The organism is Pseudomonas sp. GL_091 (assembly GCF_057837725.1).
Genome location: NZ_CM174451.1, coordinates 6770631 through 6995071, shown reverse-complemented (window position 1 = coordinate 6995071; position 224441 = coordinate 6770631). Strand labels below are relative to the sequence as shown.

At 60.4% G+C, this 224441-nt stretch carries 208 protein-coding genes, 1 other RNA gene and 4 pseudogenes (2 of these 213 cut by a window edge); 114 read left to right on the top strand and 99 right to left on the bottom strand.

The features are described from left to right. A protein-coding gene (locus AC3ITY_RS31950; protein WP_150724895.1) for a cupin domain-containing protein crosses the window boundary here: on the bottom strand, positions 1-230 show its 5' portion. The gene continues 133 nt to the left of window position 1, outside the view; the window shows 230 of its 363 coding nt (coding positions 1-230); its start codon is at positions 228-230; the stop codon falls past the left edge of the window. Between the two features lie 234 nt (positions 231-464). Between AC3ITY_RS31950 and AC3ITY_RS31945 the strand changes: the two genes are divergently transcribed. Both AC3ITY_RS31945 and AC3ITY_RS31940 read left to right on the top strand, forming a co-directional pair. Next, entirely contained in the window at positions 465-1958 is a 1494-nt protein-coding gene (locus AC3ITY_RS31945; protein ID WP_489306849.1) for an aldehyde dehydrogenase, read from the top strand. Positions 1959-2149: 191 nt separating this feature from the next. Continuing rightward, positions 2150-3295, top strand: coding sequence for an MFS transporter (locus AC3ITY_RS31940; protein ID WP_489306847.1), 1146 nt, complete (start codon positions 2150-2152; stop codon positions 3293-3295). Positions 3296-3436: 141 nt separating this feature from the next. Here AC3ITY_RS31940 and AC3ITY_RS31935 read toward each other — a convergent pair whose 3' ends face one another. Both AC3ITY_RS31935 and AC3ITY_RS31930 read right to left on the bottom strand, forming a co-directional pair. Beyond that, complete coding sequence (locus tag AC3ITY_RS31935) at positions 3437-5011, bottom strand: phospholipase D family protein (RefSeq protein WP_489306846.1); 1575 nt, start codon at positions 5009-5011, stop codon at positions 3437-3439. 60 nt (positions 5012-5071) lie between these two features. Beyond that, a complete protein-coding gene (locus tag AC3ITY_RS31930) occupies positions 5072-6505 on the bottom strand; it encodes an aminotransferase-like domain-containing protein (protein WP_489306845.1) in 1434 nt (477 codons plus the stop codon). 179 nt (positions 6506-6684) lie between these two features. Here AC3ITY_RS31930 and AC3ITY_RS31925 point away from each other — a divergent pair, with 179 nt between their 5' ends. Beyond that, positions 6685-6930 (top strand): DUF1127 domain-containing protein, encoded by a 246-nt coding sequence (locus tag AC3ITY_RS31925; RefSeq protein ID WP_489306843.1) that lies wholly within the window; start codon positions 6685-6687, stop codon positions 6928-6930. Positions 6931-7072: 142 nt separating this feature from the next. Here the strand turns inward: AC3ITY_RS31925 and AC3ITY_RS31920 are convergent, their stop codons facing one another. Continuing rightward, on the bottom strand, positions 7073-8380 hold the full coding sequence (locus AC3ITY_RS31920) for an NAD(P)/FAD-dependent oxidoreductase (protein WP_489306841.1): 1308 nt from the start codon (positions 8378-8380) through the stop codon (positions 7073-7075). A gap of 147 nt (positions 8381-8527) precedes the next feature. Between AC3ITY_RS31920 and AC3ITY_RS31915 the strand changes: the two genes are divergently transcribed. Next, positions 8528-8881 (top strand): YkgJ family cysteine cluster protein, encoded by a 354-nt coding sequence (locus tag AC3ITY_RS31915; RefSeq protein WP_007975156.1) that lies wholly within the window; start codon positions 8528-8530, stop codon positions 8879-8881. A gap of 141 nt (positions 8882-9022) precedes the next feature. On the opposite strand, the gene AC3ITY_RS31910 is transcribed toward AC3ITY_RS31915, so the two are convergent. Continuing rightward, positions 9023-9511 carry an Lrp/AsnC ligand binding domain-containing protein gene (locus AC3ITY_RS31910; RefSeq protein ID WP_007975155.1) on the bottom strand — a complete coding sequence of 163 codons (489 nt, stop codon included), beginning with the start codon at positions 9509-9511 and terminating at the stop codon, positions 9023-9025. A 157-nt stretch (positions 9512-9668) separates the two neighbouring features. Between AC3ITY_RS31910 and dadA the strand changes: the two genes are divergently transcribed. From dadA to AC3ITY_RS31880, 6 genes are all read left to right on the top strand, one after another. After that, positions 9669-10973, top strand: coding sequence for a D-amino acid dehydrogenase (dadA, locus tag AC3ITY_RS31905; RefSeq protein ID WP_223532322.1), 1305 nt, complete (start codon positions 9669-9671; stop codon positions 10971-10973). Beyond that, the gene (locus tag AC3ITY_RS31900) at positions 10945-11298 is read left to right on the top strand and encodes a RidA family protein (protein ID WP_223455331.1); all 354 of its coding nucleotides are present in this window, start codon (positions 10945-10947) and stop codon (positions 11296-11298) included. The genes dadA and AC3ITY_RS31900 overlap by 29 nt, the downstream gene beginning before the upstream one ends. A gap of 99 nt (positions 11299-11397) precedes the next feature. Then, entirely contained in the window at positions 11398-12471 is a 1074-nt protein-coding gene (alr, locus tag AC3ITY_RS31895; protein WP_489306839.1) for an alanine racemase, read from the top strand. A 128-nt stretch (positions 12472-12599) separates the two neighbouring features. Then, positions 12600-13148 carry a cupin domain-containing protein gene (locus AC3ITY_RS31890; RefSeq protein WP_008023455.1) on the top strand — a complete coding sequence of 183 codons (549 nt, stop codon included), beginning with the start codon at positions 12600-12602 and terminating at the stop codon, positions 13146-13148. Positions 13149-13330: 182 nt separating this feature from the next. Beyond that, positions 13331-13753, top strand: coding sequence for a c-type cytochrome (locus AC3ITY_RS31885; protein ID WP_477776007.1), 423 nt, complete (start codon positions 13331-13333; stop codon positions 13751-13753). A gap of 137 nt (positions 13754-13890) precedes the next feature. Next, positions 13891-15813 (top strand): acetyl-CoA hydrolase/transferase C-terminal domain-containing protein, encoded by a 1923-nt coding sequence (locus tag AC3ITY_RS31880; RefSeq protein ID WP_489306838.1) that lies wholly within the window; start codon positions 13891-13893, stop codon positions 15811-15813. A 130-nt stretch (positions 15814-15943) separates the two neighbouring features. Here AC3ITY_RS31880 and AC3ITY_RS31875 read toward each other — a convergent pair whose 3' ends face one another. Further along, positions 15944-16516, bottom strand: a complete 573-nt coding sequence (locus AC3ITY_RS31875; RefSeq protein ID WP_489306837.1) for a xanthine phosphoribosyltransferase — start codon at positions 16514-16516, stop codon at positions 15944-15946. 56 nt (positions 16517-16572) lie between these two features. Continuing rightward, positions 16573-18582 carry a DNA helicase Rep gene (gene rep, locus AC3ITY_RS31870; protein ID WP_150724906.1) on the bottom strand — a complete coding sequence of 670 codons (2010 nt, stop codon included), beginning with the start codon at positions 18580-18582 and terminating at the stop codon, positions 16573-16575. Positions 18583-18846: 264 nt separating this feature from the next. On the opposite strand from rep, the gene AC3ITY_RS31865 reads away from it, so the two are divergent. Further along, on the top strand, positions 18847-20520 hold the full coding sequence (locus tag AC3ITY_RS31865) for a putative bifunctional diguanylate cyclase/phosphodiesterase (protein WP_489306835.1): 1674 nt from the start codon (positions 18847-18849) through the stop codon (positions 20518-20520). 182 nt (positions 20521-20702) lie between these two features. Here the strand turns inward: AC3ITY_RS31865 and AC3ITY_RS31860 are convergent, their stop codons facing one another. Further along, complete coding sequence (locus AC3ITY_RS31860; RefSeq protein WP_489306834.1) at positions 20703-22100, bottom strand: NorM family multidrug efflux MATE transporter; 1398 nt, start codon at positions 22098-22100, stop codon at positions 20703-20705. A 158-nt stretch (positions 22101-22258) separates the two neighbouring features. Between AC3ITY_RS31860 and AC3ITY_RS31855 the strand changes: the two genes are divergently transcribed. Continuing rightward, positions 22259-23179: a LysR substrate-binding domain-containing protein gene (locus AC3ITY_RS31855; protein ID WP_489306833.1), complete on the top strand. Its 921-nt coding sequence runs from the start codon at positions 22259-22261 to the stop codon at positions 23177-23179. Between the two features lie 191 nt (positions 23180-23370). On the opposite strand, the gene AC3ITY_RS31850 is transcribed toward AC3ITY_RS31855, so the two are convergent. From AC3ITY_RS31850 to AC3ITY_RS31800, 11 genes are read right to left on the bottom strand one after another with little or no spacing between them, the layout of a single operon-like run. After that, on the bottom strand, positions 23371-24837 hold the full coding sequence (locus tag AC3ITY_RS31850) for a vWA domain-containing protein (protein WP_489306832.1): 1467 nt from the start codon (positions 24835-24837) through the stop codon (positions 23371-23373). Between the two features lie 57 nt (positions 24838-24894). Then, entirely contained in the window at positions 24895-25401 is a 507-nt protein-coding gene (locus AC3ITY_RS31845) for a hypothetical protein (protein WP_489306831.1), read from the bottom strand. A 4-nt stretch (positions 25402-25405) separates the two neighbouring features. Continuing rightward, on the bottom strand, positions 25406-26137 hold the full coding sequence (locus AC3ITY_RS31840) for a hypothetical protein (protein WP_489306830.1): 732 nt from the start codon (positions 26135-26137) through the stop codon (positions 25406-25408). 34 nt (positions 26138-26171) lie between these two features. After that, complete coding sequence (locus AC3ITY_RS31835) at positions 26172-27716, bottom strand: SUMF1/EgtB/PvdO family nonheme iron enzyme (RefSeq protein ID WP_489306829.1); 1545 nt, start codon at positions 27714-27716, stop codon at positions 26172-26174. Continuing rightward, positions 27706-28929 (bottom strand): ABC transporter permease, encoded by a 1224-nt coding sequence (locus tag AC3ITY_RS31830; RefSeq protein WP_489306827.1) that lies wholly within the window; start codon positions 28927-28929, stop codon positions 27706-27708. The genes AC3ITY_RS31835 and AC3ITY_RS31830 overlap by 11 nt, the downstream gene beginning before the upstream one ends. After that, positions 28913-29614 (bottom strand): ABC transporter ATP-binding protein, encoded by a 702-nt coding sequence (locus tag AC3ITY_RS31825; RefSeq protein WP_489306825.1) that lies wholly within the window; start codon positions 29612-29614, stop codon positions 28913-28915. Before AC3ITY_RS31825 ends, AC3ITY_RS31830 begins: the two co-directional genes overlap by 17 nt. A 10-nt stretch (positions 29615-29624) precedes the next feature. Next, positions 29625-31604, bottom strand: coding sequence for a vWA domain-containing protein (locus AC3ITY_RS31820; RefSeq protein WP_489306824.1), 1980 nt, complete (start codon positions 31602-31604; stop codon positions 29625-29627). Between the two features lie 11 nt (positions 31605-31615). After that, positions 31616-32629: a hypothetical protein gene (locus AC3ITY_RS31815; protein ID WP_489306823.1), complete on the bottom strand. Its 1014-nt coding sequence runs from the start codon at positions 32627-32629 to the stop codon at positions 31616-31618. 3 nt (positions 32630-32632) lie between these two features. Continuing rightward, entirely contained in the window at positions 32633-35344 is a 2712-nt protein-coding gene (locus AC3ITY_RS31810) for a putative virulence factor (RefSeq protein WP_489306822.1), read from the bottom strand. Then, positions 35341-38406 carry a virulence factor SrfB gene (locus AC3ITY_RS31805; RefSeq protein ID WP_489306821.1) on the bottom strand — a complete coding sequence of 1022 codons (3066 nt, stop codon included), beginning with the start codon at positions 38404-38406 and terminating at the stop codon, positions 35341-35343. The genes AC3ITY_RS31810 and AC3ITY_RS31805 overlap by 4 nt, the downstream gene beginning before the upstream one ends. A 17-nt stretch (positions 38407-38423) precedes the next feature. Next, a complete protein-coding gene (locus tag AC3ITY_RS31800) occupies positions 38424-39785 on the bottom strand; it encodes an SrfA family protein (protein ID WP_489306820.1) in 1362 nt (453 codons plus the stop codon). Between the two features lie 266 nt (positions 39786-40051). On the opposite strand from AC3ITY_RS31800, the gene AC3ITY_RS31795 reads away from it, so the two are divergent. Next, a complete protein-coding gene (locus tag AC3ITY_RS31795; protein WP_489311050.1) occupies positions 40052-41263 on the top strand; it encodes an aldose 1-epimerase family protein in 1212 nt (403 codons plus the stop codon). 6 nt (positions 41264-41269) lie between these two features. Here AC3ITY_RS31795 and AC3ITY_RS31790 read toward each other — a convergent pair whose 3' ends face one another. From AC3ITY_RS31790 to AC3ITY_RS31775, 4 genes are all read right to left on the bottom strand, one after another. Next, positions 41270-42763 carry a YifB family Mg chelatase-like AAA ATPase gene (locus tag AC3ITY_RS31790; protein ID WP_489306819.1) on the bottom strand — a complete coding sequence of 498 codons (1494 nt, stop codon included), beginning with the start codon at positions 42761-42763 and terminating at the stop codon, positions 41270-41272. A gap of 273 nt (positions 42764-43036) precedes the next feature. Then, positions 43037-43837 (bottom strand): hypothetical protein, encoded by an 801-nt coding sequence (locus AC3ITY_RS31785; RefSeq protein WP_489306818.1) that lies wholly within the window; start codon positions 43835-43837, stop codon positions 43037-43039. 101 nt (positions 43838-43938) lie between these two features. Next, positions 43939-44385: a hypothetical protein gene (locus AC3ITY_RS31780; RefSeq protein WP_489306817.1), complete on the bottom strand. Its 447-nt coding sequence runs from the start codon at positions 44383-44385 to the stop codon at positions 43939-43941. A 433-nt stretch (positions 44386-44818) separates the two neighbouring features. After that, positions 44819-45079, bottom strand: a complete 261-nt coding sequence (locus AC3ITY_RS31775) for an accessory factor UbiK family protein (protein WP_046038993.1) — start codon at positions 45077-45079, stop codon at positions 44819-44821. A 419-nt stretch (positions 45080-45498) separates the two neighbouring features. Here AC3ITY_RS31775 and glnK point away from each other — a divergent pair, with 419 nt between their 5' ends. From glnK to sutA, 4 genes are all read left to right on the top strand, one after another. After that, a complete protein-coding gene (glnK, locus tag AC3ITY_RS31770; RefSeq protein WP_002555808.1) occupies positions 45499-45837 on the top strand; it encodes a P-II family nitrogen regulator in 339 nt (112 codons plus the stop codon). A 35-nt stretch (positions 45838-45872) separates the two neighbouring features. Continuing rightward, a complete protein-coding gene (locus AC3ITY_RS31765; protein WP_489306815.1) occupies positions 45873-47210 on the top strand; it encodes an ammonium transporter in 1338 nt (445 codons plus the stop codon). Positions 47211-47424: 214 nt separating this feature from the next. Further along, the gene (locus AC3ITY_RS31760; protein WP_489306814.1) at positions 47425-47850 is read left to right on the top strand and encodes a secondary thiamine-phosphate synthase enzyme YjbQ; all 426 of its coding nucleotides are present in this window, start codon (positions 47425-47427) and stop codon (positions 47848-47850) included. A 101-nt stretch (positions 47851-47951) separates the two neighbouring features. Then, positions 47952-48275 carry a transcriptional regulator SutA gene (sutA, locus tag AC3ITY_RS31755; RefSeq protein ID WP_008050867.1) on the top strand — a complete coding sequence of 108 codons (324 nt, stop codon included), beginning with the start codon at positions 47952-47954 and terminating at the stop codon, positions 48273-48275. A gap of 185 nt (positions 48276-48460) precedes the next feature. Here the strand turns inward: sutA and AC3ITY_RS31750 are convergent, their stop codons facing one another. Genes AC3ITY_RS31750 through lptM form a run of 6 tightly spaced genes read right to left on the bottom strand, consistent with a single transcriptional unit; the run spans position 48461 to position 53077 of the window. Continuing rightward, a complete protein-coding gene (locus AC3ITY_RS31750) occupies positions 48461-49168 on the bottom strand; it encodes an HAD family hydrolase (protein ID WP_489306813.1) in 708 nt (235 codons plus the stop codon). Next, complete coding sequence (gene xerC / locus AC3ITY_RS31745; protein WP_489306811.1) at positions 49165-50064, bottom strand: tyrosine recombinase XerC; 900 nt, start codon at positions 50062-50064, stop codon at positions 49165-49167. Before xerC ends, AC3ITY_RS31750 begins: the two co-directional genes overlap by 4 nt. 2 nt (positions 50065-50066) lie before the next feature. Next, positions 50067-50792: a DUF484 family protein gene (locus tag AC3ITY_RS31740; RefSeq protein ID WP_489306809.1), complete on the bottom strand. Its 726-nt coding sequence runs from the start codon at positions 50790-50792 to the stop codon at positions 50067-50069. A 13-nt stretch (positions 50793-50805) separates the two neighbouring features. Next, the gene (gene dapF / locus AC3ITY_RS31735; protein ID WP_489306808.1) at positions 50806-51636 is read right to left on the bottom strand and encodes a diaminopimelate epimerase; all 831 of its coding nucleotides are present in this window, start codon (positions 51634-51636) and stop codon (positions 50806-50808) included. A 4-nt stretch (positions 51637-51640) separates the two neighbouring features. Beyond that, entirely contained in the window at positions 51641-52888 is a 1248-nt protein-coding gene (gene lysA, locus AC3ITY_RS31730; protein WP_489306806.1) for a diaminopimelate decarboxylase, read from the bottom strand. Between the two features lie 12 nt (positions 52889-52900). After that, positions 52901-53077 carry an LPS translocon maturation chaperone LptM gene (lptM, locus tag AC3ITY_RS31725; RefSeq protein WP_007992225.1) on the bottom strand — a complete coding sequence of 59 codons (177 nt, stop codon included), beginning with the start codon at positions 53075-53077 and terminating at the stop codon, positions 52901-52903. Positions 53078-53276: 199 nt separating this feature from the next. Here lptM and cyaY point away from each other — a divergent pair, with 199 nt between their 5' ends. The 3 genes from cyaY to rnk all read left to right on the top strand — a co-directional run bounded on the left by cyaY (position 53277) and on the right by rnk (position 54446). Then, the gene (cyaY, locus tag AC3ITY_RS31720; RefSeq protein WP_150716245.1) at positions 53277-53609 is read left to right on the top strand and encodes an iron donor protein CyaY; all 333 of its coding nucleotides are present in this window, start codon (positions 53277-53279) and stop codon (positions 53607-53609) included. 4 nt (positions 53610-53613) lie between these two features. Continuing rightward, complete coding sequence (locus tag AC3ITY_RS31715) at positions 53614-53832, top strand: DUF1289 domain-containing protein (RefSeq protein WP_489306803.1); 219 nt, start codon at positions 53614-53616, stop codon at positions 53830-53832. Between the two features lie 203 nt (positions 53833-54035). Further along, positions 54036-54446 carry a nucleoside diphosphate kinase regulator gene (gene rnk / locus AC3ITY_RS31710; protein ID WP_008050852.1) on the top strand — a complete coding sequence of 137 codons (411 nt, stop codon included), beginning with the start codon at positions 54036-54038 and terminating at the stop codon, positions 54444-54446. A 7-nt stretch (positions 54447-54453) separates the two neighbouring features. Here the strand turns inward: rnk and AC3ITY_RS31705 are convergent, their stop codons facing one another. The 3 genes from AC3ITY_RS31705 to AC3ITY_RS31695 form a co-directional block, all read right to left on the bottom strand. Next, positions 54454-57297 (bottom strand): class I adenylate cyclase, encoded by a 2844-nt coding sequence (locus AC3ITY_RS31705; protein ID WP_489306801.1) that lies wholly within the window; start codon positions 57295-57297, stop codon positions 54454-54456. 192 nt (positions 57298-57489) lie between these two features. After that, positions 57490-57735, bottom strand: a complete 246-nt coding sequence (locus AC3ITY_RS31700; RefSeq protein ID WP_489306800.1) for a TIGR02647 family protein — start codon at positions 57733-57735, stop codon at positions 57490-57492. Between the two features lie 235 nt (positions 57736-57970). After that, positions 57971-58255 carry a hypothetical protein gene (locus tag AC3ITY_RS31695; protein ID WP_046039010.1) on the bottom strand — a complete coding sequence of 95 codons (285 nt, stop codon included), beginning with the start codon at positions 58253-58255 and terminating at the stop codon, positions 57971-57973. A gap of 124 nt (positions 58256-58379) precedes the next feature. Here AC3ITY_RS31695 and AC3ITY_RS31690 point away from each other — a divergent pair, with 124 nt between their 5' ends. Then, positions 58380-59039 carry a glutathione S-transferase gene (locus tag AC3ITY_RS31690; RefSeq protein WP_489306798.1) on the top strand — a complete coding sequence of 220 codons (660 nt, stop codon included), beginning with the start codon at positions 58380-58382 and terminating at the stop codon, positions 59037-59039. A 123-nt stretch (positions 59040-59162) separates the two neighbouring features. On the opposite strand, the gene argH is transcribed toward AC3ITY_RS31690, so the two are convergent. Then, positions 59163-60557, bottom strand: coding sequence for an argininosuccinate lyase (argH, locus tag AC3ITY_RS31685; RefSeq protein WP_008001478.1), 1395 nt, complete (start codon positions 60555-60557; stop codon positions 59163-59165). 343 nt (positions 60558-60900) lie between these two features. On the opposite strand from argH, the pseudogene AC3ITY_RS31680 reads away from it, so the two are divergent. The 8 genes and pseudogenes from AC3ITY_RS31680 to rsd form a co-directional block, all read left to right on the top strand. Beyond that, positions 60901-61023, top strand: a pseudogene (locus tag AC3ITY_RS31680) (sensor histidine kinase); the annotation flags it as partial. Beyond that, positions 61020-61766, top strand: a complete 747-nt coding sequence (locus AC3ITY_RS31675) for a LytR/AlgR family response regulator transcription factor (RefSeq protein ID WP_150724927.1) — start codon at positions 61020-61022, stop codon at positions 61764-61766. The pseudogene AC3ITY_RS31680 and the gene AC3ITY_RS31675, both read left to right, overlap by 4 nt. Positions 61767-61904: 138 nt before the next feature. Next, positions 61905-62846 carry a hydroxymethylbilane synthase gene (hemC, locus tag AC3ITY_RS31670; protein ID WP_489306796.1) on the top strand — a complete coding sequence of 314 codons (942 nt, stop codon included), beginning with the start codon at positions 61905-61907 and terminating at the stop codon, positions 62844-62846. Continuing rightward, positions 62843-63610: a uroporphyrinogen-III synthase gene (locus tag AC3ITY_RS31665; RefSeq protein WP_489306794.1), complete on the top strand. Its 768-nt coding sequence runs from the start codon at positions 62843-62845 to the stop codon at positions 63608-63610. Before hemC ends, AC3ITY_RS31665 begins: the two co-directional genes overlap by 4 nt. Positions 63611-63626: 16 nt before the next feature. After that, positions 63627-64790, top strand: a complete 1164-nt coding sequence (locus AC3ITY_RS31660; RefSeq protein ID WP_489306793.1) for a uroporphyrinogen-III C-methyltransferase — start codon at positions 63627-63629, stop codon at positions 64788-64790. Beyond that, positions 64787-66025 (top strand): heme biosynthesis protein HemY, encoded by a 1239-nt coding sequence (locus AC3ITY_RS31655; RefSeq protein WP_489306792.1) that lies wholly within the window; start codon positions 64787-64789, stop codon positions 66023-66025. The genes AC3ITY_RS31660 and AC3ITY_RS31655 overlap by 4 nt, the downstream gene beginning before the upstream one ends. Before the next feature lie 263 nt (positions 66026-66288). Then, on the top strand, positions 66289-66840 hold the full coding sequence (locus tag AC3ITY_RS31650; protein ID WP_489306790.1) for a disulfide bond formation protein B: 552 nt from the start codon (positions 66289-66291) through the stop codon (positions 66838-66840). A 177-nt stretch (positions 66841-67017) separates the two neighbouring features. After that, positions 67018-67476 carry a sigma D regulator gene (gene rsd, locus AC3ITY_RS31645; RefSeq protein WP_223455405.1) on the top strand — a complete coding sequence of 153 codons (459 nt, stop codon included), beginning with the start codon at positions 67018-67020 and terminating at the stop codon, positions 67474-67476. A gap of 60 nt (positions 67477-67536) precedes the next feature. On the opposite strand, the gene AC3ITY_RS31640 is transcribed toward rsd, so the two are convergent. Continuing rightward, positions 67537-68202, bottom strand: coding sequence for an FKBP-type peptidyl-prolyl cis-trans isomerase (locus AC3ITY_RS31640; RefSeq protein WP_489306789.1), 666 nt, complete (start codon positions 68200-68202; stop codon positions 67537-67539). A 192-nt stretch (positions 68203-68394) separates the two neighbouring features. Between AC3ITY_RS31640 and AC3ITY_RS31635 the strand changes: the two genes are divergently transcribed. After that, entirely contained in the window at positions 68395-69537 is a 1143-nt protein-coding gene (locus AC3ITY_RS31635) for an AlgP family protein (RefSeq protein ID WP_489306788.1), read from the top strand. Here AC3ITY_RS31635 and AC3ITY_RS31630 read toward each other — a convergent pair. Further along, on the bottom strand, positions 69534-69998 hold the full coding sequence (locus AC3ITY_RS31630; protein ID WP_489306787.1) for a TIGR02444 family protein: 465 nt from the start codon (positions 69996-69998) through the stop codon (positions 69534-69536). The genes AC3ITY_RS31635 and AC3ITY_RS31630 overlap by 4 nt on opposite strands. Positions 69999-70048: 50 nt before the next feature. On the opposite strand from AC3ITY_RS31630, the gene AC3ITY_RS31625 reads away from it, so the two are divergent. From AC3ITY_RS31625 to AC3ITY_RS31605, 5 genes are all read left to right on the top strand, one after another. Beyond that, positions 70049-71959 (top strand): ATP-binding cassette domain-containing protein, encoded by a 1911-nt coding sequence (locus AC3ITY_RS31625; RefSeq protein WP_489306786.1) that lies wholly within the window; start codon positions 70049-70051, stop codon positions 71957-71959. Further along, complete coding sequence (locus AC3ITY_RS31620) at positions 71959-72540, top strand: mechanosensitive ion channel domain-containing protein (protein WP_489306785.1); 582 nt, start codon at positions 71959-71961, stop codon at positions 72538-72540. The genes AC3ITY_RS31625 and AC3ITY_RS31620 overlap by 1 nt, the downstream gene beginning before the upstream one ends. A 236-nt stretch (positions 72541-72776) precedes the next feature. Next, the gene (gene rhtB, locus AC3ITY_RS31615) at positions 72777-73409 is read left to right on the top strand and encodes a homoserine/homoserine lactone efflux protein (protein ID WP_489306783.1); all 633 of its coding nucleotides are present in this window, start codon (positions 72777-72779) and stop codon (positions 73407-73409) included. A gap of 159 nt (positions 73410-73568) precedes the next feature. After that, positions 73569-75467 carry an FTR1 family protein gene (locus tag AC3ITY_RS31610; protein WP_489306782.1) on the top strand — a complete coding sequence of 633 codons (1899 nt, stop codon included), beginning with the start codon at positions 73569-73571 and terminating at the stop codon, positions 75465-75467. A 108-nt stretch (positions 75468-75575) separates the two neighbouring features. After that, positions 75576-76031: a YaiI/YqxD family protein gene (locus tag AC3ITY_RS31605; RefSeq protein WP_489306780.1), complete on the top strand. Its 456-nt coding sequence runs from the start codon at positions 75576-75578 to the stop codon at positions 76029-76031. A gap of 122 nt (positions 76032-76153) precedes the next feature. On the opposite strand, the gene elbB is transcribed toward AC3ITY_RS31605, so the two are convergent. Continuing rightward, the gene (elbB, locus tag AC3ITY_RS31600; protein WP_103395889.1) at positions 76154-76822 is read right to left on the bottom strand and encodes an isoprenoid biosynthesis glyoxalase ElbB; all 669 of its coding nucleotides are present in this window, start codon (positions 76820-76822) and stop codon (positions 76154-76156) included. Between the two features lie 115 nt (positions 76823-76937). On the opposite strand from elbB, the gene AC3ITY_RS31595 reads away from it, so the two are divergent. Then, positions 76938-78173 carry a sterol desaturase family protein gene (locus tag AC3ITY_RS31595; RefSeq protein ID WP_489306778.1) on the top strand — a complete coding sequence of 412 codons (1236 nt, stop codon included), beginning with the start codon at positions 76938-76940 and terminating at the stop codon, positions 78171-78173. On the opposite strand, the gene AC3ITY_RS31590 is transcribed toward AC3ITY_RS31595, so the two are convergent. Beyond that, complete coding sequence (locus AC3ITY_RS31590) at positions 78154-78786, bottom strand: DedA family protein (protein ID WP_489306776.1); 633 nt, start codon at positions 78784-78786, stop codon at positions 78154-78156. The genes AC3ITY_RS31595 and AC3ITY_RS31590 overlap by 20 nt on opposite strands. A 207-nt stretch (positions 78787-78993) precedes the next feature. On the opposite strand from AC3ITY_RS31590, the gene hemB reads away from it, so the two are divergent. Further along, a complete protein-coding gene (hemB, locus tag AC3ITY_RS31585; RefSeq protein ID WP_046039035.1) occupies positions 78994-80007 on the top strand; it encodes a porphobilinogen synthase in 1014 nt (337 codons plus the stop codon). An 18-nt stretch (positions 80008-80025) separates the two neighbouring features. Beyond that, positions 80026-82254, top strand: a complete 2229-nt coding sequence (gene ppk1 / locus AC3ITY_RS31580; protein ID WP_008048668.1) for a polyphosphate kinase 1 — start codon at positions 80026-80028, stop codon at positions 82252-82254. A gap of 181 nt (positions 82255-82435) precedes the next feature. Here the strand turns inward: ppk1 and ppx are convergent, their stop codons facing one another. From ppx to AC3ITY_RS31555, 5 genes are all read right to left on the bottom strand, one after another. Beyond that, complete coding sequence (gene ppx, locus AC3ITY_RS31575; protein ID WP_489306773.1) at positions 82436-83938, bottom strand: exopolyphosphatase; 1503 nt, start codon at positions 83936-83938, stop codon at positions 82436-82438. Positions 83939-84194: 256 nt separating this feature from the next. Then, positions 84195-84932, bottom strand: a complete 738-nt coding sequence (locus AC3ITY_RS31570; protein WP_489306772.1) for an amino acid ABC transporter ATP-binding protein — start codon at positions 84930-84932, stop codon at positions 84195-84197. Next, positions 84919-85569 (bottom strand): amino acid ABC transporter permease, encoded by a 651-nt coding sequence (locus AC3ITY_RS31565; RefSeq protein WP_007998944.1) that lies wholly within the window; start codon positions 85567-85569, stop codon positions 84919-84921. Before AC3ITY_RS31565 ends, AC3ITY_RS31570 begins: the two co-directional genes overlap by 14 nt. Continuing rightward, on the bottom strand, positions 85566-86234 hold the full coding sequence (locus AC3ITY_RS31560) for an amino acid ABC transporter permease (protein ID WP_223455432.1): 669 nt from the start codon (positions 86232-86234) through the stop codon (positions 85566-85568). The genes AC3ITY_RS31565 and AC3ITY_RS31560 overlap by 4 nt, the downstream gene beginning before the upstream one ends. 22 nt (positions 86235-86256) lie before the next feature. Continuing rightward, positions 86257-87042, bottom strand: a complete 786-nt coding sequence (locus AC3ITY_RS31555; RefSeq protein WP_046039044.1) for a transporter substrate-binding domain-containing protein — start codon at positions 87040-87042, stop codon at positions 86257-86259. Positions 87043-87298: 256 nt separating this feature from the next. On the opposite strand from AC3ITY_RS31555, the gene AC3ITY_RS31550 reads away from it, so the two are divergent. From AC3ITY_RS31550 to AC3ITY_RS31525, 6 genes are all read left to right on the top strand, one after another. After that, positions 87299-88006, top strand: a complete 708-nt coding sequence (locus AC3ITY_RS31550) for a FadR/GntR family transcriptional regulator (RefSeq protein ID WP_223455436.1) — start codon at positions 87299-87301, stop codon at positions 88004-88006. A gap of 120 nt (positions 88007-88126) precedes the next feature. Beyond that, the gene (gene trxA / locus AC3ITY_RS31545) at positions 88127-88456 is read left to right on the top strand and encodes a thioredoxin TrxA (RefSeq protein WP_003206727.1); all 330 of its coding nucleotides are present in this window, start codon (positions 88127-88129) and stop codon (positions 88454-88456) included. A 247-nt stretch (positions 88457-88703) separates the two neighbouring features. Continuing rightward, positions 88704-89963 (top strand): transcription termination factor Rho, encoded by a 1260-nt coding sequence (gene rho, locus AC3ITY_RS31540; RefSeq protein ID WP_046039047.1) that lies wholly within the window; start codon positions 88704-88706, stop codon positions 89961-89963. A gap of 140 nt (positions 89964-90103) precedes the next feature. After that, positions 90104-91570, top strand: coding sequence for a 4-hydroxy-3-polyprenylbenzoate decarboxylase (gene ubiD / locus AC3ITY_RS31535; RefSeq protein WP_223455437.1), 1467 nt, complete (start codon positions 90104-90106; stop codon positions 91568-91570). Continuing rightward, a complete protein-coding gene (locus tag AC3ITY_RS31530; protein WP_489306770.1) occupies positions 91570-92538 on the top strand; it encodes a CDP-6-deoxy-delta-3,4-glucoseen reductase in 969 nt (322 codons plus the stop codon). The genes ubiD and AC3ITY_RS31530 overlap by 1 nt, the downstream gene beginning before the upstream one ends. 320 nt (positions 92539-92858) lie before the next feature. Beyond that, positions 92859-93527 (top strand): gamma-glutamylcyclotransferase, encoded by a 669-nt coding sequence (locus AC3ITY_RS31525; RefSeq protein ID WP_489306768.1) that lies wholly within the window; start codon positions 92859-92861, stop codon positions 93525-93527. Here the strand turns inward: AC3ITY_RS31525 and glpT are convergent. Then, on the bottom strand, positions 93503-94852 hold the full coding sequence (gene glpT, locus AC3ITY_RS31520) for a glycerol-3-phosphate transporter (RefSeq protein WP_008048696.1): 1350 nt from the start codon (positions 94850-94852) through the stop codon (positions 93503-93505). The genes AC3ITY_RS31525 and glpT overlap by 25 nt on opposite strands. A 365-nt stretch (positions 94853-95217) precedes the next feature. Here glpT and AC3ITY_RS31515 point away from each other — a divergent pair, with 365 nt between their 5' ends. Then, positions 95218-95793 (top strand): energy transducer TonB, encoded by a 576-nt coding sequence (locus tag AC3ITY_RS31515; RefSeq protein ID WP_489306766.1) that lies wholly within the window; start codon positions 95218-95220, stop codon positions 95791-95793. Positions 95794-95846: 53 nt separating this feature from the next. Here the strand turns inward: AC3ITY_RS31515 and AC3ITY_RS31510 are convergent, their stop codons facing one another. Continuing rightward, positions 95847-96824 carry an NADPH:quinone oxidoreductase family protein gene (locus AC3ITY_RS31510; protein WP_489306765.1) on the bottom strand — a complete coding sequence of 326 codons (978 nt, stop codon included), beginning with the start codon at positions 96822-96824 and terminating at the stop codon, positions 95847-95849. A gap of 150 nt (positions 96825-96974) precedes the next feature. Here AC3ITY_RS31510 and AC3ITY_RS31505 point away from each other — a divergent pair, with 150 nt between their 5' ends. Beyond that, the gene (locus AC3ITY_RS31505; RefSeq protein WP_032829534.1) at positions 96975-97382 is read left to right on the top strand and encodes a flagellar basal body-associated protein FliL; all 408 of its coding nucleotides are present in this window, start codon (positions 96975-96977) and stop codon (positions 97380-97382) included. Between the two features lie 70 nt (positions 97383-97452). Here AC3ITY_RS31505 and AC3ITY_RS31500 read toward each other — a convergent pair whose 3' ends face one another. Beyond that, entirely contained in the window at positions 97453-97905 is a 453-nt protein-coding gene (locus AC3ITY_RS31500; RefSeq protein WP_223532364.1) for an EVE domain-containing protein, read from the bottom strand. Between the two features lie 195 nt (positions 97906-98100). Between AC3ITY_RS31500 and AC3ITY_RS31495 the strand changes: the two genes are divergently transcribed. Continuing rightward, entirely contained in the window at positions 98101-98256 is a 156-nt protein-coding gene (locus tag AC3ITY_RS31495) for a hypothetical protein (protein ID WP_489306763.1), read from the top strand. Positions 98257-98291: 35 nt separating this feature from the next. On the opposite strand, the gene AC3ITY_RS31490 is transcribed toward AC3ITY_RS31495, so the two are convergent. The 4 genes from AC3ITY_RS31490 to AC3ITY_RS31475 form a co-directional block, all read right to left on the bottom strand. Beyond that, positions 98292-98897 carry a 5-formyltetrahydrofolate cyclo-ligase gene (locus AC3ITY_RS31490; RefSeq protein ID WP_008048703.1) on the bottom strand — a complete coding sequence of 202 codons (606 nt, stop codon included), beginning with the start codon at positions 98895-98897 and terminating at the stop codon, positions 98292-98294. Positions 98898-98983: 86 nt separating this feature from the next. After that, a non-coding RNA gene (gene ssrS / locus AC3ITY_RS31485) (6S RNA) lies at positions 98984-99162 on the bottom strand. Between the two features lie 30 nt (positions 99163-99192). Next, the gene (locus AC3ITY_RS31480) at positions 99193-99510 is read right to left on the bottom strand and encodes a cell division protein ZapA (protein WP_489306761.1); all 318 of its coding nucleotides are present in this window, start codon (positions 99508-99510) and stop codon (positions 99193-99195) included. Continuing rightward, on the bottom strand, positions 99507-99716 hold the full coding sequence (locus tag AC3ITY_RS31475; protein ID WP_007940359.1) for a TIGR02449 family protein: 210 nt from the start codon (positions 99714-99716) through the stop codon (positions 99507-99509). Before AC3ITY_RS31475 ends, AC3ITY_RS31480 begins: the two co-directional genes overlap by 4 nt. Positions 99717-99924: 208 nt before the next feature. Between AC3ITY_RS31475 and AC3ITY_RS31470 the strand changes: the two genes are divergently transcribed. The 9 genes and pseudogenes from AC3ITY_RS31470 to gcvH all read left to right on the top strand — a co-directional run bounded on the left by AC3ITY_RS31470 (position 99925) and on the right by gcvH (position 109079). Further along, positions 99925-100482 (top strand): YecA/YgfB family protein, encoded by a 558-nt coding sequence (locus AC3ITY_RS31470; protein WP_489306760.1) that lies wholly within the window; start codon positions 99925-99927, stop codon positions 100480-100482. A 27-nt stretch (positions 100483-100509) separates the two neighbouring features. Next, on the top strand, positions 100510-101844 hold the full coding sequence (pepP, locus tag AC3ITY_RS31465; RefSeq protein ID WP_489306758.1) for a Xaa-Pro aminopeptidase: 1335 nt from the start codon (positions 100510-100512) through the stop codon (positions 101842-101844). Beyond that, the gene (gene ubiH, locus AC3ITY_RS31460; protein WP_489306756.1) at positions 101841-103028 is read left to right on the top strand and encodes a 2-octaprenyl-6-methoxyphenyl hydroxylase; all 1188 of its coding nucleotides are present in this window, start codon (positions 101841-101843) and stop codon (positions 103026-103028) included. The genes pepP and ubiH overlap by 4 nt, the downstream gene beginning before the upstream one ends. Positions 103029-103066: 38 nt before the next feature. Continuing rightward, positions 103067-103177, top strand: a pseudogene (locus AC3ITY_RS31455) (tetrameric acyl-CoA thioesterase); the annotation flags it as partial. A 9-nt stretch (positions 103178-103186) separates the two neighbouring features. Next, positions 103187-104404: a 2-octaprenyl-3-methyl-6-methoxy-1,4-benzoquinol hydroxylase gene (locus tag AC3ITY_RS31450; RefSeq protein ID WP_489311048.1), complete on the top strand. Its 1218-nt coding sequence runs from the start codon at positions 103187-103189 to the stop codon at positions 104402-104404. A 176-nt stretch (positions 104405-104580) separates the two neighbouring features. Further along, positions 104581-105585, top strand: a complete 1005-nt coding sequence (locus tag AC3ITY_RS31445) for an extracellular solute-binding protein (protein ID WP_489306755.1) — start codon at positions 104581-104583, stop codon at positions 105583-105585. A 206-nt stretch (positions 105586-105791) separates the two neighbouring features. Then, a complete protein-coding gene (locus AC3ITY_RS31440; protein ID WP_489306754.1) occupies positions 105792-107408 on the top strand; it encodes an ABC transporter permease in 1617 nt (538 codons plus the stop codon). A 156-nt stretch (positions 107409-107564) separates the two neighbouring features. After that, complete coding sequence (gene gcvT / locus AC3ITY_RS31435; RefSeq protein WP_489306752.1) at positions 107565-108647, top strand: glycine cleavage system aminomethyltransferase GcvT; 1083 nt, start codon at positions 107565-107567, stop codon at positions 108645-108647. A gap of 48 nt (positions 108648-108695) precedes the next feature. Then, positions 108696-109079 carry a glycine cleavage system protein GcvH gene (gene gcvH, locus AC3ITY_RS31430; RefSeq protein WP_489306751.1) on the top strand — a complete coding sequence of 128 codons (384 nt, stop codon included), beginning with the start codon at positions 108696-108698 and terminating at the stop codon, positions 109077-109079. A 54-nt stretch (positions 109080-109133) separates the two neighbouring features. Here gcvH and AC3ITY_RS31425 read toward each other — a convergent pair whose 3' ends face one another. Continuing rightward, a complete protein-coding gene (locus AC3ITY_RS31425) occupies positions 109134-110276 on the bottom strand; it encodes a DegT/DnrJ/EryC1/StrS family aminotransferase (protein WP_489306750.1) in 1143 nt (380 codons plus the stop codon). Between the two features lie 154 nt (positions 110277-110430). On the opposite strand from AC3ITY_RS31425, the gene gcvP reads away from it, so the two are divergent. After that, positions 110431-113304, top strand: a complete 2874-nt coding sequence (gene gcvP / locus AC3ITY_RS31420) for an aminomethyl-transferring glycine dehydrogenase (RefSeq protein ID WP_489306748.1) — start codon at positions 110431-110433, stop codon at positions 113302-113304. A gap of 98 nt (positions 113305-113402) precedes the next feature. On the opposite strand, the gene AC3ITY_RS31415 is transcribed toward gcvP, so the two are convergent. The 5 genes from AC3ITY_RS31415 to AC3ITY_RS31395 form a co-directional block, all read right to left on the bottom strand. Next, the gene (locus tag AC3ITY_RS31415; RefSeq protein WP_489306747.1) at positions 113403-113720 is read right to left on the bottom strand and encodes a DUF2388 domain-containing protein; all 318 of its coding nucleotides are present in this window, start codon (positions 113718-113720) and stop codon (positions 113403-113405) included. Between the two features lie 68 nt (positions 113721-113788). Next, a complete protein-coding gene (locus AC3ITY_RS31410; RefSeq protein WP_489306745.1) occupies positions 113789-114238 on the bottom strand; it encodes an NfeD family protein in 450 nt (149 codons plus the stop codon). An 8-nt stretch (positions 114239-114246) separates the two neighbouring features. Next, on the bottom strand, positions 114247-115167 hold the full coding sequence (locus AC3ITY_RS31405; RefSeq protein ID WP_223455471.1) for an SPFH domain-containing protein: 921 nt from the start codon (positions 115165-115167) through the stop codon (positions 114247-114249). Positions 115168-115251: 84 nt separating this feature from the next. Beyond that, entirely contained in the window at positions 115252-117036 is a 1785-nt protein-coding gene (gene tfpB / locus AC3ITY_RS31400; RefSeq protein ID WP_489306742.1) for a type IV pilus assembly ATPase TfpB, read from the bottom strand. A 90-nt stretch (positions 117037-117126) separates the two neighbouring features. Then, entirely contained in the window at positions 117127-117465 is a 339-nt protein-coding gene (locus tag AC3ITY_RS31395) for a hypothetical protein (RefSeq protein WP_489306741.1), read from the bottom strand. A gap of 126 nt (positions 117466-117591) precedes the next feature. On the opposite strand from AC3ITY_RS31395, the gene AC3ITY_RS31390 reads away from it, so the two are divergent. Then, the gene (locus tag AC3ITY_RS31390; RefSeq protein ID WP_007993158.1) at positions 117592-118062 is read left to right on the top strand and encodes an Lrp/AsnC family transcriptional regulator; all 471 of its coding nucleotides are present in this window, start codon (positions 117592-117594) and stop codon (positions 118060-118062) included. A 52-nt stretch (positions 118063-118114) separates the two neighbouring features. Here the strand turns inward: AC3ITY_RS31390 and AC3ITY_RS31385 are convergent, their stop codons facing one another. Then, positions 118115-119482: a CYTH domain-containing protein gene (locus tag AC3ITY_RS31385; RefSeq protein ID WP_489306739.1), complete on the bottom strand. Its 1368-nt coding sequence runs from the start codon at positions 119480-119482 to the stop codon at positions 118115-118117. A gap of 157 nt (positions 119483-119639) precedes the next feature. On the opposite strand from AC3ITY_RS31385, the gene argE reads away from it, so the two are divergent. Further along, positions 119640-120788 carry an acetylornithine deacetylase gene (gene argE, locus AC3ITY_RS31380; RefSeq protein ID WP_489306737.1) on the top strand — a complete coding sequence of 383 codons (1149 nt, stop codon included), beginning with the start codon at positions 119640-119642 and terminating at the stop codon, positions 120786-120788. A 245-nt stretch (positions 120789-121033) separates the two neighbouring features. Then, complete coding sequence (gene argA, locus AC3ITY_RS31375) at positions 121034-122332, top strand: amino-acid N-acetyltransferase (RefSeq protein ID WP_489306735.1); 1299 nt, start codon at positions 121034-121036, stop codon at positions 122330-122332. A gap of 57 nt (positions 122333-122389) precedes the next feature. Here the strand turns inward: argA and tauA are convergent, their stop codons facing one another. Continuing rightward, positions 122390-123379 (bottom strand): taurine ABC transporter substrate-binding protein, encoded by a 990-nt coding sequence (gene tauA / locus AC3ITY_RS31370; protein WP_489306734.1) that lies wholly within the window; start codon positions 123377-123379, stop codon positions 122390-122392. Between the two features lie 364 nt (positions 123380-123743). On the opposite strand from tauA, the gene AC3ITY_RS31365 reads away from it, so the two are divergent. The 9 genes from AC3ITY_RS31365 (at position 123744) to AC3ITY_RS31325 (ending at position 132740) form a co-directional block, all read left to right on the top strand. Continuing rightward, positions 123744-125084 (top strand): OprD family outer membrane porin, encoded by a 1341-nt coding sequence (locus tag AC3ITY_RS31365; RefSeq protein ID WP_223455485.1) that lies wholly within the window; start codon positions 123744-123746, stop codon positions 125082-125084. A gap of 412 nt (positions 125085-125496) precedes the next feature. Next, positions 125497-126840, top strand: a complete 1344-nt coding sequence (locus AC3ITY_RS31360; RefSeq protein WP_489306732.1) for an OprD family porin — start codon at positions 125497-125499, stop codon at positions 126838-126840. Positions 126841-127131: 291 nt separating this feature from the next. Continuing rightward, positions 127132-127770, top strand: coding sequence for a peroxiredoxin (locus tag AC3ITY_RS31355; RefSeq protein WP_110662330.1), 639 nt, complete (start codon positions 127132-127134; stop codon positions 127768-127770). 290 nt (positions 127771-128060) lie between these two features. Further along, on the top strand, positions 128061-128654 hold the full coding sequence (ssuE, locus tag AC3ITY_RS31350; RefSeq protein ID WP_150755033.1) for an NADPH-dependent FMN reductase: 594 nt from the start codon (positions 128061-128063) through the stop codon (positions 128652-128654). 90 nt (positions 128655-128744) lie between these two features. After that, a complete protein-coding gene (locus AC3ITY_RS31345; RefSeq protein ID WP_489306730.1) occupies positions 128745-129722 on the top strand; it encodes a sulfonate ABC transporter substrate-binding protein in 978 nt (325 codons plus the stop codon). 25 nt (positions 129723-129747) lie between these two features. Then, positions 129748-130896 carry an FMNH2-dependent alkanesulfonate monooxygenase gene (gene ssuD, locus AC3ITY_RS31340; RefSeq protein WP_090452041.1) on the top strand — a complete coding sequence of 383 codons (1149 nt, stop codon included), beginning with the start codon at positions 129748-129750 and terminating at the stop codon, positions 130894-130896. Positions 130897-130905: 9 nt separating this feature from the next. Then, positions 130906-131688 carry an aliphatic sulfonate ABC transporter permease SsuC gene (gene ssuC, locus AC3ITY_RS31335; protein WP_489306729.1) on the top strand — a complete coding sequence of 261 codons (783 nt, stop codon included), beginning with the start codon at positions 130906-130908 and terminating at the stop codon, positions 131686-131688. After that, entirely contained in the window at positions 131685-132491 is an 807-nt protein-coding gene (gene ssuB, locus AC3ITY_RS31330; protein WP_046039105.1) for an aliphatic sulfonates ABC transporter ATP-binding protein, read from the top strand. The genes ssuC and ssuB overlap by 4 nt, the downstream gene beginning before the upstream one ends. A gap of 33 nt (positions 132492-132524) precedes the next feature. After that, the gene (locus AC3ITY_RS31325; protein ID WP_007967989.1) at positions 132525-132740 is read left to right on the top strand and encodes a TOBE domain-containing protein; all 216 of its coding nucleotides are present in this window, start codon (positions 132525-132527) and stop codon (positions 132738-132740) included. A gap of 55 nt (positions 132741-132795) precedes the next feature. On the opposite strand, the gene AC3ITY_RS31320 is transcribed toward AC3ITY_RS31325, so the two are convergent. From AC3ITY_RS31320 to AC3ITY_RS31305, 4 genes are all read right to left on the bottom strand, one after another. Then, entirely contained in the window at positions 132796-133560 is a 765-nt protein-coding gene (locus AC3ITY_RS31320) for a hypothetical protein (RefSeq protein ID WP_489306727.1), read from the bottom strand. A gap of 20 nt (positions 133561-133580) precedes the next feature. Beyond that, a complete protein-coding gene (locus AC3ITY_RS31315; protein WP_489306726.1) occupies positions 133581-134213 on the bottom strand; it encodes a TetR/AcrR family transcriptional regulator in 633 nt (210 codons plus the stop codon). A 91-nt stretch (positions 134214-134304) separates the two neighbouring features. Then, entirely contained in the window at positions 134305-135057 is a 753-nt protein-coding gene (locus AC3ITY_RS31310) for a carbonic anhydrase (RefSeq protein ID WP_489306725.1), read from the bottom strand. 202 nt (positions 135058-135259) lie between these two features. Then, complete coding sequence (locus AC3ITY_RS31305; protein WP_053163627.1) at positions 135260-136636, bottom strand: glutamine synthetase family protein; 1377 nt, start codon at positions 136634-136636, stop codon at positions 135260-135262. A 667-nt stretch (positions 136637-137303) separates the two neighbouring features. On the opposite strand from AC3ITY_RS31305, the gene AC3ITY_RS31300 reads away from it, so the two are divergent. From AC3ITY_RS31300 to AC3ITY_RS31270, 7 genes are all read left to right on the top strand, one after another. Further along, on the top strand, positions 137304-138662 hold the full coding sequence (locus tag AC3ITY_RS31300; RefSeq protein ID WP_489306724.1) for a glutamine synthetase family protein: 1359 nt from the start codon (positions 137304-137306) through the stop codon (positions 138660-138662). Positions 138663-138721: 59 nt separating this feature from the next. Next, positions 138722-140086: an aspartate aminotransferase family protein gene (locus AC3ITY_RS31295; RefSeq protein ID WP_489306723.1), complete on the top strand. Its 1365-nt coding sequence runs from the start codon at positions 138722-138724 to the stop codon at positions 140084-140086. Positions 140087-140274: 188 nt separating this feature from the next. Then, positions 140275-141387, top strand: coding sequence for a polyamine ABC transporter substrate-binding protein (locus AC3ITY_RS31290; protein ID WP_489306722.1), 1113 nt, complete (start codon positions 140275-140277; stop codon positions 141385-141387). 243 nt (positions 141388-141630) lie between these two features. Then, a complete protein-coding gene (locus tag AC3ITY_RS31285; protein ID WP_489306721.1) occupies positions 141631-142728 on the top strand; it encodes a polyamine ABC transporter substrate-binding protein in 1098 nt (365 codons plus the stop codon). A gap of 73 nt (positions 142729-142801) precedes the next feature. Next, on the top strand, positions 142802-143944 hold the full coding sequence (locus AC3ITY_RS31280) for an ABC transporter ATP-binding protein (protein ID WP_347909647.1): 1143 nt from the start codon (positions 142802-142804) through the stop codon (positions 143942-143944). Beyond that, positions 143941-144861 carry an ABC transporter permease subunit gene (locus AC3ITY_RS31275; RefSeq protein WP_489306719.1) on the top strand — a complete coding sequence of 307 codons (921 nt, stop codon included), beginning with the start codon at positions 143941-143943 and terminating at the stop codon, positions 144859-144861. Before AC3ITY_RS31280 ends, AC3ITY_RS31275 begins: the two co-directional genes overlap by 4 nt. Beyond that, on the top strand, positions 144858-145748 hold the full coding sequence (locus tag AC3ITY_RS31270; RefSeq protein WP_489306718.1) for an ABC transporter permease subunit: 891 nt from the start codon (positions 144858-144860) through the stop codon (positions 145746-145748). Before AC3ITY_RS31275 ends, AC3ITY_RS31270 begins: the two co-directional genes overlap by 4 nt. 54 nt (positions 145749-145802) lie before the next feature. Here AC3ITY_RS31270 and AC3ITY_RS31265 read toward each other — a convergent pair whose 3' ends face one another. After that, positions 145803-146444, bottom strand: coding sequence for an HD domain-containing protein (locus AC3ITY_RS31265; protein ID WP_489306717.1), 642 nt, complete (start codon positions 146442-146444; stop codon positions 145803-145805). A gap of 291 nt (positions 146445-146735) precedes the next feature. On the opposite strand from AC3ITY_RS31265, the gene AC3ITY_RS31260 reads away from it, so the two are divergent. Beyond that, on the top strand, positions 146736-147701 hold the full coding sequence (locus AC3ITY_RS31260; protein WP_489306716.1) for a GlxA family transcriptional regulator: 966 nt from the start codon (positions 146736-146738) through the stop codon (positions 147699-147701). A gap of 74 nt (positions 147702-147775) precedes the next feature. Here AC3ITY_RS31260 and AC3ITY_RS31255 read toward each other — a convergent pair whose 3' ends face one another. Next, positions 147776-150175, bottom strand: coding sequence for a penicillin acylase family protein (locus AC3ITY_RS31255; RefSeq protein WP_489306715.1), 2400 nt, complete (start codon positions 150173-150175; stop codon positions 147776-147778). A gap of 103 nt (positions 150176-150278) precedes the next feature. Then, the gene (locus AC3ITY_RS31250; RefSeq protein WP_489306714.1) at positions 150279-150860 is read right to left on the bottom strand and encodes a DUF6436 domain-containing protein; all 582 of its coding nucleotides are present in this window, start codon (positions 150858-150860) and stop codon (positions 150279-150281) included. Between the two features lie 96 nt (positions 150861-150956). Here AC3ITY_RS31250 and bipL point away from each other — a divergent pair, with 96 nt between their 5' ends. Continuing rightward, positions 150957-151904, top strand: coding sequence for a phospholipase BipL (bipL, locus tag AC3ITY_RS31245; RefSeq protein ID WP_489306713.1), 948 nt, complete (start codon positions 150957-150959; stop codon positions 151902-151904). Between the two features lie 97 nt (positions 151905-152001). Here the strand turns inward: bipL and AC3ITY_RS31240 are convergent, their stop codons facing one another. Beyond that, positions 152002-152754 (bottom strand): DUF2059 domain-containing protein, encoded by a 753-nt coding sequence (locus tag AC3ITY_RS31240; RefSeq protein ID WP_489306712.1) that lies wholly within the window; start codon positions 152752-152754, stop codon positions 152002-152004. 108 nt (positions 152755-152862) lie between these two features. Between AC3ITY_RS31240 and AC3ITY_RS31235 the strand changes: the two genes are divergently transcribed. Together AC3ITY_RS31235 and AC3ITY_RS31230 are read left to right on the top strand one after the other, a co-directional pair. Beyond that, a complete protein-coding gene (locus tag AC3ITY_RS31235; protein WP_489306710.1) occupies positions 152863-153495 on the top strand; it encodes a 2OG-Fe(II) oxygenase in 633 nt (210 codons plus the stop codon). A gap of 2 nt (positions 153496-153497) precedes the next feature. Next, a complete protein-coding gene (locus AC3ITY_RS31230; RefSeq protein ID WP_489306708.1) occupies positions 153498-153983 on the top strand; it encodes a 2-thiouracil desulfurase family protein in 486 nt (161 codons plus the stop codon). Between the two features lie 122 nt (positions 153984-154105). On the opposite strand, the gene AC3ITY_RS31225 is transcribed toward AC3ITY_RS31230, so the two are convergent. Then, the gene (locus AC3ITY_RS31225) at positions 154106-154690 is read right to left on the bottom strand and encodes a transporter substrate-binding domain-containing protein (RefSeq protein ID WP_489306707.1); all 585 of its coding nucleotides are present in this window, start codon (positions 154688-154690) and stop codon (positions 154106-154108) included. Positions 154691-154826: 136 nt separating this feature from the next. On the opposite strand from AC3ITY_RS31225, the gene AC3ITY_RS31220 reads away from it, so the two are divergent. After that, positions 154827-155249 (top strand): DUF4399 domain-containing protein, encoded by a 423-nt coding sequence (locus AC3ITY_RS31220; RefSeq protein WP_489306705.1) that lies wholly within the window; start codon positions 154827-154829, stop codon positions 155247-155249. A gap of 110 nt (positions 155250-155359) precedes the next feature. Here AC3ITY_RS31220 and serA read toward each other — a convergent pair whose 3' ends face one another. Continuing rightward, positions 155360-156589 carry a phosphoglycerate dehydrogenase gene (serA, locus tag AC3ITY_RS31215; protein ID WP_223455887.1) on the bottom strand — a complete coding sequence of 410 codons (1230 nt, stop codon included), beginning with the start codon at positions 156587-156589 and terminating at the stop codon, positions 155360-155362. A 204-nt stretch (positions 156590-156793) separates the two neighbouring features. On the opposite strand from serA, the gene AC3ITY_RS31210 reads away from it, so the two are divergent. The 4 genes from AC3ITY_RS31210 (at position 156794) to AC3ITY_RS31195 (ending at position 161112) form a co-directional block, all read left to right on the top strand. Then, entirely contained in the window at positions 156794-158188 is a 1395-nt protein-coding gene (locus AC3ITY_RS31210; RefSeq protein WP_033052123.1) for an FAD-binding oxidoreductase, read from the top strand. A 38-nt stretch (positions 158189-158226) separates the two neighbouring features. Beyond that, complete coding sequence (locus AC3ITY_RS31205) at positions 158227-158892, top strand: fumarylacetoacetate hydrolase family protein (protein WP_489306704.1); 666 nt, start codon at positions 158227-158229, stop codon at positions 158890-158892. A 257-nt stretch (positions 158893-159149) separates the two neighbouring features. Next, positions 159150-160076, top strand: coding sequence for an SdiA-regulated domain-containing protein (locus tag AC3ITY_RS31200; RefSeq protein WP_489306703.1), 927 nt, complete (start codon positions 159150-159152; stop codon positions 160074-160076). A gap of 118 nt (positions 160077-160194) precedes the next feature. After that, the gene (locus AC3ITY_RS31195) at positions 160195-161112 is read left to right on the top strand and encodes an SdiA-regulated domain-containing protein (protein WP_489306702.1); all 918 of its coding nucleotides are present in this window, start codon (positions 160195-160197) and stop codon (positions 161110-161112) included. Between the two features lie 147 nt (positions 161113-161259). Here AC3ITY_RS31195 and rpiA read toward each other — a convergent pair whose 3' ends face one another. Beyond that, positions 161260-161934 (bottom strand): ribose-5-phosphate isomerase RpiA, encoded by a 675-nt coding sequence (rpiA, locus tag AC3ITY_RS31190; RefSeq protein WP_223456611.1) that lies wholly within the window; start codon positions 161932-161934, stop codon positions 161260-161262. A 306-nt stretch (positions 161935-162240) separates the two neighbouring features. On the opposite strand from rpiA, the gene ilvA reads away from it, so the two are divergent. Next, entirely contained in the window at positions 162241-163755 is a 1515-nt protein-coding gene (ilvA, locus tag AC3ITY_RS31185) for a threonine ammonia-lyase, biosynthetic (RefSeq protein ID WP_223445192.1), read from the top strand. Between the two features lie 40 nt (positions 163756-163795). Then, a complete protein-coding gene (locus tag AC3ITY_RS31180; protein WP_489306700.1) occupies positions 163796-164221 on the top strand; it encodes a DUF2269 domain-containing protein in 426 nt (141 codons plus the stop codon). A 117-nt stretch (positions 164222-164338) separates the two neighbouring features. Here AC3ITY_RS31180 and AC3ITY_RS31175 read toward each other — a convergent pair whose 3' ends face one another. Then, entirely contained in the window at positions 164339-164995 is a 657-nt protein-coding gene (locus tag AC3ITY_RS31175) for a histidinol-phosphatase (RefSeq protein WP_489306699.1), read from the bottom strand. A gap of 143 nt (positions 164996-165138) precedes the next feature. Here AC3ITY_RS31175 and AC3ITY_RS31170 point away from each other — a divergent pair, with 143 nt between their 5' ends. Together AC3ITY_RS31170 and ptsP are read left to right on the top strand one after the other, a co-directional pair. Continuing rightward, a complete protein-coding gene (locus AC3ITY_RS31170) occupies positions 165139-165618 on the top strand; it encodes an RNA pyrophosphohydrolase (protein ID WP_003229203.1) in 480 nt (159 codons plus the stop codon). A 22-nt stretch (positions 165619-165640) separates the two neighbouring features. Beyond that, a complete protein-coding gene (gene ptsP / locus AC3ITY_RS31165; protein ID WP_489306697.1) occupies positions 165641-167920 on the top strand; it encodes a phosphoenolpyruvate--protein phosphotransferase in 2280 nt (759 codons plus the stop codon). 40 nt (positions 167921-167960) lie between these two features. Here ptsP and AC3ITY_RS31160 read toward each other — a convergent pair whose 3' ends face one another. Then, the gene (locus AC3ITY_RS31160) at positions 167961-168707 is read right to left on the bottom strand and encodes an NRDE family protein (RefSeq protein ID WP_489306696.1); all 747 of its coding nucleotides are present in this window, start codon (positions 168705-168707) and stop codon (positions 167961-167963) included. 134 nt (positions 168708-168841) lie between these two features. On the opposite strand from AC3ITY_RS31160, the gene AC3ITY_RS31155 reads away from it, so the two are divergent. From AC3ITY_RS31155 to AC3ITY_RS31145, 3 genes are all read left to right on the top strand, one after another. Continuing rightward, positions 168842-169624 (top strand): sulfite exporter TauE/SafE family protein, encoded by a 783-nt coding sequence (locus AC3ITY_RS31155; RefSeq protein WP_489311046.1) that lies wholly within the window; start codon positions 168842-168844, stop codon positions 169622-169624. A gap of 83 nt (positions 169625-169707) precedes the next feature. Then, on the top strand, positions 169708-170520 hold the full coding sequence (gene lgt / locus AC3ITY_RS31150) for a prolipoprotein diacylglyceryl transferase (RefSeq protein WP_047534642.1): 813 nt from the start codon (positions 169708-169710) through the stop codon (positions 170518-170520). A gap of 49 nt (positions 170521-170569) precedes the next feature. Next, positions 170570-171541: a thymidylate synthase gene (locus AC3ITY_RS31145; RefSeq protein ID WP_223455896.1), complete on the top strand. Its 972-nt coding sequence runs from the start codon at positions 170570-170572 to the stop codon at positions 171539-171541. Positions 171542-171633: 92 nt separating this feature from the next. Here AC3ITY_RS31145 and cadR read toward each other — a convergent pair whose 3' ends face one another. Continuing rightward, complete coding sequence (cadR, locus tag AC3ITY_RS31140; protein ID WP_489306695.1) at positions 171634-172083, bottom strand: Cd(II)/Pb(II)-responsive transcriptional regulator; 450 nt, start codon at positions 172081-172083, stop codon at positions 171634-171636. A 93-nt stretch (positions 172084-172176) separates the two neighbouring features. Between cadR and AC3ITY_RS31135 the strand changes: the two genes are divergently transcribed. The 7 genes from AC3ITY_RS31135 (at position 172177) to AC3ITY_RS31105 (ending at position 181220) form a co-directional block, all read left to right on the top strand. After that, positions 172177-174438, top strand: a complete 2262-nt coding sequence (locus AC3ITY_RS31135) for a heavy metal translocating P-type ATPase (RefSeq protein WP_489306694.1) — start codon at positions 172177-172179, stop codon at positions 174436-174438. A gap of 16 nt (positions 174439-174454) precedes the next feature. Continuing rightward, positions 174455-175318, top strand: coding sequence for a LysR family transcriptional regulator (locus AC3ITY_RS31130; RefSeq protein ID WP_489306692.1), 864 nt, complete (start codon positions 174455-174457; stop codon positions 175316-175318). A 228-nt stretch (positions 175319-175546) separates the two neighbouring features. Continuing rightward, the gene (locus tag AC3ITY_RS31125; protein WP_489306691.1) at positions 175547-176623 is read left to right on the top strand and encodes a putative 2-aminoethylphosphonate ABC transporter ATP-binding protein; all 1077 of its coding nucleotides are present in this window, start codon (positions 175547-175549) and stop codon (positions 176621-176623) included. Next, positions 176623-178347 (top strand): putative 2-aminoethylphosphonate ABC transporter permease subunit, encoded by a 1725-nt coding sequence (locus AC3ITY_RS31120; RefSeq protein WP_489306690.1) that lies wholly within the window; start codon positions 176623-176625, stop codon positions 178345-178347. Before AC3ITY_RS31125 ends, AC3ITY_RS31120 begins: the two co-directional genes overlap by 1 nt. Before the next feature lie 39 nt (positions 178348-178386). Then, positions 178387-179412, top strand: a complete 1026-nt coding sequence (locus AC3ITY_RS31115; RefSeq protein ID WP_015097240.1) for a putative 2-aminoethylphosphonate ABC transporter substrate-binding protein — start codon at positions 178387-178389, stop codon at positions 179410-179412. A 117-nt stretch (positions 179413-179529) separates the two neighbouring features. After that, a complete protein-coding gene (locus tag AC3ITY_RS31110; RefSeq protein ID WP_489306688.1) occupies positions 179530-180663 on the top strand; it encodes a TIGR03364 family FAD-dependent oxidoreductase in 1134 nt (377 codons plus the stop codon). Then, positions 180663-181220 (top strand): phosphonate degradation HD-domain oxygenase, encoded by a 558-nt coding sequence (locus tag AC3ITY_RS31105; protein ID WP_489306687.1) that lies wholly within the window; start codon positions 180663-180665, stop codon positions 181218-181220. Before AC3ITY_RS31110 ends, AC3ITY_RS31105 begins: the two co-directional genes overlap by 1 nt. A gap of 132 nt (positions 181221-181352) precedes the next feature. On the opposite strand, the gene AC3ITY_RS31100 is transcribed toward AC3ITY_RS31105, so the two are convergent. Next, positions 181353-182729 carry a GTPase/DUF3482 domain-containing protein gene (locus AC3ITY_RS31100; protein ID WP_489306686.1) on the bottom strand — a complete coding sequence of 459 codons (1377 nt, stop codon included), beginning with the start codon at positions 182727-182729 and terminating at the stop codon, positions 181353-181355. Further along, complete coding sequence (locus tag AC3ITY_RS31095) at positions 182722-184092, bottom strand: DUF2868 domain-containing protein (RefSeq protein ID WP_489306685.1); 1371 nt, start codon at positions 184090-184092, stop codon at positions 182722-182724. Before AC3ITY_RS31095 ends, AC3ITY_RS31100 begins: the two co-directional genes overlap by 8 nt. Positions 184093-184188: 96 nt before the next feature. Between AC3ITY_RS31095 and AC3ITY_RS31090 the strand changes: the two genes are divergently transcribed. Next, positions 184189-184701 (top strand): dihydrofolate reductase, encoded by a 513-nt coding sequence (locus AC3ITY_RS31090; RefSeq protein ID WP_489306684.1) that lies wholly within the window; start codon positions 184189-184191, stop codon positions 184699-184701. A gap of 115 nt (positions 184702-184816) precedes the next feature. Here AC3ITY_RS31090 and AC3ITY_RS31085 read toward each other — a convergent pair whose 3' ends face one another. Beyond that, positions 184817-186208 carry an L-cystine transporter gene (locus tag AC3ITY_RS31085; protein WP_489306683.1) on the bottom strand — a complete coding sequence of 464 codons (1392 nt, stop codon included), beginning with the start codon at positions 186206-186208 and terminating at the stop codon, positions 184817-184819. Positions 186209-186449: 241 nt separating this feature from the next. Here AC3ITY_RS31085 and AC3ITY_RS31080 point away from each other — a divergent pair, with 241 nt between their 5' ends. Then, the gene (locus tag AC3ITY_RS31080) at positions 186450-187505 is read left to right on the top strand and encodes an HAD family hydrolase (RefSeq protein WP_489306682.1); all 1056 of its coding nucleotides are present in this window, start codon (positions 186450-186452) and stop codon (positions 187503-187505) included. A gap of 178 nt (positions 187506-187683) precedes the next feature. Here the strand turns inward: AC3ITY_RS31080 and ilvD are convergent, their stop codons facing one another. Next, positions 187684-189525, bottom strand: coding sequence for a dihydroxy-acid dehydratase (gene ilvD, locus AC3ITY_RS31075; RefSeq protein WP_056726462.1), 1842 nt, complete (start codon positions 189523-189525; stop codon positions 187684-187686). Positions 189526-190033: 508 nt separating this feature from the next. Here ilvD and AC3ITY_RS31070 point away from each other — a divergent pair. Beyond that, positions 190034-190432: an REP-associated tyrosine transposase gene (locus tag AC3ITY_RS31070; protein ID WP_489311044.1), complete on the top strand. Its 399-nt coding sequence runs from the start codon at positions 190034-190036 to the stop codon at positions 190430-190432. A 115-nt stretch (positions 190433-190547) separates the two neighbouring features. Here the strand turns inward: AC3ITY_RS31070 and AC3ITY_RS31065 are convergent, their stop codons facing one another. Then, positions 190548-191744 carry a class I SAM-dependent rRNA methyltransferase gene (locus AC3ITY_RS31065; protein ID WP_046039197.1) on the bottom strand — a complete coding sequence of 399 codons (1197 nt, stop codon included), beginning with the start codon at positions 191742-191744 and terminating at the stop codon, positions 190548-190550. Between the two features lie 153 nt (positions 191745-191897). On the opposite strand from AC3ITY_RS31065, the gene AC3ITY_RS31060 reads away from it, so the two are divergent. Together AC3ITY_RS31060 and mutM are read left to right on the top strand one after the other, a co-directional pair. Then, positions 191898-192767 (top strand): HDOD domain-containing protein, encoded by an 870-nt coding sequence (locus AC3ITY_RS31060; protein ID WP_056726464.1) that lies wholly within the window; start codon positions 191898-191900, stop codon positions 192765-192767. Between the two features lie 42 nt (positions 192768-192809). Further along, a complete protein-coding gene (mutM, locus tag AC3ITY_RS31055; RefSeq protein ID WP_007995486.1) occupies positions 192810-193622 on the top strand; it encodes a bifunctional DNA-formamidopyrimidine glycosylase/DNA-(apurinic or apyrimidinic site) lyase in 813 nt (270 codons plus the stop codon). A 149-nt stretch (positions 193623-193771) separates the two neighbouring features. Here the strand turns inward: mutM and AC3ITY_RS31050 are convergent, their stop codons facing one another. The 5 genes from AC3ITY_RS31050 to AC3ITY_RS31030 form a co-directional block, all read right to left on the bottom strand. After that, positions 193772-194023 (bottom strand): YfhL family 4Fe-4S dicluster ferredoxin, encoded by a 252-nt coding sequence (locus tag AC3ITY_RS31050; RefSeq protein ID WP_003195146.1) that lies wholly within the window; start codon positions 194021-194023, stop codon positions 193772-193774. A 206-nt stretch (positions 194024-194229) separates the two neighbouring features. Beyond that, on the bottom strand, positions 194230-194709 hold the full coding sequence (coaD, locus tag AC3ITY_RS31045) for a pantetheine-phosphate adenylyltransferase (RefSeq protein ID WP_223455913.1): 480 nt from the start codon (positions 194707-194709) through the stop codon (positions 194230-194232). A 115-nt stretch (positions 194710-194824) separates the two neighbouring features. Then, positions 194825-196420: a GMC family oxidoreductase gene (locus AC3ITY_RS31040; protein WP_489306680.1), complete on the bottom strand. Its 1596-nt coding sequence runs from the start codon at positions 196418-196420 to the stop codon at positions 194825-194827. Between the two features lie 132 nt (positions 196421-196552). Next, positions 196553-197098 carry a twin-arginine translocation pathway signal protein gene (locus AC3ITY_RS31035; protein WP_489306679.1) on the bottom strand — a complete coding sequence of 182 codons (546 nt, stop codon included), beginning with the start codon at positions 197096-197098 and terminating at the stop codon, positions 196553-196555. A 28-nt stretch (positions 197099-197126) separates the two neighbouring features. After that, positions 197127-198557: a coniferyl aldehyde dehydrogenase gene (locus tag AC3ITY_RS31030; protein ID WP_489306678.1), complete on the bottom strand. Its 1431-nt coding sequence runs from the start codon at positions 198555-198557 to the stop codon at positions 197127-197129. Between the two features lie 145 nt (positions 198558-198702). Here AC3ITY_RS31030 and AC3ITY_RS31025 point away from each other — a divergent pair, with 145 nt between their 5' ends. Together AC3ITY_RS31025 and AC3ITY_RS31020 are read left to right on the top strand one after the other, a co-directional pair. Beyond that, the gene (locus AC3ITY_RS31025) at positions 198703-199374 is read left to right on the top strand and encodes a TetR/AcrR family transcriptional regulator (RefSeq protein WP_489306677.1); all 672 of its coding nucleotides are present in this window, start codon (positions 198703-198705) and stop codon (positions 199372-199374) included. A gap of 34 nt (positions 199375-199408) precedes the next feature. Next, positions 199409-200263 carry a sulfurtransferase gene (locus tag AC3ITY_RS31020; RefSeq protein WP_489306676.1) on the top strand — a complete coding sequence of 285 codons (855 nt, stop codon included), beginning with the start codon at positions 199409-199411 and terminating at the stop codon, positions 200261-200263. A gap of 58 nt (positions 200264-200321) precedes the next feature. On the opposite strand, the gene AC3ITY_RS31015 is transcribed toward AC3ITY_RS31020, so the two are convergent. The 9 genes and pseudogenes from AC3ITY_RS31015 to AC3ITY_RS30975 all read right to left on the bottom strand — a co-directional run bounded on the left by AC3ITY_RS31015 (position 200322) and on the right by AC3ITY_RS30975 (position 211539). After that, a complete protein-coding gene (locus AC3ITY_RS31015; protein WP_489306675.1) occupies positions 200322-201161 on the bottom strand; it encodes an AraC family ligand binding domain-containing protein in 840 nt (279 codons plus the stop codon). Positions 201162-201164: 3 nt separating this feature from the next. Beyond that, on the bottom strand, positions 201165-202184 hold the full coding sequence (locus AC3ITY_RS31010; protein ID WP_489306674.1) for a hydrolase: 1020 nt from the start codon (positions 202182-202184) through the stop codon (positions 201165-201167). A 73-nt stretch (positions 202185-202257) separates the two neighbouring features. After that, positions 202258-203703: a M16 family metallopeptidase gene (locus AC3ITY_RS31005; RefSeq protein WP_489306673.1), complete on the bottom strand. Its 1446-nt coding sequence runs from the start codon at positions 203701-203703 to the stop codon at positions 202258-202260. Continuing rightward, positions 203696-205051 carry a M16 family metallopeptidase gene (locus AC3ITY_RS31000; RefSeq protein ID WP_489306671.1) on the bottom strand — a complete coding sequence of 452 codons (1356 nt, stop codon included), beginning with the start codon at positions 205049-205051 and terminating at the stop codon, positions 203696-203698. Before AC3ITY_RS31000 ends, AC3ITY_RS31005 begins: the two co-directional genes overlap by 8 nt. A gap of 239 nt (positions 205052-205290) precedes the next feature. Next, a pseudogene (locus AC3ITY_RS30995) lies at positions 205291-206616 on the bottom strand (M16 family metallopeptidase); the annotation flags it as partial. A 30-nt stretch (positions 206617-206646) separates the two neighbouring features. Next, a pseudogene (locus AC3ITY_RS30990) lies at positions 206647-207948 on the bottom strand (M16 family metallopeptidase); the annotation flags it as partial. 141 nt (positions 207949-208089) lie between these two features. Then, a complete protein-coding gene (rsmD, locus tag AC3ITY_RS30985; RefSeq protein ID WP_489306670.1) occupies positions 208090-208701 on the bottom strand; it encodes a 16S rRNA (guanine(966)-N(2))-methyltransferase RsmD in 612 nt (203 codons plus the stop codon). Further along, positions 208701-210191 (bottom strand): M16 family metallopeptidase, encoded by a 1491-nt coding sequence (locus AC3ITY_RS30980; protein WP_489306669.1) that lies wholly within the window; start codon positions 210189-210191, stop codon positions 208701-208703. Before AC3ITY_RS30980 ends, rsmD begins: the two co-directional genes overlap by 1 nt. Then, positions 210184-211539 (bottom strand): M16 family metallopeptidase, encoded by a 1356-nt coding sequence (locus AC3ITY_RS30975; RefSeq protein ID WP_489306668.1) that lies wholly within the window; start codon positions 211537-211539, stop codon positions 210184-210186. The genes AC3ITY_RS30980 and AC3ITY_RS30975 overlap by 8 nt, the downstream gene beginning before the upstream one ends. A gap of 343 nt (positions 211540-211882) precedes the next feature. Here AC3ITY_RS30975 and ftsY point away from each other — a divergent pair, with 343 nt between their 5' ends. The 4 genes from ftsY (at position 211883) to rpoH (ending at position 216068) form a co-directional block, all read left to right on the top strand. Continuing rightward, entirely contained in the window at positions 211883-213406 is a 1524-nt protein-coding gene (gene ftsY, locus AC3ITY_RS30970; protein ID WP_489306667.1) for a signal recognition particle-docking protein FtsY, read from the top strand. Continuing rightward, on the top strand, positions 213403-214074 hold the full coding sequence (ftsE, locus tag AC3ITY_RS30965) for a cell division ATP-binding protein FtsE (RefSeq protein ID WP_007975383.1): 672 nt from the start codon (positions 213403-213405) through the stop codon (positions 214072-214074). Before ftsY ends, ftsE begins: the two co-directional genes overlap by 4 nt. Next, positions 214071-215093 (top strand): permease-like cell division protein FtsX, encoded by a 1023-nt coding sequence (ftsX, locus tag AC3ITY_RS30960; RefSeq protein WP_489306666.1) that lies wholly within the window; start codon positions 214071-214073, stop codon positions 215091-215093. The genes ftsE and ftsX overlap by 4 nt, the downstream gene beginning before the upstream one ends. A 120-nt stretch (positions 215094-215213) precedes the next feature. After that, positions 215214-216068 carry an RNA polymerase sigma factor RpoH gene (rpoH, locus tag AC3ITY_RS30955; RefSeq protein ID WP_007975386.1) on the top strand — a complete coding sequence of 285 codons (855 nt, stop codon included), beginning with the start codon at positions 215214-215216 and terminating at the stop codon, positions 216066-216068. Between the two features lie 95 nt (positions 216069-216163). Here rpoH and mtgA read toward each other — a convergent pair whose 3' ends face one another. Then, on the bottom strand, positions 216164-216886 hold the full coding sequence (gene mtgA / locus AC3ITY_RS30950; RefSeq protein WP_489306665.1) for a monofunctional biosynthetic peptidoglycan transglycosylase: 723 nt from the start codon (positions 216884-216886) through the stop codon (positions 216164-216166). A gap of 74 nt (positions 216887-216960) precedes the next feature. On the opposite strand from mtgA, the gene AC3ITY_RS30945 reads away from it, so the two are divergent. The 4 genes from AC3ITY_RS30945 (at position 216961) to trmB (ending at position 219333) form a co-directional block, all read left to right on the top strand. Next, entirely contained in the window at positions 216961-217341 is a 381-nt protein-coding gene (locus tag AC3ITY_RS30945) for a DUF423 domain-containing protein (RefSeq protein WP_489306664.1), read from the top strand. Between the two features lie 71 nt (positions 217342-217412). After that, on the top strand, positions 217413-217613 hold the full coding sequence (gene thiS / locus AC3ITY_RS30940; protein WP_050562648.1) for a sulfur carrier protein ThiS: 201 nt from the start codon (positions 217413-217415) through the stop codon (positions 217611-217613). 190 nt (positions 217614-217803) lie between these two features. After that, positions 217804-218598: a thiazole synthase gene (locus tag AC3ITY_RS30935; protein ID WP_032884143.1), complete on the top strand. Its 795-nt coding sequence runs from the start codon at positions 217804-217806 to the stop codon at positions 218596-218598. A gap of 9 nt (positions 218599-218607) precedes the next feature. Continuing rightward, positions 218608-219333, top strand: coding sequence for a tRNA (guanosine(46)-N7)-methyltransferase TrmB (gene trmB, locus AC3ITY_RS30930; protein WP_007975392.1), 726 nt, complete (start codon positions 218608-218610; stop codon positions 219331-219333). Between the two features lie 131 nt (positions 219334-219464). Here trmB and AC3ITY_RS30925 read toward each other — a convergent pair whose 3' ends face one another. The 8 genes from AC3ITY_RS30925 to AC3ITY_RS30890 all read right to left on the bottom strand — a co-directional run. Continuing rightward, positions 219465-219788 carry a DUF3392 domain-containing protein gene (locus tag AC3ITY_RS30925; protein WP_007987827.1) on the bottom strand — a complete coding sequence of 108 codons (324 nt, stop codon included), beginning with the start codon at positions 219786-219788 and terminating at the stop codon, positions 219465-219467. 9 nt (positions 219789-219797) lie between these two features. Further along, positions 219798-221003, bottom strand: coding sequence for a radical SAM family heme chaperone HemW (gene hemW / locus AC3ITY_RS30920; protein WP_489306663.1), 1206 nt, complete (start codon positions 221001-221003; stop codon positions 219798-219800). Continuing rightward, the gene (rdgB, locus tag AC3ITY_RS30915) at positions 221000-221596 is read right to left on the bottom strand and encodes an RdgB/HAM1 family non-canonical purine NTP pyrophosphatase (RefSeq protein ID WP_489306661.1); all 597 of its coding nucleotides are present in this window, start codon (positions 221594-221596) and stop codon (positions 221000-221002) included. Before rdgB ends, hemW begins: the two co-directional genes overlap by 4 nt. Beyond that, positions 221593-222027, bottom strand: coding sequence for a DUF4426 domain-containing protein (locus tag AC3ITY_RS30910; protein WP_489306660.1), 435 nt, complete (start codon positions 222025-222027; stop codon positions 221593-221595). The genes rdgB and AC3ITY_RS30910 overlap by 4 nt, the downstream gene beginning before the upstream one ends. Before the next feature lie 26 nt (positions 222028-222053). After that, entirely contained in the window at positions 222054-222674 is a 621-nt protein-coding gene (gene metW, locus AC3ITY_RS30905; RefSeq protein ID WP_056726485.1) for a methionine biosynthesis protein MetW, read from the bottom strand. A gap of 7 nt (positions 222675-222681) precedes the next feature. Continuing rightward, entirely contained in the window at positions 222682-223821 is a 1140-nt protein-coding gene (metX, locus tag AC3ITY_RS30900) for a homoserine O-succinyltransferase MetX (RefSeq protein WP_008046479.1), read from the bottom strand. Between the two features lie 181 nt (positions 223822-224002). Further along, positions 224003-224299 carry a DUF167 domain-containing protein gene (locus AC3ITY_RS30895; RefSeq protein WP_008046477.1) on the bottom strand — a complete coding sequence of 99 codons (297 nt, stop codon included), beginning with the start codon at positions 224297-224299 and terminating at the stop codon, positions 224003-224005. A 4-nt stretch (positions 224300-224303) separates the two neighbouring features. After that, positions 224304-224441, bottom strand: partial view of a YggT family protein gene (locus AC3ITY_RS30890; RefSeq protein WP_489306658.1) — the 3' end only. Its footprint extends 453 nt past the window's final position; only the last 138 of its 591 coding nucleotides appear in the window; the start codon falls outside the window, past its right edge; the stop codon is at positions 224304-224306.

Genomic DNA, 224441 nt, shown 5'->3' with positions numbered 1-224441 from the left:
AGCACAGAAACGCCCTGAACGATTTCGCAGTATTCATGCTCGGTGAAGTTCACCAGCCACTGGCCGACGGCACCTTCCCACACGCCTGCGTTCAACTGGCCGCAGGGGCTGTTGTAGTGGTTGTACACTGCTTGTTCCGGGTCGCCCTTGAGGACTTTCGCCGGGTCTGGCCGATAGCGCTCGGGCTGGGTAGTGGCCTGGCTGAAGTCGACGATGTTCTGGATGCTCATTGTTCTAATCCCCCGTCATTGCGGTGCGAGTGGTTGTTAAAGCCAAAGTCTATGTTTATTAAAATGAACATCGCAAGGCCGTTTGCCGGCGTTATGTCAAATATATTGAAACTTCATGTGCGGCTGGTTTAGGGTGGTGGATGCCTTGGGCCGAAAAGCAGGCTGGCCGGGCAGAATTCCTGACAGCGCCCGCGAAGAACGCGGGTGTCGTATCAATAAGAGGAGGACACTCGCATGACCACCCTGACCCGTGCCGACTGGGAACAACGTGCCCGCGACCTGAAAATCGAAGGCCGTGCCTATATCAATGGCGAATACACCGCCGCCGTTTCCGGCGAGACCTTCGAGTGCATCAGCCCGGTCGATGGCCGTCTGCTGGGCAAGATTGCCAGCTGTGACGCCGCCGATGCCCAGCGCGCCGTGGAAAACGCTCGCGCCACCTTCAATTCCGGTGTCTGGTCGCGCCTGGCGCCGACCAAGCGCAAATCCACCATGATCCGTTTCGCCGGCCTGCTCAAGCAGCACGCCGAAGAGCTGGCCCTGCTTGAAACCCTGGACATGGGCAAGCCGATCAGCGACTCCCTGTACATCGATGTTCCCGGCGCGGCGCAAGCCCTGAGCTGGAGCGGCGAAGCCATCGACAAGATCTACGACGAAGTTGCGGCCACCCCGCACGACCAGCTGGGTCTGGTGACTCGCGAGCCAGTGGGCGTGGTTGGTGCCATCGTGCCGTGGAACTTCCCGCTGATGATGGCGTGCTGGAAACTCGGTCCTGCGCTGTCCACCGGTAACTCGGTGATCCTCAAGCCGTCCGAAAAATCCCCGCTGACCGCCATTCGCATTGCTGAACTGGCTGTCGAAGCCGGCATCCCGAAAGGCGTGCTGAACGTGCTGCCGGGTTATGGCCACACCGTCGGCAAGGCCCTGGCCCTGCACAACGACGTCGACACCCTGGTGTTCACCGGTTCGACCAAGATCGCCAAGCAACTGTTGATCTACTCCGGCGAGTCGAACATGAAGCGCGTCTGGCTCGAAGCCGGCGGCAAGAGCCCGAACATCGTGTTCGCCGATGCGCCGAACCTGCAAGACGCGGCCGAAGCGGCTGCCGGTGCCATCGCCTTCAACCAGGGTGAAGTCTGCACCGCCGGTTCGCGCCTGCTGGTGGAGCGTTCGATCAAGGACAAATTCCTGCCGTTGGTGATCGAAGCGCTGAAAACCTGGAAGCCGGGCAACCCGCTGGACCCGGCGACCAACGTTGGTGCGCTGGTCGATACCCAGCAAATGAACACCGTGCTGTCCTACATCGAGTCCGGTCATGCCGACGGCGCCAAGCTGGTGGCCGGTGGCAAGCGTACGCTCCAGGAAACTGGCGGCACTTACGTTGAGCCGACGATTTTCGACGGTGTGAGCAACGCGATGAAAATCGCCCAGGAAGAAATCTTCGGCCCGGTACTGTCGGTCATCGAATTCGACAGCGCCGAAGAAGCCATCGCGATCGCCAACGACACACCGTACGGGCTGGCCGCTGCGGTCTGGACTGCCGACATCTCCAAGGCCCACCTTACCGCCCGCGCACTGCGTGCCGGTAGCGTATGGGTCAACCAGTACGATGGAGGCGACATGACCGCACCGTTCGGTGGCTTCAAGCAGTCCGGTAACGGTCGTGACAAGTCCCTGCACGCGTTCGACAAATACACCGAGTTGAAGGCGACCTGGATCAAGTTGTAAGCCGTTAAGGGAGGCCTGTTTTAGAACAGGCCTCCCGAACGACGCAGATCCCTTGTGGGAGCGGGCTTGCTCGCGAATGCGGTGTATCAGCCAACGTTGATGTTGGATGTGATGACCTCTTCGCGGGCAAGCCCGCTCCCACATTGTTTTGTGTGTCCTGAAAAAAATATCAATCCACAGGAGCGTGGAACATGCGTTGGGCGACGTATTTCGCCGTTTTGGCATCTGTCCTGAGTGTCGGCCTGGCCCTGGGTGTCAGCATGCCGCTGGTGTCGTTTCGCCTGGAGAGCTGGGGCTACGGCTCGTTTGCCATTGGCGTGATGGCGGCGATGCCGGCCATCGGCGTCCTGTTGGGGGCGAAAATCTCCAGTCATTTGGCGGCGCGATTCGGCACGGCCAATTTGATGCGCCTGTGCCTGTGGGCCGGGGCGGTTTCGATCGGTTTGCTGGCACTATTGCCGAGCTATCCGATCTGGTTGGTGCTGCGGCTGATGATCGGGGTGATTCTGACCCTCGTATTCATCATCGGTGAAAGCTGGATCAATCAACTGGTGGTCGAGCAATGGCGCGGGCGGCTGGTGGCGCTGTATGGCAGCAGCTACGCATTGAGTCAGCTGGCAGGGCCGGTGTTGCTGGGTCTCCTCGGTACCGAGCATGACTATGGCTTTTGGGTGGGTGTCGGTTTGTTGATGGCAGCACCGTTCCTGCTGTTGGGGCGCAGTGGTGCGCCGAGCAGCGAGGCCAGCAGCGTGACCTTGAGTGATCTGCTCGCTTTCTGTCGTGGCCTGCCGGTGATTGCCTGGGCGGTGTCGCTGTTCGCCGCGTTCGAGGCAATGATTCTGACGCTGTTACCGGTCTATTGCCTGCGCCAGGGCTTCACCACGGAGATCGCCCTGGCGATGGTCAGTACGGTGGTGGTCGGCGATGCGGTGCTGCAATTGCCGATTGGTGCGATGGCCGATCGCTTGTCGCGACGCGCGTTGTTCACCGGTTGTGCGGTGGTCCTGCTGATGTCGAGCCTGGCAATCCCGATGCTGATCGACACACTGCTGATCTGGCCGTTGTGGGTGCTGTTTGGCGCCAGCGCTGGCGGATTGTTTACCTTGTCATTGATCCTGATCGGCGAGCGTTATCGCGACGATGCGCTGGTGCGGGCTAACGCACACATCGCCCAGCTATGGGGGATTGGTTGTCTGGTCGGGCCGCTGCTGGCGGGTGCCGGCAGCCAGTGGATCAGCGGCCATGCGTTGCCGTTGCTGATGGCGGTGGGGGCCTTGGGTGTGTTGATTGTGGTATCGCGGCAAGGGGCGTTTGGCGCGGCTGCAGAACCAGCCTGAAGAACAACAACAAACTGTGGCGAGGGAGCTTGTCGGATCGCCGCACCGTCCCGCTGGGCTGCGAAGCGGCCCCAAAGATTCTGTGGGCGCTGCGCACCCAAGCGGGAGCAAGCTCCCTCGCCACAATGGATCATCGGCTGGCTACAACATCTTCTCCAGCCCAACCGTATTGCTCATCCACGCATTGAAACGTCGCCACCAACTCCCAGGCTCCTTGCTCAGGGTGTGCATTTTTCCGTCGTCTTCGGTGGTCCAGACGATCTGACCATTTTCCAGCTCCACCTGATAACTCAGGGCCGGTGCCATACCCTGTAGTGCCAGTTCTCGGACCCGTGCAGCCAATTCCGGACTGTCCACCAGCACGCCGACTTCGGTGTTCCACAGCACCGAACGCGGATCGAAATTGAACGAGCCGATAAAGGACTTCTGCTGGTCGAAGATCATCGCCTTGCTGTGCAGGCTGGAGTCAGAGCTGTGATAGGCGCTGCTGGAAAAAAGATGCGGCCCGCTACCGCTGCCGCCGCCCTCGCCGGGTTGGCTACGCAATTCGTACAGTTTCACGCCGTGCTCCAGCAGCGCCCTGCGATAGGGCGCGTAACCACCGTGTACGGCGGGAACGTCCGTGGCTTCCAGTGAATTGGTCAGCAAACTCACGGAAACGCCGGCATCGGCGCGCCCGGTCAGGTACACCAGCCCCGGCTGGCCGGGCACAAAGTAGGCCGAGATCATGATCAGCTCTTTGCTGACGTTGCTGAGTTCAGGTGCGAGTTGCGTGGTCAGCAGCAACTGCGGATCGGGTTCGCCCTTGGCCAGTACCTTGCTCGGAGCATCCCACAATGCCTGGTTCCAGGCCCAGATCAGTTCGCGGCGCCAGATGTCCAGGCGTGGGTGGGTGGTAAAGGTCATCAAGTGTTTGTAGAGCGCGTGATTCTGTTTGCGCGTTTCCGCCAGGGACTCTTCCAGTCGGATGCGGGTGTTTTCCAGGTCCCGGGGTGTGGGTTTGCTCGACAGGAATTCGTCGATCGGCTTGCTCAGGGCGCTGTTCCAGTACTGGTCGAAACTGTGCCCGAGTTGCTCGGCGACCGGGCCGACACTGAGCATGTCGATGTCGGTGAAATTCATGTTGGGCTTGGCATCGTAATACTCGTCCCCCAGATTGCGTCCGCCGACGATGGCCATGCTGTTGTCCGCCAGCCACAACTTGTTGTGCATGCGTCGATGTTGTTGCGAGAGGTTGAACAGTCGGCCCACGGTGCGCGTCACCCCCGTACTGCGGCCCAGGTTCAGCGGGTTGAACACGCGGATCTGGATGTTCGGATGCGCGGCGAGGGTGGCAATGACCCGGTCCAGGCCGTCGCTGGCGGTGTCGTCGAGCAGTACCCGCACCCGCACGCCCCGGTCGGCGGCCTTGAGCAACTCCTCGATCAACATGCGCGTGCTGATGCCGTCATGCACGATGTAGTACTGCAAGTCGAGGCTGCTTTGGGCGTTACGGATCAGTTCGGCGCGGGCGGTGAAGGCCTCTGTACTGTCCGATAGCAGGCGAAAGCCCGATTGTCCCTTGTAGGGTGCGGCCTGTGCCTGGACTGAGCGGCCGAATGCGGAGTCTGAAGCCGGCAGTGCCTGGCTTGGCACACGCTGTACGTCGAGACCGGCGCAACCGCTGAGGAACGCGGCGAGTAGCAGAAGAGCAAGCAGGGGCTGTCTGACTCTCACGTAGGATCATTCCGTTTGGCGGCGCAGATAGGCATATGGACGCTGATCCCCGAATAAAAGTCAGTCGCTGAGCTGATCGGTTTCCGCCAGCAGTTTGATCGCTGTCGCACCGACCTTGCGCACCGCGTCTTCGATCTGCGGTGTTGGCTTGGCAGCGTAGTTCATGCGCAGGCAATTGCGGTACTTGCCGGAGGCGGAAAAAATGCTGCCCACGGCAATCTGTACGCCTTGGTCGTGCAATGCACGATTCAGTTTCAGGGTGTCGAAACCTTCCGGCAGTTCGACCCACAGCATGAAGCTGCCTTGTGGGCGACTGGCGCGGGTGTCGGCCGGGAAGTAGCGGGTCACCCAATCTATCATCACGTCGCGATTGCGCTGGTATTGCGTGCGCATCCGCCGCAAATGCGGTTCGAAATGGCCGCCTTTAAGGAATTCGGCAATGGCGATCTGCGGCTGTGGCGCGGTGGAACCCGTGCTGATGTATTTCATGTGCAGCACCCGTTCCAGATAGCGGCCGGGCGCGACCCAGCCGATGCGCAGGCCCGGTGCCAGGGTCTTGGAAAACGAGCTGCACAACAGGACGCGACCGTCCTCGTCGAAGGACTTGATCGTGCGCGGGCGTGGATAGGTGTAGGCCAGTTCGCCATACACATCGTCCTCGATGATCGCCACGTCAAACCGTTGCGCAAGCGTCAACAACGCGCGCTTGCGTGACTCCGGCATGATGTAGCCCAACGGGTTGTTGCAGTTGGGGGTCAGCTGTATGACCTTGATTGGCCATTGCTCCAGGGCCAGTTCCAGCGCTTCGAGACTGATCCCGGTCAGCGGATCGGTGGGGATTTCCAGTGCCTTCATGCCCAGGCCCTTGAGGGTCTGCATCGCACCGTGAAAGCTTGGCGAGTCCACCGCGACAATGTCGCCGGGCTCGCAGATCGCGCGAATGCTGGTGGACAGCGCTTCATGGCATCCAGTGGTGACCACCAGTTCGCTGGCGCTCAGCTGGCAGCCGGAATCGAGCATCAGGCGAGCGATCTGTTCGCGCAGTTCGAGGTTGCCGTGGATGTTGTCGTAATACAGGCCGGGCATGTCCTGCCGCCGGCTGATTCGCGCCAGGTCACGCAGCAGCGGTTTCATCGTCGGACTGGTGATGTCCGGCATGCCGCGGCCCAGTTGCACCACGTCTTTGCGCGGCACGGCACGGATCAACTCCAGCACTTGATCCCATTGGGATATGTCCACCGGCCGTTGGGCCGGGCGGCCGACTGCCGGCAAATCCGGCAGTTCGCGACTGGCCGGTACGAAGTAGCCGGACTTGGGCCGTGGCATGGCCAGCCCGCTGTCCTCCAGCACTCGGTAGGCCTGCTGCACCGTGCTCAGGCTGACGCCGTGCTCGACGCTCAGCGCCCGTACCGAGGGCAACCGGTCACCAGGACGATAGAAACCCTGTTCAATACGTGTGCCGAGCAACTCGGCGAGGTTGACGTAAAGGGTCATGGTGCAGCCTCGATAGGGGTGATTCGGTTAACCAGTACAGATCAGGCGAAAAATCAGGATTCAGTGGCGGAATCGGCAAAACTGTATGGAGTTAATACAGCTGTTTTGAATCTGTAATGCTTTTGTGCGCCCGCGCATCATGGAACCTCTGGCTACCCAAGTAAACAGGAGCATCCAAGATGAACGGTTTGAGCGATGTGCGGCTGACGTTACACAGTCAGGAGCTGGCGGCAGGGCAAACGGACAACGCACGCCATGCGTCTATGGGCAACGCGTCGTCCGGCCTGAGTCACTGGGATCTGTTCTGGCGTCGCCTGCACACGCGCAAGGCGTTGCTGGCGCTGACGACCGACCAGCTCAAGGATATCGGGCTGACGCGGGAGCAGGCGCGGGAGGAGGGGCTGAAGCCTTTCTGGCGGATCTGAGCTTTGCAGTGTTGTTTAGGCCTCTTCGCGGGCAAGCCCGCTCCCACAGGTTTCGGTGGTGAACACAAATCTTGTGAACACCAGTAATCCCTGTGGGAGCGGGCTTGCCCGCGAAGGCGTCAGAGCTGACACCGACAATCTTTCAGACCAACTCTTTAAGCCGATGCCACAACATCCCCAACGCCAGCAACGGCGAGCGCAAATGCTTGCCGCCGGGGAAAGTGATGTGCGGCACCTTGGCGAACAAATCAAAACCACCACTGTGCTGCCCGCTGATGGCTTCGGCCAGCAGCTTGCCGGCCAGGTGCGTGGCATTCACGCCATGACCGGAATAGGCCTGGGCGTAGTACACGTTCGGCTGGTCCTTGAGTCGCCCGATCTGCGGCAGGCGATTGGCGCCGATGCCGATCATGCCGCCCCATTGATAGTCGATCTTCACACCAGACAGTTGCGCAAAGACTTCCAGCATTTTCGGACGCATGTACGCGGCGATGTCTTTCGGGTCGCGGCCCGAGTAATGGCAGGCGCCGCCAAACAGCAGGCGCCGGTCCGCCGAGAGCCGGTAGTAATCCAGCGCCACTCGCTGGTCACAGACCGCCATGTTCTGCGGCAGCAGGGTGTGAGCCAGTTCTTCGCTCAACGGTTCGGTGGCGATGATGTAGCTGCCGGCGGGCAGGACTTTGCCGCTGAGTTCCGGGTTGAGGTTATTGAGGTAGGCATTGCAACCCAGCACCAGGGTCTTGGCGCGCACCGAGCCATCGGCGGTATGGACCTTGACCTCGGGGCCATAGTCGATGCGGGTCACGGCCGAGTGCTCGAACAGCTGGACCCCCAGTCGTTGTGCCGCTGCGGCTTCGCCCAAGGCCAGGTTCAGTGGATGCAGGTGCCCCGAGCCCATGTCGATCAGGCCGCCGACGTAACGCGTGGAGCCGACCACGGTGTGCATCTCATTGGCTTGCAGCAAACGGGTCTCGTAGCGATAACCGAGGCTGCGCAGTTCTTCGGCATCCTCGGCGAAGCCTTCAAGGTCACGGGGCTTGTTGGCGAGGTCGCAGTAGCCCCAGGTCAGGTCGCAGGGGATCTGGAAGCGCTCGACCCGTTGCCGGACGATTTCCACGGCTTCCAGGCCCATGAGTTTCATTTGCCGCACGCCTTCGGCACCGATGACGTTGGTGAACTGATCGAGGCCGTGGCCAACGCCACGAATCAGCTGCCCGCCATTGCGCCCACTGGCACCCCAGCCGATTTTATGGGCTTCAAGCAACACCACGCTGAGGCCGCGTTCGGCCAGCTCAAGCGCCGTGTTCAACCCCGAAAACCCGCCACCCACCACACAGACATCGGCCAGCACTTCGCCTTTGAGCGCCGGAAGTTCGGGCTGCGGCAGGCTGCTGGCGGCGTAGTAGGACGCAGTGTGGTTCAGGGCAGGCTGTTGAGCACGGGCATTCATGTGCGTGTTCCTGATGCTTGCGTTTGGAAAACCTCACGGAGCATAAGCCGGACCTTCCCGGACGGGCAACATTGGTCGGCTGGTGCTGTCTGGATCGGAGCTTTTGCGTCAGAATCGCGCTCTATTCCGCTATTGGTCACCGCTGCAATGAGCTGCAACAGCCAGACAATCCGCACATTGCGACAACAGATTCCCTCGTTCGAGTGCGTTCCCGGCTGCCATGACTGCTGCGGGCCGGTGACCACCTCGCCGGAAGAAATGTCGCGCCTGCCGCGCAAGACCCGCGCCGAGCAGGATGCCGCCATGGAAGAACTCAACTGTGTGCATCTGGGGCCGAATGGTTGCACGGTGTATGACGAGCGGCCGCTGATCTGCCGGTTGTTCGGCACCACCAAGACCTTGCCATGCCCGAATGGTCGCGGGCCGGTGGAGCTGATTCATCCGCGGGTGGAGAAGCAGGTGTTTGAGTACATGGCCAGCACTCGGCAGGTGTTGGTTTAAGCGGCGGCGTACTTCAGCAGAACCGAGTCGACTTCATCGCGGGCAAGTCGGATCGCCGCACCGCCGCTCCCACAGGTGTTGCGCTGACCTTGTGGGAGCGAGCTTGCTCGCGATGGGGCCGGAACAGGCACCGGAAAATCTTCAGTCCGGAATAGGCAAAGTCAGGCTTTCCTTCACCTCTTCCATCACGATATAGCTCTTGGACTCCCTCACATGAGGCAGCTTGAGCAGGATGTCGCCCAGCAACTTGCGGTACGAGGCCATCTCGGAAATCCGTGCCTTCACCAGGTAGTCGAAATCCCCTGACACCAGATGACACTCCAGCACATGGGGCAATTTCAGCACCGCACGTCGGAACTCTTCGAAAGTATCGCCGGATTTGTAGTCCAGGCTGATCTCGACGAACACCAGCAGACTACCCTTCAGGTGCTGCGGATTGAGCCTGGCGTTGTAGCCCATGATGATCCCTTCGCGCTCCAGACGCCGGACCCGCTCAGTACAGGGCGTGGTCGAGAGCCCGACCTTTTCCCCAAGCTCCGTAAAGGAAATCCGCCCGTCCGCTTGCAGGATCCGCAGGATGTTGCGGTCGATCTTGTCCAGCTCACGTTTGGTCTGAGTGTTGGTACGCATAGGGGATGCGCCTCCGTGAAAAGGGTTTTTGCCGAGAATTGTCGCCAAATATAGGCGCTTATATAGTGAAAAGCACTGGCAAATCTTTTTTACACTGCGCGCATCTAAAGCTCTGAATAACAAACGTCAGCGGTTAGCCGCGATGAGGGATATGAAAATGCGCGTCATGGTCTTGGGTAGCGGCGTCATCGGTACCACCAGTGCTTATTATCTGGCCCGTGCCGGGTTTGAAGTGGTGGTTGTGGACCGGCAGCCGGCCGCTGCCATGGAGACCAGTTTCGCCAACGCCGGGCAGGTCTCGCCGGGTTATGCCTCGCCGTGGGCCGCGCCGGGTGTGCCGCTCAAGGCCATCAAGTGGCTGTTGCAGCGCCACGCGCCCCTGGCGATCAAGGCCACGGCCGACATCGACCAGTACCTGTGGATGGCACAGATGCTGCGCAACTGCACCGCCAGCCGTTACGCGGTGAACAAGGAGCGCATGGTCCGTCTGTCCGAGTACAGTCGTGACTGCCTTGACGAACTGCGCGCCGAAACCGGCATTGCCTATGAAGGCCGCAGTCTTGGTACGACCCAACTGTTCCGCACCCAGGCTCAACTCGACGGCGCTGCGAAAGACATCGCCGTGCTGAAAGAGTCCGGCGTGCCGTTCGAACTGCTCGACCGCGACGGCATTGCCCGCGTTGAACCGGCCCTGGCAAGCGTCACTGACATCCTCGCCGGTGCCCTGCGCCTGCCGAACGACCAGACTGGCGACTGCCAGATGTTCACCACCAAGCTCGCCGAGATGGCCGCGAACCTCGGTGTGCAATTCCGTTTTGACCAGGACATTCAGCGCCTCGACTTCGCCGGTGACCGCATCAACGGCGTGTGGATCGACGGCAAGCTGGAAACCGCTGACCGCTACGTGCTGGCCCTCGGCAGCTACTCGCCGCAACTGCTCAAGCCGCTGGGGATTAAGGCGCCGGTGTACCCGCTCAAGGGCTATTCCCTGACCGTGCCGATCACCAACCCGGCAATGGCCCCGACTTCGACCATTCTCGATGAGACCTACAAGGTCGCGATCACCCGTTTCGACAACCGCATCCGCGTTGGCGGCATGGCTGAAATCGCCGGTTTTGACCTGTCGCTGAATCCGCGTCGCCGCGAAACCCTGGAGATGATCGTCAACGACCTTTATCCTCAGGGCGGCGATCTGGCCCAGGCCGATTTCTGGACCGGCCTGCGTCCGACCACTCCGGACGGCACGCCGATCGTTGGCGCCACTCCGTTCAAGAACCTGTTCCTGAACACCGGCCACGGCACGCTCGGCTGGACCATGGCCTGCGGCTCGGGTCGCTTGCTGGCGGACCTGATGGCGAAGAAAAAGCCGCAGATCAGCGCCGAAGGCCTCGATATTTCCCGTTATGGCAGCAAAACCCAGGAGCCTGCAAAGCATGTCAGTCCAGCGCCAGCTCACCAATGAGCGCATGAGTCAGATCGTCACCCATAACGGCACCGTTTACCTGGCCGGACAGGTCGGCGATGACATGAACGCCGGGATTGAACAGCAGACCCGTGAAACCCTAGCCAACATCGAGCGGTTGCTCGATCTGGCCGGCACCGACAAAAATAATCTGCTGTCGGTGACGATTTACCTGAAAGACATCGACGCGCATTTCGAAGGCATGAACGCGGTGTGGGACCAGTGGCTGCCAAAAGGCGTCGCCCCGGCCCGCGCGACAGTCGAATCGAAGCTGTGCGAACCGGAAATCCTGGTCGAGCTGTCGGTTGTCGCCGCTCTGCCATAAGCCTGTCAGAAAAGATCCCTCTCCCGGTGCTGTTGGCGGTTCACGTCGTCAGCCAGCGCCGGTTTTTCTTCCCGATAACCCGACCAGAAGTCTGCCGCCATGCGTCCTGCCCGTGCCCTGATCGACCTTCAAGCCCTGCGCAATAACTACCGAATCGCCCGTGAACTCACGGGGGCCAAAGCCCTCGCGGTGATCAAGGCCGATGCCTATGGCCATGGCGCGGTGCGTTGCGCCCAGGCGCTGGAAGCCGAGGCGGACGGGTTTGCCGTGGCCTGCATCGAAGAGGCGTTGGAGCTGCGGGCGGCGGGCATTCGTGCGCCGATCCTGCTGCTGGAAGGCTTTTTCGAAGCCGATGAGCTGGCGCTGATCGTCGAGCATGATTTCTGGTGCGTGGTGCATTCGCTGTGGCAGCTCGAAGCCATCGAGAAAACGGCGTTGAGCAAGCCGATCACTGTGTGGCTGAAGCTCGATTCGGGCATGCACCGCGTGGGGCTGCATCCAGCGGACTATCAGGTTGCTTATCAACGGCTGTTGGCCAGCGGCAAAGTCGCGAAAGTGGTGTTGATGAGCCATTTTGCGCGTGCCGATGAACTGCACGAGCAGGCCAGTGCCGATCAGGTGGCGGTATTTGAAGCGGCGCGCAAGGGCTTGTCCGCCGAGGTCAGCCTGCGCAACTCGCCGGCGGTGCTCGGTTGGCCGCAGATTCCGAGCGATTGGGTGCGCCCGGGCATCATGCTCTATGGCGCCACGCCCTTCGAAGAAGCCAACGAAGTGGCATCGCGGCTGCAACCGGTCATGACCCTGGAATCGAAAGTGATCAGTGTGCGCGAGTTGCCGGCTGGCGAGCCCGTCGGTTACGGCGCCAAATTCATCACCCCTAAACCGATGCGTATTGGCGTCGTGGCCATGGGTTACGCCGACGGCTACCCGCGTCTGGCACCGACCGGCACGCCAGTGCTGGCTGCCGGGCAGCGCAGCCAATTGATCGGCCGGGTATCGATGGACATGCTCTGCATCGACCTGACCGATGTACCGCAGGCCGGCCTCGGTTCGACCGTCGAATTGTGGGGCAAAAACATCCTCGCCAGTGATGTAGCCATGGCTGCCGGCACGATTCCTTACCAGATCTTCTGCAACCTGCGCCGAGTGCCACTGCTCTATTCCGGGGCTTAGTGCGCAGGGCTCCAGACCGGAAGTCGCCTCGCTGAGCAGGATTCAGGTCAAGGTGTTGTAAATACTGAACGCTGTCGCCATGATAACGCTCACTATTCCAACAATCCTGAATCCTGGAGGCGCAAGCTTTGGACGTCGGTGAACGACTGCAATCCATCCGTAGGCTCAAAGGCCTTTCCCAGCGTGAGCTCGCCAAACGGGCGGGGGTCACCAACAGCACGATTTCGATGATCGAAAAGAACAGCGTGAGCCCTTCGATCAGTTCGCTGCGCAAGGTACTGGGCGGGATTCCCATGTCCATGGTCGAGTTCTTTTCCGAGGAAATCCTGCAGGAAAAACCGACTCAGATCGTCTACAAGGCCAACGAGCTGATCGATATTTCCGATGGTGCCGTGACCATGAAACTGGTCGGTCGGGCGCACCCGAGCCGGGCCATCGCATTCCTCAATGAAATCTATCCGCCAGGCGCTGACACCGGTGACGAGATGCTCACCCATGAGGGCGAGGAAACCGGCATCCTGGTCGAAGGAAAACTGGAACTGGTGGTCGGACTCGAAACTTTTGTCCTCGAAGCCGGCGATAGCTACTACTTTGAAAGTACCAAGCCACACCGTTTCCGTAATCCGTTCGATGTGCCGGCGCGACTAATCAGCGCAGCCACACCGGCGAATTTCTAAGAAAAGAGGCGTCCTGCCAGTATTGCAGAGGCGCCCGGGCTGTTTTTCCGTCGCGGCCTAAGACCCCTCCGACTTTGGGGTTGTTTCAGTGCGACGGGCTTACCGCTATACTTGCGCCCGCCTGCGAACCGTGGCCGTAGGCGTGACTAGCCACCATTGAGGGTGAACGCGTGAACCTAATTATGAAAATGCTGGCTGCACCAGCAACCGTATTGGCCCTATGGGCTGTCAGTGTCAGCGCTCAAGCTGCGACCAACGACGATATCGCCAAACGCCTTGAGCCAGTCGGCCAGGTTTGTGTACAGGGTAAAGAGTGTAAGGGCATGGAAGTGGCCGCTTCCGCTGGCGGCGGTGGTGGTGCGAAAACCCCGGATGAAGTGATTGCAAAACATTGCAACGCTTGCCACGGTTCAGGCCTGTTGGGCGCGCCGAAAATCGGTGATGCCGCCGCTTGGGGCGAGCGCGCCAAGAAAGAAGGTGGTGTTGACGGCCTGCTCGCCAAGGCGATCTCCGGCATCAACTCGATGCCGCCAAAAGGCACCTGCGCCGATTGTGCAGACGCCGAGCTCAAAGGCGCCATCCAGAAGATGTCCGGCCTGAAATAAGCCTGGGTCTTGCTGCTGAAAAGCCGCTTTCGAGCGGCTTTTTTGTGCCTGTGATTTGACCCTGGTGGCTGTTCATTGCAGCAAAGACCCGGCAAGCTCGGTCCAGGCCCAAGTCATGGAACGTGAGGGAGGATCCGATGGTTCAGCTGTGCTCTATCGAACAGGCAGTCGATGACGTCTTGGCACGGTTGCCGGCGCATATCCACATGGGCCTGCCTCTGGGGTTGGGCAAACCCAATCACTTCGTCAACGCGCTGTATCGACGAATCGCACAGTCGCCCGAGCGACGGCTGACGATCTACACCGCGTTGTGCCTGGGGCGCCCGCCCTTGGGCGATGGTTTGCAAAAGCGATTTCTTGAACCCTTCATCGAGCGGGTGTTCGGCGATTATCCGGAGCTGGAATTTCTCGCCGACCTGCGCCGCGATGGCCTGCCGGGCAACATCCACATCCAGCAGTTCTTCATGCAGCCCGGCAGCCTGCTCAACAGTGCCACGGCGCAACAGGATTACGTCAGCAGCAATTACAGCCATGCGGCGCGGGACATCAATGCCGCCGGGTTGAATCTGGTGGCGCAACTGCTGGCAAGCCATGCCGAGCATCCCGACCGCTTGAGCCTGAGTTGCAACCCGGACATCACCCTCGACCTGTTGCCGATGATCGCCAAGCGCCGCGCCGCCGGAGAAATCATTCTGATGGTCGGCCAGGTGCACAACGATCTGCCTTACATGCCCGGCGATGCAGAACTCGGCATCGACACCTTCGACCTGCTGATCGATGAGAAGGACAACACCACGCTGTTCTCCACGCCGAATATGCCGGTGGGGTGTCAGGACCATTTCATCGGCGTGCTCGCCAGCACTCTGGTGCGTGACGGCGGCACTTTGCAGATAGGCATCGGTTCCATGGGCGATGCGTTGACGGCGGCGCTGCTGGCGCGGCAAGCCGACAACGACGGATACAGGGCTTTGCTGGCAGACGTAAACCTCAGCCACTGGGCGCAACTGATCGAGCGCGAAGGCGGCATCGAACCCTTCGCCAAGGGCCTGTATGGCTGCAGCGAAATGTTCGTCAACGGCTTGCTGGTGCTGGCCGATGCCGGGATCGTGCGGCGCAAGGTTTATCCGGACGTGGCGACCCAACAGCAGGCGAATGCCGGCACCCTCGACGAGGCTGCGCAAGCCGATGGTATCTCGGTGCACGGCGGTTTCTTCCTCGGTCCGCGCAGCTACTACGAACGCTTGCGTGAATTGCCGCAAAACAAGCGGCTTGCATTCAACATGACCCGCATCAGCTACATCAACGAGCTGTACGGCCAGGAAGAACTCAAGCGCTTGCAGCGCCTGGATGCGCGGTTCATCAACACCGCGTTCACCGTGACCTTGCTCGGTGCCGCGGTGGCGGATCAGCTCGAAGACGGACGTGTGCTCAGCGGTGTTGGCGGGCAATACAACTTCGTGGTGCAGGGCCATGCGCTGCAAGGCGCGCGCTCGGTGTTGCTACTGCGCAGCTGGCGCGAGTCCGGCGGCGACGTCAGCTCGAACATTGTCTGGGAGTATGGTCACTGCACGATTCCCCGGCACTTGCGGGACATCGTGGTCAGCGAATACGGCATCGCCGATCTTCGTGGCAAAACCGATGCGGCAGTGATCGAGGCCTTGCTCAATATCAGCGACTCGCGTTTTCAACCGGGATTGATCGAGCAGGCGCAGAAAGTCGGCAAACTGCCCAAAGGCTTCCGCCTCGATCCGCGCTTTACCGATAACAGTCCGCAGCGTTTGCAGGCGATTCAGGCGCGGCATCCACGGCTGTTTCCGGAGTATCCGCTGGGCTGTGATTTCACCGAAGTGGAGCGGGATCTGTTGCGGGCGCTGAACTGGCTCAAGAGCAAGTTCAAGCTGAGCGAGGTGCTGGAGTTGGGCAAGGCAGCGCTGGATGCGCCGGAGCCTGCGTTGTTCCAGGAGCATCTGCAGCGCATGCAGCTGGCCAACCCGGAGGGGATGAAGGAGGATTTGTATCAGCGCCTGCTGCTCACAGGCCTCAAGGCCACTGCGCAATAACTGCCCACCCAAAAACAACTGTAGGAGTGAGCCTGCTCGCGATAGCGGTGTATCAGCCAATGACTATGTCGGCTGACACTATGCAATCGCGAGCAGGCTCGCTCCTACAGGGGTATTACGGTGTGGCGGCTTATTCGATAAAGGTCACAACACCATCGGCCAGCGACTTCACGCGGGCCAGCGACTCTACGCGATAACCCTGCGAGTCCAGTTCCGCACGGCCGCCCTGGAACGACTTCTCGATCACGATGCCCAGGCCCGCCACGGTGGCGCCAGCCTGCTTGATGATCGAGATCAGTGCCTGGGACGCCTTACCGTTGGCCAGGAAGTCATCAATGATCAGCACGCGGTCGCTGCTGGTCAGGTGGCGTGGGGAGATGGCCACGGTGCTTTCGGTCTGCTTGGTGAACGAGTAGACGGTCGCCGACAGCAGGTTTTCGGTCAGGGTCAGGGACTGGTGCTTGCGGGCGAAGATCACAGGCACGCCGAGGTTCAGACCGGTCATGATCGCCGGGGCGATGCCCGAGGCTTCGATAGTGACGATCTTGGTGATGCCCGAGCCCTTGAACAGCGTGGCGAATTCGTCGCCGATCAGCTTCATCAGAGCCGGGTCGATCTGGTGGTTCAGAAAGGCGTCGACTTTCAGGACCTGGTCGGAAAGCACGATGCCTTCTTCGCGAATTTTCTTGTGCAGTGCTTCCATGAAGCTTTCCTCTACTGGCGCTTTGTGCGCCGAAGGTCATATAAAAGTGGTCAATTCTAGCGCTTTAACATCGCGCGTATATCCGCCAATGCGTTGTTGCCGCGCACGGCTTTGACTTCGGTCGGTGTGTCGTCGTTGCCTTCCCAGGCCAGGTCGTCCGGCGGCAACTCATCGAGGAAGCGGCTCGGTGCGCAATCGATGATCTCGCCGTACTGCTTGCGCTTGGCGGCGAAGGTGAAGGCCAGGGTCTGGCGCGCACGGGTAATGCCCACGTAGGCCAGGCGACGTTCTTCTTCGATGGTGTCGGCTTCGATGCTGGAACGGTGCGGGAGGATTTCCTCCTCCATGCCCATGATGAACACGTAGGGGAATTCCAGTCCCTTGGACGCATGCAAGGTCATCATCTGCACGCCCTCGGCGCCGTCTTCCTCTTCCTGCTGGCGCTCCAGCATGTCGCGCAGGACGAGTTTGCCGATGGCGTCCTCGACGGTCATCTCGCCTTCTTCGTCTTTTTCCAGGGTGTTTTTCAGCGCCTCGATCAGGAACCAGACGTTACCCATGCGGTAGTCGGCGGCCTTGTCGCTGGAGCTGTTGGTGCGCAGCCAGTTCTCGTAGTCGATGTCCATGACCATGCTGCGCAGGGCCGAGATCGGGTCTTCGCCGGCGCACTGCTCGCGCACCCGGTCCATGAAGCGCTTGAAGCGCGACAGGCGATCGGTGAAGCGGCTGTCCAGATGCTCGCCCAAACCCATCTCGTCGGTGGCGGCGTACATCGATATCTTGCGCTCGGTCGCATAGTTGCCCAGCTTCTCCAGCGTGGTCGAGCCGATCTCGCGGCGCGGGACGTTAATCACCCGCAGGAACGCGTTGTCGTCGTCCGGGTTCACGATCAGGCGGAAGTAGGCCATCAGGTCTTTTACTTCCTGACGCCCGAAAAAGCTGTTGCCGCCGGACAGGCGATACGGCACCTGGTGATGCTGCAACTTCAGCTCGATCAGCTTGGCCTGGTAGTTGCCGCGATACAGGATCGCGAAATCGCTGTACGGGCGGTCGGTGCGCAGGTGCAGGCTGAGGATTTCCATGGCCACGCGCTCGGCTTCGGCATCCTCGTTGCGGCAGCGGATCACGCGGATCTCGTCGCCGTGGCCCATTTCACTCCACAGCTGCTTTTCGAATTCGTGGGGGTTGTTCGAGATCAGCACGTTGGCGCAGCGCAGGATGCGGCTGGTGGAGCGGTAGTTCTGCTCCAGCATCACCACTTTCAAAGACGGGTAGTCGTCCTTGAGCAGCATCAGGTTTTCCGGGCGAGCGCCGCGCCAGGCGTAGATCGACTGGTCGTCGTCGCCTACCACGGTGAACTGGTTGCGTTTGCCGATGAGCATTTTCACCAGCAGGTACTGGCTGGCGTTGGTGTCCTGGTATTCGTCGACCAGCAGGTAGCGCACTTTGTTTTGCCACTTTTCCAGGATGTCGGCGTGTTCTTCGAACAGCTTTACCGGCAGCAGGATCAGGTCGTCGAAGTCCACCGCGTTGAACGCCTTGAGCGTGCGCTGGTAGTGGGTGTAGACGATGGCGGCGGTCTGCTCCTTGGGGTTGCGCGCGTTTTCCAGGGCCTGGGCCGGCAGGATCAGGTCGTTCTTCCAGGCGCCGATCATGTTCTTGATCTCGTCGACGCCGTCGTCGCCCGAGTATTCCTTCTGCATGATGTCGGTCATCAAGGCCTTGACGTCGGTCTCGTCGAAGATCGAGAAGCCCGGCTTGTAACCCAGCCGCACGTGCTCTTTGCGGATGATGTTCAGGCCCAGGTTGTGGAACGTGCAGACCGTCAGCCCGCGACCTTCACCGGCACGCAGCAGGGTGCCGACCCGTTCCTTCATTTCGCGGGCGGCCTTGTTGGTAAAGGTCATGGCGACAATGTACTGGGCGCGAATGCCGCAGTTCTGGATCAGGTGCGCGATTTTGCGCGTGATCACGCTGGTCTTGCCGGAGCCTGCACCGGCGAGCACCAAAAGAGGGCCGCCGACGTAGCTCACGGCTTCTTGCTGCCGGGGATTGAGTCGGGACATAGGTAAATTCAGGAGTCAGTCACAAAATGGGCCGGCATTTTAACAGGCTCAGCGAATTGTGCTGCTCTGTCCGACTTGTGACGTACCACGCTATCTGTAATCGCCGGTTTTGTTACTTTCACGCAGGATGCGCAACGAAATTGCGGCTAATGTTCGTAATTCCGGATACAAAGGGCTCGTTTTGCCAACTGATGTCATTGTCATTGGTCATCGGAACGGCATAATGCCCGTCGCCTACATTTTTGCAGAGTCTAGGGAGCTAGCTTGTCTACGCCTGTCGAACCCTTGCGTTTGCTGCTACTGGCTGAAGAGCCAGCGTGGGCAGCGTTGTTGCGCGAGTGTCTGGTTCCTATGGGGAGCTCGGCCGTTCTCATCAGCGCGCCGAGTTGGGAGTCGGTCAGCAGCCTGTTCGATGACAACCGCAGCGCGGTGTTATTGACCATCCCGCAACTTCAACCGGCGCCGGGCCGTTGCAGCCTGCCGACGGTGTTGCTGCTCGACCATGAGCCGCTGACCCCGCCCGACGGTGTGAGTGACTGGCTGGTGCGCGATCTGCTCGATTCCGGCATGTTGCGCCGTTGCCTGCGCCACGTGCGCGAGCGGGGCGTCCTGGAAAACACCCTGCAACGCCTGGCCGAGCAAGATCCGCTGACCGGCATCGCCAACCGCCAGGGTTTCCAGACCCTGCTGACGGCGCGTCTGGCGGAAAACGGCGGTCGTGGCCTGGCCCTCGGTCATCTCGACCTCGACAATTTCCGCTACGCCAACGATGCCCTCGGCCATCAGGCCGGTGACCGCCTGATCCTGCAAGTGGTGGCGCGGCTCAAGAGCCAGCTTGAGGCCGGCGATCAACTGGCGCGCCTGGGCAGTGATGAATTCGCTCTGCTGATCGACACCCGTCGCGCTCCCCAGCGTGCCGAGTGGATGGCCGAGCGCATCAGCGAAGCGCTGGCCGAGCCTTATTGGGTCGATGGCGAAAGCCTGCTGATCGGTTCCAGCCTGGGCATCGCCTACGCCCGGGCCCAGACTGGTGCGGATCCGCTGATGTGGCATGCACACATCGCCATGCAGCAGGCCAAAAGCACCCAGGGTTGCACCTTTCACATTTTCAACGAACGCATCAATCGCAATGCCCGCAGCATCGCCGACCTCGAAACCGAGCTGCGTCGGGCACTGCGTCGCGATGAGCTGGAATTGCACTACCAGCCACGCCTGAACCTCGAAGACGGGCAGATCGTCGGTCTCGAAGCTTTGGTGCGCTGGCGGCATGCCGAGCGCGGCTTGCTGTCACCGAGCGAATTCGTGCCGCTGGCTGAGCAAAGCGGCCTGATTGTTCCGCTGGGTTACTGGGTGATTTCCCGGGCCTTGCGCGACATGCAGGCATTGCTTCAACTCGGATTGCCGCCGTTGCACATGGCGATCAACCTGTCGTTCCGACAGTTCCAGGACAGCCAGTTGCTGTCGACCCTGAGTCGCCTGATTGCCGAGCGCGGTGTCGAGGCGCAGTGGCTGGAGTTCGAGCTGACCGAAACCGCCGTGATGCGCCGCAGCGATCTGGTCAAGCAGACCATGGACGCCCTTGGGCGCCTCGGTGTGCGCTTCTCCCTCGACGACTTCGGCACCGGGTTCTCGTCGTTCGTACACCTCAACAGCCTGCCGATCACCTTGCTGAAGATCGACAAGAGCTTTGTCGGCGGCATGGAACAGCGTGAGGAAAACCGCAAGCTGGTCCACGCGATGATCAACCTGGCGCACAACCTCAACCTTGAGGTGGTCGCAGAAGGCGTGGAAACGCCGGAGCAACTGGATCTGCTGCGTGGGTTTGAATGCGATCAGGTGCAAGGATATTTGATCAGCATGCCATTGCCGCTGGCCGAGCTGGTGGAGTATCTGACGTTTGGCTCCAGTCAGCAGCCGATGTTGGAAGTCGTGAACTGACGTGTACACCCCTGTGGAGCGGGCTTTTGTGGCGAGGGGGCTTGTCGGAACGCCGCACCGCCCCGTTGGGTCGCGAAGCGGCCCCTTATCCTGCAACCGAGCTCTGTCAGGTACATCGCATTTTCTGGTTTTGCGGTTGCTGCGCAACCGAACGGGGGCAAGCCCCCTCGCCACAGGGGATCTCAGTCTGGCTGAGCGGCTGTGAAACCGTTCCGTTGCGCTGGCTCCCGCCGAAGCATCCGCTTCATCTTCCACTCAAATCCCAGCGTCAGGCTCACCGCCGCACACGCCAGCCCCAGCGCCAGGCCCCACCAGACACCTGTTGGCCCCCAGTTCAGATGGAACGCCATCCACCACGCCGCCGGTGCGCCAATCAGCCAATAGCAACCCAGGCCGACGAGGAAAGTGGTCTTGGCATCCTTGAGTCCGCGAATGCAGCCCATGGCAATGGTTTGCACGCCGTCGAACAGCTCGAACCACGCCGCCACCGCCAGCAGGCTCACGGCAAGGTTGATGACATCGCGAAACGTCGGGTCGTTGTGGTCGAGAAACAGGCCGACCAACTGGTTTGGCAATAGCCAGAAAACCATGGCGAAACACAGCATCGCCGCTGCCCCGAACGCAATGCCGACCCGCCCGGCCAGTCGCGCATCCAGCAGTTGCCCGGCGCCGAAGTGTTGGCCGATGCGCATGGTGATCGCGTAGGAAATACCCGCCGGGACCATGAACGCCACCGAAACGATCTGCAGTGCGATCTGGTGTGCGCCCAGTTGCGTGCTGCCCATGGTGCCCATGCACAGCGCGGCGAAGGCAAACAGCCCGACTTCCACCGCGTAGGTACCGCCAATCGGCAGGCCCAGGCGCCACAGCTCCTTCAGGTACTGGCGGTTGAGTCGCGACAGGCCATGACGCAGCGGATAGGCCTCATAAGCTGGATGCCGACGAATGTGCCACGCCAGCGCAAGTGCCATCAGGTTGGCGACAATCGCCGTGACCAGCCCGATGCCCGTCAGCCCCAGTTTCGGCAGGCCGAACATCCCGGTAATCAGCGCATAGTTGAGCAAGAAGTTGGCGACCGTACCGCCGAGGCTGATGACCATCACCGGCGTCGCACGGCCAATGGCGCTGGTGAACCCGCGCAGGGCCATGAAGCTCAGGTAGCCGGGCAGGGCGAATGGCAGGAAGATCAAAAACTGCCCGGCTGCGTGGACGTTGCTTTCGGTCTGGCCGAACAGCAGCAGCACCGGTTTGAGGTTCCACAGCAGCAAACCGGCGACCAGCGCCATCAGCCATGCCAGCCACAACCCGGCCTGGGTCAGCCGGGTAGCCCCGACAATATCGCCGGCCCCCTGACGGATCGCCACCAGCGTACCTACCGCTGCGATCACGCCAATGCAGAAAATCGACACGAACGAGTAGGTCGCCGCACCGAGCCCGCCACCGGCCAACGCTTCGGGACTCAGGCGCGCCATCATCAGGGTGTCGGTGAGGACCATCAGCATGTGCGCCAACTGCGAGGCAATCAGCGGCCCCGCCAGCCGCAGGATGGCCCAGAGTTCAGTACGTGCTGGATGCTGCATGGTCATCACGCTCGATTATCAAAGGGAACAGGAAAGTACTGATTCTCGGCGCTCTGCGCGGTTTGCACAAAGGGATAAAAAGGATGGATGGCATGATTCAAACTCATGCTGGAGAGTTTCTGCTAGGGTGGGCGAACCCCGCAGTAGGAGCTTTCCCAATGTCCCGTCGTCTTCCTCCCTTGTATGCCCTGCGCGCATTCGAAGCGGCGGCGCGGCACAGCTCGTTTACCCGCGCGGCCGAAGAGCTGTCGGTTACCCAAAGTGCGGTCAGCCGACATATTCGTACGCTCGAAGAGCATTTTGCCTGCCGCTTGTTTCACCGCAGTGGCCGCAACCTGCAACTGACCGAGTCGGCGCGACTGATCCTGCCCGGCATTCGCGAAGGCTTCACTGCCCTTGAGCGAGCCTGCAACACCTTGCGCGCCGAGGACGACATCCTGCGCATGAAAGCCCCGTCGACCCTGACCATGCGTTGGCTGTTGGCGCGGCTCAGTCGTTTTCGCCACCTGCGGCCGGGGAACGAGGTGCAATTGACCAGCGCCTGGATGGACATCGATACGGTGGACTTCAATCACGAACCCTTCGACTGTGCCGTCATCCTCAGCAACAGGCATTTTCCACCGGACTGGGAGACGACTTTCCTATTCCCCGAAGAGCTGATTCCGGTGGGCGCACCGAATCTTCTGAAGGATCAACCGTGGGACGTTGCGCGCCTGGCCAGCACCGAGCTGCTGCACCCGACGCCGGACCGCCGTGACTGGCGCAACTGGCTGGAGCGCATGGGCCTGACCGATCAAGTCTCGCTCAAGGGCGGGCAGGTGTTCGACACCCTGGAACTGGGCATGATCGCTGCCGCCCGAGGCTACGGCGTGTCCATGGGCGATTTGCTGATGGTGGCGGAGGATGTTGCGCAGGGACGTCTGAGTTTGCCCTGGCCGACAGCCGTCGCCAGCGGTGAGAATTATTACCTGGTCTGGCCGAAAACCCGCCCCGGAGGTGAGCGTTTGCGCCGCCTCAGCGTTTTCCTCTTGGGTGAGGTTCGGGCCATGGAGTTACCGGCGGTCGAGCACCTAAGCTGAATCGATATGGCATTGTGCTATCTCCCGATTAATTACTCAAGTATTGAACTTGGCCGTGACTGCCAGGGGGCTGGAAAGCCTGGCGGCGGACTTGCGGCATGATGTTGACCGGTTTCGTTGAGGCGCCTCTGAGATAGCCATCGCGAGCAGGCTCGCGAATGGGGTCACCTCAATTCAGCATTTTTCCCAAGCTAATCGCACTTGGCGTTGCTGGATAATTCCTTGCTTGCCTGTTTCAACTGGTTGCCCAGTTCAGCCGCGTTGGTGCTGTTGTAAACCCGGCCACCGGTGTTTTCAGCGATGCAACGTGACGGGCCGCCAACACCGATTTTCACCACGTTGACCCGCAGGCGCGGTTGTTCCTTGGCGATTCGACGGGATACCGCGCAAACGTCCTGCCCGCAACCGTCTTCTCCGTCGACAAACATCACGATAACCGCATCGTTATTGCGCCCGTCGACGGTACTCGCCGCGTGGGCCAGGCTGTCGGCCAGCGGTGTGCCATCGTCGGGAACCAGACCTCGAATCCCGTTGATCAGCCGCGGGCGGTCGCCGAACTTGAACACACCCCGGTCCGGTGTTCTTTCGCAGCCGGCGAAGGTGATCAGGCGTGTGTCGATCTTCGGGTCCAGCCCGTTGATCATGCTGGCCAGCGAGTCCTTGGCGACGTCCATGCGGCTGGGTCTGGCGGTGAGCCGCATGGTGCGGTTCGGGTCCAGGAGCTTGTTGAGGTCATTACCGAAGAACCAGTCCTCGTCGGCTTTCACTGACTTGATGTTCAAGTTCATCGAACCCGAGGTGTCGAGCACCACCACGAATTGCGGGATCTCTGCGTTCGGCGCATTTTTACGGCATGCGAAGTTGTCCAGCGTTGGGGCTGGTGGCGGGGCAGCCACTACCGGTTTGGGTGGTGGAACCGGTTTGGGTGGCGGGATCGGCTTGGGTTCCGGTGCTGGTTTTGGTGGCGGGACCGGCTTGGGTTCCGGTACCGGTTCTGGTACCGGTTCTGGTACCGGAGCAGGTTTCGGTTCCGGTTCCACGACAGGCTCGGGGGCAGGCTCAACCGGTTTCTCAACCGGCGTCACCACTGGCGCCACTGGCGCGACAGGCGGAACTACAACAACCGGCTCACGGTGCAGGAACCACCAGAGCCAGAGCGCCAGAAGCAGCAGCAACAACGCGAGCAAGGCCGCCGCGATCCACCAGCCTCGACGCGATGGCGGCACGACCGGAACGAGAGGTACCACCGGCGGCACGATCGGTTTGGGCGGGCGCTGGTTCCAGCGCACCACCAAAGGCTCACCGTTGAGGCTGTAGAGTTTGTCCAGCTCAGGCGTGCCGAGCAGGCTGCGCAGGTCATCCGCTACCGTCGGTTGACCGCGTTTTTGCAGTTCGTCCGCCAGCTGTCCAAGGGACGTCTGTCGCACTTCATAGGTTTCCAGCAAACGTCGTTGCGCGTCCTCGTTGAGGTCGGCATAGGGCGTGGGTTGGCCACCCAGTTCGGTCCACCATTCCAGCACGTCGCCGCTGCCCATCCGCGGGATAGCAAACAGACTGGCGACGGTCGGCGGAAAGTGTTTCTGGATGAGGGCGACTTTGGCTTGCAGCGCACTCATCCCCTCCGATGTGGCTTGCGCATCCCTGATGACCCGCTGCATGACGACGATTCCTGAAAAAGTGCAGGCATCCATCGGGATGCCCTGCGGGGTGAAAAGTTACTCTTCGTAGCCGAGGCTGAATTGCAGCTGATTGACCTTCTTCTGCAACGTTTTCAGCTCTTGCTGCTTGGCCGCCAGCGTCGCTGGCGTTGATTTGGTCGTTGGTGCCGCTTGCGAAGCCTTGAGCTGCCGCTCGAGGTCGGCAATCTGCTTCTGCACCAGGGCTTCATTGCCACGCCGAGCCTTGAGCGAGGTCAGCAGTTGCGCCAGCGACTGATTCAGCGCCGCCTGGGATTTCTGCTGGCTGGCCAGATCGGTTTTGGTGCTGAGTTGTTGGGCCTGAATGTTCTCGTACACCTGACGGAACATTGCGTTTTGCTGACGGGACTCGCTCAGGGCCTGTTCATTCTGCTTGACCTGATCGCTGTAACCACCGGAGTAGTCGCAGTTCATCTTGGTCAGCATGCTGCTGTCGCGATTGGTTGCATCGCATTCTCCAGGCTTGGCCGCGCAACTGCTCAGGGACAGGGCGGCAGTGATGACCATCAGTTGTCTTAGCGTCATGTGCTTAGCCCAGGGTGATTGCGGAGCGTTGGCTGTACAGAGCGTCGACTTCCTTCTGCAGGGTGACGACTTTCTGGTTCATTTTTTGAATGTTCATGTCTACCTGCTTCATCTCGGCGCTGGTGCCTTGTGCGCGCTCAGCGTCTGCCACTTTGCTGTACTCGGTGACTTTGGTACGCATGTTGGCAAGGTCTTTACGCAGGCGCGTGATGTCCGAATCAATACCGGCGATTTGTGCCTGAGCCCTGCTCTTGTCGACTTTCTTGTTGGCGATGTCCTTTTTGATCTGGGCGATTTGCGCCTGGTCATCATTGATCACTTGTTGAGCGGTCGCGGTACGGGCGATTACGTTCTGCGTGTCTTGTTGGACGTCGCTGTTCATCTTCGCCAAACGGGTGGTGGTGTCGGCGTATTCGCTGCGACGTTGGTCCAGGTAATAGTTAGCGCCCATGGCCACGCCACATGCGGTAATACCGGCGGCGATGACGCACACGGTTTTGTTGTTGCTGTTGGACAGCGCGCAAGCAAGGATGCCGACACCGGCGCCGACGGCGCAGGCCTGGTATCCGGACTTGCTGAAGAACTCTGCGTCATTGCCCTGGGTCAGGCGCGGGTCGGCACCGTCGCCTTCGCCGAGCATAGAGCTGCCGGTGTTGGCGCAACCGGTCATTAGCAGGCTGCCGGCAACAACGAAAGCGATCTGTAGCTTGAAGCGAGTCCAAAGGCTGCGCGACATGGTGAAACTCCTAGGTAACGGTGTTGACGCGTTGTTATTGAGCGACGGTTTTGCAGCTGGTCAGCCAGGCTTCAGTGTCGATTTTCTGCTTTTGCAGGAACGCCTTCTGATTGGCCCAGTGGGTGCGCAAGTAAGGTTTGAGGTCTTGCAGCTGTTTGTTGCGGGTGATGATTTCTTCCATCACCGGGACTTGCGTTTCAAGCAGTGGCTGACCGTACAAGGTAGCCGACTCCACCAGGCTACTGGCGTAGTAACGGCTGAGTTTGTGCAGGCGATCCTTTTGCTCCTCGAGCTTGCCTTTACGCATGTCGCAACTGGCGTCTTTGTCTGCGCTTTCGCAGTTGAGCTTGTAGTTCTTTTGCAGGAAGTCCACGTATTGGCCGTCGTCGAGCATCTTGGTGCACAGGAACGCACCCAGGTTGAGGCTGGCGCGGATCGCCTGGTCGCGGGTTTCTTCCTGCTGCTGGTTGCTGGCACGCAGCTGGTTTTCCAGGGCCTGGAGTTTTTCCTTGAGCGCTTTGTCTTCGACGCCCGAGGCGAGGCTGTTCAGGGATTGTACGGTGCCTTTGTCGGCGGATTCGGCTTCCTTGCTGCCGGTGCCGAGTTTCTTCCAGCTGCTTTCGATGCTGGCGACCCGTTCGCGAGAGGTGAGGGTCGGTGAGACCATGACCAAGCGCAGGCCGGTGGTCTTGTTTTTCACCTGGCCTTCGGCGTTGTAATACGGCTCTTCCTGGCGCAATGCCGTACGCAGGTCGGCCTGCGCGGTCAGGTAGTTGCCGCCACGGACGACGTAGCCGCCGGCCTGACCGTGCTGGCGGTCGAGTTTGTTCAGGCGAAACGGCTCGAACATCATTTCGTCGACGTTACCGAGCATGTCATGCAGGCCCAGCGGGTTGGGCTTTTGCAGACCGGTCAATTGCACTTTGCCGTTGGACGATTGCGCCCCGGCGAACCACTCGTAGGCGTTGATGCCTTCTGGCATCGGGTAGTGCGTGTCGCGGAATTCAGCGGCACCGACTTCCAGCCCGCCGCGCGCGGCGAACTCCCATTCGACTTCGGTTGGCAGGCGCAGAAAGCCTTGCGCGCCGTCTTCCTTGGGCAGCTTGCCGGCGGCGTTTTTGCGCAGCCACAGGTTGTACTTGTCGGCGGCTTCGATGGCTTGCACCCAGCTGATCGCCGTTTGCGGCAAGCGCATCTTGGTGGCGGCGGTGGGGCAGGTTGCTTCGGTCAGCGCGGCGTATTGCAGTTGACTCATCTCGTACTTGGCCATCAGGTAGTAGCGGGATTTGTCGTTCTTGGCCCCGGTAAAACTGCCGGCGATAAAGGTCGGACGGGTCTGTTCGACATAGCCGTATTCCGCGCCGTCCTGACCGATGTTGATTGGGTAGTCATCCAGCGGACCTGCGACCGGAATGAACACCTTGCGAAACACCATCGAGCCTTCGCAGGGCATCGGCAGCACGACGTCGCTAGCCTCGGGCATCGGGTTGTAATACTTCTCTTCCCAGCCCGCCGCCGAGGCGTCGAGCAAGTAGCCGAGGCTCAGGGGTAACAGCAAGCCAAAACGTTTATAGCTCACGCAGACTCTCCGCAGGTTGGATGTTGATGGCTCGCAGGGCGCCGATCACGGCCACCAGTGCAGCGACCAAAAAGGTCAGGAGCAGGGCGGCCAGGCCATGCCAAACAGTGATGTGGCAAACGAAGGTGACGGTGGCCTGGCTGCTGCCGAGCAGGTAGTCGAACAAATGACTGCCCACGGCATAAAACCCCAGCCCGCCAACGTAGCCGGCCAAGCTCAGCAATAGCGCTTGCAGGACCACGAAACCGCCGACAGCCCTGCGTTTGAAACCCAGCAGACGCAGGACCGCCAGGCTTTTGCGTTTACGGTCGATGTTGGCCAGGAACGCGCCGACCATCGACGCCACGCAGCCGATAAGTGCCGCCACGGCGATCACACCGAAGATCAGCCCCAGCACATGGTTGATGGCTTTGACGTTGTCGATGTCGGCCAGTCGACTCGAAGTTTCGATGTGTTGTTCGTTGAGCCAGTGTTCCAGCGGTGCGACCTGATCGATGTCGCGCGCATATACGCGGGCGCGGGCATACAGCGGTTGTAGATTACCCTGAGGCTTGCCGGTGGTCACACCGAACTCACTGACCTGATAACCGTCGCGAAAGCGCTCCAGATCCAGCAGCAGCGGCGGGGCGACAAACCCGGCAGCGCGACCGAAGCGGGCACCGTCGAGCACGGCCAGTACCGTCAGCGTCATCTCGCCGCGTTCATTGACACCTTCCAGGCGGCGCAAGGCCCGCAGCTGCACGCTGTCGCCGGCCTTGGCCTGCAAGCGTTGCGCTGCGCTGGCGCTGAGGATCACTTGATTGCCGACGGGGTTGAGTGGCGCCAGGTTCAGTTGTGGGTCGCCGGGCTCAGTGGCGATGATTTCCGCGCCTTCGACAAACCGTTGCATGCCGATCAGCAGGTCAGCCTGGGTATTGAGCGAGCGGGTCTGGCCGAGGGCAAAACCGGTCTCGGGGCGCAGGCGTAAACGCTCGATCCAGGCCGTGTCGTAGTTGCCGTTGCTGAGCATCTTCACTTCAAGGTTGCGCGGGTCGCGCAGCAGTTCGTCCTGCAGCTGGCTGACCACCCCGTGTTTGAGCCCGAACAGCAACAACAACGGCGCGATCACCGCCACCAGGGAGGCGGCGATACACAGCGAGACCTTGCGGTCGTGCCAGAGGTCTTGCAGTGCCAGTGAGCCCAGCAGGCGCAAGCGATCAGTCCATCGGTTCAAACAGAGTCTCTCCCTGATGGCTGATAGCGCCGAGTCGCGGCAAGCCGAAATCCTTCAGCAAGGCCCAGTCATGGGATACAACGAGTGCACTCAGGCCCATGCTCGACACCAGGCTCAGGAGCAACTCGAACAAACGCCGGGCACTGTGAGGGTCGAGCGCGGCGGTCGGCTCGTCGGCCAACAGCAGCAGCGGTTCATGGGCAATTGCCCGAACGCAGGCAACGCGCTGGCGTTCGCCAATCGACAAGGCCTGAGGTTGTTTATCCAGCAACCCTTGCAGGCGCAACACGTCAACGGCGTGGTCGATGTGATCGCTCTTCGCCGGCATACCGAGCAAACGGCGCGGCAGGCTGATGTTGTCTCGCACGCTCAGGAACGGCAGCAAGCCGCCGCTCTGCAAAATGAATCCCAAATGCCGTGAACGCACCGCTGCAAGAGCAGGCTGGTCGTCAGTGGCCAGCAGTTGGGCGATATCCTGAGCGTGCGTCGGGCCCAGCCGGAAGCGCTCGAGTTCCACCGGCGCGAGCAACAGGCCGATGGCTTCGAGCAACGTGCTTTTGCCGCTGCCGCTCTCACCGGTGATGGCGAGGATTTCTCCGGCGCCGACCCGCAAGTGCGGCAGTCGCACGTGATGAGCCTGTGCGCCTTCACCACGGCGCACCAGCAGGTTCTTGATATCGAGCATGGGCGTCTCGTTAAGGCATCATTTCCAGTGGCACGGGGTAGACGTTGTCCCGCGCATCGCTGTCTTTGGCTAAAGCTACCCAACGGTCGACATCGGCGTTGTAACGCTGGTAATGCCGCAGTTTGGTGTTCAGTGTGCGGATGAATTTTTCTTGTGCCAGACCATCCCAGCTCTTCCAGGTCTCTTCATCCAGGTTCAGCACTTCACTCTGATAGGGCAGGTCTTCGAGGTATTCACCGAGGACGCCCATGTCCGCCAGTTTGGCGTTGCTGTTCTGTTTGAGCTGATTGGGATCGGCGCCCATGGTCGCCGCCACCGAGCGCAGGCGATCGAACATTTCCGTCGGCGAAATCAGGCCTTCGTTGGCGGCATCGAGAATCTGCTTCATCACGTCGCTCAAGTCGCTGAGCTGTGACTTGGTCAGCAGCACCCGCACGTCGGTGGTCGGGATGTTCTGCTTGATCAGGTCGCGGTCGGTGATCCATGCCTTGAACACTGGCGGGGCTTTGCTGTTGGTCTTCTCGCCGAGATAGGCGAGTTGCATGGCGTGACCGATCAGCGCCGCGTCTTCGAGCATTTTTTTCTCGGCCGGGTCCTGCTTGGCGTTCGCCGCACTGCCGATGGCGTCTTCTCCCATGTAGGCGGCTTTGACTTGTGTAGTGATCGCCCCGGCCAGTGCGTCGACCTTGCGCCCGAATTCCTGCACATCGCCAGCGTTCACCGGGTAGTACAGCGAGGTGTTGGTGCCCGGGTAGGTCGACAGGTTCTGGTACTGCGCCTCGGCCTTGGCGTGGTCCTTGGCTCCGGTCGGGGTTTTCAGGTGCAGGGTGTAAATCGCCACGCCCGGGTTGGCGGCTTCGATACGCACTTGCGCGGCGCTCAAACCGGTCTTCGACAGCTTGTCGTCGCCTTCGATGGCGCCCGCATCGGTGATCAGCACCACGTAGCGTGCGCCGAACTGGCTCCAGTCGACCTTGTCGATGCTCTCCATAACGCCGGCAAACGAGTCTTCATCGAAGCTGCTGCTCGACACGGTGGCCTGTTTGAGGTCGGCGATCTTGGCGAAAAAGTCGGCGCTGTCTTTCACCTGCGTCGGGTCGGCGTACATCTTGGTGGTGTATTCCAGCCCCGGCACCGCCTGGGTGTTGGAGCGGAAAGCCACCAGGCCGAACTTGACCTGTTTGCCGAGATTCTGCGCTTCGATCTTCTGGTAAACCTTGCGGATCGCCTCGCGGGTGCGGTCGATGTAGGGGTCCATCGAGATCGTCGAGTCGATGACAAATACCACGGCCGCGCTGAATTCCTTCAGCTGGTTGGCCTTTTTCTCTTCGGCTTCCTTGCCGCCGGCAGCGCTGTTTGCAGCACCACCCTTGGCGTTCTTGTCATCCGGCTTGCTGACGGAGGCGACGTTGAGCAGGCGCGTGCGGAAACCGCTTTCGGTCATGACTTCTTCGCCACTGAGCACCGGCAGCAGGTAGAACTGCTTTTGCAGGTCGACGAAGTATTCAGGTTCTTCAGCCAGTACGCCCGGTGCTTGCTGGCCCTTTTTCAGCGTGGCCCGCAGCGGCGCGACTTTGCTGACCGGGTCCGGTGCATCAAGAATGCCTTCGACGGTGGCGCGGTCCTTGAAGAACAGCAGCCGGTCGCGGTTGGCCGGGTTGGTGAAGGCCAGCGTCAGCTGCATCTTCCAGTCGGTGGTGCAGCTGGCAGGCAGCCAGCCAATGGTTTTTCCGTAGCTGTCGGGGCCGACTTTCAGCCACTCGGCGTTGTTTGCTTGCGCGCGCTCGTACACATAAAAGCGGCTGAAGACCGGTTGTGCGTCGCCTGACGCACCGCCCGCCGCCGGGCTGATTTTGCAGCCCGGCGTGGTCAGCACGCGTTGGAACAGGGTCTTTTTACCGGCCTGGATCAGCGGTTTGTCATCGGCCTGGGACAGCGGGCTGATGCACAGCGCCAGTAATGCGGCACCGCTCAGCAGGAATCGACTCATGGGCGAACGCATCACTTCTGCAACTCCTCGAAGCGCTGCTTGGCTTCGGCGTTGTTCGGGTCCTGGGTGAGGATGGTTTCATACCAGTAGGCGGCGGTGGCGTTGTCCGCGGCCGGGAAGCACTCGCTGGCCTTCAGGTATTTAGGGTCGTATTCGCGGGCATAGGCGTTGGCGATCAGAGCGTCACCGGCCTGGGCACGGTTGGCGTACAGGCGCTGGGCGACGCCGCAGTGCTTGCCGGCCTTGGCCTGGTTGATGATCTCCAGCAACCTGGCACTGTCGGGTGCCGCTTTGATGCAGGTCTGGACGAAGGTCAACTCGGGCAGGCTGTTCATGCTGTCGAGGGTGCAGGCTTGAGCGTCGGCGCCGGCGGGTGCGGCGGCAGTGGCTGCAACCGCAGGGGCCGGGGGACGTTTGTAGAACCAGAATCCTGCGCCCGCCGCCAGCAGCAACACCACAATCAACAGACCGATCAGGCCTTTGTTGCTTTTCTTCACCGGTGCGGGAGGCCGCGTATAGGCGGGCTCGGTGAGTACAGACTCCAACTCCACTTCTGGCTCGGCGGTAGACAAGGTCAGTTCAGGCAGCTCCGGGATCTCCGGTGCAGGTACGCTCGGCGCCGTCAGTTCGGCACCGCCGTAAGTCGAGCGTGTCTGGCCGCCGGCCGTGGACGGCAGCAAGCCGACGCCTGGCCGAACCACGCCTTTGTCGGCGTGGCCTTGGCTCTGTTCGCGCAGTTCGATCTGGAATTGCGAGTTGGCGCCGCCTTCCAGCAGCGGGTCGACCACGCCCGGGCCGACCTGCGTTTCCAAAGCTTCGCCGTTGGCCATGTGGTTGAAACGCGAGACCTTGAACCAGAATGGATTGTTGCTCCACGCCTTGTGGTCCTGAAGGTAAAAACCGTCCTGGTTGCGCTGAATGGAAAACTCCAGCTGTTCCTCGCCACCCTGCCATTTCTTCACAGTGAGGCGGGCCTGACCAGGCACATTGGGCTCTAACGCGAGCAGGTCGACACGAATTGGCATTGCTTATCTCGCTGCGAAGGCTGTGAGCACTTGGCCCAGCCGTTCGTTCTGTTCAGGGGTGATTTCACGTCCGGCCCCATGGCCGGCATTGTCCTGCGTGATGTAGGCCAGGCCCGAAAGCCAGTCGCCGAGATACAGCTGTGCCTGATTGGCCGGTTGCGCCGGCAGCACGGGCACTTGTCCCGGGCCAATGTCGGCGTAGAACGAAAATAAAGGCGCCTTGGCTCCGGCGCGGCTGTTCGGGCGCTCTTTCACCGGCTTCTGGAGGTAGCCGAACCAGGACACGAAATCGCGCAGCACACGTTGCACTTCCAATACCTGGCGTTCGACCAGTTGATCGCGCCGCGCGCCACTTTGTGCACGCTTGAGGACGGCGCGGCTCAGTTGCCCCGGCAAGTCCTGGCGATAGCCGGCGGTGATCAGTTCATCGACCACCGCTTCCAGCAAGGCCTTTTCCAGCCCCAGCAGGTTGAGCAGGCTTTGCCGGGTGGTCAGTTCACGCAGGTGCGCGATCCAAGCCTTGAAGGCCGCTTTGGCAAAACGGTGCTCGTTGCTTTGCAGTTCGGGCGCCGGGGCGCCGGTTTTGCTGCTGACTGGCGCGTCGTGGCTCAGGTCATCACTGAAATCGAAATCGAAACCGGCGTCGTTTCCGTAGAGACTCTGGCTCGGTGTCGGGGCGATCGGTTCGTCGTTCAGGGCCGGCTCGTCATCGGTTTCGTACACGCCGCTGAGGTACAGGTCGCGCACCTCTTCGCTCGGCATGTCGAGTTGATCGATCAATTCGCCAAGTACCGCCGGGCGACGGCCCAGGCCCGTCAGAATCATTTGCGCCTTGGCTTTCTTGGCGGCTGCGGCGCCGTCGTCATCAGCGTGGTACCAGGTGTTCAGACCGTGAGTGGTCAGGCCTTCGAGGCATTCGCTCAATTGCTCGCGGATACGCTGCAATTTGAATTCGATATTGGCCACACCTTTGAAGCTGCCGCTGAAGTGGCTGATGCCACCGTCATCGTTGCGCAGCATTTCTGCCCAGGCGTTGGCCGGGCTCTTGATGTGTTTGCACACCAGAGCGTTGCTTGCGAAGCTGGTGCCCAACGCGCTGACACGTTCCTGATAGATGTCATTGAGGCCGGTTTCCGCACCGGTCGCGTCTTGCCCGATGAACGCCGCGTCCATACGCGGTTTGCGCACCAGGTAGGTGTTCTGGAACGGTGTGCCGGCCCAGTCGTTCATCCAGCTCAAGCTGCCGAAGCGCTCCAGCATGGTCAGCTTGACCATGCCGTTCCAGCTCTCGTCGTACTGATCAGGCGTCAGGCTCAGGGAGTTGGTGATGCGCAGGTCGAGCATGGTCAGCGCCCAGATCAGACCGGTGTCGCGTTTGCTGCGAGCAGCCGAGTCGGCGCCCTGGGTCTTTTCGATCCAGCGGGTCAGCACCGGGCCCACGTCGTTGACGTCGCTCTGCTTGGTCGAGCCTGTGCAGACCACCAGCGCGTTCATTTCCTGGTTGTCGGTGTAGCGTTCGAACAGGTAGGCAACCTTGCCGCGCAGGATCAGCTGGGAAACGGAGTTGTCCTTGGTGGTGGATTGCGGGTCATTGGAATCGGCGATCTCGTGCAGCTTCTGGCGCCCGCGATAACCGGGGAAATCCAGCAGGTCGACCTGATTGACGATGTCATCCACCGGCGCTTCGATCAGGCGGAAGGTCATTTCGGCGGTCAGTGCCGCCAGTTGCGCGACCGCAATCGCCTGACTGTTTTGCAGGCGACCGCCAACCAGCGGTCGAACATCGATCGGCAAGTCCAGCGGGCTGCCGAAGCGTTCGAGGATGTCGACGTTCATGATGCTGTCGCGCTGGCTGTAGGTGTCGTTTTCGAAACTCACCAAGGCCTTCAACGGTGCGAACACGGTCTCGGGCAGACCCAGCCTGTGCAGCGCGCCGGCCAGTTGCTGGTACACGCGCGTCAACTCGATTTGCTCACCCCAGAGAATCGAAAACAGCTCGGCCCGTTCCTGGAAATTCAGGCGTGGCGCCAATTGCAACGCTTTTGGCCAGTACAGGTGCTCAAGCTTCTTCACCGAGTTGCGGAAGTTGTCGCGCAGGTAATCCCACAGCGACACCAGATCGTCGGCATTGACCCCCGTTTGCAGCGGCCCGGTTTCGCGGCCTTCGAACGGTTTGAGCACACGCTGGATGCGCTCTTCGTCGATCTCGTAGGAAATCCGCTCAAGGTCGAAATCCTTGAACCAGGCGTTGGCGAGAATCTTCGCCAGCTCGATTTCCTTGAACAGCGTGAGTTCTACCGGGAAGTCCTTGTCTTGACTTTCCGTCGCTCGACGGCTGAAGCGCGTCACCAGGCCGGTGGCTTCCTTGCCACCACCCACCGGGTTGATGTGCTTGATGAAGTCCAGGTGCTGGCCGCCGAAATCGGTTTCCAGTTTGCCGTTCTGACCGGCGGCGAGGGCCGAAATCAGGTAGGACTTGCCGGCCTGGGACAAACCGAAAAAGCCAATGGTCATCGGCGTGCAGGCCACCCGACCGAGGCTTTGAGCCAGGTTGCGGGCGCGGTGCAGGCGGATGTTCAGGTTGTCGGCTTCGCTGTCCAGGCGCGGCGCATTGCCGCGCGTCTGGCCTATCCAGTCCAGCGCCTGACCGGCGCCTTCATAAACAGCGGCCCAACTGGCAGAGAGCTGAGTTTGATCAGGGGTCAGGTCTTTCATTTGCGTTTCACACTTCCACTGTCGAGCCAGTACTTGGTCTCGCTCAGGCCGGCGTCGAGCATGGTGTTGAGTTCCAGCTCGAGGTCGCTGCGCGGGTTGAAGTTGACGTTGTTACTGTTGGATTCGATGTCGCGAACCGAGAGGCGGTCGCTGACCAGATCCTGCTTGCGCGTGTATTTGTCTGCCGGTTTGACCTCAAACCGCACCTTGAGCAGCGGGGCGCTGCCGTTTTCACCGATTGCGCGGGAAAACTTCTCCCGACCCGCCTTGGTGAACCGCAAGGTGTACAGCGGCGAGGCGGCCCAGCGGTCGGCGGCCAACTGGCGGAAACCGAGGCGCAGATCGCCGCGCATTTCCAGCTGTGGCGTGTCGGCGGCGTCGCCCGTGCCGATTTCCGGCAGCTTTATTTTGTAGTCTTCGGACTGGATGTCGCGGTACAGCACGTCGGCATCCTTGATCACGTTGTTCAGGTCGATGACGCCGATGTGCTTGACCGTCGAATACGGCTTGAGCGCCGATGCCCGGAAGTAGAAGTTCGGCACGCTGTGGTTGGCGCACAACAGGCAGAGCATGGCGCCGACCGAGGCGGTGCTTTTCGGGTCGTCGATCCGGCCGTTCTTGTGAAATGGATACCAGCCGCCGGTGCGGTAGTTTTGCAGCGCCAGAATGCGCCCCGGTGGCAGCGGCAACACCTTGCGAATGAACGCCTGGATGCCGGGCAGGCGCGAAGGGCGGCCGGTCAACAGCAAGACATCACACGGGTAATGCGCGACCACTTCACACAGCGCACCAAGGATCTTGGTGATGTTGATCTGGTCGTTGAGGAACGCGGCGTGGAGCTTTTGCAGGTCGAAGCTGATCGGCGCGGCATACAGGTCGAAACCGCTCTGACCGCCGACATCGCGACGCACGGCGGCATTGACGTAGTCGAGCACGGTCTGGCTGATTGCGTTGTCACCGAGCAATTGGCGGTAGCTTTGCGGGGTGACTTCTTGCGGGACCTGCGGATCGTAATGCTCGTACGCCTTGAGTAGCGCCAGGCCCAGCGGGGCGAACACCTGGAGGTTCAATTGCTGACGCAGGATCATGTCCTGGGCGCTGACCGATTCATCGCCACACAGCCGTGACATCAGCGAATCCGCGGCTTTCACGCCAGCGTTCTGCAAGGCTTTTTCGAAACTCGGCAGGACGAAGTCCTGAATCACGTCCAGCAGGATGTCGTCGCCGGCCACTTTGAAGCCATCGCGAAAACGCTGTTCGGGCACGATGTGCACGTTGCTGCCGCTGCCGGTATTACCCGCGCGGTCGAGGCGATAGTCGGTGATCACCAGGTCGGTGGTGCCGCCGCCGATGTCGATGGTCGCGAGAGTGATGCGTTGGCGGTCGGCCTTGTCCGGCCGGGCGATGGTGTCAAAAAACTCCTCCGGGTGACCGGCGAAGTTCTCGTTGACCTCGGTGTACAGGTACACCAACTGGCCGCAGGACGCTTCGTCCCATTCCACGCGGATACTCGGAATCGGCGTGCACGGGCTGACGGCCTGATCCTGATGTGGATCTTCCTCGCCGGCATGCCAGCCGAGGCTTTTCCACACCAGGCCGATGGCTTGCAGCATGCGTTCGTTGAGGATGCTGCGCTCGGCCTGTGGCATGCCCGGCGGCACGGTCAGGGTAATGCTGTTGAGCTGGCGCGGCACGCGGGTGTGGCCCTGGCGCGAGCGCTGGGCCGGGCTGTTGATTTGCGACAGCGCCTGGGCCAGCACTTCGGCGAGCATGAAGGTCATTAGCGAGCTGCGTGAATAACGCGGCATGAACACCGGCAGACGATCGTCTTCTTCGAGGCTGTATAGCGCCTCGCCGGTTTCGTTGATCAGATGCGAGAACGGCGTGGCGGTGGCGTACGGCTCGTTGTCGGTCTTTATGTACGAGCAGTTGAAACGCCAGCCGTGGCCATAGGCGTTTTCGTCCCACAGATAGCGTTTCGGGCTGGACAGGCCAGTGGAGCCTTCGGTGCCGCGGCGACGACTGGCCAGACGACTGGCTTCATTGCCGACACGGGCAATCGTCGCCCATTGGAACGCATCGTGACGACCGCTCTTGACCGAGCAGTGGTCCTTGCCGAAGTACGCTTGGGAGAACTCCACGCGGCTTTCAAACGGCAGGTTATAGGTGTGTTCGGGGGTGATCAGGTCGCGTAGTTCCAGCACGTAGTTCTGCTTCAGCCCGGAGCCGGCCTGACCGTGGTTTTCGATCAGGATGCCGCAGGTGCGCGAGTTGCCGACGTCCAGCACCAGGTCCACCGGAATCGGTTTGACCAGGCCATTGCTGTCGTTGGCGACCACTTTCAGCTCGGGGATTTCAACTTTCGCCCGGGCCTTCGACTGCTGGGCGGCTGACGGTTTGCTCAACAGGCTGAGCAAGTTGAGGTAGTGCGCCAGGTGATAGTTGGCGCGGATATCGATGTCCAACTCTGCGCGCGAACGGTGGGCATTGCCCTCATTGAACACTTCCAGCAACCACTCGTTGACCCACGGCTGCGCCAGAAACCAGCGGGTTTCGCTAGCCTTGGTCGCCAGTTTGAAAGACACGCCGGAGCTGATGTCTTCTTCGTTTGGCGCCAGATATGCAGTGCCGTCACGCTTGGGCATCACACGGCTGTCGAACGCCATCGTCAGGCGGTGGGTGTTACCGTCGATGTCGGGAGTCGCCAGTTTCACCAAGCGCATGCGCGACCAGTTGGTCGGGCCTTCGTCGAAGCGATGCGGCGGCATGAAGCGGAAAAATGGGGTCGGCAGCCAGATACCGTCGAGCAAATCGAGGCTGCTTTTCATGTCGACGCTGAACGCAGGTTTGGCTTTTTCGACCTTCTCCGGTTCGGGCTCGTAGAAAAAGAAGTCTTTCTCTTCGTTGTACGCCAGGCGGCAGATCAGCCCGCTGATCATCGGTGCGAACTCGCCCGCCGGTTCCTTGCGGGGATCCAGGCGCAGGGCGAAATCCATGAACTGGATGCCGGTGTCGCTGACCAGCGTGACGGTGTCTTCGAATTGAGTGACTTCAGGCAACATGTCGGGTTATTCCGTTTTTATTCGCCCACGTGCCGCATGGACATGGGGAATTGATCTTTTCCGTAACCGCCGGTGCAGTCCGCGACCGTGGTCGCCCCTTTGCGGCAGTTGACCTTGGGCATGTCGTAAGTGCTGCCATCGCCGCACACGGCTTGGCCCTGACTGTCGATGGCCAGGCTGCCACCCTTCATAGTAGCGCTCACCGGCCCACTGCATTTCGAGCCGTCGGCCTGGTGTACGGTGACTTGGCCCTTACCGTCCTTGAGCTGGTATTCCAGACGCAGCGGTTTGCCGGTTCGGCGGTCCTGTATCCCGGCGCCTGCGCTGTACTGACCATCGAGAAACTTGGCGGCACCGTCGGCGGCGTCAGGCGGGATGCTCAAGGGAGGGCCGGCTTTTGCGGCGGCGGATTTTTCTGCCTCGGGCGATGTGACATCCGGCGGCGCGGTTTTGTTTTCGGGTGGCGCAGTTCTGTTTTCGGCTGCCGGGTCTTTGGCTGGGTCTTTGGTCAAGTCGGCGGGTGCTGCGTCAGCCTCGTTACCCTCGACGGCCGGCGATTCCACGCCTTGGGCTCCGGTCACGGCGGTGCCCGTTCCAGTGGTGGAGCCTATAACGGAGCCTGTCACCGGAACGCCATTGAGCGTCGTGACATTGCCGGGCAGTTGCGGCTCTTCCAGTTGTTTTTCCACCGGAACGATGCCCTCAGGCAGCAGGTCCACCGCCACTAATGGAATCGGGACGCAACCGCGCAGGCCGAGCAACAGCCACAAAAGGAGCAGCAGGAGCGGCAGCAGCAACAGCCACCACCAGCGACGCCACCACGGACGAGCCACCACCGGCACGACGGGCGCAACAACAGGCGCTTCAACCATGGGTGGCAGCGGCGGAGCCTGATAGAGGCAGTGCAGGGGATCGCGATTGAGGTCGGTACCGGCGTGCTCGAAACCCCAAAAGGTCAGCACCGGTTTGCCTTGCACCAGGTAGACGAAGTTTTCGTCAGGGATATGAATGACGCGCTTGAGCAACTTGCCGAACACGGCTTTGTCGCCTTGCTGCTGTTCACCGGAATCAGTGCCCAGGAAACGCTGGCTCAATTCCTCGAGTGCAGTCTTGAGGGCTTCAAGTTGGCGCCGGGCAGGGGCGCGCTCTTCTTCGGTCGCGCTGCTCCACGGGATCACATCGCCGTCGAGGGCGCTGTACCAATCGATCTGGTTGCCGAGTTCATCGCTTTGAGGGATGGCCAGATGATCGACCAAATCGGGGTTCTTGCGGCGAATGGCTTCGCGCAATTGCAGGGCCGCCCGGTAGACCGGTTGACCTGTTTCACCGAGGGCAGTGAATGACCCGCTCTTACCGCTGCGTAATAGTGCCCCGCGCATTCAAACTCCATACGATCCGTTGCGCAAAAATGACAGACAAATGTGTCTGTACTTGCTCCTGCATTTAGCGGGCGACCTTAATGTCATCATGATATCGCCGTCAATCTGCCGGAGGTTCAAGCCTTATGAGACTAACGTAAGCGTGCGGAGGTTGCATAAGGTCAATTTTAATTGGCTTGGGAAGGCTCGGGCGTAAGCTTTTTATGCTTGCTGAATCGTTTCATCAGCGCTATAAAAAATGCACAACTCCAATAAAGGCTTTCCCCATGACCTCGCTCAAACTCCTCGTTGTCCTTGGCGCGCTGTCCGCCTCTCACGCCATGGCTTGGGATTACGTCCTGCTCGACAGCGACAAAGCCGCGCAAAACTGGCAGATCACCAGCCAGCAACTCGGTGTGAAAACCGACCAACCCTTCTCCGTGACATTTCGTAACTTGCACGGCGGTCGGCAAGAGGGCGTCAGCATCGTCGACATCGATAACGGCACGATGAAACTCTCGGTGGTGCCGACTCGCGGGATGAACGTGCTGCAGGCGTCGGTCGGTAATGTGCGCATGGGCTGGGATTCGCCGGTCAAGGACGTGGTCAATCCGTCCTCCATCGAGCTCAACGGTCGTGGCGGCCTGGGCTGGCTCGAAGGCTTCAACGAGCTGGTGGCCCGCTGCGGCTACGAATGGGTCGGCCATCCTGGCATGGACAACGGCGAACTGCTGACTCTGCATGGCCGCGCCGCCAACATCCCGGCCAGCAAAGTTACCCTGCATATAGATGAGAAACCGCCTTACGCGATCAGCCTGCGCGGCGAACTCAAAGAGCAGGCGTTCAAGAAAGTCGATTTCTCGGTGATGACTGAGCTGCTCACTGAGCCCGGAAGCGTCGCGTTTGCCCTCAATGACACCCTGACCAACAACGGTGATTATCCGAAGGAATACCAGGCGCTTTATCACAGTAACTTCAGTTCGCCGTTCCTTGAGCAGGGCGCCCGATTTGTGGCTCCGGTCAAACAGGTGTCGCCGTTCAACGACAAGGCCAAAGGGGATCTGGCGGATTGGCGGACCTATCGCGCGCCGACCAAGGGCTATGACGAAACGGTGTACAACATTGTGCCTTATGGCGATGCCAAAGGTGACACGTTGACCGTGCTGCATAACAAGGCAGGGAGCCTTGGGGTGTCGGTTGGGTTTAATACTCAGCAGTTGCCTGTGTTCTCGTTGTGGAAGAACACCGATACGCAAGGGCAGGGATATGTGACCGGGTTGGAGCCGGGGACGAGTTTTTCTTATAACCGCCGGTATCAGCGGCCACTTGGTTTGGTGCCGATTATTGGGGTTAAAGAGCAGAGGCAGTTTCAGATCAAGTACAGCTTGCTGGCGGATAAGGGGGCTGTGGACAAGGCGTTGCATCGGGTGAGCGAGATTCAGGGCGCTCGGGAAACCGAGGTAAGACAAGCGCCGTTAGTTGATTTCTCCAAGGAGTAATTCTGGTCAGTTTGTGCTCGGCCGATACTGCAGCGCCTCAGCCAGATGATCGCGGGTGATGCCATCAACTTGCTCAAGGTCCGCCAGGGTGCGTGAGACTTTAAGCAGTCGATGGGCCGCTCGCAGCGACAAGGTCAATCGCTCACATGCCGTTTCCAGCCAGGTTTCGTCGGTTGTGGATAACTTGCAGTGTTCGCGCAGGCCCGGCAGATCAAGGAAAGCGTTCGCGCAGCCCTGGCGTTTTTGTTGTCGCTCTCGGGCGTCGGCAACCAGCACTGCGGCGGTAGCGGTGTCATCACCGGGTTTCAGCGCAGGGTTCAACGCCGTGGCTTCCCGAGCGACGGTCAGGTGCAGGTCGATTCGGTCCAGCAACGGCCCTGACAGTTTGTTGCGGTAACGCTGGACCATGTCCGGTGTACAACTGCATTTGCCGCTGGGTTCGCCAAGATATCCACAGGGGCACGGGTTCATCGCGGCTACCAATTGGAAACGGGCCGGGAAGCGGACACGATCCTTGGCGCGGGAGATTACGATGTGACCGGATTCAAGCGGCTCCCTTAACACCTCCAACACCTTGCGATCGAATTCCGGAAGTTCGTCGAGAAATAGAACGCCATGATGGGCGAGGGTTATTTCACCGGGTTGCGGTTTCGAGCCGCCGCCGACCAATGCCGGCCCGGAAGCGGAGTGGTGGGGTTGGCGGAATGGTCTTTGCGGCCATTGGCTCAATGGCACGCAACTGGTAACGGATTGAATGGCTGCGACTTCAAGAGCTTCATTTTCGGCTAGCGGTGGGAGCAAACCCGGTAAACGACTCGCCAACAGCGTTTTCCCCGTCCCCGGCGGCCCGCTGAACAGGAGGTTGTGAGCCCCCGCCGCTGCAATCAGCAAAGCGCGCTTGGCCGAGAGTTGGCCCTGCACTTCATTCAAGTCAGGATAGGGTTTGCTGGCATAGAGCAAGCCGTTGGAGACATAAGGCTCAATCGGTGTATGCCCATTGAAATGCGCAACGGCCTCAAGCAGATGATCCACCGCAATCACTTTCAGTCCCGAGGCCAGGCACGCTTCCTCGGCGTTAGCTCGCGGCACCATCAACCAGCGCCCGGCCTTGCGTGCCGCCAGCGCCGCCGGCAGAACCCCACGAACCGCCCGCACGGCACCTGATAACGCCAACTCCCCAAGGCATTCCGCATCATCGAGCGTCAATGTAGGCACCTGCACACTGGCCGAGAGGATCCCCAGGGCAATCGCCAGATCGAACCGCCCGCCATCCTTGGGCAAATCCGCGGGCGCCAGATTCAACGTGATCCGTCGCGCCGGAAATTGCAGCCCGGAATTGATGATCGCGCTGCGCACCCGATCCTTGCTTTCCTTCACCGCCGCTTCGGGCAGGCCGACCATGGTCAGCGATGGCAAACCATTGGCCAGATGGACTTCAACGGTGACGGCTGGCGCCTCCACGCCGACCTGGGCGCGGCTGTGGACGATGGAGAGGGACATTGTCGTTCCTTGAGCTAAACGGGGGCTGCTTCCTGCGGGTTTTTGAAGGGTAGTCGTGGAGTCTTGCCAGAGAGGAGGGAAACTTTCGCAGAATGTTGCTGAAGCCACTATACGTAACAGCAGCCAAACGCTGCGTTCGGCTGCGGTGGCAAATCCACCTCCTGAGCAATCGCACTACTCAACGCTGTTTGCGAGTTGCATAAGGAGTGTCTGCAAAACATATCGCAGGTATTTGACTTCTCGAATTTATTCAGCGTGCAAAATAAAAATAATTTATGTTGAAGCAGCTTCTTTGGAAGAGGTTGTGTCGTCAAACAAACTACTGTCACCGTCCAGGATTTTGCTAGCGAAGCGCTCGGTATCCATCTTTTTTTTGCCTTCTGCGATATTCGTAAAATAGTTGAAGTCTAAATCTATCCAGTCCTTGAGTTTGGTTTCGTAGTTGTTTGGATACTGTGCTTGCTCCACGGGAGGCAGGCCCTTGTAATGGTCAAGGACACTTTGGAAGAAGTTGGTAAGCTTTCCAGTGCTGTTATATTCAAATTCTGCTTCGGCCACCACTTTCTGTCGCCATGCAAATTCTTGTTTGGCCGATTCTTCCAATGCTGCCCGTCTTTCATTGACGGTAAAGGTGCCGCTGTCATCGTAAGTGATTAAGGCCAGTTGATCCATGGGCATTCCAGAAAACGGATTTTTGCCGAGTCCGTTTGTATACTGTGTCGCACTTTTGGCGCGCGCTAATAATGTGGGGTTATCTGAGTCGGGAACTTCAGAGTCGTGTTTTGATTTATTGGCAGTATAATTAGCACTCTCCAATTCGTTGAATGTGTTTTTAGCCATCGAACTCAGTTCCATTTTAGTCAGGCGTACATCCCGGGCCTGTGCACGTACTGAGGCTTCGCTCAATTGGCTCGCTAGCGTGGAAACGGTACTGCTATCTCGTGCGTTGCCATACGGGCCCTGGGGGCTACTTTGGTTGACACCTGGGTTTTTGCTGGGAGTCGCTGTCAGTTTTTTAGTTCCAGCCAGCGTTTGGCCGCTGTTAACTGCAGAGTTGTTTAGTGAATTAAACATTTTTTGCAACTCCTTGTTTGATGACTAAGACATGATCAATCGCCTGATAATATTGATACTTTGGCAAGATCTTGCAAACCACTTAAGGCCCGCTACATGCTTCACTTCATGGTGATTACTACTGACCAGGCATAGGAGGACGGATTTGTTCTAGTTACCTTGATGGTGCAGGTGGCGCCGCCGCTAGGAGTTGCCGTATTATTCCATTTTGGGATTTTGGTCGCGCCTGGGCCAACAGTCTCCACAAATGTAGCTAAATAAATACATTTTTTTCTACCCATTTGATATCGCAAATTAGCATAGTTGTGGCCAGGAAACATCCGGCTTTGTATGGTGTACGTATCCGAGCCATTTGCAATTACGGACTCTTGTGGAGTAGGTGATGCGTTTACTTTTGTTGTAGCTTCATTGTTGGTTGTGGGGGTGTACGTAGCAGTCTGTGTTCCAAGGTTCTTGAATGTGACTGTTACAGGCGGCCCGGCGATAGCTGAACTTATGTGAAATGCAGTCAATGCGAAAGTCGCAATTAAAGACTTAGGCAGTTTCATGGGTGTTGCTCCTTGTGGTGTTGGTAACAATATTCCATTTAAAAAATTGTGCTCATCACAATCTATTATCCAAGCCTGTAGCATGGGCTTGAACTTTCTCGAGCGGGTGCAGTTCCGGCATTCAAATGAGGGAAACTGCTTCTGATTTTCGCCAAACGAATCGGGTGGCAGCTGTGCGCGGGTTGGCGAACCGGTGCCTGCGGAAAAACCGGCAGACCCGAGGGCCTTCAACTGAGAGTGAGTTTAGGAACCGGAGTTTTGCGGCGCAATCGGACGGCGAATGAGATTGATGTAGGAAGTTGCCGGGATTCTCGCGAGCTTGAAGATCGCAGCCTACGGCAATTCCTACAGGTGTATCTGAAGGTCGTTCCGACCTTATCGCGAGCAAGTCGCGCCCATATTGGATTGGGTTTGATGGTGGGAGCTGGGGGCGTTACTCGGTCGGCGGATTCAGTTTCGCTTCCAGCTCCGCCACCTTCGCCTCAAGGCTCTCCAACCGCGCCCGGGTGCGCGCCAATACAACCATCTGGCTATCGAATTCTTCCCGACTCACCAGATCCAGTTTGCTGAAGCCGCTCTGCAGCAACATTTTGAACTGGCTTTCGATTTCAGCTTTCGGCAGAGGCGTGTCGCCGCTGAAGAGGCGGGAGGCGGTGCCGGTGAGGGCGTCGAGGAAGTCTTTTGGCGCGAGCATGGGCAATGTCCTGGAAACAATGACGGGCAGTGTATCACGCAGTGTCTATAGTCATTTGCGCAGGCGAAGGGCGCACGCTTTTCGCGCATGGGGACGGACGGCGTCGCACCGTTATTGTGCGTAACCCGGCGAGTGTTGTTGCGATATGGCGGACATCTGCCGGCAAAATGTTGAAAACTATGAGTTTTGTGGATATGGCAAGGTTTCTGCTTAGATGCTGGTAACCCATGCACTGATGCAGTCGTTGTGACGAATGCAGTGCGCCAGGCGGAACGCGGGGAGTGTTTCGCAGGGAGCGGTTAGCTGGCGTCGAACGGGCAGGTAAGGCCGACGATGCGTTACAAAGCCAGGCACTGCGCTTAGACTTGAGTCGGGTTTGTTTTCCTGGGGCAAGTCCACCAATTCGGGAGAGAGTTTTCATGAAGCTAGTCACTGCCATCATCAAGCCGTTCAAGCTGGACGACGTACGCGAGTCGCTGTCCGAGATCGGCGTGCAGGGCATTACCGTCACTGAAGTCAAAGGCTTTGGTCGGCAGAAGGGTCACACCGAGCTGTATCGCGGCGCGGAGTACGTGGTCGATTTCCTGCCCAAGGTGAAGATCGACGTCGCCATCGATGACAAGGATCTGGACCGGGTAATCGAGGCCATCACCAAGGCTGCCAACACCGGCAAGATCGGTGACGGCAAGATCTTCGTGGTCAATCTGGAACAGGCGATTCGCATCCGTACCGGCGAAACCGATACCGACGCTATCTAAGCCGCCACAAACCCAACGCCCCAGGAGAAAACAAAATGACTCTGCGTAAATTCGCAGGGCTAGGAGCCCTGTTGTCCCTCGTAATGCCCAGCCTGGCCATGGCGGCAGACGAAGTGGCGGCCCCAGTCCTCAACTCCGGCGATACCGCCTGGATGTTGACCTCTACAGCTCTCGTGCTGTTCATGACCATTCCCGGCCTTGCGCTGTTCTACGGTGGCATGGTCCGGTCGAAAAATATTCTTTCCGTGATGATGCAGTGCTTCGCCATTACCGGTCTGATCAGCGTCCTGTGGGTCATTTATGGCTACAGCATCGCGTTCGACACCACGGGCATGGAGCAGGGCGTCATCAACTTCAACTCGTTCTTCGGCGGCATGGGCAAGGCATTCCTCGCCGGTATCACGCCAGCCAGCCTGACCGGCCCTGCGGCGCTGTTCCCCGAGGCGGTGTTCGTCACCTTCCAGATGACCTTCGCGATTATCACCCCGGCGTTGATCGTCGGCGCCTTCGCCGAGCGGATGAAGTTCTCCGCGATGCTGGTGTTCATGGGCGTGTGGTTCACCCTGGTTTACGCGCCGATTGCGCACATGGTCTGGTCCGGAAACGGCGGCCTGTTGTGGGACTGGGGAGTTCTGGACTTCGCCGGCGGCACCGTGGTGCACATCAACGCCGGTGTGGCTGGTCTGGTTGCCTGCCTGGTGCTGGGCAAGCGTAAGGGCTTCCCGACCACGCCGATGGCGCCGCACAACCTCGGTTACACCCTGATGGGCGCGGCCATGCTGTGGGTCGGCTGGTTCGGCTTCAACGCCGGTTCCGCCGCTGCGGCCAACGGCACCGCCGGCATGGCGATGCTGGTAACTCAAATCGCTACCGCTGCTGCTGCGCTGGGCTGGATGTTTGCCGAGTGGATCACCCACGGCAAGCCTAGTGCACTGGGCATTGCTTCGGGCGTGGTTGCCGGTCTGGTGGCAATCACCCCGGCTGCCGGCACCGTTGGCCCGATGGGCGCGCTGGTCATCGGTCTGGCGGCTGGCGTGGTGTGCTTCTTCTGCGCCACCACTCTGAAGCGCAAGCTCGGCTATGACGATTCCCTGGACGCCTTCGGTGTGCACGGTATCGGCGGTATCCTCGGCGCAATCCTGACCGGTGTGTTCGCTGCTCCGTCCCTGGGTGGCTTCGGCACCGTGACCGACATCGCCGCACAAGTGTGGATTCAATGCAAAGGCGTAGGCTTCACGGTGATCTACACCGCGATCGCCACATACATCATCCTCAAGGTGCTGGATGCGGTCATGGGCCTGCGTATCAACGAAGAAGAAGAAGCGGTCGGCATCGATCTGGCGCTTCACAACGAACGCGGCTACAACTTGTAAGCAAGCGCATAAAAAACCTGCCCGGCTTGCCGGGCATTTTTTTGTCTGGATTTTGTCATTGAAGGCTGAGCTGAAAGGTTTTTTCCTACAGGTTTTACGATGTTTACGTCGGGTGTTTTTGTGCGGTCAAAGGCTTACAGGATTGAAGGAATATTAGGGCCTTTGTTTTTTCCCAGAGCGCGCTAGAATGCGCCCCGAACGTGCGGAGAACTGTATGTGGCAACAGACTCTGATTACCTTGCGGGCGAGGCCCCGGGGCTTTCATCTGGTAACGGACGAGTTACTCGCCGGCCTGCCTGAACTCAAGGCGTGTCGGGTCGGTCTGTTGCATTTGTGGCTGCAGCATACCTCGGCGTCGTTGACCATCAACGAGAACGCCGATCCGGCGGTACGTCGCGACTTCGAACGATTTTTCAATCGTCTGATCCCACAAGGAACAGACGGCTATGAGCATAACGACGAAGGCCTGGACGACCTCCCGGCGCACTTCAAGGCCAGCGTGATTGGCTGTCAGCTCAGTTTGCCGATTGCGGCAGGCCGGTTGGCGTTGGGGACCTGGCAAGGCGTTTATCTGGGCGAGCACCGTGATCATGGCGGTGCCCGTAAAGTCCTCGCCACCGTGCACGGTGAAGAGGCATAACCGCTGGTCAGCAGCGGCTGTTGATTTTTTTCCGGCAGCCTTCGACAGAGGGCAAAGCTGGGCTATAACTAATCTGCTTTTCGCAAGTCATGAGGTAGAACATGAGCGACGATGATCTGGAAAACGACGACCTCGAAGTAGGCGACGACGACGAAACCGAAGAAGGTCTGGAAGCAGCGGCGGAAGACGTCGCTGAAGACGACGGCGGTGATGCGCCGGTTCCGACCGCCAAAGGCAAGGCCAAGGCAGCGGTATCGGTCGATGAGCTGCCGAGTGTCGAAGCCAAGAACAAGGAACGCGATGCTCTCGCGCGGGCTATGGAGGAGTTTTTGGCCAAGGGCGGCAAAGTGCAGGAAGTGGAGGCCAATGTGGTCGCCGATCCGCCCAAGAAGCCGGACAACAAGTACGGCAGCCGGCCTATCTGAACCTGCTACCCGCTTGCTGAAAAAGCCCGCCGTCGCTGCGGGCTTTTTCATGCCTGATACAAAATTTTGGGTTGAGCACAGTTCCTCTGTGGGAGCGAGCCTGCTCGCGATGACAATTGACCAGACGCCGATATGGTGACTGTCAGACCGCTATCGCGAGCAGGCTCGCTCCCACAGGTTTTGTGTCAAGCCGACACCGAATTCCACCGCGCCAGCAACGCCGGCAAATCAGTCAGGCTGCGAATCTCCGCATCCGGCAGCCGTTCTGCTTCCCAGACCTTGCCCGCCGGGTTGAACCATATCGCCCGCATTCCCGCCTGCTGCGCACCGGCAATGTCATCGCCCGGATGATCGCCAATGTGCACCGCCGATTCAGCGGTCGCGCCACCGCGCTGCAAGGCCTCCTGGAACAATCGCGCGTCGGGTTTGGCGATGCCGATGTCTTCGGCGCACAGCGCAAACTTGAAGTAGTCCGCCAGGCCTAGCCGACGCACATCGGCGTTGCCATTGGTGACCACGCCGAGGGCGTAGTGGTTGGCGAGGATTTCCAGGGTCGGTTCGACCTCTGGAAACACTTCGATCTGATGCCGGGCGTGCAGGAATACTTCAAAGCTCTTGTCCGCCAGATCCGAAGCTTCTGCATGGGTGTAGCCGGACTCTTCCAGTGCATGGAACAGCACTCGTCGACGTAGGGCGCTGATGCGGTGCTTGAGGCTAGGCTCATTGCTCAATACGCGCTCACGAATGGCCCACAGATGCTCCACCGGCACCGCCCCCAGATTGGGCGCGTGCTCGGTCAGCCATTCACGCAAAACGGCTTCGGCGCTGACGATTACCGGGGCGGTGTCCCACAGGGTGTCGTCGAGATCGAAGGTGATCAACTGAATACTCATGAATCGTCGCCTTTCATGCGTTTGGCCCGTGGGTGGGCGCTGTCGTAGACCGCTGCCAGGTGCTGGAAGTCCAAGTGGGTGTAAATCTGCGTGGTCTTGATGTCCGAGTGGCCGAGCAGTTCCTGCACCGCGCGCAGATCCTGGGAGGATTCCAGCAAATGGCTGGCGAAGGAGTGCCGCAGCATGTGCGGATGCAGGTTCTGTCCCAGTTCGCGCTCGCCGGCAGCCTTGACCCGCACCTGGATCGCCCGGGGGCCGAGACGTCGACCTTGTTGGCTGACAAACACCGCATCGTCCGCCGGGTTGGCCATGGCCCGCAGTGGCAGCCACAGTTCCAGGGCTTCGCGGGCTTTTTTTCCTACCGGCAGCAGGCGGGTCTTGCTGCCTTTGCCGAGCACCTGGACCATACCGTCAGCCAGATCGAGCTGATCGAGATTGAGCCCCGTCAGCTCCGACAGCCGCAAGCCAGAGGAATAGAACAGCTCCAGAATCGCTTGGTCCCGGCGAGCCAGAAAGTCATCCTCGACACCACCTTCCAGCAGTTGCAGCGCACGGTCGGTGTCGAGAGTTTTCGGCAGGCGGCGTTCGCCTTTGGGGGGCGCGAGGCCATTGGCCGGATCGTGGTCGCACAGGCCTTCGCGGTTCAGGTAGTGATAGAGCCCCCGAACGGCCGACAGCAATCGTGCCAGGCTGCGGGATGATTGACCCTGGGCGTGCAGACGGGCAACCAGGCTGCGCAGGCGCTGGATGTCCAGCGCCGTCCAGCTGCCGATATTCTGTTTGACGCACCAGCCCAGCACTTTATCGAGGTCGCGGCGGTAGGCCGACAGCGTGTGCGGCGACACCTGCCGCTCACTGCGCAGGTGTTCGCAGTAAGCGTCCAGTTGTCGTTCCATGTTCAGCGTACCGAGCGCAGGGAGTTGTTGACCCGTGGCAGCACGCGACCCATGACTTCAGCGATGTAGCTCAGGAACAAGGTGCCCACCGAGCTTTTGTAGTGCTGCGGATCGCGGCTGGCGATGGCCAGGATGCCGTGGATGCCTTGGTAGCTGATGGCAACGACCGCGGTGGAACCGATTTGCTTGCGCTGTTCTTCGCCGAACAGGAAGTCCAGTTCATGCTCGCGCAGGCTGCCACTGACGCTTTTGTCTTCCGAGAGCAGGCCGCCAATAGCCACTTGCGCTTCGGCGTGGGTGACCCAGCGGCCCACCGGCATGGCGTTGTCGCCGAGCAGGATGAGGCTGACGAAGGGCACCTGGAAGTCCTGACGCAGGCTGTCTTCGACGCACATCACCACGTCTTCCAGGCTGGCGGCATCCATCAGCGCCAGCAGCAATCGACGGGTTTTTTCGAACAGCCGATCGTTGTCCCGAGCGACATCCATCAAATGCGACAGGCGATGGCGCAGTTCAATGTTGCGGTCGCGCAGGATGGTCATCTGACGCTCCACAAGCGACACGGTATCGCCGCGCCGATGGGGAATACGCAGGGACGGGAGCAGTTCTTCGTGCTCGACGAAGAAGTCCGGATGAGCCTCCAGGTACGCGGCAACAGCCGCCGCCTCCAGGCTTTCGGACGGTGATTCGTCAGCTTGTCGTGCGGGTACCTGAGGCTTGTCGGTCATGGGTTTCGCTCACTCAAAGACGCACTTGTCCTTCATATACGCGCACTGCCGGACCGGTCATCATCACCGGTTGACCAGGGCCTGCCCATTCGATGGACAGGCGCCCGCCAGGCAGGTCGATCAATAGCGGCGAATCCATCCACCCCTGGCTGATCGCGGCCACTGCGGCGGCACAGGCGCCGGTTCCGCAAGCCTGGGTTTCCCCGGCTCCACGCTCCCAGACGCGCAACTGCGCGCGGCTCCGGTCGATGACCTGGAGAAAACCGACATTGACCCGTGCCGGGAAGCGCGGGTGATGTTCGATTTTCGGGCCCAGCTCATGCACCGGCGCGTTGTTTATATCGCTGACCCGCAGCACGGCATGGGGGTTGCCCATGGACACGGCGGCCAGGTCGACCTGGGTGCCGTCGACGTCGACCTGATAACTCTTGGCCTGCTCCGGCGCCTGGAACGGAATATCCGCCGGCACCAGGCGTGGGGCGCCCATGTTGACGCTGATCTGGCCGTCGTTTCGCACGTCCAGTTCGATGACGCCGCTTTTGGTCTCGACGCGGATCTGCCGCTTTGCGGTCAGGCGCTTGTCGAGCACAAAGCGGGCGAAGCAGCGCGCACCGTTACCGCACTGTTCCACTTCGGAACCGTCGGAGTTGAAGATCCGATAGCGGAAATCCACGTCCGGATTGCTTGGCGCTTCAACGATCAGCAACTGGTCGAAACCGATGCCGGTGTGCCGGTCGCCCCATTGCTTGGCGTGCTTGGGCAGGATATGCGCGTGCTGGCTGACCAGGTCGAGGACCATGAAGTCATTGCCCAGGCCGTGCATCTTGGTAAAACGCAGCAGCATGGTTTTACTCCGGCAGCAGGCTTTCGCCAGCAAACAACTCGGCTACCGTCTCACGGCGACGCACTTCAAATGCCTGATCACCGTCCACCAACACTTCTGCGGTACGGCCGCGGGTGTTGTAGTTGGAACTCATGACAAAGCCGTAGGCACCGGCCGAATGCACGGCCAGCAGGTCGCCTTCTTCCAGGGCCAGTTGACGATCCTTGGCCAGGAAGTCGCCGGTCTCGCAGATCGGACCGACGATGTCGTAGGCGCGAGCAACGGAGGTGCGCGGGCGCACGGCAGTGACGTCCATCCAGGCTTGATACAACGCCGGGCGGATCAAGTCGTTCATGGCGGCGTCGACGATGGCGAAGTCTTTGTGCTCCGTGTGCTTGAGGTACTCGACCTGGGTCAGCAATACGCCGGCGTTGGCGACGATGAAGCGGCCTGGCTCGAACACCAGCGCCAGGTCACGACCGTCGAGACGCTCGCGCACGGCTTTGATGTAGTCGGCAGCCAGTGGCGGCTCCTCGTCCTTGTATCGCACGCCCAGGCCGCCACCGAGGTCGATGTGGCGCAGGTAGATGCCGCAATCGCCAAGGCGGTCGACCAGGCCCAGCAGGCGGTCGAGAGCGTCGATGAACGGCGGCAGGGTGGTCAGTTGCGAGCCGATGTGGCAATCGACGCCGACCACTTCCAGGTTCGGCAGCTGCGCGGCACGCACGTACACGTCTTCGGCGTCGGCAATGGCGATACCGAACTTGTTCTCTTTGAGACCGGTGGAAATGTACGGGTGGGTGCCGGCATCGACGTCCGGGTTCACGCGCAGTGAAATCGGCGCGCGAACGCCCAGTTCGGCGGCGACCACTTGCAGGCGTTCCAGCTCGTCGGTGGATTCGACGTTGAAGCAGTGCACGCCGACTTCCAGGGCGCGACGCATGTCGTCACGGGTCTTGCCGACGCCGGAGAACACGATCTTGTCGGCGCTGCCGCCAGCGGCCAGTACACGTTCCAGTTCGCCACGGGAGACGATGTCGAAACCGGCGCCCAGACGCGCCAGGACATTCAATACGCCCAGGTTGGAGTTGGCCTTGACCGCAAAGCACACCAGGTGCGGCATGCCCGCCAGTGCATCGGCGAAAGCCAGGTATTGGGCTTCGATGTGTGCGCGCGAGTAAACGTAGGTCGGTGTACCAAAGCGCTCGGCGATGGCAGACAGGGCAACACCTTCCGCGAACAGTTCACCGTCACGGTAGTTAAAAGCGTCCATGAGGTTCCCTTATTATTGGTAGACGTCGTGCTTGTGTGCTTTGGAGGCAGGCTGCTGCTGCGACGACTTGGCTTGTTCGGCAGGGTCCTGGTCTTCATCGGGCAGGTACAGCGGGCCTTTTTGACCGCAGGCCGACACAAGGCAGGCAACCGCGAGGAGCGCAGCGAGGGAGGAGATCAGGCGCTTCATGGCGAAATCCTTGAAAATGCATTAATTGCGCCGGAGTATACCGGCCACCCGGCAGCTTGCCTATGCAGCGGACCGCCCGTCCGGCGGGGCTTGGCCGCAAGCACATCGAACCCACAGGTCGTTATTCTTTGCAATCGACGGGGCTCGGTCGTATCTTGCGGCCCTTGAGCCTGATCAGACACTTTTTGAGGTTGCCGTAATGAGTTTGTCCGAAGCGCGTTTCCACGACCTGGTCGATGCCACCCAGCAAACCCTGGAGGACATCTTTGACGACAGCGACCTGGATATCGACCTCGAAAGCTCGGCCGGTGTGCTGACCGTCAAGTTCGAGAGCGGCAGCCAGTTGATCTTCAGTCGCCAGGAGCCGCTGCGTCAGCTGTGGCTGGCGGCGGTGTCCGGTGGTTTCCACTTCGACTACGACGAAGAAAGCGAGCGCTGGATGTGCGACAAGAGCGAAGAGCAGTTGGGTGAAATGCTCGAGCGTATCGTCCAGCAACAGGCCGGTGTCGAGCTCGATTTCGAAGGACTGTGAGATCGTGACCCAGCCTGCGCCTGTCCGTGCGCCCAAGCCGCTCTACAGCAATGTCAGCCCGGCGGTGCCGTCGCCGTGCAGCGGAGTTTGCCGGCTGGATGAGCAGAAAGTCTGTCTGGGCTGCTTTCGCCATGTCGAAGATATTCGTGAGTGGCGTTCGGCCGACGATCAGCGTCGGCGCGTCATTTGCGCCGAGGCTGCCCACCGCAAAGCTTCAGCCTAGCGAGTCATTGTGGCGATCCGACAAGCCCCCTCGCCACAGGAGTACTCTACAAGTCCATAGCGTCGGTTTGGCCATGACTTGTATATTTTTTGAGCTGTGATAGTGTCCGGAAACGCCTCCACCCACCGAGGCTTATGAAAACCCCGCCTTTTTCTGGCGGGGTTTTGCTTTTTTCGTGCAGAAGAAAGGAGTCTGCCCAGATCATGACCGCACCTTCCATCACCCTTACCCGTCTGGACGTCCAGCGTCTGGAGCGTCTGATCGACAGCCTGGACGACACGCTGCCGGGCGTTATTGCGTTGCAAACCGAACTGGATCGCGCCGATACCCTGGTCGGCCACGATGAAGTGCCGGCGGATGTCGTGACCATGAATTCCCGTGTGCATTGCCGCGAAGAAGGCAGTGGCAAGGACTACCACCTGACCCTGGTGTACCCCAAGGATGCGAACGCCGACGAAGGCAAGGTCTCGATCCTGGCGCCGGTGGGCAGCGCGCTGCTCGGCCTGAAGGTTGGCCAGCATATCGATTGGCCGGCTCCGGGCGGCAAGACCCTGAAGCTGACGCTGCTGGAAGTCGAATCGCAGCCGGCCAATGGCGGCGCGTTCCCCGAGTGACATCCCCTCAGACCTGATCGAGCGCGTCGTTCAATGCGTGCTCCAGGTCAGCCTTGTAGCGCAGGTACAGATGGGTGGAACTCTGTCCTTCACCGAGCAGACCTGACAGGTCGAGGTCGGTGATGTAGCAGCGGTAGCGTTCGGTTTCCCGGCGTTGCCCGACGATTTCCCGGGCGACCACGCTGAACAACTGGTCGCCATGCTCCAGCTCGGAAAACTCCCGTTGATTGCAATACAGCGTCACCTGCTCCTGACCCGGTGCGGCTTTGCCGACGATCGCCTGCACGTCGTAGAACGGCTTGTTCACCGGCGTCTGCGGTGCCGGCCGGGCTTCGATGCGGCGCGCCCGGCCAGGGCCTGATGGCAACAACTGGCAATACAGGGTGTCGAGGTTCAAGGGGTGGGCCGCGTCCATTGGCAACAGGGCATCGCGACGGTACTGGAGCGATTGCAGGAAACGCTGCAGCGGCACCAGCAGGCTTTGCTCATCGTGCCAGGGCAGGCGTTGCTGCCACAAGGCATTGAACTCATCGAGCACGTAAAGCTCAGCCTGATCTTCGTTGACCCGATAGAACACTTGAATGCAGTCCGGCTGGCCCGTTGGCAGGAACAGCGCGAGGTCGTGCTCTTCCAGTGCCTTTGGGTCCAGGTGAAGCGGGCTGTAGCTGGCCATTTCCTCGCCCAGGTAATTGATCAACGCCGGCAAAGTCGCCAGCGCGATGTGCTGGACCTGGCCCGGCACCAACTCCAGCACGTGGTAGTGCTGCTGGACCTGGATCAGGTAGCGATGATTGAGCCGGCTCAGCAGCAGGTTCTGCGCGGTATCGAGGATTTCCTCGACCCGTTGGGCAATGAACTGCGCGCGGTTATGGCAGAAGCAACGCACCCTCAGCTTCGGCTGTTGTGGTCCCGCCGGCAGGTTGTTGAGGTGGTCGCGGATACAGTCGAGCAGGGCGTGGGGGCCGTCGTAGCGGCCGACCAGCACTTCGTTCCAGCTATTGAGCGTGACCTGGTCCAGGGTCAGCACCAGATTTTCCCGGACGCCGGCGTAGCTCAGGGAATCGGTGCGTTCGGTGGTCATGAGGATGTTCAGGTCGCGATGATGCTTGAGCGGATCGATGCCGACATTCACCAGGATCAGCACTTCACTCGGCACGCTGGCACGCAACAGAGGTTCTTCGGCGACGGTGGGCAAGGGCAGGGCGATGGTCTGTTGCAGGCTGCCGAGCAAGTTGAACAGTTCGAATTCGCTCAAGTCGCTGGTGCCGGGGTGCAAGGCCAGGCGGGTACTGCTGTCGATCACGCCATTGCGGTGGCACCAGGTCAGCAGCTCGAGCAAGTGGCGACTGCGTTTGATCGGCGCGAAATGCTCCCACTCCAGCGCCGTCAGGCTGCCGTTGTACAAACCCCACTGGCCTTGCCCCGGTTCTTTCTTGTTCGGTGCGTGCACCAGCATCAGGGTGTCTTCAGCCAGGTCCGGGGCGATGCCGGGGTTGATGAATTCGACTTTACCGGACTTGCGCTCGAAAGCGGCGTACAGGCGACGGCCGAGGACGCTCAGGTCGCGCTTGTTGATGCGGCTGACCGTTTGTTCGTGACGGGCAAACTGGGTGAGGAAGCGGTAGCTGTAGTTCAGCTCGTTGACCAGTGCCCGCCGCTCGGAGCTGACCTGGCGGACTTTCCACTGGCTGCGACTGTCGAGCAGGGCCAGTTGGCGCTGGTCCCAGTGCCATTCATGGGCCAGGCGTTCGAGTAAAGAGCGCTGCCAGCTCTGGGTGCGGCTGTTGCCGGTGAGTTTGCGATTGACCTTCAGGTACAACGAGCGACGTACCAGTTCCAGGCGTTCCGGTTCGTTGCGGGCGATCAGGTATTCCTCGATGCGCCGGTACACCACGACGTACGGATCCAGTTCGTCGAGGTCGAGCCGGTTGGCGAACACCGCTTGCTTGAAGCGCAGGCTCAGGCAATGGACCCTGGGATGTTCACTGGCGTAAACCTCTGTCAGCAGCAGCTTGAGAACCGATTTGTAGGGCGACTCGATGCCCTTGTACAACTGCCAGAGCCCGGCACCGATAAATTCGCCGGGCGGAATGTAGGCCAGGTTGCCGAGGTCGAGGGTTTCATCGGCGCGGATGAAGCGTTTGGAAATCAAGGTATGGGTGTAACGGTCGTAGCTCGACTCTTCGTAGACCGGCACCAGCCACCAGATCGGCGTACGCCCGGCCAGCCAGATTGCGGTGCGGTAAAACTCGTCCAGCAACAGGTAGTGCTGGGTGGTGCCGCAATCCTCCGAACTCAGCTGGGTATCGCGCTCGCCACGGACGAAACGGCTCGGGTCGATCAGGAAAAAATGCGCTTCGGCGCCCTGGCTGGCGGCCCAGGCTTCCAGCAACTGGCATTTTTTGCGCAGCTCGGCGAGTTCGTTCTCGGTCAGGTCCGGCCCATGGCAGACCCACACATCCATGTCGCTCTGGTCGGCCTGCGCCAGGGTGCCGAGGCTGCCCATCAGAAACAGACCATGAATCGGCCTCGGCGGGTTGCTGCCGTGGCGCGGTTTGTAGGAAAACGAGCGGGTCAGGCGCTGGGCTTCAGCAAGGACATTGGCATCCGGCTCGAAATTCGACAGCCCGGCCGGCGTACTGCCGGAAACGTAGCCCGGCAACAGCGGATGATTAACGTGGAAAAACAGCGGCAGCAAGGTCAGGACCCCTTGCTGGCGGGTCGACAACCCTTCCATGGCGCGAGCCATGCGTCCTTCGTTGAGCTTCAGAAAGCGTGCGCGCAGTTGGCTGAGAACCTTGCGGTCGATTCCCTCGTCCAGATCAGGGCGGATTTCATGGGTGCGCGTCATGTCAGCTCAAACCGGCTCGCAGGGCTCGGACGTGGGTGCTCAGGTGAGGGGCAGTTTAGCGCCTGGGTCACGGGACTTTTAAGCTGATTTTGTATTTCTGGCGTCAGATTTCTATCGCGCGGCTACAGCGGGCATCGAAATGCGCCCGCGGAAATCCTTCAGTAGGGGTTTCCGTGGGCGATGCGGGGGAATTCAGGCTGTTTCTTCGGCTCTCAGAATGGTGAGCACGGTTTGCACATTTTGCGCGGCGTCACGACCCAGGCTGGTCAGATAGCCGCCATCAGGCTGGTCGATCAGATCTTTTTCAAATAGGCGTTTGGCAGCGGCAATGGCTTTCGGGGCAGCGGTCTGATGAATTTTCAAACCTTCCTGGGAACTGTCCAGGTTGAAGAGTGCGAGGATTTCCAGTTCGGCAACCAAATCAGGGGTAAGCGACATAAGGACTCCAGACTTTCTAGGAATTGGACGACAGCGCCCCTAAGGTGAACCCGCTTGTCCGGCATGTCCAGTGCTCGCGACAGGGTTTTTTCTCTGTAGGAGCAGCCAGTCGACGCTCGATTGCTCGCGAAGGTCGTCAACGATGACGCTGGAAACCTGATGCCCCGCGGCGCTCTTGGTTTTTTCGCGAGCGATCGAGCGTCGACCGGCTGCTCCTACAGGGAAAGGGCAGGGCTTACTGCTTTTCCGGCGGCAACTCGGGCAATGCGCGCAGCGCAGCTTCGTACCATTCGGTGTTGAACGCGCGGTCTTCTTCGAGGATCGCGTCGATTTCCACCGCCAAAACGTGAGCCATCAGGTTGAGGATTTCTTCCCGCTCGTAACCCACCAGTGTCAGCTTGTTGAACGTCGCCTTGGCCGCTGGCGGGTTGTCGCTTTCGATCTGGTTTTCGATGGCCTGGATCAGGGTACTTTCGGCGAACTCTTCTTCGTCGTTGTCGATATCGGTTGGCTCGCTCATGGCAGGCTCCTCAGGGAAAGGCGGCCAGTTTACCTGCATTCATCTGCATGTTGCTGCTGGCAGGAACGCCTTGAGCGTTCTATAAACAGACACCGCCCACCCCGCACGGCCTGGAGGCTTTGTGATGTTTAAACTTTATGGATTTTGTGTCAGCAACTACTACAACATGGTCAAACTGGCGTTGCTGGAAAAAGGCCTGCCGTTCGAGGAGGTCATGTTCGTCCCGACCCAGACCCCGGAGTCATTGGCGATCAGCCCGCGGGGCAAGGTCCCGGTGCTGGGCGTCGAGCAGGGCTACATTAACGAAACCAGTGTGATTCTCGAGTACATCGAACAAGCCCAAAAGGGCAAGCCGCTGTTGTCGAGTGAGCCGTTCGAGCGCGCGCAGGTGTTGGCGTTGGCCAAGGAAATCGAGCTGTACATCGAACTGCCGGCGCGTGCCTGCTTCCCGGAAGCATTTTTTGGCATGACGGTGCCGGAGGCGATTAAGGAAAAGAGCAAGGCTGAGTTGCTACTGGGGTTTGCCTCCCTGGCCAGGCACGGCAAATTCGCCCCTTATGTGGCTGGAGAAAGCTTGAGCATTGCCGACCTGTACTTCCAGTACAGCGTTTCACTGGCCAGTGCGGTCGGGCAGAAGGTGTTCGGGATTGATCTGCTGGCAGAAATGCCGGCGGCCAAGGCGTTGCTGGAGCGTCTGGGACAGAACCCCAACGTTCAGCGAATTGCGGCGGACAGAGAGGCAGCGATGCCGGCGTTTATGGCGATGGTCGCGGCCAAGAAGTAGTTCTGTGGTGTTCTGAAGTCAGTCATCGTCGGAACGCCGCCCGGAGCCGGCTCGCTCCCACAGGGTTAGATGTGCGAACACTATCCAATGTGGGAGCGAGCCTGCTCGCGATGCTTTTAGCTTTTAGCGGCTGGCAAGCAACGCCTGACCGCGAGCCACGGCAGCCTTCACCTGCGCCGGCGCGGTGCCGCCGATGTGGTTGCGGGCATTGACCGAGCCTTCGAGGGTCAGCACGGCGAACACGTCCTGATCAATCTGGTCGCTGAACTTGCGCAGTTCTTCCAGGCTCATTTCCGCCAGGTCCTTGCCGCTGTCCACGCCATACTTCACGGCATGGCCAACGATTTCGTGGCAATCACGAAATGGCAGGCCGCGACGCACCAGGTAGTCGGCCAGGTCGGTGGCGGTGGAGAAACCGCGCAGGGCCGCTTCGCGCATCATCGCGTGCTTGGGCTTGATCGCCGGAACCATGTCGGCAAAGGCCCGCAGCGAGTCGCGCAGGGTATCGGCGGCGTCGAACAGCGGTTCCTTGTCTTCCTGGTTGTCCTTGTTGTAGGCCAGAGGCTGGCCTTTCATCAGGGTCAACAGGCCCATCAGCGCGCCGAACACGCGACCGGTTTTGCCACGCACGAGCTCCGGTACGTCCGGGTTTTTCTTTTGCGGCATGATCGAGCTGCCGGTGCAGAAACGGTCCGGCAGATCGATGAACTGGAACTGCGCGCTGGTCCACAGCACCAGCTCTTCGGAGAAGCGTGACAGGTGCATCATCGCGATGCTGGCGGCCGAGCAGAATTCGATGGCGAAATCACGATCGGAGACGTTGTCCAGCGAATTGCCGCCAACCGCGTCGAAACCCAGAAGTTGGGCGGTGTATTCGCGATCGATCGGGTAGGTGGTGCCGGCCAGCGCCGCGCTGCCCAGCGGCATGCGGTTGGTGCGCTTGCGGCAGTCGACCAGGCGTTCGTAGTCGCGGCTGAGCATTTCGAACCAGGCCAGCATGTGGTGCCCGAACGTCACCGGCTGTGCGGTCTGCAGGTGGGTGAACCCCGGCATGATGCTGGCGGCTTCGCGCTCGGCCTGCTCCAGCAGGCCTTTTTGCAGGCGGGTGATTTCGGCCAGGATCAGATCGATCTCGTCACGCAGCCACAGACGGATGTCGGTGGCGACCTGATCGTTACGGCTGCGGCCGGTGTGCAGTTTTTTACCGGTCACGCCGATGCGGTCGGTCAGGCGTGCCTCGATGTTCATGTGTACGTCTTCGAGGTCGATGCGCCAGTCGAACTGGCCGGCCTCGATTTCGCCCTGGATGGTGTTCAGGCCATCGATGATGCTGTCGCGCTCGGCATCGGTCAGCACGCCGACCTTGGCCAGCATGGTGGCATGGGCGATCGAGCCCATGATGTCGTGGCGATACAGGCGCTGGTCGAAGGTGACGGAGGCGGTGAAGCGGGCGACGAAGGCGTCGACGGGTTCACTGAAGCGGCCGCCCCAGGACTGATTGGTCTTGTCAGTGCTCATGAATTCGCTCGTATCGGCTTGAGGTAAGAAGGCGTGGAACGCTGGCGCGGATAATAACAGGGTTGCCAATCCTGTCGCTGACACTGGTCGATACGTTTTTTTGGGGGGGGAAGAGCCCGGGCCCGGGTAAGACCCGCGTATTTTTGCCGAACGATATTTTCCAATTGAGCTATATCGTCCCGGCAACCGTCTACAGTTGGACAGTAGGATCAGCGCACTTCTCGGTGCAGCCGCTGGCTATAAGAAGAGTGGGGTGTTCATATTGCGTATCAGCAAACCCTGTGGCGATGTGTCGCCAATGCGGACCTGGACCGCCAATCGCCCGGCAGATGAAAATTTAGCCGCCGGACCAGCGGCACTTTTTGACGCTCGCGCTAGTCTTAGCGTGGATCGCGGTGACGGACGTCACTTCACCTGTCTACGCTATCCTTGTGCGAGACTCACGCAGGAATCCAGCGCAATATGAATGTCCTGATCGTTGATGACGAACCCTTGGTCCGCGAGCGCCTGAGCCGAATGGTTGGCGAACTCGAGGGATACAGTGTCCTGGAGCCTAGTGCCACGAATGGCGAAGAGGCGTTGGCACTGATTGACAGCCACAAGCCGGATATCGTGCTGCTCGATATCCGCATGCCAGGCCTGGATGGCCTGCAAGTGGCTGCGCGGTTGTGCGAACGCGAAACTCCGCCCGCCGTGGTGTTCTGCGCCGGGCCCGATGAATTTGCCGTGGAAGCCTTACAGGCCAGCGCCGTAGGCTATCTGGTGAAACCTGTGAGAACTGAACAATTACATGACGCATTAAAGAGAGCCGAGCGCCCCAATCGTGCCCAGCTCGCCGCCCTGACCCGCCCTGCTGCCGAAAGCGGCAACGGCCCACGCAGCCATATCAGCGCCCGAACCCGTAAAGGGATCGAGCTGATTCCACTGGATCAGGTGGTTTATTTCATTGCCGACCACAAATACGTGACCTTGCGCCACGAAAGCGGCGAAGTGCTGCTCGATGAGCCGCTCAAGGCCCTCGAAGACGAATTCGGTGACCGTTTCGTGCGTATCCATCGCAATGCACTGGTCGCCCGCGAGCGTATCGAGCGATTGCAACGCACACCCCTGGGGCATTTTCAGCTGTTCCTCAAAGGTCTCAACGGTGATGCGCTGATCGTCAGCCGGCGTCATGTGGCTGGGGTACGCAAAATGATGCAACAGCTTTAAACAGCTGTTCGCAGGCGAATTTCACACCCGATTGCCGGACATCCGGGGCCAGGGAGGCCGAGTAGTATCTGATACAAGTCAAAGTGGATTTGGCTGAGCTGTTATTATCTGCCGTATCTATTCAGTACGGATTGATCCATGTCCTCTCGTCAGATCCGCATCGCCACCCGCAAAAGCGCTCTCGCCCTGTGGCAGGCCGAATACGTCAAAGCCCGTCTTGAAGCAGCTCATCCGGGCCTGCTGGTGACTCTCGTCCCCATGGTCAGCCGTGGTGACAAGCTGCTTGACTCACCGCTGTCGAAAATCGGCGGCAAGGGCCTGTTCGTCAAGGAGCTTGAAACCGCGCTGCTGGAAAATGAAGCCGACATCGCCGTGCACTCCATGAAGGACGTGCCGATGGACTTCCCCGAAGGCCTCGGTCTGTTCTGCATCTGCGAGCGGGAAGACCCGCGCGATGCCTTCGTTTCCAACACCTACGCCAGCCTTGATGAGTTGCCCCAGGGCAGCATCGTCGGCACCTCCAGCCTGCGCCGCCAGGCTCAATTGCTGACCCATCGCCCGGACCTGGAAATCCGCTTCCTGCGCGGCAACGTCAACACTCGCCTGGCCAAGCTCGATGCCGGCGAATACGACGCCATCATCCTCGCCGCTGCCGGTCTGATCCGCCTGGGCTTTGAAGATCGCATCACCTCGGCCATCAGCGTCGACGACAGCCTTCCGGCCGGTGGCCAGGGCGCGGTGGGTATCGAATGCCGTAGTGCCGACAGTGAAATCCATGCGTTGCTGGCACCCCTGCATCACCAGGACACCGCCACCCGCGTGACCGCCGAACGAGCCCTCAACAAGCACCTTAATGGCGGCTGCCAGGTGCCGATTGCGTGCTACGCCGTGCTGGAAGGCGAGCAGGTCTGGTTGCGCGGATTGGTGGGCGATCCAGCCGGTGGCCTGCTGCTCAGTGCACAAGCCCGCGCTCCTCGCGGCGACGCCGAGGCGCTGGGAGTGCGAGTCGCCGAAGATCTGCTCAGCCAGGGTGCCGACGCCATCCTCAAAGCGGTCTATGGCGAGGCTGGTCACGAGTGATCGGCTGGCGCTTGCTGCTGACGCGTCCCGCCGAAGAAGCGGAGGCGCTGAGCAGCCTTTTGGCCGAGCAGGGGATATTCAGTAACAGTCTGCCGCTTTTGGACATCATGCCCATTGCGGCCACTGACACAATGCGCCAGGTGATTCAGGCGCTGGATCAGTTCTGCGCCGTCATCGTGGTCAGCAAGCCGGCCGCCCGGATCGGCGTCGAACTGCTGGAGCGATATTGGTCGTCACCGCCTGGTGTGAAGTGGTTCAGCGTCGGCGCGGCGACTGCGCAGATCCTCGAGGATCACGGGCTGGACGTGAGCTTCCCGGCAGAGGGCGATGACAGTGAAGCCTTGCTCGAACTTTCCCGACTGCGCGAGGCTATCGCACAACCCGATGCGCGAGTGCTGATCCTGCGCGGGGAGGGCGGGCGCGAGTTGCTGGCTGAGCGTTTGCGTGAGCTTGGTGCTAGTGTCGAGTATCTGGAGCTGTACCGCCGGGCATTGCCGATTTACCCGCCGACACTGCTGCCGCAACGGATCCGGGCGGAACGCCTGAACGGGCTGGTGGTCAGCAGTGGACAAGGTTTTGAGCACCTGCATCAACTGGCCGGCGATGCCTGGCCGCAGTTGGCGGAGTTGCCGTTGTTTGTACCGAGCCCCAGGGTTGCCGAAATGGCGCGTGCCGCCGGGGCCAAAACAGTTGTGGATTGTCGTGGCGCCAGTGCCGCGGCCTTGCTGACGGCGTTACGGGAGCATCCCGTACCCGTTTTCTGATGCAAAGGATGGATACGTGAGCGAAACAGCCTTGCCTAAAGATGACGTGCGACCTGTGCTTGATGCACCTGTTGATGCTCCTGTTGATGAACTGCCGCCTCCGCCACCTGCTACCGAGCAGCGTCGAGGCAATGGTCTGGCAATCATCGCGCTGCTGTTGGGTGCGGCCGGTGTCGCGGTGGGCGGTTGGGGTGTCTGGCAGGTGCGTCACCTGCAAGCCAATAATCAGCAGCAACTGAGCCAGGTGCAGGCGCTGAATGACCAGGCGCAAAACCTCAAGCTCAATGAGGAGCGCCTGAGCGCACGCCTGGCGCAATTACCTCCCGCCGATGAACTGGAAGCACGCAGCCGTCTGGTTATTCAGCTGCAAGGTGATCAGCAGCGGTTGAACCAGCGGCTGGAAACCATACTCGGCGCCAGTCGCAAGGACTGGCGTCTGGCCGAGGCCGAGCACCTGCTGCGTCTGGCCAGCCTGCGACTGTCCGCCTTGCAGGACATCAGCAGCGCCCAGGCACTGGTCCAGGGTGCCGACGAGATACTGCGCGAGCAGAACGACCCGGGCTCTTTTGCCGCTCGCGAGCAGGTGGCCAAGACCCTGATCGCCTTGCGCAGCACCGAACAACCGGATCGCACCGGGCTGTTTCTGCGTCTGGGCGCGCTGCGTGATCAAGTGGCCAGCCTCACCGAGCTGGCGCCGGAGTACAAGGACCGTGGCGATTCGTTGCTGGGCCTGACCGCCGATGGCGACGGTGCCAGCCGCTGGGCGCAGTGGTGGGATCAGATTTCCCGCTACATCCGCATCGATTTCAGTGCCGACAAAAACGTTCGCCCATTGCTGGCCGGCCAGAGCCTGAGTCAGGTACGCCTGGCCCTGAGCCTGGCGCTGGAGCAAGCGCAGTGGGCCGCACTCAATGGCCAGGCGGCGGTTTACTCCCAGGTGCTGGACGAAGCGCGGGATATCCTCAAGGGCAACTTCAATCCGGACAACGCACAAAGCAAAGTCATGCTTGAGCAGGTGTCCGAGTTGAGCAAGCAACCTGTCACTGTAGTCACACCGGACATGACCGGTACCCTGAGCGCGGTGCAGGGGTATCTGGAACGACGCAACGTCAACGCCGAGGATTCGGTCAAGCCAATGGCCAGGCCTGCCGTGAACACCGCGCCGGAGGCCACGCCATGAGACGCCTCTATGTGATCGTGTTCCTCGTGATCGCCGCTGCCGCTGCGCTGGGGCTGGCGATTGCCGAACATTCCGGTTACGTGCTGATTGCCTACAAGACCTTCCGCTATGAGTCGAGCCTGTGGGCTACTTTGGCGCTGGTGGCTGTGCTCTGGCTGGTGTTCTGGGGCATCAAGTCGCTGGTCGAACTGGTGATGGCTTCCAGTGGCGTGGTCAATCCGTGGTCTCGGCGTAACCGCAGCCGTCGGGTGCAGGTGGCGATCGAGCATGGTCAGCTGGACTTGGCCGAGGGCCGCTGGGCCAGCGCGCAACGCCACTTGCATCGGGCTGCCGAAGCCGAGCGCCAGCCGCTGCTTTACTACCTCGGCGCCGCCCGTGCCGCGAACGAACTAGGCAATTACGAAGAAAGCGACAACTTGCTGGAGCGCGCCCTGGAGCGTCAGCCTCAGGCCGAGTTGGCGATCGCCTTGAGCCACGCCCAGTTGCAGACCGATCGCGGTGATACCGAAGGCGCCCTGGCCACCCTGCAAGCCATGCGTGAACGCCATCCTCATAACGCACAGACCCTGCGTCAGTTGCAGCGCCTGCTTCAGCAGCGTGGTGACTGGTCGGCAGTGATTCGCCTGCTGCCGGAGCTGCGCAAGGACAAAATCCTGCCGGCGGCCGAACTCGCCGAGCTGGAGCGTCGGGCCTGGGGGGCGAACCTGTCTCTGGCGGCGCAACGGGAAGAAGACGGAACGGTGGGGCAGCAATCGCTCGAACGTGCCTGGCAACAACTGACCTCGGCACAGCGTCAGGAGCCGCAACTGGTGCTCGCGTATGCCGAACAACTGCGGCAACTGGGGGCTCAGGTCGAGGCCGAAGAAGTGCTGCGTACCGCTCTCAAACGCAGCTACGACAGTCATCTGGCGCGTCTCTACGGACTGGTTCGCGGCAATGATCCGACCCGCCAGTTGCAGGCCGCCGAAGGCTGGCTCAAGGACCATCCGGCCGATCCGGGCCTGCTGCTGACACTGGGTCGTCTTTGCCTGCAAAACAGTTTGTGGGGCAAGGCCCGGGACTATCTGGAAAGCAGCCTGCGTGTACAACGCAATCCGGAAGCCTGTGCGGAACTGGCACGCTTGCTGGCGCAAATGGGTGATACCGAGCGCAGCAACCAGCTGTTTCAGGAAGGCCTGGGGTTGTTGGATGAACGCTTGCTCGCGGCCCCTCTGCCAGTGCCAGTCCGCGCTTGACCCATTCGCTGGCGCCAGGTTCCGGCGTCTGAGCGATGACCTGCGGCGAGTGAGCAATCGCCCTCGCCGCAGTGCGTTGATTGGTTGAAATTCAGTCGCAAAATTTCGTCGCAGGCAAAGTCCTACAGAGGACTACATTTTATCCTCTCGCCTGCGTCGGGATTTCCCTACACCTGTGCTGAAGTCTCTGTGGGCACTTGCCTTGAAAGGCCGTCGCGCTTTCCTCTACCGTAATGGTCTGTCACTACTTTTACGGAAAAGCCATGTCTTTGGCCTGCTCACGCTCCTTGTTTTTCATGGCTTTCGTTGGGGGTGCCCTGGCGATGGGTGTTTCCTACTACCTGGAATATGCAGTCGGCCTGCGGCCTTGCGGCTTGTGTCTTGTGCAGCGGTTTTGCCTGGCGCTCTTTACCGGTGTCTGCCTGATGGCTTCGGTCCATGGCCCCGGTCGCATAGGCAACGTTCTGTATTGGCTGCTCAGTCTTTGTTGCAGTCTGGCTGGCACTGTCACGGCGTGGCGACAGGTCCTGCTGCAAAGCCTTCCGGCAGAACAGGGAGCGGCGTGCTCGACCCGTCTGGCGGACCTGTTGGCCAGTTCTCCGTGGCTATCGGTCGTACAGCAAATGTTCAAGGGGGCTGCCGATTGTGTGGAAATTTCCTGGACGCTGTTCGATCTGAGTCTCACAGAGTGGAGCCTGCTGTTCTTCGTCGCAATGATGATTCTGGCCGTTTACCAGTCGTTGCGACTGGTCTGGACCAGCTATCAGCGACCACTCAGCGGCGAGTCGTCGCACCGGGCCTTTGCCGGCGATTAAACACTTGTATGAACTTTATCGCCTGCGTACCTTGAAGCCAGTGTCGTGCGGGCATAATCTGGCCCGCACGTGTCATTGGAATTATGTTGCTCGATGACGCTCTGCCTGACCGCCCACCGACGTTACAAGAGGCGAGCGGGCATAGAGCAGCTGACCCACAAGGGAAGAGAGATCACCATGCTCGAAAGTTGTCAGAATGCTCAGGAACGCTGGGGCGGAGTGCACCTGCTGATCGATCGCTGGTTGCAGGAACGACACGAACTGATCGGGGCCTATGACGCTCTCGGCGCAAAGCCTGAGGCGCTGGGTGAGAACCGCAAGCCCTTGCAGGAATTCTGCGGCGTGCTGGTCGATTATGTATCGGCCGGGCACTTCGAGATCTACGAGCAGCTGACGGGGGAGGCCAAGGCCTTCAACGACCAGCGTGGCCTGGAGCTCGCCGAGACGATCTACCCGCGTATCGACGTCATCACCGAAAAGCTACTCGCGTTCAATGACCTGTGTGATGCAGGAAAGTGTGTTGCCGAAGAGTTCAAGACGCTCGGCGGACTGTTGCATGAGCGCTTTGAGCTGGAAGACTGCCTGATCGAAGTGCTGCACACCGCCCACAAGGAAACCGATTCGGTTCAGGCCTGAAGCACTTCCTGCAAGATCCCGAAACGGCGTGCCAAGGCACGCCGTTTTTCGTTTGCGTCGTCAACCGGTAGCACCACGCAGTTCGACTTCGAACACCAGTGGAGTGAATGGTGCGATCACGTCACCGGCACCATCGGCGCCATAGGCCTGAGCCGATGGAATCACCAGTCGCCACTTCGCCCCGACCGGCATGTTTTGCAGTGCGCTACGCCATCCGGCGATCACGCTGTCGAGACTGAACCATTGTGGCTGACTGTTCTGATCGAACACCGTGCCGTCGGGCAAGCGACCGATGTACAGCACCTGCACCTTGCCGTTCGGTCCGGCCTTGGCGCCAGTGCCAGGCGTCAACTCGGTCAGCAACACGCCATCAGCCAGTTCGCGCACGCCGGGTCTGGCTTTCTCCGTGGCGAGAAAGCGTTGTTCTTTTTCCAGTGCCATTTCGCTTTGCGGCTCGGCTGACTGCATGGCGATCCGAGCTTCATGCTCGGTCAGTATCTGCTGGATCTGCTCGTCCTTCAGCGCCAGCGGTTTGCCCTGATAGGCCTGCTGCAATCCTTCGACCAGTGCCTGGAGTTGCAGGTCGGGAGCCTCCTGGCGCAAGCGTTCGCCAAGGCTTGCACCCAGGCTGTAAGCGAGATCGTGGTCTTCATTTTCCTGCGTTGTTGCAGCGGCTTGAGCCACTGAAAAACACACACACAGCGATAAAAAAAGGTAGCGCGACATGAGCACTCTCCGACCTGAATTGCGGGCGATTATGCCAGCGGGAATGCGCGCAACGGTGAACTGCTTTTGCGCCGAGGCAGAAGTTTTTCAATCCTTTGCAACGCAGCGCTTTCGATAGTGTCAACATGCCCTAGCGGCGGTTGCAGCAGAGGTCTAGTATGAGCCGCACTCACTTCAGCCAGGAGGTAAACCATGTCGGCCACCAAGAAGCCAGTCAACACTCCATTGCACCTGCTCCAACAACTCTCGGGCAGCTTGCTCGAGCATCTGGAAACCGCTTGTTCCGAAGCCTTGGCTGATGCTGAAAAATTGCTCGCCAAACTGGAAAAGCAGCGCGGAAAAGCGCAAGAAAAACTGCACAAATCCCGCACCAAATTGCAGGACGCTGCGGCGGCCGGAAAAGCCAAGGCACAAGCCAAGGCCAAGGACGTAGTGGCCGATCTTGAGGAGCTGCTCGATGCCCTCAAGGATCGTCAATCGGAAACCCGCGGCTACATTCTGCAACTCAAGCGCGATGCTCAGGAAAGCCTGAAACTGGCCCAGGGCGTCGGTCGTGTACAAGAGGCTGTCAGCAAGGCGTTGTCCCTGCGTGCGGCCAAGCCAGCTGCGGCACCTGCGAAGAAAGCCGCTGCCAAACCGGCTGCTGCAAAAGCACCGGCCAAGCCTGCTGCTGCCAAGCCAGCCGCTGCCAAACCAGTCGCTAAAACTGCCGCAGCCAAACCTGCTGCCAAACCTGCTGCGAGAAAACCGGCTGCTGCCAGCGCTGCAAAGCCTGCGGCTAAAACCACGGCTGCCAAACCAGCCGCCGCACGACCTGCCGCTGCAAGAGCCGCTGCTGCCAAACCAGCCGTGGCTAAAACCGCCGCCGCTAAACCGGCTGCTAAACCGACTGCAAAACCAGCCGCTAAACCAGCGGCCCGCACCGCTGCGGCGAAACCAGCTGCCAAGCCGGCTGCAAAACCCGTTGCTGCAAAACCAGCAGCTAAACCAGCAGCCAGGCCAGCGGCAAAACCTGCTGTAAAAGCGGTTGCCAAACCTGCTGCTAAACCAGCCGCAGCGAAACCAGCCGTTGCCGCCAAGCCAGTTGCTGCCAAGCCAGTTGCCGCTAAACCGGCTGCTGCAAAACCTGCTGCAAAACCAGCAGCCAAACCTGCAGCCAAACCTGCAGTGAAAAAGCCGGTTGCCGCCAAGCCAGCCACCGCGCCAGTTGCCAAGCCAGTCGCTTCGGCTGCGCCAGCAGCACCTGCTCCGACAGCAACTACCTCGACAGCCGCGCCAGCGCCAACGCCTGCCGTAACTTCGAGTGTTGTAACCACCCCAGCCAGCGCTTCCTAAGTGCCGGTTACCGCGACGCGCAGCTGATGCAGCGCGTCGCGGTGCAGGTGGGCGGCCTCAGCCGTCGCACCTTCCAGCCAGGCCGATAGATCGGCCCCGGCATCTTGCGGCCAACTCTGCGCCGCTCTCTCCAGTCGCAACAACAGATGCCGTTCGGCTTCCAGCTCCAGTGCCTTTACTTGTTCACGCAAGGTATGCAAATCGGCGTCTTCCGTGGCCGCGGCTTTCCACTGTGTGCGCAAGGCGCGTAACGGCCGCACGACATCGGTGTCCCAGGCGACAGCCACGCTGCGTAGTTGCTGCAAGCGCTGCTCATCGCAGGCCACGCCTCGTTGTCCCAACCACGCACCGCACAGTAACAGGCACACATTGACCCCCGCCGACTGCAATTGCAGGCATGCCTGCTCAACGCCCGGACGGGCGTAAGTGGTCAGTGAAAAGTTCCACAGGTCAGAGGACATAGTGCTACTCGCGCCAGTTGCGAGCGAAGCTGGTAGACTCCGCCGCCATTATGATTCGACTTCAGAACCTGACTTTACAGCGTGGCCCGCAACGTCTGCTAGAAGACGCCGAGTTGACGCTGCACGCCGGCCAGAAAGCCGGCCTCATCGGTGCCAACGGCGCCGGCAAATCGAGCCTGTTCGCCTTGCTTCGGGGCGAGCTGCACCCTGACTCGGGTGATTGCTTCCTGCCGGCCGACTGGCGTATCGCCCACATGCGCCAGGAGGTCGACACCCTCGAACGCCTGGCGGTCGACTACGTGCTCGATGGCGATCTGCGCCTGCGCCAGGTGCAACGCGACCTGGCGGCAGCCGAAGCGGCCCATGACGGTGCCGCGCAGGCCCGCCTGCACTCGGAACTCGACAGCGCCGACGGTTACACCGCCGACGCCCGGGCGCGCAAGTTGCTGGCCGGCCTTGGGTTCACCAACGAGCAGATGGATCGTCAGGTCGGGGATTTCTCCGGTGGCTGGCGGATGCGTCTGAACCTGGCGCAGGCCTTGATGTGCCCATCGGACCTGCTGCTGCTCGACGAACCGACCAACCACCTCGACCTCGACGCCATCATCTGGCTCGAAGAGTGGCTCAAAAGTTATCCCGGCACCTTGATGCTGATTTCCCACGACCGGGACTTCCTCGATGCCGTGGTCGATCACGTGGCCCACGTCGATCAGCGCAAGATCACCCTGTACCGCGGTGGCTACAGTGCCTTCGAGCGCGCCCGTGCCGAACGCCTGGCCCAGCAACAGCAGGCGTACGAGAAGCAGCAGGTGCAACGTGCGCACATGGAAAGCTACATCGCCCGCTTCAAGGCCCAGGCCACCAAGGCCCGCCAGGCCCAGAGCCGGATCAAGGCACTGGAGCGGATGGAAGAGCTGACCGCTGCCCACGTCGACTCGCCATTCGATTTCGTTTTTCGCGAATCGCAGAAAATTTCCAGCCCGCTGATCGACCTGTCCGATGCCCGCCTGGGTTACGGCGACAAAGCCGTGCTGGAGAAGGTCAAGCTGCAACTGACCCCGGGTGCGCGAATCGGTCTGCTCGGACCTAACGGCGCCGGTAAATCGACCCTGATCAAGAACCTTGCCGGCGAGCTCTCGCCATTGGCCGGGCGCTTGACCCGTGGTGAGAACACCGTCGTTGGTTACTTCGCCCAGCATCAGCTGGACTCGCTGGATTCCAAGGCCAGCCCGTTGCTGCACTTGCAGCGCCTGGCGCCGACCGAGCGCGAGCAGACCCTGCGCGACTTCCTCGGCGGTTTCGACTTCCGTGGCGCGCGAATCGACGAGCCGGTACTGAATTTCTCCGGTGGCGAGAAAGCGCGCCTGGCGTTGGCCTTGATTGCCTGGGATCGACCGAACCTGTTGCTGCTCGACGAACCGACCAACCACCTGGACCTGGAAATGCGCCTGGCGCTGACCATGGCCCTGCAGGAATTCAGTGGTGCGGTACTGGTGGTCTCTCACGATCGCCACTTGCTCAAAAGCACCACCGACAACTTCTATCTGGTGGCGGACGGCAAAGTCGAAGAGTTCGACGGCGACCTGGAGGACTACACCCGCTGGCTGGTGGAGTATCGCCAGCGCAACGCCCCGGTCAGCAACACGCCGGTCAATCCGGACAAGACCGACAAGAAAGCCCAGCGTCAGGCGGCTGCTGCGTTGCGCCAGCAACTGGCACCGCACAAGCGCGAGGCTGACAAGCTTGAAGCCGAGCTGGGCAAGCTCCACGAAAAACTGGCGAAGATCGATGCCAGCCTTGGCGACAGCGACATCTACGAGCAGGCGCGCAAGAACGAATTGCGTGATCTGCTGGCCGAACAGGCCAAGCTGAAGGTGCGTGAGGCGCAGCTGGAGGAAGCGTGGATGGAAGCCCTGGAAATGCTGGAAGGCATGCAGGCGGAGCTGGAGGCACTGTCCTGATGGACGCCTTCAAGCTGCCGCTGCCGGCGGTGTGGGTCGAGCCGATCTGGCTCGGCGTGCAAATCCTGCTGATCCTGTTCGCCGGTTACATCGCCCAGCGCTTTGTTGCCAAATGCCTGACTCGTCTCGGTGAGCGCTACCCGTTTCCGCCGCAGTTGCTGATGCCGCTGCGCGGGGGGCTGCGCTGGCTGATCATGGGCAGTGCGTTGATTTTCGTGCTGGAGCGCCTCGGGGTTTCGGCCACGGTGCTCTGGACCGCGTTGTCCGGTTTCGTCGCGGTCGCGGCGGTGGCGTTTTTCGCCATGTGGAGCGTGCTCTCCAATCTTCTCTGCGCGATTCTGATCTTTACCGTCGGCCCGTTCCGCCTCGGTGATGTGGTCGAGTTGGTGGACACCACCGACAAGCCTGGCGTCAAAGGCCGGGTGGTGGCGATCAACCTGCTGTACACCACGCTGATTGAGGCCGAAGAACTCGGCACTGGCAGCGCCATGGTGCAAGTGCCCAACAGTTTGTTCTTCCAGCGTTCGGTGCGGCGCTGGCGCGGGACGGATGTGTTTCCTTCCAGCGGGTTTGAAAAGTAAGCCTTCTGTTGCCTGACAGATTGCTTTCGCGAGCAGGCTCGCTCCCACAGTTGATCTTTAGTGGACACAAATTTTGTGAGTGCCTGAGAGCCAATGTGGGACCGAGCCTGCTCGCGAAGGGGCCCGCCCCTGTAAACGCTGGTCGGCCGTCGACACATCCTGCAAAAAATCGGTAGTCATCCAAGCAATGCCGCATTAGCTTAGACGTCTGTCACGAGTCTGAGTCGAGGTGTGCAATGGAGCTTCAAACATGGCTGGCGTTTTTTGCCGCCTGCTGGGTGATCAGCCTGTCCCCCGGTGCCGGCGCCATTGCGTCGATGTCCAGCGGCCTGCAATACGGTTTCTGGCGCGGTTACTGGAACGCCCTGGGCCTGCAATTGGGCCTGGCTTTGCAGATCGCCATCGTCGGTGCCGGTGTCGGTGCCATTCTCACGGCTTCTGCCACGGCCTTCTATGCAATCAAATGGTTTGGCGTGGCGTATCTGGTTTTCCTCGCGATCAAGCAATGGCGTGCGCTGCCCAGCGATATGAGCGATGACGCGGCAGTGCGCCAGATCGGCAAGCCGATGGCCCTGGTGTTCCGTGGTTTTCTGGTGAACATCAGCAACCCCAAGGCGCTGGTGTTCATGCTGGCGGTGTTGCCGCAGTTCATCGACCCGCATGCGCCGCTGTTGATCCAGTATCTGGTGATCGGCGTGACCATGATCTGCGTCGACCTGATCGTCATGGCCGGCTACACCGGTCTGGCGTCCAAAGTGCTGCGTCTGTTGCGCACACCGAAACAGCAAAAACGCATGAACCGAACCTTTGCAGGGCTGTTCATCGGGGCGGCGGCGTTCATGGCGACGTTGCGCAGGGCCGCCGTGTAAAACGGCGACTTACAAAAAAGGCGACCCTCGTGGTCGCCTTTTTCGTTTGGGGAGCAGCTCCCGAACAGATGCAATTACGAAGAAGTCCCAACAAAGCTTGAGCGAAACCCGATGGGCGATAACAATATGTAACTTCGTTTTTCAAATTGAGATTCATTCATGATTGCCCCCTCCCGTTTCCTGGCCTGGCTGTTGCTGCCGCTGTTGGCTGCGTGCAGCTTTCAACTGCTGGCCGCTCCCGCCGAAGGTGCGCCACAGGCGCTGCACTTGCTCGATTACATCGGCGCGGATTACCCGGACACGGTGCAGGCGGGCAGTATCACGGACCAGGCCGGATTTCGCGCGCAGCAAGAATCGGTCAAGACGCTGGGAAGTCTGATTGCAGCCATGCCGGCCAAGCCGGAAAAAGCCGCGCTGGAGCAAAGCCTGACCGCGTTGGGAAATTCCATCGGCGCCCGTCAGGACGGTGCCGACGTCGCGCGCCAGGCCCGGCAACTGGGTGCGAAGCTGGCCGTAGCCTATGAAGTCAGCCAGGCCCCGGTCATTACGCCGAACCCGGTGCGTGGCGCGCCGCTGTACGCTCAGCATTGCTCGGTTTGCCATGGCGATACAGGGGCCGGCGACGGCCCGGCAGGTGTCGGCATGACGCCACCGCCATCCAATCTGCGTGACACCACACGACTGGATCGACTGAGCCTCTACGCGATCTACAGCACCCTGGGCCTGGGAGTCGAAGGGACTGACATGCCGACCTTTGCCGATCAACTGGATGATCGTCAGCGTTGGGACCTGGCCACCTATATCGCCAGCTTCAGTGTTGACCCGGCGACGGCCAAGGCTGAAAAGACCAACAACATCGCCGACCTGGCTCGTCAGACCCCGGCCGAAGTGCTGGCCGCCGAAGGCCCGCAAGCCGCCGCGACCTTCCGTGCCCAGCGGGCGCAACCGCCGCAGGTCAAGCGTGGCCCGGCACAATTGCTCGACTACACCGCCGCCACTCTGGACAAGAGCATCGCGGCATATCGTGCCAGTGAGCATGATCAGGCTTATGACTTATCCGTAGCGGCGTATCTGGAAGGCTTCGAGCTGGTTGAGAGCTCGCTGGATAACATTGACGCCAACGTGCGTAAAGACACTGAAAAATCCCTGATGGCCTACCGTCAGTCGTTGCAGGATGGTCTGCCGGTGGGCGAGGTCGAGCAGCGCCTGGACCTGGCCAAAGACAAGTTGAAGAGATCGGCCGGCCTGCTCGGCAACGACGGTTTGAGTTGGTCGCTGAGTTACATTTCCGGCCTGCTGATTCTGCTGCGCGAAGGTCTGGAAGCGATTCTGGTGCTGGCGGCGATCCTTGCTTTCCTGCGTAACACGGGTCAACAGGCGGCTGTGCGCAGCGTTAACGTCGGCTGGGGTCTGGCGTTTGTGGCGGGGCTGGGCACCTGGGCGCTGGCAGCCTATGTGATTGATGTCAGCGGTTCGCAGCGCGAATTGCTCGAAGGCGCGACGGCGTTGTTTGCCAGCGTCATGGTGCTGTGGCTGGGCGTGTGGATGCATGACCGTCGTCACGCGGCGGCCTGGCAGGATTACATCAAGACCAGCCTGGTGGGCGGCGGCGGGCGTTTCGGTTTTGCGACCCTGGCGTTCTTCTCGGTGTATCGCGAGCTGTTCGAAGTGATTCTGTTCTACGAAACCCTGTGGTTGCAGGCCGGTCCCGCGGGGCACAACGCGGTGCTGGCCGGTGGGGCCACGGCGCTGGTGCTGCTGGTCGGCCTGGCCTGGGTGATTTTGCGCGGTTCGGCGAAGTTGCCTCTGGCGCTGTTCTTCAGCATCAACGCCGGTCTTTTGTGCGCCTTGTCGGTGGTGTTTGCCGGGCATGGCGTGAAAGCGCTGCAGGAAGCCGGGATTTTCGGCACGCGGCCGGTGCCGTTCTTTGACTTCGAATGGCTGGGGATCCATGCCGATGCGTATTCGTTGAGCGCCCAAGCAGTGGCGATCATTGCGATTGTCGTGTTGTACGGTCGTAGCCGGGTGGTTGAGAGGCAGCGGGTGCAGGCTTCTTAAACGGCATTCGCTTCGCTCACTTTCGCGGGCAAGCCACGCTCCCACAGGTTTAACGTTAACTTGTGGGAGTGGGCTTGCCCGCGCTGTTTTTCAACAGAGGAAAATTCAATGCGTGTGTGGATCGATGCCGACGCCTGTCCGCGGGCAGCCAAGGATCTGGTGGTGAAGTTCGCCCTCAAGCGCCAGTTCGAAGTGGTACTGGTGGCCGGGCAGCCGCAGACCAAGCCGGGGCTGGCACTGGTCAAGCTGATCGTGGTGCCGAGCGGCCCGGATGCGGCCGATGACTACCTGGTGGAACACGCGGTGCCCGGTGAGCTGGTGATTTGCAGCGATGTGCCGCTGGCCGATCGTCTGGTGAAGAAGGGCGTGGCTGCGCTCGACCCACGGGGCAAGGAGTTTGATGTGCAGAACATGGGCGAGAGACTGGCGGTTCGCAACCTGTTCACTGACTTGCGTGAACAGGGGCAAATGGGTGGTGGCCCCGCACCGTTTGGCGACCGTGAGAAGCAGGCGTTCGCCAATGCGCTGGACCGGATTCTCACCCGGCTGGCCCGCAAACTGTAGGAGCGAGCTTGCTCCGGGCGGCGCTCCGACGATGGACGTCAACGATGACGAGTGCTGGCTGGATGAACGCGGCGCTCTCACGTCTTTCGCGAGCAAGCTCGCTCCTACAGTCCTGAACAGTGTCAGGCATCGTTTTCGTGGGTCAGTTCAAGCACGCGGTCCACGAGTTTGTTGATCCCCGACGCCGCTTCACTGATCGATTGCGCCAGCATGTAGGCCGGGGTGCTCACCAGTTTGCGTGCCTTGTCCTCGACGATGTCACTGACCGCGCAATCGGTGTGGGTGGCGCCCATCTTGTTCATCGCGGCAGCGGTGTCGGTATCGTTGCCGATAGTGCAAGTCACGCCAGGGCCATAGATCTTTGCCGCCAGGGCAGGGGAGATGCACATCAACCCCACCGGTTTGCCGGCCTCGGCAAAGGCTTCGGTCAGTGCCAGGACATCCGGTTGAACGGTGCAGCCGGCGCCTTCGATGGCAAAGTTGGACAGGTTCTTGGCCGAGCCGAAGCCGCCGGGCACGATCAGCGCATCGAACTCATCGACGTTAGCGTCACGGATATCCTTGATGTTGCCCCGGGCGATCCGCGCCGATTCCACCAGCACGTTGCGCGATTCGGGCATTTCTTCGCCGGTCAGGTGGTTAATCACATGCAACTGCGCGATGTTCGGCGCGAAACACTGCACCTGGGCACCGCGTTGGTCCAGGCGCAGCAGGGTGATGACGCTCTCGTGGAGCTCGGCGCCGTCGTACACGCCACAACCGGAAAGGATCACTGCAACTTTTTTGCTCATGGGCTTTTCTCCAGATTCATGGCGTTAAATGTCCACTAATTTGTCACTCGTTGCCATAGGGTTAATTCACGGCTACACATAGCATCTGTCCTCAAGATTCCGATCAGGGCGCGTCATGGACTTCATTCTGTATGCGGTGCCGTTCTTCTTTGTGCTGATCGCCGTCGAGCTGCTGGCCGACCGTTGGCGCGGGGTGAGCAATTATCGGGTGGCGGACGCGATCAACAGCATCAGCACCGGCGTGCTGTCGACCACCACGGGCCTGTTGACCAAGGGTGTGGGTCTGGCGACCTATGCCTTTGCCCTCAAGCACCTGGCGCTGTTCGAACTGTCGGCCGACAGCATCTGGACCTGGGTGTTTGCCTTTGTCTTCTACGACTTCTGCTACTACTGGCTGCACCGCATGGGCCACGAGCGCAACATTCTCTGGGCCGCCCATTCGGTGCATCACCAGAGCGAGGACTACAACCTGTCCACGGCGTTGCGCCAGACCAGTACCGGCTTCCTGTTGAGCTGGATCTTCTATCTGCCGATGGCGGTGTCCGGTGTGCCGCTGCTGGTGTTCGTCAGCGTCGCGGCGCTGAACCTGCTCTACCAGTTCTGGGTGCACACGCGGCACATTCCCAAGCTTGGCTGGCTCGAATGGTTCTTTGTCACGCCGTCCAATCATCGGGCTCACCATGCACAGAACGCTCTCTACATGGATCGCAACTACGGCGGTGTGTTCATTATCTGGGACCGCCTGTTCGGCTCGTTCCAGGAAGAAGACGACAACGAACCGGTGATCTTCGGCGTGACCACGCCGCTGGCGAGCTGGAATCCTGTGTGGGCGAACGTGCAGTTCTACGCGCAGTTGTGGGCAGATGCGCGGCGTGCCGAAAGCACCTGGGACAAGCTGCGGATCTGGTTCATGCGCACCGGCTGGCGCCCGGCGGACGTGGCGGCCAGATACCCGATGAATAAGCCGGACCTGAGTCAGTTTCGCAAATTCGAGGTGGCGCTGGACGGGCGCCAGCAGCTCTACGTGCTGTTGCAGTTCTGCGTCTATATCGCACTGGGCAGCTACTTGATGAATCTTGAACCGAAGCTGCCAGTCGCCGCCCTGGTCTTGGGCTGGGGAGTGGTGGCGTTCGGTCTGTTTGTGCTGGGCGTGGCCCTGGAGAATCGCCCGTGGGCGTTGAAGCTGGAGCTGGTGCGGCTGGCGTCGAATCTGCCATTGGTATGGCTGGCCCCGATGGTGGGGCTGTGGCCGGCCAGCGCGGTGGGCTGGGTCGGCCTGCTCAGTTACAGTCTGTTGAGCGGCATCGGTCTCTACTGTTGCAGAGATCGTATCACTCGGCTGGCGTCGTAGGGCCTTCGGCCTTGGTTCGCTCGGCCTTCAGGGCTTGTTCGTCGGCGTAGACCTGCTTGGCCAGGCGGGCATTCTTGAAGCGCCGGCGCAGCCACAGCACGAAGCCCAGGACCAGCAGTGCACCGAGCACCCAGAGTTCGTACTTCTTCACACTGCCGAGCATGCCTTCGAGCACTGCGCCGAAATGGTACGCGGCCGCCGCCAGGGCTGCGGCCCAGATCGCTGCACCAATTCCGTTGAGCAGCAGGTAACGGCCCGGCGGATAGCCTGACAGCCCGATGGCCACCGGCATCACCGTGCGCAAACCGTAAACGAAGCGGAAACTCAGTACCCAGATGTCCGGGTGCTTGCGAATGTGTTCCAGCGCCCGGTCACCCATCATCTGCCAGCGCGGTTTTCGCGCCAGCAGCTTGCGGCCGTGCTTGCGCCCCAGGAAATACCACAGCTGGTCGCCGGCATAGCTGCCGAAGAAGGCCACGACCACCACCAGGTTGATGTCCATGTATCCACGGAACGCGAGGAAGCCCGCGAGTACCAGAATGGTTTCGCCTTCGAAGAACGTGCCTAGAAAAAGGGCAAAGTAGCCGAAGTCATGCAGAAATTGTTGGAGCATTGTCTGGGTGCTGGCGAAATGAACGCGCAGCCTAACCCTTCGGACACATTCAGGAAAGTGTCCAAATGTGTCTCGACGTGAACATTTCCTACAAGGACAATGGAATGCGGCTACCTGTCGCAGCGTGCACATAACTGTAATACGTTCGTCATAATGGCCGCTTATAACTGTCACGCTCGCCCGTAAGCGCGGGCTCAGGAGTCTGCCGTGAGCTTTACCCCCGCCAATCGCTTGTTCCCCGCAACCCGCCTGCGCCGCAACCGTCGTGACGACTTCTCGCGTCGTCTGGTCCGTGAAAACGTCCTGACCGTCGATGACCTGATCCTGCCGGTATTCGTGCTGGACGGTGAAAACCGTCGCGAAGCGGTGGCCTCGATGCCGGGCGTCGAACGCCTGACCATCGACCTGTTGCTGGAAGAAGCGGCCAAGTGGGTCGAGCTGGGGATTCCGGCGCTGGCGCTGTTCCCGGTGACACCCGCGGAACTCAAGTCCCTGGACGCCGCCGAAGCGTGGAACCCCGAAGGCATCGCCCAACGTGCGACCCGTGCGCTGCGTGCACGATTCCCTGAGCTGGGCGTGATCACCGACGTTGCCCTGGACCCGTTCACCACCCACGGCCAGGACGGCATTCTTGATGAAGAAGGCTACGTGCAGAACGACATCACCGTCGACGCACTGGTCAGGCAAGCCCTGTCCCACGCCGAAGCCGGCGCTCAGGTCGTGGCACCATCGGACATGATGGACGGTCGCATCCAGGCGATCCGCGAAGCCCTCGAAGTGGCCGGTCACGTCAACGTGCGGATCATGGCGTACTCGGCCAAGTACGCCAGCGCCTACTACGGCCCGTTCCGCGATGCGGTCGGTTCGGCGCTGAACCTGGGCAAGGCCAACAAGGCCTCCTATCAGATGGACCCGGCCAACAGCAACGAAGCCCTGCACGAAGTGGCGGCGGACTTGTCAGAAGGTGCAGACATGGTCATGGTCAAGCCAGGCATGCCGTACCTGGACATCCTGTGCCGGGTAAAAGAAGAATTCAAAGTGCCGACGTTTGTTTATCAAGTCAGCGGCGAATACGCCATGCACATGGCGGCGATCCAGAATGGCTGGTTGAGCGAAGGGGTTATCCTCGAGTCCCTGACCGCTTTCAAACGTGCAGGGGCTGATGGCATCCTGACGTACTTTGCCGTTCGTGCTGCTCAATTGTTACGAGAGCAAAAATAGCCCTCCCAGGAACATTCGATGAATACCGAAGTACTCACTGAAGTTGCCGTAAAAGACGCTCAACCTGTGGTGGAGCAAGTCGACGAGACCCCGCCGGAGCTGGAACCAGCTCCGCCCGCGGCGGTCGTCGAAACCGCAGTGACAGCGCCAGCGCCAGCGCTGGCCATTCCCGGCCTGGATGACAGCAGCCTGTACATCCACCGCGAGCTCTCGCAACTGCAGTTCAACATCCGCGTGCTGGAGCAGGCGCTGGACGAGTCCTATCCATTGCTGGAGCGGCTGAAGTTTCTGTTGATCTTCTCCAGCAACCTGGACGAGTTCTTCGAGATTCGTGTCGCCGGCCTCAAGAAGCAGATCACCTTCGCCCGTGAACAGGCCGGCGCCGATGGTCTGCAACCGCATCAGGCGCTGGCGCGCATCAGCGAACTGGTCCACGGTCACGTCGATCGCCAGTACGCGATCCTCAACGACATTCTGTTGCCGGAGCTGGAAAAACATCAGGTCCGCTTCATCCGTCGCCGTAACTGGACGACCAAGCTCAAGACCTGGGTCCGCCGCTATTTCCGTGACGAGATCGCACCGATCATCACCCCGATCGGCCTCGACCCGACGCACCCGTTCCCGTTGCTGGTGAACAAGAGCCTGAACTTCATCGTCGAGCTCGAAGGCATCGACGCCTTTGGCCGCGATTCCGGTCTGGCGATCATCCCGGCGCCACGCCTGCTGCCGCGCATCATCAAGGTGCCGGAAGAAGTCGGTGGCGCTGGCGACAACTATGTATTCCTGTCGTCGATGATTCACGCTCACGCCGATGACCTGTTCCAGGGCATGAAGGTCAAGGGCTGCTACCAGTTCCGCCTGACCCGGAACGCCGACCTGGCGCTGGACTCTGAAGACGTCGAAGACCTGGCCCGCGCCTTGCGCGGCGAACTGTTCTCCCGTCGCTATGGCGATGCAGTGCGTCTGGAAGTGGCCGACACGTGCCCGAAACACCTGTCCGACTACCTGCTTAAGCAATTCAACCTGAGCGAGACGGAGTTGTATCAGGTCAACGGTCCGGTGAACCTGACGCGGCTGTTCAGCATCACCGGCCTGGACAGTCAGCGCGAGCTGCAATACCTGCCGTTCACCCCGCAGATTCCGAAACTGCTGCAGAACAGCGAGAACATTTTCAGCGTGATCAGCAAGCAGGACATCCTGCTGCTGCACCCGTTCGAGTCGTTCACCCCGGTGGTCGACCTGCTGCGCCAGGCCGCCAAGGACCCGCACGTGCTGGCGGTGCGCCAGACCTTGTACCGTTCCGGCGCCAACTCGGAAATCGTCGATGCGCTGGTGGATGCGGCGCGTAACGGCAAGGAAGTGACTGCGGTGATCGAACTGCGTGCGCGGTTCGACGAAGAGTCCAACCTGCAACTGGCCAGCCGTCTGCAAGCGGCCGGTGCGGTGGTGATCTACGGTGTGGTCGGCTTCAAGACCCACGCCAAGATGATGCTGATTTTGCGTCGCGAGGCCGGTGAAATCGTGCGTTACGCACACCTCGGTACGGGTAACTACCACGCCGGCAACGCCCGCCTGTACACCGACTACAGCCTGCTGACCTCCGACGACGCCTTGTGCGAAGACGTCGGCAAACTGTTCAGCCAGTTGATCGGCATGGGTAAAACGCTGCGCATGAAGAAGCTGCTGCATGCGCCGTTCACCCTGAAAAAGGGCATGCTCGACATGATTGCCCGCGAAACCCAGTTCGCCCTCGACGGCAAACCGGCGCACATCATCGCCAAGTTCAACTCGCTGACCGATCCGAAGATCATCCGCGCGTTGTACAAGGCCAGCCAGTCTGGCGTGCGCATCGATCTGGTGGTGCGTGGCATGTGCTGCCTGCGGCCGGGCATTGCCGGGGTTTCCCACAACATCCATGTGCGTTCGATCATTGGCCGCTTCCTGGAACACACCCGGGTCTTCTACTTCCTCAACGGTGGCGACGAGCAGATGTTCCTCTCCAGTGCCGACTGGATGGAACGCAACCTCGACAAGCGCGTCGAGACTTGCTTCCCGGTGGAAGGCAAGAAGCTGATCATGCGGGTCAAGAAAGAGCTGGAGTTGTATCTGACCGATAACACCCACAGCTGGAGCCTGCAGTCGGACGGTCGTTACATCCGTAACACGCCGACCGGCAACCAGAACCCACGCAGCGCCCAGGCGACATTGCTGGAGCGTTTGGGTAGTCCGATACTGGCTGTTCGTTGACACGGATCAGGCAGAAAAAAGGGCGATCCAAATGGATCGCCCTTTTTCATGCACTGCCCACTGTAGGAGCGAGCTTGCTCCGGGCGGCGATCCGACGATGGACGTGAACGATTATGCGTACTACCTGGATAAACGCGTTGCCCTCAGGTTTTTCGCGAGCAAGCTCGCTCCTACAGGGGCTCTAGCGAGCGCTCAACACGATGTCGACCCGGGTCAGCCATTGCGCTTCAATTTCGAAGTCGGCCTGGGTCAGCTGGTTTTCGTTCAGCCAGTTTTCCGGGAACACCACTTCCAGGCTGTTGCCATGGGCGTTCAGCTCCACTTGGGGCATTTGCTGGGTGCCACGGATGTGGTGGAACAGGATCGCAAAGCGCAGCAGCGCGCACAGGCGAATCAGCTTGATGCCGTCGTCGCCGAAATCGGCGAACCTGTCCTTGGGAATGTTGCGGCGGTGACCGCGTACCAGCAGCGCGAGCATCAACTGGTCTTCGCGGGAGAACCCGGCGAGGTCCGAATGCTCGATCAGGTAGGCACCGTGCTTGTGGTACTGGTAGTGAGCGATGTCCAGACCCACTTCATGGACCTTGGCCGCCCAGCCGAGCAGTTCGCGCCAGACGCCGTCTTCCAGATCCCAATCCTCCGCCACCTGGTCGAACGCATGCAGCGCCTTGCGCTCGACCCGTACCGCCTGTTCCTGATCGACGTGGTAGCGCTCCATCAGCGAAGTGAGGGTGCGCTCGCGTACGTCTTCGTGATGATGGCGGCCCAGCAGGTCATAGAGCACGCCTTCGCGCAGGGCGCCTTCGCAGTGATCCATGCGTTGCAGTTCGAGGGCGTCGAAGATCGCTTCGAGGATCGCCAGGCCGGCCGGGAAAATCGCCCGGCGATCCGGTTTGATGCCTTCGAAATCGATTTTTTCGACGTCGCCCATCTTGATCAGTTTGCGCTTGAGCCAGGCCAGGCCTTCGGCGTTGACCTCGCCGGTACCATGGCCGCCAGCCTTCAGCGCCAGACCGATGGCGCGGATGGTGCCCGAGGAACCGATGGCTTCATCCCAGGTCAGGCGGTGCAGGGCGTGTTCGATGCTCATGATCTCCAGCCGTGCCGCGGTGTACGCCTGGGCGTAACGGGCCGGGGTGATCTTGCCGTCCTTGAAATAGCGCTGGGTGTAGCTGACGCAACCCATCTGCAGGCTTTCGCGCAGCAGCGGTTCGAAGCGCTGGCCAATGATGAATTCGGTACTGCCGCCGCCGATGTCGGCCACCAGGCGCTTGCCCGGGGTGTCGGCGAGGGTGTGGGACACGCCGAGGTAGATCAGGCGCGCTTCTTCACGGCCGGAAATGACTTCCACCGGGTGGCCGAGAATTTCTTCGGCGCGACGGATGAATTCGGCGCGGTTGCGGGCTTCACGCAAGGCGTTGGTGCCGACGATGCGAACGGCGCCGGTGGGCATACCGCTGATCAGTTGGGCGAAGCGCTTGAGGCAGTCGAGCCCGCGCTGCATCGATTCTTCGTTGAGATGACGATCTTCGTCGATGCCAGCGGCCAGCTGAACCTTCTCCCCGAGGCGCTCGAGAATACGGATCTCGTCGTTCTGGGACTTGGCCACGACCATGTGAAAGCTGTTGGAGCCCAGGTCGATTGCGGCGATCAGGGACAGATTCTTGGCTTGGGATTGCGGCATGGTCAGGGGTCTCGGTCGATAACCTCGACATCGTGCCACGATCAAAGGCTGCCGCCAACGCGTAGGAGCTGCCGAAGGCTGCGATCTTTTACCACGGGGCTCTAGTGGTGCGGCCACTGGCCTCTTCGCGGGCAAGCCCGCTCCCACAGGTTTTTGCAGCGAATACGCAATCGTATTTCAACAGAAGACCCTGTGGGAGCGGCGGTGCGGCGGTCCGACTTGCCCGCGAAGGCGGCGTCATTAGCACCGATGATCTTCAGCCCGTCGCCTCTACCGTCCCGATGAAATTCGCCAGCTCCGCCGTCTGCGGGTTGGCGAACAGTACTTTCGGATCCCCAACCTCATGCACCTTGCCCTGGTGCATGAACACCAACTTATCCCCAACCTCCCGGGCGAAGCGCATTTCGTGGGTGACCATGATCAGCGTCATGCCTTCCCTAGCCAGTTGCCGGACCACGCTCAGCACTTCATTGACCAGTTCCGGGTCCAGCGCCGAGGTGATTTCGTCACAAAGCAAAACTTTCGGCGACATTGCCAGTGCCCGGGCAATCGCCACCCGCTGTTGCTGCCCGCCGGACAAGCGATCCGGGAAAGCATCGAATTTCTCCCCTAGCCCGACCCGCTCCAGCATCTGCCGCGCCAGTTCGGCGGCCTTGGCTTTCGGTACTTTCTGCACCACTTGCGGCGCGAGCATGACGTTCTCGCCGACGGTCAGGTGCGGGAACAGGTTGAACTGTTGGAACACCATGCCGACTTTCTGCCGCAGGCTGCGCAGATCGGCGCGGGCGGCGTCGAGGTACTCGCCGTCGACTTCGATCACGCCGTCGTTGATCGACTCCAGGCCGTTGAGTGTGCGCAGCAAGGTGGACTTGCCCGAGCCACTACGGCCGATGATTGCCACCACCTGGCCTTCCTCGATGCTCAGGTCGATGCCTTTGAGCACATGGTGATCGCCGTAGTATTTATGCAGGGCGGAAATTCTAAGCAGAGGCATGCAGTCTCCTTTCCAGGTATCGCGCACTGAGCGACAAGGGGTAGCAGAGCAGGAAGTAGCCGAGGGCGACGAGGCCGTAGACCATGAAAGGTTCGAAGGTGGCGTTGGCGAGCATGCCGCCGGTCTTGGTCAGCTCGGTGAAGCCGATGATCGAGGTGACGGCGGTGCCTTTGACCACTTGCACCGAGAAGCCCACGGTCGGCGCCACGGCGATGCGCAACGCCTGGGGCAGGATCACATGGCGCAATTGTTCCAGCGGGTTCAGCGCCAGGCTCGATGAGGCCTCCCACTGACCGTTGGGAATCGAATCGACGCAACCGCGCCAGATCTCCGCCAGATAGGCACTGGTGAACAACGTCAGTGCAATCGCCGCCGCCATCCACGGCGAAATCTCTATCCCGGCCAATGCCACGCCGAAAAACACCAGGAACAGCTGCATCAATAGCGGTGTGCCCTGGAACAGTTCGATGTAAGTGCGGGCGAAACTGCGCGGCAGGGATTTGTCCGAGATGCGCATGACCATGATCAGCAAGCCAATCAGTCCGCCGCCAACGAACGCCACCAGCGACAGCGCCAAGGTCCATTGCAGGCCCGTGAGCAGGTTGCGCACGATGTCCCAGAAGGTGAAGTCGCTCATCGGCTGCTCCTTGCAATGAACCGGTGGCCGATCCAGTTCAGCAACTGGCGGATCAGCAGCGCCATGCACAGGTACAGCAGCGTGGTTAGGGCGTAGGTTTCAAAAGCGCGGAAGTTGCGCGATTGAATGAAGTTGGCGGCGAAGCTCAGCTCTTCGGTGGCGATTTGCGAGCAGACTGCCGAACCGAGCATGACGATGATGATCTGGCTGCTCAGGGCCGGCCAGACTTTGCCCAATGCTGGCAGCAGCACCACATGGCGGAATGCTTCGAAACGCGTCATCGCCAGTGCCGCCGCGGCTTCCAGCTGACCCCGGGGGATCGCCTGGATGCCTGCGCGGATGATCTCGGTGGAATAGGCGCCGAGGTTGATCACCATCGCCAGCACCGCCGCCTGCCATTCGGAAATCTGCACGCCCAGGGACGGCAAGCCGAAGAAGATGAAAAACAACTGCACCAGAAATGGCGTGTTGCGGATCAACTCGACGTAGACCGCGAAAATCCCCGCGAAAGGCCGGATGTTCCACGCCCGCACCAGCGCCCCGACGATGCCCAGCCCCACGCCGAGCACAGCGCCGATGACGGTCAGCTCAAGGGTGAACAACGCACCGCGCAGCAACAGATCGGTGTTGTTCACCACCGGCAGGAAATCGAACTGATAAGCCATAAAACGTCTCCAGCGCGCCGAATCAGAGATCGGCCGGCAACGGTTCTTTCAGCCAGGTCAGGGCGTTCTTTTCCAGCGCGCCGTCAGTCTTGGCGGTCACGAGGATCTGGTTGACCTTGTCCAGCAGCGCCGGCTCGTTCTTGTTGACGCCGACGTAGACCGGCGAATCCTTGAGCTTCACTTTCAGCGCCGGCACGCGTTTCGGGCTCTTCTCGCTGATCGCGACCATCACCACGTTGCCGCTGGCGATCAGGTCGACCTGCCCGGCCAGGTACGCGGCGATGGTCGAGTTGTTGTCTTCGAAACGCTTGATGGTCACTCCTTCGGGAGCGACCTTGGTCAGCTCGATGTCTTCGATGGCACCACGGGTGACGCTGATGGTCTTGCCCTTGAGATCGTCCAGACCTTTGATGTCGGCGTCTGGTGGACCGAATACGGCGAGGTAGAACGGCGCGTAGGCACGGGAGAAGTCGATGACTTTTTCGCGTTCCGGGTTCTTGCCGAGGCTGGAGATCACCAGGTCGACCTTGCCGGTGGTGAGGAACGGGATGCGGTTGGTGCTGTTGACCGGGGTCAGTTCGAGTTTGACCTTGAGCTGGTCGGCCAGCAGTTTCGCGGTGTCGATATCGAGGCCGCGGGGTTTCATGTCCGGGCCGACCGAACCGAAGGGCGGGAAGTCCTGGGGCACGGCCACCTTGAGGACGCCGCGCTTGACCACATCCTCCAGACCGTCGGCGTGGGCGGGTGCCTGGCTCAGCATCAGGCTGGCGAACAAGGCTGCGAGGAGGGCGCTGTAACGCTGGGTCATGGCAAATCTCCGAATCGGCAAGAAGTGATTTCTGCGGATCGACAGAGCATGGGCCATGCCAACATAGGGTTTTGGGGGCGCCAGAGCGCGGTTTTGCTGGCGGCGCACGGTCTTACTGGTCTGAACAGTCAAGTTGTGTTTCGCACCCCGATGGCGCAGCCGTGAAAATCACCGAACCCCCATGGGGCACGACTTGCCGGGCGTCGCGAATAGCTTTACAACTGAGCGCACATTGGCCTGGTTCGTCTGGAAAACCATGAACTCGATCTCCCGCGCCGTACCTGAAGTGGCGCTGCAAGCTATCCGTAAACTGATTACCGAACAAGGCTTCGGGCCGGGGGATGCCTTGCCCTCGCAACGGGACCTGGCGGTGCAATTGGGGGTCAGTCGGGCATCGTTGCGCGAGGCGTTGTCATCGCTGAGTGCGCTGGGCGTCATCAGCATCCAGCCGGGCAAAGGCGTGTTCGTGCAATCGCCGGTGGAGTTGTCGCGAGGCGATGCAGCGCCGGGCTGGCCGTTCGCGGCACAGGCTTCGCCGCTGGATATCTTTCAGCTGCGCTATGCGCTGGAAGGTTTTGCGGCGGGGTTGGCGGCCGTAACCTTGAGTACCGACGAACTCGATGTGCTGGAAGACAATGTCGCCGCCATGCGCAACGAACTGAAGTCCGGCGACTTCGAAGCCGCGGCCCGCCTGGATTTCGAATTCCACCGCCGCATCCTGCTGGCCAGCGGCAATCAGGCGATGCTGAGCATCCTGACCGCCAGCGCCGACATCTTCCTGGAGAGCCAGAAACTACCGTTCATCCGGGTCGAGCGGGCCATGGAAACCTGGCAGGAGCACCGCAAAATTCTTCGTGCGCTGGCTCGCCGAGCGTCTGGCGCCGCGCAAAAGGCCATGCAAGAGCACGTGCGCAATGCCGCGTTGCGTACCGGAATCGCGTTCATCGCTCCCGTCACTTCATGACCTGAGCTATACCCAAACTCATGAATCACCATAGCGAGACTCAATCATCTGCACCTTCCTGAACGAGGGAAGGACCGCTATGATGGGCCACGTTTTTTTGCTTACAACCTGGAGAATTCCATGAGCAGCGATCTTATCAAACACGTTAGCGACGCTAGCTTCGAGGCCGACGTACTCAAGGCCGAAGGCGCTGTACTGGTCGACTACTGGGCTGAATGGTGCGGCCCTTGCAAAATGATCGCTCCGGTTCTGGACGAAATTGCCGAGACTTACAAAGGCAAGCTGACCGTTGCCAAGCTGAACATCGACGAAAACCAGGAAACCCCGGCCAAGCATGGCGTGCGCGGTATCCCGACCCTGATGCTGTTCAAGAACGGCAACGTTGAAGCGACCAAGGTCGGCGCACTGTCGAAGTCGCAACTGGCTGCCTTCCTCGACGCCAACATCTAAGCGTCGCTGCGAAGTATCCTGAAAAAGCCCCGCAAATAGCGGGGCTTTTTGCGTATTCAGGGCTAGACGCTCCTAAACTCAGGTGGTACATTCGGCCCCGCACTGGTTTCTCCATTGCCCCCTGCTAGCCGTCGCCGACGCACTCCTTTTCGAATAAGTACGCGATCCTGTCGCCTTCTCTGCGGCGCGGCCTCATTAAGCCAAAAGCTTAATTTCCCCCCTCCATAAATGATTACGTCATTCCTATATGAATCTGACTGAACTCAAGCAAAAGCCGATTACCGAACTGCTCGAATTGGCCGAACAGATGGGCATAGAAAATATGGCCCGTTCGCGCAAGCAGGACGTGATTTTCTCCCTGCTCAAGAAGCACGCGAAAAGCGGTGAGGAAATCTCCGGTGATGGCGTGCTGGAGATTCTCCAGGACGGCTTCGGCTTCCTGCGCTCCGCTGACGCTTCCTATCTCGCCGGCCCAGACGATATCTACGTCTCGCCGAGCCAGATCCGTCGTTTCAACTTGCGCACCGGTGACACCATCGTTGGCAAGATCCGCCCTCCAAAGGAAGGCGAGCGTTATTTCGCGCTGCTCAAGGTCGACACGATCAACTACGACCGTCCGGAAAACGCGAAAAACAAGATTCTCTTCGAGAACCTGACCCCGCTGTTCCCGACCGTGCGCATGAAAATGGAAGCCGGTAACGGTTCCACCGAAGACTTGACCGGTCGTGTCATCGACCTGTGCGCCCCGATCGGTAAAGGCCAGCGCGGTCTGATCGTTGCACCGCCGAAAGCCGGCAAGACGATCATGCTGCAGAACATTGCCGCGAACATTGCGCGTAACAACCCTGAAGTTCACCTGATCGTGCTGCTGATCGACGAACGCCCGGAAGAAGTAACCGAAATGCAGCGCACCGTGCGCGGCGAAGTGGTTGCCTCGACGTTCGATGAGCCGCCAACCCGCCACGTGCAGGTTGCTGAAATGGTGATCGAGAAGGCCAAGCGCCTGGTCGAGCATAAGAAAGACGTGGTGATCCTGCTCGACTCGATCACCCGTTTGGCACGTGCCTACAACACCGTGATCCCGAGCTCCGGCAAGGTACTGACCGGTGGTGTCGATGCCCACGCCCTGGAGAAACCGAAGCGTTTCTTCGGCGCCGCGCGGAACATCGAAGAAGGCGGCTCGCTGACCATCATCGCCACCGCGCTGGTAGAAACCGGCTCGAAGATGGACGAAGTGATCTACGAGGAATTCAAAGGCACCGGCAACATGGAACTGCCGCTGGATCGTCGTATCGCTGAAAAGCGCGTCTTCCCGGCCATCAACATCAACCGTTCCGGTACCCGCCGCGAAGAGTTGCTGACTGCCGACGACGAGCTGCAGCGCATGTGGATTCTGCGCAAGCTGCTGCATCCTATGGATGAAGTCGCTGCCATCGAGTTCCTGGTCGACAAGCTGAAAACGACCAAGACCAACGATGAGTTCTTCCTGTCGATGAAACGCAAGTAAGTCGAACAGGCACAAAGAGCCGGGGAAACCCGGCTTTTTGTTATCTGATTTTTGCTCAGGCGGCAGTTCATGGTTCTGAACCGAAGGGTTCGGCGCTAAACTGCCTGCCCCGAACGCCACGGCCAACACGAGGCTCACGCATGCAGTATCGCGACTTGCGCGACTTTATCAGCGGTCTGGAACAGCGCGGCGAACTCAAGCGCATCCAGGTTCCGGTGTCCCCAGTACTCGAAATGACCGAGGTCTGCGACCGTACCTTGCGCGCCAAGGGCCCGGCCCTGCTTTTCGAAAAGCCCACCGGCTATGACATCCCCGTGCTCGGCAACCTGTTCGGTACCCCCGAGCGGGTGGCGCTGGGCATGGGCGCCGAGGCGGTCAGCGAACTGCGCGAAATCGGCAAGCTGCTGGCGTTCCTCAAGGAACCCGAGCCGCCGAAAGGCCTGAAGGACGCCTGGTCCAAGCTGCCGATCTTCCGCAAGATCATCTCGATGGCGCCCAAGGTGGTCAAAGATGCGATCTGCCAGGAAGTGGTCGTTGAAGGTGACGATGTCGACCTTTCGACGCTGCCGGTACAGACCTGCTGGCCGGGCGATGTCGCTCCGCTGATCACCTGGGGCCTGACCGTCACCAAAGGGCCGAACAAGGACCGACAGAACCTCGGTATCTACCGTCAGCAAGTGATTGGTCGCAACAAGGTCATCATGCGTTGGCTCAGCCACCGTGGCGGCGCGCTGGATTATCGCGAGTGGTGCGAAAAGCACCCGGGCCAGCCGTTCCCGGTGGCCGTGGCGCTGGGCGCTGACCCGGCGACCATTCTCGGCGCTGTGACGCCGGTGCCCGATAGCCTCTCCGAGTACGCCTTCGCCGGCCTGTTGCGTGGCAACCGTACCGAACTGGTGAAGTGCCGTGGCAACGATCTGCAAGTGCCGGCCACCGCCGAAATCATCCTCGAAGGCGTGATCCATCCGGGCGAAATGGCCGATGAAGGCCCGTACGGCGACCACACCGGTTACTACAACGAAGTCGACAGTTTCCCGGTGTTCACCGTCGAGCGCATCACCCACCGGATCAAGCCGATCTACCACAGCACCTACACCGGCCGTCCGCCGGATGAGCCGGCGATTCTCGGCGTGGCGTTGAACGAAGTGTTCGTGCCGATCCTGCAGAAGCAGTTCCCGGAGATCACCGATTTCTACCTGCCGCCCGAAGGTTGCTCGTACCGCATGGCCATCGTGACCATGAAAAAGTCGTACCCGGGCCACGCCAAGCGGGTAATGCTGGGTGTCTGGTCGTTTTTGCGACAGTTCATGTACACCAAGTTCGTTATCGTCACCGACGACGATATCAACGCCCGGGACTGGAACGACGTGATCTGGGCCATCACCACGCGCATGGACCCCAAGCGCGACACGGTGATGATTGACAATACGCCGATCGACTACCTCGACTTCGCTTCGCCGGTGTCCGGCTTGGGGTCGAAAATGGGCCTCGATGCCACACATAAATGGCCGGGCGAAACTACCCGCGAGTGGGGCCGGGTCATCGTCAAGGACGATGCCGTGACCCAGCGGATCGATGCCATCTGGAATCAGTTAGGAATAGATTGATGCGTGTAACCTTGCAGCCCTCCGGAGCAGTGCTTGAGATATTGCCCGGCGAGCGGATTCTCGATGGCGCACGACGTCTGGGCTACGAATGCCCGCAAAGCTGCCGCAACGGCAATTGCCACGTGTGCGCGGCGCTGCTGGTGGAAGGCCGGGTCGAGCAGGCCGGCAATGTGCGTGATCATGGCGAGTTCTACACTTGCATAGCGGAGCCGCTGGAAGACTGCATCGTGCTGTGGGATGGCGTGCTCGCGTTGGGAGAACTGCCGGTGCGCAGCGTGTCGTGTCAGGTCATTGAGTGCAAGGACGTGGGCGGCGACACCTGGCGCGTGCGTCTGCGGGCTCCGGCTGGCAAACCGCCGCGCTATCACGCCGGCCAGTACCTGATGATCGAACGCGAGAACGGCGAAAAGTCCGCATTCTCCCTCGCCTCGGCACCACATGCTGGGCGCGACCTGGAAATCCACATACTGGCGCGCGAATCCAGTGCGCTGAGCCTGATCGAACAGCTCCAGCGCAACAGCATGGTGCGGGTCGAGTTGCCGTTTGGCGATACCCACCTGGAGGAGTTGCCGGACGGTCCCCTCGTACTGATCGCCGCTGGCACCGGCATGGGCCAGGTCCACGGCCTGATCGAACATTGCCGGGCCTCGGGTTTCAAGCATCCGGTGCATCTGTATTGGGGTGTGCGTCGTCCAGAAGATTTTTACCAGGTCGAGCATTGGGACGAATGGCTGAAGCTGCCAAACCTGTTCCTGCACAAGGTCGTCAGTGATCAATGCGGTTGGGAAGGGCGTTGCGGCATGTTGCATGAAGCGGTCTGTGAAGACTTCCCTGACCTCAAGCCGCTGCATGTGTACGCCAGTGGCTCTCCAGCTATGGTCTACGGCACGCTGGATGCGCTGGTGGAAGCGGGGATGGACGCTCACCAGATGCGTGCCGATGTGTTTGCCTACGCACCGCGCTCTTGAGCCTGGATCCTGATGCTGCTCCCCCTGTAGGAGCGAGCTTGCTCGCGATGGAGGTCAACGATAACGCTTGCAGTCTGGACGAGCGCGTTGACCTTGAGTACATCGCGAGCGAGCTCGCTCCTACAGGTTTATAACTCTATATATAGCTTATCGGTATTTATAAACTTCTATAAATATCGGTAGGTTATATTTCACATAGACATTTATTTAAAAACTGTGCCATGGCATTCAAATTGCCTTAAAACTTATGTGCCTTATTGTTACAGCTGTGCGTTCTATTAAGTAATTCTTCACCCGCGGGGAGCTGAACGCTATTCGCCATGAGCGCCATTGAATCTGCTTTTTTGAATCTGGCTTACCCTCCGCGGCTCGATCTGGGGCCGCAGCTCACTCACGAACAATTGCTCAGCTCGATGCAAACGACCATGGCGCGCCACAAGGGCGGGCCGGTATGGCTGTTTGCGTATGGTTCGCTGATCTGGCGCCCTGAATGCACGGCGGTTGAGCGGGTTCGCGGCCGAGTGCATGGCTACCATCGCGGGTTGTACCTGTGGTCCCACGAACATCGCGGCACACCGGAAATGCCCGGCCTGGTGTTTGGCCTGGATCGCGGTGGTTCTTGCAGCGGTTTCGCCTATCGCTTGCCTGAAGAGCAACTCGAAGCCTCGCTGTATGCGCTTTGGCAGCGCGAGATGCCTTTCCCTTCCTACCGGCCGCACTGGCTCAACTGCCGTCTCGAAGATGGCAGCCAGGTTCAGGCATTGGGATTCGTTCTGGAACGACACCTGCCCAGCTATGCCGGCAACTTGCCGGACCATGTATTGAGCCATGTGTTCGAAAACGCCTGCGGGCGCTACGGCACCACTCGCGATTATGTCGAGCAGACCGCGCACGCCCTGCGCAGCCACGCCATGCCAGACCGGAATCTGGAGGCGCGGCTCAAGCGTTGTAAATCAAAGACCGATCAAGCGAGTGCTTCGCGGCCCTGACTGGCGATTTGTTTGTGCCGTAGCGTCGGGGCCAGGAAGGCCATCGCCAGCAGGCAGGCGCCGACCAACAGCACGAAACCGCCGTCCCAGCCAAAATGGTCCACGGTGTAGCCCATCGCTGCACTGGCCGCGACCGAACCGCCCAAGTAACCGAACAGGCCGGTAAAGCCCGCCGCCGTACCGGCAGCTTTCTTCGGTGCCAGTTCCAGCGCCTGCAAGCCGATCAGCATCACCGGGCCGTAGATCAGGAAGCCAATGGAAAGCAGCGCGATCATGTCGACCATCGGATTGCCGGCCGGGTTGAGCCAGTAAACCAGCGTCGCGACCGTCACCAATGCCATGAACACCATGCCGGTCAGGCCACGGTTGCCACGGAAGATCTTGTCCGACATCCAGCCGCACAGCAGCGTGCCCGGAATACCTGCCCACTCGTAGAAGAAGTACGCCCACGAGGTTTTATCCACAGTGAAACCCTTGGCTTCCTTGAGGTAGGTCGGTGCCCAGTCCAGCACGCCGTAGCGCAGCAGATAGACAAAGACGTTGGCCAGGGCGATGTACCAGAGCATTTTGTTGCGCAGCACGTATTTGACGAAGATTTCCTTGGCGCTGAATTCCTCTTCGTGGCTGGCGTCGTAGCCTTCCGGGTAGTCGTTCTTGTACTGCTCGATCGGCGGCAGGCCAACCGATTGCGGGGTGTCGCGCATGGTCACAAAGGCAAACACCGCTACCGCCAGTGCCACTGCTGCCGGCACGTAGAATGCGGCGTGCCAGTCATTGAACAGGCCCATGCCGATCAGGAACAACGGACCGATCAGGCCGCCGCCGACGTTGTGCGCCACGTTCCACACGGACACCACGCCACCACGTTCCTTCTGCGACCACCAGTGCACCATGGTCCGACCACTCGGTGGCCAACCCATGCCCTGCGCCCAGCCGTTGATGAACAGCAGAATGAACATCATGGTCACGCTGGACGTCGCCCAAGGCGCGAAACCGAAAATGAACATCACCCCAGCCGACACCAGCAGGCCGAACGGCAGGAAGAAGCGCGGGTTGGAGCGGTCGGACACCAGGCCCATGAGGAACTTCGACAAACCGTAGGCAATCGCGATGGCGGACATCGCCAGACCCAGCTGACCACGGGAGTAGCCCTCATCGATCAGGTATGGCATGGCCAGGGAGAAGTTCTTGCGCAGCAGGTAGTAACCGGCATAGCCAATGAAGATGCCGGCGAAAATCTGCCAGCGCAGGCGTCGGTAGGTGCTGTCTATTTTTTCTTCAGGCAATGGAGCCTGATGTGCGGCAGGACGAAAGAAAGCAAACATTCAAGAGCTCCATATTTCTTGTTTTGGCTGCGGATACGAATGTTACAGTTTCGTTACCGAAAATAGCACCGGTTCTCATTGGTAAAACAGCGGAAATGTTGGATATCGCGCGTTCCTTTATGAACATGTCGCTCAGATGTAAGTGAGGGGCGTTGGAGGAAGCGTTACCTGTTTAGTTAGCAGGCGTTTGATGTACCTGAAATAAGACAGGTCTTTAGGAAGGGTCTTTCGTTTAAAGCAGAAGTCATGGCGTTATGTCGAATGATCCGGCGCTTTAACCTTTGTGCTGTTGCCAAGTCTGGCGTTGCAAGCGAAGGGAGAGGGAGATGCGGTGGTGGGTATGCGTGCTTTTGTTGGTGGCGTCCATGGATGTCAGGGCCGGGGAGGTGTTCCTGATACCCGAGAATAATCCGAAGCCGGTTTATCCGGTGGCGCTGCATCGGGCGGGTGTCACCGGCATGGTGCGTGTCAGCATGACTGTGAAGGCCGATGGATCAGTCAGTAATGCCGTGATTGCGCAAAGTGCACATCCAGAACTCGAAGAGGCGTCATTGGCCGCGGTCAACCAATGGCGATTCAAGCCGTGGACAATCACCGAGGATCAGCCTGCGCAAATCATTGTGGTCGCCCCCTTGGAATACAGGCTGGACAGAGAACATCCCTTCCACGTCAACAAGGAGTTGGAGCGGCTGAAATGCAGTGCTATCGCACGGGCATCGTTGAACATCGCCACTTCCTCGTGGGTGGACCTGCCGGTTTTCAGCTGGACCCGCAGTTACCTGACCCACTCGCTTTCACCGACGCAATTGCCGGAAGAGAAACGTCTGGCTCTGATTGCCAAGCTCAATGCCAGCGTCCGTTCGATTGTGCAGCGGTGTAACGCACATCCGTCGAGTCGGTATGTGCGCTTTTTGCCGGAGGAAATTCGGATGTTGCTTTGACGGCAAAAAAAGCGCGGCTGCATGATGGCCGTGCTTTTATTTCAGATAGAGATTCAGCGAACCTGCACCACCACTTTCCCGACCGCTTTACGCTGGCCAAGATCATTGATGGCTTGGGCTGAATTGCTCAGCGGATAAACCTGCGACACCAGGGGCTTCAATTTGCCCTCGGCAAACCAGCCAAACAACTGCTGGAAGTTCGCTGCGTTGTCTTGCGGCTGGCGTTGGGCAAACGAGCCCCAGAACACGCCGAGCACTGCCGCGCCCTTGAGCAGGGCCAGGTTGACCGGCAATTCGGGAATGCGTCCGCTGGCGAAACCGACCACCAGCAGGCGGCCGTTCCAGGCGATGGCGCGGATGGCCTGGTCGAACAGGTCGCCGCCGACCGGGTCGTAGATCACGTCGGCGCCCTGGCCGTCGGTCAGGCGCTTGATTTCGTCCTTCAGGCTGGCTTCGCTGTAGTTGATCAGCTCGTCGGCGCCGGCGGCCTTGGCCACGGCGAGTTTTTCCGCGCTGCTGGCCGCGGCAATCACACGGGCGCCCATGGCTTTGCCGATTTCCACCGCCGCCAGGCCGACACCGCCGGAGGCACCAAGCACCAGCAGGGTTTCGCCCGGTTGCAGGTTGCCGCGCTGCTTGAGGGCGTGCATCGAGGTGCCGTAGGTCATGCTGAAGGCGGCGGCGGTGTTGAAGTCCATCGATGGCGGGATCGGCAGAACGTTGTAGCCCGGCACGGCGACCTGCTCGGCAAAGCTGCCCCAGCCGGTCAGGGCCATGACCCGGTCACCGACTTTCAAGTGGCTGACTTTTTCACCCACGGCGCTGACCACGCCGGCCGCTTCACCACCCGGCGAAAACGGGAAGGGCGGCTTGAACTGGTACTTGCCCTCGATGATCAACGTGTCGGGGAAATTCACCCCGGCGGCGTGCACGTCCAGCAGGATTTCATTCTTCTTCGCGACAGGACTGGCGACGTCTTCCAGCACCAGCGATTCGGCAGGGCCGAAGGCTTTGCACAGCACGGCTTTCATCAGGGCTATTCCTTTGGGAGTGATGGCCGATAAGTGTAGGTGTGTGGGTCGATGGGTCAACGAGCATGCCCGCCCCTGATAGCCAGCCATAAGCTAGTGCTTGCGTGACGGGTCGTTATGCCAGGCCGCAAACCGGATAAGGAGCGAAATTTGAAAGCGTGGATCATGTTGATGCTGGCCCTGTCTCTGCCTGTGGCAGCGGTGGCCGAAGAAGCCAAAGAAGATGCAGCTCCGAAGGTCAGTTACATCACCCTGAGCCCGCCGTTCGTGGGTAACTACGGGCTGGACGGCACGCCGAAACTCAAGGTCTACAAGGCCGACGTGGCGTTGCGGGTGACCGGTGACGAAGCTGCCAAAGCGGTGAAGGCCAATGAGCCGTTGATCCGCAATCAATTGGTCGCGCTGTTCGCCCAGCAGACTACCGAGACGATGAACAATGTCGAGGCCAAGGAAAAGCTGCGTCAGGAAGCCCTGAAGCAGACCCAGCAGGTGATGAACGACGAAACCGGCAAACCGGTGGTTGAGGATCTGTTGTTCAACAACCTGATCATTCAGTAAGAACTCTGCTGTCCGGGCCGGCCTCTTCGCGGGCAAGCCCGCGAAGAGGCCGGTACAGGCAACAAATGACTCAAGGCTTTAAAGCAATCACCGCCGCCCACTGCTCCGGGGTTACGGGCATCACCGACAGTCGCGAGCCTTTCTGCACCAGCGGCAACTCGGCCAGTGTCGTCTGTTGCTTTAGATAATCCAGTTTCAGCACCCGGACAAACGTCTCGACATGCGCGACATCGATCGCACTCCAGGCGTTTTTGTCCGGGGTGGCCTTCGGGTCAAAATAATGGCTCTGCGGCTCCAGCGCCGTCGGGTCCGGATACGCGGCTTCGACAATCTTGCCGATTCCGGCGATGCCCGGCTCAGGGCAGCTGGAATGATAGAAAAAGAACTCATCACCCACTGCCATGGCCCGCAGAAAATTGCGTGCCTGATAGTTGCGAACCCCATCCCAGCGCGCTTTTCCGAGCTTTTCCAGCCCTTTGATCGAGAGTTCGTCGGGCTCGGATTTCATCAGCCAATAGGCCATGTTTTTTGCTCCTTGCGTGGTGATTGAGCAGCTTGTCGGCGATTTTATGACAAACCGACAGTCGGTTGACGTCAGCATTTGCGCAGCGGTTCATGTTGTCGCAAAATGCCGGCCTTTAAAGCTTGACGCTGCTGCACGGCCTACAAACGGAAACCGCTGCTGTCATCGTGTTGATGTGCCTTTGGGGGGCAATCGATGAAACGCAAACCGGATTTACTATGGATTTTGGTCATTTTGTTTGGCCTTGGCGTCGTGACCACTGGCTATGCCCAAAGCCTGTGGGCCAACAAGACCGATGCACCGGCCGAACTCGCCCAATTACAGCAACAGTCGACAGCCTTCAAGCGCTGATCCTGTTGCCTCGGCGCCGCTGATCGAAGTGGCGCCTAGCCTGCGTAGTACCAGGCCTTGTCTGTCACCGTTCCTTGCAGCGGCACATCCCAGCTCGCCTGAGCCAATCGCGCCACCTTCTGACATTCATGGGCCAGTCCCAACAACGTCGGCTTGCGCCAGTCATTTCGTCGCGCCAGGTAGGCCAGGCTCCGGTCGTAGAAGCCACCGCCCATCCCCAGGCGTCCGCCGACATCGTCAAAACCCACCAATGGCAATAGCACCAGATCCAGCGCCCAGATCTTGCGCTGCCGGGCGAGGTTGGCCCGTGGTTCGAGAATGCGGAAGCGGTTGGGTTTGAGTTTTTCCCCGGGACGGATGCGCTGGAACACCATTTTGGTTCGCGGCCAGGCGCTCAGTACCGGTAGATAGGTGGCTTTGCCCCGGCGTTGCGCGGCGCGCAGCAACAGGCGCGGATCGATTTCGCCGTCGGTCGGCAGATAGAGCGAGATGTGTCTGGCGCGGCGGAACAGCGGTTGCTGGGCCAATTGCTTGTACAACCCGCGAGCGGCCTGGCGCTGCTGACTGGGTGTCAGTGCGCGGCGGGCCTTGCGCAGCATACGTCGAAGTTGCGGGCGGGGGAGCAGCGCAGGTTCGGTCATGTATTCGGGCTTCAGCAATGCGGATACGTGAAGCGTACCCGTAAAAACGCCAATGCCGGTATCAAAACCGGCATTGGACTGAAATCAGGCTCCCCGAATGTGCCGCTGTCGACTTAGCCCTTGAACCCGAAAGTTCAAGGTGGAAGATGCAGTAGGCTTTAAGGCTTTCCGTCTAGCGGACATGCACACCAGCCCAACGTGCAACCTCCAGGGTATAGCAAATCGGCTCAGGGACATCGCCAACTGGCAAGCACCCCAGGGAGTGAGGGGATTATACCGCAAGTGGTGGCGCGAATCAGCCTTTGGTGACGTCCGGATCGGTGGCGAGCGCCAGATCGACGCGATCAAGCAGGTCACGCACCTGTTCGCGGGTCGAGCCGCTGGCCTGGATATCCGGGCGTTCTCCCTTGTGCAACAGGTCGTGGGTGATGTTCAGCGCGGCCATCACGGCGATACGGTCGGCACCGATGACTTTGCCGCTGCTGCGGATCTCGCGCATCTTGCCGTCCAGATAACGGGCGGCGCTGACCAGGTTACTGCGCTCTTCCTGAGGGCAGATGATCGAATACTCTTTGTCGAGGATCTGCACGGTGACGCTATTGCTTGAACTCATGAGTCTTGCTCCAGGGCCTTGAGGCGCGAAATCATCGATTCGACCTTACGCCGGGCGATTTCGTTTTTTTCAATGAGGTGTGCGCGTTCCTCGCGCCAGGTCTTTTCCTGAGCTAGTAAGAGTGCGTTTTGACTCTTAAGTTGCTCGACTCGGGTAATCAGCAGCTCGAGTCTGGCCATCAGCGCTTGCAGGTCGGTGTCTTCCATTGTCTTCACTGTCTGATGGGTGTTGGACTGTAGGAGCGAGTTTGCTCCGGGCGGCGCTCCGACGATGAACCTGAGAACGCCGCGGGGTGTCAGGTACCCAGCGTTATCGTTGACGACCATCGCGAGCAAGCTCGCTCCTACAGGGGTAGTCGATGTAGGATACAAGGCCTTCATTCTAGACATAGCGCCGTCTGGCGCCTAGCTGCCCATGACCATTCAGAATTCCCCGTACCAAGGCTTCGCCACCCTGCTGACTTCCAGCGGTCACAACTGCTCGCCTGCTGAGCTGCACGGCCTGTTGCTCGGCCGCAGCTGCGCCGGCGCCGGTTTCGACGCCGAAGGCTGGCTGATCGATGCCGCCGAATTGCTCGAAAGCGAGCCGCAGGACAACGTTCGCAACGCCCTGATCGGCCTGCAAGCGATGGTAAAAGGCGAGCTCACCGGCGACGACGTGACCGTCGTTCTGCTGTTGCCGACCGACGACGCCCCGCTCACCGAGCGTGCCGTCGCACTGGGCCAGTGGTGCCAGGGTTTCCTCAGCGGTTTCGGCCTGAACTGCCGTGACAGCAGCACCCTGAGCACCGAGGCCACCGAGGTGCTGCAGGATCTGGCGGCCATTTCCCAGGTGCAAGACGCCCTGGAAGAGTCCGAAGACGGCGAAACCGACTATATGGAAGTCATGGAGTACCTGCGCGTCGCACCGCTGCTGCTGTTCTCCGAGACCAAAAAAGACGTGCCGGCTGCCGCCAAACCGTCTTTGCATTAATCGTAAGAAAGGGAAAACCATCTGCCCATGATCCATATCCCGAAATCGGAATACAGCCGTCGCCGCAAGGCCCTGATGGCGCAGATGGAACCCAACAGCATCGCCATCCTGCCCGCCGCCGCGGTGGCCATTCGTAATCGCGACGTCGAGCACGTCTACCGTCAGGACAGCGACTTCCAGTACCTCAGCGGTTTTCCCGAGCCCCAGGCTGTACTGGTGCTGATGCCGGGGCGCGTGCATGGCGAATACATCCTGTTCTGCCGCGAACGCAACGCCGAGCGCGAGCTGTGGGATGGCCTGCGTGCCGGGCAGGAAGGCGCGATTCGCGACTTCGGCGCCGACGACGCCTTTCCGATCACTGATATCGACGACATCCTGCCGGGCCTGATCGAAGGCCGTGACCGGGTGTATTCGGCCATGGGTAGCAACCCCGAATTCGACCGCCACCTGATGGAGTGGATCAACGTGATCCGCTCCAAGGCCAACCTCGGTGCCCAGCCGCCGAACGAATTCGTTGCCCTGGATCATCTGCTGCACGACATGCGCCTGTATAAATCGGCGGCAGAAGTGAAAGTGATGCGCGAGGCAGCGCGGATTTCCGCTCAGGCGCACGTACGGGCAATGCAGGCCTGTCGCGTCGGGTTGCACGAATTCAGCCTGGAAGCCGAGCTCGATTACGAATTCCGCAAGGGCGGGGCGAAGATGCCGGCCTACGGGTCGATCGTCGCGGCGGGGCGCAACAGCTGCATCCTGCATTACCAGCAGAATGACGCGTTGCTCAAGGACGGTGACCTGGTACTGATCGACGCCGGTTGCGAGATCGACTGCTACGCCAGCGACATCACCCGCACCTTTCCGGTGAGCGGCAAGTATTCTGCGGAACAGAAAGCGATTTACGAATTGGTGCTGGCCTCCCAGGAAGCCGCCTTTACCGAAATTGCGCCGAACAAGCACTGGAACCAGGCGCACGAGGCCACGGTCCGGGTCATCACGGCCGGGCTGGTCAAGCTGGGGCTGCTGCGGGGCGACGTTGACGAATTGATTGCCAGCGAAGCCTACAAGGCGTTTTACATGCACCGCGCCGGCCATTGGCTGGGCATGGATGTGCATGACGTCGGCGAATACAAGGTCGGCGGTGAGTGGCGCGTGCTGGAAGTCGGCATGGCGCTGACCGTGGAGCCGGGGATCTATATCGCCCCGGACAACCAGAATGTTGCGAAGAAATGGCGCGGCATTGGCGTGCGCATCGAGGACGACGTAGTGGTCACCAAAACCGGCTGTGAAATATTGACGAACGGCGTGCCGAAAACCGTCGTCGAGATCGAGGCCCTGATGGCCGCCGCGCGGACACAGGCAGCATGAGTCGAGTCAACCTGGCAATCATCGGTGGCGGGCTGGTCGGTGCAAGTCTGGCTCTGGCGCTTCAGGCCGGGGCCAAGGCCCGAGGCTGGAAGATCGTGTTGATCGAGCCGTTCGCCCCTGGCGACAGCTATCAACCGAGCTACGATGCCCGCTCCTCGGCGTTGTCCTTCGGCTCGCGGCAAATCTATCAACGGCTGGGCGTCTGGCAGGAAGTCTCGCGCCGCGCCGAGCCGATCAAGCAGATTCATGTTTCCGACCGTGGTCGATTCTCGACGGCGCGGTTATCGGCAATGGAAGAGGGTGTTCCAGCGCTGGGTTATGTCGTTGAAAACGCCTGGCTCGGCCAATGCCTGTGGCAAGGCCTGGACAAGGACGTGATCAGTTGGCGCTGCCCGGCGGAAGTCACCCGCATGGAGCCACTGACCGATGGCTACCGCCTGACCCTGAACGATGAAACCACCCTGGAATGCGACCTCGCGGTACTCGCCGATGGCGGCCGCTCGGGCCTGCGCGAGCAACTGGGGATCGGCATCCGCAAGCGTCCGTACAACCAGAGCGCGCTGATCGCCAATATCACCCCGAGCGAAGCCCACAACGGCATGGCCTTCGAGCGTTTCACCGACGCAGGCCCGATGGCGTTGCTGCCGCTTCCGGATAATCGCTGCGCACTGGTCTGGACCCGCCTGGGCATGGACGCGCAACGCCTGGCGGCCCTCGATGAGCGCAGCTTCCTCAGCGAGTTGCAGGGTGTGTTCGGTTATCGCCTCGGTACATTGAAACAGGTGGGGGCGCGACATCTGTATCCGCTGACACTGGTCGAGGCCGAAGAGCAGGTGCGCCCGCATCTGGCGATTCTCGGCAACGCGGCGCACAGCCTGCATCCGATTGCTGGCCAGGGGTTCAACCTGTCCCTGCGCGATGCCCAGGCCTTGGCCGATGCCTTGCTCGCCAGCGAAAAACCATTGGGCGATTTCGCCACGCTGCAGGCCTATCGCGAACGCCAGCGTCTCGATCAGGACCTCACCGTGGGCTTCTCCGATCAGGTCACGCGCCTGTTCGGCAGCACCCAGCCGCTGGTGTCCCTGGGGCGCAACATCGGCTTGCTCGGCCTCGATCTGCTGCCACCGGCCAAACGCTGGTTCGCGCGACAGGCGATGGGGCTGGGTACGCGACCGGATGCGTGACTGGCTGATCCGCCGATTCGGCAAGGCACGATTGATAAAAATACCTGCCGCAATTGCAGGTCGACATTCATGACGGCTCCTGCCACCTGTTGGCGCGGGTCGGGAAAACCCTTTACGTGCGGCTCAAGCCGCAAGAGAGACAGGCTTAAAGCATGGAAATGCGCGCAGATCTGCTGATTGTCGGGGCCGGAATGGTCGGTAGCGCCCTGGCGCTGGCGTTACAGGGCAGCGGGCTGGAAGTCCTGCTGCTGGACGGCAGCCCCATGAGCGTCAAACCGTTCAACGCTCAGGCTGCGTTTGAGCCGCGGGTGAGCGCCTTGTCGGCCGCCAGCCAGCGGATTCTCGAACGCCTGGGCGTGTGGGACGGCATCGCCGGGCGGCGCAGCAGCCCCTACACCGACATGCAGGTCTGGGATGGCAGCGGCACTGGGCAAATCCACTTCGCGGCGGCCAGTGTGCATGCCGAGGTGCTGGGGCATATCGTCGAGAACCGCGTGGTCCAGGATGCCTTGCTCGAGCGCCTGCACGATTGCGATCTGGGGTTGCTGGCCAATGCGCGCCTGGAGCAGATGCGCCGCTCCGGCGATGACTGGCTGCTGACCTTGGCCGACGGCCGCACCTTGCGCGCGCCGCTGGTGATCGCGGCGGATGGCTCCAACTCGGCGGTGCGACGCCTGGCCGGTGTGGCGACCCGCGAATGGGATTATCTGCACCATGCCATCGTCACCAGCGTGCGTTGCGCTAAACCGCATCAGATGACGGCCTGGCAGCGCTTCACCGATAACGGTCCGTTGGCGTTTCTGCCCCTTGAGCGCGATGGCCAACAGGATTGGTGTTCGATCGTCTGGTCGACCACACCCGGTGAAGCCGAACGCGTGATGGCGATGGATGAACAAGGTTTCTGCAAGGAGCTGGAGCGGGCCTTTGAAGGTCGGCTCGGCGAGGTGCTTAGCGCCGACCCACGGTTGTGCGTGCCCCTGCGCCAGCGGCATGCCAAGCGTTATGTGGCTGAAGGCCTGGCATTGATCGGCGATGCGGCCCACACCATTCACCCGTTGGCCGGGCAGGGGGTGAATCTTGGATTTCTCGATGCCGCCGTGCTGGCTGAAGTGTTGCTGCAAGCGGCAACACGTGGCGAACGCTTGGCGGATGTGAAGGTCCTCAGCCGTTACGAACGTCGACGCATGCCCCACAACCTGGCGCTGATGGCGGCGATGGAAGGCTTCGAGCGGTTGTTCCAGGCCGATCCGTTGCCGGTGCGCTGGCTGCGTAATACCGGGTTGAAAATGGTTGAGAAGATGCCGGAAGCCAAGGCGTTGTTCGTGCGTGAAGCGCTGGGGTTGACCGGGGATTTGCCGGCACTCGCCAGGCCCTGAGTTCTGCATTGAGGCTACTGGCCTCTTCGCGGGCTTGCCCGCGAAGGCGTCAGCACAAGCACCACAAATTCCAGGCGGTGCAACATCCGGTAACTCCTCCACAAGCAGCTTCGATTGAGAAGCTAAATGTGAGTCCTTATCATTTGTCCTCATTTTTCATTCGAGAGACCGCTCCCATGTTGGCACCGAAGCGTCTACTGACGGCACTGGCCTTGACCCTGATCGGCAGCACCGCCGCCCAGGCCGCTGACGAGGTGGTGGTCTACTCCTCACGTATCGACGAGCTGATCAAGCCAGTATTCGATGCCTACACCGCCAAGACCGGCGTGAAGGTGAAGTTCATCACCGACAAGGAAGCGCCGCTGATGCAGCGGCTCAAGGCCGAGGGCGCGAATACGCCGGCCGACCTGCTGCTCACCGTCGATGCCGGCAACCTCTGGCAAGCCGAGCAGATGGGCATCCTCCAGCCGTTCACCTCGAAAACCATCGACACCAACATTCCGCTGCAGTACCGGGCAGCTTCCCATGCCTGGACCGGCCTGAGCCTGCGTGCGCGGACCATTGCCTACTCCACTGATCGGGTGAAGCCAGGTGAACTGACCACCTACGAAGCGCTGGCCGACAAGCAATGGGAAGGGCGCCTGTGCCTGCGCACGGCGAAGAAGGTCTACAACCAGTCCCTGACCGCGACCATGATCGAAGTGCACGGCGCCGAGAAGACCGAGGAAATCCTCAAGGGCTGGGTCAGGAACCTGTCCACCGACGTGTTCTCCGACGACACCGCTGTGCTGGAAGCGATCAACGCCGGCCAGTGCGACGTCGGTATCGTCAACACCTACTACTACGGCCGCCTGCACAAGCAGAAGCCAGACCTGCCGGTGAAGCTGTTCTGGCCGAACCAGGCTGACCGTGGCGTACACGTGAACCTGTCGGGTATCGGCCTGACCCAACACGCGCCACACCCGGAAGCGGCCAAGGCCCTGGTGGAGTGGATGACCACCCCTGAGGCGCAGAAAATCTTTGCCGACGTGAACCAGGAGTTCCCGGCGAATCCGGCTGTGGCGCCTTCTGAGGAAGTGGCGGCCTGGGGCAAATTCATTGCCGATACCTTGCCTGTGGAAATCGCCGGAAAGCGCCAGGCAGAGGCGATTCGCCTGATGGACAGGGCTGGTTGGAACTGAGTTAATTTACCTCTGCTTGTAAGTCAAGGCTGAACACTATCCCTGTGGCGAGGGAGCTTGCTCCCGCTTGACCGGGCTGGCGCTCCAGTGCGCAGCACTCACAAAATCTGCGCGGATTGTCCGCGTTTGGGGCTGCTCCGCAGCCCAGCGGGAGCAAGCTCCCTCGCCACAAACAGGGTGCAAACTGTATTTTCTAGAGAACTCCCTTGGCCCATCCCGCCCAACGCCGCTGGTATCCAGTCGTCTTCGCCATCGCTGCGCTGGTCCTGTTGCCCCTGAGCGTCCTGCTGCTTTCCTGGCAAACCATCGATCAACAGATCTGGTCCCATCTCTGGGACACACAGATGCCGCGGTTGCTGGGCAATACCCTGACCCTGGTGCTAGGCGTCGGTGTCGGCGTGACAGTCCTGGGTGTCAGCCTCGCCTGGCTCACCAGCCTTTGCGAATTCCCCGGCCGGCGCTGGCTGGACTGGGCGCTGATGCTGCCCTTCGCGATCCCGGCCTATGTGCTGGCCTTCGTCTTCGTCGGCCTGCTGGATTTTGCCGGGCCCGTGCAAACCCTGCTGCGCGAGTGGTTCGGAACAGGTCTGCGCCTGCCGCGCGTACGCTCCACGGGTGGCGTGATTGTCGTACTCGTGCTGGTTTTCTATCCCTATGTATATCTGCTGGCGCGTACCGCCTTCCTCGCCCAGGGCAAAGGCCTGATGGAAGCCGCGCGGGTCCTTGGCCAATCGCCCTGGCAAGCGTTCTGGCGGGTGGCATTGCCCATGGCGCGGCCAGCCATCGGTGCGGGCGTGGCATTGGCGCTGATGGAAACCCTGGCGGACTTCGGCGCAGTGTCGGTGTTCAACTTCGACACCTTCACCACGGCCATCTACAAGACCTGGTACGGTTTTTTCAGTCTGTCATCCGCCGCGCAACTGGCCAGCCTGTTGCTGCTGGTGGTGATGCTGGTGCTCTACGGCGAGCGGCGTGCCCGCGGGGCCAACCGGGCGAGCAACGAGCGACCACGGGTCAAGGCGCTGTATCACCTGCGAGGCCTCAAGGCACTGGCGGCCACGACGTGGTGCTGTCTGGTGTTCGCCTGTGCTTTCGTTATCCCGATGCTGCAATTGGTGGTGTGGTTCTGGCTGCGCGGGCGCTTCGATCTCGACGAGCGCTACACCGGGTTGATCGTCCATACCTTGTACCTGGGGGCGATGGCGGCGTTGATCACCGTCAGCGTCGCCTTGTTACTGGCGTTTGCCCGACGACTGGCACCCACCCGGGTCATTCGTTCCGGGATCAGTCTGGCTAACCTGGGCTACGCCTTGCCCGGTTCGGTGCTGGCAGTGTCGATCATGCTGGCGTTCAGTTACCTGGATCGCGAACTGGTGATCCCGCTCTCGAACTGGCTCGGTGGCGCGGGCAAGCCGCTGCTGCTGGGCAGTCTGTCAGCATTGCTGCTGGCCTATCTGGTGCGCTTCATTGCGGTGGCCTACGGGCCACTGGAAGGCAGCCTGGCGCGTATACGGCCATCTTTGCCCGAAGCGGCACGTAGCCTTGGGGTCAGTGGGCCACGACTGTTTTTCAAAGTGTATCTGCCATTATTGCTACCCGGCACGTTGAGCGCCGCGCTGCTGGTGTTCGTCGACGTGCTCAAGGAAATGCCCGCGACCCTGCTGATGCGCCCGTTTGGCTGGGACACGCTGGCGGTGCGAATCTTCGAAATGACCAGCGAAGGCGAATGGGCGCGGGCGTCTTTGCCAGCATTGACCCTGGTGCTGGTCGGGCTGTTACCGGTCATCGGATTGATCCGGCGCTCGGCACATCGAAACAGCTAGGTGTCAGTCCTACACCTTGCGGCTACAATGCGCGGCATTCGGTGCGGTCCGTCTGACAGACCAGGTAGCTGAAATCGGCTGAACGCCCTTTGTTACAAGGCATTCAGTCCGTGCAGCACTTGCCCGCGCCTTCGCCACGCCCGGAAGGAGAAACCCATGGGACAGCGTACGCCTCTGTATGACCTTCATCTCGCACTCGGCGCGAAGATGGTCGATTTTGGCGGTTGGGACATGCCTCTGCATTATGGATCGCAGGTCGAGGAACACCATCAGGTGCGCCGCGATTGCGGTGTCTTCGATGTATCCCACATGACCGTAATCGATGTCGGCGGCTCCCAGGCCAAAGCCTGGCTCCAGCATTTGCTGGCCAATGATGTCGAACGCCTGCACAGCCCCGGCCGTGCGTTGTACAGCACCATGCTCAACGAGCAGGGCGGGATCGTCGACGACATGATCGTCTACCGTCTCGATGAGGGTTATCGCCTGGTGGTAAACGCCTCCACCCGCGATCAGGACATGGCCTGGATGCAAGCGAATCTCGACGGTTTCGACGTGCAACTTCGCGAGCGTTCCGAATTGGCGATGCTGGCCATCCAGGGCCCCCACGCCCGGCAAAAAATTGCCGAACTGGTCAGCCAGTCCCGCGGCAACCTGATCCAGCTCCTCAAGCCCTTCGAAGGCCTGCCCGATGGTGACTGGTTCATCGCGCGCACCGGTTATACCGGCGAAGACGGCCTGGAAATCATTCTGCCGGCCGATCAGGCGCCAGGCTTTTTCAACGATCTGGTCGGTGCCGGGATTTCTCCCATCGGCCTTGGCGCGCGGGATACCTTGCGGGTCGAAGCCGGCATGAACCTTTACGGTCAGGACATCCAGCAAGATGTTTCACCATTGGCCTCCAATATGACCTGGACCATCGCCTGGGAACCTGCCACCCGGCAGTTCATCGGGCGCAAGGCCCTGGAAGCCGAAAAGGCCGCCGGTGTGCAGCACAAACTGGTCGGTCTGGTCCTTGAGGAGCGCGGTGTTTTGCGTGCTCATCAGGTGGTTCGTATCGCTGATGTTGGCGAAGGGGAGATCACCAGTGGTAGTTTCTCTCCTACGCTAAGCAAGTCGATTGCACTGGCGCGCGTGCCGATGGCAACTGCCGACCGCGCTGAAGTGGAAATCCGTGGCAAATGGTACCCGGTCCGGGTGGTCAAACCGACCTTCGTACGCCACGGCAAAACCTTGATCTAACCTTTTCTGGCGGGCATGCCCGCCGACCATTTCCTGAGGACACAGAACATGAGCGATATCCCTGCCAACCTGCGTTTTGCCGAAAGTCACGAATGGGCACGTCTGGAAGCCGATGGCACCGTCACCGTGGGCATCAGCGATCACGCGCAGGAAGCGCTGGGTGATGTGGTGTTTGTTGAGCTGACTGAAGTCGGCAACGTGTTTGCTGCCGGTGATCAGTCGGGTGTCGTTGAGTCGGTTAAAGCCGCTTCCGACATTTATGCACCGATCAGCGGTGAAGTGATCGCCGTCAATGAAGCGCTGAGCGGTGAGCCTGAGCTGCTCAACTCCGATCCGTACGGCGCGTGGATCTTCAAGCTCAAGCCAAGCAACACCGCCGAGCTGGAAAAACTGCTGGATGCCGACGGCTACAAGGCCGCCATCGGCGAATAAGCCTGACGCAGCATCCCAAAGCCCCGATCCGTCGGGGCTTTTTCATTTGCGGACTCAGGCGTCGCGCAAAACCGCTTTCACGGCCGCTACCGAACGCTCGACATCTGCTTTGCTCATCGCCGTGAACATCGGCAGCGAGACAATCAGCCGACCGACCCGCTCAGCGATCGGGAACATGCCCTCCTTGAAACCGCGCTCGCGGTACAGGCTCAACAGGTGAATCGGCGGGTAGTGATAGCCGATCCCGACACCCAATGCCTGCATCTGCTCCATGAAGGTCGCACGTGCCGGTTTGCCATCCTTACGCTCCGGTAATACCAGCTGGAACAGATGCCAATTGCTTTGGGTGAAATCCGCCGGAGGCAGTTGCGCCCCGTACTGCGCTTCGAAATCCTCGCCAAAGCAGGCGAAATAGTGCCGGGCCAGGTCACGGCGATGAGCGGTGATGGTTTCGATATGAGCAAATTGCCCGAGGCCAATGGCTGCGGCGACGTCGGTCATGTTGAATTTGCCACCCAGCACGTCGACGTCCAAGCCATCGAAGCCGTTGCGGGTAACACCCTGCAGACGGTATTTCTCTGCCAGTCGTACTTCTTCGTCCGTATTCAGCACCAGGCAACCGCCCTCGGATGAGGTGACGTTTTTGTTCGCCTGGAAACTGAAGGACACGAAATCCCCCGTCGATCCAATGCGCTGGCCGTTCCAGCTGGAGCCCAACGCTTGGGCTGCATCTTCGACGATCCGCAGGCCGTGCTTTTTCGCCAGGGCATACAAACGCGTCATGTCCACCGGCAACCCGGCGAGGTACACCGGGATGATGGCTTTGGTGCGGGGGGTAATCGCTGCTTCCAGTTGGCCGAGATCGATATTGCGGGTCACCGGGTCGATGTCGGCAAACACCGGGGTGGCGCCGACTTCCAGGATGACGTTGGCGGTGGCCACCCAGGAAATCGGCGTGGTGATCACTTCATCGCCGGGCCCGACCCCGGCAATACGCAAGGCGATTTCCATGGTGCAGGTGCCGGAATTGAAGGTGCGCACCGGGCGCCCGCCAAAAAACTCCGAAAGCTGCGCTTCGAAGGCCTGGACCTTGGGGCCGCTGGTGATCCAGCCCGAGCGCAATACATCACCGACGGCGGCGATCGTGGCTTCATCGATGGTGGGTTTGGAAAACGGTAGGAAAGGCAGTTGGCTCATGGATACAGTCACCCGATCAGCGGACATTAAGTTGGCGGCGGACATGATGATCCGGATTGGTCGACCGCGCCACGTCATCCACGCGAAGATCGACTGCTATGCTGGTTTGACCGTGTTGCATCGACGCCGAGCGCCAGTCAAGAGAGAGCCCGTCATGTCCCAATTGCCGTCCCTGAGCCAGTTACGCGACCCCAATGCCTTTCTGCGCCGCCACCTCGGACCCGACGCCGCCGAGCAACAGGCGATGCTCGACAGCCTCGGCCTGGGCAGTCGGGTCGAATTGATCGAGCAAACGGTGCCGCCGGGCATCCGCCTCAACCGGGCGCTGGACCTGCCCCCGGCACTCGATGAAGAGGCCGCGCTGGCCAAATTGCGCGGTTATGCCGAGCAGAACCAGGTCTGGACCAGCCTGATCGGCATGGGCTACCACGGCACCCTCACACCGGCCGTCATTCTGCGTAACGTGCTGGAAAATCCCGGCTGGTACACCGCGTACACCCCCTATCAACCGGAGATCGCCCAAGGGCGGCTCGAAGCGCTGCTGAACTTCCAGCAACTGACCATCGACCTGACCGGCCTGGAGCTGGCCAATGCCTCGCTGCTCGATGAAGCCACCGCCGCCGCGGAAGCCATGGCCTTGGCCAAGCGGGTCGCCAAGTCCAAAAGCAACCTGTTCTTTGTCGACGAAAACTGCCACCCGCAAACCATTTCCGTGGTGCAGACCCGCGCTGAAGGTTTCGGCATCGAGCTGATCGTCGACGCTGTGGATAACTTGAAGCAGCACCAGGTGTTCGGCGCGTTGCTGCAATACCCCGACACCCACGGTGAAATCCACGACCTGCGGCCGCTGATCGATCATCTGCACGCGCAACAGGCCCTGGCCTGTGTCGCCACGGATTTGCTGAGCCTGTTGTTGCTGACCCCGCCGGGTGAACTGGGTGCCGATGTGGTGTTCGGATCGTCCCAGCGATTTGGCGTGCCCATGGGCTACGGCGGGCCTCATGCGGCATTTTTTGCCAGTCGCGATGAATACAAACGGGCAATTCCCGGGCGGATCATCGGTGTTTCGAAAGATGCACGGGGCAACACTGCCCTGCGCATGGCCCTGCAAACCCGCGAGCAACACATCCGCCGGGAGAAGGCCAACTCCAACATCTGCACAGCCCAGGTACTGCTGGCCAACATCGCCAGTTTCTATGCGGTCTACCACGGCCCCGAAGGGCTCAAGCGGATCGCCCAGCGGGTACATCGGCTGACCTGCATCCTGGCCGCCGGGCTTGAACGCAACGGTATCACCCGGGTCAACCGGCACTTCTTCGACACCCTGACGCTGGAAGTCGGCGGAGCCCAGACCGCGATCATCGAAAGTGCCCGGGCCGCGCAGATCAACCTGCGCATTCTCGGGCGCGGCCAACTGGGCTTGAGCCTCGACGAGGCCTGCGACGAAGGCACCGTGGCGAAGCTGTTCGACGTGTTTCTGGGGGCCGATCACGGGCTCAGTATCGACGACCTGGATGCCGAAGTCTTGCCTGGCGGAATTCCCGAAGGGCTGGCGCGAACTTCGCCTTATCTGCGCCATCCGGTGTTCAGCGCCCATCACAGCGAAACCGAGATGCTGCGCTACCTCAAGCAACTGGAAAACAAGGACCTGGCGCTCAATCAATCGATGATCCCGCTGGGCTCCTGCACCATGAAGCTCAACGCCACCAGCGAGATGATCCCGATTACCTGGCCGCAGTTCGCCAACCTGCATCCATTTGTGCCCAAGGAACAGGCCGCTGGTTATGGGCTGATGATCGAAGAACTGGAGCGCTGGTTGTGTGCGATCACCGGTTTCGACGCGATCTGCATGCAACCCAACTCCGGTGCCCAGGGCGAATACGCCGGACTGCTGGCGATCCGCAAATACCATGAGAGCCGGCAACAGGGCGGCCGCGATATTTGCCTGATTCCTTCGTCGGCTCATGGCACCAATCCCGCGTCGGCGCAAATGGCCGGGATGCGCGTGGTGATCGTCGAGTGTGACGAGGCGGGCAACGTCGACCTGGATGACCTCAAGGAAAAAGCCGCGCAGGCGGCAGACAAACTCGCCTGCCTGATGGCGACCTACCCTTCGACCCACGGGGTGTATGAGGAAGGTATCAGCGAAATCTGTGAAGTGATCCACCAGCACGGCGGTCAGGTGTACATGGATGGCGCCAACCTCAACGCTCAGGTCGGGTTGGCGCGGCCGGCCGATATTGGCGCCGATGTCTCGCACATGAACCTGCACAAGACCTTCTGCATTCCCCATGGTGGCGGTGGGCCGGGCATGGGACCGATTGGTGTTCGGGCGCATTTGGCGCCGTTCGTGGCCAACCATCCGGTGGTGCCGATCGACGGGCCGCACCCGCAAAATGGCGCCGTCAGCGCGGCGCCCTGGGGCAGCGCAAGCATTTTGCCGATCAGCTGGATGTACATCGCGATGATGGGGCCGCAATTGGCGGACGCCAGCGAAGTGGCGATCCTCGCCGCGAATTACCTGGCGCGGCATTTGTCCGGTGCCTTCCCTGTGCTCTACACCGGACGCAATGAGCGGGTGGCCCACGAATGTATCCTCGACCTTCGACCGCTCAAGGCGTTGACCGGCATTACCGAAGAGGACGTGGCCAAGCGCCTGATGGACTACGGCTTCCACGCCCCGACCATGTCGTTTCCGGTGCCGGGGACGCTGATGGTCGAGCCAACCGAAAGTGAGTCGAAGGCGGAACTGGACCGTTTTATCGGAGCGATGCTGAGCATCCGCGCGGAAATCAACGAGGTGCAGAACGGTAACTGGCCGGCTGAAGAAAACCCGCTGAAAGGTGCGCCGCATACGTTGGCCGATATCACCGGCGTGTGGGAGCGGCCGTACAGCATCGTGCAAGCGGTCACGCCGGACGCGCACACCAAGGCGCACAAATACTGGCCGGTGGTGAACCGGGTGGACAATGTGTATGGGGACCGGAACCTGTTTTGTGCGTGTGTGCCGGTGGATGACTATCGCTGACCTCCCAGGCAACGCATAACTCCTGCGGGACCATGGGATTTGTGTTCGCTGGGCAAAAAAATGCCGCTCAAGTGAGCGGCATTTTTCATTCGCAACGCTTACTCAGAAGCCACGGCATTCTTTGCCAGGATCGCGTTCGCCAGCTCCATATCCGTGGCTTGCAGGCCCGGGTTGTCGGCGCGGACTTTCTGCATGGCTGCTTCCATGTACGGGCCGCGGATACTGCCATCACTGGCGACGAAGCTGCTGGCGTCGTCCTGGGCCGCGACGACCAGCTTGTTATCCTTGGATGTCAGATAGCTCGAACCGGTGGTTGCACCGGAGGTAAGAACGTTACGCCAAAAAGTATCGGCCATCGCCGAACCGACAGGCAGGGACAACAGCGCGACGGTAGCGACAGCAAGTTTGAAACGCATGACAGGGTGACTCCACTGGGTTGACTACGCGGTTGGATTGCCAACCCCCAATCGAGTTCCGTGGTTGCCTATTCCGTCGCTTCGACCAGCAGGATCGCGCCTTGCTGGCCGACCACCCGTACGCGGCTGCCAATGGCAGCGTCCGGCCCGCGGGCCATCCACACGCCGTCGGCCACCTTGATCTTGCCGCGACCGTCGACAATCGCTTCATGCACCACGAAGGTTTTGCCGATCAGTTCCTGGCCGCGCAGATTCAGGTGTGGCTGATCACTCGGACGCATCGCCGTGCGCTGACGCCGCCACCAGTACAACGCGGTGGTGATCGACAGCAGGCCGAACAACAGAAACTGCCATTCCCAGGACAAGCCCGGCAACAGGAAGGTCAAGACGCCCACGGCTGCCGCGGCCATGCCGATCCACAGCAGATAACCGCCGGCACCGAACACTTCGAGAATCAACAGCACCGTGCCCAACGCCAACCAGTCCCAGAACGAAAGGTGCTGCAAAAATGCCCACATGGCGCGCCTCAGGCTTTCTTGTTATCGAAAGTGGCCTTGACGATTTCGCCAATGCCGCCCACCGCGCCGATCATCGAACTGGCCTCCAGCGGCATCAGGATCACTTTGCTGTTGTTGGCCGAAGCCAGCTTGCCCAGCGCATCGATGTACTTCTGCGCCACGAAGTAATTGACCGCTTGCACGTTGCCGCTGGCGATGGCTTCGGACACCACTTTGGTCGCCTGGGCTTCTGCCGCGGCTTGCCGCTCGCGGGCTTCGGCTTCCAGGAATGCGGCCTGGCGACTGCCTTCTGCTTCGAGGATCTGCGCCTGCTTCTTGCCTTCGGCGGTCAGGATCGCTGCGGCGCGTAGGCCCTCGGCCTCGAGGATTTGTGCACGCTTGATCCGTTCGGCTTTCATCTGCCCCGACATCGCCGCCATCAGGTCGGCGGGTGGGCTGATGTCCTTGATCTCGATCCGGGTGATCTTGATGCCCCACGGTGCGGTCGCTTCGTCGACGGTGCGCAGCAGTTTTTCGTTGATGCCGTCACGCTGGCTGAGCATTGCGTCGAGTTCCATCGAGCCGAGTACCGTACGGATGTTGGTTTGCAGCAGGTTGCGGATGGCGTGTTCGAGGTTGTTGACCTCGTAGGCCGCCTGGGCCGTGTTGACCACCTGGAAGAAGCACACGGCGTCGATTTGCACCGTAGCGTTGTCGGAGGTGATGACTTCCTGCGGCGGAATATCCAGCACGCTTTCCATCACATTCATCTTGCGCCCGATCCGGTCCATGACCGGAATGATGACGTTCAGCCCTGGCTTGAGCGTGTTGGTGTAGCGACCGAAACGCTCGACGGTCCATTCAAAGCCCTGGGGCACGACCTTGAAACCCATGAACAGAATGGCGACCACCAGGCCGACAAAAAGCAAAAGCACACTACCGATCTGCATAACGATTCCTTGTTGATGTGTGGATCTGTGGAGTTTCAATGGCTGGAGTGTAGCTGTGCCGATACCGGATAAGTACAGCCGGGCTCAGCTCTGCTCGCTCTGGGGTGTCACGCGCAGAACCTCCTCGATGGTCGTCAGCCCGGCAGCGACCTTTTGCGCTCCTGACAGCCGCAGGCTGCGCATGCCTTCCTTGAATGCCTGTCGCCTCACGGCCAGCAGATCGGTGTCGGGACTGATCAGCGCCTTGATGCTGTCGCTGAGCTGCATGATTTCGTAGACCCCGGCGCGACCGTGATAACCGGTGTCGCGGCATTCCACGCAACCGATGGCGCGCTGGGCATTGGTCGGCAAGGGTGCTTGCCAGGGACGGGTCAGGGTTTGCCAGTCGTCTTCGCCCAGCGTCAGCGGCGCCTTGCAGTGCGGGCACAGGGTCCGCACCAGTCGCTGGGCCATGACGCCGAGCACCGTGGCCTTGATCAGGTAGTGCGGCACGCCGAGTTCCAGCAGGCGGCTGATGGCGCTGGGCGCGTCGTTGGTGTGCAGGGTCGACAGCACCAGGTGCCCGGTGAGCGCCGCCTGGATCGCCATCTCCGCGGTTTCGAGATCGCGGATCTCGCCGATCATGATGATGTCCGGGTCTTGCCGCATCAGCGCGCGCACGCCGGCGGCGAAGGTCAGGTCGATGTTGTGCTGGACCTGCATCTGGTTGAACGCCGGCTCGACCATTTCGATCGGGTCTTCGATGGTGCAGAGGTTGACCTCCGGCGTCGCCAGTTTTTTCAGGGTGGTGTAGAGGGTGGTGGTCTTGCCCGAACCCGTCGGCCCGGTGACGAGGATGATGCCGTGGGGTTGGCGGGTCATGTCTTGCCAGCGGCGCAGATCGTCGGCGGAGAAACCAAGCTGGTCGAAGTCCTTGAGCAATACTTCCGGGTCGAAGATCCGCATGACCATTTTTTCGCCGAAGGCTGTGGGCAGTGTCGATAAACGCAGTTCGACTTCACCGCCGTCCGGGGTCTTGGTTTTGACCCGGCCGTCCTGGGGTTTGCGTTTCTCCGCGACGTTCATGCGCCCCAGGGTTTTCAGGCGACTGACGATGGCCATGGTGACCTGGGGTGGGAATTGATAGACGTTGTGCAGCACACCGTCGATGCGAAAGCGCACCGTGCCTTGCTCGCGCCGGGGCTCGATGTGGATGTCGCTGGCGCGTTGCTGGAACGCGTACTGGAACAGCCAGTCGACGATGTTGACGATGTGTGCGTCGTTGGCGTCCGGCTCCTGATCGCTGGCGCCGAGGTTGAGCAGCTGTTCGAAATTGCCGAGGGTACTTATTTGCGGGTCGGCGCTGTTCGCCCCGGTGACCGATTTGGCCAGGCGGAAGAATTCGACGCTGAAGCGCTGGATGTCCACCGGGTTGGCCACCACACGCTTGATCGGCAATTTGAGCACGTGGGTCAGGTCAGCCTCCCAGCCGCTGACATAAGGCTGGGCGCTGGCCACGGTGACCGCCTCGCGGTCGATCGCTACCGCGAGGATCTTGTGGCGCTGGGCGAAGGCATAGGACATCAGCGGGGTCACGGCCGCGACATTGATTTTCAGTGGGTCGATGCGCAGGTAAGGCTGGCCGGCCTGCCGGGATAGCCACAGGGTCAGGCTCTCGAGGTCCAGCGGTTTGCCGGGACGGCTGAGATCGTCCAGCTGTTGGCTGGCGATGAACTCCAGTGGATGCATCTGGCCAAGGGAGGCGTTGCGGCGGCGGGCATTGAGCGCGTGTTCGGCCGAATCCTGATTGATAAAGCCCTGGGCGACCAGTTCGCGCAGCAGGTCATTGAGATCCAGCCAGCGGTCCTGAAAGGCGAGATGTACGGACATGCGGGCTCCTTTTGAACGACAGTGCGCAAAGGATAGCCGTGGCCCGGCTGACCGCTGGGCCACTACCCGACAAAGCCGTTTCGGAGTTTTTCAGCCCGCCGCTTGAGCCGCTTCGGCCCATGGGGAATCAGCTTCTTGCAGCTCCACCGAGCAGACGCTGATCAGGTTACGAAGTTTTTCCGCAATCACTTGCGCACGGTGCCAGCTCAAACCGTCGATGACGATCTCGATGCTCAGCCAGTCGTTCTGGCGCTGCACGTTGACCTGTTCCGGCGTGAGCAATTGCAAGGCGAACAGATTGAGGGCGCGACACAGCAGGTCCGGTTCTGCCTCGGCCAGCATTTGATAGCGAACCCGGCAATGGGCGTTGCCGACGTTCCAGACATCGGCGCGGGCAGGTGGGGTGTTCACGGCTTCGAGATACGGCATGGTCAGGCTCCAAAATCATTGGAGAAATATTTACATCCTGTACCGGGTATTTCTTCTCTATGATTGGCTTTATTGCAGAAGTGAAGAATCAATCAATTCACTTGTTACTAGGTTAAGGGTTTTTTTATGCAAAGCGAATTGGACAGCTACGACCGCAAGATCCTCGCCTTGCTGCAAGAGGATGCTTCGCTTTCCAGCGCACAGATCGCCGAGCAGGTTGGGCTCTCGCAATCGCCGTGCTGGCGGCGGATTCAGCGGATGAAGGAGGAGGGCATCATTCGCGGTCAGGTGACCTTGCTCGACCGCAAGAAAATCGGCCTGAACACGCAGATCTTCGCGGAGGTGAAACTCAATGCCCACGGGCGTTCGAACTTCACCGAATTCACCGAGGCGATTCGCGGCTTTCCGGAGGTGCTGGAGTGTTACGTGCTGATGGGGGCGGTGGATTTCTTGCTGCGGATTGTCACGGCGGACATCGAGGCGTACGAGCGCTTCTTCTTCGAGAAGCTGTCGATGGTGCCGGGGATTCAGGAGGTGAATTCGATCGTGGCGTTGTCGGAGATCAAGTCGACCACCAGTTTGCCGGTGGTGCGCTGATGATACTTGAGGGACTTTGTGGCGAGGGGGCAAGCCCCCTCGCCACAAGGTATTACAGACGCAGCAACATTTTCCAGGCACGGTTCTGATACACCGCAATCGCCTGCTGCTTGCGCGCATCCAGGACTTCATCGGTGATCGATTCGTTGGCCAGTTGCGCCAGTTTGTTCAGCTCACCGTACAGGCGATCCATTTCCGGGATCTCCAGCACGTTACGCGCATGGTGCAGCCAGACCTGGATGCGTTCGATGCGCGGCAGTTGCTCGGCCAGGTCTTCCGGCTGTTGCTGGTAACGTTGCAGTTGCAACGAAGTGGCTTCTTCGCCCAGCAGGCGCGGTAACCAGCTGCCCAGTTGCGCAGCGCCCTGGCGATTGCCGCGGGTGTTGCGGTCGGCGGCCCAGGTGCGGGCCAGCAGCCAGCGCGAGGTGGTCAGGGAGAACAGGCCCCAGCGCGGGTCTTCGAGTTCTTCGAGGAACTGCTCGGGCGCGGCTTTGCGCACGTCTTCATCTTCCAGGCCCGCTTGTACCAGCGGGCGCCAGTCTTCCAGCAAGGCATCGAGGGCGATACGCAGATCGTGGGTCGACTGACGTGGTGCGGCCTGGCCCAGGCTGCTGATCAGCGCGCGCATTTCTGCGAGGCATTCGACCCAGTCCTGCAACAGGCGCCAGTGACCGTTGAAGCGATACTGTTCGGCCAGACGCTGGCTGCTGCCCAGCAAGTGCCAGCTCAGCGCGGCGAACGCATCGTCCAGCGGCGTTTCCGCCGTGATCTGCGGCGCCGGCAGGCTCAACGAATAGCTGTGGGCGTCGTACAGGCGATAACCGCGCTCGGCCTTGCTGATGTCGCAGGGCATCAGGGCCAGTTTCTCGGCCAGTTCGGCGGCCAGTTCCAGCAGGGCTGCCGGCTCGCCTTCGCGCAGTTCCAGTTCCAGCTCGCAGATTTCTTCTTTCTGCTTGCCGACCACGACGTGACCCAGGTCCAGCGCGGCTTCGATGACCACTTTGGTCTTGCCGCGACCCCAGGCGATTTCCGCGCGTTCGCGGACGAAGTCGGTGGTGAAGATTGGCTTCAGGGTCTTCTTGTCGAGCTGGGCCAGTTCCTCGGGCCAGCATTCGCCGTCGAGTTTCTTCAGGTCGAGCTTGGCTTTGGGCAGGTTCCAGTCGTACTCGTTACGTACCGACAAACCGGCGACGCTCTGGCCGCGGGTCTTGAGGGTCTGAATCACTTCTTCGCCATCCTTGCGCAGGCGCAGGGCGACTTTGGCCTGGGCCAGGTCGCGCTCTGGGGTGTCGAAGTACTGGTTCATCAACTCACGGCGTTCCCAGCCACTTTTGTTGCGTTTTTTCAGTAACGGGTGCTCGCGCAGGGCGGCGAGGGTTTCGCGGCTGACGCGGAGTTTGATTTCGGTTTCTTTCTGCATGGCCGGAAAATCCAGGATCGGGAGCGCAGCCGGGGGAATGTGTGGCTGCCAAGGTCGTGCAGTGTACAGGACTCAAGGTTAGTCCGCGTCGCGACGGTTTATTCCTGCCATCGGTTGGTTCTATGATGGACCTCAATTCGGGTGCCGGGAGTCAGCGATGCCATTGCCGTCGATGAAAGAACAATTCGCTGCGTTGATCGCTACACCGTCGGTCAGTTGCACCCAGCCCAGTCTCGATCAAACCAACCGCCCGGTCATCGATCTGCTGGCGACGTGGCTCGGTGAGTTGGGTTTTACCTGCGAGATCCAGCAGGTCAGCCCCGGCAAGTTCAACCTGCTGGCCAGTTTTGGTTCTGGCCCCGGAGGCCTGGTGCTCGCCGGGCACAGCGACACCGTGCCGTTCGACGGCGCGCTGTGGCAAACCGACCCGCTGAAACTGACCGAAGTCGACGGTCGTTGGGTTGGCCTGGGCAGTTGCGACATGAAGGGCTTTTTCGCCCTGGCCATCGAGGCGGTCAAACCGCTGCTCGATCAGCCGTTCAAACAGCCGTTGCTGATTCTCGCCACGTGTGACGAAGAAAGTTCGATGTCCGGCGCCCGCGCGCTGGCCGAAGCGGGGCGACCGCTGGGGCGGGCGGCGGTGATCGGCGAGCCGACCGGGCTCAAGCCGATCCGCATGCACAAAGGCATCATGATGGAGCGCATCGACATCCTCGGGCAGAGCGGTCATTCCTCCGATCCGCGCCTGGGCCACAGTGCCCTGGAAGCCATGCACGATGCCATCGGTGAACTGCGTGGCCTGCGCCTGTTGTGGCAGCGCGAATTCCGCAATCCACAGTTTGGCGTGCCGACGCCAACGATGAATTTCGGTTGCATCCATGGCGGCGACAACCCCAACCGCATCTGCGGCCAGTGTTCGCTGGAGTTTGATCTGCGCCCGTTGCCCGGCATGGACCCTAAGGTCTTGCGTGCAGAGATCCTGCAGAAGCTCAACCCGGTTGCCGAGCGGCATCAGGTGAAGATCACCTACGCGCCGTTGTTCCCCGAAGTGCCGCCCTTCGAGCAGGCCGAGGACGCCGAGTTGGTGCGCCTTGCTGAAAAGCTCACCGGTCATAGCGCCGAAGCAGTGGCGTTCGGCACCGAAGCGCCTTATCTTCAGCGCCTTGGCTGCGAAACGCTGGTGCTTGGCCCGGGCGATATCGCCTGCGCCCATCAGCCGGGGGAATACCTCGAAATGTCACGTTTGCAGCCTACGGTGCATCTATTAAGGCAACTGATCGAACACTATTGCCTGACACCCCTGTAGGAGCGAGCTTGCTCGCGATGGACGTTAACGATGGCGAGTATTGCCTGAATGAACGCGGTGCCCTCATATCCATCGCGAGCAAGCTCGCTCCTACAAGGTTTCGCGGTTAAATTGCCGGTACCCAAACCCGTATTCATGAGGAGAGCGCGCGTGTCGCCAAGCCTGTTCCGACGATAACCATCAGCCCGCTGTGCGTTTTCAGTTTCGCCCTTTCTTCGGCTGCTATTTATTACAGGCCCAGGTTCATGCCCGAATACGTCAATTGGCTTCGTCACGCTTCGCCTTACATCAACGCCCATCGCGATTGCACCTTTGTCGTCATGCTGCCCGGCGACGGCGTTGAGCACCCGAACTTCGGCAATATCGTCCACGACCTGGTGCTGTTGCACAGCCTGGGCGTGCGCCTGGTGCTGGTTCACGGTTCCCGGCCACAAATCGAAGCGCGCCTCGCGGCCCGTGGCCTGACCCCGCACTACCACCACGGCATGCGCATCACCGATGCCGCGACCCTGGAGTGCGTAATCGACGCGGTTGGCCAGCTGCGCATTGCCATTGAGGCTCGCTTGTCGATGGACATGGCTTCGTCGCCGATGCAGGGCTCGCGCCTGCGGGTGGCCAGCGGCAACCTGGTGACGGCCCGGCCGATCGGCGTGCTTGAAGGCGTCGACTATCACCACACCGGCGAAGTGCGCCGGGTCGACCGCAAGGGCATCAATCGTCTGCTGGACGAACGCTCCATCGTGCTGCTGTCGCCGTTGGGTTATTCGCCGACCGGGGAGATTTTCAATCTGGCGTGCGAAGACGTCGCCACCCGCGCGGCCATCGACCTGGGCGCGGACAAGCTGCTGCTGTTCGGCGCCGACCTGGGCCTGATCGACGAACACGGCCGCCTGGTGCGTGAACTGCGTCCGCAGCAAGTGCCGGCGCATCTGCAACGGCTGGGCAGTAACTATCAGGCAGAATTGCTGGATGCCGCGGCCGAAGCTTGCCGTGGCGGCGTGGCCCGCAGCCATATCGTCAGTTACGCCGAAGACGGTGCACTGCTGACCGAGCTGTTCACCCGCGACGGTGGCGGCACACTGGTGGCCCAGGAGCAGTTTGAAGTAGTACGCGAAGCGGCCATTGAAGACGTCGGCGGTTTGCTGGATTTGATCAGCCCGCTGGAAGAGCAGGGCATCCTGGTGCGCCGTTCCCGCGAAGTGCTGGAGCGCGAAATCGAGCAGTTCAGTGTGGTTGAACGCGAAGGTATGATCATCGCCTGCGCGGCGCTGTATCAGATTGCCGATTCGGATGCCGGTGAGCTGGCGTGCCTGGCGGTGAACCCGGAGTATCGCCATGGCGGTCGCGGCGATGAGCTGCTGGAGCGTATTGAAAACCGCGCACGGGCTCAGGGGTTGAAAACTTTGTTCGTCCTCACCACCCGCACCGCGCACTGGTTCCGCGAGCGTGGTTTTGTGCCGAGCAGCGTTGACCGTCTGCCGTCGGCGCGGGCGTCGCTGTACAACTATCAGCGTAATTCGAAGATCTTCGAAAAAGCCCTGTAATCGCGTCGCTTCCATCGCGAGCAGGCTCGCGATGGGCTGCACAGCAGCCCTCAGCAATTACTCAGTGACAAACTTCGCGCTGACATACGGCGAGTAATCCGGCAACACCGTCTCGACCTTTCCTTGCTCCTTCAAGAATTTCGCCGTCTCGCCAATGGCTTTGGCCGTGCCGCCGTCCAGCAGCGCGGTGCTCTGTTGCGCCTTGGCATCCGGGAATGCGGAACCGGCTAGTAACTCGGGCACATCGACGGCATTGGCACCGGTCAGTTTGGCGATTTTTTGCACAGGCTCCGAGTCGACTGTCCAGTTGGCTTTATGTGCAGCGTAATCAGCAAAAGAGTCGAGGGTGACCTTGGCAAATTTGGCCACCACCTCTGGGTGCTTTTCGGCGTAATCCTTGCGCGCCACCCAGACCTCAAAGGTTGGCGCCCCCCATTGGCCCACCTGCGCAGCGTCGGTCAGGGTCTTGCCACTCTTGCGGATTTCCCCGAGCGCCGGCGACCAGACAAACGCGCCATCAATATCACCACGCTTCCAGGCTGCCGCGATTTCCGCCGGCTGCAGGTTCACCACTTTGACTTTCGAACTGTCCAGGCCCCAGTGCTTCAGCGCGCCAAGCAGGCTGTAGTGGGAAGTCGAAACGAAAGGCGTGGCGATGGTCTTTCCGATCAGATCTTGCGGTTTTTCGATGCCGCTACCGTTGCGCACCACCAGCGCTTCGGCGGCATTGATCTGGGCGGAGACGATGAACGCGACAATCGGCAGGTTGCGCGAGGCGGCAGCGGCCAGCGGACTGGAGCCGAGATTGCCGATTTGCACATCACCGGAGGCAATCGCCGTGACCACTTCCGGGCCGCTGTTGAAGCGCCGCCAGTCGATGGGCTGGCCGATGGTTTTTTCATAAAGGCCATCGGCCTGGGGGACTTTGCTCGGGTCGATACCGGTTTGATAGCCGACGGTGAGGTTCGCCGCATGAGCGCTGAAAGAAACTGCGAACGATACACAAACTGTAACAATTGGTCCGGATAGTGCACGTTTTGACGTCATGGGGCCGCCTTTCTGTAAAGGATTTGTTTCCGAATTGCGTCAGAAACTAATCGATCTAAAAAATCGAAAATAAATACCGATTAGGAATTAGCTTATGAGCCAAACCTTCTATTCTGGGATGGTTAGGGAGTGGGGAGCTAAATTCCTAAACGGTATTAGAAAAGAATCGGGTAATTCTTTTCAGGTTCATGACGAATTCATGACCCTGCAGGGACCAAAAAACCGGGGATTAGACTATGGTCGTAGACACACATGGTTACGATTGACTTGTGGGTCACGCTCTGGCGCTAATCGCGCATCTTAGGATTTCGGGCGTCGACTCGAGACCAGGAACACAAGAATTAGAATCGAGAGGAGCTACACAATGAACAAGTCCACCTTGGCTTTGGCCGTGACCGTGGGGGTTTTGGCGCAGCAGGCAGGCGCCGCAGGTTTCCTGGAAGACAGCAAGGCGTCCATCAGTTCCCGGACCATGTATTACGACGCCGATATGCGTGAAGGTGCGAGCACTCCTGCCAACCGTCAGCGCGAAACCGCTGAGGGTCTGAAGTTCGATTACCTGTCCGGTTTCACCCAGGGTACCGTAGGTTTTGGTATCGACGCCCAGGCTCTGGTGGGTATCCACCTGGATGGCGGCAAGGGGCATCACCCGACCGGTAACAGCAACTCATTCTTCCCTAGTGATGGCAATGAGGCGGCCGACGAGTGGAGTCGTCTGGATGGCAACGTCAAGGCGCGCTTCTCGAAGACTGAAGCCCACCTGGGTGGCGCTCTGGCACCTAACCTGCCGATCCTGATCGCGAACGACAGCCGTCTGCTGCCGCAGACCTTTGAAGGTGGCACCATCACCTCCAAAGAAATCGACAACGTGACCTTCAACTTTGGTCAGCTGGAGCACGCGTCGGGTCGCGCCTCCTCGAACTCCACTGGCCTGTCTGTGGCTGGCGCTACTCAGGACAGCAACAAATTCCTCTACGGCGGTGCTGACTGGAAGGTCACCAAAGACCTCTTGCTGCAGTACTACTATGCGAACCTGGAAGACTTCTACAAGCAGAACTTCCTCGGTCTGGTGCACGTCTACCCGATCGCGGCCAATCAGTCGTTCAAGACCGATATCCGTTATTTCGATAGCAGCTCCGACGGCAAGAACGGCGATCCGGGTTTCCGTTTCAACAACAACAACGGTTTCGCCAAGACCCCGGGTGAGATCGATAACAAGACCTGGAGCGCCATGTTCACCTATACCCTGGGTGGCAACGCGTTCCTGATCGGGCATCAGCGTGTCAACGATGACGGCGGCTTCGTTTTCTTGAACCAAGGCAACCTTGTCGATGGCAACGGAAACCCTGAAGGTGCCGGCGGCGCGAGCTTCTACTCGTTTACCGACGCCACAGTTGGCAGCTTTATCCGTGCCGGTGAAAACACCACGTTCGGTCAGTACTCCTATGACTTCGCCTCCCTGGGCGTGCCAGGCTTGAAAGCTTCGATTGCTTACTTGAATGGCCAGGACATCAAGGCTACCAACGGTGTTGGTAAAGACCTGAGTGAGCACGAGACCGACGCGCGCATTGATTACGTGATTCAAACGGGCGCACTGAAAGGGTTTGGTACGACTCTGCGTCACGGTACCTACCGTGGCAACACCAGCACCCTTGATCAAGACCAGACCCGTCTGATCTTCAACTACACCTACAGCTTCATGTAATTGCCGTAAGAAAAAGCCCCGTCGGTTGGCGGGGCTTTTTTTCGTGTCGAGTTTTATATTCCATAAACATAGATGATATTTCTTTTTTATTCTTTTTAGTTTTTTAATCCACCCCCTAAAGTGCGCCTGTCCGAGACTCATCCCTGAACTCGGATTTGGCAATTTCGTCCCTCGACAATAGATCAGGTTCAGGAATTGGCCTAGCCGCCGATACCTCGGATCTGTCGTGGGAAGTCATATTCCTAAGCGATATTAAAAAACACCAAAAAATTCTTTTTGGCTTTAAGGCCATGTATCCTGCGGCCCGCCAAATGACCGGCCTAGACGGTTTGCCGCGAATTTATGCATTCAGGATCCCGGGCAATCGATTCGGGACCAGGAACATCAGAATTAGAAACGAGAGGAGCGAAACATGAACAAGTCCACCTTGGCCATCGCTGTGGCCGTTGGGGTTTTGACCCAGCAGGCAAGCGCCGCGGGTTTTATCGAAGACAGTAAGGCAACACTGGGGCTGCGTAACTTCTACATCAACACCGATTACCGTGACGGCACTGGCCCGAACAAAAACGAAGAATGGGGCCAAGGCTTCGATCTGCGTTTCATCTCCGGTTACACCCAAGGCACTGTCGGTTTTGGTGTGGATGCGATCGGCCTGTTGGGCGTCAAACTGGATTCCGGTGGAGGCACCAACGGCGCGAGCAACAACTCGTACGGCGGCACCGTGTTCCCGAGCAAGTCCAACGGCGAAGCGGTTGATGACTTCTCCAGCCTGGGTTTGACTGCCAAAGCCAAGATCTCCCAGACCGAACTGAAGCTGGGCACCCTGCAGCCAAAACTGCCGGTGATCGTGACCAACGACGGCCGCCTGCTGCCGCAAACCTGGCAGGGTGGCCAGATCACCTCCGGCGACATCAAGGATTTGACCCTGGTCGGTGGCCAGATCGAAGCCGTTAAAGGCCGTAACTCCAGCAACAATGAGCAGATGTCGATTTCGGGCGCGAACACTCGCGGCACCAAATTCCGCGACAGCAACAAGTTCATTTATGCCGGTGGCGACTACAAGATCACCAAGGACCTGACGGCCCAGTACTACTACGGCAACCTGGAAGAGTTCTACAAGCAACACTTCCTGGGTCTGGTGCATAACTGGGCCATCGGCCCTGGCGTGTTGAAGTCGGACTTCCGTTACTTCAACAGCTCCGACGACGGTGCCAACGGTCACGACCCTCTGTACTTCACCACTGGCAATTACAGTGGTGCAGCCAACGGTAAAGGCAAGGTCGACAACAACCTGTACAGCGGCCTGTTCCTGTACTCCGTTGCCGGTCACACCTTCGGCGCCGGTTACCAGGTCAGCAACGGCGACAGCGACTTCCCTTGGCTGAACCAGGGCGACGGTTCGTCGAACTACACCATCACCGACTCGCAAATCCAGAAGTTCGGCCGTGCCGGCGAACGCACCTGGCAGGCACGCTACGCGTATGACTTCGCCAAGGTCGGCGTACCTGGCCTGACGGCGGGTCTGGTGTACCTGCATGGCGACAATATCGATACAGTTAACGCCAAGGGTGGCGAGGCAGCCAATGGTGCTTCCGAGTGGGAGCGCGATCTGAGCGTGGCTTATGTCGTTCAGGAAGGTCCGCTAAAAAACCTGGGTCTGGCGTGGAAAAACGCTACCTGGCGCACCGACCTGCCGAACACGCGTTCGCAGGACGAAAACCGTGTGATCCTCAGCTACTCGATCCCGCTGTTGTAATAGCGCTCGCGTAACCGAGACAAAAAAAGCCCCGCCCGGTATTGCACCGGGCGGGGCTTTTACATTTTCAAGACGGGTTCACCCCCGTAATCCCGCCTTGAAGTTCCCTCTTTGCAGCAACTCAAGGCCTTCTCGAACCTTGGGGCGATGTTCGGCGGGTTGTGCGTGCGCGTCCAGTGAACAGATATTTAATATTTCTTTATGATCTAAATAAATCGATATTTATTCTTTTTAATAGATAAAAAACACAGGCACAGTTGAACCCATCAAGCACTCACAAGGAGCAGCACCATGGGTCTCAGACTTGGCGATATCGCCCCCGATTTCGAACAGAACTCCAGCGCCGGCATCATCCGTTTCCATCAGTGGCTGGGCGATAGCTGGGGCGTGCTGTTTTCCCATCCTGCGGATTTCACCCCGGTGTGCACCACGGAACTGGGCTTCACCGCCAGGCTCAAGGATGAGTTCGCCGCGCGCGGCGTCAAGGCCATCGCTTTGTCGGTGGACCCGGTGGAGTCGCACCACAGGTGGATCGAGGACATCAACGAAACCCAGGCCACCGTGGTCAACTTTCCGATCCTGGATGACGCCGACCGCAAGGTCTCGGACCTCTACGACCTGATCCATCCCAACGCCAACGACACCCTGACCGTGCGCAGTCTGTTCGTGATCGACCCGAACAAAAAGGTCCGGCTGACGATCACCTACCCGGCGAGCACCGGCCGCAACTTCAATGAAATCCTGCGGGTGATCGACTCGCTGCAACTCACCGACAACTACAAGGTGGCCACACCGGCCAACTGGCAGGACGGTGATGAGGTGGTGATCGTGCCGTCGCTCAAGGATGAGGATGAAATCAAACAGCGTTTTCCCAAGGGCTATCGGGCGGTCAAGCCTTACTTGCGCCTGACGCCGCAGCCGAACCGATAAGTCTTCAGCATTTTGGGCGCAACTGCGTACCCCTGTGGGAGCGAGCTTGCTCGCGATGGCGGCGGATCAGGCGCAACAGAATTCAAGATGTGTACTCACAAAGCAGGGGATTTTCAGGCCGTTTCGACGGCCTGTTTTTTTGCCTGGAAGAAACCGGTTTTCATATTTCTTTAACGAATAACCAAATGAATAAATATGATTTATGGATATATAAATCAGCTGTTAAGGTCACTCCATCGAAGCGAGATCGCAAGCCGCGAATCGCCAACACCGTGCAAGGAATCGTCTGAATGTTGGTTGTCTCACTCGGTGGCAGTCCCAGTCAGCGCTCTCGTTCCGGGGTGCTGCTGGATCGCTCCCAACGTTGGTTACAAGGGCAGGGCGTGGAAGTGGTGAGTTATCAGGTACGGGACTTCCCGGCCGAGGACTTGCTGCACGCACGCTTCGACAGCCCCAAGGTGGTTGACCTGTTGCAACAGATTGAAAACGCCGATGGCCTGCTGATCGCCACACCGGTTTACAAGGCATCGTTTTCCGGAGCACTGAAAGTCGTACTGGATCTGCTGCCCGAACGCGCCTTGAGCCACAAGGTGGTTCTGCCGATGGCCACTGGCGGCAGCATCGCTCACATGCTGGCGGTGGATTACGCGCTCAAGCCGGTGCTGTCGGCATTGAAGGCCCAGGAAATGCTTCAAGGGATTTTCGCCGTCGACAGTCAGATCGCCTACGGCGAAGGCAGCGCCCTGGCTCAGTTGGCGCCGGAGCTGGAACAACGACTGAATGAATCGCTGGAGCTGTTTTTCAGCGCCATGGCGCGACGGCCCAAGCCGCTTGATCCGAACCTGTTGAATGATCGTTTGTTGAGTGCTCGCTGGAGCATTTGAGCCTCACCGAAAAATTGAAGTACTGGCCTTACTCGCCCGCTAACGGGCAAGCAGGTGCAGCCAAAACCCAACTGCAAAAAGGAGAGCGCCATGCGCCCTGTCATTTTGCGTCGTGGTCTGGTCGCTCTGTTTGCTGCGGCCGCCTTCGGCGTTATTACTCAAGCTCAGGCGCTTTCTACCCAGGAAGGCGTATTACGAATCGGCTATCAGAAATACGGCACCCTGGTGCTGCTCAAAGCCAAAGGCACCCTGGAAAAACGCCTCGCCGCCCAAGGCGTGGACGTACAATGGACGGAATTCCCCGGTGGCCCGCAACTGCTCGAAGGCCTGAATGTCGGTTCCATCGACTTCGGCGTCACCGGTGAGACGCCGCCCGTGTTCGCTCAAGCGGCCGGTGCCGATTTGCTCTACGTCGCCTATGAACCGCCAGCGCCACACAGTGAGGCGATCCTGGTGCCGAAGGACTCGGCGATCAAATCGGTGGCGGACCTCAAGGGCAAGAAAGTCGTCCTGAACAAAGGCTCCAACGTGCACTACCTGCTGGTGCGTGCGCTGGAAGACGCCGGCCTCAAATACACCGACATCCAGACTGTATTCCTGCCGCCGGCCGATGCCCGCGCCGCGTTCGAGCGTGGCAGCGTCGACGCCTGGGTCATCTGGGATCCGTACCAGGCCGCCGCCGAACAACAGCTGCAAGCGCGCACCCTGCGCGATGGCCAGGGCATCGTCGACAACCATCAATTCTATCTCGCGACCAAACCTTATGCGCAGAAAAATCCCGAGGTGATCAAGACCCTGGTGGAAGAAGTGCGCGCGGTGGGCGAGTGGTCCAAGGCTAACCCGCAAGAGGTGACTCAACAGGTTTCACCGCTGCTCGGCCTGCCAGCAGACATCACCCTGACCTCAGTGAAACGCCAGGGCTATGGCGCGCTGTTCCTCACCCCGGAAGTGGTCGCGGCGCAGCAGAAAATCGCCGACAGCTTCTACCAGCTCAAGCTGATTCCCAAGCCGTTGAGCATCAAAGACGTGATCTGGACGCCGCCGGCCGTCGTGGCCAAAGCCCAATAATTCGATTCCCCAAGGAGACCACTCCATGAGCCTCAATATTTTCTGGTTCCTGCCTACCCACGGCGACGGCCATTACCTTGGCACCGCTGAAGGCGCACGCGCCGTCGATCACGGTTACTTGCAACAAGTCGCACAGGCAGCGGATCGCCTGGGTTTTGGCGGGGTACTGATCCCTACCGGTCGCTCCTGCGAAGACTCGTGGCTGGTGGCGGCATCGCTGATTCCTGTGACCCAGCGTTTGAAGTTCCTGGTTGCCCTGCGCCCCGGGATCATTTCCCCGACGGTGGCGGCGCGTCAGGCCGCGACCCTGGATCGACTGTCTGGTGGTCGTGCGTTGTTCAACCTGGTGACGGGCGGTGATCCGGAGGAATTGGCGGGTGATGGATTGTTCCTCAGCCACGAAGAGCGCTATCAGGCCTCGGTGGAATTCACCCGCATCTGGCGTCGGGTGCTGGAAGGCGAAACCGTCGATTACGACGGCCAGCACATCAGCGTGAAGGGCGCGAAATTGCTCTATCCGCCGATCCAGCAACCGCGTCCGCCGCTGTACTTCGGCGGATCCTCGGAAGCCGCCCAAGACCTGGCCGCCGAACAGGTGGAAATGGTCCTGACCTGGGGCGAACCACCGGCCGCCGTCGCGGAAAAAATCGAACAGGTCCGAGCCAAGGCCGCGAAGCTCGGACGCACCGTGCGCTTTGGCATTCGCCTGCACGTGATCGTGCGCGAAACCAACGATGAAGCCTGGAAAGCCGCGGATCGGCTGATCTCCCATCTCGACGACGAGACCATCGCTCGTGCCCAGGCTTCGCTGGCGCGTTTCGATTCGGTCGGTCAGCAACGCATGGCCGCATTGCATGGCGGCAACCGCGACAACCTGGAAGTCAGCCCTAACCTGTGGGCCGGCGTCGGTCTGGTGCGCGGCGGTGCCGGTACGGCGCTGGTGGGCGATGGTCCGACCGTGGCCGCCCGCGTGAAGGAGTACGCGGACCTGGGCATCGATACCTTCATCTTCTCCGGTTATCCACACCTGGAGGAGTCGTACCGGGTGGCCGAATTGCTGTTCCCGCACCTCGATGTCGAGCGTCCTGAACTGCCGAAGAGCGCCGGCTACGTCAGCCCGTTCGGCGAGATGGTCGCCAACGACATTCTGCCCAAAGCCGCGTCCCAGAGCTGAGGCGCGGTCATGAAGAAAATCATCCACAGCCTTGCGCCTTGGGCGTTGCCGGTGTTGCTGCTGGCGGTGTGGCAGTTGAGTGTGTCGGCGGGTTGGTTGTCGACACGGATCCTGCCAGCACCCATCGCCGTGATCGAGGCCGGGGTGAGCCTGGTGCGCAGCGGCGAAATCTGGACACACCTGGCGATCAGTGGCTGGCGTGCCGCGCTGGGCTTCACCATCGGTGGCAGCATCGGCCTGACGCTTGGCTTCATCACCGGCCTGTCAAAGTGGGGCGAGCGCCTGCTCGACAGTTCGGTGCAGATGATCCGCAACGTGCCGCACTTGGCGCTGATTCCGCTGGTGATCCTGTGGTTCGGTATCGACGAGTCGGCGAAGATTTTCCTGGTGGCGCTGGGCACGTTGTTCCCTATCTACCTCAACACCTATCACGGCATCCGTAACGTCGACCCGGCGCTGGTGGAGATGTCGCGCAGTTACGGCTTGTCCGGTTTCGGTCTGTTCTGGCAGGTGATTCTGCCGGGGGCGCTGCCTTCGATTCTAGTCGGTGTGCGCTTCGCCCTGGGCTTCATGTGGCTGACATTGATCGTGGCGGAAACCATCTCCGCGAGTTCCGGCATCGGCTATCTGGCGATGAATGCCCGGGAGTTCTTGCAGACCGACGTGGTGGTGCTGGCGATTCTGTTGTACGCGGTGCTCGGCAAACTGGCCGACCTCGCGGCCCGTGGGCTTGAGCGTGTGTGGCTGCGCTGGCACCCGGCGTATCAGGTTGCCAAGGGAGGTGCGGCATGATCGCGGAACAACCTCCACGCCTGCTGCGCGGTATTCCGCTGGCGGTGCGCAAGCTGCAAAAAACCTTTGGCTCGCGGCAGGTGCTGCGTGAGATCGACCTGCACATTCCGGCGGGCCAGTTTGTCGCCGTGGTCGGTCGTAGCGGCTGCGGCAAAAGTACCTTGCTGCGCTTGCTCGCCGGCCTCGATCAACCAACTGGCGGTGAGTTGCTCGCCGGTGCCGCGCCATTGAGTGACGCGCGGGAGGACACGCGGCTGATGTTCCAGGAAGCGCGTTTGCTGCCTTGGAAAAAGATCATCGACAACGTCGGCCTGGGCCTCAAGGGCAACTGGCGGCCGCAAGCGCTTGAAGCCTTGGAAGCGGTGGGCCTGGCCGATCGCGCCCACGAGTGGCCGGCCGCGCTGTCCGGTGGACAGAAGCAACGCGTGGCTTTGGCCCGTGCGTTGATTCATCAGCCGCGCCTGCTGTTGCTCGATGAACCCTTGGGGGCGCTGGATGCCCTGACCCGAATTGAAATGCAGCAACTGATCGAACGGCTCTGGCAACAGCACGGTTTCACGGTGTTGCTGGTGACCCATGACGTCAGTGAAGCGGTGGCGATTGCCGATCGGGTGATCCTGATCGAAGACGGCGAAGTCGGCCTCGACCTGCACGTGGAACTGCCGCGCCCTCGCGTTCGTGGCTCCCATCGGTTGGCGGCGCTGGAAACCGAAGTCCTCAATCGCGTGCTGGCGCTGCCCGGCCAACCGCCGGAACCGGAACCTGTTTCACCCTTGCCTACGCAATTGCGCTGGGCTCAATAACTCAAGTCTTACCTAACGACAGGAATCAACATCATGACAATCAAGGCCATCAACGTTCGCAACCAGTTCAAAGGCTCCATCAAGGAAATCGTCCTCGGCGACGTGCTCTCGGAAATCGACGTGCAAACCGCGTCCGGCATCGTCACTTCGGTGATCACCACACGCTCGGTGAAAGAGCTGGAACTGGCGGTCGGCAGTGAAGTGATCGCGTTTGTGAAATCCACCGAGGTGTCGATCGCCAAGTTGTAAGCCGTGTGCGTAAACAACAACCCCGGAGGGTGTGAGCCCTTCGGGGTTTTTCAGGTCAGGGCTTGGGGACGCAGCGCCAACCTGCCACGGGTACATAGGTGCCGAGTGATGACAGCACGCGCGGGTCGCTGAATAGCTCGCCGGCAGTTGGGTCGATGTCTGCTGCCAGCAATGGCTGGCCGGTTTGCCCGGGCAATGTGGAATAGTCGATCTGCCACGGGGTTTGCCCGCCATGGTGACGGCCAAAGGACAGTTCAGTCGTGAGCAGTTCGTGTGCTGCCGCAGCGTTCATGTGATCACGCAGATGACCGCCGGGTGCCAGCGCAACAACCCGGCTGGCGGCGAGCAGAAAGTAATCGCCGGCCAGCACCAGGCAGGCAACCCGCATGGGATCATCGACCGCCTGCAACCACTGACCGCGACAGGTGCCGCGAGAGTCGGGCAGTCGCTCCCAGATTTCGTAGTAGGCATCGTCCAGGGCGGTTTCGATCAGGCGCTCGCTGGTTTCAAAGTGCATGCGCCCGATGTCCTGCTCGGCGCTGGCAGGTTGGTAGTCGAGTTTGCGATGCCATTGGCAAATGTCACCTTCGACCTCGGTCACACCGGCGAAGCCCTTTTGCTCGCTCAAGGTCAACAGGTCCGCGTGATTCAGCTGTTCCAGGGGCTGCGCCGGGAGCGCGGCCGGCGGGATGCGCAGGTCGGCAAACAGACGTGGGGTTTGCAGCCAGTACACCGCCGTTTCACTGTCGGTGCGCCCGCACTGGAAGACGATCAGGCGTCGTTTCCACACGCCAAGGTAGTTGTCGGGTACGTGCGCCATGAACAGAACACCTCGTTGCGTTATACGTCGCGCCTGGCCAAGTACGGCGGCAGGTACAGACCCAGATAAGCATCAAACACGCGCATGCCTTCTTCGGCCATGCGTGGCGTGATCTGCCCGTGTTGTTGCACCGAGCGTGCGTAGACGCGGTCGCCGAGTTCCATGGCCAGGGCAAACACGTCGACATCACTCGGCAATGTCGGCAGTTCGAAGTGATGGTCGAACAGCTTGTGCATCAGGTCGCCCAGTTCGATGTCGTGCTGGCGGTCGGCCTGGGTGACTTCGGTCAGGCCGTGTTGGGCCAGAATGAGTTGGCGGGCGGCGGCGTCCTCTGCGTAGATGTCGAGCATACGTTGTTCCACCAGTCGCGACAGATCGCGCCAGCCATTCAAGGCGAGGTGATCGATGGGGGCTTGCAGGCAGGCGCGGAAGGCGGCGTGGACATCGGCGGTCAGGGCTTCGAGCAGGGCAGGCACGCTGGCGAAGAAGTGGTAGACCGAGGACGGCGGAATCTCCGCGCGCTCGGCGACGCTGTAGATCGACAGACTGGCCACACCCTCGGCGGCCAACAACGTGCGGGCCGCATCGAGTATCGAATCGATCCGGGCCTGGCTGCGTGCGCGGGGTTTGCGGGGGGTGGCTACGCGTGTCATGTAAGTCTCCTGCGGGGCAGCGGGCATTGTACGAGGCAGGTGGCACCTTGTCTGTATGGGCTCCGCTACCCCGCCCGGCGATCAAAACCGCTTAGCCACCGACGTGTACACTCCGGCCGTTCAAGGGTTGAACCGGGCGTGCATTCATTGGATACAGCGCCTGGAACGCCTCCAATTGCGCTCGCGACAGTTGCACCGCAGTGGTCAGCACATTCCAGCGCACGCCTTCGGTACAAGGGGGGGTTGTCAGGGAGCCCATGTAGAAATAGGCGTTGAGGTTCGCAGGTAGTAGTTGTGCAACGTTTACCGTGTCCAGATGCGCACTACCGCCCGTGTGCTTTGGCATGGCTGCCAGGATTGGCTCCAGGGTCGGATTGTGTGCACCCTCTTCAAACAGCAAGGCCACCACGGCCAGTTCGCCTGCAGAGTTGCGGTGAACCAGATGCGCGTCCAGAGGATAGGTGCGCCCCTGGATCATTTCTTCACTTGGCGTATGAAAATGTATTTGCACGAATGAGTAGTGACCGGAGTCCAGGGTGATACCTCCGGCGTCGACCGGCGTTACCTGAATTGTATGGCCGTTGTTCGACACTGTGGCTTTGCTTGGCTGATAAGTAACGTTCAGGGTCTTAAAGTCAGTATTGATCGCGTCACGAATATCGATAGGCGACTGTGTCTTACCCGATGAGCAGAGACTGTACTCGCTTTTCAGTTCACCCCAGTTTTGTGGACCGGTGGGGGCGGAATAGCTCCATGCGGCCGTGTCACCGGCTGCTGCCAAGGCAGTCGAGCACAAACCGGCGACAATCAGAGTGATGGTTGCGCCCAATAGTTGTTTTTTCATAGTCGTTCTCATACGCGGGTAGGAAAACGGGAAGAATCCCGGCATCCGGAGTGTGAGGTTGTGGTCAGGGTGCAGATGTAGTCAGTGTCTGGCGAATCCGTAGGAATTTTCCTTGGTTCTGCTAACAAGCATTTCATAACAAATGGCGAGCAAAAAAAACGCCGCCGGCTGTGAGGCCGGCGGCGTTTTTTACTGCAACCGCTTACACGGTATGCAGGTACCAGTTGTACTCGAGGTCGGAGATGGAGTGTTCGAACTCCTCCAGCTCGCTCTCTTTACAGGCCACGAAAATATCGATGTATTTCGGATCGATGTACTTGGCCATGACTTCGCTGTCGTCCAGCTCGCGCAGTGCATCACGCAGGTTGTTCGGCAGGCTCTGCTCGTTCTGCTCGTAGCTGTTGCCTTCGACCGGGGCGCCAGGCTCGATCTTGTTGGTCAGGCCGTGGTGCACGCCCGCCAAAACCGAAGCCATCAGCAGGTACGGGTTGGCATCGGCGCCGGCTACACGATGCTCGATGCGCACGGCATCGGCAGAACCGGTCGGGACGCGAATCGCTACGGTACGGTTGTCCAGGCCCCAGCACGGCGAGTTCGGCACGTAGAACTGTGCGCCGAAACGACGGTACGAGTTGACGTTCGGGCAGAGGAAGGCCATCTGCGCCGGTAGGGTCTCGAGCACACCGCCGATCGCGTGACGCAGTGCGGCGTTCTGCTCGGGATCCTCACTGGCAAAAATGTTCTTGCCGTCTTTGTCGAGAATCGAGATGTGGACGTGCAGACCATTACCCGCCTGGCCTGGGTAAGGCTTGGCCATGAAGGTGGTGTCCATTTCATGGTCGTAGGCGATGTTCTTGATCAGGCGCTTGAGCAGGACCGCATAGTCGCAGGCCTTGATCGGGTCAGCCACGTGGTGCAGGTTCACTTCGAACTGCGCCGGGGCACTTTCCTTGACGATGGCGTCGGCCGGAATGCCTTGCTCTTTTGCACCCTCCAGAATGTCCTGGAGGCAGTCGACGTATTCGTCGAGGTCGTCGATCAGGTAGACCTGTGTCGAGTGCGGACGTTTGCCGGAAACCGGCGAGCGAGGTGGTTGCGGACGACCGTTCACGTTCTCCTGGTCGATCAGGTAGAACTCCAGTTCGAACGCGGCGCAGATGGTCAGGCCCATTTCGTCGAACTTGCGCACCACATTGGCCAGCACTTCACGCGGGTCGGCGAAGAATGGCTCGCCTTCGAGTTCGTGCATGGTCATCAACAGTTGCGCGGTCGGGCGCTTCTGCCATGGCTCGTTGCATAGGGTATCGGGGATTGGATAGCAGATTCGGTCAGCATCACCGATGTCCAGGCCCAGGCCGGTGCTTTCCACCGTCGAGCCATTGATATCCAGAGCAAATAAAGAGGCCGGCAGGTTGATGCCTTTCTCGTAAACCTTGTGGAGGCTGGTGCGTTCAATGCGCTTGCCGCGCACCACACCATTCATATCCGCAATCAGAAGGTCAACGTACAGAACCTCAGGATGTTCCTTAAGGAACGCGTTCGCTTCGTTAAGCTGAACGGCACGCGGGGGTACCGACATGATGCAACACCTTTGTTGTTAAAAATATCAATCATTGATCTTTTCAGATTCCAGTCAACCCGAACGGCATGCCGAAGTCAAGCGAGGCCTTTTTTGCCCTAAAAAAGCACTCGTGTGGCTTTTTTGAGGCACTTTGGGGCGTTTTTATGCCCTTGGCCTCTATGGCGCCCGCAGGCTTGAGCGGGCCGTGTTGTATTTTTTACGGGGGTGTTGTGTAAAAAAATGAACAAGGCTAAGCTCGAATCAAACCCATAACAGCAATAATACCGGGGTGCTTCATGTCTCGCCTGCCGATAATCGGCGTCACCGACTGCTCAAGACAGGTCGGTCGGCATGTTTATCACAACAGTGATGACACGTCCGTCCGTTCCGTGGCCTCAGCGGTTCCGGTGATCCTCCCATCCGTGACGGTTCGACCGTCCCCGTCCGATATTCTGGACGGTCGCGATGGCACCCCCATTACGGTTACTCCATTCAATATAGAACCGATTCACAATAGCGGCTTGACCATCGTTCAGGGCACCGCTCGCGATTCTGCACGCCCGGCCTCTGCAGCCGTGTTGGCAAGCACGATCATTTGCCGCGCAAACGCTCTACAACGCGACGCCGATGCGTCAAACAACGCCTGACCTTAAAAAGGTCAGACAACTCAAGCCTAGAGGCATTTATGAGTAACAACCTCGACCAGCTCACCGATTGGTTGAAAAACCACAAGATCACAGAAGTCGAATGCATGATCGCCGACTTGACCGGGATTACCCGGGGCAAGATTTCGCCGACCAACAAATTCATCGCCGAAAAAGGCATGCGCCTGCCAGAAAGCGTTCTGTTGCAGACCGTGACCGGCGATTACGTCGAAGACGACATCTATTACGAACTGCTCGACCCGGCCGACATCGACATGATCTGCCGTCCCGACCAGGGCGCGGTGTACCTGGTGCCGTGGGCCATCGAGCCGACCGCCATCGTCATCCACGATACCTACGACAAGCAAGGCAACCCGATCGAGCTGTCGCCGCGTAACGTGCTCAAGAAAGTCCTGAAACTCTATACCGAAAAAGGCTGGCAGCCGATCGTGGCGCCGGAAATGGAGTTTTACCTGACCAAGCGCAGTGACGACCCGGACTACCCGCTGCAACCGCCAATCGGCCGCTCCGGTCGCCCGGAAATCGGTCGCCAGTCGTTCTCCATTGAAGCGGCGAACGAATTCGATCCGCTGTTCGAAGACGTCTACGACTGGTGCGAATTGCAGGACCTGGACCTCGATACGCTGATCCACGAGGACGGCACGGCGCAGATGGAAATCAACTTCCGTCACGGCGATGCCCTGTCCCTGGCCGACCAGATCCTGGTGTTCAAACGCACCATGCGCGAAGCCGCGCTCAAGCACAACGTGGCCGCGACCTTCATGGCCAAACCGATGACCGGCGAGCCGGGCAGCGCCATGCACTTGCACCAGAGCATCATCGACATCGAGACCGGCAAGAACATCTTCTCTAATGAAGACGGGACCATGAGCCAGTTGTTCCTGCACCACATCGGTGGTCTGCAGAAACTCATTCCCGAGCTGTTGCCGCTGTTCGCACCCAACGTCAACTCGTTCCGCCGCTTCCTGCCGGATACCTCGGCGCCGGTGAACGTGGAGTGGGGCGAAGAGAACCGCACCGTGGGCCTGCGTGTGCCGGATGCGGGGCCGCAAAACCGTCGGGTGGAAAACCGCCTGCCGGGCGCCGATGCCAACCCGTACCTGGCGATTGCCGCGAGCCTGCTCTGCGGTTACATCGGCATGGTCGAAGGCCTGAACCCGAGTGCGCCGGTGGTAGGGCGTGGCTATGAACGCCGCAACCTGCGCCTGCCGCTGACCATCGAAGACGCGCTGGAGCGTATGGAAAACAGCGCGACCATCGAGCGTTATCTGGGCAAAAATTTCATCACTGGCTACGTTGCGGTCAAGCGGGCCGAGCATGAAAACTTCAAGCGCGTGATCAGTTCGTGGGAAAGGGAATTCCTGCTCTTTGCCGTCTGATACGCCGGGCGCCGCCGCAGTCGAGCGGCGCCTTCACCTGATTTTTTTAGGAGATTCGTATGACCAGCAACAATCCGCAAACCCGTGAATGGCAAATCCTGAGCAATGACCACCACCTGGCTCCGTTCAGCGACTTCAAGCAGCTGAAAGAGAAAGGCCCACGGATCATCACCAACGCCAAGGGTGTTTACCTCTGGGACAGCGAAGGCAACAAGATCCTCGACGGTATGGCCGGCCTGTGGTGTGTCGCGATTGGTTATGGTCGCGATGAACTGGCCGACGCCGCCAGTAAACAGATGCGCGAACTGCCTTACTACAACCTATTCTTCCAGACTGCGCATCCGCCGGTACTGGAGCTGGCCAAGGCTATCGCCGACATCGCGCCAGAAGGCATGAACCATGTGTTCTTCACCGGTTCCGGCTCTGAAGGCAACGACACCATGCTGCGCATGGTTCGTCACTACTGGGCGATCAAGGGCCAGCCGAAGAAGAAAGTCATCATCAGCCGCAAGAACGGCTATCACGGTTCCACCGTGGCCGGCGCGAGCCTGGGCGGCATGACCTACATGCACGAACAGGGCGACTTGCCGATCCCGGGCATCGTCCACATTGCCCAGCCGTACTGGTTCGCCGAAGGCGGCGACATGACCCCGGAAGAATTCGGTATCTGGGCGGCCAACCAGTTGGAAGAAAAGATTCTGGAAGTCGGCGTCGACAACGTCGGTGCCTTTATTGCCGAGCCGATCCAGGGTGCCGGTGGCGTGATCATTCCGCCAGAGACCTACTGGCCGCGCATCAAGGAAATCCTCGCCAAGTACGACATCCTGTTCGTGGCTGACGAAGTGATTTGCGGTTTCGGGCGTACCGGCGAGTGGTTCGGTGCCGATTTCTACGACCTCAAGCCAGACATGATGACCATCGCCAAGGGCCTGACCTCAGGCTACATCCCGATGGGCGGTCTGATCGTGCGTGATGAAGTGGTGGACGTGCTCAATGAGGGCGGCGACTTCAACCACGGCTTTACCTACTCCGGTCACCCGGTAGCCGCCGCGGTAGCGCTGGAAAACATCCGCATCCTGCGCGACGAGAAAATTATCGAGCGCGTTCATGCAGAAACGGCACCGTATTTGCAAAAGCGTCTGCGGGAACTCAACGATCACCCGCTGGTGGGTGAAGTTCGTGGGGTCGGGTTGCTGGGGGCCATTGAACTGGTCCAGGACAAGGCCACGCGCAAGCGTTACGAGGGCAAGGGCGTCGGCATGATCTGCCGCCAGTTCTGCTTCGACAACGGCCTGATCATGCGCGCCGTCGGCGACACCATGATCATCGCTCCGCCACTGGTGATTACACCGGCGGAAATCGATGAGCTGGTGACCAAGGCTCGCAAGTGTCTTGACCTGACCCTGAGTGCATTGCAGGGCTAAGTGCTAGGCTCTGAGCGGAAGTCCAAAGTTCTGCATATGAAGTAGGAACTTTCGCTCAGAACTGTCAGAAAGCGTGGCCGTTTCCTTGAAAGACCGATGTGGATCTTGCCAGACTAGCCGCGGTTCCAGTTGCCCGGGTTCGGTCGCTGAACAAGTGGTTCAAAAAAGAAAAATTTGGAGCATTACGCATGAAGGCACTAGGTAAAAAGCTCGCTGGCAAGACTCTGCTTGCCATGTCCGTGATGGGTTTGATGGCGGGCGCGGTTCAGGCCGATGACAAAGTACTGCACGTGTACAACTGGTCCGACTACATCGCACCGGACACCGTCAAGAAGTTTGAAGACGAGTCGGGCATCAAGGTTGTCTATGACGTCTTCGACAGCAACGAAACCCTGGAAGCCAAGTTGCTGGCAGGCAAGTCCGGTTACGACATCGTTGTACCGTCGAACAACTTCCTGGCCAAGCAGATCAAGGCTGGCGTCTACCAGAAGCTGGACAAGTCCAAGCTGCCTAACTGGAAGAACCTGAACACCGACCTGCTCAAGGCCGTTTCCGTGAGCGACCCGGGCAACGAGCACGCCTTCCCGTACATGTGGGGTTCGATCGGTATCGGCTTCAACGCCGAGAAGGTCAAGGCTGCGCTGGGTGCCGATGCACCGGTCGATTCCTGGGACCTGATTTTCAAGCCCGAGAACGCCGCCAAACTGAAATCGTGCGGTATCAGCCTGCTGGACTCGCCAACCGAGATGATTCCGGTGGCGTTGCACTACCTGGGCCTGCCAACCGACAGCCAGAAGAAAGAAGACATCGACAAGGCTGAAGCGCTGATCATGAAGGTCCGTCCTTCGATCGCCTACTTCCACTCGTCCAAGTACATCTCCGACCTCGCCAACGGCAACATCTGCGTGGCCGTGGGTTACTCGGGTGACATTTACCAGGCCAAGTCCCGCGCTGCTGAGGCCGGTGACAAGGTGAAAGTCAGCTACAACATTCCCAAAGAAGGTGCCGGCAGCTTCTACGACATGGTCGCCATCCCTAAAGATGCCGAAAACGTCGAAGGCGCCTACAAGTTCATGACCTTCCTGCAGAAGCCGGAAATCATGGCTGAAATCACCAACGCCGTACGTTTCCCGAACGGTAACGCGGCCGCCACCCCGTTGGTTGATAAAGAAATCACCGCCGACCCAGGCATCTACCCGCCAGCGGACGTGCTGGCCAAGTTGTACGCGATTGCCGACTTGCCGGCCGCGACCCAGCGGATCCTGACCCGCAGCTGGACCAAGATCAAATCCGGTAAATAAGTAATTAACCTGTAGGAGCGAGCCTGCTCGCGATGAACCTGAGAGCGCCGCGGGGTGTCAGGCACCCATCGTTATCGTTGACGATCATCGCGAGCAGGCTCGCTCCCACAGGTGTAACTGCATAAAAGTTTTGCTGGAACGGTTTTTCGAGGGTAAGTTGCGCGCCGGTTTTGTTGCCGGGCAACCTCGGTTGTCATGTAGCGCGGGGCAACTTGGGCCCAACTAATTTCAGAGGACCTCCACTTGCCTATTTTTTCTTTCTTGCGCAATGCCATGCTGGTCGGCGCCGGGCTGACGATTGCTGTCAGTGTCCAGGCCGCCGGCACCGTGCATATTTATAACTGGTCGGACTACATCGGCGAGACCACCCTGGCCGATTTTCAGAAAGAGACCGGTATCAAGCCGGTTTATGACGTCTTCGATTCCAACGAAACCCTGGAAGGCAAGTTGCTCGCCGGGCGTACCGGCTACGACGTGGTCGTGCCGTCGAACCACTTCCTCGGCAAACAGATCAAGGCCGGGGCGTTCCAGAAACTCGACAAGTCGCAGCTGCCGAACTATTCGAACCTCGACCCGGTGCTGCTCAAGCGCCTGGAACAGAACGATCCGGGCAACCTGTACGCCGTGCCGTACCTGTGGGGCACAAACGGCATCGGTTACAACGTCGACAAGGTCAAGGCTGTGCTGGGCCTCGACAAGATCGATTCCTGGGATGTGGTGTTCGAACCGGAAAACATCAAGAAACTGCACAGCTGCGGCGTCGCGTTCCTCGACTCCGCCGATGAAATGATGCCGACAGTGCTCAACTACATGGGCCTGAATGCCAACAGCACCAACCCTGAAGATTACAAAAAGGCCGAAGCCAAGTTGTTGGCGGTACGGCCTTACGTGACCTACTTCCATTCCTCCAAGTACATCGCCGATCTGGCCAACGGCGACATCTGCGTCGCCATCGGTTTTTCCGGCGATATGTTCCAGGCCCGCAACCGCGCGGCGGAAGCGAAGAAAGGCGTGAACATCGCCTACTCGATCCCGAAAGAGGGCGGCGCGCTGTGGTTCGACATGCTGGCGATTCCGAAGGACTCGGCCAACGTCAAGCAGGCCCACGCCTTCATCAACTATTTACTGAAGCCTGAGGTGATTGCCCAGGTCAGTGATTACGTCGGCTACGCCAACCCTAACCCGGGGTCGGACAAACTGATGGAACAGTCCATTCGCACCGACGAAGCGGTTTATCCACCGCAAGAGGTGCTCGACAAGACCTACGTGTCGGTCGAGTTACCACCGAATATTCAACGTTTGATGACCCGCAGCTGGACCAAGGTCAAGTCGGGCAAATAGCTTCAAGGCTCAAACTATCCAAGGTTGGCTCACCTTGAGCGAACTGCACTCTTTTTTTCTGGGAGTTTCGTAAATGGCAGTTGCCTCCGGCGCCTATAAGAAAGCCCTCGAGGGCGACCAGTCACCTAAACAGGTGCTGGTCAAAATCGACCGGGTCACGAAGAAGTTCGACGAGACGATTGCCGTGGACGACGTGTCCCTGGAAATCAAGAAAGGCGAGATTTTCGCCCTGCTCGGCGGTTCGGGATCGGGCAAATCCACCTTGCTGCGCATGCTCGCCGGTTTCGAACGGCCCACGGAGGGACGGATTTTCCTCGATGGCGTAGACATCACTGACATGCCGCCCTACGAACGGCCGATCAACATGATGTTTCAGTCCTACGCCTTGTTCCCGCACATGACCGTGGCGCAGAACATTGCCTTCGGCCTCAAGCAGGACAAGATCCCGGCCGCTGAAGTCGACGCCCGCGTGGCCGACATGCTAAAGCTGGTACAGATGAGCCAGTACGCCAAGCGCAAGCCGCATCAGTTGTCCGGTGGCCAGCGTCAGCGCGTGGCCCTGGCCCGTTCCCTGGCCAAGCGACCGAAGCTTTTGCTGCTCGACGAACCGATGGGCGCACTGGACAAGAAGCTGCGTTCGCAAATGCAGCTGGAGCTGGTGGAGATCATCGAGCGCGTCGGCGTAACCTGCGTCATGGTGACCCACGACCAGGAAGAGGCCATGACCATGGCCGAGCGCATCGCGATCATGCACCTGGGCTGGATCGCCCAGATCGGCAGCCCGATCGACATCTACGAAACCCCGACCAGCCGCCTGGTCTGCGAATTCATCGGTAACGTCAACATCTTTGAAGGCGAAGTGATCGACGACGCCGAAGGCCACGCGACCATTACCTGCAAGGACCTGGACCGCCAGATCTACGTCGGCCACGGCATCAGCACTTCGGTGCAGGACAAATCGGTCACCTACGCGATCCGTCCGGAAAAACTGCTGGTCACCGCCGACATGCCGACCTGCCAGTACAACTGGTCCAGCGGTAAGGTCCACGACATCGCTTACCTGGGCGGGCACTCGGTGTTCTACGTCGAACTGCCAAGCGGCAAGCTGGTGCAGTCGTTCGTGGCCAACGCCGAGCGTCGCGGGCAGCGTCCGACCTGGGGTGATCAGGTCTATGTGTACTGGGAAGACGACAGCGGCGTGGTGCTTCGCTCATGAACATGCGCAAATTCAAACGTCGACTCAATCGAATAATTCCCGGTGGCCGTCAGATGGTCATCGGGGTTCCCTTCATCTGGCTGTTCCTGTTCTTCATGCTGCCGTTCTTCATCGTACTGAAGATCAGCTTTGCCGAAGCGGACGTGGCCATTCCGCCGTACACCGAAATTTACAGCTACGCCGAACAGAAGCTGCAGCTGCTGCTTAACCTGGGCAACTACGCGATGCTGGCCGGTGACGAGCTGTACATCGCCGCTTACCTCGGCTCGTTGAAGATGGCGCTTTTCAGCACCATCCTCTGCCTGCTGATCGGCTACCCGATGGCCTACGGCATCTCCGTTGCCCGCAAGGAGATGCAAACGGTGCTGGTGCTGCTGATCATGATGCCGACCTGGACCGCGATCCTGATCCGCGTTTACGCGTGGATGGGCATCCTCAGCAACAACGGCCTGCTCAATGGTTTCCTGATGAGCATGGGCTGGATCGACGAGCCGCTGCAGATCCTCAACACCAACCTGGCGGTGTACATCGGCGTGGTTTATTCCTACCTGCCGTTCATGATCCTGCCGCTGTACGCCAACCTGGTGAAGCACGACCATAGCCTGCTGGAAGCTGCGTCGGACCTGGGTTCGAGCACCTTCAACAGCTTCTGGAAAATCACCGTGCCGCTGTCGAAAAACGGCATTATCGCAGGCGCAATGCTGGTGTTCATCCCGGTAGTGGGCGAGTTCGTGATCCCGGAACTGCTCGGCGGTCCGGAAACCCTGATGATCGGTAAAGTGCTCTGGCAAGAGTTCTTCAACAACCGTGACTGGCCGGTGGCGTCTGCCCTGGCGGTAGTGATGCTGGCGATCCTGATTGTGCCGATCATCCTGTTCAACCGCAGTCAGGCCAAGGAAATGGAGGGTAAAGAATGAAGCGCTTCCGTTTCTCCAGCCTGATGCTGGTACTGGGTCTGTTGTTCATCTACCTGCCGATGCTGATCCTGGTGATCTACTCGTTCAACGCCTCCAAACTGGTAACGGTGTGGGGTGGTTGGTCGATCAAGTGGTACGTCGGCCTGCTCGACAACACCCAGCTGATGGGCTCGGTGGTGCGTTCGCTGGAAATCGCCTGCTACACGGCGGTGGCCGCGGTGGCACTGGGTACATTGGCGGCGTTTGTCCTGACGCGCATTACGCGCTTCAAGGGACGCACCCTGTTCGGTGGCCTGGTCACCGCGCCGCTGGTCATGCCTGAGGTGATCACCGGTCTGTCGCTGTTGCTGCTGTTCGTGGCCATGGCGCAGATGATCGGCTGGCCGCAGGAACGCGGCATCGTCACCATCTGGATCGCCCACACCACGTTCTGTGCGGCCTATGTGGCGGTGGTGGTCTCGGCGCGCTTGCGCGAGCTGGACCTGTCCATCGAAGAGGCGGCCATGGACCTCGGTGCACGGCCGTGGAAGGTGTTCTTCCTGATCACCATCCCGATGATTGCGCCATCGCTGGCGGCGGGCGGCATGATGTCGTTCGCCCTGTCACTGGATGACCTGGTGCTGGCGAGCTTCGTCTCGGGCCCGGGTTCCACGACCCTACCGATGGAAGTGTTCTCGGCGGTGCGTCTGGGCGTTAAGCCCGAGATCAACGCCGTGGCCAGCCTGATCCTGCTGGCGGTGTCCATCGTGACTTTCCTGGTCTGGTTCTTCAGCCGTCGCGCCGAAGAAAGCCGTCGTCGTGCGATCCAGCAGGCGATCGAAGAAGCGGCAGCCGACTCGTGGAAACAGCCGGACGTGCGTCGCGCACAGGCACCGGAAGCGGCTTGAGCCTGAAATCGGGTAGGCCACAGTTTTATGGCCTACCTGGCTCCCACAGGTTTATTAGGCAACCCAAGGCGAATTGCGAATGACCTCGACGAAATTCATCGGCTTGAACCCCGGCTCCTGATCCGCCAGCACATCGGTCTTCACATTACCGAATGTGGTCTGCGGACGATGGCGCAAGCCGTCGGCAAACGCGCAGATGATGCACTCCTTGAATCCCTCGCCCCGTGGATGCGCATGCACCACCGCTTCGCGCTGCACGCTGGAAAATGCCGCGTAGTCCATGCCCAGCACGTCCATCTCGACGCCAGCCGTGACCAACGCCACGGTGGGTCGCAAGTGCTGAGGCACGCCCGGCGTGGTGTGCAGGGCAATCGATAGCCAGACCTGTTCAATGTCGTCATCGCTCAATCCGTAAGGCTTGAGGAACGCCGCTGCCGCGTTGGCACCATCGACTTCGAAGCGCTCGTTATCACTGCGATGACCTTGCACCAGGCCCAGGTCATGGAACATCGCGCCGACGTATAACAGTTCGGGGTTGTAGGCCAGTTGCTTGCGCTCACCGCTCAGTGCACCGAACAGGAAAACCCGGCGCGAGTGGTGGTAGAGCAGGTCCGATTCGATGTCGCGGATGTATTCGGTGGTGGCCTTGGCCAATGCGCTGTCGGGGATCTTGATGCCGGCGATGGTGGTGCTCATGGAGTTTTCCTCGTCGTGATGAGGGTTTCAGTCTGTTCCGGCCCCCGATGCCGGACAATCAATCCATGGCTGCGATCCCGGCCAATGAGCGTGCATATCGCGCCAACCTCGCTTGTTGGGGGTGGATTGGCTAGGGTGCATGCAGACCCTGTAGGAGCGAGCTTGCTCGCGATGCACGTGAGGGCGCCGCGTACATCCAGGCAGCCCCCGTCATCGTTGACGTCCATCGCGAGCAAGCTCGCTCCTACAGGTATGCATTGCAATTCAATGCCATCAGAGGCGTTTTGAACTATGAGTAAAACCGTTGCCATCGTGGTGTTCGCCGGCGTCCAGTCACTGGACGTCACCGGCCCCATGGATGTGTTTTCCGAGGCCAATCGCTTCCTTGCCCCGCAGGATCACTATCGTCTGGAGGTGATTGGCGTCGAGCGCGGGATGATGGCCTGCTCCAACGGTTTGGCGCTCAATGCCCATCGGCATTTCAGCGAAGCGCTGGAACGGTACGACTTGTTGCTGGTGGCTGGCGGGCCGCAGTTGCCGTTCATGGATTTCGGCATGGCATTCGATGGCTGGATGCGCGATGCCTGTGCGCGGGCCAAGCGCTTCGGCTCGATCTGCAATGGAGCGTTTATTCTCGCTCGGGCGGGGTTGCTGGAGGGGCGTACGGTCACCACGCATTGGCAGGACGCATCGGATCTGGCGGCGTTGTACCCCTCGTCCCGGGTGGAGGCGGATCGACTGTATGTTGAGGACGGCGAGCTGTTCACCTCGGCCGGGGTCACAGCGGGGATCGATTTGTCGTTGTATCTATTGGGCCGGGATCACGGGCCGGAAGTGGCGCTGAATGTCGCCAAGCGCCTGGTGGTGTTCACCCAGCGCTCGGGCGGGCAATCGCAGTTCAGCCCGTTCCTCACGCCCCACGCCGAACCGGATTCGGCGGTGGCGATGGTCCAGCACTACGTGTTGGCCAACCTGACGGGCGACCTGACCATTGCCGACCTGGCCAATGCCGCCAACATGAGCGCGCGGAACTTCTCCCGGGTGTTTGCCAGGGAAGCGAAAATCACCCCGGCCGAGTTCGTCGAGCGCGCACGGGTCGATGCCGCGAGGACGCTGCTGGAAAGCACCCGCGCGCCGCTCAAGACAGTGGCCTATCAATGCGGGTTTCGCGATGCCCAGCACATGCGCAGTGTGTTCAATCGTAGATTGGGGGTGACGCCGCAGCAGTTCAGGTTGAATTTTGCGGCGATGGTTTGAGCTGACATTTTTGTTGCCTGTGAGGGCCTATTCGCGAGCTTGCTCGCGATGGGGCCGGTCCAGCCAGTAAAAATCTATGGCACAGCCCGCGCCGGCAACAGCTTCAAGGTGCTGCGGGTATTGGCCGTGACTTCCTCGTCATTGAGATGCGCCTGGAAGTACATCCCCTCGATGTAGGCCTCGGCCTGATCATCATAGTGACTGTCGAGCAGCACGCCGCTCTGGCCGACCGGATTGACGGTCAGGCTGTGGGCCGGGTCGGCGAAGTCGATCAGGCGCCGGGTCGAAGGGCCGTAGGTGACAGGCCACGGAGCAGGGCCGATCTTCGCCGAGAGGTTGTTCGGCACTTCATGGCTGCCGGGTGCGGCGAAGGGGCCGACATTGAAGAACAGGTCCAGCGGCTTTTGCTGCCCCAGCGGATGCCCATGGGTCAATGTGTGCGCGCTGCCCCACTGCCATTGCGAGGAGTCTGCACCGAGGGTGCTCTTGAGGTGCGCGAGACTGGCTTGCCAGGCGGCCTTCACCGTATCGGCGCGGGTTTCCTTGCCCTGGGTGTTGCGGTTGTCCCACCACGGTGAATCGGCAGTGGCGGCCAGGCGGGGTAGCGCGACGTCGATCACCCGGGTCGAGAGCAGCGTTTCGAAGAGGTCGTTACCCAGCTCATCGTGCATCGTCGCGTCAGCCAGGTTGAACAGGAACTGGTTGAACAGCGTAGCGCTGGTCGAGTCGAGCGGATAATCGCCTTGCCACTGGGCCAGTTGCTCCAGCAGTTTGAGTTCGGCGGGATCGCTCACCACTTCGCGCAACACTGGCAACAGCGGTGCCAACAGGCGCGGGCCGTAGGCGGTGGTGGTGCCCAGTTGTAGCTTCTGGCTGTTCTCCAGGTCCCATTTGACGGCTTTGTCGCTGAGCTGGCGATTGAGTTGCTGGCCACGATCGGCAAGGTTGTAGTAGCCGGGAATCTCCATGCCGGTCGGCGACACCGGCTGGAAGTTGGCCGAGACGATGTAGCCCCGCGCCGGGTTTTCTTCCTGGGGGTTGGCCGTGAACGGGTAGAAGCCATCCTTGTCCGCCTCGGCGGTGCTGCCGTCGAGAATGAACCACGGGCGTACACCCGCCGGGCGTTTAGGCAATTGCGCCGCAGCCCACCAGCCTATGTCACCCTTGGCATTGGCCCAGACAACGTTCAGGCCCGGAGCCTGGATTTTTGCCGCGGCACTGCGGGCCTTGGCCAGGGTGTCGGCGCGATTGAGCTGGTAGAAACCCTCCAGGATCGGGTTCTGGCTTTCGAGAAACGCCCACCACATGGCAATCGGCGTTTTGCCGGCGCCGCTGCCCAAGGCATCGTTGACGATCGGACCGTGGGGCGATTGACGCAATACCAGGGTGACTGGCGCCTGGCCCTTGACCGCGATCTGCTGCTCGCTGGTCGTCATGTCCACCCACTTGCCGCGATACCAGACCTGGTTGGGGCTGTCCGGGTTGACCTTTTCGGCGATCAGGTCGAGGTCGTCGTTCTGGAACATGGTGATGCTCCAGCCGAAGTTGCTGTTCATGCCCAGGGAGGCAAACGGCATCAGGGCCTGATAGTGGCCGTAGAGTTCGAAGCCCGGTGCCGAAAGTTGCGCTTCGTACCACACCGACGGCGCGGAAAAACGGATATGCGGATCACCCGCCAGCAGCGGCTTGCCGCTTTGGGTCCGGGTGCCCGCGATGACCCAGGCGTTGCTGCCCTCGAACTGTGGCAGGCCGTTGTCAGCCAGGGCTTGTTCGCTCAGGCGGGCGAGAGCGTTGAGGTCTTTCCAGTCGGCGCTGGCCAAGGTGGTGCCGGTCCCGTTGAGTACGCCCTTGGGCTGCCAGTCGAGATCGAAGATGTTCAGGTATTCAGGCCCCAGTTGATCGCGAACGAATGTCAGCAAGGGTTCGGTACGAAATGCCGCGGCAAAGCTGTAGGCCATGTAACCGGCGATGCTGATGGTGTCCTGGGCGGTGAACGGGCGTTTTGGAATGCCCAGCACATCGAACTCCACGGGTTTTGCGTGGCTGTCCTGATACTGGTTGATGCCGTCCAGATAGGCTTGCATGGCGATGAAGGAGGGCGACTGCTTGTCGAGGTTCGCGAAGTAAGTTTCGGCGCGTTCGCGAATGCGCAGGCTGCGCATCAGTTTGTCGGTATCGAGCAGTTTCGGCCCGAGCACTTCAGCCAGTTCGCCACGGGCCAAGCGACGCAGGACTTCCATCTGGAACAGGCGGTCCTGGGCATGCACGTAGCCGAGGGCGCGGTACAGGTCGGTTTCGTTGTCGGCGCGGATGTGCGGGACGCCGCGCTCGTCGTAGCGCACGCTGACGGAGCCTTGCAGGTGTTGCAGTTCCATCATGCCCTGGCGTGACGGCTGCTTGCTGTAGAGGTATCCGCCGGCCCCGGCGGCCAGCACGACGATCAACAGCACGAGAGCGGTCAAGCTGCGTTTCATTGCGACTCCTTGTTGTTATTGTGATTCCTGGTGCCACTGTGTAACACGGCGCGCCGATATGGCGCATCGCCCGTAGGAGGGATTCGTATTGGCGGATCTTTGCCTACTTCGCTGGATCGACAGGCCACGGGCAATAACACCCCACGGCCAGTGTGTGCGTGGCACTCACCGCACGGCCTTCATCCAGCGCTTGCAGGATCGGTTCGATAAAGCTGTTGCTCGAGTTGCAGGTCAGGCCTTCGCTGTAGGGGCCGAAGTACGCCAGTTTGCCGCTGCGATCCCAGATCGCCACGGCCGGGCTGGCGGGGATCTGTTCGGAGCCGGGCAGGATGTCGATGGTTTTCAGGCTGCTCAAGGTGCCCGGCAATTGGCCGTGGCTACCGGGTTTCTGCACGACATAGAATTCCACGCCATGGGGAACGTAGCGCTCGACCAGTTCGGTCAGGTGTTGTTGATTGCCGACATTGCACGGGCAGGCCGGGTCCCAGAAATGCACCAGGCGGATGGTGCCAGGGCCGGCGAGGGATTCGGGAAGGCGCAGCGGATCGCCGGAAAACATCGCGGTGTGCTCGCTGAACGCCCGCAGGTAGCGCCCTTGGAACCAGTCGTATGCCGCCCACAGCACGCCGGCACACACCGCGGCGAGCAGACTGGCAAACAGGGTGGCGCGAAGGGGCGAGCGCATCGGATCAATCCTCGAAGGTCGGCTAGCTTGCCATGCTTGCCGCGACAGAAGAATATCGCAGGCCTATAAAGTCCGTTTCACGTTCTGGAATCGTCCATGCCGGCCACTTTCGACCCTGATCTTCTGCGCGCAAGCCTGCTGCCACTGGCGGCCGGGCAGCCGTTGTCGGCGCAGGCGCAGGCTTACCAGCGATTCTACGGGCTGGATTTTGCGCCGCGTCAGGTGCGCAGTGGCCTTGGGCGGTTCGAGGTCGATGGTTATGAGTTGGTCAGCCAGTTCTGGTGGCCTGAGCGGGCGAAGGCGACGTTGTTTGTCATCCACGGTTTCTACGACCACACCGGGCTCTACCGGCATGTGATCGAATGGGCGCTGGACCAGGGCTTTGCGGTGATTGCCTGCGACCTGCCGGGGCATGGCTTGTCCAGTGGCGAACGGGCGAGCATCAAGGATTTCGCCGAGTATCAGGATGCGTTGCAAGGCTTGTTCAGCGAGGCGCAATCCCTCGACTTGCCGCAGCCGTGGCACCTGTGCGGGCAGAGTACCGGCGGGGCGATCGTGATCGATCATGTGTTGAATGCGGGGGCGAACAGCCCGGCCCAGGGCCAGGTGATTCTGCTGTCGCCGCTGGTGCGGCCGCGGGCGTGGGGTTGGTCGCAACTGAGTTATTACGTACTCAAGCCTTTCGTCAAAGCCATCGCCCGGCGTTTCAGCGAGAACTCCAACGACCCGGACTTTCTGCCGTTCCTGCAGGCCGATCCGCTACAGCCGCTTCGCCTGCCGACAGCCTGGGTGGGTGCATTGGCGCGCTGGATCAAACGCATCGAGGCCGCCCCCATGAGTACCCGCCGGCCGCTGATCGTGCAGGGGCAGGCCGACATGACAGTGGATTGGGAGCACAACCTGGAAGTGTTGCGGGGCAAGTTTGATCGGCCGCAGGTGCTGATGCTGCCCGAGGCACGGCATCATCTGGCGAATGAGACGCTGGTGATGCGGCAGGAGTATTTCGGGTTCTTGACCAAGCGGATCAAGGGCCGGAATCCTTAGCGTCTGTTCCGGCCCCATCGCGAGCAGGGGGTTGGTGTACGCAGATCTAATGTGGGAGCGAGCCTGCTCGCGATAGCGGCCTATCAGTCGCTGAAGATCACTGGGTCAGGTTCGAATTGCTCTGCCCCACCGCCAACCCCGCCCGAATCGCCGCCAGCGCCGCCTGATAATAAGCCTGGCCTTCCGAAGATTCAGCAAAGGTCGCGAACTCTTCCAGCTCGTTGTCCGACAGGTCGCGATAGACATACAGCAGCGTGTTATTCAGGTCGCTGCCGATCTGGTCCATCAGGCGCTGGCGCTGGCCGTTGAGCATGCCCTGGGCCTGACCAGCACCGAGCAACCCCGGGATCATTGAACTCAAGCTATCGGCGGCGACGCCAGCAATCGCCAGGCTGACTTCCGCGCCGGCCTCGCGTGCGGGCAGGGCTTGTGCCAAATGGCCGATGATCAGCATGCGGCTGTCGCTGGCCTGCATCTTCGGCAGGCCCTTGGCGTTTTTCGCCAGTTGGTCGCGTCGGGTCGCCAGCAGCTCGGCGGCGATAATTTTCTTGCCCAGGGGCGACTGGAAAAACGTCAGCGCGGGTTTGGGGTCGGAGAGGTTCTTGCGCAACTGTGCTTCGGCGCGCTGGTCCACGGCTCGGGCGGAAAAACGCTGATTGCTGTTATTGACCAGTGCCTGAAACACCGCCGGAGGCAGGCTGCCCTGGTAGCGTTGCTGAGCGGCCGAGAGGGCGTCGTTGAAATGCGCGCGTTGTTCCGGCCAGCCGGCGACCTTGTACAACTGGTCGTGGCCGTCTGCCCAAGCGGGCAAAACGCAGAACATCAGCAATGATAAAAGCAAACGGCGCATAGGGACTCCAGTCAGCAGGCGACTATTCTCCGTGCGGCATCCCTGCTTGTCGAGAATTCGTATCAACCCGCTGCGCGGCTCTGTCGGATTTTCGGACACAGGAATACTATGCGCGGCATGCAAATATCCTCTGATCACCCGCTGCTGTTACGAATCGTCGATGACCTGGCCGAGCATGGCTGGTCGCAGCAGAATATTTTCCTGCCTCTGGATCTGACCCGAGCGCTGGCGGGCGAGTGTCGCAAACGTGCTGCCGAGGGTGAGCTGGCTCCGGCCGCCGTGGGCCGTGGGCCGTCATCGGAGATCCGCGAAGGGATTCGTGGCGACCATATCCAGTGGATCGACTCCGGCCAGGCCGAGGCTTGCGACAGCTACCTGAGTTTGATGGACAGCCTGCGCGAGGCGATCAATCGCGGTTTGTTTCTCGGCCTGGAGGATTTCGAAAGCCATTTTGCGATGTACCCGCCCGGTGCGTTCTACCTGAAGCACGTCGACCGCTTTCGCGATGACGACCGGCGCATGGTTTCGGCGGTGGTTTACCTCAATGACGCCTGGCTTCCCGAACACGGTGGCCAGCTGCGCATGTACCTCGACAATGATCGCGTCCACGACGTGCAACCTATCGGCGGCTGCCTGGTGGTGTTTCTCTCCGGTGAGGTTCCCCACGAAGTCCTGCCCGCAACCCGCGATCGCCTGTCGCTGACCGGCTGGTTCCGTCGGCGCAGCAACGAGCCGTTCTGATCATGCAGAAAATTCTCGTCAGCCGCTGCCTGTTGGGCCACCGCGTCCGTTACGACGGCGGGGCCAGCGGGCCGTTCGATCAACTTCAGCAGTGGCTGGATGACGGTCGGGTCGTGCCGCTATGCCCGGAGGTGGCCGGTGGTTTGCCAACGCCACGGGCGGCAGCGGAAATCCCTGGCGGGCAGGGCGCGCAAGTCCTCGACGGCCAGGCGTTGGTGATCACCGCCGAGGGCGAGGACGTCAGTGCGCAGTTTCTGTCGGGGGCGTATCAGGCACTGGAGCTGGTGCAAAAGCATGGCATCCGCATCGCCGTCCTCAAGGCCAACAGCCCGTCCTGCGGCAATCTGCTGACCTATGACGGGACGTTCAGCGGCGTGAAGGTCAGTGGCGAGGGCGTGACAGCGGCGCTACTCAAGCGCCACGGGGTGCAGGTGTTCAGTGAGCTGGAGCTGGCTGAAGCGGCTCAGGCATTGGCTGCGCAGGACTGACCAACACAAACCCCCTGTGGGAGCGGGCTTGCTCGCGAATGCGCCGGGTCAGTCGATATTAATCTTGCCTGACACACCGTCTTCGCGAGCAAGCCCGCTCCCACAATGGATCTCAATCATCTTCAAGGCTTCGGCACTTCGCCCGCATCCGCCCCCAACCACTTCTGCTCCAGCGCTTGCAGTCGCCCGTCATCCTTGATCCGCTGCAAGGCGTTTTCCAGGCTGGCATGGAACGCCGGATTGCCCTTCTGAAACGGAATCGCCAGGCTTACGGCCGGGTTGGTTTTGGGCTTCTCTTCTGTCAGCGACTGCACCAGCAGAATGGAGCGCGGCTCTTCTTTCTGCGCGATCAATTGCGCATGGGTTTGAACGTAAGGTTCGCTGAAGTCGAAACGATCCTGGAGATCCTGGGTCACTGCTATGTGGTTGATGGCGATGTCGTATTTGCCGCTTTCGACACCGGTCAGCAGATCGCTGCCGTCGGTGACGACAAAGTCGGCCCGGACATCGAGTTCACTTGCCAGCAGTTGGCCCAGCTCGACTTCGAAGCCGGTGAGCTTGTCGTCATCCTTGAAATTGAATGGGGGGGTGTTGGCTTCAACGGCAATGCGCAATTCGCCCCGGTCGTTGACGTCATCAATCAGTTCGGCATGAGCCAAAGGGCTCAAAAGGGGTAGCAGGCAGATCAGGCCAGGCAGAAAGCGCATGGTCACTCCTTTGAATTTATTATCGCGGACCCTCTGATTCAGGCTCGCTTTGCTATGGTTGTCGAGTGCCTTCGACAACGAATGGCCATGAAGTTGTCATGGCCACGCGAATTTTACGGAAAAACTGGAGAAGAGAATGAAAACCTTTATGTCACGTGCTGCTTTGGCTGGCCTGTTGATGGGTGTTTCGGTGCTGGCCAGTGCAACGCCGGCGCCGAAAGGCGCCGAAGTGTCCATTGTTTCTCCCGCGGACGGTGCGACGATTCCACAGACAGTCGTCGTCAAGTTCGCGGTCGAGAACATTGCCCTGGCACCGGCGGGCGATACCACCAAGAACACCGGTCATCACCATGTGCTGATCGACGTCGATGAGCTGCCAGCCGCCGGTGCGCCGATCCCCAAGGATGCCAACCACCTGCATTTCGGCGGTGCGCAGACTCAGGCTGAAATAACGCTCACCCCGGGCAAACACACCTTGCAGCTTGAACTGGGCGATAGCAACCACATACCGTTCGATCCGCCGATCGTTTCCGAGAAGATCACCGTCAATGTCAAATAAAAAAGGGAGCCCCCAGGGGCTCCCTTTTTTACAGTTGCAAGCTTCAAGCTATAAGCCTCAAGTCAAAGCAAAAGCGAACTCAACTTGCCGCTTGAAGCTTGTAGCTGCTTTTAGAACAACACACGACTACGGATGGTGCCGTTGACGTGTTGCAGCTTCTCTTGCGCCAGGTCCGAGTACTCGGCGTCGACGTCGATCACCACGTAGCCGACCTTCTCGTTGGTCTGCAGGAACTGACCGGAGATGTTGATGCCGTTTTCGGCGAAGACCTTGTTGATCTCGCTCATCACACCCGGGATGTTCTCGTGGATGTGCAGCAGGCGGTGCTTGCCAGGGTGAGCCGGCAGGGCCACTTCCGGGAAGTTCACGGACGATACCGAAGTACCGTTGTCGCTGTACTTGACCAGTTTTTCCGCCACTTCCAGACCGATGTTGGCCTGGGCTTCAGCGGTAGAGCCACCGATGTGCGGGGTCAGGATCACGTTGTCCAGGCCACGCAGCGGGCTTTCGAACTCTTCGTCGTTGGAGCGTGGCTCCACCGGGAATACGTCGATGGCCGCGCCGATCAGGTGTTTGTCCTTTATCGCGTCCGCCAGGGCGTCCAGTTCGACCACGGTGCCGCGGGCGGCGTTGATCAGGATGCCGCCTTTCTTGATGGCGCGGATTTCCTTCTCGCCCATCATCCACTGGGTGGCGGCGGTTTCCGGTACGTGCAGCGAAACGATGTCGGACATCGCCAGCAGCTCGTGCAGGTTGCCTACCTGAGTAGCGTTACCCAATGGCAGTTTGGTGATGGTGTCGTAGAAGTACACCTGCATGCCCAGACCTTCAGCCAGGACCGACAGTTGAGTACCGATCGAGCCGTAACCGACGATGCCCAGCTTCTTGCCGCGGATCTCGAAGGAGTTGGCCGCGCTCTTGATCCAGCCACCACGGTGGCAGGAAGCGTTCTTCTCAGGGATGCCGCGCAGCAGCAGGATCGCTTCGGCCAGCACCAGTTCCGCTACGGAACGGGTGTTGGAGTACGGCGCGTTGAATACGGCGATGCCGCGCTCGCGGGCAGCACTCAGGTCGACCTGGTTGGTACCGATGCAGAAACACCCTACAGCCACGAGCTTCTTCGCGTGATCGAAGATCTCTTCGGTCAGTTGAGTGCGGGAGCGAATGCCGATGAAGTGAGCATCAGCGATCTTTTCCTTGAGCTGGGCTTCCGGCAGAGAACCAGTGAGGTACTCGATGCTGGTGTAGCCCGCCGCCTTGAGGACGTCGACAGCCGATTGGTGGACGCCTTCGAGAAGAAGGAACTTGATCTTGCTCTTATCGAGAGAAGTCTTGCTCATCTGCGTAAACCTGTATCCCGGAGAAAAATGGCAGGAAATGGTCAACAGACGCTGACCCGAGCGGCAGGAAAGCCGTCGCCGCAGAATAGCCCTTGGGCACTATCCTGCGGGGTCGTTATGCTAGCATATGCACCCCGCTAAACACTCATTCCTGCGACGTGAAGCGTTCTCAGGATGACCATGAATTGTTCGAGAGTTCTGTCGATGACCAATCCTGCCCTGATTGAAGAGCTGAAGACCCTGGTTGAGCCTGGCAAGGTGCTGACCGATGCCGACTCCCTGAATGCTTACGGAAAGGATTGGACCAAGCATTTCGCCCCGGCCCCGACCGCCATCGTGTTCCCCAAGACCACCGAGCAGGTCCAGGCCATTGTCCTGTGGGCCAACAAGCACAAGGTGGCGCTGGTACCGTCCGGCGGTCGTACCGGGTTGTCCGCCGCTGCCGTGGCGGCCAATGGCGAGGTGGTCGTGTCGTTCGACTACATGAACCAGATCCTCGACGTGAACCTCACTGACCGCACGGCTGTTTGTCAGCCGGGCGTAGTCACCGAGCACCTGCAGAACGTCGCCGAAGAAAAAGGCCTGTATTACCCGGTGGACTTCGCTTCGGCAGGCTCGAGCCAGATTGGCGGCAATATCGGCACCAATGCCGGCGGAATCAAGGTGATTCGCTACGGCATGACCCGTAACTGGGTGGCCGGCATGAAAGTCGTCACTGGCAAGGGCGACGTGCTGGAACTGAACCGCGACCTGATCAAGAACGCCACCGGCTACGACATGCGTCAGCTGTTCATCGGCGCCGAAGGCACCCTCGGGTTCGTGGTCGAGGCGACCATGCGCCTGGATCGTGCGCCGAAAAACCTCACCGCGATGGTTCTCGGCACCGCCGATTTCGACTCGATCATGCCGGTGCTGCACGCCTTCCAGAGCAAGCTTGACCTGACCGCCTTCGAATTTTTCTCCGACAAAGCCCTGGCCAAAGTCATGGCTCGCGGCGATGTACCGGCGCCGTTCGAATCCGATTGCCCGTTCTACGCGCTGCTGGAATTCGAAGCGACCACTGAAGAAGTGGCCAACCACGCCCTGGAAACCTTCGAGCACTGCGTCGAGCAGGGCTGGGTTCTGGACGGTGTGATGAGCCAGAGCGAAACCCAGCTGCAGAACCTGTGGAAGCTGCGCGAATACATTTCCGAAACCATTTCCCACTGGACGCCGTACAAGAACGACATCTCGGTCACCGTATCGAAAGTCCCGGCGTTCCTGAAGGAAATCGACGCGATCGTCGGCGAACACTACCCGGACTTCGAAATCGTCTGGTTCGGCCACATCGGCGACGGCAACCTGCACTTGAACATCCTCAAGCCGGATAACCTGAGCAAGGATGAGTTCTTCGCCAAGTGCGCCACTGTCAACAAGTGGGTGTTCGAAACCGTCGAGAAGTACAACGGTTCGATTTCTGCCGAGCACGGCGTGGGCATGACCAAGCGTGACTACCTGACCTACAGCCGTTCACCGGTCGAGATCGAGTACATGAAAGCGGTCAAGGCGGTGTTCGACCCGAACGGCATCATGAACCCGGGCAAGATTTTCGCTGTTTGATTTTCGAACTATAAGAGCCAACGAAGCAGGAGTCGGTAATGAGCTATCAGCACCAGTATGTCGACGGTACGCGCATTCACTTCCCGCTGGGGAAAGTGGTGTGCATCGGCCGTAACTACGCCGAACACGCCAAGGAACTGGATAACCCGGTGCCGACCGAGCCACTGCTGTTCATCAAGCCGGGCAGTTGCGTGGTGCCGCTGGAAGGTGGTTTCAGCATTCCGACCGAGCGCGGTTCGGTGCATTACGAGGCGGAAATCGCGGTGTTGATCGGCAAGCCGTTGTCGACCAAACCGAGCCGTGAAGAAGTACTCGACGCGATCTCCGGTTTCGCTCCAGCCCTGGACCTGACCCTGCGCGACAAGCAGGCCGAGCTGAAATCCAAGGGTTTGCCTTGGGAAATCGCCAAGTCCTTCGACGGTGCGGCAGTGATTGCTCCGTTCGTGTCCGGCAGCTCGTTTGCCGACCTGACCGACATCGGCATCCGCCTGACCATCAACGGTGAAGTGCGCCAGGACGGCAACAGCAGCGCAATGCTCAACCCGATCGTGCCGATGATCCAGCATATGGCCGGTTGCTTCTCGCTGCAGGCCGGGGACGTGATCCTCACCGGCACGCCAGTGGGCGTTGGTCCGCTGAATGTCGGTGACGAGATCGTTCTGGAGTTGCCGGGCGCCAGCAGTTTCACCAGCAGCGTTCGCTAGTTGTAACACCGCTGTACCCTGTGGGAGCGAGCCTGCTCGCGATAGCGGTGTGTCATTCAATATCTTTGTTGGCTGACACGCCCCAATCGCGAGCAGGCTCGCTCCCACATTGGTTTTTCCGTGGTCTGTAAAAGGCTAACCCTGTCATTTCCCGCTTTTTTCACATCCAGTCTGGATAATTTCAGGGTATTCGGCCTCTGAGCCGGCCCCAAACTGTGCTATTACCCCTAGCCTGAATTTCTGGAACGCATTCCCCAATGGCCACTCCTCCGCTTTCCACGTTTAAACCTGCCCGCCGCTCGCGCTTCGCCTTGCGTTGGCACACCTGGCTTCTGCTGGTGGCCGTTGTCGCCTACGGTGTTGCGTTTGCCATGCATTGGGATGCGCGGGGCGTGCTCTGGGTGAAAGAGCAATTCAAAAGCCCGGCCGAGCGCCAGGCGAGCATCTGGCTTCCGGACTATCGGGCGGTGATCGATGCCAAGCTGTTGCCGGGCATGGAGCAGGATGAAGCGTCGGACCTGTCGTACGACCCCCAGACCAAGACCCTGTTTTCGGTCATGGGCAAGAACCCGTTCCTGGTCGAATTGAACTTGCAAGGCGATGTGCTGCGCAAAATGCCGTTGGTCGGCTGGAGCAACCCTGAAGGCGTCACCGTGCTGGGCGACGGCCGACTGGCTATTGTCGATGAGCGCGACCACCTGATCGCCATCGTCAAGGTCGATGCCGACACCCGCGAACTGCACATCACCGATTTCCCGACATACGACCTCGGGCCTTCCAAGGACCAGAACAAGGCGTTCGAAGGCGTCACCTGGGATCCGCGCAATCAGCAGTTGCTGCTGGGCGAAGAGCGCCCGCCAGCATTGTTTGCCTGGAAAGGTGATGGCAAGGTCCTTACCGGCGACAAGCTGAAGCTGGCCAGTCATGCACTGGACATGCGCAACCTGTCGGCACTGGCCATCGACCCACGGACCGGCCACATGCTGGTGCTGTCCGCCGACTCGCACCTGTTGCTGGAGCTGGACAAGAAGGGTGAGCAGGTCAGTTTCATCACCCTGCTGCGTGGCTTCAACGGCCTGAAAAATACCATTCCCCGTGCCGAAGGCGTGACCATGGATGAAGCGGGCACGCTGTACATGGTGAGTGAGCCGAACCTGTTTTATCGCTTCGAAAAACAGCACTGACGTTTACGATTTACGGGATTGCCTGTGCTCAGTTGTAGGATCGGGCCAGTGGCCATTAAGCTCCAGTTCAGACAGGCGTGATATTTCATCCGCCTGTATTGACCCTGAGCCCACCCGAATGCGTAGATTTGCCCGCGTCAAATCCCTGATTCTGATCCTGTCGGTGGTCTCACTGATCGCGTTGATGGCGATCGCCCAATACCAGCGCCTGTTCGAGCGCGCCTGGTTCAATCTGCATACGCTGTGGCAGCCGGTGAGTTCCCGGTCCATGGGACTGGACCAATACCAGGTCGTGACCGAAGCGCAGGTGATCGATGATCAGGCTGACAACATTTCAGCATTGACCTACGACCCGGTGCGCAAAAGCCTGTTCACCGTTACCAATAAGCGAAGCGAGTTGATCGAGTTGTCCCTCGACGGCAGGATCTTGCGTCGTGTGGCGCTGGTCGGTTTCGGCGATCCGGAGGCGGTGGAGTTCATCAGTGCGGACACCTATGTGGTTGCCGATGAAAGCCAGCAGCGGCTGATCAAGATTCATCTGGAGCAGGACACCACCTTCGTCGATGCGGCAGACGCCGAACAGATGACCGTTGGCGTACACATGGGCAGCAACAAGGGCTTCGAGGGGTTGGCTTACGATTCGGTGGGCAAGCGCCTGTTCGTGGCCAAGGAGCGCGACCCGATGCTGATCTACGAGGTGCACGGTTTTCCGCGCTTCAATCCTGAAGAATCCTACTCGGTGCACGTGATCAACGACCCGAAGCGTGATGCCGGGATGTTTGTGCGGGATCTGTCGAGTCTGCAATACGACGAGCGCAGCGGGCATTTGCTGGCGCTGTCGGATGAGTCTCGATTGATTCTGGAACTGGATGTGGATGGGCGGCCGTTGAGCACAATGTCATTGAGCAAGGGGCGCCAGGGCCTGCAAAAAACCGTGCCGCAAGCGGAGGGGATCGCCATGGATGACGACGGTACGCTGTATATCGTCAGCGAGCCGAATCTGTTCTACGTGTTCAAGAAACCGGCACAACTCTAACTAACACCCCAAAACGATTGTGGGAGCGGGCTTGCTCGCGAAGGGGTCGTGTCAGTCGACAGAGATATCAACTGACAGACCGCTTTCGCGAGCAAGCCCGCTCCCACAGGTTTTTTCATCTGCCCACAAAAATGTGGGCGGTCTTGGTTACTCGGCGCGCAGGGTTTTTACACCTTCGCTCGTACCCAGCAGCAGCAAATCCGCCGGGCGCGCCGCGAACAAACCGTTGGTGACCACGCCGACGATCGCATTGATCTGTGTTTCCAGTTCCACCGGATTGGTGATCTGCATGTTGAACACGTCGAGGATGATATTGCCGTTGTCGGTCAGCACGCCTTCGCGGTAAACCGGGTCGCCGCCGAGCTTCACCAGTTCACGGGCCACGTGGCTGCGGGCCATCGGGATCACTTCCACCGGCAGCGGGAAAGTGCCGAGGACCGGCACCAGCTTGCTGGCATCGGCGATGCAGATGAAGGTCTTGGCCACGGCCGCGACAATCTTTTCGCGGGTCAGGGCAGCGCCGCCGCCCTTGATCAGGTTCAGGTGTTCGTCGCTTTCATCGGCGCCGTCGACGTAGAACTCCAGGTCGCTGACGGTGTTCAGTTCATACACCGGAATCCCGTGGCCCTTGAGGCGCGCGGCGGTGGCTTCGGAACTGGCGACGGCGCCATCGAATGCACCCTTGTGCCGGGCCAGGGCGTCGATGAAGCAGTTGGCGGTGGAGCCGGTGCCGACCCCGACGATGCTCTTGTCGTCGAGTTTCGGAAGGATGAAGTCGACGGCGGCCTGAGCCACTGCCTGTTTGAGTTGATCCTGGTTCATGCGGGCTCCGAGGTGCCGAGGAGGGGACGAAAGGCCGGCATTATAGGCTTCGGGGCGGGGAAGGTCATTGCCCGATTGGCGGTTCGTGACCGTTCCCTGTAGGAGCGAGCTTGCTCGCGATGGTCGTGAACGATAACGCGCAAAACCAGATACCCAGCGCTGCCTTTGGGTTTTTCGCGAGCGGGCTCGCTCCTACAGGTGGTGATCTCTGTCGGCGCCATAAAACCATCGGTTTAGTGTGGTCGTGTGGCTGGAAGCCGGGTTAGACTCCTTGGTCCCGCCCAACCCGCTCAGTGATGCTTTCCGATGCTTGAACAGTACGTCAAAAAGATCCTCACCTCGCGCGTTTATGACGTTGCCGTAGAAACCCCGCTGCAGACTGCCCGCCAGCTCTCCGAGCGGCTGGGCAACAGCATTTGGCTCAAGCGCGAAGACTTGCAGCCGGTGTTCTCGTTCAAGATTCGCGGCGCCTACAACAAGTTGACCCAGTTGAGCGACGAAGAACGCGCTCGCGGTGTAGTTACCGCGTCGGCGGGCAACCATGCCCAGGGGCTGGCCCTGGCGGCAAAGGTGTTGGGCGTGAAAGCGACCATCGTCATGCCCAAGACCACCCCGGAGATCAAGGTCGAAGGCGTGCGCTCCCGTGGCGGCAAAGTGGTGCTGCACGGCGATTCGTTCCCGGAAGCCCTGGCTTACTCGCTGAAACTGGTCGACGAAAAAGGCTACGTCTACATTCACCCGTACGACGACCCCCACACCATTGCCGGGCAGGGCACCGTGGCGATGGAGATTTTGCGCCAGCACCCACAGCCACTGGATGCGATTTTCGTCCCGGTCGGTGGCGGCGGCCTGATCGCCGGCATCGCGGCGTACGTGAAATACCTGCGCCCGGACATCAAGGTCATCGGCGTTGAGCCGGACGACTCCAATTGCCTGCAAGCCGCCATGGCGGCGGGCGAGCGTGTGGTATTGCCGACCGTGGGCCTCTTCGCCGACGGTGTTGCTGTGGCCCAGATCGGTCAGCACACCTTCGACATCTGCAAAGATTACGTCGATGAAGTGATCACCGTCAGCACCGATGAAATCTGCGCGGCGATCAAGGATATCTACGACGATACCCGCTCGATCACCGAACCTGCCGGCGCCTTGGGTGTGGCAGGGATCAAGAAATATGTCGAGCAACGCGGCGTCAGCGGCCAGACCTTCGTGGCCATCGACTCCGGGGCCAACGTCAACTTCGACCGCCTGCGCCACGTCGCCGAGCGTGCGGAACTGGGCGAGGGCCGCGAAGCGATCATCGCCGTGACCATTCCCGAGAAGCCGGGCAGCTTCAAGGCGTTCTGCGAGGCCATCGGCAAGCGCCAGATCACCGAATTCAACTACCGCTACAACACCGGCAGCGAAGCGCACATCTTTGTCGGCGTGCAGACCCACCCCGAAAACGACCCGCGCAGCGCGTTGATCGCCAGCCTGAGCGAGCAGGGCTTCCCGGTGCTGGACCTGACCGACAACGAACTGGCCAAGCTGCACATCCGCCACATGGTGGGCGGGCGTGCGGCGCATGTGGTCGATGAAGTGATCCTGCGTTTCGAATTCCCGGAACGTCCGGGCGCGCTGTTCAACTTCCTCAACAAGCTCGGCGGGCGCTGGAACATCTCGATGTTCCATTACCGCAACCATGGCGCGGCCGATGGTCGGGTCGTCGCGGGCCTGCAAGTGCCCCACGACGAGCGCCACCTGGTGCCGGCGGCGCTGGAAGAAATCGGTTACCCGTACTGGGACGAAAGCGACAACCCGGCCTATCAGCTGTTTCTTGGCTGAACGGCTACGCTGACGGGCAAGGCAATAAGGAAATCTGACAATGGAAACGTTAACTGCCCTGAAAGCGGCGCACATGGTGGCAACGGTTGTACTGCTGGCTTGTGCGCTGGGGCTGGGAGTCTGGGTTTTGCTTGCGCGGCGCAAGGGTGACACGACGGCGGGTAGTCGCACCTTGCAGCGGCCAAGGGTGTTTGTCTGGCTGCTGATGGGCCTGGCGCTGCTGAGCATGCCATTTACTGGCTGGTGGATGGTGCGCCTGGTGGGCTGGCCGCTGGGGCAGACCTGGCTGCTGGCCTCCAGCGTGCTGTACACCGTGGCGGCGCTGACGTGGTTCTGGTTGCTGGTGCGGCTGAACAAGCTGCGCAAGGCGCCGGGTGGTGTGGGGAAATTCACCTTTGCCTTGGCGTTGTTCAGTTTTGTCTGTTTTGTCGCCATTGCCGGGTTGATGGGGGCCAAGCCAGTGTAGGAGCAGCCGGTCGACGCTCGATTGCTCGCGATGGTCGTTAACGAAAACGCAGGGCGCCTGACTCCCCGCGGCGTCCTTGAGTTTTTCGCGAGCAAGCTCGCTCCTACAGTTCGGTGATCAGCCGCGCAGACTGATTACCGGCCAACCCCGCTTCTCGGCCTCGGCCCGCAGATTCGGGTCAGGATCAACCGCCACCGGATGGGTCACCTGCTCCAGCAACGGAAAATCATTCATCGAGTCGCTATAGAAGTAGCTGTCTTCCAGCGTAAACCCGGTTTCTTCCAGCCAGCGATTCAAGCGCGTCACCTTGCCCTCGCGGAAGCACGGCACGTCGGTGCTGCGCCCGGTGTAGCGGCCGTCGATCATTTCGCATTCGGTGGCGATCAGGGTTTCGACGCCCAGGCGCTCGGCAATCGGCCCGGTGACGAAGCGATTGGTGGCGGTGATGATGACCAGTTTGTCGCCGGCCGCTCGGTGCTTGGCCAGCAATTCGATGGCCTTGGGCAGCAGGATCGGTTCGATGCAGTCGCGCATGTAATCGCTGTGCCACTGATCCAGCGTGGCCATTTCGGTGCGGCCGAGGACTTCCAGGCAGAAGTTCAGGTAGGCGGCGTTATCCAGTTTGCCGGCCAGATAATCCTGGTAGAACGCATCGTTGCGAGCCTTGTAGGCGACGGCGTCGAGAAAGCCGCGCTCGCACAGGTAATCGCCCCAAGCGTGATCGCTGTCACCGCCCAGAAGGGTGTTGTCCAAATCGAATAAAGCCAGGCGCATTACAGTTACCCGCTGAAAAGTCAGTAAAAAGGCGACAAGAATACGGTCTTTTCACAAGAGTGCACATAAGGTAGGAACCTTCGTTGCCGCCTTAACAACCTTTGTGGAACAATGCGGCGACATGCGTTTGCGAGGTTGTTGCCGTGATCGACCCCGATGGTTTTCGCCCCAATGTCGGGATCATTCTGACGAATGACGCCGGCCAGGTGCTATGGGCTCGCCGAATCAATCAAGATGCCTGGCAGTTTCCGCAGGGTGGAATCAACCCCGAAGAGACGCCGGAAGACGCCTTGTACCGCGAGCTGAACGAAGAAGTGGGCCTGGAGCGCGAAGATGTTGAAATTCTCGCCTGCACCCGGGGCTGGTTGCGCTATCGTTTGCCGCAACGTCTGGTACGTACCCACAGCCAACCGCTGTGCATCGGCCAGAAACAGAAATGGTTTCTCCTGCGCCTGATCTCCAACGAGCAGCGGGTGCGGATGGATTTGACCGGTAAACCGGAATTCGATGGCTGGCGCTGGGTCAGCTATTGGTATCCGTTGGGCCAGGTGGTGACATTCAAGCGCGAGGTGTATCGACGCGCTCTCAAAGAGCTTGCCCCGCGCCTTTTAGCGCGCGACTGACGACGGAGTTCGACCCCGAGCCATGCTCAATACGCTGCGCAAGATCGTCCAGGAAGTTAACTCCGCCAAGGATCTCAAGGCGGCGTTGGGGATTATTGTGTTGCGCGTCAAAGAGGCCATGGGCAGCCAGGTCTGCTCGGTCTACCTGCTTGATCCGGAGACCAACCGGTTCGTGCTGATGGCCACCGAGGGCTTGAATAAGCGCTCGATCGGCAAGGTCAGCATGGCCCCCAACGAAGGTCTGGTGGGTCTGGTCGGCACGCGTGAAGAACCCCTGAACCTCGAAAACGCCGCGGACCACCCGCGCTACCGCTACTTCGCCGAAACCGGTGAAGAGCGTTTCGCTTCGTTCCTCGGGGCGCCGATCATCCACCACCGTCGCGTCGTCGGCGTGTTGGTCATTCAGCAAAAAGAACGCCGCCAGTTCGATGAAGGTGAAGAAGCCTTCCTCGTGACCATGAGCGCGCAGCTCGCCGGCGTTATCGCCCACGCCGAGGCCACCGGTTCGATCCGCGGCCTCGGTCGTCAGGGCAAAGGTATCCAGGAAGCCAAGTTCATCGGCGTGCCGGGTTCGCCGGGTGCGGCAGTCGGTACGGCGGTGGTCATGCTGCCCCCGGCTGATCTGGACGTGGTGCCGGACAAGGCCATCAATGACATCGACGCCGAGCTCAAACTGTTCAAGACCGCCATCGAAGGCGTGCGCGCCGACATGCGTGCGTTGTCCGCCAAGCTTGCCACCCAGCTGCGCCCGGAAGAGCGGGCCTTGTTCGACGTCTACCTGATGATGCTCGACGATGCCGCGCTGGGCAGCGAAGTCACCACCGTGATCAAGACCGGCCAGTGGGCCCAGGGCGCGTTGCGCCAGGTGGTCACCGATCACGTCAATCGTTTCGAATTGATGGACGACGCTTACCTGCGTGAGCGTGCCTCGGACGTCAAGGATCTCGGCCGTCGCTTGCTGGCTTATTTGCAGGAAGAACGCCAGCAAACCCTGGTCTACCCCGACAACACCATTCTGGTCAGCGAAGAACTGACGCCGGCGATGCTCGGCGAGGTGCCGGAAGGCAAGCTGGTCGGCCTGGTATCGGTGCTCGGCTCCGGTAACTCCCACGTCGCGATCCTGGCGCGTGCCATGGGCATCCCGACGGTGATGGGCCTGGTCGACCTGCCGTACTCCAAGGTCGACGGCATCCAGATGATCGTCGACGGCTACCACGGCGAGGTCTACACCAACCCGAGTGACGTGCTGCGCAAGCAGTTCGCCGAAGTGGTCGAGGAAGAGAAACAACTGGCCCTCGGGCTGGATGCGCTGCGCGATCTGCCGTGCGTGACGGTCGATGGCCACCGCATGCCGCTGTGGGTCAACACCGGCCTGCTGGCGGATGTGGCGCGCGCGCAGAAGCGCGGTGCCGAAGGCGTGGGCCTGTACCGCACCGAAGTGCCGTTCATGATCAACCAGCGTTTCCCGAGCGAAAAGGAACAACTGGCGATCTACCGCGAGCAACTGGCTGCGTTCCACCCGCAACCGGTGACCATGCGCAGCCTGGATATCGGCGGTGACAAGGCGCTGTCGTACTTCCCGATCAAGGAAGACAACCCGTTCCTCGGCTGGCGCGGCATTCGCGTCACCCTCGACCACCCGGAAATCTTCCTGGTGCAGACCCGCGCCATGCTCAAGGCCAGCGAAGGCCTGAACAACCTGCGCATCCTGCTGCCGATGATTTCCGGCACCCATGAGCTCGAAGAAGCCCTGCACCTGATTCACCGCGCCTGGGGCGAAGTGCGCGACGAAGGCACCGACGTGCCGATGCCGCCGGTTGGCGTGATGATCGAGATTCCGGCGGCGGTGTATCAGACCAAGGAACTGGCGCGGCAAGTGGACTTCCTGTCGGTCGGTTCCAACGACCTGACCCAGTACCTGTTGGCTGTGGACCGCAACAACCCGCGGGTCGCCGACCTCTACGATTACCTGCACCCGGCAGTGCTTCAGGCGCTGCAGAACGTGGTGCGTGATGCCCACGCCGAAGGCAAACCAGTGAGTATCTGCGGTGAAATGGCCGGTGATCCGGCGGCGGCCGTGCTGTTGATGGCGATGGGTTTTGACAGCTTGTCGATGAACGCCACCAACCTGCCGAAAGTGAAGTGGATGCTGCGTCAGATCAACCTGAGCAAGGCCAAGGAATTGCTGGCTGAGCTGATGACCATCGACAACCCGCAAGTGATTCATAGCTCGTTGCAATTGGCGCTGAAGAATCTCGGGTTGGCGCGGATGATCAATCCGGCAGCGATCAAGCCTCACTAGATCTGCGGCGCGCCCGCGATGGCGTCAGTCCGGGCAACGCCTAGATCTTGATCTCCACTTCCCCAAGATGCCCGCCATACGGCCCGAAACTGCGCTCGACCATATGCCGTGCCCCATCCGCCTGCACAATCAGCGCCGTACTCGCCCGCGTTCCATAACTCTGACTGGCAATGAACACGCTCGACAGCAACGTTTCGGTGGCCAGCCCGACTCCGGTGTCCGGCAACTCGGCAAGCGGCGCGGTCTGTACATCGCTCAATAATGCCAACAGCGCCTGAGGCTGCGGATCATCCAGCACCTCGCTCAATGCAGCCTTGGCCTTGAGCAACTTCGGCCATGGCGTATCCAGCCCAGCATTGGATAACCCGTAGACCCCCGGGGCCAGCATCAGCGCTTCCGATTCCCGTTGATTGACGAGCCAGAGCTCATTGGTATTGCCGACCAGCAGGTTAAAGCCACCATATTCCAGCGAGTGGTCGACAACGTCGGCTAAATAGTCGTCAATTGGCATTTCCCCGGTGAGAAAGCGCGCCACCAGCTCCCCTCGAGACTTGCGCCCTGGCGGTCGATGGGGGTCGCGGATGTTGGTCAGCGCCGCAAATCGTCCGTTGGCACCGACACCGAGCCAGGTGCCACCGGCCTCGAGGTCGCGCCCCGCATGCACATGCGGCGCTTCGGGCCATGGCGCCAGCGGCAGGCTGGGGCGGGCGTAGAATTCATCGCGATTGGCCGCCACGACCAGCGGCTGCGCATGACCCGGGCGCCAGGCAAAAACTATCAGGCACATAAGGCAGTCCTTGTGTGTTTTTTGCTCACTCTACGCAGACATCGCTCATCGATCCATCGCCTTGCACAGTGGAGCTTGAGGCCATGCATCCGTTACCATGCCGCTCCGGTTTTGGAGAGGCGGGCGGGACGACCATGGAATTTCTGCTCTATCTGGCGCTCGGCGCCTGTGCAGGTGTGCTCGCCGGGCTGTTTGGCGTAGGCGGCGGGATCATCATCGTCCCGGTGCTGGTGTTCAGTTTCAAGGCCCAGGGGTTCGATCCGTCGATCCTTACGCACCTGGCAGTGGGTACCTCCCTGGCGACGATCATCTTTACCTCGGTCAACGCGGTGCGTGAGCATCACCGCCGAGGTGCTGTGCGTTGGCCGATCTTCATGTGGATGACCGTCGGCATTCTGGTCGGTGCCGGGTTCGGGGCGCTGACGGCGGAAGCGATTTCCGGCCCCAACCTGCAGAAACTCATTGGTGTATTCGCCCTGGTGATCGCCGCTCAGCTGGCGCTGGATGTCAAACCCAAGGCCAGCCGAACCGTGCCGGGCAAACTCGGTCTGACTGTGGCCGGCAGCGTGATTGGCTGGGCTTCGGCGATTTTTGGCATTGGCGGTGGTTCGTTGACCGTGCCATTCCTGACCTGGCGCAGCGTGCCGATGCAGCAAGCCGTGGCCACTTCATCGGCCTGCGGTCTGCCGATTGCCCTGGCCAGTGCATTAAGTTTCATGATTCTGGGCTGGCACGATCCGTTGCTCCCGGCCCATAGTCTCGGCTTCATTTATTTACCGGCGTTGCTGGGCATAGCCTTGACCAGCATGGTCTTCGCCCGCTTCGGTGCGCGACTGGCCCACAATCTGTCGCCGAAGTTGCTGAAAAGGCTGTTTGCCGCTTTGCTGTTCTGCGTCGGCCTGAACTTCCTGCTCTGACGGGCAGCGCAATCCTGGCTTAATCCTGAGGTGGCAGCGTCGCCCGGGAATTTTTAAGATTTGAACTCTAACGAGGAGTCGCAATGCTGCCTTACCCGCAGATCGACCCGGTGGCCCTGGCCATCGGTCCGCTGAAAATCCACTGGTACGGTCTGATGTACCTGATCGGCATCGGCGGCGCCTGGCTGCTGGCGTCCCGCCGGTTGAACCGCTTCGACCCGACCTGGACCAAGGAGAAACTCTCCGACATGGTGTTCTGGATGTCGATGGGGGTGATCGTCGGCGGGCGACTGGGTTATGTGCTGTTCTACGATCTGAGCGCTTATCTGGCCAACCCGACGCTGATTTTCGAAGTGTGGAAGGGCGGGATGTCGTTCCACGGCGGTTTCATCGGCGTGATGCTGGCGGCGTTGTGGTTCGGTAAGAAGAACAACAAGTCGTTCTTCCAGCTGATGGATTTCGTCGCACCGATGGTGCCGATTGGCCTGGGTGCCGGGCGTATCGGCAACTTCATCAACGCCGAGCTGTGGGGCAAGCCGACCGATGTGCCATGGGCGATGATCTTCCCGCCGTTCAGCGACCCGGCGCAGCTGCCACGTCATCCGTCGCAGCTGTACCAGTTTGCCCTCGAAGGCGTAGCGTTGTTCCTGATCCTCTGGCTGTTCTCGCGCAAGCCGCGGCCGACCATGGCGGTATCGGGGATGTTCGCGCTGTTCTATGGCATCTTCCGTTTCATCGTCGAGTTCGTCCGCGTACCGGACGCGCAACTGGGCTATCTGGCATGGAACTGGCTGACCATGGGCCAGGTGCTGTGCGTGCCGATGATCGTCGGCGGGCTGTTCCTGATCTGGCTGGCGTATCACCGCGCCCCGGCGACTCCAGCGGCAGCCGTATAAAATTCGAACCCCGGGGCTTTGGTCCCGGGTTCAAGGACACAGGTAATTCATGAAGCAATATCTCGAACTGGTCGCCCACGTCATCAAGAACGGCACCAAACAGGCCAACCGTACCGGCGTGAACACCATCAGTTTTCCCGGTGCGATGCTGCGTTATGACCTGCAGGAAGGTTTCCCGGCGATCACCACGCGCAAGATGGCCTTCAAATCGGCCGTCGGCGAAATGTGCGGATTCCTGCGTGGTGTGAACAACGCTGCCGAATTCCGTGCCCTGGGCTGCAAGGTCTGGGACCAGAACGCCAACGAAAACGCCCAGTGGCTGGCCAACCCGTTCCGTCAGGGCGAAGACGATCTTGGTGAGATTTACGGTGTGCAATGGCGCAAATGGCCGGCGTACAAGCAGATCCCGGTCAGCAATCCGGCTGCCATCGAGCAGACCCTGAAGCAAGGCTACCGCCAGATTGCCGAAGGCTCCGATGCCGGCCAGGCCTACGTGGTGCTGTACAAGGCGATCGACCAGGTTCGCCAGTGCGTCGACACCATCATCAAGGACCCGGGCAGCCGCCGCATCCTGTTCCACGGCTGGAACTGCGCCCAGCTTGATGAAATGGCCCTGCCGCCGTGCCACCTGCTGTACCAGTTCCACCCGAATGTCGAGACCAAAGAGATCTCTCTGACCCTCTACATCCGCTCCAACGACCTGGGCCTGGGCACGCCGTTCAACCTCACCGAAGGTGCTGCGCTGCTGAGCCTGATCGGTCGCCTGACCGGGTACACGCCGCGCTGGTTCACCTATTTCATCGGTGATGCCCACGTCTACGAAAACCACCTGGACATGCTCAACGAACAGCTCAAGCGCGAGCCGTTCCCGATGCCGAAGCTGGTGATATCCGACCGTGTGCCGGAGTTTGCCAAGACGGGTATTTACCAGCCGGAATGGCTGGAGCTGGTGGAGCCGGGCGATTTCTCGCTGGAAGGCTACGAACACCACGCGCCGATGACCGCGCCGATGGCGGTCTGATTCAGGGACCGCTTCGCGGTCATCGCGAGCAGGCTCGCTCCCACAGTTGATCGCGTTCCCCTGTGGGAGCGAGCCTGCTCGCGATGGCGTCTTTAGTGGCCGTGACTACGCCCAACATGGGAATGCTCAACCTCCGTCGCCACAACCCCGCCGCTCACTTCCAGCCGCTGCAAAATCCCGCATTGATCGACCTCCGGCCCCTCGCCGCAGCGTTGGCGCAGGTCGAGCAGTTGTGTCTGCAAGGCTAGCAAGCCGTCGATCCGCGCCTTGACGTGGTGGATGTGCTCATCGATCAGCGCGTTGACGCTTTCACACTGGTCCTGCGGACTGTCGCGAAACGCCAGCAGGCTGCGGATTTCTTCGAGCGTCATGTCGAGGGTGCGACAGTTGCGGATGAAGGTCAGGCGCTCGGCGTGGGCCTGGGTATAGACGCGATAATTGCCGTCACTGCGGGCCGGTTCCGGCAGCAGGTTCTCGCGCTCGTAGTAGCGGATCGTTTCCACGGCGCAGTCCGTGAGTTTTGCCAACTCTCCAATTTTCATGACGCCAATCTCCAAAACTCCAGAATGGGTGCTTGACCCTATAGTGGCTACAGGGTCTTTACTTGGCAACAGGCACTCTTATGGACGCAACCAATGAGCGATTCCCTGCACTCCCACAAACCCGGGGCTGGGCACGAGCACAGCCACAAGCTCAAACCCGTGCAAAAACATGGCCATGGCGGTCACGGCGACACCTGCTGCTCATCTAATGTGGCAGCGCCTGCGCTGGTAAAACTGAGCGAATCGCCGACGCCCGGGGCCCGACTGAGCAGTTTTCGCATCGAGGCGATGGACTGTCCAACCGAACAGACGCTGATCCAGAATAAGCTAAGCAAACTGACCGGCGTGCAGCAGCTAGAGTTCAATCTGATTAATCGGGTGCTCGGCGTGACCCACGATTTGCCCGGTATTGAGCCGATCGTCGAGGCCATCAAGTCCTTGGGCATGCAGGCCGAGCCGATGGATCAGGGTGCTGAAACCCCGACGCCGGCGCCCCGGAAAAAACCGTGGTGGCCCTTGGCGCTGTCCGGTGTTGGTGCATTGCTGGCAGAGGTTATCCACTTCACCGGTTCCGCGCCGAACTGGGTGGTGGCGGTTATCGCGCTGGTCTCGATCCTCAGTGGTGGCCTCGGTACTTACAAAAAAGGCTGGATCGCCCTTAAAAACCGCAACCTGAACATCAACGCCCTGATGAGCATTGCCGTGACCGGCGCAGTGCTGATCGGCCAGTGGCCGGAAGCGGCAATGGTGATGTTCCTGTTCACCGTGGCCGAGTTGATCGAAGCCAGATCCCTCGACCGCGCGCGCAATGCCATCGGCGGCCTGATGCAGATGACCCCGGACACGGCCACGGTGCTGCAGGCTGACGGGAGCTGGCTTGAACAGGATGTAAAAACCATTGGGCTCGGCGCGCGGGTACGGGTCCGTCCCGGTGAGCGTATCGGCCTGGACGGCGAAGTACTGTCCGGTCGCTCGACCATCGACCAGGCGCCAATCACCGGTGAAAGCCTGCCAGTGGAAAAAACCGTCGGCGACAAAGTCTTCGCCGGCACCATCAACCAGTCCGGTTCCCTGGAGTACGCGGTGACCGCCGCGGCGGATAACTCGACCCTGGCCCGCATCATCCATGCCGTCGAGCAGGCTCAGGGCGCGCGGGCACCGACCCAGCGTTTCGTCGACAGTTTCTCGAAAATCTATACTCCGGCGGTGTTCGTCCTGGCCCTGGCCGTGGCGGTGATCCCACCATTGTTCATGGGCGAGTTGTGGTTCGACTGGATCTACCGGGCGCTGGTGCTGCTGGTGGTGGCCTGCCCGTGTGCGCTGGTGATTTCCACGCCGGTGACCATCGTCAGCGGCCTCGCGGCGGCGGCGCGCAAAGGCATACTGGTCAAGGGCGGCGTCTACCTGGAGGGCGGTTACAAGCTCGACTACCTGGCCCTGGACAAGACCGGCACCATCACCCATGGCAAACCGGTGCAGACCGATTACCTGTCGCTGGACCCGACCGCCGACGAATCGGCGCCTGCCATTGCCGCCGCGCTGGCCGGGCGCTCGGATCACCCGGTTTCCCTGGCCATCGCCAAAGCGGCTGTGGATAACCAAACCGCCCCGCTGATTGTGGATAACTTCGAAGCGCTGGGCGGGCGCGGGGTGCGCGGCGAGATCAACGGCCGGCTCTACCATTTGGGCAACCATCGTCTGGTGGAGGATCTGAGCCTGTGTTCGCCGGCGCTGGAAGAAAAGCTGTTTGCCCTGGAAAAGCAGGGCAAGTCGGTGGTGCTGCTGCTTGATTCGTCCGGCCCGTTAGCGCTGTTTGCCGTGGCGGACACGGTAAAGGAATCGAGCCGCGAGGCTATCCGACAGTTGCATGACCTGGGCATCAAGACCCTGATGCTCACCGGCGATAATGTCCACACCGCGCAAGCCATTGCTGCGCAGGTCGGTATCGACGAGGCCAAGGGCGACCTGTTGCCGGGGGACAAATTGCAGTCGATCGAGGCTCTTTATGCCCAGGGGCATCGGGTCGGCATGGTCGGAGACGGCATCAACGACGCGCCGGCGCTGGCACGTTCCGAGATCGGTTTCGCCATGGCTGCCGCGGGCACCGATACCGCTATCGAAACCGCCGATGTCGCCCTGATGGACGACGATCTGCGCAAAATCCCGGCATTCATTCGCCTGTCGCGACAGACATCGAGCATCCTCAAACAGAACATCGCCCTGGCTTTGGTCATCAAGGCGATCTTTCTTGGGGTAACCTTCGCCGGGGTCGCTACCATGTGGATGGCGGTATTCGCCGACATGGGCGTGAGTTTGCTGGTGGTGTTCAACGGTTTGCGCCTGCTGCGCAAGTAAAGGATGAGGGACGGTTGTGCTGAGTGCGGAGCTGAAGGCGTTTTACATGGTGGCCCGCCTGGGCAGCATTACCCAGGCTGCCAAAAAGCTCGGCCTGAGCCAGCCGACGGTGACGACGCAGATCCGCAACCTCGAAAGTCAGTATTCGGTCGAGCTGTTCTACCGTGGCGGCCGGCGTCTCAGCGTCAGCGAGGAGGGCGCGCGGCTGCTGCCGATGGTCAAGGTGCTGATGCAGCAGGAAGCGGACATCGAGTTTTTCCTGCGTAACTGCGGTCAGGTCCAGGGCACGTTGCGCATAGCCGCCACAGCGCCGTATTACATCCTCGACCTGGTGAAAACCTTCCGTGAGCGCCTGCCACAGGTTGAGGTTTCAGTGGAAATCGGCAACTCCCAGCAGGTGCTCGAAGCGCTGGAGGATTACCGCGTCGATGTCGCGGCGTCCTCGCAGTTACTCGATGACGCGCGGCTGATTCGCCGGGTGCTCGGTAGCGATCCGCTGGTGCTGGCGGTGCATCGCAATCATCCGCTGGCGGTTCACGATCACGTGCCGCTCGGCGCCTTGGCCGGGCACACCCTGCTGATGCGCGAACCGGGCTCGACCACCCGTCGCCTGACCGAAGAGTTGCTGACCAGCGCCGGCGTGTGCTTCGGCCCGCTGCTGGAAATCGGCAGCCGCGAATCGATCCGCGAAGCGGTGCTGCGCAACATCGGGATCAGCATCATTGCCCGCCAGGAAGTGCCCCATGATCCGCAACTGCGGGTGCTGACCATCGAGAATGCACCGCAGATTCCCGAATACCTGTACTGCCTCAAGGAGCGCAAAAGCGCGCGACTGCCGGCGGCGTTCCTGGGGTTGGCGCAGGAAATGGCCCCAGCCTGAGATTTGTAGTGCCTGTCCTGGCCTCTTCGCGGGCAAGCCCGCTCCTACAGGGGACCGCAATCAACTGTGGGAGCGGGCTTGCTCGCGAGGGCGCCAGATCAAACAACACAGGGCTTGAAGGCTTAACCAAAAATCCCGAATACCACTATCGGCAGTTTTTGCCTTACTGCCACATGACGGACTCATTACAACTCTAGGATGGCCCCATCTGCCAGATGAGGTCCGTCCATGAACAACTCGATCGCAACTGCCCTGACCAACCCCGGCGCACCGATGAAGGTGCGCGGTGTACAGAAACGCTTCGGCGCTTTCACGGCACTGGATAACGTTTCCCTCGACGTGGCGGCCGGTGAGCTGGTGTGTCTGCTGGGCCCGTCGGGCTGTGGCAAAACCACCTTGCTGCGCTGCATCGCCGGTCTGGAGAAGCAGGACAGCGGCGAGTTGTACCTGGGCGATCGCGACGTTTCCCACCTGGCGCCCCAGGCGCGGGACTACGGCATTCTGTTCCAGTCCTACGCGTTGTTCCCCAATCTCACCGTCGAAGCGAATATTGCCTACGGCCTTGCTGGCAGCGGTCGCGACGAGGTGCGCCGTCGTGTCGGTCAGATGCTGGAACTGGTCGGCCTGGGCGGCAGCGAGAAAAAGTATCCCGGTCAATTGTCCGGCGGCCAGCAGCAGCGGGTTGCACTGGCTCGCGCCCTGGCCCCGGCACCTTCGCTGTTGCTGCTGGACGAACCGATGTCGGCCCTCGATGCCCGGGTACGCGAGCATCTGTGCACCGAATTGCGCCAGCTGCAACGCAGCCTCGGCATCACCACCCTGATGGTGACCCACAACCAGGACGAGGCCATGCTGATGGCCGACCGCATCGCCGTGATGAACAATGGCAAGGTCGAGCAGTACGCCACACCGCAGGAAATCTACAACCGCCCGGCCACGCCATTCGTGGCGGAGTTCGTCGGCCAGGGTAACTGGCTGCCCTTCCAGCGCAGCAGCGACAGCCACGCCCAGGTCGGCGGGCTGAACATGCGCCTGGCCGATGGCAGCGCCAAGGCCGCGTCGGGCCGTTTGTTCTGCCGCCCGGAAGCGATCAACGTCAACCCGCTGGTGCACGAGGAAAACCTGTTCCCGGCCAAGGTTCGTGAAATCACCTTCCTCGGCAACCGCTGCCGCATGAGCTTTGAACTCGATCAGTTTCCGGGCCATGCGCTGTTGGCGGAGCTGGCACCGGAAGCCATGCCACGCCTTGGCGCCCAGCAGATCATGGTCGCCTTGCCGCCGCGCAGCCTGCAGGTGTTTGCCTGATGAGCGCGAACATCGCGCTGCCGCTGCCGCAAAAGCAGGTTCGGCAGACCACCGGCGCCGAGATCGGTGACCAACTGTTCGTGGTCGGCGGCAAAGTCCTCCTGCTGGTGTTGTTGGGTGTTGCCGTATTGATGCCGTTGCTCGCGATCTTCTGGCGTGGTTTCAGCGCCGAAGCCGGGCAGGGTGGTGGTTGGATTGCTGCCAAGGAACTGGTGACCAGCGAGAACTTCCACTGGTTGCTCGGTAACAGCTTGAAGGTTTCCCTCAGCGTGGCGGCCATTGTCGTACCGCTGGCCTACCTGTTTGCCTACGCGCTGCAACGCACCTTGATTCCGGCCAAAGGCATCTGGCGTGGCATCTCGCTGCTGCCATTGATGGCTCCGTCGATGCTACCGGGGATTGCGCTGGTTTACCTGTTCGGAAACCAGGGCATGCTGCGTGGCCTGCTCTCGGACAACATCTACGGCTTCTGGGGCATTGTGCTTGGCGAAGTCATCTACACCTTCCCGCACGCCTTGATGATTCTTCTGTCGGCCCTGTCCCTGGCCGATGCACGACTGTTCGACGCCGCCTCCAGCATGGGCGCGAGCCCGGCCAAAGCCTTCCGCAGCATCACTTGGCCGGCGACCCGTCAGGCCGTGTTCGCCGCGTTCTGTCTGGTGTTCACCCTGACCATCACTGACTTTGGTGTGCCGGTGGTGGTCGGTGGCGACTATCAAGTGCTGGCGCTGGAGGCCTACAAGGCGGTGGTCGGCCAGCAACAGTTCGGTCGTGGTGCGTTGATCGGCATGGTGCTGTTGCTGCCGGCGCTGTTCAGCTTCGGCGTCGATGCCTGGTTGCGTCGTCGTCACGGCGACTCCATGAGCGGTCGCGCCCAGGTGTTCAAGCCCGCGCAGTCGAAGCTGCGCGACAGCTGCTACCTGGCCATTGTGTTGCTGATCTGCGCCGCGCTGCTGCTGGTGTTCGGCATGGCGGTGTTCTCGTCCCTGGTGAAGTTCTGGCCGTACAACCTGTCGCTGTCGCTCAACCATTACCAGTTCAACGAAACCGCCGGCGGTGGCTGGCTGGCCTACGGCAACAGCTTGAAGATGGCCCTGGGCACGGCGCTGATCGGCAGCCTGCTGATTTTCACCGGCGCCTACCTGATGGAAAAAACCAAGGGCCAGCGCGGCCTGAACCTGACCTTGCGCATGCTCAGTTTCGTACCGATGGCGGTGCCGGGCCTGGTGCTGGGGTTAGGTTACGTCTTCTTCTTCAACCTCACCGGCAACCCGCTGCACGTGCTGTACGGGACCATGACCCTGCTGATTGTCTGCACCATTGCTCACTATTTGACCACCGCGCAAATGACCGCCACCACCGCGCTGCGTCAGCTCGATGCCGAGTTCGAAGCCGCCGCGCTGTCGCTCAAGGCGCCGCTGTACCGCCATTACCTGCGGGTCACCGTGCCGATCTGCCTGCCGGCGCTGCTGGACATCGTGCGCTACCTGTTCGTCTCGGCCATGACCACCGTTTCTGCGGCGATCTTCCTCTATAGCCCCGACACCATCCTCGCGGCGGTGGCGGTGCTGAACATGGACGACGCCGGCAACGTCGGCGGCGCGGCAGCGATGTCGACCCTGATCCTGATTACCTCGGCGGGCGTGTCCCTGCTGCTGGCGTGGGCATCGCGCGGTTTGCTGCGCCGCTCCCAGGCCTGGCGGCAGACCGCGCCCGGCCATTGAATCTGCACAACCCCTCAACTCAAAAAACAGGAAAAGATCATGTTCAAGCCTATGGCCCTGGCCGCTGCTGTCCTCACCGCTTTCAGCCTGAACGCCTTTGCGGCGAAAACCGAGTTGACGGTGTACACCGCCCTCGAAGCCGAACAACTGAAGACCTACAAAGAAGCTTTCGAAAAGGCCAACCCGGACGTCGAAATCAAATGGGTCCGTGATTCCACCGGGATCATCACCGCCAAACTGCTGGCCGAAAAAGCGCGTCCGCAGGCTGACGCCGTGTGGGGCCTGGCCGCTTCGAGCCTGGCGATCCTCGATCAGCAAGGCATGCTGCAAAGCTACGCACCGAAAGACCTGGGCAAGATCGGCGCGAACTACCGCGACGCGGCCAACCCGCCAGCCTGGGTCGGCATGGACGTCTGGGCCGCGACCATCTGCTTCAACACTGTCGAAGCCGAGAAACAGGGCCTGACCAAGCCTGTGAGCTGGCAGGACCTGACCAAGCCTGAGTACAAAGGCAAGATCGTCATGCCGAACCCTGCATCGTCCGGCACCGGTTTCCTCGACGTCAGCGCCTGGCTGCAAACCTTCGGCGAGAAGCAGGGCTGGGCCTACATGGACGGCCTGCACCAGAACATCGGCCAGTACGTTCACTCCGGCTCCAAGCCTTGCAAACTGGCGGCGGCTGGCGAATTCCCGATCGGTATTTCCTTTGAGTACCCGGCGGTTCAATTGAAACGTCAGGGCGCACCGCTGGACATCATCCTGCCGAAGGAAGGCCTGGGCTGGGAGATCGAAGCGACTGCAGTGATCAAGGGCACCGCCCACGAAGAAGCGGCGAAGAAACTGGCTGACTTCTCCGCCAGCCCTGAGGCGATGGAGCTCTACAAAGAAAACTTCGCCGTGCTCGCCCAGCCTGGCATCGCCAAGCCGCAGACCGAACTGCCGGCTGACTACGAGCAGCGCCTGATCAAGAACGACTTCGCCTGGGCTTCGAAGAACCGCGACGAGATCCTGACCGAATGGCGCAAGCGCTATGACGGCAAGTCCGAGAAAGTGGCGGCCAAGTAAGATCTTTATCGGCTGACAGGGCCCCTTCGCGGGCAAGCCCGCTCCTACAGGGTTCGAGTCGCACTTGTAGGAGCTGGCTTGCCAGCGAAAGCGGTCTTGAGTTCAGGACCCCTCTAGATGACACAACACAACGACATGCTGATCGTCGGCGCCGGCATCCTGGGTTTGTCCCACGCGTATGCCGCTGCCAAACGCGGTCTGAAGGTCACGGTTTTCGAGCGCAGCGAAACGCCTGTCGGCGCTTCAGTACGTAACTTCGGCCAGGCACTGGTCACCGGCCAGCCGCCGGGACCGATGCTGGAGCTCGCCCGCGCCAGTCGCGGAATCTGGGGCGACTGGGCGCAGCTCGCCGGCCTGCAACTCAAGCGCAATGGCTCGTACCTGTTCGCCCGCACCGAAGCGGAAGAGCAACTGCTGGAAACCTTCTGCGAGGGCCGCGCCGTCGAATACGGTTACCGCGTCGACCTGTTGCGCGGCGCTGCGCTGCGCGATTTGTACAGTGGTCAGTTCCGCCATCACCGCGCTGCGTTGCATGGCATGGACGACCAGCAGCTGTATTCCCGCGAAGCGATTCCGGCGCTGATCGACTTCCTGCGCCGCGACCTGGGCGTCAAGTTTCACTTCTCTACCCTGGTGCGCGATATCGAGCCGGGTCGCCTGCACAGCACCGCCGGCAGCTTCAGTGCCGAGCAGATCATCGTCTGCTCCGGCCACGATTATCAGACTTTGCTGGCCGAACAGATCGCCGAACTCGACCCGCAAATCTGCCGCTTGCAAATGCTCCGCGCCCGACCGCAGATCAACCTCAACCTGCAACACGCGTTGCTCACCGGTTTGAGCTGCGTGCACTACGGCGCCTTTGCCGATTTGCCGGAGGCCGCGGCGGTACAGGCAGAAATCCTGCAGTACGCGCCGCACCTGCACGAAAACGGCATCCACCTGCTTATCAGCCCGACGCCCTATGGCGAATTGATCATTGGCGATTCGCACCATTACGGCAGCGATCCGTCACCCTTCAATGCCGAGCAGATCGACGACTGGATGATCGAACTGGCCGAGCAAACCCTGGGCTGCAAGGTGCAAGTGGTCGAACGCTGGCAGGGGGTCTATGGTTCACGGGGGCCGGGACCGTTCTCGTTCCTGCGCCCGGCGAAAGGCCTGGGCGTGGCGTTGATGCACGCCGGTGTCGGCATGAGCGTCGGGCCGGCGATGGCTGAACGCAACGTTGCCACGGTACTGGAGGAAGTCTGATGGAACGCAATGAGCAAGTGATTGCTGAGGTGTTCGGTTTGTACGAGCGCTTTGGTGACAGCGACTACATCGGCGAGCCGGTGTCGCAGATCGAGCACATGTCCCAGGCAGCAGAACTGGCCATGGACGAAGGCTTCGACGATGAAGTGGTGCTGGCAGCGTTCTTTCATGACATCGGGCATATCTGCGCGCAAAGCGCGGAGAACATGGGCGGCTTCGGTGTGGTCAGCCATGAGCGGCTCGGTGCCGACTACCTTCGCCGCGCCGGTTTCAGCGAGCGCATGGCGCGGCTGGTCGAATACCACGTGCAGGCCAAGCGTTACCTGACGCTCAAGGAGGCGGGATACTACGAGCGCTTGAGTGAAGCCAGTCGCCGAACCCTGGAATATCAGGGCGGGGTGATGACGGCTGAAGAGGCTGAGGCGTTCGAGCAGGACCCGCTGTGTGCCGTGAGTTTGCGCATGCGCCAGTGGGATGAAATGGCGAAAGAGATGCATGTGCCGGTGATTGATCTGGCGGTGTTGAAGGACAAAGCGGTGCGGCTGTTGGCTGCATAAAGCCTTTGAACCGAGGCGCGGCCTTCGCGAGCAGGCTCGCTCCCACAAGGGAGCTGTGTCGACCACAGATTCTGTGTCCACTGCGAAACCACTGTGGGAGCGAGCCTGCTCGCGAAGAGGCCGGTCAGGCCACTAAAGCTGCTGTGCCAACCCCTCAACCTGCTCCTGCCGCTCCGCCTGATTCAATTTTGGATGAGGATTGAGCGACGACCACTGCGGATGCGCCCGCGCCTTGTTCAGCGCTTCGGGCAGTTTGCCTTCGCGCCAGGTTTTATCCTGTGGCGTGGCGACCTGAATACTGTCCATCGCAGCGTGCCCACGGGCATTGAGCGCTTGCAGCAATTGCCGCTGGCGCAGCGCCAACAGCCGCAGCACGTTGTCATCGACTGTCAGTTCGCGCTGGCCCTTGATCTTGCCGAGCAAGCGGCTGCCATAACTGCGGGCGGTTTGCAGTGCGCCGCCGGCAATCGCTCCGGCCAATGCCGCTGCGCCTAGGGTGATGCCACCCACCAGTAAATCGACCCCGGCCCCGGCCGCCGCACCGGCAGCAATTCCGCCACCGACCCGCACGCCCAGTTGTTTCAGGGTTTCCGGATTGAACAAATCGTCGCCCCAACGACCGTCGAGCAGCGGCAAATCACTGGCGGCGGCATCCTGTGGGCGGAAGGCGTAGAGCTTGAGCAAGGCCTCGACGCAACGCTGCTCACGCTGACGCACGGCTTTGCGCAGTTCGCTGATGGCTTGCTGTTCCTGCTCGGCTTCACTGACCACGCTGCGCCGGCAAGCCGCGCAATCGATCAGCAATTCGGCAATCAATCGCTCTGCGCTTTGTTGGCGAGCCAGACGCTGGGCTTGCTGATCGGCGATCAGGCGTTCCAGTTGCGGCCGGGCAGATTCCAGCAGCAGGGCGAGACTTTCATAGAGTCGACGCTCGCCATCCTCCGGCGGCGCGACGCTGTCAAAGCGCACCAAGGCATGCAAGCCAAGCCGCGCCAGCGCTTCCCGCCAGGCCGGCTCGCGGTGGTTGGCGCTGCTGACGAAATTGAGCACCGGCAGCAAGGGTTTGCCGCAACTGGCCAGTACTTCCAGCTCGTCGCGATACTTGGCCAACACCGGCTCCCGGGCATCGATCACGTAGAGCCCGGCGTCCGACGCCAGCAACTGGCGCAGCACCTTGGCCTCCTGTTCGAAGCGTTGCCTGGCTTCGCTGCCATCGAGGAAACGCGCCAGCCGCGCCGGGCCGTCGAGGCGTTCACCAGGCCGCTCCAGGCGCTCAAGGTAGTCGAGCAGGGCGATAGCGTCTTCCAGGCCGGGGGTGTCGTAGAGATCGAGCAAGGGCTCGCCGTCCACCGACAACCGTGCGCCTTCGACGTGTCGCGTGGTGCTGGGGCGATGGGACACTTCACCGAAGCCGACATCGCGGGTCAGGGTGCGCAGCAACGAGGTTTTGCCGACGTTGGTGTGGCCGACCACGGCGAGTTTCAGCGGCTGCTTCCAGGTATCAGTCATGACCCGTCTCCAGCCAGTTCATCGGTGCGCAATCGGCAAAAGGCAGCTCCAGTTGTTGCAGCGCCACGTGCCAGTCGCCCAGGCGCTCCGCGTCCAGCGCTTCACCGGGGGGCGCCTGCAACAACCACACACGGGTGGCGCTGGCGCTGCGGGCCAGTTCGGCAATCAAGGCCAGGCTGCCGCGATCCGGCGAGCGCCGTGGATCGCACGCAATGGCCAGGCGCGCGGGGGGAAAGCGGCTCAGTTGTTCGAGGAGTTTGTGCCGTGATTCGCGGCTGTCGAGAATGCCCGCGTTGTTGACGTTTTTCGGCAATTGCGGCGGCCACGGGCGGTCGTCGTCCAGCTCGATGGCGACCAATAGAGCACCATCACTTTGTTGTTCGCTGACGCCGCTTTCCACGCGATGCAGTTGCTCAGGCGCCGCATCGCTGATGCCGAGACGTTCGCTGGTGGGCATCAAGCGTTCGCGCAGTTGCGCGTAGCCGGGCAGGTTCAAATCCAGACGCAGCGCCGCTTGCCCCGTCTTCCAGCGCCACAGGCAAAACAGCGCGAGCAGCAGGCGCGGCAAAACGCCGTAGACCAGCAGTACTCCTACCAGCCATGCTGCCCAGGCCTGCCGGGCGCTTTCGATGTTCAGTGCGGCGTCGCCACTGGCACGGATCATCTCCTCGGTGGGCACGCTGAAACCGAGCAGGGCTGGCAGCGCGCCTAGGGCCTGGGTTACGGCAATAAAGGTGTCGGCGCTGAGGATGGTGGTTTCCCAGACGAAGCCATAGCGTCGGGCCGCCATCAACGTCAGCAGGATCACCAGCGCACTGAGCATCGCCAGCAACCACAACCCGTTGACCAGCACGCCGATGGCCCAGCGATTGAGCTTCTGCCGTTGCAGCAACAGAAGCAGGGCGGGGGCCAGTTGTGCGGCTTTGGCGTCCCGGGCGAGTTTTTCACTTAGCCACAGCCACAGGCGGCCGAGGCTGGCGCCGTGTTCGCCGGCAAACACCAGGCCCAGGGCCCAGCTCAGCAGCAGGATCAGGTTGAGCCCGAGCAGGCTGCCCAAGGCCCAGAACACATTCACCGGGTGCAGGCCGTCGCCCATGGCGGCAAAGGCCAGGCCGGCGCCGCTGATCAGCGCCAGCACCGCCATTACGACCAGCGCCAGTCGCGCGCCTTGCAGCCAGTGTTTGAGGGCATCGGCCAGGCCATCGCGCTCGGCCAGCCACAGGGCCCGGCGTTGAATGCGCGACGGTAAATCGCCGCCGGCGCTGCGGGCCAGTCGGTTGGCTTCAAGGTCTTCCAGGGGACCTGCGTGTTCTTCGCGCAGTCGGATGGTTTCTGTCAGCCAGAGGGTATTGAGTTCAGTCACGCGGCATCCCGTCGCTTAATTGAGCTGTGAGCATAACCGCTGTGGCACTGGTCGGTGTAAGTTGCGGGATACCGAACCTCTGGTATCCTCACTCAAATGAACAATACTCTTCCCTTGTGTCTGATCGCTGCTCTTGGTGAAAACCAAGTGATTGGCGTGAACAACAGCATGCCCTGGCACTTGCCGGGCGATTTTAAGTATTTCAAAGAAACAACCCTTGGCAAACCAATAATAATGGGGCGCAAGACTTGGGATTCTTTGGGGCGTCCGCTACCAGGACGTTTGAACATTGTTGTAAGTCGGCAGGCGGATCTGCATCTCGAGGGCGCAGAGGTTTTTCCTTCACTTGAAGCAGCAGTGGCTCGCGCAGAAGAGTGGGCCTTAGAGCAAGGCGCAGTTGAGTTGATGTTGATTGGTGGCGCGCAGTTGTATGCGCAAGCACTACCACATGCGGATCGTTTGTATTTGACTCGGGTGAGTTTAAGCCCAGAGGGGGATGCCTGGTTCCCGGAGTTCAGCCCATACGACTGGGAGCAGACTTCTTTCAAGCAAAATGCCGCTGAAGGCGACAAGCCTGCATACCGTTTCGAGATTTTCGATCGAGCCTAAAAGCATCGCGAGCAGGCTCGCACACAGTGGGTTTGAGGTGAATCACAAATTGTGTGAACACCCAAAATCCCTGTGGGAGCGAGCTTGCTCGCGATAGCGGCCTGTCAGGCGCCGATCAAGCCTGCGCCAACGCCGAATGCTCATCCGCATCCAGCAGCGCCTTATCGGTCTGCTGCATCACCTGGCTGGCAATCGCCCCCGCCGTCATCGACCCACTGACGTTCAACGCCGTACGCCCCATATCAATCAGCGGCTCAACCGAAATCAGCAACGCCACCAGTGACACCGGCAAGCCCATCGCCGGCAGCACGATCAACGCGGCAAACGTCGCGCCGCCACCCACTCCGGCCACACCGGCTGAGCTCAACGTCACAATCGCTACCAGCGTCGCGATCCACAATGGGTCCAGCGGGTTGATGCCTACGGTCGGCGCCACCATCACCGCCAACATCGCCGGATACAGACCGGCACAACCGTTCTGGCCAATGGTTGCGCCAAACGAAGCGGCGAAACTGGCGATGGACTGTGGAATGCCCAGGCGACTGGTCTGCGCTTCGATGCTCAGCGGAATCGTCGCAGCGCTGGATCGGCTGGTGAAGGCAAACGTCAGCACCGGCCAGATCTTGCGGAAGAAGCGCAGCGGATTGATCCCGGCAACCGACACCAGCACGGCATGGACCACAAACATCAGGCCCAGACCGATGTAAGACACCACGACAAAACTGCCGAGCTTGATGATGTCTTGCAGGTTCGAACCCGCGACCACTTTGGTCATCAGCGCCAGTACGCCGTACGGGGTCAGCTTCATCACCAGGCGCACCAGGCGCATCACCCAGGCTTGCAGGGTGTCGATGGCGTTGATCACTTTCTGACCTTTCTCGGCATCATCCTTGAGCAATTGCAGGGCCGCGACACCCAGGAACGCCGCGAAAATCACCACGCTGATGATCGACGTCGGCTTGGCCCGCGCCAGATCGGCGAACGGGTTTTGCGGAATGAACGACAGCAACAGCTGCGGCACATTCAAATCCGCAACCTTGCCGGCGTAATCGGTCTGGATGGTTTGCAGACGGGCCATTTCCTGGGTGCCGGCCACGAGGCCTTCGGCGGTCAGGCCGAACAGGTTGGTCAGGCCAATGCCGATCAGGGCCGCGATGGCCGTGGTGAACAGCAGCGTGCCGATGGTCAGGAAGCTGATCTTGCCCAGCGATGAGGCGTTATGCAGGCGAGCCACGGCGCTGAGGATCGAGGCGAACACCAGCGGGATCACGATCATTTGCAGCAATTGCACGTAACCGTTGCCCACCAGATCGAACCAGCCGATCGAGGCTTTGAGTACCGGGTTGCCGGCACCGTAAACGGTGTGCAAGGCCACGCCGAACGCGACGCCCAGCACCAGTGCGAGCAGGACTTTTTTCGCCAGGCTCCAAGTGGTGTGGCGGGTTTGCGCCAGGCCCAGGAGCAGGGCGAGGAACACCAGCAGATTGAGGATCAGCGGCAGATTCATGAGAACTCCGAGTGAGACTTGTGCCAGCTACCATCCGGGGTAGCTGCGAACCGGCAAGCCTAACAGCTTGAAAATTAATGAATTAATATCAAAAACGTATGGTTTCCGTCGTTTTTGGAATAAGCGGATGTCGCTGTCAGAAATGCAACTGGCGCGAAAGGGACGAAGGCGGTCGCTGACAGACGAGGACTGTCACACTTATTTGTTAGCGTCGATCTCCTTTGATCAGGGAGATTTGCCAATGAAGTTCGCACCGAAATTTCTGGCCGCAGCACTTTGCCTGGGCCTCGCTGGCCAGGTACTGGCAACGGATTTGAAACACTGGCCGGCCGATCAGGCCAAGGCGCTGGACGCGATGATCGCCGCCAATGCCAACAAAGGTAACTACGCGGTGTTCGACATGGACAACACCAGTTACCGCTACGACCTCGAAGAGTCGTTGCTGCCGTTCATGGAGAACAAGGGCCTGATCACCCGCGACAAGCTCGATCCCTCCCTGAAACTGATGCCGTTCAAGGACACCGCCGACCACAAGGAAAGCCTGTTCAGCTACTACTACCGCCTCTGCGAAGTCGACGACATGGTCTGCTATCCATGGGTCGCCCAAGTGTTCTCCGGCTTCACACTCAAGGAACTCAAAGGCTACGTCGACGAAATGATGGCGTCCGGCAAACCGGTGCCGGCCACTTATTATGAAGGCGACGTGGTCAAGAAAATCGACGTCAACCCGCCGAAGATCTTCACCGGCCAGCAAGAGCTGTACAACAAGTTGATGGAGAACGGCATCGAGGTCTACGTGATGACCGCCGCCTCCGAAGAGCTGGTGCGCATGGTCGCGGCCGATCCGAAGTACGGCTACAACGTCAAGCCGCAGAACGTGATCGGCGTGTCGCTGCTGCTCAAGGACCCGAAGACTGGCGAACTGACCACCGCGCGCAAGCAGATCACTGCCGGCAAGTATGACGATAAGGCCAACCTCGGCCTCGAACTGACCCCGTACCTGTGGACCCCGGCAACCTGGATGGCCGGCAAGCAGGCGGCGATCCTGACCTACATCGATGAATGGAAAAAACCAGTGCTGGTTGGCGGCGATACCCCAAGCAGCGACGGTTACATGCTGTTCCACAGTGTCGACGTGGCCAAGGGTGGTATCCACCTGTGGGTCAACCGCAAGGACAAGTACATGACCCAGATCAACGGCATGATGGCCAAGAACGCCGCGGCCCAGGCCAAGGAAGGGATGACGGTGACTGCCGACAAGAACTGGGTGATCGTCAAGCCGGAAGACATCCAGTAAGTCCGGGTTGTTACTGTAGGAGCGAGCTTGCTCGCGATGGTCGTTAACGATGACGCGTGCTTTCTGGTGCAGCGCGTCGTCCTTGCATCCATCGCGAGCAAGCTCGCTCCTACAGTGGGTCGGTGTAAACAAAAATGCCCCGCACTTGGCGGGGCATTTTTATGTCGATGGTTAACGCTTACAGCCCGTCGAGCATCGCCTTGTTACGCACGGCACCCTTGTCGGCGCTGGTGGCCAGCAGGGCATAGGCTTTCAGTGCGGTGGTCACTTTGCGTGGACGCACTTCCACCGGTTTCCAGCCTTTCTTGTCCTGCTCGACCCGGCGTGCAGCCAGTTCTTCGTCGCTGACCAACAGGTTGATCGAGCGGTTCGGAATGTCGATCAACACCTTGTCGCCGTCCTGCACCAGACCAATCGCGCCGCCGGCCGCGGCTTCAGGCGAAGCGTGGCCGATGGACAGACCGGAAGTGCCGCCGGAGAAACGACCGTCGGTGAGCAGGGCGCAGGCTTTGCCCAGGCCTTTGGATTTCAGGTACGAAGTCGGGTAGAGCATTTCCTGCATGCCCGGGCCGCCTTTCGGGCCTTCGTAGCGAATGATGACGATGTCGCCTTCTTTCACTTCGTCAGCAAGGATGCCGCGCACGGCGCTGTCCTGGCTTTCGAAGATCTTCGCATTGCCTTCGAACACGTGGATCGACTCGTCGACGCCAGCGGTTTTCACCACGCAGCCGTCCAGGGCGATGTTGCCGTAGAGAACGGCCAGGCCGCCTTCTTGCGAGTACGCGTGCTCGACGCTACGGATGCAGCCGTTTTCACGGTCGTCGTCCAGGGTTTCCCAACGGGTCGACTGGCTGAACGCGGTTTGCGTCGGGATGCCCGCAGGACCGGCCTTGAAGAAGTGGTGCACGGCTTCGTCGGTGGTCTGGGTGATGTCCCACTTGGCGATGGCTTCTTCCATGCTGCGGCTGTGCACGGTCGGCAGCTGGGTATGCAGCAAGCCGCCACGGGCCAGGGAGCCGAGGATGCTGAAGATCCCGCCGGCGCGGTGCACGTCTTCCATGTGGTACTTCTGGATGTTCGGTGCGACCTTGCACAGTTGCGGCACGTGACGGGACAGACGGTCGATGTCGCGCAGGTCGAAATCGATCTCGGCTTCCTGGGCAGCAGCCAGCAAGTGCAGGATGGTGTTGGTGGAACCGCCCATGGCGATGTCCAGGGTCATGGCGTTTTCGAACGCCTGGAAGTTGGCGATGTTGCGCGGCAATACCGACTCGTCGTTCTCGCCGTAGTAGCGCTTGCACAGCTCGACAATGGTGCGGCCGGCCTGCAGGAACAGCTGCTCGCGGTCGCTGTGGGTGGCCAGGGTCGAACCGTTGCCCGGCAATGCCAGGCCCAGGGCTTCGACCAGGCAGTTCATCGAGTTGGCGGTGAACATGCCGGAGCACGAACCGCAGGTCGGGCAGGCGCTGCGCTCGTACTCGGCGACTTTCTCGTCAGAAGCGCTGGAGTCGGCGGCGATCACCATGGCGTCGACCAGGTCGAGGCCGTGGGAAGCGAGTTTGGTCTTGCCGGCTTCCATCGGGCCGCCGGAGACGAAGATCACCGGGATGTTCAGGCGCAGGGACGCCATCAGCATGCCAGGGGTGATCTTGTCGCAGTTGGAGATGCAGACGATCGCATCGGCGCAGTGGGCGTTGACCATGTACTCGACGGAGTCGGCGATGATCTCGCGGCTAGGCAGCGAATAGAGCATGCCGTCGTGGCCCATGGCGATGCCGTCATCGACAGCGATGGTGTTGAATTCCTTCGCCACGCCGCCAGCGCGTTCGATCTCGCGGGCGACCAGTTGGCCCAAGTCTTTCAGGTGCACATGACCTGGTACGAACTGGGTGAACGAGTTGGCAATGGCGATGATCGGCTTCTTGAAGTCGTCATCTTTCATCCCCGTGGCGCGCCACAGTGCGCGGGCACCGGCCATGTTGCGACCGTGGGTGGATGTTTTCGAGCGGTAATCAGGCATGAAGCACTCCGGGCGGCTAATCAGGTATCAAAAGGGAAGTGAGCTTCTATTGACGTCTGGAACACTCAGAAATGGCCGCGTGTCCGGAAGTTGCCGATAACTTTGCGGGATCGCCGCGCGCTTCAGCTTGAGCTCATAAACCCGCCGGGGATGACTGGCGATGAATGTTCGCGATTCTACACGGCTGGCGGCTGGAGGGAATGGTTGCAAGCGTGGAGGCAGCATTCACAAGACGTGCGGGCGCAATCCTTGTAGGAGCGAGCTCGCTCGCGATGAGCCAGAGAACGCCGCGGGGTGTCAGGCTGCCAGCGTTATCGTTGACGGCCATCGCGAGCGAGCTCGCTCCTACAGTGGACAGACATACGACACATCCAGATCCACTGTCATGGCGACAAACCTTTTCGCCCCACCTACCGTTTATCTTCCATTCGCCAAGGAGGACAACGGAATGTCCAACCCGAACCATGGTCATCGCTTACGCACAGGTCGATAGTCAGAGTCCGGTCATATCTATCTGCTGACTGCTGTCACACACAGACGGCAACAATTCTTTAAGGATTGGAGGATGGGTCGTTTGGTGGTGCACGAATTCAGAAGAGCTCAGGAGTCTGGCAATGCCACTTCGATAGCCTGGGTGGTCATGCCGGATCATTTTCACTGGCTGGTTGAGTTGCACAACGGTGACTTACCGAAGTTGATGCAAACGACGAAGTCTCGAAGTGCTCGTGCAGTTAACAAGGAGAGAAGTTGCCACGAGACACTATGGCAAAAAGGCTATTTCGACCGGGCGCTACGCCGAGAGGAAGACCTGAAAGCCGCTGCCCGATACATTATTGCCAACCCATTGCGAGCCGGACTTGTTACCAGTGTTCGTGACTACTCACTGTGGGATGCCATTTGGCTCTGATCTGTAGGAACGAGCTTGCTCGCGATGAATCCGAGGGCAACGCATTCATACAGAATGAACGCGTTATCGTTGACGACCATCGCGAGCGAGCTCGCTCCTACATTGGTTTGCGGTTTTAGCTGTTAGGCAACAACCGGCAAGTAATGCTCTTGATATACCGAGTCTCGGCAATGGCCGGATGCACCGGATGATCCGGACCCTGACCGCCACGTTCCAAGATCTGGATATTGCGGTCCAGGTGGCGGGCGCTGGTCAGCAGGATGTTCTGCAGATCGTCTTCCGGCAGGTGCATCGAGCACGATGCGCTGACCAGGATGCCGTCCTTGGTGAGCAGGCGCATGGCTTGCTCGTTCAGGCGGCGGTAAGCGCCTTCGCCGTTCTTCATGTCCTTCTTGCGTTTGATGAACGCCGGCGGGTCGGCCACGATCACGTCGAAGCGCTCTTCGCTGGCTTTCAGCTCTTTGAGGGCTTCGAACACGTCGCCTTCGATGCAGGTCATTTTCTCGGCGAAGCCGTTCAGCGCGGCGTTGCGCTCGACACCGTCAAGAGCGAAGGCCGAAGCGTCGACGCAGAACACTTCACTGGCGCCGAACGCGGCAGCCTGCACGCCCCAGCCGCCGATGTAGCTGTAGAGGTCGAGCACGCGTTTGCCTTTGGCATAGGGTGCCAGGCGTGCGCGGTTCATGCGGTGGTCGTAGAACCAGCCGGTTTTCTGGCCCTGGATGACCGGTGCTTCGAATTTCACGCCGTTCTCTTCGAGGGCAACCCACTCCGGCACCAGGCCGAATACGGTTTCGACGTAGCGGGTGAGGCCTTCGGCGTCACGGGCAGCGGAGTCGTTCTTGAACAGGATGCCGCTCGGCTTGAGCACTTGGGTCAGCGCTGCAATCACGTCATCTTTATGGGCTTCCATGGTCGCCGAAGCGATCTGCACCACCAGGATGTCGCCGAAACGGTCAACCACCAGACCTGGTAGCAGGTCGGAGTCGCCGTAGACCAGGCGATAGAACGGCTTGTCGAACAGGCGATCGCGCAGGGACAGGGCCACGTTCAAGCGATGCACCAGCAGCGATTTATCCAGCGGCAGCTTGATGTCGCGCGACAGCACACGGGCGCAGATCAGGTTGTTTGGGCTCATGGCAACGATGCCCAGCGGCTTGCCGCCGGCGGCTTCGAGGATCGCCTGGTCGCCGGCCTTGAAACCGTGCAAAGGTGTAGCGGCTACATCGATTTCGTTGCTGTAGACCCACAAGTGACCGTTGCGCAGACGACGGTCGGCGTTGGCTTTGAGGCGCAGGCTAGGCAGGGACATGTCGTCGCTCCGGAAAAAAGAGCGGGAGTATAGCGTGTTGAGCCCCGGGATTGGCCTGCAAGTGGACATGTGGCGAGGGTTGTCTTGCGATTTGGTATGTCGGATCCAACTTCATAAAGGTTAGAATCACCGTCTGACCCAGAGCGTGCACAAATGTCCCAAGAGCTGACTTCCGAACAGATCCAACAAGCCCTGCAGGGCATCAGCGTACCGGCCCAGCCGCAAATCATGGTGGATTTGCAGATGGAGCAGTACATGCCCGACCCGGATCTGGAAGTCATTGCCAAGCTGATCTCCCAGGATCCGGGACTTTCCGGCTCCCTGCTGAAGATCGTCAATTCGCCCTATTACGGGCTGAGCAACAAGATTGCTTCGATCCAGCGCGCGGTGAATCTGCTGGGCAGCCGTTCGGTCATCAACCTGATCAATGCGCAGTCGATCAAGGGCGAGATGAATGACGACACCATTGTCACCCTGAACCGTTTCTGGGACACCGCTCAGGACGTGGCCATGACCTGCCTGACCCTGGCCAAGCGCATCGGCATTGAAAATGGCGATGAAGCCTATGCCCTGGGCCTGTTCCACGACTGCGGCGTGCCCTTGATGCTCCAGCGTTTCCCCGACTATATGGGCGTTCTGGAGCAGGCCTATGCCAACGCCAGCGCAGAATGCCGGGTGGTGGATACGGAGAATCAGGTGTTCAATACCAATCACTCGGTGGTCGGGTATTACACGGCCAAGTCCTGGCGCCTGCCGGAACACGTGAGCGCGGCGATCGCCAATCACCACAATGCCCTGGCGATATTCAGCGATGAATCTTCGCGCAACAGTTCGTTGAAGAACCTGTTGGCGATCCTGAAAATGGCCGAACACATTTGCGCATCGTACCGGGTGCTGGGCAATCAGACCGAAGATCACGAGTGGAACAGCATCGCACCGCTGGTGCTCGATTATGTCGGCCTCTCGGACTACGACTTCGAGACCCTCAAGCAGACGATCCGCGACCTCGGCACTCATCGCTGAGTGTCGGAACCTTCCAGGCCATGCGCCTGAGCCGAGAGCACCATGCCTGAATTGCCAGAAGTCGAAACCACCCGTCGCGGTATCGCGCCGTACCTGGAAGGCCAGCGGGTCAGCCGGGTGATCGTGCGTGAGCGTCGCTTGCGCTGGCCAATTCCAGAGGACCTCGATGTGCGGTTGTCCGGGCAGCGCATCGTGCTGGTGGAGCGGCGTGCCAAGTACCTGCTGATCAATGCCGAAGTCGGCACCTTGATCAGCCATTTGGGCATGTCAGGCAATTTGCGTCTGGTGGAGGCCGGGCTGCCGGCGGCCAAGCATGAGCATGTGGACATCGAACTGGAATCGGGCCTGGCCCTGCGTTACACCGACCCGCGACGTTTCGGCGCGATGCTCTGGAGCCTCGACCCGCTCAATCATGAATTGCTGATTCGCCTGGGGCCGGAACCGCTGACCGACCTGTTCGATGGCGAACGATTGTTCCAGCAGTCCCGCGGACGTTCGATGGCGGTCAAGCCGTTCATCATGGATAACGCGGTGGTGGTGGGCGTGGGCAATATCTACGCGACCGAAGCATTGTTCGCCGCCGGGATCGATCCGCGCCGCGAAGCCAAGAGCATTTCCCGTGCGCGTTACTTGAAGCTGGCCATCGAGATCAAGCGCATCCTGGCGGCCGCCATCGAGCGCGGCGGTACCACGCTGCGGGACTTTATCGGTGGTGACGGTCAGCCTGGTTACTTCCAGCAGGAACTGTTCGTGTACGGCCGTGGCGGTGAGCACTGCAAGGTCTGTGGCACGGGCTTGCGGGAAGTGAAGCTCGGGCAGCGCGCCAGCGTTTTTTGCCCGCGTTGTCAGAGCTGATACGCGCGACAATCCGTTAGAGATTTGGCGTGGCTGATGGCCTCATCGCGAGCAAGCTCGCTCCCACAGGAGTTTGTGAACGACACAGATCCAGTGTGGGAGCGAGCTTGCTCGCGATGAGGCCCGAAAGAGCGCTGAAAGCCTGAAAATCAGGCCTTCCCGGTAATTTTCCGGTACTTCTCCATCAACTGCTCTTCAGTCTCCGGATGAGCTTCGTCCAGTGGAATGCAATCCACCGGGCAGACCTGCTGGCACTGCGGTTCGTCGTAGTGGCCGACACACTGGGTGCACAGGTTCGGGTCGATCACGTAGATCTCTTCGCCTTGGGAGATGGCGGCGTTCGGACACTCGGGTTCGCAGACGTCGCAGTTGATGCAATCGTCGGTGATGATCAGGGACATGCTAACTCCAGCCGGGGCGGCAAGCCCGGGCGCAATAAACCAATGCACACAATTGTGCCGCATTGGCGCCTGCGTTGCACGCAGGTGCGACGTACTGTAGGAGCCAGCCTGCTGGCGATGAAGCCGAGAACGCCGCGGGGTGTCAGGTTTCCCGCGTTATCGTTGACGTCCATCGCGAGCAGGCTCGCTCCTACAGTTTGCGGGGATTACTTCTTGAAGCGTTCGGTCAGTGCGTCCGCCACCACAGGGTGTACGAACTTGGTGATATCGCCGCCCAAGGCTGCAATTTCACGGACCAGCGTCGAGGAAATGAACGAGTAGCGTTCGGACGGGGTGAGGAACAGGCTTTCCACATCCGGCGCCAGTTGGCGGTTCATATTGGCCAGCTGGAATTCGTATTCGAAGTCCGATACCGCGCGCAAACCACGCAGGAACACGTTGGCATTCTGCTCTTTGGCGAAGTGCGCCAGCAGCGTCGAAAAGCCGACGACTTCAACGTTCGGCAGATGTTTAGTGACCTCGCGCGCCAGTTCTACCCGTTGTTCCATAGGAAACAACGGGTTTTTCTTCGGGCTCGCGGCGACGGCGATGATCACGTGATCGAACAGGCGCGAGGCGCGTTCGACCAGATCGCCATGGCCCTTGGTAATAGGGTCGAAGGTACCTGGGTACAACACTCGGTTCATCGCGTCGTCCTGGCGGGAATCCGTTGGGGAGTCGGATGGTATCGCAGCCTTCCCGGTCGGCCAAGTCGCCTGTTGGGTAAGAAAGCACTATAGACGATGGGAATTATCGTTATTTTCATGGGTTTTTTAAACGTTTGGCCAGGGAAGTCGCCAGTTGCGCCGTCAGTCCGTAGACCGACAGCTGCGGATTGGCACCAATGCTGGTGGGGAACAGCGAGCCGTCGTGAATCGACAGATTGCCCAGTTGATGATGCCGGCCGAGGCTGTCGGTCACCGCGATTGTCGGGTCTTCACCCATGGCGCAACCGCCCATCACATGGGCACTGCCCAGGCGTGTGCGATACAACTCCAGGCTCAGGCCGTCGATCAGCGTGCGCGCTTCGGCGAGGGTCTTAACGTAGCGGGCGTCGGCGTGCATCGGCATCACGGCCTTGGCGCCACCGGCGAACTGGATCTCGGCCATGGTATGGAACGCCCGGCGCAATCCATCCCAGGCGTAGGGTGATAGCTGGTAATCCAGCACCGGCGTGTCATCGCTGCGCAATTCGACGCTGCCACCGGGGCTGTCCGGGTGAAAACCGTCCCGCAGCAACGCCAGCATGGCGTGGGTATGGGCCAGATTGGCCATGTGCTGCGAGTTTTCCTGACCGAAACCACCGAGCAATGTCGTGGCCAGCGCCGGGTGCAGGGGCGGGACTTCCAGTTTGTAGGACATCTTGCCTGTGGTGCCGTCCTGCCATTGGAAATGGTCGGAATAGATCGACTGCGGCGCACCGTAGAAGGGGTTGACCACTTCGTCGAACAACGCGGCGGACATGTTTACCGGGTGCAGGAACGTACGTTTGCCCAGGCGCTTGTGCGGGTCGGGTGCCCCGGAGCGCATCAGCAGCGCCGGGCTGTTGATGCCGCCACCTGCCAGCACGAAATGCCGCGCCTTGACCGTGATGATGCGTCCGGTCGGTGCGACACAGCGTTCATCCATCGCCGAACATTGCAGGCCGGAGACCTTGTCGTCGCTGATCGTGAGTTTTTCGGCGCGGGCCAGGTAAAGCAGCTCGCCACCTTTTTCCAGGGTCGCTGGAATGGTGGTGACCATCATCGATTGCTTGGCGTTGGTCGGGCAGCCCATGCCGCAGTATCCGAGGTTCCAGCAGCCGCGAACGTTGCGCGGGATGACGTGCCATGAGTAATTCAGTGCTTCGCAGCCCTTGCGGATCACATCATTGTTGGCGTTGGGTGGCACCATCCACGGCGCGACGCCCAGGCGTTGCTCCATTTTCTCGAACCACGGCGCCATTTCCGCCGGGCTGTGGCCTTTGACGCTGTGTTCTTTGGCCCAGTGTTCCAGGGTCGGCTCCGGGGTGCGGAAACTGGAGGTCCAGTTGATCAGCGTGGTGCCGCCCACTGCCCGGCCCTGGAGGATGGTGATTGCGCCGTCCTTGCTCATGCGGCCGATGCCTTCCTGATAAAGGCTGGCGTAGGCTTGGTCTTCGAGCAGCTTGAAGTCGCTGCTGGTCTTGAGCGGGCCTTCCTCGATCAGAAGCACCTTGTAGCCGGCCGCGCTGAGGATTTCGGCGGTGGTGCCGCCGCCGGCTCCGCTGCCGATGATCGCCACGTCCGCTTCGAGTGTCAGGTCCTGGGTCAGTTGCGAGCCGTTGTAGGTTTTCCAGCCTCGGGCCATGCCTTCGCGGAACGGATCGGGTACGGGCATCTTCGGGTTCTCTTTTTATTATGGTTTAGGTTCTGTGGTGATACGACCGACGCCTTCGCGAGCAAGCCCGCTCCCACAGGGTCATGCGGTCAATGTGGGAGCGGGCTTGCTCGCGAAGGCGTCGACTCGGTATCAAACGGTAGGCGGCCCGGGATACCCGCAATGCGCCCACGATTCCTTGCGGCCGTACCAGGCCATCATCACCAGTTGCAGCAGGGAACTGTGGCCCATGCGCAACAGGCTCAACGAGCTGTTTTCCCAGCGATTCAGAAACTGCCGGATATCATCGGCGCTGGCGTTTTCCCAGCTGCCCCAGATCCCGGTCAACGGTCCGCGAGTCACGGCCATGCCCAGCACATCGAACAGTTGCTGGGTCAGCTTGAGCATTTCCGGCGACAGGTGGGCGAGGTTGTAGTCCAGGCTTTTCAGTGTGCCATCGACAGCCTCGGGCATCCGTTCGGAGGTCACGGCACCGTCGAGCATGACCGGGATCAACGCCCGCAAAAACAACAGGTCGCCGCTGCGCAATACAGTGAAACCGTTGGCCGGCACGCTCGACGAACAGCCGCTGAGGCTGGCTCCGAGCCCGGCGGTGGCGAGGAAGGCTGTGGCGCCGAGGCTGAATTTAAGCAGCCCGCGCCGTGACAGCGCGGGTGTATCGGACAGGCTGGGGGTCATTATTGTTATTACCCGACTGTGATGATTGTTAGCGGATGAACAGCTTCTGGATCAGCTTCTGGATGGATTTGCCGTACGGCGGATAGATCAACTTCGCCGCGTTGAACCGTTGTTTGATCAGCACGCCCTTGGCCTTGCTGAAGGTCAGGAACCCTTCATGGCCGTGGTAGTGACCCATGCCTGAAGAACCGATGCCGCCGAACGGCATGTCGTCCTGGGCGACGTGCAGCAGTGTGTCGTTCAGGCACACGCCGCCGGAATGGGTTTCGTGCAGCACGCGCTGCTGTTCGCGCTTGTCGTAGCCGAAGTAATACAGCGCCAGTGGGCGTGGGCGCTGGTTGATATAGGCAAATGCCTGGTCCAGATCCTTGTATGGCACGATCGGCAGCAGCGGCCCGAAGATTTCGTCCTGCATCACTGTCATCTCATCAGTGACATTGAGCAACAGGCTTTGGCCCATGCGGCGGCCCTGACCCTGGTCGAACAGCGGCATCAGCAGCGCACCCTTGCTCGTGGCGTCGCTGATGTAACCGTTGAGACGCGCCAGTTGTCGCTCATTGATGATCGCGGTGTAGTCCGGGTTGTCGGCCAGCGTCGGATAAAACCCGCGGACGGCGGAGCGATAGGCTTCGACGAAACCGCCGACGCGATCCTCCGGCACCAGCACATAGTCCGGGGCCACGCAGGTCTGGCCGGCATTCAGGGTTTTGCCGAAAGCGATGCGCTCGGCGGCGTCCTTGAGCGGTACGTCGTGGGAAACGATGGCCGGGGACTTGCCGCCCAGCTCCAGGGTCACCGGGGTCAGGTTTTCCGCGGCGGCGCGCATCACATGTTTGCCGATGCTGGTGGCACCGGTGAACAGCAGGTGATCGAACGGCAGTCGTGAGAACGCCACGCCCATATCGGCCTCGCCCAGGACCACGCAAACCAGGTCTTCGGGGAATATTCGCGCCAGCAGTTGCTTCATCAGCTGGCCGGTCGCAGGGGTCGACTCACTGAGCTTGAGCATCACCCGATTGCCCGCCGACAGCGCGCCGACCAGCGGGCCGATGGCCAGGTACAGCGGGTAATTCCACGGCACGATGACTCCGACCACGCCCAGCGGTTGGTAAACGACTTTGGCCGAGGCTGGCTGGAAGGCTGCGCCCACCTTGCGTCGCGAGGCTCGCATCCAGCCCTTGAGGTGTTTGCTGGCGTAATGGATGCCGTGCAGGCTGGGCATCAGTTCGGCGAGCAGGGTTTCATCGGCGCTGCGATGGCTGAAGTCCTGGCTGATCGCATCGATCAGGGCCTGGCGTTCGTTGTTCAACAAATCCTTTAGCGCCTTGAGCCATTGCTGGCGCTGCGCGGCCGGTGGCATCGGGTTGGCGGCGTAGGCGGCACGCTGGGCGTCGAACAGGGCCTGAAGCTCTTCCAGCGGCTGCTGTAGGTTCTGCAGGTAGGAAATTTCAGCAGTCATGGTCGGCTCCGGATTTATTGTAATGAGGCACTTTTTAGAGTTTATGCTCTATAAAGTCAAATGACATCCTGGAACAGCTTTGTTTTATCCGCTCGCGGATAGATCTAAGATGCCCGTCAACGCACTCTGAATTAAAGCTCAAGCCATGGCCCCACGGATCAAAACCAGCGAGCGCATCGTGCAGAACAGCCTGGAGCTGTTCAATCAACAGGGCGAGCGCAGCATCAGCACCAACCACATTGCTGCCCACATGGAAATTTCCCCGGGCAACCTGTACTACCACTTCCCTAACAAGCAGGCGATCATCGCTGTGCTGTTCAGCGAGTACGAAAGCCTGGTGGACAGCTTCCTGCGCCCGCCCCAGGGTCGCGCCGCCACGGTGGAAGACAAGCGCTTCTACCTCAAGGAGCTGCTGGCGGCGATGTGGCGCTACCGGTTTCTGCATCGCGATCTCGAGCATTTGCTCGACAGCGATCCGGATCTGGCCGACCGCTATCGACGCTTCTCCCAGCGCTGCCTGATCCAGGGTTCGGCGATCTACGAAGGTTTTGTCGCCGCCGGTATCCTGAAGATGGACAAGGTGCAGATCGAATCCCTGACGCTCAATGCCTGGATCATCCTCACGTCCTGGGTGCGTTTCCTGTGCACCACGCGGGAGAATTCCAGCCACTTGAGCGAGCAAGCCATTAAACGCGGGGTGTATCAGGTGCTGGTGCTGGAAGCCGGGTTTGTCACGGATCAGTCCCGCGATGCGGTCAATGCGTTGTTCGAAGAGTTTTACGTACCCCTGGCCCAGGCGCTTGAGGAAGTGTCGTAGGATCGAAATCCGATAAAAATCACAGGAGCCCGCTATGCCCATTGCGCAACTGATCAGCCCGCAAGCACTGGACCTGAAAAAGGACCAGCCGGGTCTGGTGATTCTGGATTGTCGTTTTGCCCTCGAAGACCCGGATTATGGTCAGCGCAGCTATTCCGAAGGGCACATCGCCGGTTCGAGCTATGCTGACCTCGAACGTGATCTAAGTGGCGCCGTGGTCAAGGGCGTGACCGGGCGTCATCCGTTACCCGAGCCGGCGCAACTGATCGAGCGCCTGCAAGCCTGGGGCATCAACGCCGATAGTGAAGTGGTTCTGTATGACGACGGTCCGGGTGCCTATGCGGCGCGGGCCTGGTGGTTGCTGGCATGGTTGGGCAAGCGCGACGGTGTATTCATCCTCGATGGCGGTCTCAAGGCCTGGCACGCCGCCGGTTTGCCGCTGAGCCTGGATGCGCCGGCGATTACCCGTGGTTTCTTCACCGGCAGTCCTGACTCGGCGTTGCTGATCGATGCCGAGCAGCTGCAAAAGCGCCTTGCGCGGCCTGAACTGACCCTGCTCGATGCCCGTGCATTGCCGCGTTTCAAGGGTGAAGTGGAGCCGATCGATCCGATTGCCGGGCACATTCCTGGCGCCCAGTGTGCGGCGTTTACCGACAACCTGGGCAGTGACGGGCGCTTCCTGCCGGCCGACCAGCTCAAGCAGCGCTTCGCCGCGAAACTGGGCGCTCGTTCGCCGAATGATCTGGTGGCGTACTGCGGTTCCGGCGTGACGGCGTGCCACAACCTGTTTGCGTTGTGTCTGGCCGGTTATCCGTTGGGTTCGTTGTATGCCGGGTCGTGGAGCGAGTGGATCAACGAGCCTGCGCGGGGCATTGCCACCGGCGAATAATCACCGTAAACCCTGTGGGAGTGGGCTTGCCCGCTCCCACAATGGATTTTCGTTGTCATCAAGATCCGGGTAACTGCCGGGCTGTGCGATACGCCCCCGGTCCAACCCCATACACCTGCTTGAACTGCCGGCTCAGATGGCTCTGGTCGGCAAACCCCAGTTGCATCGCGACTTCCAGCGGCAGACAACCACTTTGCAGCAACGCCCGTGCCCGGGCGATGCGCTGTTGCACCAGCCAGGTATGCGGCGGCATGCCGGTGGCCCGGCGGAACACCCGGGCGAAATGGAATGGTGAGAGGTTGACCGCCGCTGCCAGCGCCTCCAGTGAGGGCGGTGCTGTCAGTTGCGCGTGCAGCAATTCCTTGGCCAGGCTCACGGCTCGATGCTCCTTGCCAGGTTTACCGGCATCGGGCACCGCCGCATGACGCTGCAACAGCGACAGCACCAGTTCGCGCCAGAGAGTTTGTTGCTGCAATGCGGTGGCGGGGCTTTCCAGCAGGCGGTGGAGCTGGCAGAAGCCGTTCACCAGATCCTGATCGCGATACAGCGTGGCACCGAAGGCCGGCAAGTGGTGGGTCGGCAATTCGAGTTCGGCCAGCAGCGAGGTTATCTGCCCGCTGTCCGGATAAAACGCCCGGTAAAGCCAGCCATCCTCGGTGCCTTTGTGGCCGGTGTGCAATTCATCGGGGTTGATCAGCACCAGTGTGCCGCTGTCCGCGAGGTGTTCGGCGCCGCGATAGCGATAACGCTGGGCGCCGGCCATGATCATGCCGATCACATAGCCGTCATGCACGTGGGGGGCGAAACGATGGTCGATATAGCGGGCGGACAACAACTCGACCCCGGCCAGTGGCGGGGTTTGCCAGAAGTGGATTGACTCGCCTTGGTCAGCGTCCATGATTCAAGCGCGTCCTGTGGTGGCAAGCCACTCAGGGATGCGCCGTTCCAGGTAGTAACCCGGTTGCCTGAGCGTGCCGTCGACGAAGCCGACATGCCCGCCCTTGGCTTGCAGTTCGAATTGCGTGCACGCGGACAACTCATCGACATGCGGCAGGCTGTGGGGAAACACGAAGGGGTCGTCGGCGGCCTGAATCATCAAGGTCGGCGTACGAATTTCGCCGAGGAAATAGCGGCTTGAGGCGCGACGATAGTAATCCTCGGCATCGACAAAGCCGTTCAGCGGTGCGGTAACCCGGCCATCGAAGTCCCAGAACGTGCGCATGTTTTCCAGCGAGCCAAGCGCGGCCAATGCGGCCAGGCCATCCTCGCGTCCGTCATGCTGGAACTGCCGCTGCTTGTTCTTGATGTAGGCGAGCATCTCGCGCATGAAATGTGCCTGATAGACCTTTGAGAAACCCTGGTCGATGCGGTCGGCGCACTGGTCCAGGCGGAACGGCACCGACACCGCCACGGCACCTGTCACACCGCTGTCGCTGCCAGTCTCGCCCAAATGCTTGAGCAGGATATTGCCGCCCAATGAATAGCCGACAGCATACAGCGGAGCGAGAGGCCGTTTGGCCCGCAAGTGCCTGATGGTTTCGGCCAGGTCTTCGCTGGCGCCGGAATGGTAGCTGCGCGGCAACAGGTTGGGTTCGCCCGAACAGCCGCGCCAGTTCAGCGCGACACTGGCCCAGCCTCGGTCGCCCAAGGCTTTTTGCATGCCGGCGACATAAGGCGAATTCGAGGAGCCGGTGAGCCCGTGCAACACCAGCACCAGCGGTGCGTCGGCGCTGTGCGGGCCATGCCAGTCGAGGTCGAGAAAGTCGCCATCTTCAAGCCATAGGCGTTCGCGTTCGCGGCCGATGTGCACGGTTTTACGCCACAGCGGCCCCCACAAGGTTTGCAAGTGCGGATTGCCGATGCCAAAGGCTGGGGTAAAGGACGGCGGTGAGGCCGGTGCAGGGTGCAGTTGCACAGTCATTCTCGGTGGAAGTGTTCATGAGTCTGCCCGAAGACGCGGCGAGACAGCGCCGCGACCGCGTCATCATGGCTGCCTAACTTGCCACAATCTCGCCAGGTATGCGACACATGGCATTGGTTGCGCTTTCGCTCGGAGCTGGCAGCGGTTGTTGATCTGTCTTCGGCCCCAGGATGACAACGCGCCATTGATCGGCGTGGTGATGCCGGTTGAGCGCGCTTTTGATTGAAGCTAGGCTCAGCTTCAAGGCTGCTTGCGTGGCAAAGTCGAGGTCCAGCGGCAGATTGTGCACGCTGATGGCGTACAACTGTCTCAGAAGCTGCATATTGGTAGCGCTGTTCAACGGCGCGCTACCGGTCAGTTGCTGTTGGCTGTCTTCGAGTTCCTGTTGGGTCGGCCCTTGGGCGAGAAAGTCGCTGAACATCGTCTTGATGTGGGCCAGCACGGCGTCGGCCTGCTCTGGTCGGGTCTGCAGTTCAATGGTCAGCAACCCTTGTGCCTGAAGGGCAGAAAGGTCGGCTTTGACGTGGTAGGTCAGGCCTCGGCGTTCACGGAGTTCATTGGTCAGCCGGTTGGTGAAAATCCGCATGGCCATTTGCAGCGCGACGTAGTCCGGACCGCTCCGCAGGTCACTTGCTTGGGCAAGGCGCAGGTAAGCCTGAGTCGATGGTCGCTCAACGCGCAGCAGGCTCGGGGCCGTTGGACTTGTCACTGGCTGGATCGGGGCAGTGGCCGGTCCCAGGGGCAAGGCCGCGGATATCTGCGCACCGATGCGCTGGGCTTCTTCCTCGGTGAGGTCGCCGACCAGTGTGATCTGGGCATTGCCCGCGGCATAAGCCTCGCGATGAAAGTCTTGCGCCTGGGAGCGGGTGATGGAGGCAAGCCCGGCCCGGGTTCCGTAGAGGGACTGAGCATTACCGTGCTCGGGAAACAGCTGACCGAGGTTCGCTTGTCGGGCTTGAGCGGCATGGGATTGATCTTCAAGGTCCAGAAAGTACTGCAATTGGGATTTCACCCCAGGCAGGGCCTCTTCCGGCAACAGCGGTTTGCCGAGTACCTGGGCAAACAGTTCCAGGGCTGGAACGCGCCGTGATTCGTCACTCAGGCTACGCAGGGAAAACCAGGTCCGGTCCTGGCTGATACCCATATCCATCCTTGCACCCAGATTATCGAACGTCGCCTGTATGGCATTGACGTCCTTGCCAGCCACTCCCTCATTCAAAAGGCTATAGGTAACCGCGGCCAGGCCGGGTTGATGCGGTGTGTGGGCGCTGCCGGCGGCAAAGCTCACAAGGGCATCGAACATCGGCAGGCCAGGGGTGCGGATGAACAGGATCTTCGTTCCACTGAGGGTTTTGTAACCCTTGATCGGCAGCGTGCGGTGGGTCGCCGGAGCCTGTGGTTCATTGAGCGATTGCAACACTGGTTTCTGGGGCGCCGTGGTTGCAGCGGCAGGGGCCTGTGCACTCAACAGCATGCCGGCCAGGATCAATCCATTGATGAGGCCTTTGAGCTTATCCATTGTTTTTCTCCGGCAGGATTTTCGCGGTGCTCAGGCGCTCACGTGTCAGGTAAGTCTTTGCGACCTGTTGAATATCCAGGGGCGTGACCTTGTTCAGCTCATCCGTATCCTGATCGGCCAGCCGCCAGTCCAGACCGATGGTTTCCAGCAGACCCAAGTTGTAGGCCTGCCCTTCCAGATCATCCTGCGCATAAACCGTGTTAGCGATCACAAGGTTTTTCGCACGCTCCAGTTCTGCCGGTTCCGGTGCCTTGCTCTTCAGTGATTCGATCACTTGCCACAGACGGGCGAGGGCTTCGTCAGCGTCATTGAGCTTGTCCGGGTTGAGCTGTGTGCTGATGGTCAGCAACGAATCGCCGCGATTGAAGGCGTCGTACTCTGAGTGGGCCTCAGTGAATATCGCCTCGCTCAGTTGCAGTTGCTGTTTGATCCGCGCGCTACTGGATCCGGCCAGTAACATATCGAGCAAGCGCAGGGCATGGGCAGTCCGACGATCCAGTGCCGTGGCCAGGCTGGGCGCGTTGAAGCTCATGATCAAACGCGGGGATGCTACCGGTGCGTGCAGGGTCAGTGACCGTTCACCGGCAGAAGCCAGCTCGACGGGTGCAGGCGCCACGGGTGTCGCACGTCGCTCAAGGTGGCCGAAGTGCTGCTGTGCCAGGGCCTTGATCTGCTCGGGTGCAACATCGCCAACGACCACCAGCGTCGCATTGCTTGGCGAATACCAGGCCTGATACCACTGCTGCAATTGCACGGTGTTCATTCGTTGCAGATCGTGCATCCAGCCGATCGTCGGGGTGCGGTAGCCGCTGGCCGGGTGGGCGATGCTGTTCAGTCGTTCGTGAGCAGACACGGTGATTTCATCATCAACGCGCATCCGACGCTCCTCCTGAATGACCTTGAGCTCCGGTGTGAAGTCCTGTGCATTCAGCTCGGCCGTACTCATCAGGTCGGCCAGTATTTCGAAAGCGACGCCAGTGCGGCCGGAAGGCAGTGTCTGGTAAAAGACCGTGAAGTCAGTGCCGGTAAATGCGTTTTGGCTGGCGCCCAGTTTTTCCAGTATCGCCGCGAACTCTCCGGCGCAGGCCTTGCTGCTGCCTTTGTAGACCATGTGTTCGAGGGCGTGGGACAGGCCGGACAGGCCGGACTGGCCGGGTGGTTCGTAGCTTGAACCGGCCTTGATCCAGAGTTGGGCGGTGACGATGGGGGAGCGGTGGTCCTCGCGCACGACAACCTTGAGGCCGTTATCCAGTACGAAGTCTTGCGTCGCAGGGGGTGTCGCCGCGCTGGCCATGAGCGGCAGCCAGGCGATAAAGGGCAGCACAAACGTGCTGCATGAGATGTTCATCCGTGTTCATCCTCAGTGGTTTGCAGGTAATTGTGCAAACCACTGTGGATGATCCGTAAGGACGTCAGGCGGTAACTATGTAGTGCATTCCCGAATCGACTTCGTGGCAGTCATCTCGCGGGAAACAGAGGTGCGTTGCTCGCAGCTTGTTTGGAAATACTGAGCACCACAGCCGGTCCGGAAGGGGCAGGAAACAATTGATGGCAGGTCCATTATTAATGCTCCGGAACCCACAGCGGTTACTTGGAAGGTATCTCAGTCGGGGCCGGTAACGGTTTTTGCGGCACGGTTGGGCCAACGCTGACGATGATCATTTTTTCCATGCTCAGGTGTTTGTTCATGGCGGTTTTGACCTGCTCGACGGTCAAGTCCTGGGACTGTTGTATGAAGTCTTCCAGGTGACTCAGCGGCAAATTAAAGTAGCCGATGACGGCCAGTTGATCGACGATATCGGCGTTGCTCGCGGTGGACAGCGGGAAGCTGCCGGCCAATTCGCGCTTGGCATCGTCAAGCTCTTTTTCGGTCGGGCCGGTCTCAAGGTAGTCGGCCAGCACGTCCTGTACCAGTTTCACGGTGCCTTCGCTCATCTCGGCGCGGGTTTGCAGTTCGATCATGAACGGGCCACGCACCTGCTTCGGGGTGAGGCTCGAATACACGCCGTAAGTCAGGCCGCGTTTCTCGCGCACTTCGTTCATCAAGCGGGTGCCGAAGCCGCCGCCACCGAGAATCTGGTTGCCCATGGACAACGCCGCGTAATCCGGGTCGTAGCGGTCGACTCCCAGTTGCGCGAGTATCAGGTTGGTCTGCTTGGACGGGAACTCGATATGGCTGACGCTAGCCTTGGGCTCGACCGGTTGCGCTATTTTCGGCACGGCCAGGCCTTTGGGCAGTGAGGTGCAAAACTGTGTGGCAATCGCTTCGGCTTCCGCGCGGGACAGGTCGCCGACCAGTGCGATCACCACGTTACCGGCTGTATAGGCTTTCTCGTGGAAAGTACGCAGTTGCGCCAAAGTAATCGCCGGTACGGTTTCCGCCGTGCCGTAGCTGGAATGAGCGTACGGATGATCACCATACAAGCGGCTCATCAGTTCCAGGTTCGCCAATTTACCGGGGTCCTGCTTGTAATATTCGAAATGGGTGAATATCAGATTCTTCATGCGGGTTAACGAGTCGGCCGGGAAGGTTGGTTTGCCGACGACTTCAGCGAACAGCTTCAGGGCCGGCTCGCGCTTGTCCTTGGCACTCAGGCTGCGCAGCGTAGCGACTGCCATGTCGTTATAAGTGTCGTTGCCGAAATTGGCGCCAAGGTCTTCGAAGCCCTGGGCAATGGCACTGGCGTCTTTGCCGGCCACTCCTTCGCCGAGCATGGCGTTGGTCAATAGCGCCAGGCCGAGTGCGTTGCCGTCGTGGCTGCTGCCGGCGGCGAAGGTCAGGCGCATGTCGAACATCGGCAGTTCATGGGCTTCGACAAACAGCACCTTGGCGCCGTTGGCGGTGTTCCAGGTTTGTACGTCAAGTTTGCGGGAGCTCGGTACTTTACCGTCGAGCATCGCCAGTGATTCCACCGGCAGGTTGGGGCCATCAGGACCGTCAGTCTCATGAGTTGTTTCCTCGGGCAAGGCATGGGCAACACTCACGCGAGAGCGGGTGAAAAATGTGTGGGCCGCTTTCTGGATGTCCTCGGGAGTTACCTCCTGCAGGCCGGCAAGTTCAGTATCCATCAGTTTCCACGATAGGCCGATTGTTTCCAGCTGTCCGATTGTGTGAGCCTGACTGTTGATCAAGTCTCGTTGGTAGACCAGTTGAGCGATCGCTCGAGCGCGCGCCCGCTCGATTTCTTCAGCGGAAGGCGCGGTGGTTTTGAGCTGTTCGAGCAGTCGCCACAGGCCGGCTTCAATCTGCTCTATGGTTTTGTGTTTCCGGACGTTAGGTGTCGCTGACAAGGTGAACAAGCTGTCACCTCGGGTGTAGGGGGAGTAGTTCGAAGACGCAAAGGAAACAAGCTCTTCACCACGTTGCAATAGCGCCGGGATGCGGGTGCTATAACCACCATTAAGCAGGGACACAATCAGCCGCAAGGCATTTACCGAGTGTTTGTCTTCGGCGGTGGCTATACCGGGCACGTTGAACGCCATGAGTATTTCCGGTTCCCGGGTCTGTGTGTGCACTGTAATCCTGCGTTCGCCTGGCTCTGCCAGTTCCAGCGGAATCTTGACTGGGGGGATGTCACGACTTTGGATCGGCCCGAACCAACGCTGGGCCAGAGTGACGACCTCTTCCAGTGTCACGTCACCCACCACAACCAGCGTGGCATTGTTCGGCGCATACCAGGATTGGTACCAGTGACGCAGCTCTTCGATCTTCATGCGCTCAAGATCGGCCATCCAGCCAATGGTTGGCGTTCTGTAGCCGCTGCTGGGGAAAGTGATGGTAGAGAAGAGTTCTCGCGCCCTGCTCATCGAGCTGTCGTCGACGCGCAGGCGGCGTTCTTCCTTGATGACTTCGATCTCTTTATTGAACTCTCCGGCTGGTAGTTGTGCGTTCACCATGCGGTCGGCTTCGAGTTCGAAGGCCACGCCAAGGTAGTCGCGGGACAGCAACTGGTAATAAACGGTAGCGTCGTCGCTGGTGAAGGCATTCTCCTCAGCGCCGAGGCTGCGCAATATTATCGATGCTTCACCGGGTCGGGTTTTATTGCTGCCCTTGAACACCATGTGTTCCAGGGCGTGGGATAGCCCTGATTGCCCCGGATGTTCATAGCTGGAACCGACTTTGTACCAGAGTTGGGAGATCGCTACAGGCGCTCGATGATCCTCGCGTACGATTATCTTCAGGCCATTGTCGAGGGTGAACTCATGGGTGGGGTTGGGCGTTCGTTCAGTCATTGGCTTGTTCATCCATTAATCATTCATTGCATCCATGCGAGACATTTCGCACGTCAACGATGATCCAGGATCAGAGGAACAAGCCACCTAAGATGTGTTGCGTTTTAAGAAACCGCCGTGGTGCCGGGCAAGCCATCGGCCTGCCCGCGCATTTTACTCGGCAGGTTTTTCAGCGCTGCGCTGCCACAACGAGTAATACACACGCCCGGATTTCTGCTCCCGGTGCAGGCGCCAGTTCTCCGGCAGGCCCAGGGTCGAAGGCGCGGACTCGCTTTCGGTGTACACCCAGGCATCCTCGGCCAGCCATTGGCGCTCTTCGAGCAACTTGCAAACGGCGGGCAGCAGATTCTGGTTGAACGGCGGGTCGAGGAACACCAGGTCGTAAGCCGTTGCGGTCTGGGTTTCCAGATAGCGCAGGGCGTCGGCGGTCTGGACCTGGCCGTTGGTGCAGCGCAATGTGCCCAGGTGTTCCTTCAGGCTGGACACCGCGATACTGCTGGCATCCAGCGCCTGGCCCATGGCTGCGCCACGGGACAGGGCTTCGAGGAACAGCGCGCCGCTGCCGGTGAACGGGTCGAGTACCTTGGCGCCCGGCACGTAAGGCGCGAGCCAGTTGAACAGGGTTTCACGCACGCGGTCCGGCGTCGGGCGCAGGCCCGGGGCGTCGGGGAAGCTCAGCTTTCGGCTGCGCCATTCGCCGCCGATGATGCGCAGCTGGTTCACGCCGTTATGGACGTTTTTGGCGGGTTTTTTTGGACTGGCCATTAATGCTCCGGAACCCCGAGCGGCTGCTCGGAAGGTTTATCAGTAGGGGCCGGTAACGGCTTTTGCGGCACGGTCGGGCCAACGCTGACGATGACCATCTTGTCCGTGCTCAGGTGTTTGTTCGTGGCGGCTTTGACCTGCTCGACGGTCAAGGCCTGGGATTGTTGCATGAAGTCTTCCAGATGACTCAGCGGCAGGTTATAGAAACCGATGGCGCCCAGTTGGCCGACGATATCGGCGTTGCTGGCGGTGGACAGCGGGAAACTGCCGGCCAGTTCGCGCTTGGCGTCGTCCAGCTCTTTTTCGGTCGGGCCGGTTTTAAGGTAGTCGGCCAGTACATCCTGCACCAGTTTCAGGGTGCCTTCGCTCATCTCGGCGCGGGTTTGCAGGTTGATCATGAACGGGCCGCGCGCCTGCATCGGGGTAAAGCCCGAATACACGCCGTAAGTCAGGCCACGCTTCTCGCGCACTTCGCTCATCAACCGGGTGCCGAAGCCGCCGCCACCGAGAATCTGGTTCCCCATGGACAACGCAGCGTAGTCCGGGTCGTCGCGGTCGATGCCCAGTTGCGCGAGCATCAGGTTGGTCTGCTTGGACGGGAACTCGATATGGCCGACGCTGGCCTTGGGCTCGACCGGTTGCGCAATTTTCGGCAAGGCCGGGCCTTTGGGCAGGGCGCTGGAAATCTGGGCGGCAATCGCTTCGGCTTCCGCGCGGGACAGGTCGCCGACCAGTGCGATCACCACGTTACCGGCTGCGTAGGCTTTCTCGTGGAAAGCACGCAGCTGTGCCTGGGTAATCGCCGGTACGGTTTTCGCCGTGCCGTCGCTGGCGTGTGCGTACGGGTGATCACCGTACAAACGGTTCATCAGTTCCAGGCTCGCCAGTTTGCCGGGGTTCTGTTTCTGGTATTCGAAACCGGCAAGCATCTGGTTCTTGATGCGGGCCAGCGAATCGGCAGGGAAAGTCGGCTTGCCGATGACTTCGGCGAACAGCTTCAGGGCCGGCTCGCGCTTGTCCTTGGCACTCAAGCTGCGCAGCGAAGCGATTGCCATGTCCTTATAAGCGCCGTTGCCGAAATCGGCGCCCAGGCCTTCGAAGCCCTGGGCAATGGCACCGACGTCTTTTCCGGCCACGCCTTCGTTGAGCATGGCGTTGGTCAACACTGCCACGCCCGGTGCATCACCGTCCTGGCTGCTGCCGGCGGCGAAGATCAGGCGCATGTCGAACATCGGCAGCTCATGGGCTTCGACAAACAGCACCTTGGTGCCTTCTGTGGTGTTCCAGGTCTGCACGTCCAGCTTGCGGTGGTCCGGTGCCTTACCGTTGAGTTCGGTCAGCGATTGCAGTTTCTGGCTGGCCTTGGCCTTGTCCAGGGCTTCGCTGGCATTGGTTTCGCCAGGGCGCGACAAATAGAACGTGGCTGAACCGATAATGGCGACGGCGACCAGGCCGATCAGGGCCAGGCGGGAGGGTTTACGCTCACTCATGAGTCGTCTCCAGGGGAAGTACATGGGCGACGCTGAGACGTTCGCGGGTGAAATACAGCTTGGCGGCTTTCTGGATATCTTCCGGCGTGACGCTTTCCAGGTCGGCCAGTTCGGTGTCCATCAGTCTCCACGACAGGCCGACAGTTTCCAGTTGGCCGATGGCGGTGGCCTGGCTGGTGATCGAGTCACGCTCGAAGACCAGGCCGGCGATGACTTGTGCGCGTACGCGTTCCAGTTCTTCGGCGGTTGGCGCCGTGGTTTTCAGCTGGTCGAGCAGCTTCCACAAACCGGCTTGCGCCTGGGCGATGGTCTTGTGTTTCTGCGAGTTTGGCGATGCCGACAGGGTGAAGAGGCTGTCGCCACGGGTGTAGGCGTCATAACTCGACGAGCCGCCGGACACCAGTTCTTCCCCGCGCTCCAGTTGCGTCGGGATGCGTCCGCTGTAGCCGCCATCGAGCAGTGCCGAGATCAGGCGCAGGGCATTGACCAGACGCTTGTCTTCGGCGGTGGCTATGCTCGGCACGTTGAAGGCCAGCATCAGGCTAGGCAGTTGGGTCTGCACGTGCAGGGTGATCTGGCGCTCGCCCGGTTCGGCCAGTTCCAGCGGTTTTTTCGCGGCGGGCACTTCACGCTTGGCGATCGGGCCGAAATAGCGTTGGGCCAGGGTTTTGACTTCGTCCGGGGTGACATCGCCAACCACCACCAGCGTGGCGTTGTTGGGCACGTACCAGGTTTCGTACCAGTGGCGCAGCTCTTCGACTTTCATCCGCTCAAGGTCGGCCATCCAGCCGATGGTCGGTGTGTGATAGCCGCTGGCCGGGTAGGCCATGGCCTTGAAGCGCTCGTAGGCCTTGGCCATCGGCTTGTCGTCGGTACGCAGGCGACGCTCTTCCTTGATGACCTCGATTTCCTTGGCAAACTCGTCGGGCGGCAGGCGCAGGCTGGCCATGCGGTCGGCTTCCAGTTCGAAGGCTACACCCAGGCGATCCCGGGCCAGCACCTGGTAGTACGCGGTGAAGTCGTCGCTGGTGAATGCGTTCTCTTCGGCGCCGAGGTCGCGCAGGATCAGCGAGGCTTCGCCGGGGCCGACTTTCTCGCTGCCCTTGAACATCATGTGTTCCAGGGCGTGGGACAGGCCGGTATTACCCGGCGTCTCGTAGCTGGAGCCGACCTTGTACCAGACCTGGGAAACCACCACGGGCGCACGATGGTCTTCGCGCACAACCACCTTCAAGCCGTTGTCGAGGGTGAATTCGTGGGTGGGTTGCGGGTCGGCAGCCAGGGCCGAAAGGGGCAGGCAAACTGTGCTGAGCAGCAGGCCTGCGGCGCGGCGGGCAAGAGCATTCATTCGTTTTCAAACCTTTGGGGCTGCCCGCTTGTTCTTAGCGTCAGCGGGCGAGAGGGTGCTAGGATACTGATCCGTTTTAGCGGCGGCCACGCCTATCAGGCCTTTATGCTTGATCAGGTTGTATGGGTTTGCGACGGAAGGTGGATATTTATCAACTGAATTCCGCGTTTTCGCCGATTTTGCTGCTTTAGTCCTATGAGAAATCGATTCCTTGAGGCGCCGACGAGCACCTCGACAAAATGTTGCGCGTGAACAAGCTGGGTGAAACACAGTCTGTTCCGCATCGAATATTTATTTGCCGGGGCGCCATTGGCGCGTCGCTACCGTGAGATAGCCGTCCTCCATGTTTGGTTCCAACGACGACAAGAAGACCCCAGCTGCGGCTGGCGAGAAAAAAAGCCTGTTCGGATGGCTGCGCAAAAAGCCGCAGGAACCCGTCGTCGAACAGCCACAAGCCATTCCTGAACCAGCGCCGACGCCGGTCCCGGTAATAGAAGAAGCGCCCGCGCCGGTTGTTCTGCCTATTGCCGAGCCGTTGCAGCAACCCAGGGTTGAAGCCGCTCCTGAATCAGTTATCGAAATCGTCACCGAACAGCCGCTGACCCCGACGGCCGAACCGTGGTTGACCCTGCCGGTAGCCGAAGAGCCGGTGGCATTGGTCGAAAATGACCTGGCTCCTCACGTGACGCCACCGATTCCGGCTCCGGTAGCGTTTACGCCTGCACCGGCTCATGTGCCTGTGGTCGAAGCGATTGTTGAACCAATCGTCGTGGCCGAGCCTGTTCCCGTTGTCAGCCAGCCAGAGGTTCCGGTATTCGTTGCTCCGGTTGCTCCGGTTGCTCCGGTTGCTCAAGCGCCTGCACCCGCTCCGATTCCTGAGCCGATCGCGGCGCCCGTCGAAACCCCGGTAGAACCCGTACGCACCGAAGAAACCAAAGCCGGTTTCTTCGCCCGCCTCAAGCAGGGCCTGTCCAAGACCAGCGCCAGTATTGGCGAAGGCATGGCCAGCCTGTTCCTGGGCAAAAAGGTTATTGATGACGAACTGCTCGAAGACCTCGAAACCCGTTTGCTGACCGCCGACGTCGGTGTCGAAGCCACCTCGGTGATCATTCAGCGTTTGACGCAGAAGGTTGCGCGCAAGGAACTGGCCGACGCTGATGCCCTGTACAAATCCTTGCAAGCTGAACTGGCGGCCATGCTCAAGCCTGTCGAGCAGCCGCTGAAAGTCACCTCACAGAACAAGCCGTTCGTGATTCTGGTCGTTGGCGTCAACGGTGCCGGCAAGACCACCACCATCGGCAAGCTGGCGAAGAAACTGCAGCTGGAAGGCAAAAAAGTCATGCTCGCTGCTGGCGACACCTTCCGCGCCGCGGCGGTGGAGCAATTGCAGGTCTGGGGCGAGCGCAACAAGATCCCGGTGATCGCACAGCACACTGGCGCCGACTCGGCTTCGGTGATCTTCGACGCCGTGCAGGCCGCCAAGGCTCGTGGCATCGATGTCCTGATCGCCGACACCGCCGGCCGCCTGCACACCAAAGACAACCTGATGGAAGAGCTGAAAAAGGTTCGCCGGGTGATCGGCAAGCTCGACGCCGACGCACCTCACGAAGTGCTGTTGGTGCTTGATGCTGGCACTGGCCAGAACGCCATCAACCAGGCCAAACAATTCAACCAGACCGTCGAACTGACCGGCCTGGCGCTGACCAAGCTCGACGGCACCGCGAAAGGCGGGGTGATTTTCGCCCTGGCCAAGCAATTCGGCCTGCCGATCCGCTACATTGGCGTCGGCGAAGGTATCGACGATTTGCGTACCTTTGAAGCAGAGCCCTTTGTCCAGGCATTGTTTGCCGAGCGGGAGCGTTCATGATTCGTTTCGAACAGGTCGGTAAGCGCTACCCGAACGGTCACGTCGGCTTGCATGAGCTGAGCTTTCGAGTCCGTCGTGGCGAGTTCTTGTTTGTCACCGGCCATTCCGGTGCCGGTAAATCCACACTGTTGCGCCTGTTGCTGGCGATGGAGCGCCCGACCAGCGGCAAGCTGCTGCTCGCCGGGCAAGACCTGAGCACCATCAGCAACGCGCAGATTCCTTTCTTGCGCCGGCAGATCGGCGTGGTGTTCCAGAATCACCAGTTGCTGTTCGATCGCACGGTGTTCAATAACGTCGCGTTGCCTTTGCAGATCCTGGGACTGTCCAAGGCCGAGATCGCCAAGCGCGTGGACTCGGCACTGGAGCGCGTGGCGCTGTCGGATAAAACCGATCTGTACCCGGGCGACCTGTCCACCGGTCAGCAGCAGCGCGTCGGCATCGCACGCGCCATCGTTCACCGTCCGGCCTTGCTGTTGGCGGACGAACCGACCGGTAACCTCGACCCGCGTCTGGCCGCCGAGATCATGGGTGTGTTCGAAGACATCAATCGCCTGGGTACCAGCGTGCTGATCGCCAGTCACGACCTGGCCCTGATCGCCCGCATGCGCCATCGCATGCTGACCTTGCAACGCGGTCGATTGATCGGTGACGGGGAGGCGGCCGTATGAGTGCAACACGTAGTCCCAAGGTTTCCGAGCGAGTGGCCCCGAAGGCCGCCGATCAGCAGCCGCAAAAGAAAAAACGCGATGACGACGACGGGCCGGACTTTGCCACGTTGTTCCGAGCCTGGATCGAAAGTCATCGAGCCAGTCTGGTGGACAGCCTGCGCCGCCTGGGCAAGCAGCCTATCGGCAGTTTTTTCACCTGCATGGTGATGGCGGTGGCCCTGAGTTTGCCCATGGGCCTGTCACTTTTGCTAGGTAACGTCGAGCGCCTGGGCGGTTCCTGGCAGCGCGCGGCGCAGATTTCCCTGTACTTGGACCTTGAGGCCAAGCCGGCCGAAGGCGAATCGCTGCGCGATCAGATCAAGGGCATGCCTGGCGTCGCAGATGCCGAATATGTTGGCCGGGATCAGGCGCTGGAAGAGTTCCAGCAACAGTCCGGTCTGGGCGAGGCGCTCAAGGAATTGCCGGAGAATCCGCTGCCGGGCGTGGTCTTGGTGACGCCGAACGAAGTCGACAAGTCGGCCCTTGAAGCATTAAGACAAAAACTATCCGAGCTGCCGAAGGTACAACAGGCGCAACTTGATTTAGTCTGGGTCGAGCGTCTGGCAGCCATCCTCAAGCTGGGTGACCGTTTTGTCTTCGGTCTGACCGTGCTTCTGGTTTCTGCATTACTTTTGGTGATAGGCAATACCATTCGTCTTCATATTGAAAACCGCCGCACAGAGATAGAAGTGATTAAACTGGTCGGCGGCACTGACAGCTATGTACGCAGGCCCTTTCTGTATATGGGCGCGCTGTATGGCTTCGGTGCGGGGATTCTGTCCTGGGGCGTACTGGCGTTCGGCCTTGACTGGCTGAACGACGCGGTGGTGGGGCTGGCCGGTTTGTATGGCAGTGATTTTGCGCTGGCAGGAGTGCCAGTTGCCGACGGTCTGTCTCTCTTGCTTGGCGCGGTGCTGTTGGGGTATATCGGTGCATGGATTGCAGTCGCACGCCACCTGAGGGAGCTTGCGCCTAAGTAGTATCATTTTGCTCGTATTGACCTTTCAGCGTTTTTGGGTTTTAGGGAACTTGTCTTTCGGTTTCCGGTCAATTTTCGCAGTGCTGAACTGCACGAGTTTGTAAGTCGGAGGTTTTTTCGTATGACCAATTCTTTGCAACCTGCATATGCTCTGGTCCCGGGTGCGAACCTGGAGGCCTATGTGCACACCGTCAACAGCATTCCATTGCTGTCGCCGGAGCAGGAGCGTGAACTGGCCGAGAGTCTCTATTATGAGCAGGATTTGGGGGCGGCTCGGCAGATGGTGCTCGCCCACCTGCGTTTTGTCGTACATATCGCCCGTAGCTATTCCGGCTATGGCCTGGCCCAGGCTGACCTGATCCAGGAAGGCAACGTTGGCCTGATGAAGGCCGTGAAGCGCTTCAATCCGGAAATGGGCGTGCGCCTGGTGTCCTTTGCCGTGCACTGGATCAAGGCGGAAATCCACGAGTTCATCCTGCGCAACTGGCGCATCGTGAAAGTCGCGACCACCAAGGCCCAGCGCAAGTTGTTCTTCAACCTGCGCAGCCAGAAGAAGCGTCTGGCCTGGCTGAACAACGAGGAAGTCCACCGTGTGGCGGAAAGCCTGGGTGTAGAGCCTCGGGAAGTGCGCGAGATGGAAAGCCGCCTGACCGGCCATGACATGGCCTTCGACCCGGCTGCCGAAGCGGACGACGACAGTGCTTTCCAGTCGCCGGCCAACTATCTGGAAGACCATCGGTACGACCCGGCGCGTCAACTGGAAGACGCCGACTGGAGCGACAACTCCAACCACAACCTGCACGAAGCCCTGGAAGTGCTGGACGACCGCAGCCGTGACATCCTCTACCAGCGCTGGCTGGCGGAAGAAAAGGCCACGCTGCACGACCTGGCGCAGAAGTACAACGTGTCGGCCGAGCGTATTCGCCAACTCGAGAAGAGCGCGATGAACAAGCTCAAGTTGTCGATCGCTGCGTAACTGGCGAGCAGGCAATAAAAAACGCCCCAATCATTGATCGGGGCGTTTTTGTTTGTGGTGACATTTCAGATCCACCACAGGGGGGATCTTCGGTGTTATTGGGACCAAGGCGCCCGGCGTGAATCGTTCAGCCCGACCAGATAGCTGTCCCCGCCCAGTTGGCTCATCTGTCGCCGAATCCAGCCTGCACGTCGCGCCACGTAAGCGGTTGGATGGCTAGCACTCCATACTCGCGGGTTGGGCAGAACGGCCGCCAGCAAGCTCGATTGTTGGCGGCTGAGACCTTTGGCGCTCACGCCAAAGTGATGCCGGGCCGCCGCTTCGGCGCCAAACACGCCGTCATCCCACTCGACGCTGTTGAGGTACACCTCAAGAATTCGCTGCTTGGGCCAGAACACTTCGATCAGTCCGGTGAACCAGGCTTCCAGGCCTTTGCGCAGCCAGCTGCGGCCAGACCACAGGAACAGGTTTTTCGAAACTTGCTGGCTCAGGGTGCTGGCGCCACGGATCGAACCGCCGCGCTCGTTATGGGCAAACGCCGCCTGAATCGCGCCTATATCGAAGCCCCAGTGTTCCGGGAATTTCTGGTCTTCGCCGGCAATCACCGCGACTTTCAGGTCGTCGGAGATCTCATTCCAGGGTTTCCAGGTCCGTTGCAGGTCGATGGGTTCGCCGTCAAACCAGGATTCGATCTTGCGCTCGACCATCAGCGTCGTCCCCGGTGGCGGCACCACGCGAAAGATCAGCACCAGCAATACGCTGCCACCCATGAACCAGAGCACGGCCTTGGTGAAGCGACGGAAATAGATACGCAGCATAGAGATGGCTTGGCCGAACCCGTTGAGCGGGCCATTATACAGACCCTTTGGATCGAAACTGACTGGAGTTCTGCATGCTGCGTGGCTTTCTGATGCTGGCCGCATTTTTCGGCTTCACCGGTGTCGGCCTCGGCGCCTTTGCCGCCCATGGCCTGAAAAACCGCCTGAGTGCCGAGTACATGGCGATTTTCCACACGGGCGTCACCTATCAACTGGTGCATACCCTGGCATTACTGGGTGTCGCATTCCTGGCCACGCAGATTCCCGGCCGCCTGATCACCTGGGCCGGCGCATCGTTTGCCATCGGTATCCTACTGTTCTCCGGCAGCCTGTATGTATTGACGCTGACGGGCATCAGCAAGCTCGGCATCATCACCCCGTTCGGTGGCCTGGCTTTCCTGGTGGGCTGGTTTTGCCTGGGGTTAGCCGCCTGGCGCTTGCAGCTTACCGCTTGACGCTTGTTGCTGACCTTTAGGTCATGATCGGGCTAGAATGCCAGCCCCTAAAAATGATGGCGGCATCCGGCATGCGCATTCAGTTGAACGGCGAATCCTTTGAACTGCCCGACGGTGAAACCGTTGCGGCCCTGCTGACCCGTCTGGACCTGACCGGGCGCCGGGTGGCGGTCGAACTCAATCTGGATATCGTCCCGCGCAGTCAGCATGCAGACACCGCGTTGAACGACGGCGACAACGTCGAAGTGGTGCACGCCATCGGCGGCGGCTAGCCCCAAACACTGTGAAAACTGCTGCGCTCGGAAATACTGCGTTAAAAACAGGCTCGGAATGCTCATTTACAACCCGTAAACTCCGCTTCCTCGCCTGTTTTTGCCTTGTCTTTCCTTCGCTCGCGACGTTTTCACAGCGTTTGGTTAATAAGGAATTCTGCAAGAACCTCACCCCTACAGAGGATTTCCCATGAGCATCGTTCGCAGCGACAAGCCTTTCGTCCTGGCCGGTCGTACTTACCAGTCGCGTTTGCTGGTCGGTACCGGCAAGTACCGTGACATGGAAGAAACCCGTCTGGCCATCGAAGCCTCGGGTGCCGAAATCGTCACCTTCGCCGTGCGCCGCACCAACCTCGGGCAGATCGAGGGCGAGCCGAACCTGCTCGAAGTGCTGTCGCCGGATCGCTACACCTTCCTGCCGAACACCGCCGGTTGCTACGACGCCATCGAAGCCGTGCGCACCTGCCGCCTGGCCCGTGAACTGCTCGATGGCCACAACCTGGTGAAGCTGGAAGTGCTGGCCGACCAGAAAACCCTGTTCCCCAACGTGATCGAAACCCTCAAGGCCGCCGAAACGCTGGTCAAGGAAGGCTTCGACGTGATGGTCTACACCAGTGATGACCCGATCATCGCCCGTCAGTTGGCGGAAATCGGCTGTATCGCGGTGATGCCGCTGGCCGGTCTGATTGGCTCCGGCCTGGGAATCTGCAACCCGTACAACCTGCAGATCATCCTCGAAGAAGCCAAAATCCCGGTGCTGGTGGATGCCGGTGTCGGTACTGCTTCCGACGCCACCATCGCCATGGAACTGGGGTGTGATGCGGTGCTGATGAACTCGGCCATCGCACATGCCCAGCAGCCGATCATGATGGCTGAAGCCATGAAACATGCGATCGTCGCAGGCCGCCTGGCTTACCTCGCCGGCCGCATGCCGAAAAAACTCTATGCCAGCGCCTCTTCGCCGCTGGATGGTCTGATCAAGTAAGAGCCATTGATGACTGAATCGAACGACACGCCAATCCAGACGGAAGAAGGCGACGAGCGCCAACACCGCCGCATCAAGAGTTTCGTGATGCGCGCCGGGCGCATGACCGAAGGCCAGCAAAAGGGCCTGGAGCAAGGCACGCCGCTGTTCGTGCTGCCGCTGGCCGACGCGCCGGTGGATTTCGACCAGGTGTTCGGTCGCTCGGCGCCGCGCTCGCTGGAAATCGGTTTCGGCATGGGTCACTCGCTGCTGGAAATGGCAGCGGCTGCGCCGGATCAGGATTTCATCGGCGTCGAGGTTCACCGTCCGGGTGTCGGCGCGCTGCTCAATGGCGTGCTGACGCAAGGCCTGACCAACCTGCGGGTCTACGATTGCGATGCGATCGAAGTGCTCAACCGCTGCGTGGCCGATAACAGCCTCGATCGCCTGATGCTGTTTTTCCCGGACCCGTGGCACAAGAGCCGTCACCACAAGCGCCGTATCGTTCAGGCGTCCTTCGCCGAATTGGTGCGCAGCAAGTTGAAAGTCGGCGGCATTCTGCACATGGCCACCGATTGGGAACCGTACGCCGAGTACATGCTGGAAGTGATGAACGTTGCGCCGGGTTACAGAAACCTCGCCGAAGACGGCAAGTGCGTACCGCGCCCGGCCGAGCGCCCGATCACCAAGTTCGAACGCCGTGGCGAGCGTCTTGGGCATGGGGTGTGGGATTTGAAGTTCGAGAAGCAATCGTAGGAGCAGCCGGTCGACGCTCGATTGCTCGTGAAAAACTACAAAACAACGCGGGGCTTCTGATGCCCCGCGTTTTCGTTTGCGACCATCGCGAGCAAGCTCGCTCCTACAGTGGGCTTGTGGCATATTCGGGATTAGCGGCGGTCAGCGACCACGCCAATCAACACCAGCACCACCAGCAACACTGGCGCCAGGCTGTAGTTGTTGAACTGGCTCAAGCCGCGCACGACCCACGGCGTGGCGTAGATCAGCGCAGCGCCGCTGCCGATCATGCACAGCAGGGACATCAGCGGCACGCGCAAGGCGCCGGCGATGCTGCCCAGACGCTGCTCGACCCAGCCTTTGAAATCCGCACCGAACAGCACCAGCAGGCAGCCCACCAGGGCCAGGGCGATTTCCGAGAGGTTGCTGCGGCTCCAGCGAGACACGGTGGCAAGCAGGTCGAGTACCAAATCCATTCGATTTCCTTATGTCAGAAATTTCTGCAGCAAGTCGTTGAGGAAGAGTTGTCCGCGTTCGGTGGCTACCAGACGTGACGGTTCGACCTGCAACAGGCCGCTTTGTTCGGCTTCACGGCGGCCTTCAGCAAGGCTTTCCAGCGTCATGCCGGTACGTTCCGGGTACAGTCGCGATTCGACGCCTTCAGTCAGGCGCAGCGCGTTCATCAGGAATTCGAACGGCATTTCATCGTTGCCCAGCGCTTTCTCGCCAGCCTGGAAGCTCTTCGCCGGATTCAGGTAATCCTTCGGCAGGCGGGTCTTCCAGGTGCGAATGATGCGCCCGTCCGGATGGCTGAGCTTGCCATGGGCACCCGCGCCAATGCCGATGAAGTCGCCAAAACTCCAGTAATTGAGGTTGTGGCGCGCCGGGCGACCGTGCAAGGCATAGGCCGAGACTTCGTATTGCGCGTAACCGTGTTCGGCCAGCAGCGCTTGCCCGGCCTCCTGAATGTCCCATAGCGTGTCGTCTTCCGGCAGCGTCGGCGGCTGGTTCCAGAACACCGTGTTCGGTTCCAGGGTCAGTTGATACCACGACAGGTGTGTCGGCTTCAGGGCAATGGCTGTGCGCAGGTCCGCCAAGGCATCGTCCAGGGACTGATTCGGCAAGCCATGCATCAAGTCCAGGTTGAAGTTGTCGAACCCGGCCTGCCGCGCCATGCCGGCGGCGCGTACGGCTTCGTCACCGTTGTGAATCCGCCCCAGGGCCTCGAGCTTTTCTTGCTGGAAGCTCTGGATGCCGATCGACAGGCGATTGATCCCCAGTTTCCGGTACGCCACGAACTTGTCTTGCTCGAACGTCCCCGGATTGGCTTCCAGCGTGATTTCGATGTCGCTGGCAAACGGGATGCGCTGTTCGACGCCTTTGAGCAGGCGACCCAGAGAATCAGCGCTGAACAGGCTTGGCGTGCCGCCACCAAAGAAAATCGAGCTCAGCTCACGACCATAAACGGCGTGCAGGTCCTGATCGAGATCGGCCAGCAAGGCGTCGACGTACTCTTCTTCCGGCAGCACGGGGCTGGCGGTGTGGGAGTTGAAGTCGCAATAAGGGCATTTGCGCACGCACCACGGGATATGGATATACAGCGCCAGCGGCGGCAGCACAGGCAGGGCGGCCCGAGGCGATTGAACGTCGCCGCCGAAGATCAGCGGCGACGCGGATGATTCACGGGTCATTTCAAGCCCAGACGCTGGCGCAGCAGATCCATTGCACGGGCGCGGTGGCTGATCTGGTTTTTGTCGCCAGGGCTCATTTCGGCACTGGAGCAATCGCGCTCCGGCACCCAGAACAGCGGGTCGTAGCCAAAGCCGTGTTCGCCGCTGGCCTGGGTCAGGATCCGCCCGTGCCACAAACCTTCGCAGAGAATCGGCAACGGATCATCGGCGTGGCGCACCAGTGCCAGCACGCACACGAACTGCGCACCACGTTCGGCTTCAGGCACGTCCTTCAACACGTCGAGCAGCTTGGCGTTGTTCGCCGCATCGCCCTTGCCGTCGGCATAACGCGCCGAGTAGATACCTGGCGCGCCGCCAAGGAAATCCACCGCCAGCCCCGAATCGTCGGCCAGCGCCGGCAGGCCGGAAATGCGCGCGGCATTGCGGGCCTTGAGGATGGCGTTCTCGACGAACGACAAACCAGTCTCTTCGGGCTCGACGCTGCTGAACTCGCCAATCGAGCGCAGATGCACCGAGTCGCCGAGCATGGCCTGGAGTTCCTTGAGTTTGCCGGCGTTATGGCTGGCCAGTACGAGTTGCGTGAAGTTGATCATTGGCCAGGGAAGAGCTCTTGGTTGAAATTGATGGTGTTGATCTTGTCGCCGGTCTGCACCTTGATGTCGAAGGTGCGGACTTCCTGCTGGGGTACCGGGTATTGGGCGATGTAATAGATCGCTCCTTGCTCGGTAACCTGTTTGAAGTTCAGTGTGTAGCTTTGGCTGGTCAGGTCTTTGACGGTGCCGCTGACCTCGGCCATCATCGGCGTGCCGGCCTTGATCACCGTAATGTTGATCACACCCTGATCCTTGCTGCGCGTCAGTTGGGCGGCCTTGGCAACGTCCGGTAGCAGGTAGGTGGAGTTGAAGGTGTTGTAGTGCACCGTCACGTCGCCGAAGGTTTCCTTGCGTTCGCTCTTGATGGCGTCGGCGGCCATGGCGGTGATGCTCAGGCAGGCAGTGAGTAGAAACAACGCTAGACGACCCATGATCGTTCTCCTTGAAATAGGGTGGATCAGACTGCGACCTTGTGGTCGGAAAGTCCCGGGCTGCTGACCCGGTAGATGCCGATCTCACCTAACAGATTAGGCCATAGCTTGCTGGCCCACCCGTGCCGATGCTGTTGATCCACGGCCAGCCGATCAATGACCTTCGCTTCACGTTCGCGACACAAGGCTTCAAAGTCCGCGAAGGTGCAGAAGTGAATGTTCGGCGTGTTGTACCAGGTGTATGGCAGGAACTCGGAAACCGGCATACGGCCCTTGCTCGCCAGGTACCAGCGGCAGCGCCAGTGACCGAAATTGGGGAAAGTGATGATGCACTGACGGCCGACGCGCAGCATTTCCTCGAGGATCCTGTCCGGGTAGTGCACCGCTTGCAGCGCCTGGGTCATGACCACGACATCGAAACTGTTGCTGGCAAAGTTGCCCAGGCCCTTGTCCAGGTCCTGTTCGATGACGTTGATGCCCTTGGCCACGCACTCGGCGATGTTGTCGGCGTCGTTTTCCAGGCCATAACCGGTGACTTGCTTGTTATCGCGCAGCCAGGTCAGCAGTTCGCCATCGCCGCACCCGAGGTCGAGCACGCGGCTGCCGGCGGGGATCCATTCCTGGATGATTTCCAGATCAGCTCTCATGGCTTTCTCACAACGTAATGCGGTTCATGTAATTGCCGAACGCCTGCAGGTAGCGCGGGATCGGAATCAGGAAGGCGTCGTGGCCTTGCGGAGCGTCGATCTCGAGGTAGCAGACGTCCTTGCGCGCGGCCATCAGTGCGTCCACCAGTTCCCGCGAGCGGGCAGGGGAGAAGCGCCAGTCGGTGGTGAACGACATCACGCAGAACTTGGCCTTGGCACCTTCAAAGGTTTTCGCCAGGTTATCGTCGAAGTTCGCCGCCGGATCGAAGTAATCGAGCGCTTTGGTCATCAACAGGTACGTGTTGGCGTCGAAGCGCCCGGAGAACTCTTCGCCCTGATAGCGCAGGTAACTTTCAACCTGGAACTCGACGCTGTGGAAGTCGTAGTTGAGCTTCTCGCTCTTGAGCCCGCGGCCGAATTTCTCGCCCATGGAATCGTCGGAAAGGTAGGTGATGTGCCCAACCATCCGCGCCAGCATCAGGCCGCGCTTGGGGATCACGTTGTGTTCCTGGAACGAACCGCCGTGGAATTCAGGGTCGGTGAGAATCGCCTGGCGCGCCACTTCGTTGAACGCGATGTTCTGTGCCGACAGCTTGGGCGCCGAGGCGATGGCCAGGCAGTGACGGATGCGGTCAGGGTAAGTGATGCTCCATTGCATCGCCTGCATGCCGCCGAGGCTGCCGCCAATCACGGCCGCGAACTGGGCGATACCGAGACGATCAGCCAGGCGCGCCTGGCTGTGCACCCAATCTTCCACGGTCAATACCGGAAAGTCGGCGCCGAACGGCTTGCCGGTGTCCGGGTTGATACTGCTCGGGCCAGTGGAGCCGTTGCAGCCGCCGAGGTTATTCAGGCTGACCACGAAGAACTTGCTGGTGTCGATCGGCTTGCCGGGACCGATGCAGCTGTCCCACCAACCGGGCTTGCGGTCGTCGGCGCTGTGATAACCGGCGGCGTGGTGGTGACCGGACAGGGCGTGGCAGATCAGCACGGCGTTGCTCGCCGTGGCGTTGAGCGTGCCGTAGGTTTCGTAAATCAGGTCGTAGGCCGGAAGCGAACGTCCGCAGGCCAACGCCAGGGGTTCGCTGAAGTGCGCCACTTGCGGCGTCACCAGACCAACAGAATCGGGGGGAAAGGCAGCTGGCATCGACCCTGCTCTCATTGAAATGAGGCGTAAGTCTAAAGATCGCTGGGGTTAGCGGCAAGCAAAGGTCCGAGCTGATTTTTCCCGGGTAGACCGAGGTGTGGCAATCGCGAGCAGGCTCGCTCCCACATTGGAATGCATACCCTTGTGGGAGCGAGCCTGCTCGCGATGAACGATGACGCGGTCAGCCTGCCGGACGCACCAGATCAGGCAAGTCCGGCAACTTCTTCGGCGAGCAAATTCGCACCCGTTTCTGCCGGTTCAACTCGCCACTGATCAGGCTGACCTGGCTCTTGGACACGCCAAAGGCCTTGGCCAGAAACGCCATCAGATACGCGTTGGCCTTGCCCTCGACCGGTGGTGCGGTCAGGCGGATCTTCAGGCGATCACCGTGCAGCCCGCAGAAGTCATCGCTACGGGCTGCCGGTTGCAGGTGACACTCCAGAATCAGGTCGTCTCCGTCCCAGCGAAACCAGCTCACCGGGTCAGATCAACACGCGGAGGATTTCCGGCATCATGGTCATGGCGGCGAGGTTATTGATCACCAGCATGTCGATCAGCTTGAGTGCCAGGAACGCAAAGATCGGCGACAGGTCCAGGCCGCCCAGGTTCGGCAGGAACTT

Excerpts from the sequence above, each read along its gene's own strand:
- AC3ITY_RS31945 (WP_489306849.1), top strand. The coding sequence starts at position 465 with ATGACCACCCTGACCCGTGCCGACTGGGAACAACGTGCCCGCGACCTG.
- AC3ITY_RS31940 (WP_489306847.1), top strand. The coding sequence starts at position 2,150 with ATGCGTTGGGCGACGTATTTCGCCGTTTTGGCATCTGTCCTGAGTGTC.
- AC3ITY_RS31930 (WP_489306845.1), bottom strand. The coding sequence starts at position 6,505 with ATGACCCTTTACGTCAACCTCGCCGAGTTGCTCGGCACACGTATTGAA.
- AC3ITY_RS31925 (WP_489306843.1), top strand. The coding sequence starts at position 6,685 with ATGAACGGTTTGAGCGATGTGCGGCTGACGTTACACAGTCAGGAGCTG.
- AC3ITY_RS31920 (WP_489306841.1), bottom strand. The coding sequence starts at position 8,380 with ATGAATGCCCGTGCTCAACAGCCTGCCCTGAACCACACTGCGTCCTAC.
- AC3ITY_RS31915 (WP_007975156.1), top strand. The coding sequence starts at position 8,528 with ATGAGCTGCAACAGCCAGACAATCCGCACATTGCGACAACAGATTCCC.
- AC3ITY_RS31910 (WP_007975155.1), bottom strand. The coding sequence starts at position 9,511 with ATGCGTACCAACACTCAGACCAAACGTGAGCTGGACAAGATCGACCGC.
- dadA (WP_223532322.1), top strand. The coding sequence starts at position 9,669 with ATGCGCGTCATGGTCTTGGGTAGCGGCGTCATCGGTACCACCAGTGCT.
- AC3ITY_RS31900 (WP_223455331.1), top strand. The coding sequence starts at position 10,945 with ATGTCAGTCCAGCGCCAGCTCACCAATGAGCGCATGAGTCAGATCGTC.
- alr (WP_489306839.1), top strand. The coding sequence starts at position 11,398 with ATGCGTCCTGCCCGTGCCCTGATCGACCTTCAAGCCCTGCGCAATAAC.
- AC3ITY_RS31885 (WP_477776007.1), top strand. The coding sequence starts at position 13,331 with ATGAAAATGCTGGCTGCACCAGCAACCGTATTGGCCCTATGGGCTGTC.
- AC3ITY_RS31880 (WP_489306838.1), top strand. The coding sequence starts at position 13,891 with ATGGTTCAGCTGTGCTCTATCGAACAGGCAGTCGATGACGTCTTGGCA.
- AC3ITY_RS31875 (WP_489306837.1), bottom strand. The coding sequence starts at position 16,516 with ATGGAAGCACTGCACAAGAAAATTCGCGAAGAAGGCATCGTGCTTTCC.
- rep (WP_150724906.1), bottom strand. The coding sequence starts at position 18,582 with ATGTCCCGACTCAATCCCCGGCAGCAAGAAGCCGTGAGCTACGTCGGC.
- AC3ITY_RS31860 (WP_489306834.1), bottom strand. The coding sequence starts at position 22,100 with ATGCAGCATCCAGCACGTACTGAACTCTGGGCCATCCTGCGGCTGGCG.
- AC3ITY_RS31855 (WP_489306833.1), top strand. The coding sequence starts at position 22,259 with ATGTCCCGTCGTCTTCCTCCCTTGTATGCCCTGCGCGCATTCGAAGCG.
- AC3ITY_RS31850 (WP_489306832.1), bottom strand. The coding sequence starts at position 24,837 with ATGCAGCGGGTCATCAGGGATGCGCAAGCCACATCGGAGGGGATGAGT.
- AC3ITY_RS31845 (WP_489306831.1), bottom strand. The coding sequence starts at position 25,401 with ATGACGCTAAGACAACTGATGGTCATCACTGCCGCCCTGTCCCTGAGC.
- AC3ITY_RS31840 (WP_489306830.1), bottom strand. The coding sequence starts at position 26,137 with ATGTCGCGCAGCCTTTGGACTCGCTTCAAGCTACAGATCGCTTTCGTT.
- AC3ITY_RS31825 (WP_489306825.1), bottom strand. The coding sequence starts at position 29,614 with ATGCTCGATATCAAGAACCTGCTGGTGCGCCGTGGTGAAGGCGCACAG.
- AC3ITY_RS31820 (WP_489306824.1), bottom strand. The coding sequence starts at position 31,604 with ATGAGTCGATTCCTGCTGAGCGGTGCCGCATTACTGGCGCTGTGCATC.
- AC3ITY_RS31815 (WP_489306823.1), bottom strand. The coding sequence starts at position 32,629 with ATGCCAATTCGTGTCGACCTGCTCGCGTTAGAGCCCAATGTGCCTGGT.
- AC3ITY_RS31810 (WP_489306822.1), bottom strand. The coding sequence starts at position 35,344 with ATGAAAGACCTGACCCCTGATCAAACTCAGCTCTCTGCCAGTTGGGCC.
- AC3ITY_RS31805 (WP_489306821.1), bottom strand. The coding sequence starts at position 38,406 with ATGTTGCCTGAAGTCACTCAATTCGAAGACACCGTCACGCTGGTCAGC.
- AC3ITY_RS31800 (WP_489306820.1), bottom strand. The coding sequence starts at position 39,785 with ATGCGCGGGGCACTATTACGCAGCGGTAAGAGCGGGTCATTCACTGCC.
- AC3ITY_RS31795 (WP_489311050.1), top strand. The coding sequence starts at position 40,052 with ATGACCTCGCTCAAACTCCTCGTTGTCCTTGGCGCGCTGTCCGCCTCT.
- AC3ITY_RS31790 (WP_489306819.1), bottom strand. The coding sequence starts at position 42,763 with ATGTCCCTCTCCATCGTCCACAGCCGCGCCCAGGTCGGCGTGGAGGCG.
- AC3ITY_RS31785 (WP_489306818.1), bottom strand. The coding sequence starts at position 43,837 with ATGTTTAATTCACTAAACAACTCTGCAGTTAACAGCGGCCAAACGCTG.
- AC3ITY_RS31780 (WP_489306817.1), bottom strand. The coding sequence starts at position 44,385 with ATGAAACTGCCTAAGTCTTTAATTGCGACTTTCGCATTGACTGCATTT.
- AC3ITY_RS31775 (WP_046038993.1), bottom strand. The coding sequence starts at position 45,079 with ATGCTCGCGCCAAAAGACTTCCTCGACGCCCTCACCGGCACCGCCTCC.
- glnK (WP_002555808.1), top strand. The coding sequence starts at position 45,499 with ATGAAGCTAGTCACTGCCATCATCAAGCCGTTCAAGCTGGACGACGTA.
- AC3ITY_RS31765 (WP_489306815.1), top strand. The coding sequence starts at position 45,873 with ATGACTCTGCGTAAATTCGCAGGGCTAGGAGCCCTGTTGTCCCTCGTA.
- AC3ITY_RS31760 (WP_489306814.1), top strand. The coding sequence starts at position 47,425 with ATGTGGCAACAGACTCTGATTACCTTGCGGGCGAGGCCCCGGGGCTTT.
- sutA (WP_008050867.1), top strand. The coding sequence starts at position 47,952 with ATGAGCGACGATGATCTGGAAAACGACGACCTCGAAGTAGGCGACGAC.
- AC3ITY_RS31750 (WP_489306813.1), bottom strand. The coding sequence starts at position 49,168 with ATGAGTATTCAGTTGATCACCTTCGATCTCGACGACACCCTGTGGGAC.
- xerC (WP_489306811.1), bottom strand. The coding sequence starts at position 50,064 with ATGGAACGACAACTGGACGCTTACTGCGAACACCTGCGCAGTGAGCGG.
- AC3ITY_RS31740 (WP_489306809.1), bottom strand. The coding sequence starts at position 50,792 with ATGACCGACAAGCCTCAGGTACCCGCACGACAAGCTGACGAATCACCG.
- dapF (WP_489306808.1), bottom strand. The coding sequence starts at position 51,636 with ATGCTGCTGCGTTTTACCAAGATGCACGGCCTGGGCAATGACTTCATG.
- lysA (WP_489306806.1), bottom strand. The coding sequence starts at position 52,888 with ATGGACGCTTTTAACTACCGTGACGGTGAACTGTTCGCGGAAGGTGTT.
- lptM (WP_007992225.1), bottom strand. The coding sequence starts at position 53,077 with ATGAAGCGCCTGATCTCCTCCCTCGCTGCGCTCCTCGCGGTTGCCTGC.
- cyaY (WP_150716245.1), top strand. The coding sequence starts at position 53,277 with ATGAGTTTGTCCGAAGCGCGTTTCCACGACCTGGTCGATGCCACCCAG.
- rnk (WP_008050852.1), top strand. The coding sequence starts at position 54,036 with ATGACCGCACCTTCCATCACCCTTACCCGTCTGGACGTCCAGCGTCTG.
- AC3ITY_RS31705 (WP_489306801.1), bottom strand. The coding sequence starts at position 57,297 with ATGACGCGCACCCATGAAATCCGCCCTGATCTGGACGAGGGAATCGAC.
- AC3ITY_RS31700 (WP_489306800.1), bottom strand. The coding sequence starts at position 57,735 with ATGTCGCTTACCCCTGATTTGGTTGCCGAACTGGAAATCCTCGCACTC.
- AC3ITY_RS31695 (WP_046039010.1), bottom strand. The coding sequence starts at position 58,255 with ATGAGCGAGCCAACCGATATCGACAACGACGAAGAAGAGTTCGCCGAA.
- AC3ITY_RS31690 (WP_489306798.1), top strand. The coding sequence starts at position 58,380 with ATGTTTAAACTTTATGGATTTTGTGTCAGCAACTACTACAACATGGTC.
- argH (WP_008001478.1), bottom strand. The coding sequence starts at position 60,557 with ATGAGCACTGACAAGACCAATCAGTCCTGGGGCGGCCGCTTCAGTGAA.
- AC3ITY_RS31675 (WP_150724927.1), top strand. The coding sequence starts at position 61,020 with ATGAATGTCCTGATCGTTGATGACGAACCCTTGGTCCGCGAGCGCCTG.
- hemC (WP_489306796.1), top strand. The coding sequence starts at position 61,905 with ATGTCCTCTCGTCAGATCCGCATCGCCACCCGCAAAAGCGCTCTCGCC.
- AC3ITY_RS31655 (WP_489306792.1), top strand. The coding sequence starts at position 64,787 with ATGAGACGCCTCTATGTGATCGTGTTCCTCGTGATCGCCGCTGCCGCT.
- AC3ITY_RS31650 (WP_489306790.1), top strand. The coding sequence starts at position 66,289 with ATGTCTTTGGCCTGCTCACGCTCCTTGTTTTTCATGGCTTTCGTTGGG.
- rsd (WP_223455405.1), top strand. The coding sequence starts at position 67,018 with ATGCTCGAAAGTTGTCAGAATGCTCAGGAACGCTGGGGCGGAGTGCAC.
- AC3ITY_RS31640 (WP_489306789.1), bottom strand. The coding sequence starts at position 68,202 with ATGTCGCGCTACCTTTTTTTATCGCTGTGTGTGTGTTTTTCAGTGGCT.
- AC3ITY_RS31635 (WP_489306788.1), top strand. The coding sequence starts at position 68,395 with ATGTCGGCCACCAAGAAGCCAGTCAACACTCCATTGCACCTGCTCCAA.
- AC3ITY_RS31630 (WP_489306787.1), bottom strand. The coding sequence starts at position 69,998 with ATGTCCTCTGACCTGTGGAACTTTTCACTGACCACTTACGCCCGTCCG.
- AC3ITY_RS31625 (WP_489306786.1), top strand. The coding sequence starts at position 70,049 with ATGATTCGACTTCAGAACCTGACTTTACAGCGTGGCCCGCAACGTCTG.
- AC3ITY_RS31620 (WP_489306785.1), top strand. The coding sequence starts at position 71,959 with ATGGACGCCTTCAAGCTGCCGCTGCCGGCGGTGTGGGTCGAGCCGATC.
- rhtB (WP_489306783.1), top strand. The coding sequence starts at position 72,777 with ATGGAGCTTCAAACATGGCTGGCGTTTTTTGCCGCCTGCTGGGTGATC.
- AC3ITY_RS31610 (WP_489306782.1), top strand. The coding sequence starts at position 73,569 with ATGATTGCCCCCTCCCGTTTCCTGGCCTGGCTGTTGCTGCCGCTGTTG.
- AC3ITY_RS31605 (WP_489306780.1), top strand. The coding sequence starts at position 75,576 with ATGCGTGTGTGGATCGATGCCGACGCCTGTCCGCGGGCAGCCAAGGAT.
- elbB (WP_103395889.1), bottom strand. The coding sequence starts at position 76,822 with ATGAGCAAAAAAGTTGCAGTGATCCTTTCCGGTTGTGGCGTGTACGAC.
- AC3ITY_RS31595 (WP_489306778.1), top strand. The coding sequence starts at position 76,938 with ATGGACTTCATTCTGTATGCGGTGCCGTTCTTCTTTGTGCTGATCGCC.
- AC3ITY_RS31590 (WP_489306776.1), bottom strand. The coding sequence starts at position 78,786 with ATGCTCCAACAATTTCTGCATGACTTCGGCTACTTTGCCCTTTTTCTA.
- ppk1 (WP_008048668.1), top strand. The coding sequence starts at position 80,026 with ATGAATACCGAAGTACTCACTGAAGTTGCCGTAAAAGACGCTCAACCT.
- ppx (WP_489306773.1), bottom strand. The coding sequence starts at position 83,938 with ATGCCGCAATCCCAAGCCAAGAATCTGTCCCTGATCGCCGCAATCGAC.
- AC3ITY_RS31570 (WP_489306772.1), bottom strand. The coding sequence starts at position 84,932 with ATGCCTCTGCTTAGAATTTCCGCCCTGCATAAATACTACGGCGATCAC.
- AC3ITY_RS31565 (WP_007998944.1), bottom strand. The coding sequence starts at position 85,569 with ATGAGCGACTTCACCTTCTGGGACATCGTGCGCAACCTGCTCACGGGC.
- AC3ITY_RS31560 (WP_223455432.1), bottom strand. The coding sequence starts at position 86,234 with ATGGCTTATCAGTTCGATTTCCTGCCGGTGGTGAACAACACCGATCTG.
- AC3ITY_RS31555 (WP_046039044.1), bottom strand. The coding sequence starts at position 87,042 with ATGACCCAGCGTTACAGCGCCCTCCTCGCAGCCTTGTTCGCCAGCCTG.
- AC3ITY_RS31550 (WP_223455436.1), top strand. The coding sequence starts at position 87,299 with ATGAACTCGATCTCCCGCGCCGTACCTGAAGTGGCGCTGCAAGCTATC.
- trxA (WP_003206727.1), top strand. The coding sequence starts at position 88,127 with ATGAGCAGCGATCTTATCAAACACGTTAGCGACGCTAGCTTCGAGGCC.
- rho (WP_046039047.1), top strand. The coding sequence starts at position 88,704 with ATGAATCTGACTGAACTCAAGCAAAAGCCGATTACCGAACTGCTCGAA.
- ubiD (WP_223455437.1), top strand. The coding sequence starts at position 90,104 with ATGCAGTATCGCGACTTGCGCGACTTTATCAGCGGTCTGGAACAGCGC.
- AC3ITY_RS31530 (WP_489306770.1), top strand. The coding sequence starts at position 91,570 with ATGCGTGTAACCTTGCAGCCCTCCGGAGCAGTGCTTGAGATATTGCCC.
- AC3ITY_RS31525 (WP_489306768.1), top strand. The coding sequence starts at position 92,859 with ATGAGCGCCATTGAATCTGCTTTTTTGAATCTGGCTTACCCTCCGCGG.
- glpT (WP_008048696.1), bottom strand. The coding sequence starts at position 94,852 with ATGTTTGCTTTCTTTCGTCCTGCCGCACATCAGGCTCCATTGCCTGAA.
- AC3ITY_RS31515 (WP_489306766.1), top strand. The coding sequence starts at position 95,218 with ATGGATGTCAGGGCCGGGGAGGTGTTCCTGATACCCGAGAATAATCCG.
- AC3ITY_RS31510 (WP_489306765.1), bottom strand. The coding sequence starts at position 96,824 with ATGAAAGCCGTGCTGTGCAAAGCCTTCGGCCCTGCCGAATCGCTGGTG.
- AC3ITY_RS31500 (WP_223532364.1), bottom strand. The coding sequence starts at position 97,905 with ATGGCCTATTGGCTGATGAAATCCGAGCCCGACGAACTCTCGATCAAA.
- AC3ITY_RS31495 (WP_489306763.1), top strand. The coding sequence starts at position 98,101 with ATGAAACGCAAACCGGATTTACTATGGATTTTGGTCATTTTGTTTGGC.
- AC3ITY_RS31490 (WP_008048703.1), bottom strand. The coding sequence starts at position 98,897 with ATGACCGAACCTGCGCTGCTCCCCCGCCCGCAACTTCGACGTATGCTG.
- AC3ITY_RS31480 (WP_489306761.1), bottom strand. The coding sequence starts at position 99,510 with ATGAGTTCAAGCAATAGCGTCACCGTGCAGATCCTCGACAAAGAGTAT.
- AC3ITY_RS31475 (WP_007940359.1), bottom strand. The coding sequence starts at position 99,716 with ATGGAAGACACCGACCTGCAAGCGCTGATGGCCAGACTCGAGCTGCTG.
- AC3ITY_RS31470 (WP_489306760.1), top strand. The coding sequence starts at position 99,925 with ATGACCATTCAGAATTCCCCGTACCAAGGCTTCGCCACCCTGCTGACT.
- pepP (WP_489306758.1), top strand. The coding sequence starts at position 100,510 with ATGATCCATATCCCGAAATCGGAATACAGCCGTCGCCGCAAGGCCCTG.
- ubiH (WP_489306756.1), top strand. The coding sequence starts at position 101,841 with ATGAGTCGAGTCAACCTGGCAATCATCGGTGGCGGGCTGGTCGGTGCA.
- AC3ITY_RS31450 (WP_489311048.1), top strand. The coding sequence starts at position 103,187 with ATGCGCGCAGATCTGCTGATTGTCGGGGCCGGAATGGTCGGTAGCGCC.
- AC3ITY_RS31445 (WP_489306755.1), top strand. The coding sequence starts at position 104,581 with ATGTTGGCACCGAAGCGTCTACTGACGGCACTGGCCTTGACCCTGATC.
- gcvT (WP_489306752.1), top strand. The coding sequence starts at position 107,565 with ATGGGACAGCGTACGCCTCTGTATGACCTTCATCTCGCACTCGGCGCG.
- gcvH (WP_489306751.1), top strand. The coding sequence starts at position 108,696 with ATGAGCGATATCCCTGCCAACCTGCGTTTTGCCGAAAGTCACGAATGG.
- AC3ITY_RS31425 (WP_489306750.1), bottom strand. The coding sequence starts at position 110,276 with ATGAGCCAACTGCCTTTCCTACCGTTTTCCAAACCCACCATCGATGAA.
- gcvP (WP_489306748.1), top strand. The coding sequence starts at position 110,431 with ATGTCCCAATTGCCGTCCCTGAGCCAGTTACGCGACCCCAATGCCTTT.
- AC3ITY_RS31415 (WP_489306747.1), bottom strand. The coding sequence starts at position 113,720 with ATGCGTTTCAAACTTGCTGTCGCTACCGTCGCGCTGTTGTCCCTGCCT.
- AC3ITY_RS31410 (WP_489306745.1), bottom strand. The coding sequence starts at position 114,238 with ATGTGGGCATTTTTGCAGCACCTTTCGTTCTGGGACTGGTTGGCGTTG.
- AC3ITY_RS31405 (WP_223455471.1), bottom strand. The coding sequence starts at position 115,167 with ATGCAGATCGGTAGTGTGCTTTTGCTTTTTGTCGGCCTGGTGGTCGCC.
- tfpB (WP_489306742.1), bottom strand. The coding sequence starts at position 117,036 with ATGTCCGTACATCTCGCCTTTCAGGACCGCTGGCTGGATCTCAATGAC.
- AC3ITY_RS31395 (WP_489306741.1), bottom strand. The coding sequence starts at position 117,465 with ATGCCGTATCTCGAAGCCGTGAACACCCCACCTGCCCGCGCCGATGTC.
- AC3ITY_RS31390 (WP_007993158.1), top strand. The coding sequence starts at position 117,592 with ATGCAAAGCGAATTGGACAGCTACGACCGCAAGATCCTCGCCTTGCTG.
- AC3ITY_RS31385 (WP_489306739.1), bottom strand. The coding sequence starts at position 119,482 with ATGCAGAAAGAAACCGAAATCAAACTCCGCGTCAGCCGCGAAACCCTC.
- argE (WP_489306737.1), top strand. The coding sequence starts at position 119,640 with ATGCCATTGCCGTCGATGAAAGAACAATTCGCTGCGTTGATCGCTACA.
- argA (WP_489306735.1), top strand. The coding sequence starts at position 121,034 with ATGCCCGAATACGTCAATTGGCTTCGTCACGCTTCGCCTTACATCAAC.
- tauA (WP_489306734.1), bottom strand. The coding sequence starts at position 123,379 with ATGACGTCAAAACGTGCACTATCCGGACCAATTGTTACAGTTTGTGTA.
- AC3ITY_RS31365 (WP_223455485.1), top strand. The coding sequence starts at position 123,744 with ATGAACAAGTCCACCTTGGCTTTGGCCGTGACCGTGGGGGTTTTGGCG.
- AC3ITY_RS31360 (WP_489306732.1), top strand. The coding sequence starts at position 125,497 with ATGAACAAGTCCACCTTGGCCATCGCTGTGGCCGTTGGGGTTTTGACC.
- AC3ITY_RS31355 (WP_110662330.1), top strand. The coding sequence starts at position 127,132 with ATGGGTCTCAGACTTGGCGATATCGCCCCCGATTTCGAACAGAACTCC.
- ssuE (WP_150755033.1), top strand. The coding sequence starts at position 128,061 with ATGTTGGTTGTCTCACTCGGTGGCAGTCCCAGTCAGCGCTCTCGTTCC.
- AC3ITY_RS31345 (WP_489306730.1), top strand. The coding sequence starts at position 128,745 with ATGCGCCCTGTCATTTTGCGTCGTGGTCTGGTCGCTCTGTTTGCTGCG.
- ssuD (WP_090452041.1), top strand. The coding sequence starts at position 129,748 with ATGAGCCTCAATATTTTCTGGTTCCTGCCTACCCACGGCGACGGCCAT.
- ssuC (WP_489306729.1), top strand. The coding sequence starts at position 130,906 with ATGAAGAAAATCATCCACAGCCTTGCGCCTTGGGCGTTGCCGGTGTTG.
- ssuB (WP_046039105.1), top strand. The coding sequence starts at position 131,685 with ATGATCGCGGAACAACCTCCACGCCTGCTGCGCGGTATTCCGCTGGCG.
- AC3ITY_RS31325 (WP_007967989.1), top strand. The coding sequence starts at position 132,525 with ATGACAATCAAGGCCATCAACGTTCGCAACCAGTTCAAAGGCTCCATC.
- AC3ITY_RS31320 (WP_489306727.1), bottom strand. The coding sequence starts at position 133,560 with ATGGCGCACGTACCCGACAACTACCTTGGCGTGTGGAAACGACGCCTG.
- AC3ITY_RS31315 (WP_489306726.1), bottom strand. The coding sequence starts at position 134,213 with ATGACACGCGTAGCCACCCCCCGCAAACCCCGCGCACGCAGCCAGGCC.
- AC3ITY_RS31310 (WP_489306725.1), bottom strand. The coding sequence starts at position 135,057 with ATGAAAAAACAACTATTGGGCGCAACCATCACTCTGATTGTCGCCGGT.
- AC3ITY_RS31305 (WP_053163627.1), bottom strand. The coding sequence starts at position 136,636 with ATGTCGGTACCCCCGCGTGCCGTTCAGCTTAACGAAGCGAACGCGTTC.
- AC3ITY_RS31300 (WP_489306724.1), top strand. The coding sequence starts at position 137,304 with ATGAGTAACAACCTCGACCAGCTCACCGATTGGTTGAAAAACCACAAG.
- AC3ITY_RS31295 (WP_489306723.1), top strand. The coding sequence starts at position 138,722 with ATGACCAGCAACAATCCGCAAACCCGTGAATGGCAAATCCTGAGCAAT.
- AC3ITY_RS31290 (WP_489306722.1), top strand. The coding sequence starts at position 140,275 with ATGAAGGCACTAGGTAAAAAGCTCGCTGGCAAGACTCTGCTTGCCATG.
- AC3ITY_RS31280 (WP_347909647.1), top strand. The coding sequence starts at position 142,802 with ATGGCAGTTGCCTCCGGCGCCTATAAGAAAGCCCTCGAGGGCGACCAG.
- AC3ITY_RS31275 (WP_489306719.1), top strand. The coding sequence starts at position 143,941 with ATGAACATGCGCAAATTCAAACGTCGACTCAATCGAATAATTCCCGGT.
- AC3ITY_RS31270 (WP_489306718.1), top strand. The coding sequence starts at position 144,858 with ATGAAGCGCTTCCGTTTCTCCAGCCTGATGCTGGTACTGGGTCTGTTG.
- AC3ITY_RS31265 (WP_489306717.1), bottom strand. The coding sequence starts at position 146,444 with ATGAGCACCACCATCGCCGGCATCAAGATCCCCGACAGCGCATTGGCC.
- AC3ITY_RS31260 (WP_489306716.1), top strand. The coding sequence starts at position 146,736 with ATGAGTAAAACCGTTGCCATCGTGGTGTTCGCCGGCGTCCAGTCACTG.
- AC3ITY_RS31255 (WP_489306715.1), bottom strand. The coding sequence starts at position 150,175 with ATGAAACGCAGCTTGACCGCTCTCGTGCTGTTGATCGTCGTGCTGGCC.
- AC3ITY_RS31250 (WP_489306714.1), bottom strand. The coding sequence starts at position 150,860 with ATGCGCTCGCCCCTTCGCGCCACCCTGTTTGCCAGTCTGCTCGCCGCG.
- bipL (WP_489306713.1), top strand. The coding sequence starts at position 150,957 with ATGCCGGCCACTTTCGACCCTGATCTTCTGCGCGCAAGCCTGCTGCCA.
- AC3ITY_RS31240 (WP_489306712.1), bottom strand. The coding sequence starts at position 152,754 with ATGCGCCGTTTGCTTTTATCATTGCTGATGTTCTGCGTTTTGCCCGCT.
- AC3ITY_RS31235 (WP_489306710.1), top strand. The coding sequence starts at position 152,863 with ATGCGCGGCATGCAAATATCCTCTGATCACCCGCTGCTGTTACGAATC.
- AC3ITY_RS31230 (WP_489306708.1), top strand. The coding sequence starts at position 153,498 with ATGCAGAAAATTCTCGTCAGCCGCTGCCTGTTGGGCCACCGCGTCCGT.
- AC3ITY_RS31225 (WP_489306707.1), bottom strand. The coding sequence starts at position 154,690 with ATGCGCTTTCTGCCTGGCCTGATCTGCCTGCTACCCCTTTTGAGCCCT.
- AC3ITY_RS31220 (WP_489306705.1), top strand. The coding sequence starts at position 154,827 with ATGAAAACCTTTATGTCACGTGCTGCTTTGGCTGGCCTGTTGATGGGT.
- serA (WP_223455887.1), bottom strand. The coding sequence starts at position 156,589 with ATGAGCAAGACTTCTCTCGATAAGAGCAAGATCAAGTTCCTTCTTCTC.
- AC3ITY_RS31210 (WP_033052123.1), top strand. The coding sequence starts at position 156,794 with ATGACCAATCCTGCCCTGATTGAAGAGCTGAAGACCCTGGTTGAGCCT.
- AC3ITY_RS31205 (WP_489306704.1), top strand. The coding sequence starts at position 158,227 with ATGAGCTATCAGCACCAGTATGTCGACGGTACGCGCATTCACTTCCCG.
- AC3ITY_RS31200 (WP_489306703.1), top strand. The coding sequence starts at position 159,150 with ATGGCCACTCCTCCGCTTTCCACGTTTAAACCTGCCCGCCGCTCGCGC.
- AC3ITY_RS31195 (WP_489306702.1), top strand. The coding sequence starts at position 160,195 with ATGCGTAGATTTGCCCGCGTCAAATCCCTGATTCTGATCCTGTCGGTG.
- rpiA (WP_223456611.1), bottom strand. The coding sequence starts at position 161,934 with ATGAACCAGGATCAACTCAAACAGGCAGTGGCTCAGGCCGCCGTCGAC.
- ilvA (WP_223445192.1), top strand. The coding sequence starts at position 162,241 with ATGCTTGAACAGTACGTCAAAAAGATCCTCACCTCGCGCGTTTATGAC.
- AC3ITY_RS31180 (WP_489306700.1), top strand. The coding sequence starts at position 163,796 with ATGGAAACGTTAACTGCCCTGAAAGCGGCGCACATGGTGGCAACGGTT.
- AC3ITY_RS31175 (WP_489306699.1), bottom strand. The coding sequence starts at position 164,995 with ATGCGCCTGGCTTTATTCGATTTGGACAACACCCTTCTGGGCGGTGAC.
- ptsP (WP_489306697.1), top strand. The coding sequence starts at position 165,641 with ATGCTCAATACGCTGCGCAAGATCGTCCAGGAAGTTAACTCCGCCAAG.
- AC3ITY_RS31160 (WP_489306696.1), bottom strand. The coding sequence starts at position 168,707 with ATGTGCCTGATAGTTTTTGCCTGGCGCCCGGGTCATGCGCAGCCGCTG.
- AC3ITY_RS31155 (WP_489311046.1), top strand. The coding sequence starts at position 168,842 with ATGGAATTTCTGCTCTATCTGGCGCTCGGCGCCTGTGCAGGTGTGCTC.
- lgt (WP_047534642.1), top strand. The coding sequence starts at position 169,708 with ATGCTGCCTTACCCGCAGATCGACCCGGTGGCCCTGGCCATCGGTCCG.
- AC3ITY_RS31145 (WP_223455896.1), top strand. The coding sequence starts at position 170,570 with ATGAAGCAATATCTCGAACTGGTCGCCCACGTCATCAAGAACGGCACC.
- cadR (WP_489306695.1), bottom strand. The coding sequence starts at position 172,083 with ATGAAAATTGGAGAGTTGGCAAAACTCACGGACTGCGCCGTGGAAACG.
- AC3ITY_RS31135 (WP_489306694.1), top strand. The coding sequence starts at position 172,177 with ATGAGCGATTCCCTGCACTCCCACAAACCCGGGGCTGGGCACGAGCAC.
- AC3ITY_RS31125 (WP_489306691.1), top strand. The coding sequence starts at position 175,547 with ATGAACAACTCGATCGCAACTGCCCTGACCAACCCCGGCGCACCGATG.
- AC3ITY_RS31120 (WP_489306690.1), top strand. The coding sequence starts at position 176,623 with ATGAGCGCGAACATCGCGCTGCCGCTGCCGCAAAAGCAGGTTCGGCAG.
- AC3ITY_RS31115 (WP_015097240.1), top strand. The coding sequence starts at position 178,387 with ATGTTCAAGCCTATGGCCCTGGCCGCTGCTGTCCTCACCGCTTTCAGC.
- AC3ITY_RS31110 (WP_489306688.1), top strand. The coding sequence starts at position 179,530 with ATGACACAACACAACGACATGCTGATCGTCGGCGCCGGCATCCTGGGT.
- AC3ITY_RS31105 (WP_489306687.1), top strand. The coding sequence starts at position 180,663 with ATGGAACGCAATGAGCAAGTGATTGCTGAGGTGTTCGGTTTGTACGAG.
- AC3ITY_RS31100 (WP_489306686.1), bottom strand. The coding sequence starts at position 182,729 with ATGACTGATACCTGGAAGCAGCCGCTGAAACTCGCCGTGGTCGGCCAC.
- AC3ITY_RS31090 (WP_489306684.1), top strand. The coding sequence starts at position 184,189 with ATGAACAATACTCTTCCCTTGTGTCTGATCGCTGCTCTTGGTGAAAAC.
- AC3ITY_RS31085 (WP_489306683.1), bottom strand. The coding sequence starts at position 186,208 with ATGAATCTGCCGCTGATCCTCAATCTGCTGGTGTTCCTCGCCCTGCTC.
- AC3ITY_RS31080 (WP_489306682.1), top strand. The coding sequence starts at position 186,450 with ATGAAGTTCGCACCGAAATTTCTGGCCGCAGCACTTTGCCTGGGCCTC.
- ilvD (WP_056726462.1), bottom strand. The coding sequence starts at position 189,525 with ATGCCTGATTACCGCTCGAAAACATCCACCCACGGTCGCAACATGGCC.
- AC3ITY_RS31065 (WP_046039197.1), bottom strand. The coding sequence starts at position 191,744 with ATGTCCCTGCCTAGCCTGCGCCTCAAAGCCAACGCCGACCGTCGTCTG.
- AC3ITY_RS31060 (WP_056726464.1), top strand. The coding sequence starts at position 191,898 with ATGTCCCAAGAGCTGACTTCCGAACAGATCCAACAAGCCCTGCAGGGC.
- mutM (WP_007995486.1), top strand. The coding sequence starts at position 192,810 with ATGCCTGAATTGCCAGAAGTCGAAACCACCCGTCGCGGTATCGCGCCG.
- AC3ITY_RS31050 (WP_003195146.1), bottom strand. The coding sequence starts at position 194,023 with ATGTCCCTGATCATCACCGACGATTGCATCAACTGCGACGTCTGCGAA.
- coaD (WP_223455913.1), bottom strand. The coding sequence starts at position 194,709 with ATGAACCGAGTGTTGTACCCAGGTACCTTCGACCCTATTACCAAGGGC.
- AC3ITY_RS31040 (WP_489306680.1), bottom strand. The coding sequence starts at position 196,420 with ATGCCCGTACCCGATCCGTTCCGCGAAGGCATGGCCCGAGGCTGGAAA.
- AC3ITY_RS31035 (WP_489306679.1), bottom strand. The coding sequence starts at position 197,098 with ATGACCCCCAGCCTGTCCGATACACCCGCGCTGTCACGGCGCGGGCTG.
- AC3ITY_RS31030 (WP_489306678.1), bottom strand. The coding sequence starts at position 198,557 with ATGACTGCTGAAATTTCCTACCTGCAGAACCTACAGCAGCCGCTGGAA.
- AC3ITY_RS31025 (WP_489306677.1), top strand. The coding sequence starts at position 198,703 with ATGGCCCCACGGATCAAAACCAGCGAGCGCATCGTGCAGAACAGCCTG.
- AC3ITY_RS31020 (WP_489306676.1), top strand. The coding sequence starts at position 199,409 with ATGCCCATTGCGCAACTGATCAGCCCGCAAGCACTGGACCTGAAAAAG.
- AC3ITY_RS31015 (WP_489306675.1), bottom strand. The coding sequence starts at position 201,161 with ATGGACGCTGACCAAGGCGAGTCAATCCACTTCTGGCAAACCCCGCCA.
- AC3ITY_RS31010 (WP_489306674.1), bottom strand. The coding sequence starts at position 202,184 with ATGACTGTGCAACTGCACCCTGCACCGGCCTCACCGCCGTCCTTTACC.
- AC3ITY_RS31005 (WP_489306673.1), bottom strand. The coding sequence starts at position 203,703 with ATGGATAAGCTCAAAGGCCTCATCAATGGATTGATCCTGGCCGGCATG.
- AC3ITY_RS31000 (WP_489306671.1), bottom strand. The coding sequence starts at position 205,051 with ATGAACATCTCATGCAGCACGTTTGTGCTGCCCTTTATCGCCTGGCTG.
- rsmD (WP_489306670.1), bottom strand. The coding sequence starts at position 208,701 with ATGGCCAGTCCAAAAAAACCCGCCAAAAACGTCCATAACGGCGTGAAC.
- AC3ITY_RS30980 (WP_489306669.1), bottom strand. The coding sequence starts at position 210,191 with ATGAGTGAGCGTAAACCCTCCCGCCTGGCCCTGATCGGCCTGGTCGCC.
- AC3ITY_RS30975 (WP_489306668.1), bottom strand. The coding sequence starts at position 211,539 with ATGAATGCTCTTGCCCGCCGCGCCGCAGGCCTGCTGCTCAGCACAGTT.
- ftsY (WP_489306667.1), top strand. The coding sequence starts at position 211,883 with ATGTTTGGTTCCAACGACGACAAGAAGACCCCAGCTGCGGCTGGCGAG.
- ftsE (WP_007975383.1), top strand. The coding sequence starts at position 213,403 with ATGATTCGTTTCGAACAGGTCGGTAAGCGCTACCCGAACGGTCACGTC.
- ftsX (WP_489306666.1), top strand. The coding sequence starts at position 214,071 with ATGAGTGCAACACGTAGTCCCAAGGTTTCCGAGCGAGTGGCCCCGAAG.
- rpoH (WP_007975386.1), top strand. The coding sequence starts at position 215,214 with ATGACCAATTCTTTGCAACCTGCATATGCTCTGGTCCCGGGTGCGAAC.
- mtgA (WP_489306665.1), bottom strand. The coding sequence starts at position 216,886 with ATGCTGCGTATCTATTTCCGTCGCTTCACCAAGGCCGTGCTCTGGTTC.
- AC3ITY_RS30945 (WP_489306664.1), top strand. The coding sequence starts at position 216,961 with ATGCTGCGTGGCTTTCTGATGCTGGCCGCATTTTTCGGCTTCACCGGT.
- thiS (WP_050562648.1), top strand. The coding sequence starts at position 217,413 with ATGCGCATTCAGTTGAACGGCGAATCCTTTGAACTGCCCGACGGTGAA.
- AC3ITY_RS30935 (WP_032884143.1), top strand. The coding sequence starts at position 217,804 with ATGAGCATCGTTCGCAGCGACAAGCCTTTCGTCCTGGCCGGTCGTACT.
- trmB (WP_007975392.1), top strand. The coding sequence starts at position 218,608 with ATGACTGAATCGAACGACACGCCAATCCAGACGGAAGAAGGCGACGAG.
- AC3ITY_RS30925 (WP_007987827.1), bottom strand. The coding sequence starts at position 219,788 with ATGGATTTGGTACTCGACCTGCTTGCCACCGTGTCTCGCTGGAGCCGC.
- hemW (WP_489306663.1), bottom strand. The coding sequence starts at position 221,003 with ATGACCCGTGAATCATCCGCGTCGCCGCTGATCTTCGGCGGCGACGTT.
- rdgB (WP_489306661.1), bottom strand. The coding sequence starts at position 221,596 with ATGATCAACTTCACGCAACTCGTACTGGCCAGCCATAACGCCGGCAAA.
- AC3ITY_RS30910 (WP_489306660.1), bottom strand. The coding sequence starts at position 222,027 with ATGGGTCGTCTAGCGTTGTTTCTACTCACTGCCTGCCTGAGCATCACC.
- metW (WP_056726485.1), bottom strand. The coding sequence starts at position 222,674 with ATGAGAGCTGATCTGGAAATCATCCAGGAATGGATCCCCGCCGGCAGC.
- metX (WP_008046479.1), bottom strand. The coding sequence starts at position 223,821 with ATGCCAGCTGCCTTTCCCCCCGATTCTGTTGGTCTGGTGACGCCGCAA.